Raw genomic sequence first — 230,686 nt, 5'->3', positions numbered from 1 at the left:
ACTGAATTTAATCATCTAAAAACAATCGATATACCTCAAAGCATTATTGATAACGCTCAAACATTCCAATAAAAAAAGAGCCTGCTTGTCTACTAGCACAAGCAGGTTCTTTTACTCTAAACTATTTTAACAACTAACGAACAATCAACACATCACAAAGCGCATGACGTACGACTTTCTCTGCCACAGAGCCTAACATCATTTTCTCCATACGATTTAATCCAGTTGCACCGCAAACAATTAAATCAACCTGAGGTAACTGTGTTAAAATGCCTTTTGGTGAACCTGTTTCTACAATGGATTCGACCTCTTTGACTCCTGTCTGTAATGCCTCTTTTTCTAGCTTTTCCATTTTAAGAATGTTTTCCTTCTTCAATTCCTCGGCATATTTTAAGTCATATGCTGAAACTGCTCCAAACGATTTTGTATCAATGACATTCACCAATTGCAAAATAGCATTGTGTTCCTTTGCTAATTGACTAGCTCTATCCAATGCTTTTAATGATTGTTCTGAGAAATCAATTGCTACTGCGATCTTAAGATAGTTTGCCATGTTTGTCCTCCCCATTCATCCTACCATTCCATGTTTTCTCAAATATTATATCACAATGGCGTTCGATATAGTTTATCATCCTGAGGTTGCGGATTTCCACGACCATCTGTATTATTACTAATAAAATAAAGAAATTTTTCATCCACAAAGACATCACGAATTCTACCAAATTCTGATAGTAATTCATTGTGTTTGTTCTTATTTATATCAAAAGCTAGGACTGCTGTGCCTCTTAAGGCAGCGACATATAATTGATCATTTACAATAGCAATGCCTGATGGTGCCCATGTGTTAGAAGAACCGGATGTAAAAAGAGGTGTTATCATCCCCTGCTCTTTCTCCATTCCTTCAATAAGAGGCCAGCCATAATTCTTCCCCTTCTCAATGATATTAATTTCATCATTTCCTGCATTGCCATGCTCACTGGCATACATCGTACCATCATTAGACCATGTTAAGCCTTGTGGATTTCGATGTCCATAGCTGTATATATAGGATTGAGGAAAAGGATTATCATTCGGTATGGTGCCATCCAAATTGATGCGCAAAATTTTCCCTTCTAAAGCTTCCACATCCTGTGCTAAAGAAGGTTGTGTTGCATCTCCTACCGTTGCATACAGCTTGCCGTCAGGACCTATTTTCAAACGTCCCCCATGATGGTATGTACCACTCTTTATTCGATCCATAATAAGATTCTGTTCGAGCCATTTATTATCGTTAAACGTTAACGTAACAATTCGATTAAATTGTTCCTCTTCCTCGACATACGTATAATACGCATAAGCAACTTGACTAGTAGGAAAATTAGGTGCTAACACAAATCCCAACATACCAGCTTCTGGAGCAGTTGATAGCTCCTTTTTCAGGATAATCTGCTGCCTATCAACGCCCCCTTCCGCAATCTTTACAATACTTCCTGGCCTTTCTGCTATATAAAAGACATCTCCACTTTTTTGAATCGACCAAGGTGTCTGCAATTGATCTGCTATTATTTCGATAGAGGAATTCATGGCATCTATAGCGTGATTTTCCTCACTTTCTAACCTATTATCGTTATTATCCTTCGTTGACGTACAAGCAACACATAGAATCATCGTTAGCAGTATTAAAGGTATGTAACGTCCCATGATTAATCATCCTCTCATTTATGAAAAATAGAAAGAGACGCCACCTAGACGCCTCTCTTACTTTTTATACTTTCAAACAGGATTATTTCACCAAATGTTCTTGTTTTCTCTAACACCTCTAGAAAGGCTTCTTTACGATGGATGAGTCGTTCTTGGTGCAATTTCTGATAGGAATGCTGAAAATCATCTATAGCTATTTTATCCATAAACTCACCTCATATAGTAGTACGTGCTAATATCATTATAATGTTGGAAAATTCTTACGACAATTCTATTTATATTTTTGATTATATGTTCCCAAAATAATAAGGATAAAAGACATATAATTTCTTGTAGCAGCTATTTAAATTTATCTAACTAATGAATGAAAAATGGTAGTACTTTTTCTTCCACAGCTTGTTCACCTGCTTGAATCCATCTACTTTTATCATGAATGTATCCATCTTTATCAAGCGGAGTTTGAAATTGACTAGCACCAGTTGCATCTAGTAAGGAGCCCTCATCATAATCTAGACCAATATTCTCAACATGCTTAATGACAAATGGCTTTTGAAAACGAATTTGAGCATCTTCATTATCAAGCTCTCCTGATGTGACGATAAAAGGGACACGTAAATAAATAGTTTCTCCTGCCTCTTTCCATAATACCGAGTCAAAGCTACCTTTATAGTACTCCCAATTCCCGCCAATCGTGAAACCCCGATCGGCAATTTTATCTCGTAAATAGCCAAACCCTATCTCTTTTCCAACAATTTTTGAATCAAATTGTAACAATTTATCTTCTCCTCCTTTCACTCGATAAAAGTTTAACCTAAAAGACGATATTACAAACTAGCTAAAAGATCATTTTGCTGAACAAAAAAATCCCGAAACCTGAGTAGATTATGGTTTCGGGATTTTCGTAAATTTTTTATAAAGGCACTGAAATATTTCGATGTAACACATATTTAGCAGCTTCTACATACTCTGTGACAGCTCTTTGACTGACTGCGGCTGTAGGAACAATACTCTCAAAGCCATGATAGCAGCCTGGGTATAAGTGGAATTCAACATCTACTCCAGCCTGACATAGCTTGGTTACATATTGTAAAGTCTCATCACGAAATGGATCAAGTTGACCAACACATGTATAAGTAAATGGTAAACCTGATAAATCATCCGCTCTAGCTGCGGCAGCATATGGTGGTACATTGTCGCTACCATTTTCTCCATTCAAATACATTTCCCATCCCTTTTGATTGAGTGAGTGGTTCCAGATCATATGTCCCGTAATTTCTAATGAAGATGGGGTATTATTGCGATCATCAATCATTGGATAGAGCGGCATTTGGAAACTAAGCTTCGGATAATTTCGATCGCGTGTAAGTAGTGCAAGTGCAGCTGTGAGCCCACCACCAGCACTTGCTCCAGCAATCCCTAAACGGTTAGGATCTATCCCTAATTCATCTGCATGATCTGCTACCCATTTTAACGCTGTATAGCAATCTTCAAGCGGAGCTGGATAAGGATGTTCAGGCGCAAGTCGATAGTCTACAGATACTACAACACAATTCGCTTCATTGACAAAACGCTGACAAAGCACATCATCACCCTCTGGTGCTCCTAAGACATAGCCTCCACCATGAATCCATAGCAGGCCTGGGTATATTTCCTTTTGCTCTTTTGACTTATAAATACGAAGGCGAAGAGAATGATTATCATCAGGCCCTTGAATGACTTTATTTTCTACTATGATGTGCTCTTCAATTGAAGCTGGCACAGCAACGGCTGCCATTCCGTCTCTTGTAGCTTGTACATTATCCAAATCTAATGGGGGAAAAATTGCTAACGTTTCTTTTAGTTCTGAATCAATACGATGTTCCATTAAAATCCTTCCTCTCTTATTTAAAATGTTTTTACGATGTTAAACCGCCATCAATTGGGACGACAGCACCATTCACATAAGAAGCTTCCTGCGAAATTAAGAAAGCGATTACATTTGCGATTTCAGTAGGGTCTGCTAATCTACGTAATGGTCCATTTTCTTCTGGACTCGATGCCAATCCCTTTGTCATGTTTGTCCTCACGCCACCGGGACAAATTGCATTCACTCGAATCCCTTTAGGTCAATATTCCATGGCCGCCGTTTTAGTTAATCCAATTACACCATGCTTACTTGCCGCATAACCACCTAGATAGGGTTGTCCCTGTATACCAGCTGCTGAGGATGTATTCACAATGACACCTGATTGCTGTTGCTCCATTTCTTTTAATACATACTTTAAGCCGAKAAACGTCCCTTTAAKWKTKAMSGAGRTTMTTSKRTCMRAMGTTKSSTMTWMKAAAYMTCCCAGTAGTGTAGGTGGGCTTAAAACACCTGCATTATTGATAAAAGCATCAATCCTGCCAAATGTTTCTTTTGCAGCGTCCACATATTTTTTGACATCATTGCTTTGTGAAACATCAGCTTGGACAAAAATTGCTTGTTGGTGATATTCCTTAACAGCATGTAGTGTGTCTTGTCCACTTTTTTCATCAAAATCCACTAAAACTAATGCTTTGCCCATAGTGGCAAGCAATTTTGCAGTCTCTCTTCCTATACCACTTCCAGCACCTGTAATAATRACKACTTGTTGCTCCATATTGATATATGCTCCCCTCTCACAAACTATGATATTGATTTTAATTTCATTAACTTAAAGCCTACATAATTGTTTTGAGCCACCTCATTACAATGTTTTGTGTAATAATCAAATCCTCCTAGATAGATTAAAAAACTTCGAGGTTTGCCCTCAATATTGGCTCCCGTATACCAGGAATCACCTTTGACGTAGAGTGTTGCATTAGCGACATCTCGACAATGTGTGCTCCAAGCTTCCTCTGCTTCTATTGTTTGTTCCACAAGATCAATGTCATGCTCACGCAAATAATGCATGCACTCGGCAATCCATTCGACATGCTGCTCAATAGCAATCGGCATGTTCACGARAACAGAAGGGCTTTCTGGTCCCGTAATCATAAATAAATTAGGAAAACCTGCTGTTGTGAGTCCAAGATAGGTTTGAACAGCTGCCCCATCCTTCCACTTCTCTTTTAATGACACGCCATTCCTTCCTCGGATATCAATCTTAAATAATGGCCCTGTCATGCCATCATAGCCTGTCGCAAAAATGATGATCTCTAAATCAAAATGGTTATCCGCCGTTTGAATACCTTCTCCTGTTATTTTTTGAATAGGTGATTCTTTGACATCAACCAGTAAAACATTCTCCCTATTATAGGTTTCAAAATAACCGCTATCTAAAACCTGTCTTTTCGTGCCATACATATACTTAGGACATAGTTTTTCTGCAACCACAGGATCTTTCACAATCTGTCGTATTTTGGAGCGAATAAATTCTGCCGCTTTTTCATTGGACTGTTCATTCGTTAACAAGTCATGATAAGTAGCTGAGAAGGCAAAGCCACCTTGTGCCCAAGCTTTCTCAAAAACCGCCTGCCTCTTATCATCAGGTTCTTCCATTGCAGATTGCTGATTTTGTGCAAAAGGTGTACCTGAAACCGAATTTCTCATGGAACGTTTTATCGCTTCAAAATTTTTCTTCGTTTCTTTGATAAAGTCCTCTTCATATGCARGGTTACGAGCGGGAATCGTATATTGTGGAGTGCGTTGAAACACCGTTAACTGCTCTGCTTCTTTTGCAATAACAGGTATTGCCTGAATCCCGCTTGAGCCTGTCCCAATAATTCCTACACGCTTCCCAGTAAAATCAACCTTTTCATGTGGCCAATGCCCCGTGTGATACCATTTTCCGTTAAATTGTTGCAACCCCTGGATGTTAGGAACATTTGCTGCAGATAGACAGCCTATTCCTGTAATAAAGTACCTTGTTAAAATGTACTGCCCATCGDTTAGATGAATMATSMATTTWTGTCGTTTTTCATCAAAATGAGCTGCAGTGACTCTTGTGTTAAATTGGATATCTGATCGCAATTGAAAACGATCGGCTACGTAATTTAAGTAGCGTAATATTTCCGCTTGCTCTGGAAATCTAGATGTCCAAGTCCATTCTTCATATAATTCTTTTGAAAATGTGTAGTTATAATAGATGCTTTCAATATCACATCTAGCACCAGGATAACGATTCCAATACCAAACACCACCTACACCATCTCCAGCCTCGTATACAATGGTTGAAAAGCCTTTACTTCTCAACTGATGTAGCATATATAGACCTGCAAACCCAGCACCTAGAACAACTGCATCCACCTCTTTAATTGTTTGACTACTCACCTGTTGCTCCTCCTTACGCCAAAATAGAGAAATATGGCTTTACTTAGCTTAAATACTACAACTTACAGAAAATATTGAAAATTCCTTATTTCAAGCGTAGTATATACTTAAAAAAGGGGATAGGTCATGTCCAATCTTTATACCATTCAAAAACGTTTCGACACAGTAAAAAGTTATGCCAACCATGAAGAGCTGTTGATACACATTTTGCAGGTATATTTAGATGCTTTTCCTATCAAGGATGCCTATTTATTGAGGTATTCTCCAATAGGCTTTGTAGCAGAAGGAATCATTTTTTTAAATGAATCGGGTGGTAGTCATATCGGTGAGATTCGTGAGGAGATTCGTAGCTTCCCTATTATTTATGCTGCTATTGAAGATAAGAAGGCTAAATTTTGCACAGGAATGGACTATTTAAAAAATATCAGTATGAAATATTCTATTCCCTCGCAAAATAATACATTTTTAATTGTCCCTATTTTCATTGGGTCATATGTTTTTGGCTATATTTGTAGTACTCAATTAGAAGAGGAAATCGATATAAATGATAAGCTGTTAGATGACATGACCACCTTTGGAAACATGATTGGACAGCTTATCATACAAGCTAGAAATAGCAAAAAAGAGGGCTTTCTGAGCAAGCGTGAATTAGAGGTAATGAGACAGGTAGCGCAGGGAGATAGTACAAAGGAAATAGCAGATGTTATGCAATTAAGTGAATTAACCATTACACAATATGTAAAATCTGAGATMAAAAAATTGCGTGCCAAAAATCGCTCTCATGCCATTAGCATTCTTTATCAAGAAGGAATCATTCTTTAAAAAATCAGGGGAGCACGCTACTCCCCTTTTTTAGTAACTCACAATTGTCTTCGCTTTAACAATTTTATTACGCCCAGTAGGCCTTCATTAAATCTATTGACCACGCTGGCTGTTTAACATCCTCTTTAGGTAAAAATTCTTTCATTACAGGCTTTATATCTAGTATAGGTGTGCCATCTATGGCGTCTAGCCCTTGAACGATTAATCCTCTTGATTTGACCTCTAACAAGGCAACGATTGTACTTCCTAATTTATTGGGTCTATTTTTACCTCTTTGTGCGAAAATGCCAACCTCTGGATAATCATGATTATTTCTCGGATGTCTTGTCTCATATTGAATTTGATCGTCTGAAACCTTATCAAAATAAAAAATAATTTCTAGATGAGAAAAATCTTCTATTCCTTTTAAGGACGCCTCTTGGATATGATCAGCAAGTTCAATAGTTGAAATAATCTCTCCCCAATGATCATCTTTTAACATTTGCCGATTGTTACGAGCGGTAGCGATTGATTGAATAGTATATTGCATGTCTTTTATCCCCCATCTTTTCGAATATCTACTATATGTCCTTTCATTTCAGTATAGACTAAATGGACAGAAAAAAAGATGATTAACAATGTTAATCACCCGACGTGCCATAATCCTTAATGGAAACCTTCACTTCACATGTAATAGGAACCTCACTAAACGTTTGATCCCATTCTTTTTTTCTTTTTTGCCATACTTTCGGGTAATCGATTCTTAGTTTATTGCCAAACCCAGAAACATCTGTTTGAAATTCATGTTGCGTTTTATCTAGTGCCTTCCTCACTAATCGCTCTATCTCTTTTTCAAATACTTTCTCTGCTTTTTTCAAAAATTGATTGTCAAATGCTTTATCGGAGAGAACCCAATGTTCAGCAATTCTTCCCTCTGATTGAATTTTTATCGTAAAGGAGATTTGATCCCCTTTTACATGTGGAATAATTTTACTTTTAGCTGAAATAATTTCATACACAATAGGTGCTCCTGACTCCTCATCAAAGCSTTTRACTAGGCCACCTTTCGCATCGCCAGACATCCATGCAATTCCTTCTAGGTCACTCTCATTTAAAAATCCTCGTAGCTTTTTGGTTTTTCCTTCAATGATAGCAGCGCCTGCAAATTTTACTTCTCCATTTTCCGTACTCACATTTTGCAATAAAAAGCTAGAGTCTGAATACAGCTTCCCCTCTAGTTTGGCTACGGTCATCGGAGGCAAAATTTTTGTCGTCCTTTCATGTCCCTCCATCATTTCTACTAATTGAAAGGCAGGAATTTTAGTTGGTTCATTTGTTTCAAGTGCCTGACTTGCCTGATCCTGAGCAATAAAGAGCAGTCCACTCGGCCGTATTTCTAATTCTCTTAGAAAAAAATCCAACGTTTGTTGAAGATTGATAGTACTAGCTAATTCCTCACCGATAATAATTACTTTGGAATGTTCAGCAAAGGAACGTTTATCAACCTTTAWCAGCATATTTCSTAAAGTTGGTAACACCGCATCACCTGTCTCAGAAACATTTTTATACGCTTTTTCTGGCAATGCTCCCTCTTTTGTTCCAGAAACCGTAGTCTCTGACGTAACAAATTGATTGGTAATTGTTAGCAACTGTCTGTTTGCATACCTAGCATCTTGTTGCTCTTCAGAGGAAACATCACCCGTTTCTAAATCCAATGATGTACCTACAATAAGGCCTAAATCCTCAATCTCTTTACTACTCCAACAGCCAGTAAGAAGTAAGGTTACCGTTGCAACTAGAAGTAAACGTACACAACACTGTATTCGCTTCATGCTTTCTTTCCTTTCAATTTCGAAATAAGGAGTAAGGTTATCGGTACTACACCAAATAAAATTAATGCAGCATGACCAATCTTATCGCCAAATGTAAATAGATCGTTAATATTTTTAGGTGTCATCGCAATAATGTAAATAATCGGAAGTAGCCCGTATAAGAAGGGATGCATATTTTKCTTAAACAGTTGGGCTAATCCTAAAGTAGCGGCATAATAAGTAATCGTAAAGGTAGCAAAGATTTGCATAATCCAAATTACAAGAAGAAATGACTCAAAGCGTTCAAAAATTAAACCAGGGATTTCAAAACTTCGCATTAATTCAATTGTTGGCCAAGTCCTTGTTAAAACACCCTCAATGGATAGAGCACCAATGACCATCACAACCGTGATGACATAAAAGAGCAAGGGTATGGCTATACCCGCCAGTACAACCTTTACGGCCTTTGATTTATCTGAGGGGTACATAAATGCCACAAGTAGTAGCATAATTTCAGGCCCTAAAAATGCTAGTGTCGCTGTTTTTATTCCCTTTAACATCGGAACAACGCCCAGACCGAGTACTGGTCTCAAATTATCGATTTCAAAAATCCCTAAACTTAAAAAGGCCACAAGTAAAAAAATAACAAAGGTAATAGGAAAAATGATTTCAAATAAGCGAGCGATTGTGTTGATACCACCGCTTATTAAGTAAAGTCCAACCCATAAAAAAGGCAAAATAATCGCCCAAGTGGGGGTTCCTTCTAATAAGAAGAGAGAAGTTACTTCAGCCATGATGCGAACTTCAAAGGCAGAAATGGTAAAAAAGTAGGCAATTACACACGCACTTATAAACCAGCCTAACCACTTCCCTATGATATCTTGATTATATTGATAAAATGTTTTGTCAGGGTATTGTTGGCTTAGCTTCACAATGATTACACCTGCAATCATTGCAACGACTCCACCTAAAAATACACTAATCCAAACATCTGGCGTTTTTACTTTTTCTACAGATGCACGAGGTAAAGTAAGAATCCCAGTGGCAAGAATATAGTTAATAATAATAACAACTGCTTGTGACGTCGTTATTTTATCTTTCATACTGCTGTTCATGGCTGTTTTGCTCCCTTTCTCTTATTCCCCTTTGCGGACCGAATCTTTTGGCTTTAACAATCTAGGACGATGCTTCATCATCTTTAACGGCATTCGCACCATAAAATCTTTCCAATCACCTGCTCGATACGGAATAGTTGGGCTCAAATATGATACACCGAAGCTCTTTAGCTTTACCAAATGACTGCAAAGGAATAAGAAAAATAGAATGATGCCATATAGTCCAAATAAAGCTGCGGAAAACATCGCCACAAAACGTAGCATTCTTAGCGTGATACCAGCATTATATTGAGGGATAGCAAAAGAGGAAATTGCTGTTAATGCAACCACAATGACCATGATTGGACTAACAATTCCTGCCTGTACGGCGGCTTCTCCAATAACAAGCCCTCCAACGATCCCCATTGTCGGACCAATCGGCTTCGGTAGACGAAGTCCCGCTTCTCGTAATATCTCAATAGCGACTTCCATAWTGAGGSCTTCAATCAATGCTGGAAACGGTACCCCCTGCMTTGTTGCCATCATGGACAGCGCTAGTTTAGTGGGAATTAAACCTTGATGAAACGATACAAAAGCAATGTACAGGGATGGGCCAAATAAAGAGATTCCTGCAGCAAAATAGCGAAGCAAGCGAATAAGTGAGCTCGATAACCAACGTTCATAGTAATCCTCTGGTGATTGCAGTAGCATATTAAACGTGACTGGCACAATTAATGCAAAGGGAGTTCCATCTAAAAGAATTGCGACTCGTCCCTCTAGTAAAGCAGCAATAACTCGATCAGGACGCTCGGTACTTTGCACTTGCGAAAATGGGCTGAGATAATTATCCTCAATCAATTGCTCAATATATCCCGATTCAGCAACATCATCCAAATGGATTGTTTCAATTCGTTCCTTCACCTCTTTGACAAGATTAGGCTGCACAATTTCATCTATATAGGCTAAAACCAACTCTTTTTTCGTACGTTCGCCTACTTCCATCTCGATAATCGATAAATTCCGATTCTCACCATGCTGTCTTAATAAAGAGGTATTCACACTTAATTTTTCCGTGAAGCCCACTCTTGGTCCACGTACCATTGCTTCAGAAACAGGCTCCTCAAGATTTCGAGTTTTGCCATGTGCCGTACCAATGATAAATACATTCTGTATGCCATCCACAATTAATACAGTGGAACCAGTTAATACTTTCCCAACAGCTTTCATGACTTTCGATTCCTCTAGCAGTTCACTCACTGGTAGGATTTCATTTCTAATCGATTGTTGTAATTCATGACCTCTTAAAACAGACGACTTTTCTGCATGTCCATTCATTAATGATATCAAAATATGTTTATCAATTAATTCTTTATCGCATAATCCTTTAAGAAAAACGATCGCTGCACGATTATCCGTATTTCCTATTTGAAATTCTCTAAAATGAATATCCCAATTATGGCCAAGTTCTTTCCTCATTTGTAAAAGATCTTTATTAAAATCTCCTGTAAATTGCTCTAACGTTTTTTGAATAGGTATGTGTACCATCTCAACTTGTTCACTATTTTCTTTCATCTCAATTTTGACATTGCTCTTATTAACAAATAAAAAAACATGGAACAATTTATAAATKAAATATGGAATAAAAAACGCTAAAAAGCCTTGTAAAAAAACTTGCCAATGTGGCATGTAGGAAATCACCTTTTCCCACATATTGATCACCCTCTTTAGTACACTTGTACAGAGTATCCCTACATGTTTTTATCTTTATCTAAGCAGCAGTATTTTAAACTTCCAATCCTCAACATTCTTTTATAATAAGACACTAACATTCGGTGACCATAAAAAAACCAGCCTCAAATGAGTACTGGTACTTATAAAAGCAATCTTTAGCTTATGGTATACTAGCTACTATGAAAAATTAGAAGGTGAAATTTATGCTAGAAGTCAGTGAAAGTAAATTAACACAATATAGTCTGCATTTTTTGAGTGAGACGCTTATTTTAGGAGAAGAAGTTTTTACACAACCTGAGGTCATGTTAGAAGCAGCCTTTACACAGCTCGCTTTTAGTAAAATTGATGTGGAACAGCAATATGAATTTTTCCATGAAAGCAATATTGCACTCAATGAAGTTTTTACGTATTCAAGAGCTATTTTCGAACAGGGAAGTAACTTCCTAGAACACTCACAAAATATTGCCAAACACTTACATAGTGTGTCACAGCATCCTAACATCAAAAGCGGAGAACTGTTTATTGGCCTTTTTGAAAATTGTTTTCTATTAAATGAGGMTAAAAAGATTATCGCTATTGTCAAAATTGATGAAAAAGAAATGTTTTTAGATGTGAAAAATGAACACAATCAAATGATCGTGAACGGCGTGGATGGCATTAACGTTAAGAAAATTAATAATATGGCTATTATTGTTGATATGGGACCAGATCAATCTCCTGCCGTGTATATTAAAACAAAACGTAAAGAAGATATTGTTTATTGGCAAGAACGATTTTTAAAAATTAAGGCAGCGGATGAACATTATTATAAAACCAATTTAGCATTAACAGAATGTAAAAAATTCATTTTAAAGGAAGAAAATTATACAAGCACAGAAAAACTTGGGCTCTTGAATAAAACACTGGATTACTTTAGAAATGAAGAGGAGTTTCAAGTAAATCATTATATTGAAACTGTTTTTGAGCAAGCGGACACTACTCAAAAAGATATCATCATTAATTCGGTCAAACCCTATGAGACTATCATTTCTGATAGTGCGCTAGAAAAAGCTGAAAAGAAATACAAACGTAAAATCAAACTGGATTCCAATATTGAAATCCAAGTAAATATTCAACATATCGACCAAATAGATGAATTAATTGAAGTTGGCTATGATGAGGCAACGAATCGCAAATTTTATAAAATCTATTTCCAGGATGAACAGTAGAAGAGCTTGGATTAAACGGATGCAAGTTATCTTATGAGATTAAGCATTAGAATGACAGCGTCTCTCCTAAAATCTTCAATAAGGAGAAAAAGAGCTTAAAACAGTATCAGCTGCAATAATGCCTTAGTTCGTGCCCATGAATTTTCTCTGGAAGCGCACTAATCCTTGAAAATCTTTGCTTCGATAATCAACCCTTTGCATGGTCTGTGCTGTAAATAATAGCTATTTTTCAAAGACTACAGATACTAAAACAGTGAGTCTTATCATGAATCCTCCACTCTTTAATTTCTTAAAATTTTTTTCAAAAAGTTAAAACTTTTTCAATTGGTAAAACGTCTAATAATTGGTAACAGAAGTTAACCTAAAGGAGAATTGATAAATATGAAAAAACCTGCTAAAAAAACATGGCTATTAGCTTCAGCATTAACACTTGGGATGGCTGTATTAACACCGCTTCAAGCTGGTGCAACAGCTGTTGATACAACAAATAATGTAACGATTCAAATAGAACAAAAAATAACAGGTACCATTAAATATTTTGATGGTAGCAGCATTACCCTTAAAGGAACAGATGGAAAAAACTACTACATCGGTTTACACAATTTCTCAGATAAACAAATTGAGCAGTTAAAGCTAGCAGAGGGGCAAGAAATTTTAGTTGAGGGTAGTATTGTGAAAGATTACTCAGATTTCTTTACCTTTGCCGTCTATAAAAAAAGCTTACCTAAAGAAGTAACAAAAGAAGAATTAGTCCAACTAGAGAAACTCTTTTCTGACATGAAAAAGGCTGAAAAAGAAGAGAATTATGAGGAAATGGAACGAATCTATGAGGCGATGGATAACATCACAAGACCTTACGAATTAGCAAATTGGCAACCTGAGCCTTTTGAAGAATTTATTAATGAAGCTGCATTCGCTGAAAAAAATATTGTTATCAAAGCACAAGATAAAGAACAGCTAAAAACACTTTATAGTAACTGGATTAAGTATGTAAAAGAAAATAAAACGGATGAGGCATCAGAAAACATTGATAAAATTTTCACTATTCTTGAACCTTATTACCAAGAATTATATCCACCTTTAACTTTTGAAGAGTATATGGCGGATATGAACGTCGATTTAACAAAAGAGGAACTTGCAAAACTTAAAACAATCTATGAAGAGGCACAAAAAGCTGAAAAAGATAAAGACGAAGAATTGTCCATGAAGAAATGGGATGAATTCTATGAAATACTTCGCCCACACTTTAAACCAGTTCCCTTCGAGGAATATATGGCAGATATCGAATTCAGCATTAGTAATGCAGATTACGCAAAATTAAAACAACACTATGAAGAAGCAGTTGCCCTTGAACAAAAGGGTGAAGATGAAAAAGCTGGCGAGCAATGGGAAGCCTTTTATAAAGTTTTAGACCCTTACTACGAAGCGAACAGAGAAATTCTTATCTCACCATCTAAATTAACATTTAACGGTCAAGATTTTACGCCAGAGCCAGAAACAAATTAAATAAAATTTCAAGGGCCCTCCTATTGGTTTTAGGAGTGGCCCTTTTTGAAGTGACAATTTTGTCATGTTATCCCGGAAATAGTCATGTTAATCGATGGTTTACCCTTATTTTTCTTGTTACAGTAAACCATGTTGTCACAAGCACATTACGTTCTAAGGAGAAAAACAACATGACATTATTCATGAAGAAATCGGTGATGATGACAGTAATGTTACTATTTTTTACGTTCACACCCGGATTTGGACACGCAGCATCAAATAATACAATTAGTAAAATTGATCAGTTTATTAAGGAGCAGCAAACCATTAGTAAAATCCCAGGAATTTCAGTAATTATTGTTGATAAAGGGAAAACCGTCTATCAACGGGGCTTTGGCTTTGCAGATACGAAAACAAAAACGCCTGTTACCTCTGATACTCTTTTTGAGTTGGGCTCCACGTCTAAGGCATTTACAGGACTCGCTATTTTACAATTAGAAAAACAAGGTTTGTTAAAACGATCAGATGATGTCCGAAAGTATATCCCTTGGTTATCATTAACCTATAAAGGCGAGGATAAGGCTGTGACAATACAGCAGCTATTGTCTCATACTAGCGGAATTCCCTCAAATTCCATTACTCAAATCCCAGAAAGCACAGCGGATAATGCCCTTGAATTAACAGTTAAAACACTGCTGGATCAATCACTAAATCGTCAACCAGGGAGTTCTTTTGAATATGCAACCATCAACTATGATGTCTTAGGCCTCGTCATTGAACAAGTTACAAAAAATTCTTACAACCTGTGTATGCAACAGCCAATTTTACGATCAGTAGGTATTCATCAAKCTTTTGTAGGAATTCACCAAGTACATTCCACACATATGGCTTCTGGCTATAAAATAGGTCTAATGAGAGAGCAGCGATACATACCACCTATCTATCGTGGCAATATCCCCGCTGGTTATATCATCAGTAACGCTAATGATATAGCCAGATGGTTAAAATTACAGGTAGGAAACAGTGATATCTATTCAATCAGTAACAATTTAATTCAAGAATCGCATACTCCAGATCTAACAGTGGAGCCTTTTGATACGAATACTTACTATGCAAACGGTTGGGCAGTTGTGAAAAAGGACACAAAGTCATATATCTACCATGCTGGTGAGAATCCAACCTTTTCCTCGTATTTCATTTTGCAACCTGACGAACAAATCGGCGTGGCTATTTTAGCCAATATGAATACAAGCTCTACAACAGCGATTGGACAAGGTGTCATGGATTTATGGGAGGGCAAAACGATTGACATGCAACATATCAGCAGCTATCAAAAGCTAGATAAAATTGTAACAATCATATGTGCTATTATCATCGCAATCAGCATTATTTTCTGTTATCTATTCGTTCAAATTATACGCAGCCTTTATAAAAAACAACGTAGTATGTCAAATCTAAATTACAAAAGAATATTGTTATTATCTGCCCATACTATACTTGTGGCGACAATGCTGACAGCACTATTTATCACGCCTAACATAGTACTTGGCGGCTTAAATTGGACATTTATTAAAGTTTGGGCACCAACTTCTATTACATTCCTGTTGTATAGCTCCATTTCGGCCAGTCTTCTATATTTATTATTAGGCTTTATGATGATTGGTACTAAAAGGAAGAATTAAAAATTTAATAGCTTAAAAGATATTTAGCTACAATTAATAGCTCTATTTTGACTGAACACTGCGTAATATGAGCTAATGGTAAAGATGCTGACCTATATCATTCATTGCCAACACATCCATCTTTGAAGGTAAGAATTGATTCCTTCAGCCCTTTGAAAACAAGTTGTAGGAACAGACCATATCATTTTAAAGAAATATTAATACTTGGGAGCGGAACAAGCTCTTTCCGCTCTAATGTTTTTTCGTCAACAATTCTTATAGTTGGCGTAATGATTAGCGTTCGAATATCAGAATCAGGTATAAAAACCTCAACATAACCATTTACTCGCCCARAACCGMTTTTAATGGTTATTGCTCCTACCTTTTCATATACATTTCCAAGATTATCTTCTATGTCTACCATTAAAAATTCTGTCTCCCAGTCAAGATTTCCCTCAAAATAAAGAGTGGTTATATATTTTCCCTCTGTTATTTGATTATATAATAGCTGGWATTGATCATTACCAAATGGTATATTTACTTTTCTTGAATACGCTCGGGTTGGTGTAAGTTCTAACTGAAAGTCCCAAGCTCCTTCTACAAGAGTCGTATTTTCCATACCTATAAGAACTTGAGGAAGCCATTGAACATTTACCTTTTCATCAATTACTTTGTCTGAAATTCTCGCTGTAAACATACCAATCCAAGTAGCATCATTCTTTTTAACGATTTKATGACTAAGTAMGWCTAGMTTGTTWCCGTTGACTTCTAAATCGCCCTTCCAAAATAGAGGGGGTTCATCTATCGATTGTTCGTGTTTMATTTCATAACTAACCGATAMRATCGTTCCATCGAAAAAAGCCTCAGCTAATTCAATGGAGGTTCCGTTACTTTCGTCTATTTGATTGATAATTGATGCATTATCACTAAATACTTGTAATTGGGGATTATCATTGCTATTTAATAGTTGCTGTACAATTGGTACTCGATTAGCCACTACAGGTAGCCAAATGCTGCTACTAGCAAAAATAAATGTGAGCATGGCGACAATACTAACCCACTTCCATTTTTTAAATACATACTTCTTGGTTGAAGATGACCGTAAAACACTTTTTTCAATATTAATCTTTTCCCAATCAGATAATTCAATTGGTTCAATCTCATCAATATCTATTTCGATGAAGTCCTTTTCTTTCATTTAGATACCTCCCAGCTCTTCTGTTAACTTTAACTTACCTCGATATAAACGATTTTCTACAGCTGATTTAGATAGACCAAATATCTCAGCGATTTCTCTGTTCGAATATCCTAAGTAGTATTTCAAAAGAAAAATTTCCTGATCGTTTTTATTTAAATTTAAAATACTGATAAATAGCTGYTYTTTTTGTACTCTTCGTTCTACGATGCTTTCTGGAAGATCCTTGCTATTTGAAATTGATGAAAGTAACTCGACTGTTTTAGGCTTATTTTGAAGGCTTCTATATGTATCAATCGCTTTATATTTTGCAATAACACCAATCCATTTTTTAAAATCAACCTCATCACCAGTAAATTGCGTACTCTTTTGCCAAATGGTTAGAAATACATCGTTGATACACTCTTCAATAGCTGTATGGTTAGGCTGTAACACTTTTAACACAATGGCTTTAACATACCCTCCATATCTGTTAATCACTTCTCTTAAAGCTTGTTCATCCTTTTTTTGTAGCTGATTAATTAATGAATACACGAAGTTAGAAAACCTCCTTTCCTTTCTTCTCTACAAGTAATAACGAGCAAATGAAAGAAAACTCTCACATTATTTAAATAAAAAAACAAATGATTCCTTTCCGCAACACATTGTAGCTAAAAATAGAAACGGAAAAACATCGACTTACTGTTTCAAACCCGCTCCATCATCATGCATCAAAAAATTATTTTTTATCTTATGGACTGGATTGACAACTAATCATCAGGCTGTAACAAGCGCCTTTGAGTTTCATCCTATCAAGTGTTTAGTGATACTCATCCTTCACCCAAGATTCTCTTTAAAATTACCTAAATACGATTCATTAGACGAATACCCTTTTCTCTTTCAACGGCATTCATACAATAAACTGAAGAAAGGAGAGATCTTGATGGGATACTTTGGAAACATGGGTAATTTCAATTGTTGTTATGGAGGCTATGGTAATGACTATAGCGGCGGTTATAGTATGGGTTGTTGTGGCATGGACTATGGCGGCAAAAACAATAGTTCAACATTCGTTTTAATCGTTGTGCTATTCATTCTTCTGATTATTGTCGGAGCAACATTCGTGCAAAAAGAATATTAATATTTATTGATAAACATGAAAAAGAGATGATCTTCATTAATAGCAGCTCACATTAATGTCGATACATCCACAGCAAAGAGGGTCACTTCCAGCCTAGTGACCCTTTTTAAACCTGCTTGTCTTTCACCTTATTTAATTTTAAATTCTCCATTTCCCACATTTGCGGTAATACACATCGCTAAAGAAATATAATAAGCCAATATTTTTACTCCCATTTACGCCCYATATCCGCTTTTACATSATAAAGTTTTTTAAAAATGAAACCACCTAAAGCCATGAATCGTATACTTACTTAAGAAAAAGCCTTTGTAAAAGGGGTCGAGTAATGTGAGAGAATGGTTGCAAGGAAGGAAAAACAAAAAGAGAAGAGATAAGAGACGTAAAGATCAATATTCATTAATTGACTTATTTCTTGATGTACTAATTTGGATACCAGAATTACTTTTCCTCCCATTTAGAATCATTTATTGGTTGTTGAGAGGAGTTGGAAGGTTTATTGGAGAAGGTTTTAATTAAAAAACTGCTCAAAAGGATATCATTTGATTTTTTGTACCAATACGATTGAGGCAAAGGAAAATTTTGTTGGGCATTCAAAAGGGATAAAGTCATTTAGTTGAGGCGCTGACCCTATCCCTCTCCTTTAAATTAGATTAATTGGAGATAAACGGTGCTTTTTGTACATACTTTTGATTTTCTATTTGGTTAATGATGAATGTAGCTATATCCCGATTTGTTATTTTTGTACCTGGCATATCTCTAAGATTTTCCTTTATGAACCCAACTTCATTTCCCTCTACTATAAATGGAAGCCGAATTAGTGTCCATTTGATAACTTGATTATGGCTAAGGAGGTGCCATTCTTTTTTCTTATCCATCATCATTTTTGAATAAATAATTTCAAATATCTTCGCACCCATTCTATTTATAATACTCTTTGTATCTCCAGCAATGGTTAGCGATCCACCCGTTACCCCAATATAACGATCCATATGTAAATCAGACATGACTCCCAATATATTTTCCGTTAATTTACTATAAATTTGTTTTTCTTTCATGGGTTGACCAAAAGTATTGATAACGATTTGACAATCTTTTAATAGCTTTTGAAGATCCTCGATATTTTGTACATTCCCTTCTATTACCTCAATCCTACTGTCTTTGAAAACTAACTTTTCTGGATTTCTAACAAGCATACGTACGTGATACCCTTTCTATAATGCTTTAGAAGCAATGTAACGCCCCGCTTTACCTGTTCCACCGATAATTGCTATCTTTTTATAAACGTCCATGATGCCCCCTAATTATCATAATAATATGTATACGGACAAATCATAGTTTAGATTCAATAATTCTATTATTCACCTCTCTTTATCAAATGAGATAAAGAAATAGTAATTTTGTTTATTCTAGCTAGAGCTTTTGTCTAAACAAAAGAAAAAGAACCACTCTCTTAAAAGAAAATGGCACTTCAACGCCTCATCGTACTTACTTGATAATTACACTTTTTAGGTGTATTCAGCTTAACTAGATCAGTGGTTTATATTATTTACTAAGTCTTTATTATATGCAATCCACTTCTCCATTTCTCTCTCGACAGCTCGGTTTTGCCATTCAAACCAAATACCTGTACATTCACTACAGTGACTATCGACACCCTTTTTTTCATGTGTATCTTTACATGTAAACACAGTCTTTTTACGACAACTATAACAGTAAATGACTATGTCTTTATAAAACTCCATCCCGATCAACTCCTCAAATTCACACCTATTTCTTTCCCTTTTTCCTCTAAATTATGCTTCAAAAAGAAATAAGTAAGGATGATGAGTGCCATCATGTTTGTTCTTTCCTCTCCTTACTAATAAAAGCGATTCAAACCCTTACTATTAAAGGATTTGAATCGCTTTTTCCGTTAGTCCAATTTTCTATTTGAACCTTAAGGAGAATATAAAATCTTGGTATTGCCATACTTATTCAAAAATGACCAATAAAAAAGCAATTCAAGKTAATGGTATGATATCCTATAGACTTTGATATCGTACACAATTCCTTGAACCGCCTTAAATTATTTAGACTCTACATTTTCATCAGGAGAGTAATTATATTGAGAAGGATCAACTGGCGTATAACCTGTTGGCGTATAGAATCTCAATAGGTCACCATTCACGACTCTATCAGATAACGCCAATTTATGATCTACTTCATTTTTAATCGTCTTTGCTTCCTCTAATTGACTTTCGTCTAATGGTAAGCCTGTTTTATTATCATAATATTTTTCATTAATTGAATAAATAGTAGGACTGACAAAATCGCCATTTCTAAATGGTACAATTTCATCATGCTCTTCTGATAATAAGTCTGAACCAAATTGAACAAATTGTTGTGAATCAATTCCTAGTAAATGCAATAACGTTGGCAGTAGGTCTGTTTGGCCACCATAGCTATGGTTGGTCCCACCTTGTATGCCTGGAACATGTATAAATAATGGTACACGTTGTAAATTAGCACTTTCATATGGTGTAATCTCTTTTCCAATGACTTGTTCCATCGCTTTATTATGATTATCGGAAATACCGTAATGGTCACCATAAAGAACAATCATTGAATGATCATATAATCCTGATTCCTTTAATTGCTGGAAGACCTGTTGAATTGCTTCGTCTGCATAACGAGCTGTTTGGAAATAATTATCAACGCTTGCATCTCCCGTATTGGCTTTATCAATTGTCACTAAATCTTGATTCATTTTATATGGATAGTGATTCCCTACCGTAATTAATTTTGTATAAAAAGGTTGTGGTAAGGAGCTTAAAAGATTTTGAGATTGTTCAAAGAATGGTTTATCTAACAAACCATATTCAGCCATGTCCTCTGAAGTACCTGTGTTATAGTAACTAGCATCGAAGAATTTGTCGAAGCCAAATGATTTATAAATTACATTTCTATTCCAGAAGCTTCCGTTATTACCATGGAATACAGCTGATGTATAACCATAATCTTTTAAAATACTAGGAGCTGCCTGATACGTATTTTGTGCTTTTGTAATATAAGCAGATCCTTGTGGTAATCCAAATAAAGAATTTTCAAGCATAAATTCTGCATCAGATGTTTTCCCTTGACCTGTTTGATGGAAGAAATTATCAAAATACAATGTATTCTTATCTTTTGCTAATGAATTTAAAAATGGTGTTACTTCTTCACCGTTTAATTTATAGTCGATTAAAAAGTTTTGGAATGATTCTAAATGTAAATAGATAACGTTCATTCCCTTTGCTGCACCAAAATATTGGGCATTCGGTTTGGCGTAGTTTGATTTTGTATAGTTAATTACTTCAGTAATATCACTACTATCTGCCAAAGCTCTCTGAGAAGAAGCTTTCATCGTTTCAACTGAGTCATAAATCGTATAGTTATACATTCCTAGATATTTTACAATATAGTTTCTATCAAAACCTCGTGTTAATAGTTGAGGACGATTAGTTTCAGCTAGTCCTAAATTAAGGATTGATACCGCTAATGCAAAGGCAATGATTGCCAWTCCTTTTTTATAGCCAAAACGTTTGKKMTMWKKTKKGWTTTKKTKWSRGAWWYGTRKAKAAAACATAACCATTACATCCACAAAGAACAAGATATCATAAGGCTTTAATAAAGAAAGAACACTGCCGCCTAAATCTCCAAAGTTCTGCGTTTGAGAAAGTGTAGGTAATGTAATGAAATCACTAAAAAATCGGTAATAGACAATATTGGCATATAAAACAATAGACATCAAAGTGTAGACAACAACGAGTGATGTGTATTTTCTTTTTCCTTTAAATAAAAATGAAAATCCTAGAAATAGCATTGCTGAGCCCAGCGGATTTATTAGTAAAAGGAATTGTTGAATGATTCCTTCTACACCTAAGTCAAATTGTGATAGTTGAGAGATGTATGTTTTAATCCATAACATTAATACTGCTACTATATAAATTCCTAAAAAGTTTTGTAATAGGTTATCTTTTTTATTTGCTAGATTTTTCATTTTTGCACCTACCTTTTACTGATTAAATTAAAATCTAGATATATATGAACTTAACTGATAAGTACTGTATGGCACTTTAAAAAATGTTACGTTACAATAGCTTTTTTCGCGACCAATGTATAGTACTCCCCATTTAAACTTCTGTCAAGTTGTTAGCTATTCTTCATATAAATATTTCTAATTAACCTAAATATTGTCCAAAAAATACCCAGTAAACATTAGTTTTTAACTAAAATTTACTGGATATTATAAGCCATAATAGAGATGCTTGGTTCTTTAAATATCTATATGAAATCTGCCTCGCAATTTTTCTCATTTGGGCATCAAAAAATCTTCCATTTCAAATGAATTGGAAGATTTTCTGGAATTCTATTTAAACGTTTCTTTATTTATTTGAGCACCTACTGAATCTTTCAATGATGAAGAAAGACCTCTTCTGATTAGATTTGCAGAAACAGGCGCTCTCCCCATTTCCCTTGCCCAAATTGATAATTGTCCTATATGGTGAATTTCATGTGCAATGGTATGACGAATGACTTCACCCCATGTATGCGTCTCCATACTACCATTTGCTAATGGAATATGAAGAATACGCTCTTCCATACTGTCATCCCATTGATTTACAAAGCTTTCGACGTCTAAATGAAATGCAGCTTCCAATTTACGAACCTTTTCCAAGCTATTATATTCATCAAAGCTCTCCTGAAAGTCTGTTTTCCCCTGTAATAGACGAATCCAACTCCATTCAACATCAATGATATGGAAGAGTGTGTGTAATATACTGCCCATTCCTCCAGTTCGGTTTTGCAAAAGTTCTTCTTCAGTCAACTCTTCACACCAACGAAACCAATCTTCCCGAACTAGCCAMTTATATTTACAAAATGTTTGCAAAAAAGCACCTCCGTAGTTGTGAAAAACATTATAACTCACTATTTCTTCATATAAAGTGAGGAATCCTTCTTTGCTCTTTTCACATATCCAAATAAGCACTAAAAGTAACATAAATATAGCAACATTTCTAAGGCTGAAGTCTGGTAATTACCATTTCTGGTTACCCTTATGGATTTTTCTATAAACGTAATCTGCATTATCTAGGTTTTTCCAACTACTAATAAAATTCAAAATCAGCATAAAAATTCCAAATAAAATAAATGCCACCATATATTTACCTACGAAAAATAAAACAAACGTTGCAACCAAAAGTAATATCATTAAAATTATTACGAGGATTTGTAATTTCCCCTTCTTCTTCTCATCCACCTGTTCAACCTCCAATCAAAGCGCCGGTACTTTTCTAAAATGTTTTCTTTGGTTTATTTTACCATAATATATATAAATGCTCCATAATTAACCTTATTGAATTCATTTATTTCTAAATAATCAATTATTTTATGTAAAATCCAAACATCAGAAATTTCCTACTAAATTTAACTTACATAGTCTTGGGGTGATCTGAAATATTTAAATATGAAGTAGAAATAAACAAGGGATCAAGGGATATTTTATTGGABAAGTTAARTAAWATCTTTAGGAGGTGTCGACATGAAACGAGACAAAAAAAATACAGAATTTGCTACAGACGAGCCAACAAAACAATCATTTGCTAGTGGAGCAGACCCAAAAAAACCTAATGGACGCAAAGAATATACTGAAGCCCCACGCCCACAACGTGAAGAAGATCTTATTATGGATGAGAAAAAAGGTAAGTCAACTTCATTATAATGTAAGACAAGTTAGTATWDTTGAHCACTCDAHTARAGATGGTCTTTTTTAATTTTCTCCACATCATGTAACCCTATATAAAGATTGAGACCACCCATCATGGAGTGGTGTTWCTACTATTATTAAATACATATTATTTTAATWAACTWATCTCATAGCCAKTATATTATATATTAAAACAAAAAAGTAAATTTATGTTTTTAACTTTTCAGACCACTCATCACGGAGTGGTCTTTTTCATCTATATATAGCCTCACCTATTTGCTTTAAAATTTGTAAGAATAGTGGACTAAGGTTTATTAAGACAAATCCTAGCCCAGCATTCTTATCACGCTTTTCAGAATTACCAAACATAATGAAGAAACAACCACCAACCATGATGACGCTTGCTATAGGGAAAGTACTCGCTACAAGCATTTGCCCCAAGTGTATCTATTGCAGTTGCTAATATCTCTAATGGTTTTTCTGTTTATTTGGCGTTGATTAATTTAATATTGCCATATTTTTTAACATTTATTATTTTCCTTTCAATATGTATCAGTGAAATACATGTATCATTGCAATATAATGGTTAATAAAGCATGATTACCCAATGAATAACAAAAATAAAAACAATAATACACAATATCTTAAGGGTTTATTTGAAATTGCCATTTTAATGATGCTTCAGAAAAAAACGATGTATGGCTATGAATTGACTAAAGAATTGAAAGAGAGCAAGTTTTTTTCTATTTCTGATGGCTCAATTTATCCCATACTAAAACGTTTGACGGCGAATGATTATGTTGATATATTTTCCGAAGAATACGAGGGGAGAATTAGGAAGTATTATAGAATTACGGATTTAGGAAAATCATTAATAGAAATTAGACTGAAAGAATTAGAATTGATAATTAACTTTTTTGAAAAAATTAAGGGGATGAATTAGAAATGGATAATTCGAAGATAAATGAATACGTAAAGCAACTGGAAATCGAATTAGATGTATTACCCAAAAAAGATAGAGATAATCATATCATAGAAGTAAAAGATCATTTATTGCAGTCCGTAACTGATGGCAAATCAGTTGACGAGGTATTAAAGAGTTTTCTTCCACCTAATGAATTAGCTAAGGAAATTATAGCTGAATTTCATCAATTGTATAGTATGTCGTCTACTGAAAATAGACATCTAATCAAACAAAAGAGTAGCAAAATATGGATGATATTAACTGTTGTGGTAGCGATAATTATTTTCGCTATATTTTTAGCGATTGCTGTATTTATGGGGAATTTATCAGATACACCTACTGACAAAAACGGAATCATTGAGTATGAAAAAATAGAAGACTAATAAATATAAAAACGAATTATTTAACAATTGGAATCGTTAAATAGCTCGTTTTTTTTATGCATCAATACCTTAATTACAATATATTCTTGAATTACCAATAATTAAATGGTATATTTTTCAATTAAAGAAAATACATACCAAAAGGAGAACAGCATGAGAAAATTATTTTTAACTTTTTTTGCGGCTTTAACATTGTTTTTTGTAACAAATTCAACAACACATGCAACTACGAATACCGTAAATTATGAAGGTTATCCGGGGTTGAAAATGGTAGTTGAAGAATTAGAAGCTGATGGAAGTAAAGAAGCTATTGAAAACCTTGAAAAAATTGAAGCATTATCAGAGAAAGAATTAATTGATCTTAATAACATTTTAATCAACCCTGATAAATTAGCTGAAGAATTAAGTAAACCTGAAAACTCGATTGTAGAATCTGTTGAGGTAGATTATTCTAACAAAAATAGTTTATCAAACTTTAACATACAGCCTTTCGCAGTAGGCTATTCAGGACAAGTTACAGTGGTAACAGCTTTAAGTGCGTTAGGAATTGATCTTATTAAATATGAATTAACAGGTAAATTCACTGTAAATGAGGCAAAAACTAAATTTATAAGTGCGGATAGCATGGACGGAATTGTTATTCGTAAATGGTTACCACAAGTGTCAACTGAAAAAATTGGTACACCCTCTAAAAAAGTTACGGCTGATGAATTCAGAGGAGAGATGACTTTCAGTTATGATTTGGGAGTCGGTTCATGGGGTGTTGCTCGTGTAGGAGTAGTACGTACAGGATTTACAGGAAATACTAAACGAGTAACTAATTCGTGGGCTTATGGCGAAATCTAAATAAAGACAAGAACCATTACTTTCAATTGCTTATTGAGAGTGGTGGTTTTTTACATTTACTGGAACCCCTTGGATTTTCTTTTTGAATACCACATAATATCCCCTTGTTTTGAATATCGGTAATCTTAAACACTTTGCACTTTATCCCTCTGCATGGGTATTATAGCTGCTTACGTCTTTAATTCAGTAGTCGTAATCCATCTGTTTAACCAGACTATCCATGAGAATTCCGTATCGTTTAATCTTTTCACGAAAAGAGCATTACAAATAACCCTGAGCCTTGTTACAAAATGATTTGCATATGTCCCTTTTGATGCTCACAGGGTAATCAAATTCCTAGCTTGAAAAAGTCGATATTGGAATACCATTAAAACAGAACACATTCATTCAATTTCTAAATGATTAGGACATTCAGATATTCAAACAACACTTGATCACTATTCGCACGTATTAAAAGAAATGGAAGAACGAGATGAAGAAATAGCGATTAATGTTTATTCATCTTAATTTCTTTGTTCACCATGTTTACATTTTGTTTACCTAATTTAAATTTTATATGTTATTCTATGCGATTCTTAAAGAAATCAATATAAACAAAAAACGCTCAAAACCCAGTGTTCATAAGGTTTCAAGCGCTTTTCAATTTGGTTAAAAATTAACCTTTGATTTGCTATTGACGTCCCAGGAGGGATTCGAACCCCCGACCGACGGCTTAGAAGGCTGTGGGTGTAGCTTTTTGGCCTTTTATACATTTGTATATAACTTATAAATATCACTTGTTTATCAATCTATCTATTATGTTTCAATTATTTTTTTCTTCCTGTTTATATAGTTTTATATCTATTTGGGCACCTCTTGGGCACCTAACGATATATACATGAAGCTTAAATAAACCTAAAAAGTCACTCATTATTCTTTCTAATGAGTGACTGACTTTTTTATGCTGCTCGATTACGTGCATCGCGGAAAGTGATAGTTGTTACAATAGTGATCACTGTTATCACTATGCTTAAAATAAAGAATATTTTCCAATCATCTAAATCATTTACTAATGATTTATAATCAATTATATATTCGGATATCCCTAATATTGCAGTCACAACTAATATTACAGCTACTATATAAAGTGTTGGATGTTTTTTTGCTATAGGACAATTACATGAGGTATTTACTTCACATCCACAACTTCTAATGTTGAGTTCTGAAAGTTTGGATATCCCGTTTAATAATAAGAAAACTATTAATATGACTGTAAACATTACGAATGATCCAAGTAAAACCAGCTTTCCAGTCCCAGCATTATTAATATTATTAAAAATACTAGATAAAGAAGTTAAACCACCAAAAGTAGTGATAAGTATTGTCGCAAAAATACCTAATATGGTTACAAACTCTTTTTGAACCTTTTTTGCTTTTTTAACCGCATCTTTTTGTTGCTCTGTAAGATTTGATATTTCTGTAGATAAATCATTGAATTCTTTTTGGCTCTTTTTTATATTGATTTGTAATTCTTCAATATTGGCAGAAAGGCTTTCCTTATAAGTTTCAATTTGTTCTACACCTGAATCCATTCTATTTACTTGTATCCCTATGAGTTCGATATGATCTTTAATTTTTTCTATAAAACTGTTGAAGTTGTCGAGTTCTTCAATTTGTCTTTCTTTTGCTATATCTTTTAGCAAAGCAATATTTCTTAAAAAAATCTCAACATTTTCTCCAGCCTCATTCATTCCATATGGTTTTAAATAAAAAAAGTGGGCGCTTAATGTTGAATATACTCTTACTTTACTCAAAAAAGTTGAATACCAAATATCAAAAATACTGTCTAATTGATGTTTTTCAAAAGCACTGTGATACTGTATTAAATTATTAAAGGTATCTTTAAATTCATTCTTTATAATAATGTTTTGAGAATCGTTTGTTTCACTAATCGGTTCCAATATATCACCACTTTAATTCATTTATAGCTTCTTGATAATCATCAAATGTATATTCAATATTAGATACACCACTTCGAATATCTTCTTCTTTGCGTTTCCATGGTGAATGATCGTGAGTGATATCAACTAAATCAAAAGAATTCATTTCTCCATATTTACTTATCACTTTGTCTACTAAAGCTGATTCAGGTAAATCAAAATTCGCTACTTCATGTTTTCCAAATCTCATACCATCGTTATTTACGATTAAAGTTGTGGGTTGCTCAACAATTTGACTGTAGCCATTTGTACGATATTCTGAATAAACACTTCTAACAACTGGACCTAGCTTCCACATTTCCGTAGCTTGTTTATATGGATATTCCCCATACTCACGAACCCAATCTAAAGTAATAAAATACAGTATTTTCTGTAGTTTTAGATGATCAAGGTACATTCCTTTTTCATTAAATTTTTGCACGATATATGCAGCAACTTCTGACGCATTAAATCTGCCATTTTTATTTAATGTCATTAAAGAATCCTCCCCTCTCTAATATGTATTAATTGTCTATACAAATTGTCTAGACAATCTCTATTTACTCACATTATAAATTATTTGTATATAAAAAAGTAAATAAATGTGGTTAAATAACAAGTTTGTACTATTTTATTCATGACTCTCATTCTGTTCTCACTGTTATTTTGCCTGTTCATTCCCTATAACACTTTCTCTCCTTACTTTATTATAGAACAAATGTTTGCTTTTTGCAAATATAACGTATAATCTAATGAAGTTTGTCATGAATTTTAGTCATTTTTAGCAATGATTAAACCCAATACTGACAACACCTACCAGAATTGATACAATTTTATTGTATTACCAACAAGCTATAAGGAAGGAGGAAATATAAATATGTATGCAGTAGAACAAATAAAAGAATATATAAAACCTGAAGGTTGGGTACTTTTAAATAATTTCAAAAAAGAGATTAACCTTATTGGTGAACAAGTAGATGATGTTGAAATCGTAGAAGGTGTCGCTATTCTTGTGCGTGGTATTGGTGGACTCAAACAATATCTTGGAGTTCTAACTTCAAAGAGATTTTTAACTACTGATAAACAAAAGAAATTCATTAGCTTTAATTTCAATGATATCCATAAATTTACTACCAATAAAAAGATTACTTCTACTGAAATTAGCTTTGCATATAATACTGAAGCTATTTCAATCAACATCCTTTCAGATGATTTGGGTAAACGATTCTTAAAAGATCTACAAGATAAACTTGGCATAATTTCGGATACTCCAAGTGAAAAGAATGATACAGAAGCTAGAGAAATTGTTCGCGTTATGAAAACAATCAAGATGAACATAGAAATACTTAATGGAAAAGAACAATTAAAACAAAATGGTTCAGGCTATAAGTTAGTACAAGCCAAACCTGGTACTGTGGAGATATCAGTTGATTATCATGATGCTGAAACGTTTAAACTTGTGAAATGGGAACGAGTAGAAAATGTCCAAAAGAGTGCCTCTAGTATTGTAGGCTGGACAGTAATCGGCAGTAAATTTGGCAATGCTGGAGCTATAGCTGGAGCCATGGGGGCTAATATCGGGAAAGATAAATCAGTAGCCACACTTTTCTTAAAGCGTGAAAACGGAGAAAAAGTACCTCTAGTCATTAAGTGTGATAAGAAGGATCTTGAAAAGCTTTCATTATTAATTCTTGCTGAAGAGGAAGAGACTAACCAAGCAGCTGTCACTCCCCCTCCCACAACATCAATCCCTACAGAAGAATTGATTAAACTAAAAGAACTCTTAGATGTAGGAATCTTAACTCAAGAAGAATTTGATGCAAAGAAAAAGCAATTATTGGGTATCTAAATCCCTAAGTGATTTGCTAAGTTTAAACCATTTTCATTTTCTCATATATTTGGTTTACATATACTAATTCGCTAGGTATATGTACTTTATTAAATTGTTGTTCAGTACTTAAAGTGAGGAACGCTATTAAAAATTCATCTAAAGAGTCGTATCTTAATAGATCGATACCTTGATTGTTTTTAATTTCTTCAAACATTGATGTAAAAGATGTTAAAGAACGTGGTTTGTCTTGTGTTTCATTCATATGCTCCTCCTATTGGGAGCAACATCCACTTTTAATTACCACCGTTTTCGGTTATAATGCATTTAGTTGTAGGGTGGATGTCACTCAAATTTATGTCATGTTTTAAGTTGCAGCTTAAAGCATGATTTTTTTATTTTCATTTTTAACAACTCTTAAATAACGCGGTCTAGGTTTCTTAACCTCTGAAATCTCGCCTGTTTGGTTGTTTTCGATATACTGTTTATTATCAAGGTCTTCGTGCATTGTATAAGTTGGTACTCCCTGTTCTTCTAAGAATTCCTCCATAATGCCTTTACCAGTTTCTAAACGTCGTATATTACTCATAATTTTTAAAGTTTTTACCATGTAAAATCTAATTGTATGATTTTGATACTCCCAAAGATATTCTTCGATTTCGTCACCAATAACTCTATTTTCTCCGAATTCTTCGATGTACCTACGAGTATAGTAGTAATCTTTCATGCCCCATTTGTCACCATTAAATTCTTTATCAATCGGGAAGATTTTTTCAAATTCCTTTGGTGTTAACAATGCCATTAGACCATTAATAAATGTAAGTAATGGAAGTCTACTTTCTAACAGTACTTTTTCATCATTTGTTTGTTCAGAAACTGAAATTGTTTTAACACCTGTCCAGATTAGTTTTGTTAGTGTATCTCGATCATATTCTCTTGCTGTTTCATACTTTTTATTTGCTCTTTCAATTTCATTAATGAACGCATTTAAATAAAGCATAAAATAATCAGGCTTGTCCTTCTTGATACCATCAATTACTTTCAACTGAGCCTTAAAACTCATTTAATAACCTCCTCTATTAAACTACTAATAACCCATGTTCAGCTAAAATTTTATTGGTAATGTAAATTTGACCCTTACCTGTAATCTTTGGCGTACGAGTTTTTTTCATCTCACCATTATTACCTGTTCGCAAACCATGTTTTACAACAATGATGCCTAAATCTAAACTGCGTTGAGTTGGCATGTTCCACATCTCACCCTTTTGTTTGCAAAGATAACCGTTTTCACGTAACCATCTAAACAATCTAACCTCACCTATATTGACACCTTTTTGTCTTAAAACTGTGGCTAAATCTTTAACTAGTACCGTATCCTCAGATACTTCAACTGCATCTGCGTATACAACTTTAGGTCTTTGTTGTTCTAACTTTTCCTTTTGTTCTGCAATCAATTTATCTTTTCGTTCAATTGCTCTTTGAGCTGCTTGCATTCCCCTCGCCATTATCATCGTGTCATCGTCTTCTTCAGTTGCGTGAACATACGCTCCATCACGACGTATAGAAGGCAGAACCTCTGATGTTACCCAGCGTTTGAATTTCTTCGCCTTTTCTTTGATTTCAGGGTTGTGTCCTTGTTTAGCAGCTCCTAAAATCAATTCGTACAAACCAGATTCGTTCACAAACTTTTTTTGTTGTTTCCCACCATTCGTAAGGACTGGATGGATCGTCCACCCCTCATCCTCAACATGATTCTTTATTGCTTTGTGTGGATCTGAAAAACTTAGTGCTTTAGCTGCTTCAGTTGCACCAAACCACTCTATTTCATCAACTATTAAAACTGGTAGTTCACCAAACATCTGGTGATTAAATGTTTTCAGTTCGTTCATATCCATCTCTCCTTTTTATGAAATTAATTTTTCTAAAACGTCCTTTGGTATCTTCTCTCGATACGCAGCAACTTTTAACTCCAAAGCATCTACATTTAGAATGTCAGCTAATGCTTCATTGAGTTTATTACTAGCTGGTGGGATTCTACCATTTTGTAGTTTACTCAAATACGTCTTGTCCGCAGAAAACCCAAGTTCTCTTAGCTCACCAGATATTTCGCTAAGCGATAACCGCGATTTGACTATAGCTAATTTTAGCAATTCAGAATAAATCATTCTGGTCTCTCCTTTCTAAAAAATTAATAGCAACAAAGCCATTAAACTAATAATAACAACTTAAACTTTTTATTGCAACTATAATTAATATAAAAATAACAACTTATATATTGTTGCTATTCTTACAACAACAATTCATAATTAAAGGTTAGGATGGTGATGTTATGAAATACGCCGAATTACTACAAAGTTATATAGAACAATCGAGATTAACTCTTGATGAAATATCAGAAAAGATATCTAATAAAGGTTTGAGTGCCAGTAAACAATATTTAAGTAAATTACAAAATGGGAAAACGCCTCCAGCAAGCGAAAAATTGAATTCAGTATTGGCTGAAATTCTAAATGGCGATGCTGATAAACTAGATTTTTTTGCATATGTAGAAAAAGCTCCAGATTTAGTTAAATTCATTTTAAGTAACTTTGATGAAGATTTAATTGATTCATTTATAGTACTTTCACACAGATTTCCTGATAGGACCATAAATCTATTAGGTGAAAATGATTTAGATATAAGCGAATCTGATGAATTTAAGAAAATTAATCATTTTGCACAAAAAACCATTTTTAATTATTTAGGTAATGGTCAATCAAACTCATTGAACAATGAAATCACTCAATTAATGGATAAACAACTTGGTCATTTACCTTTTTATCAAAAAAACAAAGAAATGATAACAAATCACTTAAAAGAGTATGGTTTTAACTCAACATTATCTCTTATTAAAGATCTTTCAATACTTAACACTTTAAATATTGAAAATGAAGAGAACTTCACGATTTCAGACCCTGAATTATATCACTGGTACCAAACACTCCCTCTATCTGGCGAAAAAAAATTACGTAAACTGCGTGCTATTTGGGAAATGATGCAGGATGATGATAATGAATAAACTTCCTTCTTGATCATTATTTTTTTATTAATCCTAACAATTCTTTGTTGTAATTAAACAATCTTTTGTTAACTGCTTCCATTAAGGAAGCAGTTTTTTTAGAAGAAAAAACACACATGCCAAATTGACATTTAGGATAAAATTAAAAATTATACTTAAAACCAAGCTATTTTTTTAGTAGACACATTACAATTATTGCTTCCTTCATATAATTCCAAAACATAAAAATGGAAAATTTTTGATTTATATTCCAATAGAGTATTTTATTTGCTGCGTTTTGTTGTTTAATATTGTGTTCAATTGTTTAAAAATATTTAAACATGTTTATTAATTGTTGAATGAAACTCGTTAACAACTGGAAAAAACAAAGATATTCATGTCAAGTTTTTTTCCGAATCTTTTTCTCTATTAAACATATACACAAATATTTATAGTTTTATTCAATACAGTTCTTTCTTTTTGTTTTAGCTGCCATTTTAATCTTCTCTAAAGAGAACACCAAAAAAGAACATACGTTCTTTAGTAATGATAAAAAAATAGCCAAATAGGCAAATTGATTCTTTTACAAACTCTATTACTAATATTCTTTCATCTCACACTTTTCCTCGTTATGAAGTAAATGACTTATTCCAAGATAGATTTTCATAAGCACTTTTTTTCTAATAACATAAATCATCTGCTGGCTGTAATTCATTTCTTGGGCTACCTTAACTATTGTCCACCCATTTATGTACCTAAAGTTTATAAATTTAACTTCTTTTTCTGGTAATATACTTAACAATTCACTAATACATATTGCTATTCTTTGATCTATAGTCAATTCCCCTACTCTTTCTTTACTAATGTAAGGGTACATTTTTAGATGTTCTTCTACTAATTTATCAACTTCACGAGCGTTCGTTTTCATATCCAATTTCCCCTTGCCCTATATGTTTGCCCTTTTTGATTTAGCCTCTGTTTAGCCCTTACTCCTGGATCTTGAGTTCTTAAGTTCATTTGTTAAATTAACAATAGCAATTTCTATGTTTTTCATACTCTTGTCCAACTTAACAAGTAAAAATGTAGAAACAACCACTGGAAAGCCCAATTCCATTATTGATTTAGATAACTCTACATACTCCATGCAAACCACCTCCACGAGAACATAGGTTCTCTTTTACTCAACTTTATTATACTGTATACTTAATGTTGTTTTCAAATTTTTACATTTAAGGGAGAGATAATGTGAGCCCAGAACAAATAACACAGATTTATTCGTTTTACTTCTTAACCACACCAATTTTAGTAAGGTTAATAGTATTTAATTTTATTTTTAAAGAGCATAAACATTTAATGGTTATTTTATTAGATTCATTCGTTATAATATCAACAACTATTTGGTTAATACTGATTAGAGATGTAATATTACCTCTACCTTCAATAACTTTAAATGGTTCTATTGTACTTTTTATAATTTTGATTATTGACATAGCTTTTAATTTTAATCGATTAAAAAAAGCAAAAGCACTTAATTAATTATTAAGTGCTTTTCTTTTATTTATTTTGGATAAGTGATATATTTAGCAACTGTTGGCGCTGAAGTGTAAGTACCACCACTAAATGAATTACCAAATTTATCTTTATAAGGTTTTTGAACAAACTTGACTACTGTTTGTACCCCCCCTATAACAGGTGTATAGGTTGTCGTCAGAGTATCACCTACTCGTGGTTTAGGGAATGTAATTTTTGTTGATGCAGCTTGTCTTGTACCAAAGTATATAGAAATAACAGAACCCAACATCGCAGCATACATTCCAATACCTGTGATAACTCCTAATAGGAACATGTCACCATCTTCAACTTTTTTCACATCCGCTGCTTTGTATGTGTATTTCTTTTCCTTTACAGCTTTTAAGAATACATTACGATAAATAAAGTCGTATGTTTGACCATTGTTAGACTTAATATGAACTTTATATTCGCCAAAGTACGGAACTTCAAATGTAAAAGATCCCTTTTTAACATCTTGGTTATATGTCTTAGAATAAACAATTTGACCATCGCCAGGACGTTGGATGTCGATACGACCATTATAACCAATACCACCACTACGACTCCATGATACTTTTAAACTCTTCTCACCTGTTTGTGAAACGCTTAAATTAAAATCAGTATTTCCATTATTAATTGACATAAAAATTTCCTCCTTGTGTTGTTTAATTGGTACATCTTAATAATAGGCTGTCCACAATGCCTAAAACTCTGTAAAAAATACATAATTATTCCAGTGAATATCTATCAAAACTCTATATATAAGCAAAAAAATAACCAGGTACTCATTTGAGCGCCTGGCTATCAGCTTATTGTTTCTGGGACTTTATCAAAATTAAAGCCTTTAAAGGATACAATTCGTAGTGACCCAGTATTTGTTTTCTCTAGATACTGAACTTTGCAGCACAGTCTAGGTTCCAACCATGTCATATCTCTTTCTTCCTTTGTAACGATTTGTTTAGCTATTTCTCTGAATGCAGTTTTTTCTTCAGGTTTGAACCCAAACTCTACATTTGCGAGTGGTTTATACTTACCATTGCTTAACTGTTTACCAACCAGCATAGTAAATGGATTTTCTTTATACCCTAGAATTACAACATCTGCTATTTTGAAATGCTTATATTTTAACCAATCCTGTGATCGATAATTAGTTTTGTACGTTGAATTAATTCGCTTACCTACGACACCCTCCATATTACGGTCTTTAGTTAACTGAAAGATATTGCTACCGTTTCCCACAATAGATGGAGTAACAAGTAAATTATTTGAGGGCTCTACTATTGAAGATAAAACCTCTTTACGTTCTGACAATGGTTTATTTAAAAGAGGCTTATCAGTCGTTAGAATATCAAATGCAACAAATGTCGCTGGATGAGTAATAGTTGCTTGCTCAATCTTACCTTTATTTGAAAGTCTACCTCTGTAATTGAAGTCATCAAACACAGAAACACCATTCCTTAACACAACACCCTCACAATCAATGATTGCTGTATGTGATTGAATTGAACGGCCAACCTCTTGAAGTTCAGGAAACTTAGCTGTCACATTGTTACCATGTCGAGTAAAAGCCTCGACTCTATCCCCTTCTTTATGCAAAAGGATGCGCCAACCATCCCATTTTATATCGTAAATCCAATTTGGATCATCATCTATTTCTTCATTATTTCCCATGTGTAAAAGCATAGGTTTTATTGGAGTAAATAACATTGTATATCCCTCCTTAATCTACATTATCTCATGTTAGTTAAGACAAGAATACATGTAAATCAAGGGATTGATGGCAATTACAATTTCATCTTCTCATTAATATGATTGATTAATAATTTTTCTACTTGAGTCTTTAGTGCTTGGTTGGCATACCGTAGCACGACATCATTACCAGCAGTTGCTATTTGTACATCGCTGAAGTATTCATCTACATTAGTCCATCCAATAACTCGTATCTTTTGTTGCGCCAGTTGCCTTTTGAGATCAAAATATTCTTGGCGCAAATCTTTTAAAAGGGCATCCATAAGGGGAAGAAATACAACTTTCATTTTAAATTGTTCCGTTTTTTTATAATCAATCTGTAGGGACTTCACTGCTAGTTCAATTAGTAAGTATTTGTGTAACAACTGACGTTGTTCAGGTTTAATCATAATAATCAGCTTCTAATTGAGCTGACTGTATGTTTTGAATTGGAATTCGTTTTGTTTTAAGTAGTGTATCAAGTATGAGTTCATTAGTATTAAAATTAATTGTTTTGATAGTTCCAGTCCATTGTATGATTTTGTTGTCCTGCCACATTTCTAATTTAATGTCCAGTTGCCGACTATACGCTTGATCAATTGTTTGTTGTATTTCTTCTAGTTCCCATTCAGTCAATTCTCTCGGCTGCTCTGTGAAGCCTTTTTTGTATTCCTTAAGTCCATCCAAATGTTCAGGCATCATCATGGATGCCCATTTAATGTTTCCACGGTCTTTTATCATCCAATCACTCCTATGCTAAATGCCCACCAACTAGGCGATCACGTCCAATAGCTGTACCAGCACTTGTATATGAAACAGCTCGTAATAATGCAGTTGCTCCAAACTTATTACGAATCGCATCCATGGTAGGGCCAATCAGCTGTCTCTGAGGTTTTCGCTCATCAAATAAATCTAATTGGATACTGTGCTCACGATCTAGATTTGATATGCGGACAGATAACTGACGTGCTGGCTCTCCAGCAAAATGTTCGTCGAGTAATTCGATACAGACTTTATACATTTCAAGTGTCTCATTTGTAGGTGCAGAAATTGTTTTAGAACGATGAAATCCTTTCGTCATAGCATTACGGCTGTACGATAGACCTAAGCTAATCGTGCGGCCAACAAAGCCTGCATCCCGTGCTCGTTTCATCACATCCTCGCACATTTCAAGGAGTACTACCGATATTTCATTTCGTGTGTAATAATCTCTCATCAACATTTGACCTTTACCAAAGCTTAATGATGGATTCTTGACTAAAGGTTCACCGAGTTTGGACAAATCTATTCCCCATGCATGGTGATACAATTGATTGCCCATTACACCAAACTGCTTTTCTAATTCATCTAAATCAGCATTTGCTAATCCACCGACCGTTTGAATGCCCATCTTATTAAGATTAGCCTCCATTTGCTTGCCAATTCCCCACATTTCTGACAAAGGTCTCACAGGCCATAATTTTGTTGGTACGTCCTCATAAGTCCATTTAGCGAAGCCTGTTTTCTTAGCATCTAAATCCAATGCTAATTTAGCCATTAGCATATTTGGTCCCATTCCCACTGCACTTGGTACATTAAATTGATCAAGTATAGCTCGCTGTATTTCCTTGGCGGTTTCTTCAGCTGTACCCCACAATTTTTCAGTGCCAGTCAGATCAACGAAACTTTCATCCACACTATAAACATGGATAGCCTCTGGAGGAACATAGTTAGAAATCAACTTTGTAATTGACATCGACATCTGAATAAAGAAAGCCATTTTAGGTTCAAACAGCTTAATATCTGGATGCTTAGGAATTTCATAACGACGATTCCCAGTCTTAATTTTGAATCGTTCTTTCATGACTGGAGACGCAGCCAGCACCACACTACCTGGTTGACTAAAATTGCCGACAACTGCTATTGGGTCCTTCAGTATATCCAACCCTTCTAACATGGCGATACAGCTAGCATAGAAGCTTTTCATGTCTATACAAACAATTGGTTTGTCAGGCATTCCTTCATAATTCATACAACATCACGCTCTTTTCGGACAACAGGAGTAACAGCGAGTATACTTCCAATTAAGAAAGTACGTTTTGCTTGTTTGGTAAAACAGAACGCATGAAACGTATCACCAACAACTTTGATAATATTGATACGTCTTTTTGTGACTGTACCATCTTTAGCCATATACATCATATTCACAATTTGATTACGCTGCATAGCTTTAACCAGTTGTTCTCTCATCAATTTTTCCTCCTAATACGTACGTGAAATGTTCCTCTATAATTTATACAAGAACACTTGTTTGTATACATAATAGAACAAATGTTTGTGTTTTGACAAGATAAAATTTTTGGAAATTAAAAAGGCCCATTACCAATTAAGGTAACAGGCCATTGAATTACAAGAGGGTTGATATTATCATTTTACTTCATACAATTTTGTTGTCTTACTTTCGTTATTATAAACCAGCTTAAGTCCTAACAAATCAGCAATCTCACGCACTTGTACATACGTCCTACCTTCTAGAATCCTCGCAGATATAGCTTTAGTATCATTAAGCATGACTTTCGCTTCTGCATAATCATATGCCTGTTCTGTTTGTGCTTTTGTATATCCTAAATGTGCAGCTAAAACCTCTGCGATAGCCGCACAAACAGCATTAAAGTTGCTATAATACAACTCAACATCTGCTTTGCTATCTACAAAGCACACTTCTATTAAGATAGCTGGTTTACTCGTATTTTTAAGGAAGTATAATTCTTTCCGTTGTTTTGCTCCGCGGTCTTTCAAACCAGATGCTTTAGCAATAGCAGCACTCATCCTAGCTGATAAATCTTTTACATCATAATATAGAACCTCTACACCTCTGGGTCCATCGATAGCACTTGCTGCGTTAAAGTGAATGCTCCAATCCAAATCACGTTGTTGTCCATTATGATAGGTAACGATCGTTTGTAAATTTTGATTTTGAGTTATTGAACTATTGTCATGGAACACTGTGCCAGCACCGTTGTATTCACTAGTTAGAATTCGATGAACCTCATTAGTTACTTTCCGGGCTTCATCAACTTCATCGATAAAATGTTTGGCACCCCTGATTTTTAGCCCATGTCCACTTGACCCTACAAATTTTTTAGTCATTATTATCACCCTTTCGTTCATAACTCATTGCTCTGTCACTATCATTAGTACCTGGAGTAGTTGGATCAACAACCACACCAATCAGCACTAAAAAAGCGAGCACAGTGTTAAATAACTCTGTAACTCGCTCGTTATAAATTGTAGTGTCGTAGCCAAATAGTGCGCCAATTTGTTGAATGATTAGTAGCAACAATGCAAATGCTCCCACTAAGAATGGTTTGTGTTTTAAACGAACTTTCCAGTTAATTTTCATGAAATTATCCTCMAAAAATWGAATTTTGTAATGCTATAAATAAAACTCCHACCACASCACTAATTGCAGCAGCTAAAAAATAACCTTTGATTTTATCACTRTTCTGTTCCATTTTTYCAACAGATTTTTCRATTTGTTTAACACTTGAARCWGTGTYGTACACGATTGGYTTAATTGTTGATACGTCTTTTTCTAGTTCCTGTARCCGTCTTTCATGATCAGCYACAGTAACWGCTTGTTGAAAGGTTGWTTCTTGACTCATGCCCTATWCCCTCTCCTTYGYCCCTTAAAATAAAAARCTATGAGAARCATCGAGATTCAGTAACTTGTACCGTTGCCCATCTCGATTTCTCTCATAGCATAATAAAAAGCCCTCCCTGATTGATAGTGCTTTTTATTAATATTTCTTACCATTTACCATCGCGTCTTTATGAATAGTCACAATTCCATCGAAATTAGTAATATTTCCTGTTACCATTCCATAAACATCAATTTCTCCGTTATTGTTTACATCGCCACTTACCATACCATTTACTTTAACATAAGCATTTTGTGAAATTGTTAGATTTCCCGAAATCAGTCCACTTACAAATAGTTCTGTACCTTCTATGACTTGTACATTACCACTGACTAATCCACTAATTTTTGTATCCGTATCAATGGTAAGATCACATTCTACTTTATCTTTCAGTATTTTCATAATGATCACCTCCCCATTCTATTACGGTTACAATAGGGTGAAAGTTTCATTAATAGAAAATAATGAAATAGCGCTCAGCCTATACTTGTGTTTCTGTTTCCGCAGCTGATACTGGCAGCACACTAATTATGATGTGTTTATTGATGATTGCTCCACCGATATTCACGAAATTAATCTTTTGATCATTGAGTGTGGCTGTAAATGCTGCTACATCAAACTCCGCATTCGTTAAGTTAATTGCTTGGCCGTTGTTTAGTTGTACTTGATAGTTCATAATATCAATCTCCTTTTTTTATGTTAATGCCACTGAGCCTTTTGTTGAACCGTCAACTTGCACATATAATCTTCCACTTGCGTAAGAAATGCCTATACCTGACGAATTAGCTCTTGCGACTCCTCGAACAGTTGCGTATGAAAAATCAACCGTCCCATTAAAATCAGTAATGCCACTACCCGTTCCGATTGTTATATCTGCAGAACTTAAATTGATTTCTTGAGCGTTTAATTCTAAGCCATAACCAGAGCTGTTGATACGGTTTGAATTATTGAATACTAGTGACTTAAAACCTCCACTTTTACCTAAATACAAATTGTTTCCTACTGTAGCATCAGTGCTAATATCAATTGTGGCACCTTCAATCCTTCCAGCATAAATCGTCCCTAAGTTACCACTGATATCAGAAAGAACACTGACAGCACCAACTAAATTGATTTTTGAAGCCTGAATAGTGACTGACGTTGATGTTTGGTTAATCAACGATGCTATTGTATTACCGTTGTAATCTGTTTGAGAAACCTTACTACTGATTTGACCAGCTTGTTGAACAATAGAACTCTCAGCTGTCCCTAACCTCGAATCGACATTAGACACCCTTGTTGATATCTGACCAACTTCAATAGATAAAGACGACACTTGTGTTTGAGTGCTATCAGCTTTACGTTCTACCCTTGTAACCTCTGCTGTTATGCTATCAGCTCGGATGTTGAGTTGAGCCACCTCGTTAGTAATACGGTTGTTCACGCTTAAATTAATGTTGTCAGCTTTAATATCAATAGCTGCAATACTGTGATTTATACGCTCTACTTCTAAACGGATATTTGAGTCCGTTTGTGTAAAGGATGAACGATATTCTTTAATTGACTCTTTCAAGATCTCTTGTGTTTCAGTCAATTCATCAGACAATGTTTGAGGTAATGCATTCCCAATAACTACGGCCACGGTCTTAAATTCATCTGTTTCTTCATCAATTACTTGTGAAACCTCTAGTATTCGAGTCTGCATTTCATAATCCCACGGCTCGTAAATTAGCCAGATACGTTCCCCAAGCTGTTTATCTAGTAACTCTATCGAATCTAATTCAATAGATATTTCTGGCTGATCTTTTAACGACTTTCGTGCTTTATCCATCAAATTCTCTGAATCTGAAAAACGTTCATCGCTCATGTCATCGGCATCACGAATACCCCATTTAGCAGCCTGTGGTGACGTGTATCGGACAACGAGATTATCTTTACCCTTGGCACTAATACGCGTCCTTAGATTGTCTGTATTAACTGATTTAGACAGTTCAACGATATTGTCACCATATTGGTAAACAAAGTCGTTATCTGGGCCAAGCATTTTGCTAAAATGAATGTTGCTGTTTGATGTGATCTCATACTCGCATTCAAATGCTTCACAGATTTGATTCACTAATTTAACGATATTGTCATTACCAAAAGCTTCGATAAAGCCATCTTCATTAAAATCACTTGTGAAGGTCCAGTTTGTATTCCGCAATGCAAAAGTAGCAAATTCATTTAAGGTTTTATGTCCTCCATTAGTGCCCTCTTGCCTGCGCCAGATATTATCGAAGAAAATATGCTGTGCAAAGACTGACTTCACATTTCCTCTCGATTTTCGTTGTAGTTGCTTAATACGAAATTGAAAACCGCCAGCATCGATGATACTTTCTTCTGCGATCAGTTGAAATGAATGTGGGTTATCACGTTCACTTGCATCCAAGGTCAGTTCAAATACACCATCGATATTTTTCCTTACGAATGGCTTTCCTCTGCATACCAAAGCCTCTGTTAGGGTACCTTCATAGTTAGTGATTGACAGCATCGCATCACCTTCTTTCATAATAAAAATACGCTACCCAAATGAGTAGCGCTTACTGAACAATATGGAACAATTATTTTATAAACACTCGCACAATGTTAGGAGCTACACGCTCAATTACTCGCATATCTGTACGATAATTAGAAGCCGTTAAAGTACCTTCTTCAGCACCAACTTTCGCATAGCTATTAACCTCACATGTGCCATCGTCACGCACTAACAGCTTACCTATTAGACCTACAGTGTCCCACTCCTTACGTTGCTCACGTGGAATGTATTCTTCATCATTGTTCCAATCAGGGTTAAGGATAGGAACGTAGTCTTGACGAGTTTTAATGACAGTTTCGTTATGAACTCCATCCTCTGTAGGAACAGTCATTAACTCCTCATATTCTACTTCTATCCAATGGTATTGAATGCGTCCCCACTCGTCAGCAACGTACTTATTGTTCCAATCGTCTTGGTGAGAGTCGCCAATAACAGACGGGTTAGCTGAAATAATACCTAAAAGGTAAGTGTCTTCTGCTGTAGCCTTGCGAATTTTATCTCCGTCTAGTGCTACAACAAAGCCTACTCTATCCTCGTTGTCTACATTACCATCTGACCATTCAAAGAATTCTGCGTAGTCAGCTCCTGTAGAGTTCCACGCCCCCATACCATAAGTACTACCGTTGAAACGTACACGGAGAGCATTACTTAGAGATGTAGGGCTTGTTCCGTTCCCTATTACAAAAGCATCATCGGTAGCAACTGCAATCGTTGGAGAACCGCTCATTACCTTATTGTATCTACCAATAGCTGTAGATGCGAACACATCTGCTGTTGTAGTATCACCACTAGAATGGGAATACTCTCCTTTAGCTTTGGTTCTATTACCTTCCGCATGAGAGTAGTTACCTGTCGCCTCTGTATAAGCCCCTTCTGCATGTGCAGAGTTTGCTGTAGCTTTAGTGTTACTCCCCTCTGTGTGAGAGTAATGCCCTTCGGCTCTAGTTTTGTAACCTTCTGCATGTGAAGCCTCGCCAATAGTGACAGATGTTTGCCCTTCGGCATGAGAGTATGCACCAGTAGCTTCAGTATAAGAGCCTTCCGCATGAGAATATGCTCCAGCAGCCTTAGAGCCTTGACCTTCAGCGTGTGAGTCATCACCAATAGCCTCTGTATAAGCTCCTTCAGCATGTGCACGATTACCTGTAGCTTTGGTGTTTAATCCTTCAGCGTGAGCAGCAAACCCTGTAGCTTTAGTAAACCTACCTTCAGCGTGAGATGCTGTACCAGATGTATAAGTTTCCATACCTTCAGCATGAGAGTTATCTCCAAAAGCTACGGTCGACATTCCTTCAGCATGAGAGTTACTACCACTCGATACAGTTTTTAACCCTTCTGCATTTTGGTTAGTCTTACTCCCACCTAGCTTAAATACATGCGTAATGGTTGTATCTAATGTTACTAAAGTACTTATCGTTATTACTTGTCCTGAAATAGCGATAATTGTTGCATCTTCTAAAATTACACTGTCATTTCTTTTCAGTTTAACAGCATCCGATACAGAAATACCTTCTGTATTCCATAAGGTGAGTTTGTTGTTAGCAGCGTCTACCGAATTTACAATAGATGCAAATAATGTTGATTTAGAAAAAGTGTTAGACCCAATAGCATTAGATGTTTCTTCTCGCATTACATTGTTTTGATACAGCTCTGCACCACCAGTTTCAACAGTAACCCATTGCCCTTGTTCATCTTCAACAGCTAACTCATTATTAAAATACCTTATCCCATGTGCTCCATTTTCAGAAAGTACGTCATGTCCCAAATGTTCAGTAACTTCCGTTTTATTATCAGTGACCGTTTGCTGTAAATTTGCTATTTCTTGATTAACTTCTGTGAGATCAGCATCCTGTCCTGGGGGACCTTGTTCACCTTGTGGTCCTTGAGGTCCGGTATCACCTTTTGGACCTTTAATGGTACCGACATTCGTCCAGTCAATTGTGGTATCCGACCAAACATATAGGTCGCCATTAATTAAATAAGCATCACCTGGTTCGCCAATGGATGGTAAAGCACTCTCATCTAGCAATGTCCCTAGAATTCGTACTCCAGTACCCTGCTCACCTTTCTCACCTTTTTGAACAAACATTGCCCAATCAGCATTTGAAAGCACAGGTAATGAAGGTGGTCTAACTCCTTTATTGTCACGTAACGCCATATAACCATTACCTTCTAAAGTGACAAAGTTGTTCTTTTTATACTGTGTTTCTATTGTCCATTCCTTTAGATTCACTAACCCTGTTACATTTGGTAAAACTACATAGATTGCGTCAGTAGCTGTCTGTGCTGCTTGTGTCGCTTGATTTGCGTTACCTGTTGCTGTATTTGCATCTTGTGTAGCTTGTACTACATCAATCTTTAACTGCGATAAATTTGAAGCCTCTTGATTGGCGTTATCTGCTGCATTTTGAGCTAACACTGCCTTTTCATTAGCATAATTAGCCTTTTCATCAGCAAGTAAAGCACTAGCATTCGCTAATTCTGTGGCTGTTGTAGCTAAAGCTGTAGCTTCTTCCGTTGCTGTTTTAGCTGTTCTAGCCTCTTGTGCAGCTGTTAATGCTTGTTGAATGGAATCATTTAGGCGCTCTAGTAATTCCCCAATGTTTTCACCAGTCAGCATATCAATTTGTTGCTGTAAATTATTAATATAATTCAGCATTTCTTGACGTAAAGCATCAGTCAAACCACTGGCTTCACCGATTAAGGCTTCTAACAGCCCGAAATTATAGTTTAAATCGTCACGGTATCCTTTATCAAAGGAAGCACCGATTTCACGCATACGCGCCATTGTAGCCCTCCTCACTTGTAATAAAATTTAAATTTAAAGGATAGTAGAAATTGAGTTGCACCAGTAATTTGAATTGTGTTCCAGCCAGGATTCAATACCAAGACTTTGCGGTTTGTATCTTTGAAAATACTGCTACCGTTTTTAGTAAATCTAGTAGGTGTTTCAAGCTTAATAACATCATTAGCGCCACTAGAACCGTTGTATTGCCATTGCATGCCGTTCGTGACATTCCTGATGCTTAGATTAGTGCTAGCACCGCGAAACTCAATTTCAAAGAGCATGTCTCGCAAGTTGGTTTTTAGTGGCACATCACCAGCGTTGTAAACCTGAAAAGACGTTTCGTTTTGGAATACATATTTTAATGTTGTTGGATCCGCAGCAACTAATCCTTGGCCTGTTTGCCATATCTCTTTATCAAAGGTTCGCGCATCTAGAGTGGTACCCGAGGACTCAGCATAAGGTAGTTGATATGTCTCGAACTCAACATCAACCTTCCCTAGCAACCCTCTTTGTTCTACTTCATTCATATTGGTACGAATCACTTTGTAGCGTTTGCCTTTAAGTATTTCGATATTGGTTGGTAGTTGAGGATTCTCGCCCCAAGTTTGCCCTGGTAATTCGAACTCATAAGTAATAGTCTTATAGGTCGGCCGTCCTTCGTAGATATAAAAAGGCTCCAAGTCGCTAAAAATTGAAAACAATTTATCGCGTCTTAGAGCAAAATCTATTTCATCAGAAGCTATGAACATAATAGATAAAATGATTACCCTTGTTCCATGATTAACTGCTTCTCGTACTACCCCTGGTCGCCCGTCCACATCAACACTAGATGCTTTCTGGTCAATCGGTCTAATCAACATATCTTGTGTGATGTATCCTTCTTTGACAAGGGAGAGTGTAGCCCCTGTACTGTATTCGATTAATGTGTCCATCGACTACACTCCTTTACCAATAGTTGTTCTTCGTGAAGAAACCCTGTTACTTTGGTTTCTATCAACATACTCACTGATTACATCTCCATCTAATTCCACAACAAAATCCAGTTTGCTAATTAATGCAGCAATCTGTTTTAATAATCCAATTTGATCTTGGCTTGATGTTAGCTCGTAGCTGTTTAATAAATGTGAATCCATTCCACCATTTAGAGCCGTAGACAGCCCGATAGAGGCTGCTGAAATATCAGTCTGCATTATATCCGTTAGGCTTCTAACAGTGTTTTCTAACATGCCTTTTGTGCTTGCTAGGCCTTGAATAATGCCTTGTCCGGAAAATACTCCTGATTTTTCAAGGACCCTTGATGGCGATTTGATTTGTAAAGCTTTACGAATCGTTTTATCGATGGTATTTGCTATCTCATTAGCTTGAGCTTGTAAAGCAGGCACTTGACTAGCTAGTCCATTACGTAAGCCTTCAATAGCATTGATACCAATCTCTTTCATGCTACTAATCATTGGGTTAAATTCATTTTTTGTACCTTCGCGAATTTGCTTGATTTGTTCAACCCATTCGGTTTGGTATTGCTCTAGCTTAGATTTTGTTTCTGTTTGGAGCTTTTCAATTTGATCAGCCATATCTTTTCGTTGACCTGTTAACTCAAATTGAGCACGTTCTCTAGCTATCTGTGTTTTTTCTTTCCAAAGATTTTCGTACTCATTCAATTCACCAAGACTTAGCTGATTTAATGCCGCAATTTCGGCTTGAGCACTTGGGCCAATTGCTTGTAGCTCTGCAATCAAGCCTTGGTCTACACCTTTAGCTGCAAGCATTTGAAGATCGTTTGCCCAATCACGCATTGCATCTACTTGACCGCGTAGGTTTTCTATTAGCTTAGAACCAAATACATCTGTTTTACGCTCAAATTCATCAAAGATACTGATCGCATTAGCAATCTCTTTAGTTCGAGCATCCTCGGCATCCTGATAAGCTTTTTTGAGCTCCTTGATACCATCAATTTCAGCCTGTTGTACATCTTTAATTTTGCCAATGTATTCTTCGTTTAATGCCATCAGTCGGTCGTGAATCGCTTGTTTTGTCTCAGCGATCTTATCCTCATAATAGATACGTTCCTCGCTACCAACTTTGTACGCTTTAACATACTTTTCGTATGCTGCGAGCTCTTGCGTCAATGACATCAAATTGTACTTCTTACGACGTTCAACGTAGTCTTTTTCCTTATTAAACTGCTCAGACGTTAACTCAGCCATCGATTTGTTGTACTCAATTTGAGCTTTGATCCGTTCCTCTGTGCCTTCTTTGAACAAACTAGTCGCATACTGCCAGTAAGCAGCTTGTTCTTTGGTAGACCACTTTTCCAACCCTACTTGATGTTCTGCATATTCTTTCAGCTTATCGTACTGCTCTTTTGCTGACTTAGCGCGAATAGCATCAATCTTTTTAGCTTTTTCTTTTTCGATCTTTTCGAGAGCCGATTTTTCATCATCATGCAATTTCAAGATTTGGCGCTGTTGAGCAGCCGTTAGCTTTTTCTTTTTGTCATTGGCTTTAGCATTGATCTCAGCTATCTTGTTGTCCGATTTCTTAGTAGCCTCTGCTCTTTTCTTCGCATACTCTGCTTCAACTGTTTTGATTTCCTTTTCAATTTCACTTGTCTTGGATGCAAGGATTTTCTTAGCAGTATCCATCATATTGGTTGTAGCTTTTACAGTTTGTTGGAAGTTAGGGATAGCTGCTCTAGACATTGCCTCAGCAGACTTCTTAATATAATCCAGACTGTTGTAAATACCAGTAGCAACACCTGCAGGAATCCACTTAGATACCTTAGCCATAACTCTTGATGGTGAGTGGATGCCTAATTTTTTCTTCAACCAATCAGGAATTAGATCAGCAATACCAGCAGCTGTTTTCTTCACATTTTCCCACATTGAGTTGATACCTTTAATCAACCCTTGGATAATGTTCTTACCAATTTCAAATAGGTTAATATTTCGGAAGAACGATTCAATGGAGTTCCAGACGCTTGATGCTGTTTGCTTAATAGTTTCCCAAGCACCTTTCCAGTCACCGTTAATTAACTGCATGACTGTCTGGATAATACCCATTACTAAATTAATGCCGATTTCAACAGCAGATTTAATAAGATTCCAAGCAATTTTTACTACTCCAGAAATAATCGGCCATGCTACTTGGAAGATAGCGATGATATTACTCATAGCCCAATTGATTATTACTCCAATCGATTTCCAAACTGTATCAACTATTTGTTTAATACTTTCTTGGTTATCCTGCCAGAACTTTGTGATTTTACCCCAAACAGAAACGATCGTTGATTGTATTTCTTTTAGAACCGAGGAAATAACACTTTTGATTGCTTTCCATATTTCGTCAACCTTAGCTCTAAATTCTTCGTTCGTTTTATAGGTTTTCACCAAGATAGCAATAAATGCTGTGATAGCTATAATGACAAGTCCTATTGGGGTGGTGATAAAACCCCATGCAACTCCTATCAATTTAGCGACACTTGTAATTTTCGCGCCAATCATAACCATGGTTCCGCCAAAATTAGTGAATAATCCTGTTATAAATGGTAGCGCCTTTCCGATACCACCTATAAGCGCTGGTCCTAAACCTTTGAAAAGCTCTCTGAATGCAATTACATTCGGAACGACAGCTAGCAATACTCCGCCTATGGAAATGAAACTAGCTAAGAGCACACCAATAACCCGGTTACTTTCCATACCACTGTTTATGAACTCTAGGATACTATTTACAATGTTCATCAGCCCTGCACCAACAGGAGCCATACCGATCCCTAAGTTCACTAGAAACTTAGTCAAGTTACCAATTAATTGCAGGACACTAGGCGCTGTCTGTTGCACATAGGATAAGAATGTTTGGAATCCTTGATTTTGAGATAGACTCGCTGACCATTCTTTAAAACGAGCCATCATATTAGCAAGGCCTGTCATCATGTCGCTTGATGAACCGCCAAATGCTGCAAAGAAGTAAATGAGCCCAGCTGTAGCATCACGGAAGATTGCTCGAATCTTCGGCATGTTGGTATTCACATAATCCACGAAAGATTGGAACTTCGAACTTCCTGAAAGGCCATTTGACCATTCAGCAAAACGTGCTGTCATTTCTTCGAAGCCTTTAGCTGTTGAAGCTGTTAACGGTGCAAATGCAGTCAGCATGGAGAATACGCCTTGAAGTAAATTCCCCATTGAACGAGTCACTGTTTTTAACATTGGTGCGCCTGTAGTGTTTAGATAATCCAAGAATTTTTGAATTGGTGGCGTACCAATGGCTGTGTTAAGTTGTGTCATCAAGCTAGATACAGCTTGAGCACTGGATATAAACAATGGTCTTAACTTTGTAAGTAATGTATTTGTAGCCTGCATTGCACTTGTAAAAGCATTTAACACTGGCTTTTCAGTTTCTTTTACAAGTCCCTGGTAAGTTGATTTCATGTTGTCAAAAGAGGCTTTAGCATTCTTTTGAGCTAAATTTAACTGTGCGTTTTCGTCAAATAACTTTTTAATCGTGGGTATTGCGACTGCTGCAAAGGCTCCTGCTGCTACACCAGCACTTGCGAACGCACCAGCTAAAGCAAAAGTGGAACCAGCTAATGTACCGATCATTGGACCAAGATTTGCGATAGCTACACCTACGTTAGCTAGTAGTGGTGCAATCATCGGTAGAACGGCAATTATTGAACCTTGTAACGTGTGTTGCATGAGCTCGCCAAAGGCACGAATATCTGTCGCAATGCGTTGTATTTTTCTTTGGAAATTTTCTATTCGCGCCTCAATTTTGACGACTACTTTATCTCGTACAAGCGCTGCTATACGAGCTCGAATTTCAGCCATTCGACGGTTAAATTCGGATATATCTGCACCAATTTCTACACGTACATCATTTGCCGAAGTGCGAATGGCCTCACGAACTTGCCTCATACGAGCCATAAACTGCGTTATGCGAGCCCCTATTTGAGCAGTGAAGTTTCCGTTCATAGCATTCTCCCTTCTATGGCTTCCAGTTTTTTAATGCTGCCATCGCTTTTGCATGTTTCTGTTTCTTAACTTCTGGATCTACTTGTTTTTGATTAATGGATTTTCTTACTTTATCCGCATCAAACAAGTCGCTCTTAGGATTGATACGCGACTTATTAGTCGCCACTCGATTGAACATGGCTGCGTCTGCTAATGTTTGATAATGGTCGATACGTGCATCTTGAGCCCCTTCCAAGAATGCTCTAAACTCACTCGGACGCCATGAAAGAATTAACTCTGGATCATAGACCTTTAGATATCTTGCTGCATCTCGATAGATTTGTCGGATTTCACTAACTCGATCTGTTTGTTCTCTAATAATTCGGCTCTCGCTGATTTCATCATTTCGATTCCAGCTGCTGCCTGTTCTTTTTCTTCCTCGGATGCTACTGATTCGAATAGCTCTAAGTTCTCCCAGAATGTCTTGACAGCTTTTTTGAAAAAACCCGATTCATCTATTTCGCGGAAGGCTTCTTTGAATAATGGTTCTACATCGCCATCTTCCTCGATTCGTTTTTCTAGAGCTGCTTCAATTTCTGCTTTACTAGGCTGTTTAGATAAATGAGCAAGTCCACACATCCAAAATGCGCGTAAAGCATCTAAATCAAATTGCAATAAGCCTTGATAGATTTGGTTAAAGCCACCTGGTCGGTTGCCATGTGCATCTAAATCATTAAATTCTTTATCTGCCTTATTTTTAAAAGCAAAAGTAAACTTCGCTGTAAGAGTGTTTTCACCAATTAATAATTGAGCCATTTATGATCATCCTTTTCTGTTTGTATTCAATAAAAAAGAGAGCTAATTAGCCCTCTCTCGTCCGTTTATACAGTTACTGTCACTGCTGTTGTTGCCGTAAATCCACCATCGACTGTTGTTGCTGTAATTGTAGCTGAACCTTCTGCAACACCTGTTACAACGCCTTGCGCATTCACAGTAGCAATTGCTTCATCGCTCGATGTATATGTCACTGATCTATTTGTCGCGTTCACTGGTACTACATTAGCGACGATACTACCTGTATCACCTACACCAACTGTCAGTGTTGTCGGATTCACTGATAAACCAGTAACTGCAACTGGAGTTGTTGTTTCTTCACCATTAAACTCACCAGTTTTTTCACCAGGAGCCTCGAAATCATAATCACCGAAGTTAAGTACATCATCTGGTAATGGGTTTAATTCACCATTCTTAGTTGTATTCAGAACCTGTAAAGTTGCTGAAATCTCCAAGAAATTATCTGTGGGCGCTGATTTTTCTAATGATTCTACGTATGTGTAAGCAAATAAAGAATTGTGCTTTCCATTCTTATTGAGATGCTTTTGAACTTCCCAAATTTTTAATTGTGTGCCCTTTTGAATTGATTCTAATACTGCTGTTTGTCCAGGATCATCAGGATTTCCATAAAAGGTAACATCTAGTGATTCTGATAATTGTCCCGGACCTAATATACGTCCGAATTTCGTTTGTTCATCCGTTAATTCACGCTCATAAGAATGTGTATGTTCGGTTTGATCTCCAATTAAAAAACCCTCTGTGCCTAATGCGTTATCAGTAGGTTGTACTAACAATAAGCTATCTTTACCGTTTAAACGTGCCATTTAACTTTTCCCTCCTAAAATAAAAGCAGCCCCCGAGGACTGTTAAATGTTTTGTATTATATATTGCATTGTTAAAATGCCATGCTTTACACCCGGCATATTATCATCTATCACTCTTGAATCACGCCTTTCGACTCTCAAGATTGACGCATTTGGAATAACATAATTACGAGTCATTAGAGCTCTTTGACAAGCAGATAACATCTCATAAGTTATACGCTTGCCACTATAATCATCATTATCCTTCCACCACGTATGAATGGTGAAAGTGATGCTTTCAATATTGCTTGTTTTAGTGTCATTCGGTGATGAATACGGCTCTGATATTGTCACATAAGGATATGGTGTGTTTTCGTCTACTGCATCATAAACACCTAAGTCCCATTCATCTTTTCTCGTAATGGCCGTTAGTGCTTCACAAGCAGTTAGCTTTTGAAAAATAGCCTTCTGTAATTCAAAATAAGGCAAGGCATAATAATTCGTCATAAGCCTAATCGCCTCATTTCTGTTTCAAAATAATCCCTTCCAGCGTCAACAGCAGGTCCCCAAAACGGTTGAGCTCTCATACCTTCAGTGGTTACATAACGCCCTAGCTTTGTACTGAAATAAGTCCATGGTGTTCTTCGGCCATTTCCCGAAACACTATAGACACCTGTACCAAATTCAACGTACCATTTGTTATCGTAAAGGCTTTTTATCCTTTACTTCTTACAGTCACCTGTAAGTTCGGCGTACATTTTCAACCATCAAAAAAAACAACCTATGACGGTTGTCGGACACTCTTGCTAGGATTATATTTATTCACCTAGTACGCTCTACGGTGCTTGATAGCCTTTCGTAATCTATCAAGTTACCTCGGTGTTATCTTTTCTTGAATTGTCTTTTTCCTAAAGGTCTTACAACATTCTCACCTGTATCACCTCTAGCAATTCGTGCATAAATAGTTTTGACTGGAATCTTGTACAACTCTTCAAGCTCTATAGGGGAGTATTTCTTCCCATCGATTATCACCCACTTATTAGTTGAACGGTTTTGAGCTTGTTCTTTATGAGTAATCCATGTACAGTTTTCTGGACAGTAGTTTTGGTTTAAATCTTTTCTTTCGATTGTTAAATGTTTTTCATAACCTGAAGCATGCGCCCACTCGGAAAAATTAGAGTAATCTTCTAACCACTCATCACAGACTTTAATACCTCGTGCGCCATAGTTTTCATAACGATCTGATTTAGGATTGTAGCATCGTTTTTTCATATTCTCCCAAATGTAATATAGTCGAGTATCAGCTTCACCATGTTTCTTTCTAGCTTTGCTTGTATTTGTTTTATGAAGACATCCACAACTTTTCGTGTGCCCACTGTAAACATCGTAAGCAGACTTAACAGTTTCGTTTCCGCAAGTACATCTCACTTTCCAATATGGTCTTCTATTACCAGAAGGGGAAGTGTAGATATGACTAAATTCTATAAAGGTAAGTTGATTTTTTTGAATCCCTGTATAGTCTTTGAAACCTTTAATGCCACCTTTTATAAACTGCCCTTTGTTATTTCTTTCCATATAATCATCTCCTTATGATGATTATAACCTATTTAAGCATAAATACGAGTTTTTAATTCTACACAAAAAGACTTCCTCCGATTTTGCCCGATTCTTAAACACTTATTGTTACCAATAAGGGCGGCATACGTTTACCGCGTAATGTACTCCTACCGTTACAACAGCATTATATTTGCCAAGCATCTTCATTTCGATTGAGTCTCGCAAGCTACCATCATCAACAGGAGCTAGAGCCTTGGCCTGCGTTTGTATAAGCCGTGCTGTCTCATAAACAATATCTGATATCTTATCCAATAAACCTTCTTCAAATCTACGTGCTGCCCTTAGTAACTCACGCCCTCCGAATGTAATTCTAGCCACTATTCAGTCACCAACTTTAATGCCACACGCATGATTTCGTGTTGACCACCCTGATCTTCAGGACGACCAGCGAATGCATATATCTCACCTTCATAGCGTAATCGCATGCTAGAAGTCAAATCAGTTCTGTAAGGATAATACATATATCTTTGTAACGGATTGCCTATCTGTTGTGCGTAATACTGCTCTTTACTTGTTGGCGTATCAACAAATGCCTCCATAGTATCTACTGGAGACCATTCTGTTTTAAATCCACCAGCACCATCGGATACCTTACGTTTCTGAACTACTTCAACCTCATGAGGAAATTCATCGTAATGCATGGAATCTCACCCTCTTATATGGCCTTAGATATGTCCAAATGGCTTTTGGGAACTCAGTGTCGTAACTATACGAGACAGTCCCCATTACACGCCCTTTTAGACCCGTTGATTGTGTATTAAACTGTATGGCTTTAGCAATGAACAATCTAACTCCTTGTGGCATTTCTGACGGTTCCCACCTACCATTACAATGGTCTTTTGCTACATCAAATAAAATAGGAGCCATTGCACGGTAAAATCCATCATGCTTAGCTCCTGTTATGTTATTCATTTGCTTTAGTTGATCTAATTCTTCTTGTGTTGGTTCCCACATAAGACCACCTACTTTTCTGTTTCGTCTGATTCCGTTTTCTTAGCTGGAGCACGTTTACTCTTAGATGCTTCCACCTCTTCAAATTCATCAGTACGTAAAAGACGGGCACCGTGTTCCTCAGTGACCGCCCATGTGATATCTGTTTTCAAATTTTTAACAAACACTTAAAATCCCTCCTTATTGTGGACGTTTAGCTGATAACACTGCTAGAGCTTCAGGACGTGTCACTTTGGCACCGTACAAGTGAAGTCCTTTCACAGCATCTGCAAAACGTTTCTCTGGGCGGTATCCTTCAACTTGAGCTGCTTGTTCAGCATACGTCCAGGCCATGTTATGACCTGCAATGATTTTAGAGTTTGCAACCACTCCAGTGTCTGCTGCAACAGTAGGAGCATTGTTAGATTTCATTAATAAGAAACCTGCTGCACGACCTACAACGCCATTTAATAAACGCTCATCAGCTGGTAAAGAACCTGAACCAACGAAACGATCATCCTTTAACAATAAACCTTCAAACCAAGGTGGTAGAACAGCAAAACGACCTTGAGTTGGCACATTTGATTCATCAAGCTTAGTTGAAAGGTCTACTAGGTATTCATAAGCATTATCCTTTGTCACTTCAATTGGTGTTGCATCAGTACCAATAGTATTCGTAGCATGTACATAATGTGATGCAATAAATTGATCAGCAACATTCGATAGTGCATAAGCAGCTTCAGCCATTGCAGCATCCATTAATTTAGGGTTTTGTTGAATTTTATCAAGATCATCAATCTGGAAATTGAAGAATTTTGATTCAGTAATTTGTAGTGAACGCGTATGATCTGTTAACTCTTCTGGATCTCCCATATTAGAGTTTTTTGTATAGTCACCGATTGTTACAGCACCAATGCCGTTGATTTTCACGGTGTCACCATAAGCTTTGATTTCCCCTTCATAATCACGATTGATTACACCTGTTTGTCCAAACACTAAAGATTTTTGTAAGTTGTGTAGTAGTCGAGCTGACCAGATTGTTGGAATAAAGTTTGTAATTGCCATATTGTAATTTCCTCCTTACCGATAATCGGTTATAGTAATTTGTTTTTCACGATTTCATCCCAATTCGCATTGATTTCATCAGGCGTCATTTTCAGTACTGCCTCTTTCGTCAATGTAGTAGGATGACCACCTTTTGGTGGCGGTGGCGTTCCACCATCTTTGAAGCGCTTGTCTACTTCTGCTTGTACAGCAGCATTAAATTCAGCTTCAAAGATGCCTAAATTAGCAGTTGTCTTTTCTGCATCCTCACCTACAAAGAACTCTACTAATTTTGCTGGTAAACTCTTTTCTGTTGCAGTAGACAACGCTTGATTAACTAACTTTTCGCGCGCGGCTTCTTTTTGAGACTGCTCAAATTGTGCTTTTAAGTCGCGTAACTGTTTTGCTTCCTCAGATTCTGGTGGGTAACGCTTGGAAATCTCATCCTCTAATTTCTTTGGAAGAGTTTTAGTTTCGTACGTTTTAATCGCATCAGTTACTCGAGTATCAGCAAATGATTGAAGCCATTTCTTACCCTCATCATTGTCGTTTAGAAATGATTGAACCGATTCAAGTGTCAATGTAGCCCCTTGACCGTTTCCTCCATCTCCTAGTGGTGGGTTATCCGTCGGGGGAGTTCCTTCGCCCCCGTCAGCAAGCATTTGAATATCTAAAGGTATTAAAGTTTTAAGATTGAATGGATTGTATTTCATGTTTTCCTCCTTGCCCAATTTAGTTGCCTCATCAAGCCCCTAAACCGTTCAAAAGTTTATTTTCTCTCGTTCTTTATAGCGTCTACAAGAGTAAAGACAAAAATAAAAAGCCGTATGACTACGACTAAAATTACTCCAAATTTCATCTGGACTTACATTATTTAGTTAACTATCATAAAAATGAGGTGATACTTTGTCAGTCATTTTTAAATACACAAAATATATTCTTATGTTTATATCTGCAATTCAGTTAGCAAGGTTTAGTCCAGAATATTTAGAGCCTATACTTCTTTATGAGTATCTAGTATTGATAGCGTTTTGTTTTTTTCTTGGCATTCTGGAAGATTTTTTAAAGCCAAGTAAAAAAACAAATATTTTAGTGCGTGTAGCTATTATCATTTGTTCTCTTGTGTTATTTTTTACATCAGTCTCTCTCAAATCAACTGCTACAATTATTTTTTCGATAATAATGTTTATTGCTATCAGTTTCTCAGTTTATTTAGAGATTAGGCAAAAGGATTAAATCACCTTTTGCTTTTACTCCTCTCCACTGAATTGTTTTCTCCACTCTTTATAACTCATGAACGGAATTGTAACACTAGGTGGTTTCACCAGTTTGTACGCTTTGTTAAAAGCCTGTCTGTAGGACAATCCTAAATCAGACATATAAGCATCAATACGAGCAGCCAATTTCTTTTGGTACGCATCATCCATGTAGTCTCGGCCTCTCCTGTATTCCGGTAACTTGCCATTGACCATGTAAATCGTGTGGCAACGACACTGGATATCCATTGAAGAAATGCCCCATAACCTCGGTGCTTTTGATTTCCACTTGCCGAAATGGTAGTAGCCCTCTTTATCAGCTTTCTGACCATCTAGCTTTCTATGAGACTTACGAACCCTTGTATCAAGTGATGACATCCACACCTTAGTAAGCCTTGCTGTTTTACTTGCTTGTTCCTCAATGGCTAAATCAACCTGAGATCTCACACGGCCACCTTCTGTACGTGCAACGAGAATAGCTTTCTTCCTTGTCCATCCCATAGCGTTTTCAATCCTGATAGCCATGTCAGTGTAACTCTCTCCTGCTTGTAGGCTCTGTGCTATCTCAATGTTTAACCGCCTGATAATGTCGTTTCTATGTGCCTCGAATATCTTTGGCAACGTCAAAAACTCAACAGGATTAGTTAACGCTGCTTGAATCACCTCAGCAGATGGTATTTTAAAGCCCATTTCCTCGCCTGTAGACTGTTGCAAGAGATAAGCCATCAATAAGTATCTCTCGATGTAAAGACGTTCCTCTGAAGCTTGTATGAGTTTAATAATCTCTTTGTAATCAGCATTAAGTTCTTTAGCAATCATTCGCATTTCTTGGTTGAATCTGTTGTACTTATTAACATCTGTCCAAGTAGCCTCACCGTTTCTGCCAAACTTCCGATGCATGTCTAACATTTGGGCAAGAATAGACTTTAAACGTCGTGCAAACACAACCTCAATGTCTTTTTCAGCCTTGGCTTCTAAATCATCTAAGATACGATTGATTTCCTGTTGATTCATGAGACATCAACTTCTTTTAGGTCAGCGTCATCCTCATTCAAAGGTTCAAGCCCATTACCAAACAGTTGTTCATCCTTCTGCATTTCTTCAAGTTCATACTCCACATCATCAACAACAGACAACTTAGAAAGGCGAGTACGCTCTGATACCAATCCTTTTAACGCTTGTGAAGCTTGTGCCTCGGACAGTAAATCAATAGGAATGTTGCGTTTGTATTCATACCAAACTTTCAAGTAGTCATCCTTTGAGCAAATACCTTTCTTGGCCCATGCACTACATAGCACTTTAAATTGGTACCGAAGAGCAGTCGTGAACTTTCGCTCCATCGTCTTACATTTGTTCTCAAGTGCCATTAATTTGTATTTCATAGCTACGCCACTTGCATTACCTGCAAACGATTCATCGCTGAAATTTACACTCTTAGCTAGGCGCATGATGTTCTCTTCTAAGCGATCCAGATGGTTCTCGATCATTTGGTCGTTAACATCTTTGGTTAGATATTTAATGTCGTCATTCTCACCCATCAGCTCAAAGATACCTGTTCGAGCAACCTTCTTTGCATCTTCGTCATCCATCCCCATACCTTTAAGTACTAGATAGGACAATCGGAACTGTTCGATTTCGTTTGAAGCATCAGATAAAGTTCTATCATAAGCGTCGATGAGGTTGTACACCTTATCTGCATCGCCCTGCAACTCCTCGTTATTTGGAACACCGAATAAAGGGCAATAGTCAAATAAGTGCTTCCGTTCATCTTTCAAAACAAAAGGTGAATCGGCATCAGTACGTGTGTAGAGTTTTTCAGTTGTAGCATCATAGAACACCAGCTGCTCAATCTCTACTTTCTCACCCTCAGCATCTAGTGCTGCGCTTTTAAAATATCGCATAGCATATTTAGGTTCACTAACGTCTGCTGTTTCCGATAGGATAATTGTTTCCCATGGATCAATGGTCGTAACCCGTTCATTTCCATCAGTATCAATGTAAAGTAGTCGTGCTGAATAGCCACAAATAGCTGTTTTCTTCCCTGACTCACTATCAAGATCATCAACAGAATTACGCAAATTAAAAAGCTCAATCGCCTCAGATAATTTATCAAGGCCTTGAGCTTGTTTGTCTACTACGTATGAAATTGGATTACCGAACATGTAGCCAACCTTGGTATCTACTATTTCAGCATCTAGTGGATTATTTAAAGTGTTATTCACCTTATCGTCAACACGAACAACATGGTCATTACCTTGAGCGTAATCAGTCGGTTTACGTGTTAAAATCGGGACTGCTGAAATTTCAGCTTTATACCGGTTGTAGTTTAGTAGTCGTTTGTTTCGTTCAGCCTTTGTCTCATCTACTAGCTTATTAAGTAATAAAGGAGTAACACCTTTCTCATTAATATAAGCAATGTATTCGTTCACTGCACCACCTCCTTATCGGTTCTTCCCTTTTAGAATTGCCTTCTGATAATGTGTATAGATTCCATAACGTATCACATCCAATACGTCATCCCATAACTTAATTGGTTCTCCAGTAGTACCATTCCATGCGTATTGGTGGATTTCACCCTTAAACCTTTTCACTTTATCTTCAACGATAAAAAGCCGCCCTATTTTAAACATCTTGGCGACTTCCTCAATTCCTGCTATTACTTTTTTAATTGCATTAATTGCCCTTAATCCTTCGCGTCTAAAGCGTTGAACATGCTCAGGTCGCGCTGAATCACAATAGAAATTGATATTGCCATAACGTTTTTTGATGTCCTTAGCGATGTCTACCCAGTAATCAATTTCTTGGTGCTGTTTGGCATGTTCTTCACATAAATAAACAATTCCATTCTCATCTTCTGCAAATACCCCGATTGCCCCAAAGTGCTCATAGCCCCAGTCAACAGCAGCAAAGTATTTAACAATGTTGATTTTTTCGAACTCTTTGCTAGAAATGTAGTTTCGGTCCTTATTAAAGTCTTTATATATAATTCCTTCTGCCGACACCCATAAACCGTGAATATCACGATCTGTAAACATTCCAGATGGTGTAGAAGCAATAATTGACTCCACGTATTCCGGATCCAGAAAGATGTTATCAAACAAAGTGAAATGAAATACCTTGATATTTAATCTTCCACTTTCAAGTAACTGACCATCTTTATCGATAATGTCTGTCTTAACTGGATGTGCTGGATTTTCTGGGTTAGTATCTAAGAGGATTTGAGCTCCTGGATATGAACATCGTGAGATTACCTCTTTAACAAACATGTCATGTAATGCGGTGCCTTCATTCAAAAATCCACCTGCTGCTGTAAAACCACGAGCCTTTTTCCATGCATCCGCATTAGTACCGTCAAAGCAATACACCTTATTACCAAACACACGGACTGCATTGGTTTTATCCAACTTTAATTCTTTGCCTAGAATAGCCTCCATATCATCAAGCACATTACGACGAATACTCGCTTGTGTGGACCCACCGATAATAAAAGATAGCCCTTGGTTTTCAAACTTAGCAATATGCATTAAAAAAAGCAGTATAAGAATAAATGTCTTACCTGCCCTCTTGGCACCACTAGCAGCCAATATTTTAGGTTTTTCATGAATAAAGCAGTCCATAACCTCTTTCTGTTTGGGTGTAAGCTCTGCCATTATTCCTCACCTGCCATTTTACGCAGCATCTTTGCAATTTCGCTTTCTTGAGTTGTTGTATCTCCAGATTGAATCTTTTCGATTTCTAGTTTTGTTTTATCGATACCTAACTGCATCTGCTCTAGCTTCAACCTACGCTCATCATCCTGATCAGCCATCTCAACAAACTGACGAATAGAAGAACGCAACTCCCCAATTGCTCTCGATTGAGCAGTGAGTAGTTGTGCCTGTCGTTCCCATGCGAATTGAAACTCATATTCTTCTTCTGTTACAGCCTTTTCGACGCCTCCGCCATCCTCTTTAGAACGTGGATAGTAATCGTATTTCGCTTTCTTGAGCTCTTTAATTATTTCATCTTTAGATTCGACGTGCATAATTCGTTGAGCCCTTATGATTGCAGCATACTGTATTTGTATTTGGTCCCAAATTAAATCGGCTGGAGAACGCTCATTCATTGCTTCCATTATTTCGAGCGTTTCTTCTGGTAAGAACTTTTGAAAGAATCCGTGAGTGAGAGCATTTGAGTTTTGTTTTGGAGCTGACGCGTTTTTATTACCTCGATTACCTTTTGCGTTAGCATTACCAATAGGAGCGCCTCTTTCTCTCTTAACACTTTTTATCGGAGTACTCCGTTCGTCTGTTTGGAGTACTCCATTTAATTTCTCGTTCCAATTGTCTTTAGATTTTGATTTCCATGAGCCAATTGTTTTTTCTGGAACACCTAACTTTTCAGCTATTGCTCGATTTGTAATATCACCGTTGTGTTCTTTGTAAATTTCAAATGCTTTATCTCGATTCGGGTCTCTCGCTCTAGCCATATCTCATAATCACCACCACCTATACCTGAAGCCTTGGAAGCCTCTTACTTGTTCTAAGCGTTCTTGCCTTAAATCATCCATAAAAATAAGACAACCATTCCATGTGCGATTAGTTACCTCACATGACGCAGTCGCCTTTGTTTCGATTTGTATTACTTTCATTGATGACTCAATATATCCGTTTTTTACGAAATACACTCTATCACCAATGTTTAGCTTTTTAGGTTGTCTGGATAGTTGCCAGAACTGTTCATATCCACCTTGTTCATAAACAGTAGTTTCTTTATTATCATTTACATATTCACTCTTAGGAATCGTTACTACGATGTCCAATGGCATCACCCCATTATGCTAATTGCTCTAAAAAATAAAAACCACCTACTAGGTGGTTTAGAGAATTATAAATGCTTATTACATTCCTTTGTTATTTCTTTTAATAAATTAATGAATTCATCTATACAACCAAGTATTTCCACAGGTTTACTATACTTACCTTTTGAAATTGTTATAGTCTGTCCTTGTTTTACAAAACCAGAAGTCATACTTAAAGGTGAGTGGTTATGTGTAAAACTATTTCTTACATCCTGTGCTGTTACATATCTATCATCTTTAATTGCATCTTTAAAACAATCAAACAAATCTTTGTTTTTACTTTCTAAAGCACTTAAAACATTCTTTCTAAATTGTAAATTTTCTTCTATTTCAAGTTGATATTTCACGTTGATAATATGAACTAAGTTATCTACCAAAGTGAATAATCTATATAATAAACTTTCTACTTCATAACTAAACCAGTAATGATAAGCTATTTTTTCTAGATCCTTCTTTTGATAAATATCATATCCATCAAGTTTTTTAAAATATACATATACATAACCATAGTTAATACTTATTGAGAGCATCTTTTGATTGAATTCGTTTTTCCAGTGATCAACTGACATTTTCCCGTTATTCATTTCTAAAAGATTGTATTTACTTTGCGATACCTCAAAAGACATTTCTTCTAAATTATTACCAATCTCTAAGTCGAGATCATTCCATTCTTCTTCACTTAGTAAAATTTGATAATTGTTTACATTAACCATATATATCCCTCCCACCCAATCATAACCTAGCAGATGAAATATATGTAATAACTTTTTGCTCTCAAAAGTAAGTGCCGTTGCCCTGGCAGTCAAAGGGGAGGAAACTGCTCGATACTCACTTTTCAGGGCAAAAGAAAAACACCCCGAAGGATGCGTTAAACGTTTTTTCTAAATTTTCTATACTCTTCTTCAAATATCCTTTTACTATTATCAAAAATTGCATAAATGTCACGAACATCACCAATAAGTATTTCAGCTGTATGTTTGTTTATTTTTTCAGTAACAATGTATCTTCCAATAGATTTTTTGTGGTATTCTACAATTTCAATAGCATCATAATCCATACTCTTATACATATATTCTCTGTCATTTATTAATTGTTGATGAAGTTCTTTTATAGTTTCTAAAACATTTTTGGTCATACTTTCTTCGCCAAGCTGTAATAAATTTTCGTATATATACATCTTATTAAGGTACTTACTATAAGTATCTATTAATACACTAAAAATCATTAGTTTTTCTGTGGCATTGCTAAAGAATATTTCTCTATCTCGATGTTTCAGAGTTCTATTAACTCCAATATAAGTAATTGCACCTCCAAATATTGCTCCAAAAAAAGCGATTATTGCAGCAACTATAGTATCCTTCCAGCCATAGAATTCCATCATTATCCAACCGGAAATTAGTAAAACCATTAAACTAGTCCAAATTAGAATAAACCATTCAAATATTCTTTTACTCACTTTTATCACCCATAAGTAATGATAAGCTAGATGTAGAAAACTATGTAACAACTTTTTGCTATCAAAACCACATCAAACTCTACCCTCTCAACTCGTAGCGTTTTGGCTGTTTGATGCAGTTTTCAAAGCAAAAGAAAAGCCCTGTGAAGGGCTCTTAATTACGTGCAATTGAAGCGTTGGCCCACATAACAGCAGTTTCAAGGTTAGTCATAGCAACTGACTTCTCACGGCTGTTAGGACATTCTTCATCGATAAGGTAAGCAAGCTCTTTCGCCTTCTCACGAATAGCCTCATACTTTGCTGGTTGTCCCTCTTTTGGTGCGTGGTACATAAAGTTGTTTTCAATTTGTGGTTTCATTTGTTTTCTCCTTTCGCATGCATAATTAAAAGCCTCCATCCGAAGATGAAAGCTTAGATATTGTGGTAAATTGTCGAGTGCTCTTTTCCGACTCGTGGTAGAGCGACACCACGTTATTTTGTAACGAATTATGTTCTAGTTTTATAGTGCATTTCCGTGCACTTTGAACCTGTAGTAAGTTTGTTTTAGTAAGTTTGACTGAATTAAATGGAAAGTGGACGAAGTTCACATATAAACCACTCCTTCAGTTTTTATTAGCCTTTTATATTAATTAAGATACCTAATCTCTTAAAAAATATGGGCCGGCCATGTATGTCTTGCTCCGAACAAATTTATGGAGCGCGGGTCGGTCGTCGGTCTGTCTTTCCCTAATATTTAGGTTTTTATAAATACCAAGAGAGGAAAAGCTTACCGCGCCGTCCTGCCTCCCAGTTTACAATGGATTTTTTATTTCACAAAACATGCTACATGTTTTACATTTGTTCCTTTTGTTACATCTGTTTCATTTGTTTCTTTCGTTCCACAATCGCGCCTGATTGTGGAAGATCGGTTTTTCAATTAAATGTCCTATAATTTTCTTCGTTTGTTTTTCAAATCATTTATTTTAATAACACCATAATAAACAATCCAAAATAAGAGAATTAAAAATACAGAATAATTCTTTTTACTTTCAGGCAATAAAATTAAAGTTACAATATATATAAGAACACTAGGAACAAGTAATACCCAATACAATTTTCGTCTATTCATTTAAAATCACTTCTCCTTCAAGACAATCTATTGACAGTATAGCTCTCGCGCAAACAACCCTAATAAAGGAATTTTAAATATATTATACCATTAACAAAAAAGCTCCTAAAGCGTCCTTTGGTGACCTTAATTGTTATTCAACAATCTGGCCCCGATTTTTGAATAAATGTTATTAATAAGAAGTAGCCTTTCAGCTACTTTAACATTTGTCCTATAATACTATTTTTAACCCTGAATATAGTTGTACCTGATAACCCCATATGTTTACCAATAGCCCGCATGCTATCACCATCTAGCAATCTATGAAGAACTTCAATCTCTCTGTCTCCTTGTACTAACGGAATACGTTTTTGAACCTCAGCAATCTTTTGCTCATATTCCTTAATTCGGTAATTTAGAGAGTATACACGACGTTGTACCTCTGTATATACCGGATCACTTGTAYCTMCACTAGCMTTYGGMAATGCTGCCTCAATACYGTACAATGCTGTTTTTGCCMCGAKGTAACTATTATTATCRGCYTTAAMTACTGGYTGTYTTGCTKCCTYAWWGGTTTYARTCMTCYWWCGKWAATTYTYAAYCCMCYGWMGWWWATNNNCTTTTGTAACTTTAATTTGCCCTTTTAACATTGGGTTGCCCTCCCGTGTTATAATATACTACTTGTACTAGCTCGTCTTAAAAGGGCATAAACCAATTCGAGCTGTAGCATGTGACGACGCTGCGGCTTTTTTATATGCATAAATTTTATTTTTCTGTGAAAACTATCCTTAAATTTATATAAGGAGGTGTTTTCATTATGTCGATAGTAGGATGGGGTAGACTCCTAAATACCATTAGATTATTAAAAAATTACGAAGAATCAGGATATCTTGAACATTTTTGTAATGCACACGGTTTAGATTATCGCTTTTATAAACGTTTCATCAAAGCTAATTTAGCAATTATTTCAGACCAATCAGAATTACTAGATGCAATAAAAGAGGATAAGGAATTTGCCAAACGTTTAAATGATATTTTAGGTCCTATAGAATCTGTATGATCTTTATTGGCATCTGCAAAATTAATAATTTGCAGATGCCCTTTTTTAATTAAATTACTCATATTGTTTAGTGACTACATCGCTAATTTCTGCGAATGTTCTACTATGATTCTCTCGAATATCGCTTCTACTAGTTTCATAGGTATATTCGAACGTTCGTTATACTTTTTGCTATAGTTATTCCACTCGATTTCTCCTTGTGTACTTTCCTGTTTTAGGTTCAAATGCAGGTTACTTTTAAATTTCGTTGGCTTTTTTAGTGGATAATCATAATTGTTATAAAATGTTTTGTTATCGTAGGGAATGTTGAAACCTAGCACCCTATCAAAGTAATCCCAAATTCTACTCGTTGCAGGGTTTTCAATAATGTAGTATTTTGGCTGGTAACGCTTGATAATTTGAATTAAATTAAACGCACACAGTTCTCCATTTATTCGATTAATAAAAGACTTCTCAGGCTTGAACTGATAATCTTCATAGTCCTTGTAATCCCTCACTGTAAAACGTGACAACGGTATTTGTGGAGAAAATAACGAATCGCCTTGTTCTTGTTTCCAACAGGCATTTCCATTCGCCATTGCACTTGCCACTGACCAACTTTCACATGGCGGACTAGCAATAATTGCATCAGGTTTCGGTAACAAATCCAATGTTGACCAAAGTTTATTGTCACCAAATAAATAACTATAATCTGCTAAGTCCAGGTTAATAAAATGGTTGTTTTTTTGTTCAATATCCAATCCTATAGGAAATATTTCAATTTCCTTAAATCTTTTTGCGCCTTTTTCATAGGATCCATTTCCACTATCAAACAATGCCCAAATTACAATTTTATTTGTCATTTTAATCACCTCATTATCTTCACACTAATTTTCAACTAACCACTTTCCTCTTTCCTAACAATCCACCAGCTCTTGGCCCAATCCTTCCTGCCATTTCAAGGTCCATAGGAATTAAAGCCACACTCACCTTACTCGCATTAAGCTTCTGAGCTATCTCATTAATTGGATATCCTTGATTCCACATAGCTATGAAGCTTCCGATCTGTTGTATGGTGAAATCAAACTTAACCGATTCATGAACCTCACCAGTGAATAAGATGTATCGACTCTCTACTTTTGGTGCCATTCAATCGTCACCTCTGCCCTTGGGTTATCCGAATACCACTTACGAGCAACTAACTCTGTCACTTGGCTATCATCACGCCATATAACCTTACTTAGACCATCTTTAATGCCTTTTGCCAGATTGTCGATGTCTGGTTTAGTTGTTGGTCGTAACTCACCATTTAACGCCTGCTGTAGCTTTTTCTTGCTATTGCTGATAGCTTTTGGTATCTTACGATAAACATCGATAGTTAGCTTTATATCTTCTGTTATTAGGGTTTCTGGCGCTACTTGTGAAGCTACTAATCTTACAAATGATTTGTAGTCTTTGGATTCCTTCGGATCAAATGTGCCATTTTGTGTTACTCGTGGTCGTTGTTGTGCCTGCACATCTCCTGGTATTTCAAATGTGAGTATGTTCATGTTTGCCCTCCTGTCAGCACTCTTAGAAGTCTGCTGATAAAACAATCTAATGCCGTTCTACCAGCAGCGTGTATGAATTAACCGTTCTCTACTATATTTGTTACTGTTCCTGAACCACCTACATAAAGATTTTCGGAATCCCACACTTCACCACATACTGCGCAGCATCTTAATTCTTTGTTGCACTCTACCATGGTTAAGCTTTCACATTTATTGCAGCCATAAATTTCTACTTCTATTTCACCCATTACTTCACCAACCTTCACTCATTTTCTGCTCGATTAATGCTTGCCTCAGTACTAAATCCATCTGGATAGCGCTTTTTTAATTTCTCGATATTGGCTTCTGCAATTTCATCTAATGACAAACCTGCCAATCTAGCGATATTTGCTAGATACCACATAACATCACCTAATTCTTTCTTAACCTCCACATGATCAATAACATGACCATGGAACATAGCTTTTTTAATTAAATCTGCAACCTCTCCAGCCTCACCTGCGATACCTAGACCATAATTAACTAGTTCATTATCATGTTTAGCTGCTGTTCTCGTTGCTAACAATTGATACTCATTTAAGTTCATTTAGCTGCCCCTTTTCCGAATCGTAATAGCACTTGATATGGTCTTGCTTCATATTCAAAGAATTTAATATCACTGGTTGGATACCAATGGTTCTGTCTTTCAGCTTTAATTTGCTTTTCAAGCTTATCTCGCGTCTTAGCTCCAATGATTTTCTTCGTAGGTCGTTTTGTTATCATCAGTAATCACTCCTTCTTAGAAAGGCAGATCATCCGAGTTAACATCAATCGGTGCCTTTGAATTTGCAAACGGATCTTCATTACCCTGCATATAACTCGGTTGATTGTTATTACCGCCATATTGCCCCTGTGAACTGCCTTGATACTGTCCACCTGTATTTGTACTAGATTCGTAGTTTGATGCGCCCTGTGAGCCTCCTGTGCCGTTTTTCGGCTCTAAGAATTGGATACTGTCTGCTACAACGTTCGTAAAATAGATTCTTTGCCCGTCTCTCTCATACGAACCAGTGCGTATAGATCCTGTTATCCCTGTTAAACTACCTTTCTTTAAGTAGTTAGCAGCATTTTCAGCAGTTTTTCTCCATGCTTCAATCTGGATAAAGTCAGCTTCATTCTCGTTATTCTGATTTTTGAAAGTTCGATTAACAGCTAACGTAAAACGTGCTCTTGCAATACCTGATTGAGTGTACGAAATCTCGGGATCTTTAGTTAGCCTTCCGATAAGCTGCGTTTGATTCAACTTTTAATCCCTCCTTATATTCTCTTTTGTACCTCTTTACCGTTGTTGTACTGATGCTATATTTCTTAGCAATATCAATATTTCTCGAACCATTTTTGAATTCCGTTTCTAATACCTCATAAGGAACCTTGGTTCTAACATCTTTATTGCTTCGTATTTGTATTCCATGTTGTTCAAGCAGCCTTTTGATTGTTTTGCCATCACACCCTATTTGCTTCGCAATTGTATTGCAACCAATGTTTCTGTCTTCTAAATAGGTCTGAATTATCAACTCTTCTTTATTTTTAATAGACCAATCTCTTTCGCCTGAACGATATGCATGAACAAGATTTTCTGAATGTGTACACCATTCCAAGTTTTCTACATTGTTGTTAATAGGATTAGAGTCTATATGGTTAACCAAATTCTTTCCTTCAATGATTGGTATGAAAGCAAATGCTACTAACCGATGTACTTTAAGAGATTTACTTTTTTGTCCAGGTTTCACTAACTCCACTTTTTGATAACCCGTAGTTGTTTTAGATTGTTTTAATACTCGACCCTTCATATAACAATGAAATTTGTCACCTCTATAAACTGGCCTATCCAGGGATCGAACTTGCCCTCTATTACTAACTTCATACAGCCCTTCATAACCAACAACAGGTTTCCAAATCTCATCATCTTCAAAATGAAATGCCAGTTGTTCAGTTAATGTCATGCTGTTACCTCCAGTAGTTCAGGGTTTTCGTATATGTTGCCGACGACTTCGATATAATCGTTTTCACCATCCAATAAACATTCCTCACAATGTTTAACAACAGCTTGTAAATAAGAAACATCAGGACAATATTCATTTATTACAAATCGTTGAACATCGTCACAATCTGCCCAATTCGGAATGTATAGCTCCAGTATGTCACCTTCATATATCTCCTTGCCGTACTTATCTTTTAAGCCTGTCCATCGCCCTCTAAACTTAAATTTAGCCCGTCTGTAAGTCTTAGACATCAATTCTTTTAAGGTGTAAATTTGCACAATATTTTTATCTCGATCGTATAACCTGAATTTCATTTCACTGAAAATCTCTTCTTCAGCAACAAATTGGCCATTTGGATTTCTAGCTTTAAAATGCTCTTCAATGTAATGTTCGCTAGGTGTTGTTAATTTTAAATTTTGAATATTATTATTCGAACGGTCTCCATCTATATGATGAACAAGCTCTTTTCTAGGTGTTAAATAACGTCCCAGGTAATTCTCCATAACCAACCTATGCAAAGGAACGTAACCTCTTTTATTTGCGTATGGGTGATATGGTGCTTTTGCTAGTACATATCCATTTTGCTTATAAAACCCTTTACATCCTGCGCGAATTTTCATTTTCTTCGCATCCCACGCCCGAAACTTAATCTCTCTACTCATGCAGCCATCGCCCCTTCCATTCGTGAAATAAGATAATCCGTAGCCTCATCAGCATCTTTAAGCCCTACCAAGGCTCTCAATTGCTCCAAACGTTTATAAGCCATGGTTTCGTTTTGTTTGCCTCCGAAGCGCTGAAACTGCCCTAAATACAAAATGATTTGGTCTATTAAAAATTGTTCATTTATCATCCCTTCACCCTCCATCAAGGGGCTGTTGCCCCTCACTGATTTAAAATTGCATTGAATTTACTCAAGCGACCTTTAGCGATTTCTCTTCGAAAACTAGTAGCCTCATTTTTAACTGGTTGCGACATTTCGATTAATCTATCAGGTATCCTCTTGCCTATTTGCTCTGGTAAATCTTTTGGATTGAGATTTGATGTTGCTAGAATAGGTTTTTTTCTACGACTACGGCCATCAAATATTTGGAACATAGTTTCTAGCACCCAATCACTTATTTTTTCTGCCCCTAAGTCGTCGATAATCAACAAGTCACAAATCATTAATGCTTTCATGATTTGTTGTTCACTCTCGTTATTGTTGCGATTGAAGGTAGCTTTGATTTTGCTTAGTAACTCTGGCATTGATATGAAAACTATTACCTTACCTCGAGCAGTTAAATAATTGTGTACTGCTGCAGCTAAATGAGTTTTACCATTCCCTACATCGCCCCACAACAAGAGAGATTCAGCACCAAATTCTTCGAAATGTTCTGCATAGTATTTAGCAGCCTTGAAAGCTTTTTCAGAACCCTGCCGCATTAAGAAATTATCAAAACTAGCATTCAAGTATTTATCACCAATATTGCTGATAGAGAATAAAGTACGTACCTCATTTTCCTCTTTAGCTCGTATCAAACGTTCAACCTCTGCCTTTTTAATGTCCTGCTCACATTGGCATACAGGTTGCACCCAGCGAGTTCTACCAAGGACCTCAACTGGAATCGCCTTGATTTCATTTCCGCAATGGCTACATACTTCGCTAGAGTGAGAGGCCGTCATATTCTTCGTTACTATGTCGTTCATAGCTTTGGCTATTGGTTGCATCTCGTTGAACCTCCTTCATTTTCAACCGCAATTGCTGGTAAGTAGTGATCATGTCTTTACGCCAGTTGATCAATGTACCTTCTGCATATTTAATTTTGTTACGAGCGTTGTTTAATACCGCGTTTTGTAATGCTGCTAAGATTAAATCCACGTCTTTGTAATCATCCAAGATGTAACCAAGGTGTTCAGCGATTGTTGGAAGAACAGGTGTAATGTTTTGATTTGTAAATTCAACTAATCTAGCAAAATCAGATTGAGAAGAAACCGACTGACCGACTTCACTGTCTGTTGTTTGTTTTTCTTTTTTATTTTCTTTTTGTTTTTGTTTTTCTGTTTGTTTTTCTTTTTGTCCACGTATCGTATTTAAATAATTACGTAACGTATACGTATCGTAAATTTCGTTTTTGACAGCTACAGTTATCGAAACATTTGCCTCTGCTCGTTCGTATTCAAACTCTTTCAAAGTGTTTATTTTTGCAATTACAGTTTCATAATTGACTGGAATTTCAGGATGTTTTAAATTCCAGAAATCTACCACTTCCCTTAAATCTGTTGTTCCAGATTTTAAATTATTAAATTTGTTGTAAGAGACTACTAGGTTTGAAATCTCTGAACCCCCACCGTTTACTTGAGGATTGATATGATCCAGTTCAATATCTTTTAATTGAAGTTTTAACCCTGTGTAGAAGCATCTTTGACCATCACGCAAAATGATGTAATCACGTTTAGTAATGTTGTCCAAATCTTTTGGTTTAGATTGTTTAGATGGTTCAGCATAGTTACTAGCACCGTTCAACACATTGGTATACAGCTGCTTCAAACTTTCATGGGATACTGAACCAACAACAAACTCTAATAAAGAAGTATCTTTAACATCCTCTAATTCACGTCTAACGCAGTCCATTATTGGTTTACCTGCTTTTATGAGGTTGTAACGGCCCCAGTTCCGTATCGCAATTTCCCTTGTTTCTTCGTTGTAGCGAATCAATTTATGGTGATCCAAGAAACGCTGCATTAACGCATTTATTACTTCTGGCGAATAACCCAATTCGAATGCCATATGCTTTTTTGTAATTTGATAAACACCGATTTGCTTCGTGTGTTCATTTGTTAATAAATAAAGGAAAAATAATTTGTCTTCTGGTGTAAATTCTTCAATTACTTTGCCGTCTGTCCATAATGATGTATAAACATATCTAAATTTAGCCATTTGCCCTCGCCCCTCCTAGTACGTTTTCACTGGCTCCCAATCATTTGCATATGCTGCCTCATTGAACTTATCTACTGGCATATCAATATTGACTGGCTCATATGTTTCAAGCCATTTTGCGACATCGTAACTGATGGAAGCTCTATTACCGAATTTTTCAAGCATGTAAGCTTTGTATGCCTCTGAATGTGCTATTACTTCATCTATTTCTGGTTGCCCTGGCTTTTGACGATCATTCCGAACGATGATGAAAGCGTCTTGAATATCATCCATTGTGATATCACCATCTGGATCACTGAAATCTGCTACTTCAATATCTGCAGCTAGATAACGTTCATCTTTTTCTTTGTGCTTTAAAACAATGACAGGAACAGTAGAAATAATTTCATCCTCTCCACCAAAGATGTTTTGTTGAAATACTTTCATGGTTCGCCCTCCATATTTTCAATATTCAAATTTTTAATCACAGACATATTCACAAAATCCACAAGAAATAGAATTTAACATCACTAGGATTACGTTTTCGTTTCTCAATGGCCTCGAAAATCACCTCTGTTGCATTCTCCTTAAATGGCATTGATGGTATTTCTGGAACCTCACTAGGTTTAACCTCATGACCATGTTGTGAGTATGGCGTGTCTGTTGCTAAGAATTGTTGACTAATGCTATTTCCTGTTAGCATTACAGCATCTTTCGAGTGGATTGAAACGTGTCTATACTTACCACTCTGTTCAAGTTCCGATTTCTTTTGTCTGATGAATTGTTGTAGTTGAATACCCATACATTTGTCCCTCCACACTTTTTAAATTAGACCCCTATAAACCTTTAACTTCTGAATCAGCTCATAGCATTGTTCTTCATCCATCATGCCGATATGAGCCTTTTCAGGTGGTAAATTCATTAATTCTTGCATTACTTGATACGCCTTGCCCCTACCCATTTTTCGATATTTTCCTTTCCATAAAGGATCAAACATCGAATGAGCTGTTTTTCGCATTGAACGTAATCGTTTATTTGCTAATGTACCAAGTGGTGTTTTCCCTTTTCCATGCGTTCCTACATAAGCATCACAAGGTCTACACACGTACATATTCACACCATAATCTTGACCATAAAATTCTTTACTGGACATAAACTCAGCCTCGTTACCACAGTAGCCACAAATCATTTCTAAACCTCCTATAACAACCTCTGTTCACGCTCACAAACTGCAAAACTACCACCCACTTTGATAATTCGATAGTTTGGGTAACGTTGCATGTACTGCAGCACCAAACGTCTGATTTCATCGTTATCCTTCGCCTGCTCAAATATCCAAGCAGGCAGAAGGACTTTGTGAGGTATATTACTGTTCAATAATCATTTCCTCTTGAACTGGTTCTTCTTCAACAACCGAATAGTCAGTTACATCAATAACTTCACTCATATCCTTTGAAACCTCTGTTTTAATAGTTTCATCAGCCTCAACAACCTTTTGAAGCTCAATTGACTTAGGAGCAAACTTTAATACTTCTTTTAGTACTGTCTTTTTGGCCATTGCGTCATAATTGGTCTTCCAAGGACTTGTCCAACCCTTCTGAACTGCTTGAGAGAACTTGTGAGCATGTTTTTCAATTCGTTCTCTTGTCCAGTAAACAAAGTCGTATCCTCCGTTTTTCAAGTGGTATACAGCATAGTAGCCGATTGGCTCGCCCTCTGGGTTTTGTGAAGGAACATGTACTAAATCTTTGTGTAATCCGTAAGAGTATGAAAATTCATCTTCTTGGTACACTTCATGGGCATAAATAGCTTTGTATTGACCACTTCTAACAGCTAGGTCAATTAAGCCTTTATAACCTAACTGGAACTGAACCTGTTTTCCGTAAGGGATTAAGTACGCTTGCCCTAGCCCTGTATTTGGTTCAACACCTAGTTGAGCTGATTGCATAAGTGCTGCTACAAAACTGATTTGGTCGCACTCTAGTAATTTTGGTGTTGTTCGAACTGCTGTTAATGCAATTCGAGCGATACGATCAGAATCCATGTGTTTCGGTAAAGCGCGTTGGATTTCAGGACCCATCTTTTTTAACAATGCATTTAATGATGATTCAGGCGTTACTTGCTTTGATACTTGATTCTGTGACTTTGCTTTTAATTCATTTGTAGTAGCCATTTATTAAGCCTCCAATTTTTTAATAGTTAGTCGTCGTGAAGATGATGGTTTAATGAATTTTTCATATACATCTGGAACTTCAACTTTTAGTCGCTTACTATCAACATGATTCGAAACAACTGTTTTATATGTCACCTTATGACGTTGAGAGTGCCCCTCTGAAGCGTTTTCTAACTTTAGCTTTAGCTGATTCTCGTACTCTTTCTTTTGCTGCTCTAACGCTTTAATTTCGCATGAAATGGAATCAATAGCGTCCAACAATACATCATCATCTTTCGTGAGCATGATGGCCGTTCCATCGTCTTGAGGGTACATTTTTTTGATCAATTCATTGGTAGCATCCGAGCCGTCAATTGGTGGAGCTAAATCTTTTAGGACATGGTTTTCCCAAAAGTCTTTCTCTCGATCTATGAGAATTTGAATAAATTCCTCGTCACGTTCAATTTCCTTCCAGATGAATTTATTGCCACCAACAAGTACAGCGATATATGCCTTTTCAAAGCCTGTAACAGCTAGATAATGATGGACTTGGCATAAATAACTTGCTGGAATTTCTTCACCCTCCCAAGCATCTTTCACGTACTCACTAGCTGTTTTACACTCAAGCACTGCTCTTTCTCCAACAACAACCCTATCAAGGTTAGCAAGCATAAAATCATGTTCTGGATGGACTAACATCTTATTTAATCGACGAACCTTTTTTCCTGTTCGTTTGGCAAACTCTTGAGCTACAAAATCTTCTAATGCATTCCCGAAATATACAGCTTCGTTATCGACTTCCTCATGATATTGACCAGTCTTTTCTAAAAACACTTGATAAGCACTTTTATATTGATTGAATCCCATAATTGCACCAACATCTGACCCACCGATACCAGCGCGACGAGCGTCTAACCACTCGTCGCGACTCATATCAGCAGTTGTAATTTTTGCTAAAACCATGCAAATTACTTCCTTTCGTGATATGATGGTAAAAATGATTTGTTAAGCCACTATTACGAGTAGTGGTTTATTTTTTTGTGTAAAATTTCGCATTGTAGTTATCCTCTAAATACGTATGGATGTTGTCTAAATGAACGATATCGCCATTCGAAAACTCCATATAATCATCGTTATAAACGATTAAGCTACCGTAGATATCTCGAAAATCTCTCTCAATATACCGAAATGTAGGTACGCTATTTACGGATTCAATCGTTCCCAACACCATTGGATTTTCAACTTCCATAAGTTGTCGCATGTGCTCACCTTCTTTCTGATGGCATCCCATCAAGCAACTTACAGTGGCAAAGCATAACCGTAGGGAGACGGTGCTGTAAGCTGCTTGACGAGAGCGAGATAAATCTCGCAAACGTCGTAACTTGTGGTATAATAGATTTGTATATAAGTTGTCATGGCTGTTTAATCTTTCGCTCAGATTAAGCAGCTTTTTTATTGCCATTTAACTTCTCCAACACCCTCTTATCACAGAAGAAATGTACATAAATTAACCTCTGCTTTAGTGTCATGTGTCGCCACGCTCTAGGCTTGATGCGCAAGTTTCTTCACCACCTGAACTAGTATTCCTCGTTGGTTTAAATCAGCAACCGTTGCCCATAACTCTTTTCGCTTATGAAGTTTTTCTAGTTGATCCAGTGAATTATGTAGGTCTCGTTCTAGTTGTTTTGCTATGTTGATACGACCTGCTTTTACGTGTAGTTTGATTACATCTGTTAGATCATCTATGCAAGCTAGTTCTCTTTCAATTTGTTCATCTATATTCATTTAATAAATCCTACCTTTTGAAGATATTTATAATGGTCCATCCATACACCTGTGTAGCTTATGCCAAGGTGCTCAGTGGTTACTGCGATAAAGTTTGCCAGTGCTGTTGCTGCCTCGACTGCTTCCTCAATCATGTCCATGATGTTTTTCCTTTCGAAGTGCTCAATGGCATCACTCGGTTTTGCTAGGCTTGTACTAGTTATGGCATCCAAGGCTTCTTGGAGTTCTTCTATTGTTTTCTCACGCACACTACAGCGATGGAGGTCTACGTTTGGGCCGTTCAAGTAAATAGGGCCTGTTCCTGTATACTCATGCTGCACTGCTAAAGCAAGCTTCGGATTATCAAACCGATTAACCAGTGTTCTACTAATATCCGATGGCACTTTAGCACGGCCATTTTCATATCGAGAAAGCCGTTCCCTTCCAACACCAATGTCTAAGCCAAGACTTAGCTGTGTCTCACCACCCCTTAATTCTTTTATTACTCCCCCAACTGTATTTTCAGTGACATTCACATTTACCACCCTTTCTATTTAATTAAGGTCACATTTCAGTCTAAAGTTAACTTGGTTGCAACCATCAAGTTTCAGTAATTTGTGTATAATAATGGTTAAGAGGTAGATTTGCCCCTACCTCTTAGATTTCTACTAGATTGGTAGTTTGATTTATCTTGAGGCCATTTGCCCTGGCCTCTCCTATGCTCTTAATAATCTAAGCCTTTCATTTTCACTCACATAGATACCAAGACGTGAGTTCATGTATGACACATTATTGTTTTTCCATGCCAATACTTTGTCTCTTGGATAACGAGCACTTAATGCTAAACACTTTGGAAAGCCATCCATGCGAATTATTTTTTCTACTGTTGGTAATTCGCAATTGAATATTTTAGCTACATCTTCTTTTTTTAAGTTTGGTGGTAGAGAATTTTCGAATTTCGCTTTTTCTATCTCTCGGCCATCTTCTACACCCTGCTTATATGCTTTTTGAAACAAATCAGCTAATTCAGCGTTTAATAACGCTTCTTTTAGTTCATCTATTGTTAGATTCATAGTTTCGCCTCCAATCTCAAGCGCTGGTATAGCGCCTATCTTATTCGTTAGAAACTTTTTTTAAATACTCATTTGCAGCATGTAGGAAACCTTTCGAAGTATCGATGCCGTTTTCTTCTAAAATAACTAACAATTTTTCAATTCTTTTTTCATTCAAATCCGAAGTTAGACTTGTAACAGATTCTATTATTTCAAGCGATTTTTTCATCTCTTTGTTGAAATCAAACAGCGGATCATAGAAGCTGAACAGAGTTACACCTCCTACATCTTCTAAATACTCATCGAAAAGATTCGAGTTTGATCTGGTCACTTTTTCGAAATAAACGCCCATCGGATAAGAATCTGTTTCTTCTTCTCTAACGAATGAATAGTTGTAACAATCAACATTTAATTTTTCTGCTATTTTCAATACGTCGTCACTGATTTCTTTGGCAATTAAACAAACCCTTTTGATATTTTTGTCAAAAGAATATTCAAATGTTTGATAAACGTCCTTCCTCTTTGATTTGCCGATTTTCAATTCTAAAGCGAACTGGCCGTTTATCGAAATATCAGATCTTCCGAACCCTAAGTATTCTTGTCTTTTAATGCTTTTTTCATCACCGTAATAATCAATGAAATCTTTAAAAATCATGTTTTCTAAATCCTTTTCGAAACGGAAATTTTCTTTTTCAATTTGAATTCTTTCATCACAGATTAATAAATTTTTATAATTGCGACCAAACAAGATTTCTTTTTGATTCTCTTGATGCAACTTATATTCTTCATCTTGAACAACGACTCCGTTATACGCATCAATGAAAATTTCATAAGCATCGAAACTGGATTGTACGAGCAAATATTTTGCATAAGCATGGCAATATGAAACGAACGTTGAAAAATTTTGTTTTTTACCAAAAACTCTGAAATATTCACTCTTATAATGTGGGTGCATCATATTTATTACAGCTAAATACTTAATGTTGATTACATTAGACATTTTTAATCCTCCTATGCTAGTTGTTTATTACCTTCAATGAGCTTTAACTTCATTCGCTCCATCGTTGGTAAAATGCCTTTTGCTTTTAAAGTTTCGTAAAGGAATAAACGCCCTTTTTGCGTCCACTTTGTATGAAGTCTTACACCAGTGGAACCATCTGGCTTTTTGTATTCTTTCGTTTCAGATTTTGTGTAGCCTTGACCTTTGAACTTGCTATACAGTAACCATTGTTTATTCAAGCTGTATTGAATGCCATGCTCGTTTAATAATTTATTTAGTGCGTATGCACTCATTCCGTAATCCTCTGCAATCTGCGAAGTTAGGAGTAAATCAGTACATTTCAGTACTTCGTCAACGTAAGTTACGATTGGTTGCATATCATCTACTTGTTGCTGATACATTTGCTTTTCGATTTCAAGTTGTTCGTTCTTTTCAACTTCTTTGACTAACGCCAATAAGGCTTCTTTGTAATTAGTTGGTAATTGTGGTTGCGTTTGAACGATTTTCAATTCACCTTTACGCAAACTTTCTAATAAGTCGTATACGAAGTCGTAAAATTCATCTGCTTTTGGTTGTTGGCTTTTTCGGATGACTTCGTAAATACCTTTTTCGTTGTAGATGAACGTTTCGTATTGCTTACCATCAGTTCCGACCAGTTTGGTCTGTACTGAAAATTGGTCAAGACGTTCCTCGTGTCGCTTATGAATTTTACGAATAGCTGTTTCTGGTTCTGAATATTCAAGCGCTTCACCTATTTGTTTGCGCGTCATAAACACATCGCCATTTTCGTTTTGCCATAAATCACATACAACAGAATTGAATGCTCGGCTTTGAACTAAGATTAAATTCATTGTTATTCCTCCTTGTATCACGCTGTTTTCTCTTGTGCATTTTTTGCACAAAATTCAATAAAAAAAATCGTCCAGTCAATACCTAATACTTTAGCAATAGCTTGTGCAACTTTTACACTTGGTTTTAATCCATTCTCTATTTTGGTGTAATAAGAGCGTTCAATTCCCACCATATTTGATACTTGTTCATGGGATAATTTGAGAGCTTTTCGCTGTTCCTTTAAAATTTCTGGAAACATGTCACCACCTCCTTTGTGCATTTCTTACACATAGTATATCGTGCATTTTTTGCACAGTCAATACATTTTGTGTAGTTTTTTCACAAATTATTTATTGTGCAAAAAATTCACCTATAATAGAGAGAATAGAAAGGAGCGTACTGTATGAAATATGGCGAGATATTAAAAAAATTACGAACTGAAAAAGGTTTGTCTCAAAAAGAACTAACTGACCGCCTTACAATCAATAGATCAACATATGCTCGTTATGAAACTTCTTCAACACAACCTGACTTTGAAACCTTAAGTAAATTAGCTGACTTTTATGATGTATCTGTAGATTATCTACTAGGTAGAACTGATAACAAGAATGCTTTACATAAACAAGCTGGTATCTCGGACGATGACTATAACAATTTAAGTGCATATCAAAAAGAAGTTATTGATTTCTTCTTAACTAGAGAAAATTTGTTTTTTAAAAACCAACCCGAAAATTTGCTTGATGCTTTAGAGCAATTCGAAGTTTATTACGAGGTATGGAAAAAGCAACAAGAAAATAAGAAGTGATTTTACATTCTTATGTAGACTTTCCAGACATTTAAAAATTCGCCTTTCCACTGGTGAATTTTTTTGTTAACATCAAAAGAACATATGTTTGTAAAAGAGGGATGTTATGACGTTTGTTTATACTCATTTAGAAGATTACGTTCGCGATTTATACACTAGTATTGGGGTAACTAAACCTTCTCACTTAGATCCGCGGATAATTGGCCCGAAGCTTGGCTTCACAGTAATTTACTTACCAACAGATTCAGTAAGTTACGACAATATAATAATTATAGATTCAAGATTATCTAAGCAAGAACAATGGCAAGAATTTTGTCATGAATTAGGCCATGTAATCTCACATTCTGGCAATCAAACAAAAACTCACCCTTTATTTAGAGAGTACCAAGAATGGAAAGCGAATAATTTTGCTTTGCAAGCTTGTGTTCCTACTTTTATGTTAAATAAAATTAGACTTCCTATAGATGAAGAATTGGCGACTATTAAAATTTGTCTACTTTTCAAAGTTGAATATGACTTCGCTGAAAAGAGACTCAATCATTACTTTAACAATCATTTTTTTAAGAATTGTAATCTAGTTGAAAGGAGTTATTAACATGGGATATGTACAGAAAATCAGTAAGAACAAATTTAAACTTATCGCTGATTTAGGTTATCGGGGTAATCGTCGGATTCGTAAAACAAAAAATGTAGAAGCGAAAAATGAAAAAGAAGCGCTACGATTACTGATCCTGTTCGAAGAAAAAATGAAGCAAAATAAGGATTTTTATTTTAGTGATATTGAATCTATTACATTAAATCACCTTTTTCCACGATGGAAAGATAATTATGCTAAACMACAKTATAGTGCACGATCATTTCATGATAACTGTACGTATTTAGAGAAACGCATTCTTACTATTTTTGGTGATATCAAATTAAAAGATATTAAAAAAGTGGATGTAGTGTTTTTTGTAGGTGATTTACAGAAGAAAAAACGAAGATTAGACGGCAAAGAAAGCGAGTTAGCCCCTTCCACTATTCATAATATTTACAAGGCGTTCGCTAGTATTATGAATGTAGCAGTTGAGTGGAATTTAATCGAGGAGAGTCCTTGTAAAAATATAAAGCTACCAAAACTCAAATATGAAGAAGGTAAGGCCTACAGCGAGGAACAAGTTAAATTATTGTTTGAGCGATTAAATAATAGAGAGACTGCTGAAAAACGGTTGTTAGTTGAACTAGCCGTGGTAAGTGCTGCTCGACAAGGTGAACTAGTTGCCATTGAAGAAAAACATTTAAACGTCGAAAACAATACCTTATTAATAGAACAAGCTTTAGTTAATTTAACTGGGGATGGAATTATCGTAAAAGAAACAAAAGGTAAAAGAAAACGAGTAGTTACTATTCCTTCAAATATTATGAATGATTTAGTAACGCTTGCTGCAGTGAAAAAATATCAACTAGAAGAGGCTGGCGATGAACGAGTATGGGAAGGACATACTTTTCTTTTTTCAAATGAGTTTGGTAAACCATATCGACCAGATTCAATAAGTCAGTGGTGGGATCGTTTTATGAAAAAGAATCCCGATTTATTTAGAATCCGTTTTCACGATTTAAGACACACTTCTGCTACCCTCTTAATCCATGCTGGTGAACATCTAAAAGTCATTCAATCTAGATTAGGTCATTCTAATATCACAACTACCATGAATACTGATGGTCATCTTTTACAAGAAACGGATCAGCGAGCCAGTTCCCACTTTGATAAACTTTTTGATGATAAAGATTGATTTGGGCACCTCTTGGGCACCAAACAAAGAATTATACATTCTTGCATAAAAATAAAAAGCCTTACAGCCGTTGTGGCTGTAAGGCTTTTATTGACGTCCCAGGAGGGATTCGAACCCCCGACCGACGGCTTAGAAGGCCGTTGCTCTATCCAGCTGAGCTACTGAGACATGATGTCGTTTCTTATGTATTCCATAGGAAGGACAATATTTATTATATGTACTTTATAGCATAATGTCAACATTAATTTTACTATGCAGGCAAGGTTTGCCTCATATTTTTTATCATATGTTGCTACAGCATCCATTATACCATTTCTTCACCCTCTTAACAGGACGGATAGCAAAATATTTGCTACACTATTGGCGATAAAAAAGTAGGAGGTTTGTGGATGTTTAAAGATTTAGTCGTTATGGTCACAGGTGGTGCACAAGGGATTGGTAAGGGTATTACGCTTGCATATGCACAACAAGGTGCAAAAGTGGTGATTGCTGATTTGAATGCAGGCTTAGGTCAACAGTTAGAACAGGATATGCTTGCTCAAGGCTACTCTGCATTATTTGTGCCAACGGATGTGACAAAGGAACAGGATATCATCAATTAAAGGCAGCGAGCTGTTGAGCAATATGGGACCATTCATATTTTAATTAATAATGCTGGGAAGTTCCAGCATCAATCTCCCTATGAGGTGACGTTTGATGAGTGGCAGGATTTGTTGCAGACGAATTTAACGGCTACCTTTTTCTGTGCCAGGGAGGCTGCAAAAGTGATGCGGCATAATGCAAAGGGTGGTTCCATTGTTTCGCTGGCCTCAACGCGAGCTGAAATGTCAGAGCCTCATACAGAAGCTTATGCGGCTACAAAGGGTGGTATCATAGCGTTAACACATGCTTTAGCGCGATCTTTAGGGCCAGATCAAATTACAGTGAATTGTATTTCACCTGGGTGGATTGAAACAGGTGATTACGAGGCACTACGGCCAATCGATCATGCGCAGCATTTGTCAGGAAGGGTTGGTCTGCCTGAAGATATTGCACAGGCTTGTCTCTATTTAACAAACCCGATCAATAACTTTGTGACAGGTATTAATCTTACAGTTGATGGTGGCATGACGAAGAAAATGATGTATGAAGCGTAATTTTGTTGTCTCTTCTTTTCTTTCTTGTTCTTCATACTCCGAGATTCCTTAGAGTATGCTACTGTAGGAGAAAGAACAAGAAGGAGTGAAGCCTTGTACCCCTATTCAAATGGTTTTTCATTAAGCCAGCTGTATCATGCTCCCTATACGCAGTATACGGCTCCGATTCGTCACTTTTTACAGTCAAATGATTACCGACGCTGTATTAGTAAAGGCGAAGCAGACTTTATGGCTATGAACCGCTTACTTTGGATGGAGCATGTGAATTGGACACGGATGACTATTATAAGCATTGTGTTTAATTTGCCTGATTTACCCTTTGTGCAGCAGCGTTTGCTACGCAATGCAACCGATTTAGGGAATTGTTTACGCCCCTTTTATGGTGACTCCGTGGCGGATCGTTATGCAGCTTTAATTAAAGAGCATCTGGTAATTGCGGCTCAATTAGTGACAGCTGCTGCGAAAGGTGACGCTACCACAGCGGAAGCTAAAGAGAGGGAATGGTATCGTAATGCAGATGATATTGCTTTCTTTTTGCATACAATCAATCCATACCTAACTAGAGAGGCCGTACAAAAAATGTTTTATACGCATTTAGCTTTAACGAAAAATGAAGCTGTCACGATGATACAAAAAGATTATCAGGCTGATKTAGAGRTATTTGATGAAAWTGAAGCAGAGGCACTTGCGATGTCAGATATGATAGCCAGCGYCATCGTTATGCAATTTTGTTACCTCTKTTAATGCAAAAAKMTTGATGGATTTATGATCATTTTATGCTCAACTGCTGGAGGAAAAACTCTCGCTGTTTTGTTTTTAGCATAATGAGCACGAGGCTGCATGCCCTGAAGTTTCCCCTTCATAAAAGAGGCTAATGTATTGCTTTCAATCGTTACGTTGGCTCTTTTTAATTCCCATGGGGAGTGGTGAATATCAATGCGAAAAAGTGTATCCTTCCATTTCGCCCATGAATGGTAGCGCTCTACAATCCATCGGTCAAAATTAGTATTGGTCTTGTCTCCTATTGTATAAATAACCCTCAATCTTTCGTCACATGCTTTGTAATGGCTTGTGTATGAATAGTGATTCCCTCTTTGTTTTACTAGGATGTTGKMATKGCGATTTGGCAAGCTACCTATTGCCGTAWTTTTTGATAAGAAATTATTCGTCACATCTAAATGAAAAAAATAGATGCCTTTCATGCCGTTATACTCCACATATGTTCGGACATTCAATTGTAAATAGGTATTCATCCCCGGAAGAGGTGGTAGAAAGCGTAGCCGATGTCGATAAACTTTAAAAACTACAGCACTAAGCCAGGCATTTTGTTCAAAGAGATCGAGCTTCAGTTCTTTAGGTACATGTTTTTCAAGTTCTTGAGGGGCTATCGGCCAATGTAAAAATAGAACATCTTGCCATGTTTGAGTCATCATCCACATAGTAAAACTCCTTTCTAATCACTAGTTTTTCCTAGAAAGGAGTTCTTCAAACAAACGGTCTATTGATTTTGCTCAGCAGACTCTATTTCGACATAACGATAATATAAGTTTCGTAATTCAGATTCTTTATATAAGCCTAAATGACTTTTAAATTGAGGATGAACCATTATTCCATGAGCACGTAAAACTTTGACAAACCAACCCTTTGAATACTTATGCACCGACCTTATTCTCCTTTATTTTTATTCATACATAGAATATGCGTTTGAATACGGTAGAGTGCCTTTATACAAATAAAAAACGAGAGAATAAATAACTCTCGTTTTTTACTTATGTGCCACAAAACGTACGATATGGTTGATTAGTGTGTTCAGGTAATGAAGCGTATTCTTGTTGTTCTTTCGCATGAGCATAAGGCTGAGCTAGGACTTTTAGTAGGTTGTTCATCACACTATAATCKCMTTGTTCTACAGCCGCTTMCAAAGCTTCTTCTACCCTGTGGTTACGCGGAATAACAGCTGGATTATGTTGGCGCATTAATTGTTGTGACATGTCTTTGTTTTGCTGCTGTCTTGCTAATCGAGCTTGCCATTTGTGATACCAGTCCTTAAAAGCTGGTGCGTTAAATAATGGGGMATCCTCCAAYTGCTCAAACGATAAGGCGMTAAATGTWKTCKTATAAYCTGCTTGATATTGCTGCATAAGMTSAAGAAGCWMTTCAACAARCWSGAKRTYTYYYYGNNNCTCATTAAAAATGCCTAGCTTTGCACGCATTCCTTTCAACCAATTTTCTACATATAATTTTGGATACTGTTGTAGCGTTTCTTGTGCCAGTTGAATGGCTTTTTCTTGATCATCATCAATTAAAGGTAGTAAGGACTCTGCTAAGCGCGTTAAATTCCAGCCACCGATATTGGGCTGATTTCCATAAGCATAGCGTCCTTGGTGATCAATCGAGCTAAACACAGTCGCAGGATCATAGATGTCCATGAATGCACAAGGACCATAATCAATGGTTTCACCGCTAATGGTCATATTATCGGTGTTCATGACGCCATGKATAAAGCCCACTAACTGCCACTTTGCTATAAGGGAGGCTTGTTTCTTTATGACTTCATTTAACAAATAAAGATAACGATTTTGATTGCCAATATTAGCTGAGTAATGTCGTTCTATTGCATAATCAGCTAAAAGCTGTAGCTCCTCATCTGTCCCCCATTGCGCAGCATATTGAAATGTCCCTACCCGCAAATGACTACTTGCAACTCTTGTGACAATAGCGCCTGGTAGTTCCGTTTCTCGAATAATCATTTCACCTGTAGTGACTACTGCTAGACTACGTGAAGTTGGAATCCCTAGTGCAAACATCGCTTCACTAATAATATACTCCCTTAGCATTGGACCTAATGCGGCTCGCCCATCTCCACCCCGAGAATAAGGTGTTCTACCTGATCCTTTTAGAGCAATATCATACCGTTCCTTTTGGGGTGTGATTTGCTCCCCATATAATAGAGCCCTACCATCACCTAGCATATTAAAATGACCAAATTGATGCCCTGCGTAAGCCTGTGCAATCGGTTCGCCACCTTCTGGGATTGTATTACCAGCTAAAACGGCTAATGCTTCCTCACTCTTTAAAGCCTGAATGTCTAACCCAAGTGAGGCTGCAACTGATTCATTTAATAAGATCAATTTTGGTGAACGAACAGGATTTAACGATATGTCGGAATAAAAAATACTTGGTAGTTGAAGGTAACTATTATCAAAATGCCAGCCAATTGTTTTTTTCATGTTTTCTCCTTTATTGCCTTTACGATTTATTTTTGCTATTTCAGCATGAATCATTCATAGGCAATTTTACCATTATCAGTAGCCCAAATAAAAATCCGCATACTTTACTAGTTATGCGGATTTTCTCTATTATTGTCGATCAAATGTATATGTAGCCATACATTGATTATCATCTGTCATGCAATCAACTTTAAAAGATGTCGCATTGATTTCCACAACAGCAAAGCTTTTCTCTTTACGACCACGTGGTTTTAATAAGCTGCCTGGATTTAAAAATAGGATATCATCCATCATTTCGGCACCAAGAATATGTGAATGACCAAAGCAAACGATCTGTGCACCTACTTCTTTAGCACGATAGGATAATGATAAGATGGAATTTTTCACATTGAATAAATGACCGTGTGTCACAAAAATCTTTACATCATGGACCATGAACATTTCTTCTTCAGGGAAAGCCTTCTCACGATCACAGTTTCCACGTACTTTTTTCAATCCTTCTAATGCCTCATGTGAATAGGGAAGTTCACTATCTCCACAATGAACCACAATATCTATTTCAGGATAAAAACCTTTAACCTTTTCGATGACATGGCTGTCACCATGTGTATCGCTCATAACAAGCATTTTCATGGATATCACCTCTTATTTGATAAGATTCGGTAATTGCTCCTTTAACTTGCGAATTGCATTGCCTCGGTGAGAAATAGAACCCTTTTCCTCTGGTGAAAGCTCAGCCATCATTCGATTTAAGCTTGGCACAAAAAAGATTGGATCATAGCCAAAGCCATTCGTTCCACGCTTTTCATGGGCAATGACGCCTTCACATGTACCAAATACCGTTGTTGTTGCGAAATCAGGWCCTGCMATTGCAATACAGCAGCAAAAACGTGCTGTACGTTTGTCATCTTCGACACCTTGTAAATTTTCTAACAGTTTAATCATGTTTGCTTCATCGTCATGGTCACCAGCATAGCGAGCGGAGTACACACCTGGCTCACCATTTAATGCATCTACTGCTAAACCACTGTCATCTGCAATAACAATGGTATTAAGCTCCTTCGCCAATGCTTCTGCTTTTAAGATGGCATTTTCTTCGAATGTTGTTCCTGTTTCTTCTATTTCCATATCTGGTGCCACTTCAAACATTGTTACGACTTCATAACCAAGTGGTCCAAATAATGCTTCAAAATCTTTTGCTTTTCCTTTATTTTTTGTGGCGATGACTACTTGTTTCATATTATTGATTCCCTCCAACTTTGTGTGCCAGTTCACCAAGCGTTATTTTTTGAAGATCAACTAATTGTTGTATGCCTTTTTCACCTAATGCTAACAATTCATTTAGTTCTTCACGAGAAAAAGTAGCTTCCTCACCAGTACCTTGTAATTCAACAAATCGTCCTGCGCCTGTCATCACAATGTTCATATCAACAGCTGCAGCCACATCTTCTACATAATTTAAATCAAGAATAGCGCCTTGTTCTTCAACGATCCCAACACTTGTAGCTGCTAAAAAGTCTATTACTGGGAATTTTTCAAATGGCTTTTCTTCAGCAAATTTAGCAATGGCCTGTGTCATGGCAACAAATGCTCCCGTAATGGATGCTGTACGAGTACCGCCATCCGCTTGAATGACATCACAGTCAATCCATACAGTACGTTCGCCTAGCGCCTCTAAATCGACTACAGCACGCAATGCACGCCCAATCAAGCGCTGAATCTCCATTGTACGACCATTGACTTTCCCACGAGAGGATTCACGTGGTGTACGTTGAGCGGTTGCACGAGGCAGCATGGAATACTCGGCAGTAATCCACCCTTTCCCTTGCCCACGTAGAAAACCAGGTACCTTGTCTTCAATCGTTGCGGTGCAAATTACTTTTGTATTGCCTACTTGAATTAATACGGAGCCTTCAGGGTGTAATAGATACTCACTATCTATTTTCACAGGTCGTAGCCCATCTGCATTTCTACCATCATATCTTGTCATATATTTCGTTCCTCCTAAAAACTTTCGCGCCCTCATCTTATCATAATTTGTGCCATCAAAAAAGTACTCGGTGGCTTATGTACAATGCTAAAAACGGCAAAAATCAGCCTAGCCTGTTGCTAAGCTGATTTTTTATTTTAATGTGATACGTTTTATGTCGAGAGTACCTTGCTCTAACCAATTCTCAGCAATCGAACGGAAAATTGGGACAGAACCAGTTGCAAAAAATCTATGAGCAGGCACCGCATTTGCATTTGCTAAAGTGCCATTATACGCTAACATTTCCTGTACATCCTTTGCTGTTTCCTCCGCAGAAGATAAAACATTCACATCTTCTCCGACAACAGCTTCAATTTGTTTTTGTAAAATAGGATAATGTGTACACCCTAAAATAACCGTATCAAATTGTCGATTTTTCAACGGCTTTAAGCCTTCTGCTATTAAATTATTTGCAAAGTCACCTTTATATTCGCCACTTTCTACAAGTGGTACGAATGTGGGACAAGCTAGTGGAATAATATGTGTTGACGTATTGAGTGACAATAAGGCTTCTTCATACGCCCCACTTTTAATTGTTCCTTCTGTTGCAAGCACAACGACTTCATGTCGCTTCGTTTTTTTTACAGCTGCACGTGCGCCAGCATTGATAACACCTAGTACTGGAAAAGGCATATTTCTTTGTAAACTTTCGAGTGCTACTGCAGTCGCTGTATTACAAGCTATAACGAGCATCTTAACATTCATTTTTTCGAGTGCTTTTGCCATTTGCCAAGTAAAATTCCGTACTTCCTGACGACTTCTTGGACCATACGGACACCTTGCTGTATCGCCAATATAATAAATCGTTTCGTTTGGCAATCGCTTCATGATTTCTTTTGCTACGGTTAAACCGCCTACTCCTGAGTCAATAACGCCTATCGGGGCATTCATACTTTCCGCCTCAATCCTGTTTCATGTGTACATGTAGTTTTTCTAAATAGCTTGATAATTGCGCGACTTCTTGTTCATTAAAACCAACAAGCATCTCTTGCAAATATTGCTGTCTTTTTTCAATTACTTCTTGAATGATACGTTCGCCCTTTTCGAGAAGATGAACGACAACGACACGGCGATCATTTTCATCACGCACACGCTTGACTAATTCATTTTTCTCCATTCGGTCCACTAAATCTGTTGTCGTGCTAAAAGCTAAATATAAACGGTTTGATAATTCGCCAATTGTAATATCACCAAGCTCTTCTAACCACTGTAATGCAACAAATTGTGGCGGCGTAATCGCATAATCGGAAACAATTTCTCTTCCCTTTTGCTTCACGATGGCCGCTATATAGCGTAATTCCTTTTCAACCGTTGCAACGGTTTCAGGTGAGTGCTTTGTTACTTCATCCGACATATAACTATTTCACTCCTAAAAATACGTTGAATAGTTCTATTTTGTCGTTTTTTTCACGAAATAGCAAGTGTCCATTAGTCTAATTTAAATTCTTCCAAGCGTAACAGCTCAATTAACGCCTGAGATCGATTCGTTACACCTAGCTTTTGAATTGTATTGGAAATGTGATTTCGCACTGTTTTTTCACTAATACCAAGCTGCTCTGCAATATCTCTCGTTGTTTTTTCAGCTAATAAAAGCGCAAATATTTCACGTTCTCGGTTTGTTAAAAGAGAACGATGATGAGAGCCATTCATTCAGTTACACCCTCCTCCCCCGCACGTATTGTAACTTATGTTAAGGGGCAGGAAGCGGTGACGGCTATTTGCATGATTATTCCATGTTTCCTTAAAAATTTCGAAAATTACATTGTTACATTCATAAATTTTACGTAAAAAGCAAAACCTACTATTTCAATAAATTTACATATACTTATATATTGAACTAGTGAGGCAGAATGGCCAACTGAATGAATTTCGTTTTTTCTTCCTCTGAAATCGGCACACTTTTACCTGTACGAGGATCCATTTGTACAATTGTTCCACGACCAGTGAAACAGATTTCGTCCTTTTGATTTTTTGCTAGATAGTGAATGTCCATCGACGAATTCCCAACTTGCGCGATTTTTGTATAGATTCGTAGTACGTCATCAAAGAAAACCTGCTTTACATAATCGCATTGTAAATCGGCTACAATAGGTATAGATTTCACATTCTCTTCTCCAACTGGGGGCATTAAAATTCCTAAATGTCTGAAGTAATCAATYCTTGCTTGCTCAAAATATGTAAAGCTAATCGTATTGTTCATATGACCATACATGTCTGTTTCTGAAAATCGCACTCGTACCTCGCTAAAAAATGAAAAACCCTWYTSSYWYTYTTRAWWWYTWTYKWYWWMRYWWGYMKWCATGATATACCATCCCCTGTCATGTAATTGCCCGTCTTTTATCAATCAACGGCAAACAAAATGAATACATATTCATTATAAAAGAAAATGCTATATTATCATAGAAAAAATGTAAATAAACAACTTGATAAATTTCATTTCTATAACTATAAAAAACTCCCTTACACTTCGTGTAAGGGAGTTCAGCTTGTCCGTATATTAGTCTACGTAGTGGTCAGAACCGAAGAAGTTACGGAACATTTGCACTGTAGTTGCACGGTTTAATGAAGCGATGGATGTTGTTAAAGGAATCCCTTTTGGACATGCAGCAACACAGTTTTGAGAGTTACCACAGTTTGCAAGGCCACCGTCACCCATAATCGCATTTAAACGTTCATCTTTAATCATAGCACCAGTTGGGTGAGTGTTGAAAAGACGTACTTGTGATAATGGAGCTGGTCCGATGAATGAAGCTTTTTCAGACACGTTTGGACATGCTTCCATACATACACCACAAGTCATMCWYTYMGATAGTTCATAAKCCCATTGACGTTTACCTTCTGGCATACGTGGACCTTCACCTAAATCATACGTACCATCGATTGGTACCCATGCTTTAACTTTTTTAAGCGCGTTGAACATACGTTCACGGTCAACTTGTAGGTCACGAATAACAGGGAATGTTTTCATTGGCTCCAATTTAATCGGCTCTGTCAATTGGTCTACTAGTGTAGAACATGATTGACGTGGACGGCCATTGATCACCATTGAACATGCACCACAAACTTCTTCTAAACAGTTCATATCCCATGATACTGGTGATGTGTTTACACCATCTTCAGTAACAGGATTTTTTTGAATTTCCATTAAAATTGAAATTACGTTCATACCATGACGGTAAGGCACTTGGAATTTTTGCCAGTAGCTATTGCCGCCTTGTGTATCTTGACGTAAGATTTCCACTTTGACCATTCTTCCAGTATTAGCTGCGATTTGCATAACTTTTAGTCTCCTTTCGCAGAGTAGTCGCGTTTACGTGGTGGGATTAATGAAACGTCGACTTCTTGGTACGTGATGATTGGATTACCAGTAGCTGGGTCAAACTTCGCCATTGTTGTTTTTAAGAAGTTCTCATCATCACGGTTAGGGAAATCAGGTTTATAGTGTGCACCACGAGATTCATTACGTAATAGTGCACCTTTTGTCATTACTTTTGCAAGCACTAACATATTTTTAAGCTGACGTGTAAAGTGTGCGCCTTGATTGCTCCATTTTTGCGTATCATTGATGTTGATGTTGTTCCAACGCTCAGTAAGCTCATCAAGTTTTTTCAATGTATCTTCAAGCTGATCATTGTAACGTACTACAGTCATTGTAGCAGTCATCATTTCACCAAGCTCTTTATGCAGTAAGTAAGCGTTTTCTGTGCCTTCCATTTTCATGATAGCATCCCATTTCGCTTGTTCCTCTTTTACACGAGCATCGTAAATCTCTTGTGGAAGATCTTCAGCATGCTTTTTAAGGTGTTTTACATAGTCTACTGCGTTTGGTCCTGCAACCATACCACCGTAGATAGCAGATAATAATGAGTTTGCACCAAGACGGTTTGCACCATGTTGAGAGTAATCACATTCACCTGCTGCAAATAGACCAGGAATTTCAGTCATTTGATTGTAGTCAACCCATAATCCACCCATTGAATAGTGAACTGCTGGGAAAATTTTCATTGGTAATTTACGTGGGTCATCCCCTACGAATTTTTCATAGATTTCGATGATACCACCAAGTTTAACGTCCAATTCATGTGGATCTTTATGTGAAAGATCTAGGTATACCATGTTTTCGCCATTGATACCAAGTTTTTGGTTTACACAAACGTCGAAAATTTCACGTGTTGCAATATCACGTGGTACTAAGTTACCATAAGCTGGGTATTTCTCTTCTAGGAAGTACCAAGGTTTACCGTCTTTATAAGTCCAAATACGACCACCTTCACCACGAGCTGATTCTGACATTAGACGGTTTTTGTCATCTCCAGGAATCGCTGTTGGGTGAATTTGAATGAATTCACCATTCGCATATGAAGCACCTTGTTGATAAACGATAGAAGCAGCAGAACCTGTGTTAATAACAGAGTTTGTTGTTTTACCGAAGATAATACCAGGGCCACCAGTCGCCATAATAACAGCGTCTGCACGGAATGATTTAATTTCTTCTGTACGCATATCTTGCGCTACGATACCACGACAAACGCCGTCTTCATCGATAATAACACCAAGGAATTCCCAGTGTTCATATTTATTTACTAAACCAGCTACTTCATGAGAACGAACTTGCTCATCTAGCGCATATAGTAATTGTTGACCTGTTGTTGCACCAGAGAAAGCTGTACGGTGCATTAAAGTACCACCAAAACGACGGAAATCTAAAAGTCCTTCTGGTGTACGGTTGAACATAACACCCATACGGTCCATTAAGTGGATAATGCCAGGTGCTGCATCACACATACCTTTAACTGGTGGTTGGTTCGCTAGGAAGTCCCCACCATAAACTGTATCATCAAAGTGGATCCATGGAGAATCCCCTTCACCTTTAGTATTTACCGCACCATTAATTCCGCCTTGCGCACAAACAGAGTGTGAGCGTTTTACAGGAACTAATGAGAATAAATCAACTTCAGTACCAACTTCAGCTGCTTTAATCGTTGCCATCAGACCGGCAAGACCACCGCCGACAACAATTATTTTGCTTTTCGCCATGATTATTTCTCACTCCTCTTAAAAAATTGCAATGATTGCATGTGCTCTATCGTAGCTTCTATTGAATTATACGAAAGCTAAAATAGCAGCCACACCAACTACACTTAGAATTACGAAAAGAATGTTTGTTACGTAAGTAGCGATCTTTTGAGACTGAGGAGATTGTGTAATACCCCAGCTTACTAGGAATGCCCATAAACCGTTAGATAAGTGGAAAGTTGCTGATAAAATACCAACAATGTAGAATCCAAGCATGAATGGATTAGCAACAATATTCGCCATCATGTCGTAATCAACGTGTGTGCCAAGTGCTTTTTGAATACGAGTTTGGAAAATATGCCATGCAATAAATATCACTAAGAATACACCAGTAAAACGTTGTAAAGAGAACATCCAGTTACGGTACGTGCTGAAACGTCCTGTGTTTGGTGTAGCAGTGAATGCAATGTAGACACCATAGAATGCGTGGAACATTAATGGAATATAGATGACAATCCATTCAACTAGGATAAGGAATGGAATCTTTTCCATTACTGCGGTAGCATCGTTGTAACTTTCTGCCCCGCCTGTTGCTGTAAAGTTAATGAACAGGTGCATCGTTAAAAACAGACCTACTGGAATGATCCCAAGTAGAGAATGTAAGCGACGCCATAAAAACTCTCGATCTTTCGACAAGACTGTTACCCCCCTTAGTACTTAAAATAGCACAACAAAAGAAGTCATCATTTTGTAAATGATACTTCATTGACTGTGTATTTCATCATGGTACAATATTATGACATGTTTATTGTACTCTCAAGAGCTACGAGCGTCAAGGCAACTCGGAGTTTTTCATAGAGCTTATTAAAGAACTAATCTAGTACATGATGCGTCGTTTTTTCTCGAAAAATCTATCATTACTTTATTACCGTTAAATTTTAAGAAAATTCTAAGAAAGAAGGATAACAATGTTAAACACTCCATCTCCTACAATCTCATCATTTGGCTATGAGATCATTCGTGATCATATTCTATCTTCTATACTTGGTAAACATGAAGATGACGTCCTTTATTGGGCAGGTAAAGAGCTTGCTCGCAAGTTCCCATGTAAAAGTCAAGATGAACTTATCGCATTTTTCGCAGATGCCTGCTGGGGTACATTAGAACTCATAAAGGAATCAAAAGATGGACGTATTTTCCAGTTGACAAATGACCCTGAAATTCTTCAAATAAAGCAGCGTAGCTTTAAACTTGAAGCAGGATTTATAGCAGAGCAAATTCAACTAGCTAAAGGCTACCTGACAGAATGCTATAATGAAAAACGGGAAAAGCAACAATACGTCATGTTTACAGTCAAATGGGACGTTAAAGAACGTATTATGAATACCATTCCCACAGAATAATTAAAAAGGATTGTCTCCCATTAAAGAATGGGATGACAATCCTTCTTTTTTCTTCCTTTTATTTCGGTCAATTACATAAAATGCTGTTTCTTCTATTATTATATGTAAAGTGCTTGCTCTAAATTAAACTCATCATGGAGAGCATTAGCTGCTTGGATCATATCATCCTGTGGTACAACAACGGACACTTTTATTTCAGAAGTACTAACCATTTTTACAGGGATATTTTCACGACGTAACCGATCAAACATACGAGCAGCAACGCMTGGATTGGAAGCCATGCCTGAACCAATAATAGAAACTTTTGCTAGTCCAATTTCGAAGTCAGCAAAACTAAATCCAAGTGATAATTTACTATCCTCTAAAACACGTAATGCTTCCGCAAATTCCTCTTTTAAAATGGAAAACGATACAGTTGGCTTCAACCCATCAATAATGGCTTGGACAATAATATCTACATTAATACGGTTCTCTGCAAGAACCGTAAATATATCTGCTAATGAAGCATTGGAAAAAGCATCATACCCTACTGTTAAACGAATAATATCTGATTCAAATGCAACACCACGAACGACTAAATTTTTTTCCATTTCCACTTCCTCCTTCAATAAAGTGCCTACTGATTCTATTAAACTTGAACGTATAATAACAGGCATTTGAAATTTCTTCGCTAACTCCACCGCACGAGGATGTATGATATGAGACCCTAAATTCGATAATTCCAACATTTCATCATATGAAATTTCTTGAAGCTTTTGGGCATTGGGAACATATCGTGGATCTGCTGTATAAACACCATCCACATTTGTATACATATCTACTCTCTCCGCTTCCAACGCTATGGCAAGTGCAACAGCAGCTGTTTCAGCTCCACCTTTTCCAAGCGTGGTGATATTGTGCACTTCGTCAATCCCTTGTTCTCCAGCAATAACCACAATTTGTCCCTGTGCAAAATGTTCTTCCATACGACTAATATCTATATAGTCGATACGAGCATGTCGATACATACCATCCGTATGTATACCAGCTTGCCATCCAGTTAGAGACACAGCCTCATAGCCTGCTTCCTGCAAAGCGATGGTAAATAAAGCACTAGATAATTGAGAGCCAGTTGACAAAACTGCATCTAATTCTCTTTTCGACACATCGTCAGTTAGTTGGTGTACCATCATTTTCATCTCTTTCGCAGTGTGTCCCATCGCTGCAACGACCACTACTACATCCAATCCTTTGTCCTTTTCAGCAATCGCTTTCCTAGCAGCCTCTTGGATTTGTTCAGTAGAAGCTAATGCAGCTCCTCCAAACTTCATCACGATTTTAGCCATTTCTTTCGTTCTCCCTTCCAGTTCATGTATTTCACCAAATTATGGGGGGTAAAACCGTTTCTAGAAAACTAAAAGGCAGCCTCCACATAACGTGAAAGCTGCCTATAACATGTACAATAATCGTAACTTGCGCATGTGTGATAGCTCTCCGAAACGTTTAGAATCGACAGTCTTACATTTCTTAAATGCAAAACCAGTACAACAATGGAACAACAATCCTGTACTTCGGCAAGCTCCCCTTTCACACAATATCTCTGGACTTGTCCATCCTCCATCGTGTTACTCTTGAATCTTGCACCTCTATCATCACTTTAAAGTGAATGTATTCAATTCATTAAGCCTTTGCGTAAACAAACTAGTCACGCAGTTGACTCTTCATAACATTGAAAACAATGTTATTTATAACCATAGCACATGCCTATTCCTTTGACAATGATTGTTGCTGAAAATAGCTAAAAATTTGGCTTGCTAAATTAGCGGGCATCCCAGCCTCCTGTAATGCTAGCTCGCTCGCCTCTCGAATTTTTTTGACTGAACCGAAATGTTTAAGCAGCTGTTGCTTTCGTTTTGGTCCTACCCCTTCAATATGATCTAATACAGATTGAATGGCATGCTTCTCATGCTGTTGACGCAAGAAGGTAATAGCAAAGCGATGGACTTCGTCTTGAATTCGTTGTAATAAATAAAAGCCATCACTTGTACGTTTTAAGCTAATCACTTCTGGTGGATCACCAAACAAGAGCTGAGATGTATTATGCTTATCATCCTTGGCTAAACCAGCAATCGGTATAACAAGACCAAGCTCATCTTCTAGTACTTCACGGGCTACTTCCATTTGTCCCTTACCACCATCAATTAAGACTAAATCTGGTAATGGTAGTCCTTCCTTTAAAACACGTATATAGCGACGACGTATAACCTCCTGCATTGCACCGTAATCATCATGCTTGGCTGCTGTACGCGTTTTATATTTTCGGTACTCCTTTTTCGCAGGCTTCCCATCAATGAAAACAACCATAGCAGACACTGCATCCGTTCCATGCATATGACTATTATCAAAAGCTTCAATTCGTAAAGGTGTACTAATACCCATTGCTTCACCAAGTGCCTCACAAGCACCAATCGTACGTTCTTCCTGACGCTCTATTAGCTGGAATTTAGCTGCCACAGCAATTTCAGCATTTTTGGTAGCTAATTCAACCAATTCCTTCTTTTGACCTCTTTTCGGTGTGAGCACTTTAATTTCTAATAATTCTGTTAAGATAGCTGCATCAATGGCTTGTGGAATAAAAATTTCTTTTGGCTTAATATGCTCTGGCTTTTCATAAAAGCGCCCAACAAATGTTAAAAATTCTTCCTCTGCATCTTGATAGATGGGGAAAATTGAGACATCGCGCTCAATCAGCTTTCCTTGGCGTACAAAGAAAACCTGAACACACATCCATCCTTTTTCAACAGCATAGCCAAATACATCTCGATTTGTTGTATCACTTGAAACTATTTTTTGTTTCTGCATAACCGTATCAATATGGGCAATTTGGTCTCGGAATTCCTTCGCTCGCTCAAATTCCAGGTTTTCTGCAGCTGCTAGCATTTTAACTTCAAGCTCTTTTTTGACTGCCTCCACACCACCATTTAGAAACTTCGTCATATCCTCAATCATTTCTTGATAAACCTGACCTTCAATTTCCTTCACACAAGGTGCTAAGCATTGACCCATGTGATAGTACAAGCAAACCTTGGAAGGTAATTGTACACATTTGCGCAGCGGATACAATCGATCCAATAGCTTTTTCGTTTCACTTGCTGCATAGGCATTCGGATAAGGACCAAAATATTTTGCCTTATCCTTTTTTACCTTCCGTGTCGTAATCAGACGAGGATGTTTTTCATTCGTAATTTTTAAATATGGATAGGTCTTATCATCCGTTAACATGACATTATATTTTGGATCATGTAATTTGATGAGATTCAGCTCTAAAATAAGTGCTTCAATATTTGATGACGTTACAATATACTCAAAATCTTCTATTTCACCTACAAGCCTTTGCGTTTTCCCTTCATGTGTTCCCGTAAAATAAGAACGTACACGGTTTTTTAGAACTTTTGCTTTACCGACATAAATGATAGTCCCCTGTCGATCCTTCATCAAATAGCAGCCAGGTTGATCTGGTAAAATATCCAGTTTTCGCTTTATTAAATCGTTCATTACCTACCTGCCCCCCCTAAGTAAAMATTCCCCTCATTAGAATAATGTTAGTTATTTTCTTTATTATATAACGAAAAAAAGCCGAACACATCAATTGATGGCTCGGCTTTGTGAACTTCATTCATTACGCATGTTTTGCGATAAATGCTTCTAAAGCTTCTTTTGGTTGGAAGCCTACTGTTTTGTCAACTAATTCTCCATCTTTAAATAATAGTAAAGATGGGATTGACATAATTTGATACTGAGCTGCAGTACCTTGGTTATTGTCAACGTCAACTTTTACAATTTTAGCCGCACTACCTGCTGCGTCCATTTCTTCAAGAACTGGCCCAATCATTTTACATGGTCCGCACCAAGCAGCCCAAAAGTCTACTAGTACTAACCCTTCTTTAATATCGTCCTGGAACGTAGCATCTGTTGCATGTACAATTGCCATTTGAAATCCTCCTTAAACTTACTATGCTTGTAGTATAGCATGGATAAATTCACTTGAGCGAACAATCTGCCTACAATGTATTTTTTATGCAAATCTGTGTCGAAAAATCAATACACAGTCATTAATTGACTTGATAACGCCCCTTCAATACATAGGTTAACGTAATAAAAAGGTAAATAGCTAACGTAATGCCTGTCACAATAATAGATGTGGTGAAAATAATTCCGATGAGAATCGCACTTAACGCCAATATAGCTATCCAAGTCGTATAAGGGAACCATTTTACTTCATAGGCACTTGTGTGCTCTGCTTGTTTTTTACGTGATTTTAAATGTGCAATCGCAATAATTAACCAAATAAATAACACAGTATAACCAAGTGATCCCATTAGAAAATCAAATGTTTTGCTTCCCGCATATAAAGATAAAATGACCCCTAAATACATCGCTAAAGTACACATTAAAATAGCATATACTGGTACTTTTCGTTTCGATAAATAAGCAAAGATTTTAGGCACACGTCCATCTACAGCCTGTGTATATAGTACGCGTGATGATCCATACAGTCCTGAATTCATTGATGAAATAATGGCAAGTAAAACAACAGCGTTCATAATATGGTCTGCCCCTGGAATACCAACCATTTTAAAAACCATGACAAACGGGCTTTCAGGAACCCCATTTACTTCATTCCAAGGAATCAAGCTTACGATAATAAAGAATGGCAGTAAGTAAAAAGTAACAATACGTACTAATGTACTGCGAACAGCTTTTGGCACTACTTTTTCCGGATTTTTCGTTTCAGCTAATGTAATCCCGATGATTTCTGTCCCACCATAGGAGTAGATAACTACAAGCATTGCAGCAATTAATCCCGTCGAGCCATTAGGGAAAAACCCACCATGCTCCGTTAAGTTAGCAAAACCAACAGCACTATGATTTCCAAACGTCACAAGCAATAAAATAAGTCCTGCAATGATAAAGACAATAATAACAGTAATTTTGATTAATGCTAGCCAATATTCTGTTTCTGCAAAGATTTTTACGGATAATAAATTAATCGCTGTTACTAACACAGAAACAGATAGTGCCAGTATCCAAATTGGATATTCTGGTAACCAATATTGAATAAAGATAGCAGCCACGACAGACTCTGCTGCAATATTTAAAACCCACATTTTCCAGTAGATCCAATCTAGGAAATACGCAGGGTATTTACCTAACACGGATTGCACTAAATCTCTAAAGGTTCTTGCTTCTTTATTACGCACGGCCATTTCTGCTAAGCCTTGCATAACAAATAATAAAATAATGCCGCCGATTAAATACGCAATCAGCACAGATGGTCCTGCCATATCAATGGCTGCACTACTTCCTTTAAATAATCCCGCGCCAATGGCACCACCTAACGCCATCATCGTGATATGACGCGAGGTCATTGTTCTTGTTAATTGTTGCTTGTTTTTTTCCACTTTCTTACCTCCTAAATATCAAAAAAGCATACCATCTATTCCTTCATCATCAAATGAAAGAAGAGACGATATGCTATCAGCAAACCGCGGTACCACTCTAATTGGCTCTTGAGAACCCAGCTTAAAAAACCTTGTAACGAAGGTTAATCGTCAAACAAATAGAATAATCTGATAATTCTATTTGTGTTACCACTCCTAGGCAAGTTCAAAGTCTTAWWGGTSKRCGTCGCTTCAACCCGCAGCTCTCTTCACCGAATAACGAGCTTTTACTACTCCTAATCTTTGCGTTTCAAATCATTAATGTATCCATCACTATAATGTCTATCGTTAATTATGTCAATATTTTATTTTGCAATAATTTTCAAATAGTACTTTTTAAAATGGAAAGCAATATAAAAAAACAGGAAGGGTTATCCCTTCCTGCATCTGTATTACGCATTCACTTTTAATGCTTTAAATTCTTCAATTAGAAGCGGAATAACTTCAAATAAATCTCCTACGATACCATAATCCGCTACTTTGAAAATATTTGCTTCAGGATCTTTATTGATAGCAACAATGACTTTTGAATTGGACATTCCAGCTAAATGCTGAATTGCGCCCGAAATACCTGCTGCAATATAAAGATCTGGTGTTACAACCTTACCTGTTTGTCCGATTTGCAGCGAGTAATCACAGTATTCAGCGTCACATGCACCACGTGATGCACCTACTGCACCGCCTAGTAAATCAGCTAGCTCTTTTAATGGCTCAAAGCCTTCTTCTGACTTCACGCCACGACCACCTGCAACAACTACTTTCGCTTCTGAAAGATCTACACCTTCTGAAGATTTACGAACAACTTCTTTAATAATTGTGCGCAGATTTGTAATCTCTACAGAGATGGCAGACACATCACCTGTTTTACCTTCTGCTTTTTCTAAAGGTGTAATGTTATTTGGACGAATAGAAGCTAAGACAACGCCTTCTTTAACTTTTACTTTTTCAAAGGCTTTACCAGAGTAAATTGGTCGGATGAATACCACATCGTCGCCTGCACCTTCAATAGCAGTGACATCAGATACTAGACCTGCTTGCAATTTGCTTGCAATTTTTGGCGATAAATCTTTCCCATTTGCTGTATGACCAAAGACAATACCTGCTGGTTGTTCTTGCTCGATAACAGCTAATAGTGCTTGACTATAGCCATCAGATGTATATTGTTTTAAATGCGGGTGTTCCACTGTTACTACTCGATCAGCACCATATTCAAATAATGGACCTGTTAAACCTGCTACAGCATCCCCTAAAAGTACCCCAACAACTTCACCACCATCAGCGATTTGTTTTGCAGCTGCAATTGCTTCGAAAGAAACATTACGTAAGCTTCCTTCACGAACTTCACTTAATACTAATACTTTTTTTGACATAGCATATTCYCTCCGTTACCCTTTAAGATTCGATTGACATCAAATAATTAAACAACTTTTGCTTCCGTGTGAAGTAGATTTACCAGTTCTTTTGCTTGTGCAGAAAGGTCGCCTTCTAAAATACGGCCTGCTGCTTTTTGAGCTGGTAAGAAGATGTCTACGGTTTCAATCTTCACTTCTACATCATCTTCATCGATATCTAAATCATCTAACTCAAGCTCTGCAAGCGGTTTCTTTTTCGCTTTCATAATACCTGGTAGAGATGGGTAACGAGGCTCATTTAAACCTTGCTGAGCAGTTACTAATAACGGTAAAGAAGTTTCAATTACCTCTGAATCACCTTCGATATCGCGAACAATTTTCGCAGATGTTCCGTCAATTTCAAGTTTTGTAATCGTAGTTACATAATTCATATCCAATAAATCAGCAACACGTGGACCAACTTGCCCTGAACCACCATCAATCGCAACATTTCCTGTTAAAATTAAATCTGCATCTTTATCTTTTAAGTATTCTGCTAGTAGATAAGCTGSTSYMTKWTGKWCMWSSTSMKCTAMATCATCTTCTGTATTAATAAGCACTGCTTCGTCTGCTCCCATAGCAAGTGCTGTACGTAATTGCTTCTCTGCATCCTCGCCACCAATTGTCACCACTGTTACCTTACCACCAGCAGCATCGCGAACTTGGATTGCCTCTTCAATGGCATATTCATCATAAGGGTTGATAATGAATTCTGCGCCGTCCTCTTGGATTTTACCACCCGACACAACGATTTTTTCTTCTGTATCAAATGTGCGTTTAATTAATGCAAAAATGTTCATATATCCATACCTCCTGGAACGTTTTATAATTCTAAGTAAACTTATAAATATTATATATTTTCAGTTTCGATAACGCCGATAACATACTGAACGTTGCTATCGACATTTGGAAAATTATTTGCCAGTAAACACAGGCTCACGCTTTTCAATGAATGCTTGAATTCCTTCTTTGGCATCTTCTGTGACAAATACTGTCCCAAAAGATTTAGCCTCTGCTTCAATGCCTTCATAGAATGATGCATGCTTTGCATATTGCAATGTTTGAATAGCTGCTTTTAAAGCAATTGGGCTTTTCTTAGCAATGCTCTTAGCAATCTTTAACGTTTCTTCTAGCAATGCTTCGTCTGAGAATGAACGGTTTGCTAAGCCCCACTGAACAGCTTCATTACCAGAGATTGGTTCACTTGTAAACATCATTTCAGCAGCCTTTGCTACTCCAACATAGCGTGGTAAGCGCTGTGTACCACCAAAACCAGGAATAAGCCCTAATTGTAATTCAGGTAAACCTAATTTTGCTGATTCAGTGACAAATCGCATATGACAGCTCATTGCTAACTCAAGCCCTCCGCCTAATGCCGCACCATGGATGGCTGCAATTACAGGCTTAGAAAACGATTCAACACGCTCAAAAACCTGCTGCCCGTTGCTAGCTAGCTTTGTAAATTCCTCACCAGATTCTACCCCAATAAATTCTTTAATATCTGCCCCTGCAGAGAAGAAACGGCCTTCACCATGAAGTACAAGGACTCTTACAGCATCATCGTGTTCTACAGCATCAAGCACAGCGTTAACTTCTGCAATAATACCGCGAGATAATGCATTTGCTGGTGGACGTGCAATTGTAATAATCGCTACTCCATCTTCTACTTTCCAACTTAGAAATTCCATTTCTCCACATCCTTTTAAGCTTTAATGCCGTTCAGGATTAATGCCTGAACCTTTGGAACCTGTTCCATCAAATCATATCGATAGTCATTCATAACCCACGACGTAATAGTTTCATCAATTGTTCCAAAAACCATTTGTCGAGCCAAGCGTACATCCATCGTCTGATTGAACTCACCTGTAAGCATACCCTCGATTAAAATTTGATCAAGTAGCTGTAAATACTCGCGCAATACGGAATTAATTTTTAATCGTAAGTCTTTGTTTGACTGGCGAAGCTCTAATTGTGTGACAGTTGCTAGGTATCGATCTGTCGCTAGAACATTAAAATGATTTTCAATCATTCTTGAAAGTTTGTCTTTAGACGTACTCCCCTTTTCTATTATATCTTGTAATGACTCTACAAAAACAGCCATTTTTTCATTAAAGACAGAAATTAATATATCTTCTTTATTTTTAAAATATAAATAGATTGTTCCATCGGCCACCCCTGCCTGTTTGGCGATTTTCGATACTTGCGCTTGGTGATACCCATTTTCCGCAATAACGATGACAGCTGCATCAATAATTTGTTTATATTTTGGCTTATCTCGTTTCACTTTTATATCACCACCTAAAAAACATGCGCACGTCGATATGACGTGTAAACCTAAAAAAATATGAAAATATGAATGGTCATTCATTCATATTTTCATATTATATTTTACAGCATTGCTTGTCAATACTTTCACACGTATTTATTTCGCTTCTTTATTCGCTAATTTTGTTTTTTCTTCTTCAACTAACGTACGACGCAAAATTTTTCCTACAGCTGTTTTTGGCAGCTCTTCTCTAAATTCATAATAACGCGGAACTTTAAAAGCTGCTAGATGCTGACGGCAATATTTATTTAATTCGTCCTCAGTAATCGAATATCCTTCTTTTAATACAATATAAGCTTTAACTGTTTCACCACGATACGGATCAGGTATGCCTGCTACTACGCACTCTTGGATCTCTTCACGTTCATATAACACTTCTTCTACTTCACGTGGATAAATATTAAAGCCGCCTGCTATTATTAAATCTTTTTTACGATCTACTACATAGAAGAAGCCTTGCTCATCCATATAACCAAGATCACCTGTTAAAAACCAACCGTCAGCAAATGTCGCAGCTGTATCCTCTGGACGGTTCCAGTAGCCCTTCATTACTTGTGGTCCTTTAACAGCAATTTCACCAACTTCACCAATAGGTAGCTCTTCTGTATCACCTGTACGTAAAATAACCGCTTCTGTATTTGGCCAAGGTAAACCAATCGAGCCAATCACCCGCTTCCCCCAAATTGGCGTAGCATGTGTTACAGGTGAGGTTTCTGTTAACCCATATCCTTCTACTAGCTTTCCACCAGTCACTGCCTCAAACTTCTCTTGCACTTCAATCGGCAATGAAGCAGAGCCACTTAGGCATGCCTTAATGGATGATAAATCATAATTCGCAATGTCTGGGTGATTTAAAAGGCCGATGTATAAGGTTGGTGCGCCGGGGAACAGTGTTGGTTTTTGTTTATCAATCGTCTTTAATGCCGTTTCAGCATCAAACTTCGGTAAAAGCACCATTCTATTTTGAGTAAATACAGATAAAAGCATAACAGTTGTCATGCCATAGACGTGGAAGAATGGTAGAATGCCCATAATGGTTTCTTCACCATGAACACATTTATACATCCAAGCATCACACATTGTCGTATTGGCAATTAAATTTTTATGGGTCAGCATAACGCCTTTTGGAAAACCTGTTGTCCCTCCCGTATATTGAAGGAGTGCTAGGTCTTCTTCAAAATCAAATGGCATATTGTCAATTATCTTAATTGGTGCTGAACGCATAATTTCTGAAAACAGATGATTTTGGCCGCTATGTTCAACCTTGACACTAAAGCCATACTGCTTTTTTTGAATAAATGGATAGACTAAATTTTTTGGGAATGGTAAATAATCTTTAATAGCTGTCACAATGACATTTTCAAGAGCTGTCTCTTTCATAATTTTCATGACTCTCGGATATAAAATATCCATTACGAGAATAACCTTTGCTCCTGAATMAGCCATTTGATATTGAAGCTCACGTTCAGTATAAAGTGGATTTGTTTGTACTACAACAGCACCTGCATACATGGCACCATAGTAAGCGATTACACTTTGTGGCGTGTTAGGCAGCATAATTGCTACTCGATCTCCCTTTTCCACACCTAGTGCTTGTAAATAGTTTGCGAACCTTAAAGCTGACTCATATAGCTCGGTGTACGTCAAATCCTTTCCCATAAAATGAATCGCTACTTTGGWTGGATTCTTTTTATAGGCACGTGTCAAAAACTCTTGCACTGGAATTTCCTCAAACGTTAAAGACGATGGTACTTCTTCAGGATAATTTGCTAGCCATGGTTTTGCTGTCATACGTMYTCTCCCCTTTGTCCCAAACTTTGTCAATTCTTATATTTAKTATAATGAAAAAGAAATACAGTTTCAAACAGAAAATAGAAWATAAATGCATTTTCGAKTAATTATTATGCAATTAACAACAKTAATATGATTGGTATTTATCRGTATTTATTTGAATACACCTTATGAATGCTCGTTCATTCTTGAGTCACTCCATAAAAAAATAATGAGCATATTCCTATATTATAAAAATAATTTTTCTACCCTTTAATAGAGTTATATGAAAGAAARTTAATAGGTTGTAGTAGAAATTTATGCTATGTACAATTAACAAAAAACGCATCCTCATAAAGAGAATGCGTTTTTTATTTAAATCGTTAACATATAGTAGACACCTACTGCCAAAAATGCAATACAGACAACGATTAGTACTTTTGCTAATTTTTCCATGTCATGACACTCCTATGCAATACTTGCCCCAATTACAAACGAAAGACCAACTGAAATGGTAAAGGAAATGAAACCAACTGAGCGATTATCATTGGCAATCTCTTGATCAACGTTAAAACGAGGTGTCATAAATTCAAATAAAAAATACGCTACAATCAATAATGTAAAGCCAAAAAGGCCCCAACCGATCATTTCACTTAATGTACTATGACGTGCAATGGAAAAGCGGAAGATATTACAAATCCCTAGTATTTTTCCACCTGTTGCAAGAGCCACAGCGACATTACCTTTTTTAATTTCTTCCCAATTTTTATATTTCGTAACGACTTCGAACAATGCCATCGAGACGACTAAACATAATACTACAACACTAAAATATCCTGCCGTTTCGATAATTGGATATCGCCAAAAGCCAGAATTCAGCATTTTTCTCCGTCCCCTTTATAGCTTATTTCAATTCAACAATTGTGACGCCTAAGCCCCCTTCACCGGCTTCACCAAAACGGAAGGATTTTACGCGCTTATGCTTTTTCAAATAGCTTTGAATACCTTGACGTAAAGCCCCTGTACCAACTCCATGAATAATGGACACACGACCATAATTAGAGAGTAATGCATCATCAATATATTTCTCTGTTCTTACGATTGCATCCTCATAGCGTTCACCACGTAAATCTAATTCTAGTTTCACATGACTATTTCGATTTTTCACACCAGCTGTTCGTAATACAGGCTCTTTTTCAGGTTTAATATATTCCAAATCACTATCTGAGATTTTCATTTTTAAAATCCCCATTTGGACAACCCATTCGGTATTCGACACCTTTTCTAACAAAGTACCTCGTTGACCATAGCTTAACACCTTTACCTCGTCTCCGACAACTAAGTTTTGTGCACGAGCTTTKACTTGTSCCGCCTTTTTTAGCACTTTATTGTCTTCWMKTGKTKTTKCTTCTTCCAAGMGTTTACGTGCTTCAATCAATTCATGCTCCTTKACAACTTGATCAGCATTYTTACGCATTTCTCGAAGCTCTGCAATAATCGCTTCTGCTTCACGTTTTGCTTCATCAACAATTTTACGCGCCTTTTCCTTTGCCTTCTTATCAAGCGCCTCTTTACGCTCCTCATAGGCTTGCAATTTATCTTGAAGCTCTTTACGTAATGTTTCTGATTCTAATAGCAATGCATGCGAACGCTCTGCATCATCTTCAGATTGGCGACGTGTTTCTTCCAATGAGGCAATCATCGATTCAACCTCATGTCGATCGGTTCCAGTAAAGCCTTTAGCACGATCAATAATGGATTCAGGTAAACCAAGACGACTGGAAATTTCAAATGCATTTGAGCGCCCAGGTACACCGATAAGTAGACGGTAGGTCGGGCTCAAAGTTTCAATATCAAATTCTACACTGGCATTGGCTACACCTGGTCGATTATAGCCATAAGCTTTTAGCTCAGGATAGTGAGTTGTAGCCATTACACGAGCACCGCGCCCATGTACTTCGTCTAAGATTGAGATGGCTAAGGCTGCCCCTTCCTGTGGGTCAGTACCTGCCCCTAACTCATCAAAAAGAACAAGTGATTCGTGATCAAATTTTTGTAGGATGTCAACAATATTAACCATATGGGACGAGAACGTAGAAAGTGACTGCTCAATTGATTGCTCATCACCAATATCGGCAAATAATTGCTCAAATACAGCAAGTTCTGAGCCATCTAATGCTGGCACAGGTAATCCAGCTTGTGCCATTAATGTACACAGACCAACCGTTTTTAATGTCACCGTTTTACCACCTGTATTAGGACCTGTAATGACAATAGCTGTAATGTCTTTACCAAATTCAATATCATTTGGAATAGCTGATTCTATTGGTAGTAGTGGATGACGTGCACGTATTAGTCGGATATAGCCATCCTGATTCATTTTAGGCATTGTACATTTATTGGCTTGGCCATATTTGCCCTTTGCTAAAATGACATCGATATCGCCTAATACCTTCACTAAGTTAAATAAATCTGATGCTACTTCTTGCACCATTGCACTTAATGCTAGTAAAATACGTTCAATTTCTGCCTGCTCTTTCATTTTCAAGCGATGAATTTCATTGTTTGCTTGGACAACAGAATCTGGCTCAATAAATAAGGTTTGACCAGAAGAAGATTGGTCATGGACAATCCCACCATAGTGGTGACGATATTCCTGCTTTACGGGAATAACAAAGCGATCATTACGAATTGTCACAAGTGTATCAGAAAGCATTTTCGCTGCATTACTTCCCCGAATTAAACTTTCCAGCTTAGAGCGGACTTTCCCTTCTTCAGCACGCAAAGATTGGCGAATAGAGCGCAATGTTTGACTAGCAGAATCTAAGACAGCTCCATTGTCGTCAATACAGTTATTAATTTCATGTTGCAATCCTGTTAGGACAGGCATTGCTTCCTTTTTCGAGATGAAATGGGGAATATCAATCACTTCATCGGCTTCTAAATCTTCAATAAAATTACGTAGAATTCGGCTTGCTCGAATCGTGCTCGAAATTTCCATTAGTTCTACTGCTGCTAACATGCCTCCTATTTGAGCACGTCTGGCAGAGGGACGGAACTCATAAATTCCTGCCATTGGAACATTGCCCTGCACAAGCAAAATGGAAAGTCCCTCATACATTTCCTCTAGTAAGTGTACTACGTTATCAAAATGTGTTTGTGGCACAAGCTGCTCAATGGCGGATCAAGCAATGGAGGAAGTACAATAGGAAGCCACTTGTTGCCTAACTTTATCGTATTCTAGTGTTTTCAATGCGCGTTCTGCAATCACTGAGAACACCTCCTCAGCCTATTTATTTCGTTGTATGAACGCTTCAAACTGTTCACGCGTCCATGTATTCACAATCATATCTTTCGGTAACCATGCTCTATTTGCATAGCGAACCCCAATATCCATAAAACGTAAATGTGCAATATCATGCGCATCTGTGTTGATGGCTACTGGCACACCTGCAGCGCATGCCATTTCTAAATGTTCTACACATAAATCGAGACGATACGGATTTGCATTTAACTCTAAAATTTTACCATATTCCTTTGCCCAGGCAATTAACTGTTTCATATCAGGATTATAACCATCGCGATCTTCAATAATTCGACCAGTCGGATGGGCAATCATATGAACATAGGGATTTTGCATAGCTGTTAGTAAACGTGCCATAATTTTATCTTGTGATTGTGTAAAACTAGAATGAATGGAAGCAATAACAAAATCGAGCTCTTTTAACACCTGATCTTCGAAATCAAGGGAGCCGTCTGGTAAAATATCCATCTCCGTCCCTTTAAACAAATGAAAATCTGGATGTGTTGCATTAAATGCCTCAATTTCTACACGTTGCTTTTCTAAACGCTCCGGTGTTAATCCATTTGCTACTTTTAGGAATTGCGAATGGTCTGTAATAACGCTATATTGATAGCCCCGTGCTAGTAACGCCTCGCCCATTTCTGCAACAGAGTATGCACCATCTGACCATGTTGTATGCATATGCAAATCAGCTTTAATATCCTCTAGTCGAACTAAGTTTTGAATTATGTTTGTTTTGTCAAATTCTGCTGTTCCTGTCCGTAAGCTCGGTGGAATCCAAGGTAGATCAAAATGAGCGAAAAATGCTGCCTCGTCTTGGAACGTCAAAACGGTACCATCTTCCTGTTCCACACCATATTCACTTATTTTTTCACCACGGGCTTTGGCAATTTGCCGCATACGAACATTATGATCTTTTGAACCTGTGAAATGATGCAACGCAGTCGCATATTCATTATCTTTCACTAAACGGAAATCAACGCTAACTGGTTCATCTAAGTCTAAAATCACCGAAATTTTTGTATCCCCTGCCGCCACGACTTCTTGAATGGCCAAGCTATTTAACAAGTTTTCGCGTACTTCCTCAACTGCTTCTGTCACAACAATAAAATCAATATCTTTGCTAGTTTCTAACGCTCGACGGAAACTCCCAGCAACTGAAAACCGGTCTACTTCCTTCATACTACCTAGAAGCGCCTCAATTTGTAAAACCACAGGCTCAAGCTGCCAAATTGGTAGTCGTTCTGAACGATTTGCTAAATTGGCTAGCTCCTTTAAAATCTTCTCCTCAGTTTTTACAGCAAATCCAGCTAATTCACGTACTTTTCCTGCCTCACAAGCTGCCTTCAAGCTTTCTGCAGAGTCAATACCAAGCTCTTGGTGTAGTTTCGCAATTTTTTTTCCTCCCAAGCCAGGTAATTTTAGCAATGGCAGTAACCCTTTAGGTACAATTTCTTCTAACTCCTTTAACAAACTCGATTCACCAGTTAACATTAAGTCCTCTATTACAGCAGCAGTACCCTTGCCAATACCTTTGAGTTTTGTTACATCATCCATTTCGCTTAATGAACGCTCGTCCCCCTCTAGTGCTGCCGCAGCCTTTCGAAAGGCTGATACCTTGAATGGATTTTCTCCCTGTAGTTCCATATATAAAGCAATTTTTTCGAGTGTGCGAATAATTGTTTTTTTATTCATTGGTAATTCCTCCTATCGTAAAAACACTTCCCTCAAGACAGAGAGAAGTGCACAGTTACTATTGCATATAAATATACCACCAGTTTTGGAACATCTTTGTAATAATTGGTGTATGCTCCAACATAAGACCACTTAACAATGACTTCGACATTAAATTTTGTATGGCATCTACTGGTAATAAGGCGCACACATATAGCAAAATAAACATAATTAAATAGTTTTCAATCATGCCAAGTAACGCCCCAAGCCAACGATTCACTGTATTTAGCACCGGCAAATACGCGATAAAGTCAAATATCGATGCCACGATTTGCAACGTTATTTTTACTGCAAAGAAAATAACAGCAAAGGCAATTACCCGATAAAAGGTGCGGTCTAAATCTAGACTATCAATGACAACGCCAAGGCTACCTGTGTCAGTGACACCTGGATACGGAACCCAAAATACAAATTTTTGTGCTAATGGCTTATAATAAATATACGCAACAATTAGGGCTACTACAAAGCTGACAATATGCATCATCTGTACAATAAAACCTCGTTTTGCACCGACGCCTATACCAGCTAACAGTACCACTAATATGATTAAATCTAACATTCTCTTCAACCCTTTAACTTTTTCAATTCTTCTTCTAATTGCTCCATTCGTTCTTTTAATAGTAAATAATCATGAACTGTATTTACTGCTGTCAGAACAGCAAGTTTTGTGCTATCAAGTGAGGGATTATGTACGTTCATCTCGCGCATACGGTCATCAACAATCGAAGCAACAWGTCRCATATGGCCAATGGATTCAGAGCCGACCATTTTATATGTATGACCATATATTTCAACAGAAATTTTATTCTTTTCTTGTTTTTCCATAGTCGCACCCTCCTATAAATTCGATGCACACACGATTTTAGAGGCTTGTGAGCACCATCACACAAAAAAGCTATTTATTATCATACCATGAAAGGTATAAAATTGTGAACAACGAGGACAGAAAGGAACGATTAAATGGCAAATATTGTTCTTTCCATTTCAACAAATATTCAAAAAGAGGTGATGGCTTACTATGCATCGCACTTTATAGAACGAAAGGCTCCGGGAGTCATTTTTGCGGCAAAACTACCAGATACAGCCATAACTATGTATAAATCAGGCAAATTAATGTTTCAGGGGGGCGGTGCTGAACGTGAGGCAGCACGTTGGGGAACTGTTGAAAAAACTGCTACTCCACTCTCCACTATCGGGGCAAAAGGGGATGTACTGCCTAACAATTTCGCAACCATGTCTGTCTTAGGCTCAGACGAAACAGGCACAGGTGATTATTTTGGTCCAATCACTGTAGCAGCAGTATATGTACCTACTTCCAAAATCGAACTCATGAATGAGCTTGGCGTAAAAGATTCAAAAATGCTAACAGATGACTATATGAGGAAAATTGCACCTGATTTGCGTGCAGCCTGTGTCCATAGTGTTCTCGTCTTACGCAACGAGAAATATAACAACTTACAAGCGAAAGGCTATTCCCAAGGTAAAATGAAAGCCATGATGCATAACAAGGCACTACAAAACACACTATCAAAAATGGCACCTGAAAAACCTGAATTTATCTTAATCGACCAGTTTGCTGAACGTGGTGTCTATTACAATTATTTAAAAAATGAACGTGAACTTGTACAAGAGAATGTCTACTTTTCTACTAAAGCAGAACAATTACATGTAGCTGTGGCTACAGCATCTATTTTAGCTCGTGCTGCCTTTTTAAAGGAAATGGACCGTTTGAGTGACATTACAGGGCTTACATTAATGAAGGGCGCCTCTAACAAGGTAGATGTGCAAGCAGCCCGAATCTGGCGTAATCAGGGCGAAGAATTTCTACGCTCCATCACAAAATGGCATTTCGCCAACACTGATAAAGCACGGAAGATGAAGTAAATCATACTATTGGTTGCTTAAAAAAGCTTTTTTGGGGTTCCTGATGAGCGTGAGACGCATTAGGAACCTTTTTGAGCGCTTTCCTCATTTTTTGGATCATTCATTCTTCACCTTTTGGATCATCATCTTCACCATTCTCAAACAAAAAAAGACTGCCTCGTAAGACAGTCTTTTTTCATATATTAGCGTACTTCTGTGCCTGCAATCGTAGCAATGGCTTTTAACACTTTGTTATGTGCGGCCACTACTTCTTCGTCTGTTAAAGTACGTTCTGGATCAAAGTATGTGAGTGAGAAGGCAACCGATTTTTTACCTGCTTCCATTTTCTCCCCTTCGTAAACATCGAATACGCGGATATCTTTTAATAGTTTCACACCCGCTGCATCAATAGCTTCCATTACTTCGCCCGCTGTTGTTGTACGGTCCATTATAAGAGCGATATCGCGAGACATAGCTGGKAAACGAGGTACTGGTGTATAGGCAAGTGGTGCTTCTTGTGCCGTTGCACTTAATAGCGCCACTAAATTCATTTCCATTACATACGTGTCTTTTACACCCCATGCTTTTTGCTCTGCTGGGTGAAGTCCACCAATGATGCCGACTTGCTTGCCATCCAATAAAATGCTAGCCGTACGACCTGGATGTAAGCCATCCACTTGTGATTTCACAAATGTCATGCGATTTGCTAAGCCAAGTTTGCCAATGACACCTTCGATGATACCTTTTAGCACAAAGAAATCTACAGCTTTTTTCTCACCTTGCCAAGCATGGTCTAGCCATTTGCCAGTTAGTACTGCTGCCACATGCTCTTCCTCATATGGTTGCCCCTCATCTGATTGACCAAGGAACACGGAGCCAATTTCATATAAAGCCACGCCTTCAGCTTGACGYBYAVAATTATAAGCMGCMGCTTCGRTTAAATGTGGAATANGGCTTTGACGTAATGTAGRACGCTCCTCASTCAWTGGCATAAGCAAGCGAGTTACCGGCTCTGCTTTCAAAGCAAAACGTTGTGACAATGCATCCGACGTTAACGAATAAGTTACCGCTTGATACAGGCCAGCCCCTTCCATGTAATGACGAACAACACGTCGATTTGCTTGGTAAGGTGATAAATTACCTACTTGTGTTGCACCCTCTGGTAATGTCATTGGAATTTCATCATAACCATAAAGACGAGCAATTTCCTCCACGATATCCTCTTCAATTTTAATATCTTGGCGACGTGTTGGTGCATCAATAATTAATAAACCATTTGCTGCCTCTACACCAAATTTTAAACGCTCTAAAATAGAAAGCATATCTTCTAATGCAATCTTCATACCTAAACGTTCATTAATAAAATCTGGGGAAACGACTACTCGCGCTGGTGTTTTATCTAACTCATCTACTAAACATGTACCTTCTAATACTTCGCCTCCTGCTAATTCAGCAAGTAGAGCAGCAGCACGTTCAGCAGCTGGTAAGACMCGATTTGGGTCTACCCCTTTTTCGAAACGAGCCGATGCATCTGAACGTAGGCCAAGATGACGAGACGTTTGACGCACTGTTAAACCATCAAAATVGGCTGATTCAATGACAACAGTCGTTGTTGAATCTGTTAMCTCTGAATTAGCACCACCCATTACACCAGCAATGGCTACTGKCTCTTTGCCATTTGTAATGACTAAATCTGAAGCTTTTAATGTACGTTCTTGGTCATCTAATGTTGTAATTTTTTCACCTTCTGTTGCTTTACGAACAACGATTTCACCCGTTGCTAGGCTATCATAGTCAAAAGCATGMARAGGTTGACCATATTCCATTAATACATAGTTCGTTACATCTACGACATTATTGTGTGGACGTACTCCCGCAGCCATTAGACGATTTTGTMGCCACATTGGTGATTCACCGATTYTTACGTTTTTCACAACTTTTRCTACATACATAGGATTTGCTTGTAAATCTTCTACATGAAGCTTCAGGTAATCCTGTGCTTTTTCACTAGCAGTTTGATAGGAAATTTCTGGATATTTAATTTCCTCTGAAAGAATVGCACCTACTTCATATGCTACACCTAGCATTGAAAGAGCATCTKAGMGGTTTGGTGTTAGTCCTAACTCCAACACTGTATCACGTAGGCCCAATATAGCCAGTGCATCTGTGCCTACTTCTGCATCTGCTGGTAGGACAAAGATACCTTCTGAATACGCCTTAGGAACAAGCTTTCCTTCGATTCCAAGCTCTTGTAAGGAACAAATCATTCCGTTCGATTCATGACCGCGAAGTTTTGCTTTTTTGMTTTTAATGCCACCTGGTAAATGTGCACCTGGACGAGCAACAATGACTTTCTGACCAGCATCAACATTCGGTGCACCACAAATTATTTGTTGGGGCTCTGCTTCGCCAACGTCAACTTGGCAAATATTTAACTTATCAGCCTCTGGATGTTTCTCCTTAGAAACTACATAACCAACTACAACTTTATCCATAGCATTAGCACGATCAATTACTGCATCTACTTCGATCCCAGAGCGTGTAATTTTTTCTGCTAATAGCTCAGGTGCTAAGTCCTGCGTATTGATATAATCTTTTAACCATTCTAATGATACTAACATGTTTTATCCCCCTTACGCTTCTGTTCGCTCGAATTGTGATAAGAAGCGAGTGTCACTTGTATAGAAATGACGAATATCGTCAACACCATATTTCAACATCGCAATACGTTCTGCACCAATACCAAATGCAAATCCAGAAACTTTCTTTGGATCATAGCCAGCCATTTCTAATACGTTTGGATGCACCATACCTGCTCCTAGAATCTCAATCCAGCCAGTGCCCTTACATACGTTACAGCCTGCTCCACCACATTTGAAACAAGAGATATCCATCTCTACTGATGGCTCAGTAAATGGGAAGAAGCTCGGACGTAKTCGAATTTCGCGGTCCGCACCAAACATTTTTTTCGCTAACGTATCTAATGTTCCTTTTAGGTCACTCATGCGAATATTTTCGCCAATGACTAAACCTTCAATTTGCATAAACTGATGTGAATGTGTTGCATCATCATTATCACGTCGGAATACTTTACCAGGACAAATTATGCGAATCGATTCACCTTTTTTGGCTTCCATCGTACGAGCCTGTACTGGTGAAGTATGGGTACGTAATAATATTTCCTCGGAAATATAGAACGAATCTTGCATATCACGAGCTGGATGACCTTTTGGTAAATTTAGTGCTTCAAAGTTATAGTAATCCTTCTCCACTTCTGGACCTTCAGCAATTTCATAGCCCATTCCAATAAATAAATCTTCAATTTCTTCAATGACACGTGTTAAAGGGTGACGGTTCCCCACTTTAATTTCACGACCTGGTAAAGTGACATCAATCGACTCACTCGCTAATTTTTCAGCAATGGCTGCCTCTTCCAACACGGTAATCTTTGTTTCTAATACTGCCGTTACATTTTCACGAACATTATTCACTAAAGCACCCATTTTCGGACGTTCTTCAGCTGATAATTTGCCCATCCCTTTTAGTAAATCAGTGATAGGTCCTTTTTTTCCTAAATACGCAACACGTACTTCATTCAATTCTTTTAAATTTGCAGCTGCTTCAATTTTAGCAAGTGCTTCTTGCTCTAATTGTTTTAATTGCTCTTCCATGTTAAAACCTCCTCAGAAAATAAATGCCTGCTTTTTAGGCATAAAAAAACTCGCCCCTAAAAAGGGACGAGGACATTTTCGCGGTACCACCCTAGTTATTGCAAAGCAAAGCCTTACAATCACTTCATTGACATAACGACTTGATAAAGCCGGCTTACCTTTACAGCAGTACACTGGTCCCGGTAGCTGCTCGCGGGCTGAATTCAAAACTGCATTGATACGGCGTTGGCTCTCAATCTCTGGCCTACGCTCCCTGTCGTCCATTCACAATCTTTACTACTTCCCGGTCAAAGCATTTATTATTTAAACATACATTTTAGAATAAATTATACAATAATGGACTGTAGCAAATCAAGAGACAACTGCCTCAATCCCACAATGAGCAATTAATTATTTGGCAAAGCCATATAAAACAATACCTGTTGCTACTGCGACGTTTAATGATTCGGCCTGTCCAAAAAGAGGAATGATCATATTTTGATCTGTCATCGCTAATAACTGAGGCTGAATGCCACTTCCTTCATTCCCCATAATAATCGCAAATGCACCCGTATGCTGAATATCACTATACGGCACCGCTTCCTCATCTAATGCAGTACCAAATACTGGTACACCTTGATCCTGTAATTTATCTATCCATTCTGCTAAATCTCCACGCACTACCGGAATATGGAAATGCGAACCTTGAGCAGCACGTAGTGTTTTAGGGTTATAAAGATCGGCACAGCCTTTTCCTAAAATTACAGCATCTAAACCTGCAGCATCTGCTGTACGAATCATTGTTCCAATGTTACCAGGATCTTGGACAGCATCAATTAATAACACTTTTCGCCAAGTAGTCATCACATTATCCTCTAAGACGGGCTGTTTACATACAGCAAAAACACCTTGGGAAGTTTCTGTCTCCGCAAATTCCTTCGCTACCGCAGTCGATACCTCTACAATAGCTATATCATCGATTGGCCATAACATTGGCAAATCGATACCTTCACGCACTATAATTTGTAATACTTGGTTTTTATTTTTTAATGCTTCTTCAACAAGATGAAAGCCCTCTACTAGGAATTCACCCGAACGTTCACGCTCTTTTCTTGTTGTCGCTAACTTTTTCCAATATTTCACTAATGCATTTTGCGTAGATTCAATTCTCTTCATCGCTACCTCTTACCGCCTTTTTCCTATATATTGACCACTATTATACCCTACGAAATAGCAAATTTCATAACTAAGTAAGAAAACTGTTATTTTCCTGTGGTGGCAAGTGGCGTACAACTTAAACATGCTATAATCATACATATCTAACGAAGACACAAAGTGAGGTATATAAATGAAAAAAACAATACATGTAGTAGGGGCTATAATTGAAAATGAGCAACAAGAAATTTTCTGTGCTTTAAGAAACCCCCAAATGGTATTAGCAAATTATTGGGAATTCCCTGGCGGTAAAATAGAGCAGGGTGAAACACCAAAACAGGCACTTTCTCGAGAAATTCTTGAGGAATTTAACTGTACGATTCAAGTAGGTAAACAAGTGGCTGTAACACTCCATGAATACGAACAATTTTTCGTTCATTTAGAAACATACAAAGCTTCAATTATTAAAGGCACACCCCAAATTCTAGAACATGCTGAAGCAAGATGGGTTCCCCGCAACCAATTGCTTGACCTTCCATTTGCTCCAGCAGATCTTCCTTCTATTCAAAAATTAATGGCGGAATTGTAAAGGCTAGTCACTTTATCTCATGAAAATGAGTGACTTTGTTTCGTCCGTGCTCTTTCGATCCATACAGTGCTTTATCTGCTTTTTTTATCAATGTCGTCTCTGTATCTTCTGAAGTTACTGTGGCAATTCCCATACTGATCATAAGACTGCCTGTTGGCCAACCATCCTGCTCCACGGTGTGTCTAATTTTTTCGCCGATTTCTTTTGCCGCAGGTATCTCGGTCTCAGGTAGGATGATAATAAACTCCTCCCCACCATAACGAGCGACGATATCTTCTAGACGTACTTGTATTTGTAATAGTTGTGCCAATTGTACGAGGACATCGTCTCCAACTTGATGACCATATGTATCATTGACCTTTTTGAAATGATCGATATCTAAAATGCATAACGAAAAAGTTTCTGCTGTCTCATGAAAATGATTAAAATGTTTTTCGAGTTGTTCCTGGAAAAATCTCCTGTTTTTCAAGCCGGTCAGTTTATCAGTCATTGATAATTCTACTAAAGCAGCATTCATTTCCAATAATTTCGCCTGCTGATGTTCTATTTCAACATGAATTTGCTCCAAATTAGCTAATGCACGATCCTTTTCTTGATAGGCAGCCTCAAGTAGTTTTTTGGCTGATCGTAATTCTTGTTCATAATCTATGCGCTTTTTCATCTTTACTAAAATACAATCAATGCGCTCTACCAAATCCTCTTTGTATAATTTGGCATTCATTAAAAACGGAACCGACATTCCGTCCTTCTGTTTAAGATGAATGAATAATTCCTCTACTTGCCCCTCTAGATTAATCATAGGATAAAAATAAGAGTGAAAAATCATCTTATTGGGCGTAGATAGAAGAATTTCTAGATGCATATGTAATAATTCCTCTTGCTCATAGCCGATCCAATCTAGCAGGGTTCGATTGATTTCTGAAATAAGCCCTTCATGTGTGATGGAAAGAAATCCACATGGTGCATTGTTGAGTCGTTTTTCCATTGTTGAAAATCCTTTCATTTTTCCCTACAAAAAATCTGCAATACATTGTATCGTTTCATTTGGGTGACTAATATGTGGATAATGACCTTTTGCTTCCATTAATTGTAACGTGCTATTTTTGAGATGCTGATGCAAATAATCTCCAACACTACTTGGCACAATACTATCTTCCGAGCATTGGATAATTAACGAAGGAACAGAGACCTTTGGTAATTCACTTCGATGATCAGATAAAAATGTGACCTCAGCAAATTCCTTTGCAATGATAGGGTCTGCTGCTATAAAGGTTTGCTTCAATTCCTGTGTTAATGCTGGCTGTTCAGGATTACTCATTGCAATAGGTGCCATATAGCTAGCCCAACCTGTAAAGTTCATTTCCATCATGTCTAGTAACTTTGCTATATCACTTCGCTCAAATCCCCCTCGATAACCATCATCATTTAAATAACAGGGAGAAGGACCAATCATAATCAATTTCTTAAAATAGTCAGGGTGCTGGATAGATGCGAGCAGTCCTATCATGGCACTAATGGAATGCCCTACAAAAATACTATTTTGTAATGATAGCGTTTCAATAATGTCCAATAAATCTTGTACATAGCCCTGTAACGATTGATATTTCTCTGATGAATAGGCATTTATATCTGAGTTACCTGAGCCTACATAATCGAATAATATAATCTTATATTTGTCCATAAATGCAGGCGTAATGAAACGCCACATATTTTGATCACAGCCAAATCCATGTGCAAAAATAAGCGGTTGGTCCCCTTGTCCGAGTATTGTTACATTATTACGAACAATAATATTTTCCATTCCAATCAATCCTTTTAGAAATATATGTAATAGTTTTATTGTGACCCCTTAAACAGTATTTATCAAGCTAAAACGTGAAAATCAAAAAGGAGCAGGAGTGCCGCTTCACCTGCTCCATTCTCCAGCTACAACCACTTCCTAATAGGTGGGATACTCTGCTGAAATTGAAATACATTATACGGATCATATTTTGTTTTCACTTCACGAAGCCTTCTAAAATTACGTCCGTAATAGGCTGTATGCCAGTCCTTAATATATCGATCTGGAAAATTCACATAATCACCAGACGTATAAGGTGATAAAGCTTGACGTAAATTTTCTACCCACTTAATATTTTGTTCTTCCTCTTTCGGTTTTTTCCAGGAAGTATTATATTCTTGAGCTATTATCGCATTGCGATAGTAATAGGCTGTATGCTGGGGAGCAATTTCACCTACTGCTCCTCTTAAAGACTGTTGCCATATTGTTGTATTTGAATTAGGTGCATGGGCTAAAAATTCTTTCATCCTCTGAATCGCCTTATATGGAAACGGTCTCTCCAAAAATGACCCTGATCTTTTTCGATAGGCAGGCTGATTACCGCTTGGTAAATCAAAAAATTCTATTGCCTTGCTATATGGCACTTCCTTTATCCAAATACTTGTTGGCAAGCCTGTTTTTCTAAGAGGGCGAAGCAATTTCTTTAATTCAGCTGCTGTTCCTATAAACTCACCTTGTGCGACTATCTCACCTACTTCCTTTGTTTTTAGCTCAATCTGTGAGGTTAGACGCTTATCTGTATAGGGAGCCCATTTTTGCCATGCATCAAAGGCCACTTCAAAGTCATCCCATCCCCATGTAATAGAGAACAGTGATACCTCATTAATCGCATGAAGCTTGAATGTCAAAGAAGTGACTATACCAAAATTGCCTCCTCCTCCACCACGACTTGCCCAAAACAAATCATGATGTTGTTGCTTATTCGCTCTGATTACCTGAGCACCCTCATGTTCACTAGCTACCACCGTTTCGATTTCAATAAGATTGTCACAAGTTAATCCAAATGGTCGTGATAGCATCCCAATCCCACCACCAAGGGTCAAACCGACCACCCCAACACTACTTTCTGTACCAGCAGGAATGGTAACACCATGCTCCCATAATGTACGGTATACGTTTCCCATATTAGCTCCAGCATCAATCCTAGCCGTCATTTCTGAGAGATTTACCGAAATATCATTCATATCACTTACATCAATGACAAGCCCTTTATTTACTAAAGAAAAATTTTCATAGCTATGACGACCGCTTCGAATTCTGAAAGGCTCATTGTTTTCTCTAGCCCATTTTAATGCATTAACCACATCTTTCGTTTTTTGACAAAACACAATGACACTCGGATATTTGGGATTATTTAAATTATTATTCGTTCTCGCTTGTTCATAATCCGAATCTTCAGGCGTGACGATTCTTCCTGTGAGCTTCGCCTTTTTCAACATCAAGCCCCTTTCTCACAATGATACTTATCCTATGCAACTTATTGAGAAAGAATTTGAAATTTCAGCTTTTTTCTAGAATCACACTAAAATACTCTTTTCCACACTTGAAACATATGATGCACTAATAACAACAACGTGTTGGAGGTGTTCTATGCTTATCCATGTGGTAAGTGCTGGCGAAACACTGTGGCAAATCGCTAATCGTTATGCCGTACCCGTTCAATCTATTAGCCAATTAAATGCATTAGCTACTCCTGATCAATTAGCCATCGGACAATCACTGGTTATCCCTTCTCCTTATACAATTTATACCGTTCAAAAAGGAGATACGTTATGGTCAATCGCACAGAAATTTAGCGTTTCCTTGCAATCTATCATATTAGAAAATCATCTAACGAATCCCGATCAATTAACACCAGGAACGAAATTAATTATTCCACCCATTGTTCATATCGTGCAGCCAGGAGAAACTTTATGGCAAATAGCACAGCGCTATGGTACGACCGTTCAAGCCATTACTATAGAAAATAAACTAAACAATCCCAATATGCTTTATGTTGGTTCACAATTGATGATTCCAAGAAAATTACCAACGATTGAAGTCAATGCTTATTCCTACCAACCTTCAGATGAAGCTGTAGACTCCATTAATGCTATTGGTCATCTACTAACTTATTTTAGTCCTTTTGCTTATAAGATGAAGGAAGATGGGACATTACAGCCCATTAATGATGAAAATATGATAGCGGCAGCAAAGGCTAAACATATTATCCCTATGTTAACGCTCACTAATTTTACTTCTACAGAAGAAGGCTCTAATTTAGCACATGTCGTCTTGTCCAGTCCAGAGTTAAGTAAAAAGGTCATGAATAATGTATTACAGGTGATGCAAGATAAAGGTTATCAAGTATTAAATATTGATTTTGAAAATGTTTTACCTGCTGATCGCGAAAATTTCAATGCCTTTATTCAATTGGCTGTGGATACCCTTCATCCAAAAGGTTATTTAGTTTCAACAGCGCTCGCACCTAAAACAAGTGCTTCACAAACTGGGACATTATATGAAGCGCATGATTACGAAGCACATGGGAGAATAGCAGATTTTGTTGTATTAATGACATATGAATGGGGCTATCGTTTTGGCCCTCCACAAGCTATTTCCCCGATTAATGAGATGCGAAGAGTCGTGGAGTATGCTTTAACTGAAATACCAGCTGATAAAATCTTATTGGGTTTTGAGTTGTATGCGCGTGATTGGCTCCTACCTCATGTCAAAGGCCAAGAAGCCGAAACGTTTAGCCCGCAGGAAGCGCTCAATAGGGCCATCAAGTACGGGGCAACAATCCAATATGATCCAACGGCYCAATCTCCTTTTTATCGATATGTTGATGAGCAAGGAAGGCAGCACGAGGTATGGTTTGAAGATGCGAGAAGTGCACAAGCCAAATTTGACATGACTAAACATTACAACTTACGTGGCATTAGTTATTGGGCATTAGGATTCCCTTTTCCTCAAAAKTNRKYKTYRKWARMSKMWAATKTKTMTRWTAWAMARTCTTAATACTCATTATTGTTCGCAATAAACAAAGAGCTATGCGAATTTTTCCTTGTGAAGTGCGATCTGTGCTGACGGGATAAAAAGTTCATTTCAAAGCCATATTAATTTATATCAACAGGAAAGGAGCAACTCACATGGGAAGAGACAATAAACAAGGTCAAAGCAATAATAAAGGCTCATTACCTCAAACGCCAAAAAACCAAAAGATTGCACCAAACAAGGTGAGTGAGGAATTTTCTCAAGAGTTTATGGAGCTAATTAACACAGTCACGCAAAATAAGAATAAGCAGAAAAAATAAGGGGGGCTTCAGTTGGATTTTCAACGTGCACAAGAAATTGTCGCCTCACCTTTAGAATTTGAAGTGAGCTATAATGGTGTTTCCATCTGGATTGATCAGCTCCACGATGATGAAAAAACAGCGACAGTTCACCTACGCCGTTCTTTAGAAGAGCGATCTGAAGTAGCTATATCCGAATTAAAAGAAGAATATCTCGTTCACTAAACAGCAAGAACCTGCTTACTCAATAGCAATAAGCAGGTTCTTTTTTTAAATACTATAATCTTCAATATATTGAAGTTGTGTTAATACTTCCTCCACACGATGATGTAAATCTTTATAGGTTTCCGTAATTTGCTGTGGGGATATTGGCTTACTGAATAGATAGCCCTGAATATAATCACAGCCACCATCTATTAGAAAAGATAATTGCTCCACTTCTTCAATGCCCTCTGCCACAACCTTTAGACGTAAATGTTTAGCCATCGAAATAATCATGGAAACAAGTGCTTCATCATTTGGATTATGTGGCACGTTTCTCACAAATGTTCGGTCAATTTTTAAACAATCAATTGGGAATTCCTTTAAATAAGATAGAGAGGAATAACCTGTTCCAAAATCATCTACAGCAATTTGGATGCCTAATGCCTTTAACTCATGTAATAGCTGTGTCATTTGATCAATATTCATCGTCATACTTTCTGTAATTTCTAATTGTAAAAATGACGGATCTAAATTGGTACGATGTAAAATATCTTGTACCATTTCTACTAAATCCTGTTGAAATAACTGGCCAAGTGATAAATTCACTGCCACTTTCATCGGAGGTAAGCCTTGTTTCTCCCATATTTTCGCTTGAGTGCATGCGGTTTCTAAAATCCATTTACCTAGTGGGATAATAAGGCCACATTCTTCAGCAATAGGAATAAAGATATCAGGTGGAACAAAGCCCCGAGTTGGATGACGCCAACGAACCAAAGCTTCGACCGATTCAATGGTGCCTGTTTTTAAGTTGACCTGTGGTTGATAGTCTAAATAAAATTCATTATTGGCTAACGCATTATGTAAGTCTTGCTCTAACAATATTCGATCTGCAATACCTTTAGACATGTATGGTTTATAAAAAAGAAATCTTTGAGGTATTTGTCTAGCTTCTCGCATCGCTAACTGTGCATGCATTAATAGCTCTTCACCAGTCCATTGCTCCTCATAGAGAGCAATCCCAATATTTAGACTGCCATTCAATGAAAATAATTGGACCTGTAAAGGATCTGTCATGGCACTTTTAAGATTTAAGCAAAATTGTAGTAGTTCCTCAATCGTCTTTACATGGTCAATATAAATAACAAATTGTCCTTCACGCAGTTTAGTTGCAAAATAATGTGGAGGTACAATCGATTGAATTCGCTCTGCAACAAGCTTCATCATTTTATTAGAGTTACTAATCCCAATGGACGAACGAATCGCCGCAAAGCGATCAATTTCTATGGCAATGATAGCCTTTTGCGCTTTATGTTCATGTAAATTTTCTTTTAACGTCTTTAGTAAAAAATGCTCATTTGGCAACAATGTAATGTCATCATGATAAGCTTGAAATCGAAGCTCCTGTTGAGATTGTTCAAGATCCTTTTTTATTTTCAACAGCTGCTGAAAGGGTTTTTCCACAGATGTATAGTAAATCGCCTTTAGGAAAAAATAGAATGCTAAAAACTGATAAATCAGTGCTGAGAAATCCCATATTGCATTTTGATCTTGACTAACAATAAAGAAGACATCACTCACAATAAGGGAAATAGCTGCGCTAATTAGCCACATGGAACGCTTCGGTAATTTTTTTACATATGTACTAACAATAGCAATGGTTAAAATTTGAAGAATAATAGCAATTAAGTGTACCATATTATCAATCGTATCTAACCAATTTTTAGGCAATACTTTGGGCGAATAATAAGCCAGAAAAACGCTTCCTAGAACGAAAAGCATCGAACAACCATATGTCAGTATCCGATGATGCATGGTTAATCGCTTTTTAGGGTTTAAAATAATAAGTATAAATCCAATGGCTAAGTATAAACGTATTAATATATGTAGGGGCTCGTTCATAAAGTTCCATTCTCTAGATTGGCTAAAAAACAAGCTAACTAATTCTAATAAGGCAATAATGAAAAACATGTTTCCTATGTATAAAGTTTGATTGGATAATAAGTGTGAAAATACTAAATAGGATTGGATCGCAATTGCCATTGTAAAAACAATGATTAATATTTGTATCACCAATTTTATATCTTGATACATGTTACCTTGGAAAACACCATATATTTGATTGCTAAAGCTCAGTAATGGTATGACTAGTAATAAGGGTAATACCATATACCAAATTTCTTTTTTCTCTATCTGATTAAACCATCTCTCCACTCCAAACCCTCCATACTACTATATAAACATTCACTAGGAAATTTTATCTATCTATATCGATTATTTAAATTTGAATTGTATATTTCTTTGACTTCTTACAAATCATAACACTTTTATCGGAATTTGTATGCACCTATGTGAAGTATGCTAATATTCATTTTATTTCAATATTAGCATACTTTTGATATTTTTAGTTCTTTATTCCACCTTGAAAAGTTGATGTTTCAATCTCTGGATGATTCTACCTCTTCTTTTTTTAATAGCAACAGCGGATAAGCCTAATGCATTAGCTATTTCTTGATCACTGTAACCTTCTACATAATAAAGTAGTAATATTTCTCTTTCTATTTGCTTAAGCTGAGACAACTTAATTTCAAGTAAGCTAGGATTTTTTTGATTGTCCCATCCCTCCATATTACTAAGAATAAAATTGAGTATTTCACCATCAACAACCGTTATTCGCTCTGAATAGTTTTTTTCCTTTGATAATTCATTTAGAATCTCACCTTTTATCGAAGAATAAAGATAAGCAGAAAATTGTCCCTTTGCTGGATCTGCTTTTAGCCATGCCCTCCATACCGCAATAGAAGCAATATGACGATAGTAATCAAAATCCTTGTAAATATGAAGCTGCGTAAAAATGGCTGTAATCATTGGTTGCACAGCCTCTAAAATTTCTTCAAAAGATTGTGTTAATGAAAGCTTGTGATTGTTGCGAATAGACATACCACTCTTCCTGTCAACTGTGCACAGTTCAATATTCCTAGGTAACACAATCTTAGACTGTCATGTTGCTTGAGAGCTAATKCCCATTTTCAACATTTCAGCGCGCAGAAAGAATAAAATGCCTGGCATATTTAGTCATAATTCCTCCAAAGTTATTGCAAAAATTATCTATTTTCTTTGGTATTTCATACATATTTAAACGATAGTTGGACAAATTACTACTAAGGAGGCGATATAGATGAATTTTCAAATAAGAGATGCAATTACAGCGAATGTACATGGTCAATCTGCCGCAGAATTCAAAGACATTGTGGAAGATGCTATTAATCGCGGAGAAGAGCATTTACTACCAGGGCTTGGGGTGTTTTTTGAAAAATGGTGGAAGCAATCCAGTCCATCAGAACAAGATGAATTTGTTCAAAAACTAGAAAAAGTATTTGCTAACTGATTTTTAATGAACTGTGCATTCCATTTCCAATAAATGCGTGATAAAGTTTTACTTATCAGAAAATTTTGGAGGGATTGGAATGACTGTTGCAGTAGAATTACTTGTCAATCAACTCAAACAGGTTTTATTAGAAGAACAAGTGTCAACAAACGAAACGGTACGACAGCTACATGGAAAGGATGAATCTCATCATATGATGAGATTACCTGATATCGTTGTCTTTCCCCGTTCCACAGCTGATGTCAGTGCCATCTTAAAAATTGCACATGCACAACGTGTACCAGTTGTACCATTCGGTGTTGGCTCCAGCTTAGAAGGAAACGCGATTCCTATTGCAAATGGTATTTCTATTGATTTCTCTGAAATGAATAAGATTTTAGAAGTTCGACCTGACGACCTTCTTGTAAAAGTTCAGCCTGGCGTCACTCGCTCTCAACTGAATAAGGAGTTAAAAAAACACGGTCTACAATTCACAGTGGATCCAGGTGCAGATGCAACACTAGGTGGCATGGCTGCGACGAATGCTAGTGGTACGACTGCTGTGCGTTACGGTGTTATGCGTGATCAGGTTCGTGATTTAGAGGTTGTCCTTGCAGATGGCTCTGTCATCCATACAGGTAATTTAGCCGCGAAATCCTCTTCTGGTTACCATTTAAATGGTCTATTTGTCGGCTCTGAAGGAACACTTGGCTGCTTTACGGAGTTAACGTTAAAAGTGTATGGTATACCTGAATTTGTGACAGCGGGGCGAGCTGTTTTTGACACAGTTGGAGATGCTGTTAGTGCTGTTACCGCCTTATTACAGGCTGGTATTTCAATTGGTCGAGTGGAATTGGTCGATGAATCCTCTATGAAGCAGGCCAATGTCTATAACGATACATCCTTTAGCGAAAAACCAACATTGTTTTTAGAATTCCACGGAAACGAAGCGGGTATGCATGCGGACATCGCATTTGCTACAGAAATTTTTGAGGACTACAGCTGTCTATCCGTCGAATTCGAGCAAGATAATGCTGCTCGTAATAAGCTTTGGGAAGCACGACATTCTTTAGCCTATGCATATATTCATGCTTATCCTGGTAAGAAGCTCATGTCAACGGATGTCTGTGTACCAATCTCTGTGCTTGCTGAAACCATTTTATATGCACGAGAACAGCTTGATCATGTTGGACTCGCAGGTGGGCTTGTGGGCCACGTGGGCGATGGAAATTTCCATGCACTTTTAATGTTAAATCCAAATGACGCCGAGGAGCAGGCAAAAGCGGATCGCTTCAATGAACAAATTGTGCAATATGCATTACTTCGAGGTGGCACATGTACGGGCGAGCATGGTGTTGGCATTGGCAAAATGAAATACCAAGCCACTGAGCATGGTACCTCTTTAGTCGTCATGAAAAGCATAAAAGCAGCGCTTGATCCACTTAACATTATGAATCCAGGAAAGATTTTCACACTATAATTAACATTAAAACCCGCTGATTGACTAGAGCATCAGCGGGTTTATCATTATAAATCATAACGGAAGCTCTTGACTAATATATCTCCCTTGTAAAATTCCTTCGACTCATCTCGCACAAAACCTAATGATAAGTAAAGATTTATGGCAGCCTGCATCATATCACCTGAGTGTAAATAAAGTGCCTGATCCTGTCTCTTTCTAGCAAAGGCAAAACTTTCATTTAATAATTTCTTAGCAACCCCTTGCCCTCTGCCTTTTGGATGCACACCTAATAAGCGCACAATCGTCGATTGAATATTTAGCTCTGGCAAGCCATACGCTTTCCCTGCATCCGTAAATAGTTGTAATCCACCTAATATGTCATCTCCGCGTTTTGCAATTAGAATTGTTTCTGCATTCGGATTACCAACCGAAGCACGGATATCACTTAAATATGATTGCCAGCGCTCTGGGTCTTCATAGTCCTTTTCATATTGCGCATAGCTCTCAACTAAAACTTCAAGMTAGCTTGCATAATCTTCCTCTTGTAAATGTTCAATCACAATGTTCGCTACTGTCACTCTAATTTCCCCTTTCTATGATGAAAAACCGCCTTTACTATAGGCTGTTACTCTTTTTTCAATACGGTGTGAAACCCATTCTACTATGATTGAAATTCCCCAATAAATAAGACCAACAGCAATAAATGACTCTAAAAACTTTAAGTTCATGGAAGCAATAATATTTGCCACACCGGTCAATTCTTTAATGGATAAGAAAAATGCTAATGATGTAGCATGTAAAAAACCAATAAAAACATTCGTCAAGTTGGGAATAGATTGCCCAAATGCTTGTGGTAAAATATAACGTCGCATCGCTTGAGGAAATGTTAATCCAATCGCATATGCTGCTTCTAATTGTCCTTTAGGTACAGCTAATATCCCTGAACGAATAATTTCTGAGGCATAAGCCCCTGCACTAAGTGTTAAGGCTAGTATGACAAAAAATAAAATAGGAATAGAATTTGATTGTATCTTTAAATGAAGCAAATTAGCTACACTATCAACTAGCATTGGCAAGCCAAAATAAACGAGCATGATATGCATAATGATAGGTGTTCCTCTGAAAAATGAAACATAAAAATTAAGTACAGATGAGACTATTTTTATCTGTTGAATGCGCACGAAAGCTACAATTATGCCAATAACCATTCCTAATAAAACAGGTGTAATAGTCATGAATAAGGTTAACGGTATTACTTTACTAATTTCTCGTAATGCTTCTCCTATAAAAGCGATATCAATGGTCATAGCATATTCCCCCTATTGTGAAGCAAGCTCCTTTGGCATATAGCGATTAAAATAGCGTTCATTAAATTTAAATACTTTTTCAAGGATTATAACGATGACATAGTAAACAATTGACAAAGCTACATAGATTTCAAACGCTCGTGTCGTAGAAGCAATCAAGGTTTCTCCCCTCCCCACCATATCCATTACACCGATGGAGAATGCTAACGATGTATCTTTTAATGAACTAATCATTGTATTTGCTATATTTGGAAAAGCAACACGTATTGCCTGTGGAAAAACAATTCGCATAAAAGCCTGTGATCCACTTAAGCCTACTGAATAGGCCGCCTCCATTTGACCCCGATCAACGGTTAAAATTGCTGCACGAAATATTTCGGCAAAGGCTGCCGCATTGCTGAATGTGTACGTAATAATAACAAAATACATTGCATCCATTCGTGTCACATCAATATGAATGAGTTTTAACAATGCGGGTATACCGTAAAATACTAAGAACAACTGCACTAAAATGGGTGTACCACGAATAAAGGATATATAGATTGTAATAATTTGCTTCAATATTGGTATGTGAAGTAGCTTTGGTATGGCTAGCACAATCCCAAGCATCATACCAAAAAGTATGGAGAATACTAGAATCTCGAAAGTTATGGGTAAATACTGAAGCAATGTTGGAAGTACTTCCGCAATTAGCACGACATCAAAGTTATTTTCCATACTGCCATCTTCCTTTCCTATTCATTAGAAGTCTACTGTATAATCATCACCCAACCACTTTTTACTAAGCTCACTCACTACCCCCTCATTCTTTAATTCAACGATTGCTTCATCTAAGCGCTCCTGTAACTTCACTTCATCTTTATTGAGTAAAAAGTAGACCTTTGAATTTAATAATGCATCACCTACAACCTTTTGCTGTGCCTCATTGCTTTCGTTATAGTATCGAACAGCAAACGGTGTGGTAATAATAGCATCAATTCGTCCCGTTGCAAGTTGATTATTAACATCGACAGAGCCAGAAGAATAAACGATATTTGCTCCTAAATTATGCTCTTTATTATACTTTTCAATAAAAACAGCAGAATTACTTGTTGGTGAAACACTCACATTTTTCCCTTTTAAATCCTCAATGGATTGAATTGCATTATTTTTCTCGTTGACTGTCACCTTTAATGGGAAAACATTATACGGCTCTTTATTAAATAAAAACTTCTCTTCACGCTCACTATTAACTTCCATTTGATGGGCAATAAAATCTATTTTTCTTGTTTCTAAACTTAGTAATAAATTGGAGAATTCCATTGTTTTAAATTCAAACTCATATTCTGGTAGCTTCTCATCAATTGCACGAACAAGCTCTACATCATAACCAGTTAAATTTCCCTTGTCATCTAAAAAACAGATGTTTGGAAACTGAGTTCCCGTACCAACTATAATTTTTTGAACATCCTTGCCACTCTGTGCTGTTTTTTGAGCACTTGCGTCACCAACTGTTTTTTCTGAGTTTGCACACGCAGTTAATAGCGCTGCTAGCACAAGTAGCAAATAAAATGATATTTTTTTCATAAGATTCCTCTCTCCTTCTGTTATGCATATGAGGGTAGATTCACAGCAAGTGCCTTCTGTAGATGCTCTAAACCAATTGCTGTTACGGCTCTATAGATACCTGTTTCACTTGAACCAATTTCTACAACGGGTACATGTCGAACACCATACTTTATATCAAGGATGTCTCTAAAATTATCATTAGACGTGACATCAACTGTTTTGTAGGCAATATGTCGTTCTTGTAGATATGCTTTTATTTCCTCGCAATAACTACAACCTTGCTTCGACCAAATAATTATATCTAAACTTTTTGTCATATCATGACCTCCCTTAGATTACCTTCACCTTTTGCTGTAACTGCAAATGGACAGGACTTAAAAGCTCAAACGAACGTTGACGTTCAAATTCCTTCAAGATGGGCGTATGCAAAATAAATTCATCAATTTGGAATCGTACATGGTAGTCATCTAAATTGGCTCTAATGTCTTCTGCTGTACCGTATAAAATATCAGCCTCATACTGCTCCACCGTGTATTCCTCTCCAGATTCCTGACCAAATTTCTCTGCTAGCTCTACTGATTGTAGCGTCAGGCTTCTGCCACTTGCTAAATGCACCTTTGTAATTTTTTGATCTCCTATTAGCTCTTTCGCTTCCTCTTTACTTGGAGCAGCAAGTGCAGCAATGGAAATCGCAAAAGTACCGTTTGGATGATGACTGCGATAGATTGTAGCCGCTTGCGCCAAAACATCATTATCACTATTAATAAATCGAGCAAAGACAAATGCAATGCCGAGTTTTCCTGCAAGAGCAGCACTTTCAGGGCTAGCGCCAAGTAAAAATAATGTCGGCTTTGCCTTTGGAATCGGCGTTGCTTGTATGCCATATAATTCGTGCTCTTTTGGTATGGATTGCTCAATTAATTGCTGTAAAAATATTAGTCTCTCTTCAAAATCTTCCCCTTGATTGAGTGTGCCATATTGTAGAGCCTTCGTGGAAAGTGGCAAGCCACCAGGGGCTTTACCGATTCCTAAGTCTACACGTCCTGGCTCCAATGATGCTAGAACATGGAAATTTTCCGCTACTTTATAGGGGCTATAATGCTGTAGCATAACCCCACCTGATCCAATTTGHATGGATTTGGTTTTGGCAAGTAAATAAGAAACCAATACTTCTGGAGAAGAACCTGCTAATGACTCTGTATGATGATGCTCCGATACCCAAAAACGTGTATAGCCTAACTGCTCAGCTCGTTGTGCTAAAGCCACCGTTTTTTGTAATGTTTGTTCATTGCTTGCTCCTTCAATAATAGGGCTTTGATCTAATATGCCTAATGTATAACTCATACAACCCCTCCTAATTTCTTTTATTCAAATAAATTTACTAGGTTTTTAGACAGACTGTTTAACATAGCGACTTTCCTTGAATGGTAAACCTAAATTCCCACGCAAAGTATCTGCCTCATAATCTTTACGATATAGCCCTCTTGCTTGTAAAATTGGCACTACTTTATCAACAAAATCTTCAAGAGCACCAGGTACTGTCACGCCAATAATAAAACCATCTGCTGCTTCCTTTTCAAACCATTCTTGTACAAGATCTGCTACTTKCTCAGCTGTCCCAAAAAAGGCTGTTTTTGGTGTCGCCTCGCGTAAAGCGACTTGACGTAATGTCAGACCCTCCTGCTTAGCATAACGTTTAATATAATCGGTTGTGCTTCTAAAGCTATTGGCTCCAATATCCCCTAGATCAGGAAACGGTGCATCCACATCGTATTGGGTAAAATCATGATGGTCGAAGTAACGTCCAAGATAAGCAAGAGCACGGTCTATGGAAACTAACTCAACAATTTCTTGATATTTCGCCTCTGCTTCCTCCACAGTATCGCCAATAATTGGTGATATACCTGGAAAAATCTTTACTTCTTCGGGATTTCGTCCAAATGTTGCCACCTCTTTTTTTACTCTCGAGTAAAATTTCTKWGCCTCTTCAATAGATGCCCCATGTGTGAAAATGGCATCTGCATCTTTTGCAGCTAATCGAATGCCCGCATCAGACGACCCAGCCTGGAAAATAACGGGCTGGCCTTGCTTTGTTCGACCAATATTGARTGGTMCTTGGACTGAAAAATATCGCCCTTTATGATGTAATGTGTGTAATTTTTCTGGATCAAAAAATTGATCTTTGTTGACATCTGCAATAAACGCATCATCATCCCACGAGTCCCATAAGCCTTTGACAACCTCTAAGTATTCTTCCGCAATTTGATAGCGTTCTGCATGGCTAGGATGTTGGTCGATTGTTTTGTTATAGTTCAAAGCAGTACTTTCTAATGGTGTCGTTACAACATTCCATCCAGCACGCCCAGCACTAATATGATCTAATGAAGCGAATTGGCGTGCTACTGTAAATGGTTCGCTATAGGAAGTTGAGACTGTTCCAACTAACCCAATGTTTTTCGTCGCTACTGCTAAAGCCGATAAGATTGTAATAGGTTCAAATCGATTTAAAAAATGAGGGATGGATTTTTCGTTAATAAATAAACCATCCGCAATAAATGCTACATCAAATTTTCCCTGCTCTGCTTTCTGAGCCTGCTGAATATAGAAAGGTAAGCTTACACTTTGATTGCTCGCCACCTTTGGATGACGCCAACCAGAAATATTTCCTCCTACCCCATGAATAATTGCTCCAAATCGAATTTTATCCTGTCTAGCCATGTCAATTCCTCCTCAATCTTTATTTTACTAAACATAGTGGTTAAGTATGTTTTGTTGGATTGAGAATGATATTACCGTTCCTTTAGACGATATGCAATAGGTACAGTAATAGAAAAAATTTTATGTGGTGATAAAATTTTTTATCAATACGTGTCTCCTATGCTTTCAAAATGCTTAGCTGTTTCACAAATTGTCTGCCAAAAGGCTGATGGCAACGTCTCTTTCTCTTTATAGGTTAAAAATATATGTTGATTCATATCCAGCAAATGCTTAACGTCTATCTCCACAAATTCACCGCTTTCCAGTTCCTTTTTAATGCATAGATGTGGTAAAAAGCTTAGATAGTCTTTTGTCCGAATAAACTCTTTGGCAACTTCTAAATGATCTGTTCGTACCTCAATATTGGCTGCTACTCCCTCTACCTCGAACATTTTATGCACATAATTCCAATCAAACGCGCCACATTCAAAAAACACCATTTTCTGTTGAGCTAATTCTTTTGCTTGAATAAGTTCATTTAGTTGTAATGGGTGATCACGGTGTTTGACAAGTTTCACTGTATTGTTCAATAAAAGCTCGTTCTCAATGTCATCCCCATGTACATATTGAATAAAGCCTAGATGAATTTNGTGGCTTTGTAGCTTTTCTAAAATGTTTGTTGTGGAACCTGTAAATAATTGAAAACGCAAATAAGGAAATTGCTCTTTCCATTTAGGCAATGCATAGGCTAAAAAATACTGGGCTGTTACACCGTTTGCACCAATACATACCTCATCGGTCTCCTGCGTTTCTTCTAATTGCTTCTTTCCTTGCTGAAATGTTTGCACAATTTGCGTGGCAAATGGTAAAAAATCTTTCCCTTTCTCTGATACGCTCACACTTCTTCCATCTCGGTAAAATAACTCAACACCTAGCTCTCGTTCTAATGACTTAATACGTGCAGTTACAGTCGGCTGTGAAAGAAATAATGCATTGGCTGCTTTATGGATACTTTTGTAATGGACAACATATAAAAATGCCTCGATATGGTCTATATTCACGAGGAGTTCACTCCTTCATTACTTATTTAACCTATTATATAARTAATTCMTTAAATTCTCTATAACTTATAACRAAACTATGTTTTATATTTTTGACAAAGAAAAAAAGTAACCCAGCGTCTCCCAGGTTACTTTACTATGTAGCGATGTAGCCATCCATCTTGACAACAAACATCGCACGTGGTGAACATCCCTCTGTCTGCCTACCACTTTTATGTTATTCACATGAACACCCTCTGTTGTCCATGTAAACTCTATCTATCGTACTTCTCAACTCGAGAAAGCATATGTCTCAATTTAAGCTAAAATCGATGCTAATACAGCTTTTTGAGCATGCAATCTATTTTCGGCTTGCTCAAAGATGTAAGAATTAGGTCCGTCAATAACTGAAGTCGCAACCTCTTCCTCACGATGTGCTGGTAAGCAATGTAAGAACATATAATTTGGTTTTGCATAGGCTACTAGCTCATCATTAATTTGATAGCCAGCAAAATCTTGTAAACGTTTTGCTGTTTCTTCCTCTTGACCCATAGATGTCCAAACATCAGCATAGACGACATCTGCATTTAATACTGCTTCAACAGGATCATTCGTGATCATAATCGTACTGCCATTTGCTGCCGCAATGGCCTGTGCTTTAGCGATGACTTCCCCATCACATTCATACCCTACAGGTGTCGCAACAGCTACATTCATGCCAACGTGTGCTGAAGCTACTACGAGTGAGTGTGCTACATTGTTGCCATCACCTACATAGGCAATTTTAAGTCCTTTTAACATGCCTTTATTTTCTGCAATCGTCTCTAAATCAGMTAATGCCTGGCAGGGATGATAAATATCCGTTAATCCATTGATGACAGGGATTGCTGCATGCTCTGCAAGCTCTTTGACCATTTTGTGAGAGTTTGCGCGAATCATAATGCCATCTAAATAGCCCGATAATACATGCGCTGTATCGTAAATTGATTCACCACGACCAATTTGCAAATCACGCGCATGCATAAACATGCTTTTCCCACCTAATTGATTCATACCAACTTCAAATGAAATACGTGTACGAGTTGAATGTTTCTCAAAAATCATGCCAAGCGTTTTACCTTCTAGTAATCTTGGACATTTCCCCTCTTTTGTAATCATCTTAAGCTGTGTTGCTAATTCAATAAGATCCTGGACCTCTTGACTTGTATAGTCTAGCAAAGTTAGTAAATCTTTTCCCTTTAAACTAGACACTAACTTTAACTGTACTTCTTCGAGTAATTTCATAGCCTTCGCTCCTTATATCGTTGCTGTTGAAATTAGTATAACATGCATAAATATAAAATCAACTGAATTTTTATAATTAATCTTAAKTATTATTCATTTGTTATTAAATGTGTCAAAAATTCGTCAAAGYGAATATTTATACATATTTTCTTTTTTACTAAACATTCATATTCTTAAATAATTGCATTATAGTTTATATATATTTATAATTAATATGCATTAACTATTGAGGCGGTGAAAAAATGGAAAAAGAGCTGATACAGCTGGTCAAAGAGCTGAACCAAGTAGAATATGAAACAAATGTGATGCTAACAGAAGAATTCTCCACCCTATTAGATGAAACATTAACTACAAAGCAGGCACTATTTTTAAGTCTTCTTCAAACACATGGCCCTTTGCAAACCTTCGAATTAGCAAAGTTGATGGGGACATCTGCTAGTGCTGTAAGTCAATTAGTAGGAAGATTAGAACAGGAGAGCTTTATAAAAAGAACCATAAATAAAAAGGACCGTAGAGAGATCATCATCGAGTTAGATACGCGGGGCTTTGATTATTTTCAAAAACAGGAAGAAATTGAACTAGCCATTATCAATAAATACTATTCACAGCTCTCTAAAGAGGATTTACTGCAATTAAAAGAAATATACACGAAACTCCATGCTATCGTCTCTAGCGATCAAAAAAATTAGAGATTGAAAAGGAGGAATATTTGTGGATTTAAATGATTTAAAAAAGGATATTTTTAAAATTGCTTATCCTTACGTAAAGACTCGTCCGAATGTAATCCTATCCATTGGTGTTATTTGTCGTAATCTAGATGCTGCTTTTATATTCAACGGCTCAAATGTCACATATGATAAAAAACCCTATGTCTATGAAATTGGGTCAATCTCTAAAGTTTTAACAACATCCATGTTTGGGGAAATGATTCAAGAAGGAATCGTGAAGATAGAAGATTCTATCGCCAAATACTTTTCTGAAATTCCCGATAATCACCCTGTAACTTTGAGGCATTTTGCAAATCACACATCTGGTCTACCGGGAATTGGTGTACTGAAGAACATCTATAATCTTTTTGATAGCCAAACACCTCGTGACCCCTTTTGTCCCTACTCATTGAATGAGGCAATACAGTATTTTAAAACCCATACCCAGGAGCCTAAAGTTAAGTTTAGATATTCTAATGTAGGAATGGGCCTTTTAGGATATTTATTAGCAAATGAACTTCACACTGACTTTGAAACAGCCATTACTCGTAGAATCGTAGAACCTTTAAATTTAACGAATACCTTTATTTCTATCCCCCCCTCTAAAGAAAATACCGTATTGAAGGGATATTCTGTTCGGGGACATAACAAGCCCCCACTTGAAATGAATGAATTTATGGCAGCTGGCGCTCTACGATCCACTGTTGATGATTTATTAAAATTTTTAAAAATACACATTGGCAATCAAAATTCAGGCTATCTATTAACACATCAAGCTACTCATACTATTTCAAAAGATGTAAGCATCGGATTAGGATGGGTACTTGAAGACGATATTATTTGGCATAACGGATCAACGAAAGGCTTCTCTAGTTATCTAGGATTTAATAAAAAACAGCAAACAGGTGTCGTGATTCTATCCAATTATCGATCCTCTATACTAGCAACAAACCCTCTTGAAATGGGGAAAAATATTCTACAGCTCTTGCAAAATTCTTTATAGCGAAAATGGGGTGTTTCTTGAATGGTATAAACGGGAATACCCTATTCTTCACAAGAACTACTTGTAGCTCCTATACATAGCTTGAAACCTGTCAACCTTTACTCATTCTTAATAGTTCTATGCTTGTTAAACGCTTCTAGAAGCTAGCAATGATTCTTGTCATAAGCTAACTTAACATGGGCTGTTGCTCAGCACAGCAACAATCAATTTACTTGCAGCTATTTTCCATTAACCTACAAATTAATACTTCTCTATATTTTGATTTCTATAAGAGTCTTACTCACTAATAAGAATGGGACTTGTGTTTATAATTACTATTCATATTAGCAAGTCTAATTGTCTTGGAATGATAAAAAAGCCTCCTAACATTTTGTTAGAAGGCAAAATCATGCTATATCTATTTAGCAGTATCAGTCAAAAGTAATTTTATTGACTGCATCACGGTCTAATTTTTTAATGACTTCTACCATTAATTTAACGGCATTATCATAATCATCACGATGTAGGATACCTGCATGTGAATGAATATAGCGTGTTGCAATACCGATTGATAGTGCTGGTACACCATTTGCTGTTACGTGGATGGAGCCAGCATCTGTACCACCGCCAGCCATCGCTTCAAATTGATATGGAATATTGTGCTCATCTGCTACATCTAATACGAATTCACGTAAGCCACGATGTGAAACCATAGATGCATCATACACAACGATTTGAGGGCCTGCACCCATCTTACTCGTTGATTCTTTTGCTGTAACTCCAGGAGTATCTCCTGCTACACCTACGTCCACTGCAAATCCAATATCTGGTTGGATTTTATGTGTAGCAGTTTTTGCACCGCGAAGTCCAACTTCTTCTTGTACATTCCCTACAGAATAAAGAATATTAGGGTGCTTWTCATYTWSWAAMRCWTTCATAACATCAATCGCGATTGCACAGCCGATACGGTTATCCCAAGCTTTAGCTAATAGATACTTATCATTTTTCATTACATTAAATTCAAAGTACGGTGTTACCATATCGCCAGGACGTACACCCCACTCAAGTACTTCATCTTTAGAAGCTGCACCAATATCAATAAACATATCTTTAATGTCTACTACCTTATTACGTACATCCGCAGGTAAAATATGAGGTGGCTTTGAACCAATAACCCCAATCACTTCATCGCCCTTACGTGTAGTAATCGTTACACGCTGTGCAAGCATAACTTGGCTCCACCAGCCACCCACTGTTTGGAATTTGATAAAGCCTTTGTCATCAATTTGTGTAACCATGAAGCCTACTTCATCTAAATGTCCTGCTACAACAATTTTAGGACCGTTTTCATCGCCAACTTTTTTAGCAATGACACTACCTAAGTTATCTGTTTCTACAGTATCTGCATATGGTGCAATGTATTTTTTCATGACCTCACGCGGTGCACGTTCATTACCTGCGATACCATTCGCATCTGTTAAATCTTTAAACATTTGTAATGTTGGATCTAGTTGTGTCATCCTTTTGCCTCCTACTTCTTGTATCTATTTTATTATACTTCGTTTACCGAAATATTCCTAGCTTAATCGTCTGAAAATTGGTGTATTTCTTAATTTAATAACCTGAACGCTGCCGATGATAATTTTCTTGATTTTTTTCAAGATAAGCACCAACTACATCCTCAAATGTAAAACCGAGATTATACGCTAGTAATCCATAGTATTGCCAAATAGCTAAATAACGCTCCTCTGTAGGTTGATGAATAAATGCTAAAATAACACTTTGTGTTTCTAAAAAAGTAGCTGTTAAATCTTTGTTTTCTTCTACGAAAGGCCACATGTCAATCGATGTATAGCCCTTTAATAAGCCAAGAGATAAGATAAAATGAATCGAATCTACATATTCTTCTAAAATGACTTCACGTGCTGATGGTCCCTTTGTGCTCCAAAATTTAAAGCAACGTGTTTCATTAGCAAGCTCAGCTAGTTCCACTAGTAAGGCTAAGCCCTTTTCCTGAAACACATCTTGCTGAATATTTTGTGTTTGCTCGATAAAATCATCAAGCTCTTTTTGCATGGTAAACAATTGTTGTAAATTCATTTTTTTCTCCTAAATTTCTAAAAAATTTTTTATAAAAAGTGAAACTATTTGACCCTTCTAATCGTATAGGAAAGAATAACCTTTCTTCAAGGGGGAAATTTAAACATGTTGCCGTTACTAATTCGACTTGCTGTAATAGCGCTTATTATCTATGTATTTTACAAAGCGATTCGTTATATAACTGATCCTAAACGCAAACTTGATGAAGCCTATGAAAAAGGCCAGTATTATTTCTATGATGACGTTAAAAATGTCCGAAAAAATTTCTTTATTTCCTATAAGGGTGCTCTTTTTGAAGGTGAAAAATACCTAGGCACAACAGAGGATGCATTTGAGGTTGTAACCATTTTCGTCGGTGCGCGCGATGCTGCAACATTACAAGGCTTCAGCAAAAGCGACTTTGAATATTTGCAGCAAGAAATATTATTGAACTATCCAAGCGCCAAAATCAATTGGAAGCAGCCCATTGAACAGCTTATGCGAAACACATCCTCATCATGAGGATGTGTTTTAATTATTCTCATTTATGTCCAGAGTTGCACAATGATAAAAATTTGTATGGCTGCAAGTAGGGGAAAACCAAATGCAAAACGATTATGACGTGTTTTGTGGCGGAATAAATACATACCCAATACACCCCCAGCTGCCCCTCCTGCTATGGCTAGTGTAAATAATGTACGCTCTGCTATACGCCATTCATGATTCTTTGCGCGTGATTTATCCATCCCCATTAAAATGAGCAATACAATTGATACAATGCTCATATAAGCTAATAATGCTTGTCCCATTTCTTACTCCTTTAAAACCGTGATACTATTAATCTAACACAAAAAAGACTGATGGAAAAACCCATCAGTCTTTTTATTGCACTTATGATATTTCACACCTGTAGCTAAGCTTTCGGTGCAGAAATAATAGTGAATGTTGTCAGCTATTATTTAGCTACTGCTTTTTTAGCAGCGTCTGCTAATTGAGTGAATGCTGCAGCATCAGTTACTGCAAGGTCAGCTAACATTTTACGGTTAACTTCAATACCAGCAACTTTTAAACCGTGCATTAAACGGCTATAAGAAAGACCGTTCATACGAGCAGCTGCGTTGATACGAGTGATCCATAATTTACGGAAATCACGTTTTTTCTGACGACGGTCACGGTATGCATATTGACCTGATTTCATTACTGCTTGGTTAGCAACTTTGTATAATGTATGTTTTGAACCATAGTAACCTTTAGCTAATTTCAATACTTTTTTACGACGTTTGCGCGTCACTGTTCCGCCTTTTACGCGTGGCATATGAATTACCTCCTGCTTTTCATTAAAAAATGAATGTTAGTATTTTTTTGTAGTCAATTATTTCATGTAAACAAGTAAAGATTTGATGCGTTTGAAGTCACCAGATGATACGATGTTCGCTTTACGTAGGTGACGTTTTTGTTTCGTAGATTTGTTTGCGAATAAGTGGCTTCCATAAGCACGGTCGTATTTTAATTTACCTGAACCCGTTTTTTTGAAACGTTTCGCAGCTCCACGGTGAGTTTTCATTTTTGGCATGTCGAATTCCTCCTAAACTGTTCGTCTAATATTATTTCTCGTTCTTTGGTTGAAGAACTAAGAACATGCTTCGGCCTTCCATCTTCGGTTTTTGTTCTACCGTTGATACTTCAGCACAAGCTTCAGCAAAACGATCTAACACACGTTGACCAATCTCTTTGTGTGTGATCGCACGACCTTTGAAACGTAGGCTACATTTTACTTTATCGCCTTTTTCAAGGAATTTAATCGCATTACGTAACTTCGTTTGGAAATCATGCTCATCGATTGTTGGGCTCAAACGAACCTCTTTCATTACGATGACCTTTTGATTTTTACGAATTTCACGGTCTTTCTTTTGCTGTTCAAACTTAAATTTACCATAGTCCATGATACGAGCGACTGGCGGCTTGGCTTGAGGGGCCACAAGGACAAGATCCAAGTTTACACGAGCGGCGATTTCTAGCGCTTCATTACGTGTCTTTACACCAAGCTGGTCACCATTGTGATCGATTAATCGAAGTTCACGTGCGCGAATGCCTTCGTTTACATACATGTCTTTGCTAATAGTAATCCACCTCCAAGTAGTTGTCGCGAATACATGGTTTGGGCAAAGCCTTGCCCGGTTGAACGGTACATCCTCTCGTCATGTCCATAAAAAAAGGACGGACATTTTTGAAGATGTCCGCCCGCTATATGTGCATGCGCAAGTCTACGCAAAACAATTCAACGTGTCATACCTGTTCACAGCCTTTAAAGCGTTGTATCAGGTGAGAAGCGGGCAGCCTCTACTTCAACCACAAACTTTGTATTCATTAACCTTAATTATATTAGCATGTATATGATAAGCTGTCAAATATTTATTTTCTTATCTGTGCTAACATAACCAAAATGAAGCTATTCTATACAAATGCAAGATTTATTTTAACTAGAAACCCTCACTTTGGCAAGCGAGGGTTTCTAGTTAAAGCTTATTTTGTAATTTCTGTTTTTATAGCTGCTAGGAAATCCTCAAAGCTAATTGTTTCGGAATCTTTCGAGCCATAACGTCGAACATTTACGCCATTTGCCTCAACCTCTTTATCCCCGATAACAAGCATATAAGGAATCTTTTTCATTTGTGCCTCACGGATTTTATAGCCTAATTTCTCTTCACGATCATCCATTTCCACACGTAAACCAGCCGCTGTAAGTTGCTCTTCAATTTGCTTTGCATAGTCGAAGTGAGCTTCATTCGATACTGGAATAACTTCAACTTGTACCGGTGCTAACCAAGTTGGGAATGCTCCTTTGTATTCTTCAATTAAGAAGGCAACAAAACGTTCCATTGTTGATACAACACCACGGTGGATAACAACTGGACGATGAGGCTTACCATCTTCCCCAACATAAGTTAGGTCGAAGCGTTCTGGTAATAAGAAGTCTAATTGAACTGTAGATAAAGTCTCTTCTTTACCAATCGCTGTTTTTACTTGAACGTCAAGTTTAGGACCATAGAATGCAGCCTCACCTTCCGCTTCAAAGTAGTCTAAGCCAAGTTCATCCATTGCTTCTTTTAGCATACTTTGTGCTTTTTCCCACATTGCATCATCATCGAAGTATTTCTCAGTATCTGCTGGGTCGCGATAAGATAAACGGAATGAGTAATCATTAAGATCGAAATCTTTATAAACCTCTAAAATTAACTGTACTACTTTTTGGAATTCCGCTTTAATTTGATCTGGGCGAACAAAAATATGGGCATCATTTAATGTCATCCCACGAACACGTTGTAAGCCTGAAACAGCCCCTGACATTTCGTAACGGTGCATAGTGCCAAGCTCTGCAATACGCAATGGTAGGTTACGATATGAATGCATGCTGTTTTTGTACACCATCATATGGTGAGGACAGTTCATTGGACGCATAATTAATGTTTCATTATCCATTTCCATTGGTGGGAAAATTGAATCTTGATAATGATCCCAGTGACCAGAAGTTTGATAAAGCTCTTTAGAACCTAATACTGGTGTATAAACGTGCTTATAGCCAAGTGATAATTCTTTATCGACAATATAACGTTCAATAACACGACGAATTGTTGCACCATTTGGTAACCAAAGTGGTAAACCTTGGCCAACTTTTTGGGAAGTTGTAAACAGTTCTAATTCTTTTCCGATTTTACGGTGATCACGTTCTTTTGCTTCTTCTAGCATTTGAAGGTGGTGTTTTAATTCCTCTTTTTTGAAGAACGCTGTACCATAAATACGTTGTAACATTTTGTTATCAGAGTTCCCTCTCCAGTAAGCACCCGCTAATGATAAAAGCTTGAATTCACGAAGTTTACCCGTAGATGGTACGTGGATACCACGGCAAAGATCAAAAAACTCGCCTTGATAATAAATAGATACTTGCTCATCAGCAGGAATGGCTTCAAGTAATTCTAATTTATACTCATCGCCAATTTCTTCATAAAGGGCTTGTGCTTCTGCACGGCTTACATTTTTGCGTTCTACCTCAAGGTTTTCAGCAATAATTTTCTTCATTTCTTTTTCAATGGCTGGTAGATCTTCAGCAGTGATTGGTGTTGGTGAGTCAATATCATAGTAGAAACCACCTTCAATTACTGGACCAATACCAAGCTTTACATCTGGGAATAGACGTTTAATAGCTTGCGCTGTTAAATGGGCAGTTGAGTGACGTAAAATTTCAAGTGCTGCCTCATCATCTTGTGTAATGATTGCAATTGTTGCATCCTCTTCAATTGGTGTTTTTAAATCCACTAACACACCATTAATTTTACCTGCATACGCTTTTTTCCGTAAGCCAGGGCTAATAGATAATGCTACGTCATCAGTTGATGTGCCTTTTGCAAATTCCTTTACAGCGCCATCTGGGAAAGTTAATTTAATCATTTCTGACATATTCTTTGCACTCCTTTGTTTTTGATAAATACATAATGCTTGATGATTGGCTGGAGCAATGTTTGTGTGACTCTACGGCTTGGTTTGAGCGGAGTCATTGCTTTTTTAAGCATTTCTCTGTTCAATCGGAGCGGCATCTTCATGTTTCTGAGCGGTTTCTTACTCTCTATGAGCGAATTTACCACTTTCGCGAGCGACTTATCTCCCTATATGAGCGGATCCACCACTATTTCAATGAAATCTGAGAAAAATAAAAAAAGCTCCGTCCCTCACAAAAGGGACGAAGCGTATGCTCGTGGTTCCACCCTTCTTCCTTCCGACTTACATAAAGTCAGACGAAGCTCAAGGCTAGCTAACGGGCTAGGGACCGGCGAAAGATTATCCCTTTCGCTGCTCAGTAGGTAGTAAATAATGTGCCCATACTAGGAAGTTTTCAGCCGATGACTTCCCTCTCTAAAAGCTGATACACAAAATTCATGTCCTCATCAATGCATATTGATATTAAGTATATGAGTCAGTATACGCTCGATTGTCGAAAAATGCAACTATCAATGTTACATCCGACGATTTTTGCCTCGCATTTCGATCGGCACTGTTAGGGCTTTAATTCGCTCCATAATTCGTCCCGCTTTAACAACCTCAATATCACCTTTTTGTGACTGAGCTAAGTGATGCTCTAATTCTTCATAGTTAAAATTAGACGTAATAAAAGTTGGCAATTGCTCTGCCATCCGATAATGGAAAATAGTCCCCAATATTTCATCACGTGTCCAGGCAGTCATTGTCTCCGCACCTAAATCATCTAGCATTAAGACAGGAGCCTTTTTAATATAATCAATTTTCTCATTCAATGTATTATCGCCAATGGCATTTTTCATTTCTCGTAAAAATTCTGGAACGAAAACTACCACAGAGCGGATTTTAATAGAGGCTAATTCATTGGCCAATGCCCCAAGTACAAAGGATTTCCCTACACCGAATTTACCATATAGGTAAAAACCTTTTGCAGGTAATTGACCAGTTTCTTTTGTTATTTTAACAAATTGAGCTGCTTTTTGTGCAATCGCCACACGTGATTCATCATCAATACTTAAATCATGAATTGTTGCTTGTAGCACATCTTTTGGCATATGCATACTTGCAATCATATTCGCAACATCTCGGCGTTCTTCTTCCCTAATCTTTTGCTCACAGCGCACATAGTCCATTTCAATAGAATTCCGAACAACCCTTAATGTCGGGATGAATCCTTTTAAATAGTTTGTACAATGTTCGGTATTATCACACCCACAGCACTCAGTAGATTGACTAATAAACTCATGCAGTTTAGGTAAATTTCGCTCAACATTGTCATAGTTTAATTCATCTGCATGCTGCGCTAAAAATCCCTGCACATGCGGGTGCTCTAAAATTTCACGTCGCATGGCTTCATAGCGTTCTTGGAACGAGGGTACATTAATTGCTCGCTTTAGTGGTCCATTTATAGGTTCGATTACTGCTCACCTTCTTTACTATTCGCTTTTTCCTAGCATCTCTAATATTTTTTGTCGCTCTTTTTCAAAATCTATAGTACTAGAAGTAGATTCCTCTTGATTGTCATTTCGTTTATAGAACCATTCAGGCACTTTTTCTTCACGTTGATATCTTGAACGTCCTTTAGTCTGTTGACTCGTTTTATTGGACGTTTGCGGCTTGTTTTTCCAAGCTGTATATTTATCATGCTCTTGGCGTGCAAGTTCCATTGCTTCCTTAGCGGTCTGGACATTTTTTCGTACCCAATGATCAGCAATCGTTTCCACATATTTTTTAGGGAGCTTCATATCTGTTGTTAGCATAACGTATTCTAACAATGCATTAACCACTCCAATTGGCATGCCATGTTGAACGATTAAATTTTCTGCAAGTTGGACTGAGGTTTGTAATGGTTCTTTACCATTATTTATATCTCTTAAAACTTGGACAGGTGCCGTTGTTTCTAAATAGTGTTGAAGTTCCTGATCCTTCGTTTTTTGTCCCGCTTCTGCTACTGGTAGAGGATCGGTGACACGGGCAAGTTTTGGCGGCTCCTTGGATACGGTTAATTTATAAAAATCAGCAGCAGCCTTTCGTAAACGTTCCTGAGAAATTCCTAAATCATCATCTAAAGCAAGTATGACTACTTTTTGCATATCAAGGGCTGTTAAATGATATAAAAATGCCAACTTGGCTATAGCTTCACGCACTTCAAATGTCAACAAATTGGAAGGTACCAATTGCTCAGACAAACCTGCTTGCAATAAATCAAAATCGAATTGCTCCAAATAAAAAGGATATACTTTTTGTTGTTTATCCTTATGACTCGTATCCACTTGTAAATCTGATGGGATATTGGCATGAACAGGCTTATAGACATCAATAAAAGCACGAGATACATCCTTAAACGCCGAGTCCTTTACAGGTGACATAAAGCGCTGACGTAAGTTGCGATAAGCCTGCTCTCCAATTTTACTAAACAAAAACATCGACAGCAGCGGGTCTTTCATAAAGCTATCTGCATCTAATGGGCGCTGTAGCTCATATAAAAAACTACGCTCACCAGCATTTTCTTTTTTCCATGTACGCAACAAACCAATAGCTTCTAAAGCAATACGAGCCTCAAACACTTTACCAATTGGTAGCCCTAGCACATTCATTAAATAATAATGTGTCATTTGCTGCTTTGGCATTTGCTCTGCTTCTGCCCATAATGTTAAATAGAGGCTAACTGGCTCTGATCCCGTTAATGGTTGATAAAATAATGTAACTAATTGACGCTCTTGTGTAGAAAATGCATGAGGTAGACGAATGTCGAAAGGATCGCCAGGCTGCAATTCCTTATATAAATGAATCAACGTCATTCATCCTCTCTGTTTGCTATGATTTCTTCTCCGTTTGACGTTGAATAATGTCCTTTATTTCTTCAATAAAGACATTGATATCTTTAAACTGACGGTAGACCGACGCAAAACGCACATAGGCAACCTCATCAATTTTGGCTAAGCGGTCCATGACCATTTCGCCAACATCTTCTGAGCGTACTTCCGAATTTCCAATACGACGAAGATCTTTTTCAATGGACAGAACAAGTTCCTCCAGCACATCAAGTGCCACTGGGCGTTTTTCACAAGCACGAATAAGCCCACGAAGTACCTTCTCACGGCTAAACTCTTCTCGTGAACCTTCCTTTTTCACAACGACTAATGGTGTCTCTTCAATTTTTTCAAACGTTGTAAAACGGAAGCCACATGACTCACATTCACGACGTCTACGAATTTCTTTATTATCATCTACTGGCCTCGAATCCACAACACGCGTTCCGTTAAATTGGCAAGATGGACATCTCATATAATTACTCTCCTGGTTTACAACAATTTAATATATCTATTATAACAAATTTCCTACATGTAAGAAAAGTGCATTCACGTTTGTGGGCTCATGATAAATCTAAAGCACCTGAAGTACAAGAATAGTTTCTGTAAAAAAAGAGCACATTGAAACCTTTTCGATTTCAATGTGCTATCTATAGAAATTATTACGCGTTTACCGTTTCCAAAGCATTTGCCACTTTTTTCACAAGGTCAACAACGCGTGCAGAGTAGCCCCACTCGTTATCATACCAAGCAAGTACTTTTACTTTGCGGTTGCCTAACACCATTGTAGAAAGTCCATCAACTGTTGAAGAATAAGTTGTTGTATTGTAATCAGAAGATACTAATGGCTCAACAGAGAAATTAAGGATACCCTTCATTGGACCTTCTGTTGCCGCTTTTACAAATGCTGCATTAACTGCATCAACTGTTACATCTGTATTTAAATCTACTACAAGGTCAACTAAAGATACGTTTGGTGTTGGAACACGAAGTGCCATACCATGAATTTTACCCTCTAATTCAGGTAACACTAATTTTAAGGCTTTCGCTGCACCTGTAGATGTTGGGATAATGGATTGGGCGCATCCACGTGCACGACGTAAATCTTTATGCGGATTGTCTAAGTTCTTTTGGTCATTTGTATAAGCATGAACTGTTGTCATTAAACCATTCTCAATACCAAATGTGTCATTCAATACTTTTGCTACTGGCGCTAAGCAGTTTGTTGTACAAGAAGCATTTGAAATAACATCATGTTTCGCAATATCCAATTTGTCATCATTTACACCTAAAACAATTGTGACATCCTCGTTTTTACCTGGTGCTGTTAAGATTACTTTTTTCGCTCCTGCTGCTAAGTGCATTGCTGCTTTATCACGTTCATTAAATTTTCCTGTAGCTTCAATAACGATATCTACACCCATTGTAGACCAAGGTAATTTTAAAGGATCACGTTCACTAATAATTTGAACTCGTTTACCATTTACAACTAAAGCATCGCCTGCTGGTTCTACCGTACCTTCAAATGTTCCGTGATTTGTGTCATACTTAATCAAATGTGCTAACGTTTCTGCAGGATAGCTAGCGTTAATTGCAACGATGTTTAAATCTTGTTGTACGATAGCCTGGCGGAAAACCATACGTCCGATACGCCCGAAACCATTAATAGCAATTGATACTGTCATTTATAATATCCTCCTGTGAGTACATACTCAGATTAATTAATTATATACTTTATGGTGATTAGTATAACACAATTTTAAAAAAGATGAACATTATATATTGAGAATATAAAAGTTCTTATTTTCTGAAAAATTATTCTTTATTATGGCGTTTCCCCATAAAAAAATGCGTAGCAAGGTCGGCTTGCTACGCATTATAAAAGAACTCATGAAATAACATCCCAATAATGCAGGATTTTTTTTAATTGTTCTTCTGTACTTTCTATATTTTCATTATTATAAATGACCGCATGTGCACCCTTTTCTTTGACAGACATCGGCAGTTGAGAGTGCATACGTGCCAATGCATCTTCTTTAGATAAATTATTTCGTTCCATTAAACGTCGAAGCTGAACTTCTTCACTGACCGATACCACAATGATACGTTCCACAAAATGTTGAAGCTTACTCTCAAATAACAAAGGAATGTCCATCACAACATGTTCATGTCCTGCTTCTAAATAAGCATCACGCTGACGTAACATTTCTTTTCTGATTGCTGGATGCATGATATCATTTAACGTTTTGCGTTTGGCAGGCTCATGAAATATGATATCTCCCAGCATAGTTCGATTTAAATTGCCGTCCTCAAGCAAGATAGCTTGTCCGAAGCTTTCAGCAATCAATGCTAATGTCTCAGTTCCAGGTTCTACGACATCTCGTGCTACAACATCTGCATCAACAATCGGTAAACCCAGTTCGCTCATCATTTTAGCTACTGTACTTTTTCCACTTGCAATACTTCCTGTTAGTCCGATAATCATTGCTAAATCCCCTTTAATGTTGACAATTTGGGCAATAGACAGAGGTACGCCCTCCAATTGTCATTTGACTTGTTGCCGTTTCACATGCTGGACATACCTTTTTCCCATACATTTTTAATCGATTCTGCATACTCCCTGCTTCCCCATTAATATTCCGATAATCAGAAATAGTTGAACCACCCGCTTCAATGCTTTGACGTAGGACAGCAACAATCTCCTCAAATAATGCTCGCTTCCGCTTTTCACTAATGCGGCTCATTTTGCGTGCAGGGTGAATTTTCTGAGCAAACAATGCCTCTGTTGCATAAATATTGCCACAGCCCGAAATGACTTGCCCATCCATAATTACTTCTTTTACGGCTTTATTTTCATATTTCGGTAGCTTAGATTTTGTTATAAAAAAATCACATGCATGCTCATCAAATGGCTCTGGTGCCATTTTTGTCAATGGCGCATGATCTTCAATTTTTGTCAGAAAACGAAGTTCACCGAATCGACGAATATCTGAATATATCAAGTATCCCCCATCTGCCATTTCAAATGTCGCATGGATATGCTTTTGAAATTTCGCCTCATTGATTTCTTCGGGTGAATTCACAACAAACCAAGCACCTGTCATCCCTAAGTGACTAACAAGAACATATGGAACATCATCCTTCAGCAAATGAAAGAAAATATATTTTGCTCTTCGTTCAATTTTGGTAATGGTCATCTGGGACAAAGTACTTTCAAATGCATCAGGCGTTGCTTGTTTGACAATACATTGTTTACCCTCACTAAAAGAGAAATGTACTCGTTCAGAAAGCTGAACCTGTTGAATGGTACGTCCTTCAACTGTTGGCTTCAATGCCTGGACGACACCCTCTACCTCTGGTAATTCAGGCATTTGAATCCCTCCTTATTTTGCCTCGTACCAAGTTGAGCCATGGTTAAAATCTACTTTAAGCGGTACAGCAAGCTCAATAGCGTTTTCCATGACTTCAGGTACAATTTTTTCGAGTAAGGCAATCTCTTCCTTTGGTGCCTCAAAGATTAGCTCATCATGCACTTGAAGTAGCAGTTTTGCCTGCATCTTTTCTTTTTTCAATCGAGCATCCATATCAATCATTGCCTTTTTAATGATATCAGCTGCACTACCTTGAATTGGCGTATTCATCGCCGTACGCTCAGCAAAGCTTCTTAAATTAAAGTTTGAGCTTGTTATATCCGGTAAATAACGGCGTCTATTTAATATCGTTGTCACATAACCATTAAATTTTGCATTTTGTACAATGTCATCCATGTACTGTTTTACACCAGGGAAACTTGCGAAATACTTTTCAATAAAATTAGCCGCTTCCTTACGCGTAATATCTAAGTTTTGTGATAGACCATAATCACTAATACCGTAGACTATTCCAAAGTTAACAGCTTTCGCTGCGCGACGCATATTACTATCAACCTCATCTTCTGACACATGAAATACATCCATAGCTGTACGTGTATGAACGTCCATTCCTTCACGGAAAGCCTCAACAAGGTTTTTATCTTCTGACATATGTGCAAGAACACGTAATTCAATTTGCGAATAGTCAGCAGAAAATAATATCCAATCCTCTTTTGAAGGTACAAAGGCTTGACGAATTTTGCGGCCCTCCTCCAAACGAATTGGGATGTTTTGTAAATTAGGATCTGTTGAGCTTAAACGCCCTGTTGCAGTTAAAGCTTGCTGGAAGCGCGTATGCACTTTACTATCTGATACATGAATCTCCTTTAGTAAGCCTTCAATATATGTGGATTGTAATTTTCCAAGTTGGCGATACAACAGAATATGTTCGATGATAGCATGCTCTGACTGTAATTTTTCTAGGACATCTGCAGCAGTTGAATAGCCTGTCTTAGTCTTTTTAATCACAGGTAGCCCTAGCTTATCGAATAGAATCACACCTAATTGTTTTGGTGAATTAATATTAAAGGTTTCTCCAGCTTCTGCATAAATTTCTTGCTCAATTACTACAAGTTTATCATTAAGCTCTTGCCCCATTTTCTCTAACGTAGCGCGGTTAACCGTAATCCCTTCGCTTTCCATTTCACCTAAAATTCCTGCCAATGGTAGCTCTAGGTTTTTATAAAGATCGAATTGTTCATTTTCCTTTAATAAGGCTTCCAGTTTCGGCTGTAATGACCATACTGCAAAAGCTTTACGGCTAACATGCTGTGCAAGTTGGTCCAAATCAGGTATTGCACGCTTGGCACCTTTTCCATATACCGCTTCATCTGCTTGGACATCATAGTAGCCTAATTCCCTTGCAAGTGTTGCGATATCATCGCCACTTAATGCTGGATTATTAATATAAGAGGCAAGTAGCAAATCAAAGTCAACGCCAGCTAATTGAATCCCAGCTCGCTTTAATGATGCTTGAGCTGCCTTAGAATCGGACATATATTTTATTTTTGTGGCATCTTCAAGCCAACGACAGAGAATATCTGATTTTGCTGCTTTATCAAATGGAATATATTGCGTCTTTACGCCATCTGATAAGGCAATTCCCAGCTGCTGACAAGTATGATAGTGCTCGTTTTCGAGCTCTACATGCACAGCCATCACGTCTTTTAAATCCTCAGGTCGAACTTCCTGGACAAGGTCATAATCGAGAGGCGCCTGTTCTTCTTCTTGCACTGTAAAGTCACTTTTATCAAGCAGCGATTTAAAGCCAAGCTCACGCCACACATTGATTAATTCATCTTCTTTTGGCCCATTATATGCAAGATCAGCCAGCGAAATGGTGATTGGAGCATCCGTATAAATCGTTGCCAGCTTCTTACTCATGATGGCTTGCTCTTCATTAGCTACAAGCTTTTCCTTCATTTTAGAAGCTTTCAATGTATCCATTGCTTCATAAAGTGCTTCAACGGAGCCATGCTCTTTTAATAATTTTACAGCCGTTTTTTCCCCGACGCCTGGTACACCAGGAATATTATCGGAGGAATCCCCCATCAAGCCTTTCATATCAATAATTTGGAGCGGCGTTAACCCATACTTTTCCGCAATAAAGGCTGGTGTATTTTTCTCTATTTCCGTAATACCTTTTTTCGTTATATAAACGGTTACTTGCTCTGTCGCCAGCTGAGTTAAATCACGGTCTCCAGAAACGATGATAACATCCATATCCTGCGACGAAGCCTCTTTAGCAAGCGTTCCGATAATATCATCCGCTTCATATAACTCCTGCTCATATTGCTTAATACCATACGCATCAATGAGCTTTCGTAAATAAGGAAATTGCTCTGATAATTCTGGTGGTGTCTTTTGCCGTCCTCCTTTATATTCTGTAAAGGTTTCATGGCGGAATGTTGTTTTCCCAGCATCAAAAGCAACCAATATTTTGGTTGGCTGTTCTTCCTCTAATATTCTTTGTAGCATTGTTGTAAAGCCGTATACAGCATTAGTATGAATGCCACTATCATTCGTTAGCAATGGCAACGCAAAAAACGCGCGATACGCTAAACTATTACCGTCCAATAATAGTAATTTTTCCTTGGTCATGATTTTATCCTCCTGCGTTGTCTTCTTCTTCTACTTTATCATAACAATACATTTCAAGTAAAAAAAGCAGGCGTCCACCCTCAAGGTTATCCATTATTTTTAATGGTTTATCCACCACTTTTAAGACTTTATCCGCTACTTTAGCATTCCTATTCATTCAAAAAAGCCAACCGCGCGCAGCGGTTGACTTGTTTAAAATATTTTAACTCCTTAACGCATATTACCTATAATAGATGAACGACTATCCTGCATTTTTTTTACAAAATTAGTCATTACATCAAAAGCCTCATTTCGTTTACTATTCATGCTTTGTAAACGGAGCATATCCATTTGACCTTGCTGTGCATTCAAATCAGCTAGCTGTTGATTTCGTTGTTGAACATCCTCTAGTTGATCCTTAAGCTGATTTTCTAACAGCTGTGCTCGCTGTGATTGGACTGCTTGTAATGCTGATTCTAGATCCATGCCTTGAATATCAATTGGTTGAATTAGGCTATTAGCAGAGGATTGCCCTGCCCCACTAAATAATAATCCGACTGCTAAAGCACTTCCAAACACGACCTTTTTCATCTTTATTACCTCCTATTAAAATGAATCTTTGCTTATCATACATACTAAAGGTTAAAACTAGGTTAAAAAATTCAATATGGTATGTATGCATCTGCCTATCAAGTTTAGTCATTGACTATTCTCAATAACTTGACTGTACTACAGATTAAATAAGGGCAATACTGACAAATGTTAATAATTTACGTATTTACAAGGCATAAGACGTATTACATCCATTACTAAAAAGCAAAAACTTTCATTCAAGGACAAGTCTCCTGTAAATGAAAGTTCTTAATAGTTGTTATTGATTTGAAGTACGATAAAAAACTTCTTCATAGATGACAGTTAATATAAATGCATTCATAAAAGCAAACACAAGAAATAACGGCATGCCGCCTAATTGTGGATATGTTAGCTCTTGATTAAATACCATTACTGTACTAATTTGTGCCAAAAAGAAGATTAAGCCAATTCCAACTTGCCAAATAGGACGCTTGACCTTTCTTTTTTCATACCAAAATAATTTCTTAAAAAGGTTTCTTACATCATCTGCAATAATGATACTGATTAAAAAGATACAAACAAAAAATACTGGTATATGATAAACACTTTTCGTCACCCACGAAAAATCGGATAGACGGTAGAAAAGTGTTAATATCGAAGCTATACTACAAGCAATCCCTAAATTTTGGAGCCATTTGCTAATTTGTAATTTCAAAGCCCTTACCCCCAACTATTCTTTTTTAAACATTATCATTCTATCAAATTATAGCTGATTCGGGAATACAAACTTATAAATTTCTATTATTTTCATACTATAATAATTCGATTTCACGGATAGTTATAATTTGTGCAACAAAAAAGTCGTCTCCTTCAAGACAGAGACGACTTTAAACTGCGTTTATTTAATATAACCAGACAAGATGTTGGCATATGGTGAAGTAGCTGGCAAGATAATAACCGTATCTTCCCCAATCGTTTTCTTATAGGATTCTAATGTGCGGTATAAAGAATAAAATTCAGGATCTTGAGAGAAAGATTTATTGTAAATCTTTGCAGCCTCTGCTTCTCCTTCAGCTTGAATTAAAGCAGCTTCTTTACTTGCTTTAGCAAGCATTTCTTGTACGTGTTGATCCGTTTGTGCCTCAATACGACGTTTCTGTGCATCTCCCTCTGAAAGATACTTTTGTGCAATTGATTCACGATCTGAAATCATATTCGTAAAAACGGATTGTTCATTTTCAGTTGGTAAATCAATGCGACGTATACGTACATCTACTACTTCAATACCATAGTTATCATTGGAAAGAAGTTCATTAACACGTTCAGTTACTTGATCATTTATGCTGCCTCGAGAAGAATCCTCATCATTTATAATCTCCGTATAGTTAATTCGGCCAAGTTCAGAGCGAATAACAGAATAAATGAACTCTTCCATACGTGATTCAACTTTTTCTATCGTACCAGCATTCGAAATCAATAGCTTAGGATCCGTAATACGCCATACAGCATAATTATCAATAATAATTCGTTTTTTATCCTTTGTATTAATTTCTTCTTCCGAAATCTCATATGTCATTTGGTTTTTTGGTAACTTTGTGACACTTTGAATAAAAGGAATTTTCATATTTAAACCTGGTTCACGCTCAAATTTAACAACCTCTCCAAACTGCCGAACAACAGCATACTCTGATTCTTTAACTATATAAATATTCGTTAATAAAGTAATCACTAGAGCGAATATGACCGTTAAGGTTACAGCTAGAGAGATATATTTTTTAGGATTCTTCGGTCCTTTCTTCGACATTTTAACTACATTGTCTCCTGAATCACCTTCTGAAGGAGCAGCTTTTTTACTTTTGCCAGATAAGAAATTGAGGAATTTTTCTAGATCCTTATTTTTTTGGTCCATTAGTTACCGCTCCCCTCTTTTTTCTCTGTTTGTGTCTGTTGCGACTGTTGAGGCTGTAGTTGCTGAAGTGGTAAATACTTCATCGTACTACCATCATCATTCATAATGTAAATTTGTGCTTTCGGTAGGACATTTTCAAGCGTCTCTATAATTAACCGCTCTCGTGTAATTTGCTGATTGCCCTTGTATTGCTCATACATTTTATTAAAGACCGCTACATCCCCTTGTGCTTGCTCGATACGGGCTGTTTTAGTTCCTTTTGCTTTCGACATAATAGCATCACGTTCGCCTTCAGCTTCACTAATGCGTTGGTTTTCATATTTTTCAGCTTCATTTATTTTTGTATTTTTCATTTCACGTGCATCTGTTACAGCAGTGAATGCTGCACGCACATCTTTATTTGGCAATTCTACATCTTGCAATTTCACACCTAACACGCTTATTCCAATATCGTATTTTTCAATAAGAGAAACTAATAATTGGCGAGTATTTGCTTCGATGTCAGCTTTACCTTCTGTTAACGCTGCATCGATAGAAGAGCTTCCGATTATAGAACGAATGGCACTCGATGTCGCGCTATGTAATATTCTTTCTGGATCCTGCGAATTAAATAAAAACTTGTTAGGCTCTGTAATTTTCCATTGAACAACAAGGTCTGTTAAGACAATATTTTCATCCCCCGTAATCATTTTTGTTTCGGCATCGTATGCCTCTAACTCACCTGCTTTATTTTGTTTATAACCAAATTGCAGACTAAACGTTTCTTTTGACAAAATTTCTACGGATTGGACGGGCCAAGGTAATTTAAAATGAAGACCTGGATTTGTTACTGTATCATCGGCACGACCAAATGTAATAACCACAGCTTGCTCTGATTCATCTACCGTGTACCATGAAGTAAAAACTGTAATAAGTGCAATAATTCCAAATATTCCAAGTCCAACAATCATTAGTGTCCTTTTCACACTCATGTCTGTTCCTCCTTTTGCTTAGTACTATTGTTTACGGTGAACCCTTATAAAAAGTTTCAAAATATTTTCATATAATGATTGTAAAGGACAGAATCCTCTGTATCTCACTCTTAACAAAAGCTTATCAATGCAAAAAAATCCTGTTACCTTTTAGGGCAACAGGATATTGATAACCAGATGTTCAAATACTGGGAAAATGGTAGTGGATAATACAATACTAATTAATGCAGCAACGATCATCGCTAGACTAGCAAATGTGCCTTCTAGCTCTCCAAATTCAAATGCTTTTGATGTACCCGTTCCATGAGCACCCATACCAAGCATTAATCCTCTAGATGAAGGTCTATGAAAACGACATACTTTGATAACGATTGGTGCTAACAAGCTTCCTAAAATACCAGTCGTCATAACGAAAACAGCTGTAAGCGTAGGAGAACCACCAATCATATTAGAAATATCCATCGCAATAGGTGTTGTTACAGAACGTGGCACTAAACTATGCACCAACTCATCATTTAAGCCCACCAATAGAGCCATCATAAAGGATGACACAATAGCAACCGCTGAACCAACAGCAATGCTGATGAAAATTTCAAATGCGTGTTTTTTTAATAGGTTGACATTTTTATATATAGGAACGGCAAACGCAACGGTTGCTGGTCCTAGTAAATTTGTTAAGACACTCGCTCCAGAATTGTAGGAATTATAAGATACACCTGTCAGTAGTAAAATACCTATAATGACTAAAGGTGTAATCAGCATAGGTGTCAGCCATTCTTTTTTATATTTTTTATAAAACATTTTACAAATATAAAAAATAGCAACGGTCCCAAGTAAGCTGACAATGGCGATTAATAAAGTCATATCGCATCACCCTTCTTTCGCCGCTCTAGCCATTGTGCTGTATACCCCGTTACAAACATTACCACAATGGCACTCACGACAATGACCAGCACAACCTTCATTCCCTGCACACCAAATAAGGCATGATAATCAATAACACCAATGGCAGATGGAATAAAGAATAATAAGAGTTCACTTAATAGTACGGCTGCTCCTAATTCAATCCATTCAAGCTTGATTATATGAAACTGTAACAGTAAAAATAATAGGACAAGTCCTATTATACTCCCTGGAATCGGCAAGTGAAGTAGGCGTGCAATAGTATTTCCGATTAATAATAGGATATAAAGATAGCCGATTTGCACGATACTTTTGACGATTTTCATGGTCATCCTTCTCTCATTTTTTTCTCTGCCTCAACAGTCAGGAAAACACGATTCGAATGATAAGAAGATTGATTCACTGACTGTCAAAGCGTTCGTCTAACAGACAATCGCGGGTAAGATGGTTGTTAAACTTTATGCTACTATACTTTACACCTATTTACGTTCCCTGTAAAACAGAAAAAGAACCTAGTGTCTAAAAAACACTAAATTCTTTCTGTGGGGAATATAAAGCAGTTAAAAATCTTCTATTAGATTTTTATGGTCATCGTCTTAACAATCATATTGGGGGTTTCTAGAAATAAGTATAGTGCCCAAATATGAATGTAACATGTTGTTCATGTAAAGGATTTGTTAATTTTTCGGAATCATGACAATCATTTTAGTTCCTATGCCGACTTCACTCTCTACTTGAATTCGGCCATGATGCGCCTCGACTAAATGCTTAACAATCGCTAAGCCTAAGCCTGTTCCACCAGAATTACGACTTCTCGCTCGATCCACCCGATAAAATCTTTCAAAAACGCGCGCTATTTCATGTTTTTCAATACCAATTCCTTGATCCTCTATTTCGATAATGCCATGTGTTTCATTTTCCTTTAATCGAATAGAAACAGTCGTGTTTTCAGGTGAATATGTAATCGCATTGGTAATTAAATTCGTCACAATCTGAATGATACGATTGGCATCCCCCATAACCTGGACATCTCGTTCGATATCCACCTGGAAGCTCATATTTTTTTCATCCAATCGCGGAGCTGTCAATTCTGCTCCACGAATTAGAACATCCTGTAAGCCCATCGGCATAATATTGACAGTAAAACCATGCTGCTCGATCTTTGAGAGCTCTAGTAAATCTTGAATCAGCATTTGAAGTCGATTACTTTCTTTATATATAATCTCCAAAAAGGAAATCAGCATTTTTTCGTCTTTATAGGCCCCATCCAATAAAGTTTCTGAAAAGCCTTTAATAGATGTAATAGGTGTGCGTAATTCATGTGATACATTCGCAACAAAGTCTTTCCGAATTTGTTCTAATCGAACTAGTTCCGTTATATCATGCATAACGATAACAACGCCTAGCCATCGTCCGTGGTCCCCGATGACCGGTGCCCCATAAACTTCTTTGTTATAAAGTTCTTGCTGTACTTCCATTTTAATTTGTTGTCGATAAGGCATTTCTGTCAGAAAAACATGATCGATAAATTGTTCTAATGATTTAGGTAAGCCTATTGTACGAAAAACCTTTCCTTGTACATCATCAAGCTGCATTCCAAAGCGCTCCAGAAATACTCGATTTACAATGGAAATATTCCCCTCACGACCAATCATCATAAGGGAGCTCCCCATATTTTCAATTAAGGTTTTCAGTCTTTCTTCCTCTACTTCACGTATCGTTGTAATATCTTGCAAATTCCGTGCCAATATGTTTATGGAATGACTCAGTGGTATCATCCGTTCATGCTCATTTTCTTGAGCACGTGCACGATAGTTACCCTTTGCAAGCTCAAGGGCAGTGTCTGTCACATTATCAATCGGTGCAGTAAAGTTACGTATCATATAACGACTTATAATTGCTATTAATATCAACGTGATGGTAAAGAGAATAGCCAGTACTCCGTAAAGGCGAGCACGCACATAGTTCAATAAGGATTCGTCTCGTTCCATAGCCTGAGCTGCGTACAAAGCTTCCTGATCTTCCTTCGTTAAATCCATTTTGCGTTCATCGATTACTTGGTCCATTGATGTCCGTATCTCAGTGGTTGCTTGCTCGTTATATTGCTCGATATAAACAGGAAAAAGCTGACCTATAACAATCATTAGGACAGCTAGTATCGTTCCAAGTAAAAGCATGAATGTCAAGAATAAGCGGTTGCTCATCGATTTCATGTCGTTTTCGGCTCCTCAAATTTATAACCAAGACCTCTAATTGTTTTTATAAACATCGGCTTACGGCTATTTTCTTCAATTTTATCGCGAAGGTGGCTAATGTGTACATCCACAATTCGAGTATCGCCAGCAAAATCATATTTCCATACAGCACTTAATAGCTGATCACGTGTTAATACACGATTTTTATTTTCAAGTAAATAGATGAGTAGCTCAAACTCTTTTGGTGTAAATTCCAGTGCCTCATCCTGTAAAAATACTTCAAATCGCTCTGGGTACACTCGCAATTGTCCAAACTCATACATTTTTTCCTGCGCCTCATCCTTATCATCTGCGACAACATTTTGCGTGAAACGTCTTAATACAGCCTTGACACGCGCTAAAACTTCACGAGGACTAAAAGGCTTTGTCATGTAATCATCTGCTCCCAACTCAAGACCAAGAACTTTATCAAATTCGTCATCTTTAGCAGTTAGCATAATAATTGGCGTATTCATACGTTGCTGTCGTATTTGTTTACAGACCTCCATGCCATCTAGTTTTGGAAGCATCAAATCTAAAAGAATTAAATTTGGCTGTAAGTCGATTGCTTTTTCAAGCCCTTCCTGACCATCAGCAGCCGTTTCCACTACATAGCCTGCCTGTTCTAAATTATATTTCAATAATGTTGCAATCGAAAATTCGTCTTCAATTACTAAAATCGTTTTTGTCATGTCTAATGCCTCCGTTAGTGATTTGAAACCCCCATTTCAAATCTCAAGACGTCTATAGCGCAAGTGGTGGAGTCACAAGCAATAAACCTTCAATTACAAGCTGCTTCTGCTCATTATATGAGTGGACAGATACAGTGATGGTATTGTCATATTTATTGATTGCTGTAACCTCTAATAGCGTATCGAACAATTCATAATGATAGAGAGGTCCTAAATATTTCAAATGTTGCTCAATAATTCGTGCACCTGGTCCTGGAATATACTTTGACACAGCTGATGTAATAATACCATTTAACATAATTGTCGGCACAATTGGCTTTTGAAAAGGTGTCATAGCCGCATAATCATGTTGAATATAAAGCGGGTTACTATCGTTTGTAAGGCCTAAATAAAGCAATAGATCCCTATCTTCAATTTTTTCAGTGATATGGATTTTCTCGCCAACTGTAATTTCATCGATTGTGAGACCAAGTTTACTATTTTTTTGAAGCAAAGATACGCCAACCCCTTTTCTATCATACTACATTCATAGTATCAATTTTATGCTAAAAGTACAATGAAAAGCAGAAGAACCTTACCTTTCTCAACCCTGGAAACATAAAAAAACGAGCAGGAACATTCCCTACTCGTTTTAAGACTTAGACTGATATTCTACACTAAAATTTTCATCACATTACGAACTGCTTCTGCCGATTGATCTAAAGCTGCTTTTTCTTTGTCCGTTAATTCTAACTCAAAGATTTTTTCAATACCGTTTTCGCCAAGTAATGTAGGAACACCTAAGTATAAATCATGATAGCCGTACTCGCCTTCTAAATAAGCAATAGATGGTAAAATACGTTTTTGGTCTTTTACAATAGCTTCAGCCATCTCTATTAGTGCCGCAGCAGGCGCATAATAGGCTGAGCCGTTACCAAGTAAGTTGACAATTTCTGCTCCACCATTACGCGTTCGGTCAACAATTTCTTCTAAACGTTCAGCAGAAATAAGTGATTCTAACGGAATACCACCAGCAAATGAATAACGTGTTAACGGTACCATTGTGTCACCGTGACCACCTAATACAAAACCCGTAATATCTTTCACTGAAATCTTAAGTTCTTCTGCCACAAATGCACAGAAACGAGCCGTATCAAGAACACCTGATTGACCAATTACACGGTTTTTAGGGAAGCCAGTTTCTTTGTATACTGTGTATGTCATGGCATCAACTGGGTTTGTCAGTACAAGGATTGTAGCATTTGGTGAATGCGTAGCAATCTCTTTTGAAACAGTTTTCATAACACTCTGATTGATTTGAACAAGGTCATCACGGCTCATACCTGGTTTACGTGCAACACCAGCGGTAATGATCACTACGTCAGAATTCGCCGTATCTGCATAATTGGAAGTACCTTGCACATAAGAGTCAAACCCTTGTATTGGTGCTGCCTCCCACATATCTAGCGCCTTACCCTTTGTAGGGTTTTCTGCTTGTGGAATATCCACTAATACGACGTCACCAAGTTCTTTCTGAGCTGCTAAAAATGCTGCAGTAGCGCCTGTAAAACCGCCACCGATAACTGAGATTTTTTTTCGTTTCAGAGACATTTGAATACGCTCCTTTAAAATTAGGTTATATATTTTAAAAGAGGGAGGAGACTTACATCTCACTCCCTCAATTAAACAAGTTTATCGTAAATATTCAATTAAAATTTACTGTCACCCTAATTATATCGGCAGAAAAAAGCATCCGCTTTAGCGATAAATTCTATTGTAGAATAGAAAATTATAGGTTTTTGATTAACTCATTAGCGAATTCTGAACATTTCACTTCTGTAGCGCCGTCCATTAAACGTGCGAAGTCATAAGTAACAACTTTAGAAGAAATTGTTTTCTCAACAGATTGAGTGATCATGTCAGCAGCTTCTTGCCATCCTAAGTGTTCAAGCATTAATACACCTGAAAGTAATACTGAAGATGGGTTTACTTTATCTAAACCAGCATATTTTGGAGCTGTACCGTGAGTAGCTTCGAAGATCGCATGGCCAGTAACATAGTTAATGTTAGCTCCTGGAGCGATACCGATACCACCAACTTGTGCAGCTAAAGCATCAGAAATATAGTCACCATTTAAGTTCATTGTAGCTACTACATCGAACTCAGTTGGACGAGTTAAGATTTGTTGTAAGAAGATATCAGCGATAGAATCTTTCACTAAGATTTTGCCAGCTGCTAAAGCATCAGATTGAGCTTTGTTTGCTGCTTCTTCACCTTGTTCAGCTTTGATAGCATCGTATTGGTTCCAAGTGAAAGTTTGATCAGCAAATTCTTTTTCTGCTAATTCATAACCCCATTTTTTGAATCCACCTTCAGTGAATTTCATGATGTTACCTTTATGAACTAAAGTAACAGATGGGCGTTTATGTTTAATTGCGTATTCGATAGCAGAACGTACTAAACGCTCAGTACCTTCTTTAGATACAGGTTTAACACCGATACCAGAAGTTTCTGGGAAGCGGATTTGATTTACACCAAATTCAGATTGTAGGAAGTTGATGATTTTTTGAGCTTGTTCTGAACCAGATTCGAATTCAATACCAGCGTAGATGTCTTCAGTGTTCTCACGGAAGATAACCATATCAACGTCTTCTGGGCGTTTAACTGGAGAAGGCACTCCATCAAAGTGACGTACTGGGCGTAAGCATACATATAAGTCAAGTTGTTGACGTAATGCTACGTTAAGAGAGCGGATACCACCACCGATTGGTGTAGTAAGAGGACCTTTGATTGCAATTAAGTATTCATTAATTTTGTCTAAAGTTTCTTGTGGTAACCATTCACCAGTTTGGTTAAATGCTTTTTCACCAGCTAAAACTTCTAACCATTCAATTTTCTTTTCACCGTTATAAGCTTTTTCTACTGCTGCGTCAATTACGCGTGATGCTGCTGCCCAGATATCTGGACCAATTCCATCACCTTCGATGAAAGGAATTACTGGATTGTTTGGTACATTAAGTACGCCATTTTCAACTACAATTTTGTTTGACATTCTGTTGCCTCCTAAATTCATAATCATAGGACTGTGTTAGTGATAACACAGTCCCAAACATTCTAGCATATTTTCCAAATTAGCGCTCGCTGATTGGAACATATTTTTGCATGCCTGGTCCAACATACTCAGCACGTGGACGGATTAGGCGGTTATTAGCATATTGCTCAAGGATATGTGCCACCCAACCTGAAGTACGTGATACTGCGAAAATTGGTGTGAACAGGTCATGATCAATACCTAAAGAATCATACACTGACGCAGAGAAGAAATCTACGTTTGCAGGTAATTTCTTTTGTTCTACGATCATGTCATGGATTTTAACTGACATTTCGTAAAGCTCTGGTTTACCAGTTAGCTCAGTTAATTTTTTAGACATTACGCGTAAATGCGGAGCACGAGGGTCGCCTTTACGATATACACGGTGACCGAAGCCCATGATTTTTTCTTTGTTGTCTAATTTATTTTGAATATAAGATTCAACATTTTCAAGTGAGCCAATTTCAGTTAACATTTTCATAACTTGCTCATTTGCTCCACCGTGAAGTGGTCCTTTTAATGCACCGATCGCTGCAGTTACACCTGAATAAACGTCAGATAATGTAGCTACACATACACGTGCAGTGAATGTAGATGCATTTAACTCATGGTCAGCATGTAATACTAATGCTTTGTCGAATGCTTCAATTTCAATATCTGCTGGCTCTTCGCCTTTAAGCATGTATAAGAAGTTTGCCGCATATCCTAGTTCAGGTTTTGGTGAAACTGGTTCTAAACCTTTACGAACACGTGCAAAAGCAGTTACTACTGTAGCAATTTTAGCTTGAAGACGAATTGCTTTACGGTAGTTTGCTTCTGGATCCATAACATCCGCTTCTTCATCGAATACACCAAGTAAAGATACTGCAGTACGCAATGCAGCCATTGGATGTACAGTTGAAAGTGGGTATGTTTTAAATTGGTCGACAATCGCTTGCGGAATTGACATGTTGTCTGCCAATTGTTGTTTTAATTCAGCTAGCTCGTCCTCTTTTGGTAAACGAGTATGCCATAACAGGTAAATTACCTCTTCGAATGACGCATTTTCTGCTAAATCATCAATGTTGTAACCAACATATGTAAGTGTGTCATCGATAATTGAACTGATTTTAGATTCCGCTGCTACGATACCTTCTAAACCTTTAGTTGCTGACATAAATTATCGCTCCCTCATACTTATTTTTTTGTTGCAAATGCGTTTTTTATGTTGCATTTACGAATTTTGCTCATATGAACCATTAAGTAAATCGCTTACATTGCTATTATAATCATTTTTGACAGCTTTGTGAATGAAAATCCTCCAAATAAAGAAAAAGACGTCCGAACGACTATATAATTGTCCTAAAGAGATTTTTTTGTATATTTTGACATTAATTTATCAATTGGTTTGGGTTGAATTTGTAAAAATGAGGAATTTAAAGTATTTTTCATACGAAAGAACTACGAGCGTTTTGCTATTTATTTTTTATTTAGTCATACTTTGGTTTGTCTTACCTTTGTCACTCGCAATTTTTTTATCATTTTATACGTATCCTATCATATCTTTTTTACACAANTATTGTAGGATTGCGTATTGGATTGCAGCAATTATTGTGGAAGTATTAATATTAACCTGTATTTTTCTACTAGTTGTCATATCTATTAACAGTATTATCGTCATTTTCCCAGAAATTCGAGAGACTTTACAAAATTTCCCGCTTTTCAGTGAATATGAATCCATGTTTGTACAAGTTTTAAAAGAAAAATCACTGTCCATTTTCGATTCCATCATCGTATATACAGCAGATCTTTTCCAATTATTAATGAAGCATGTCATTGAGGTTTTCATCTTTTTAGTCGCTTATTACTTTGCGCTTCTAGAAACACGTAAATCACGCTATTGGTTCTTTCAATATGTGCCTAAAAAATATCGTCAAGAGTGGCAATCTCATTTTGCAAAAATCATGCAACTTTTTCATTATTTCTTATTTGTAGAGTTTCAATTATTTACGATTACCCTACTCATTCTTTGTGCTGGCTTTATGATCCTTCAATTTGAACAAGCCATTATTAAAGCATTTATTGTAGCATTTGCAGTTGTACTACCGTTTTTCGGAATTGGCGTTTTTCTTGTGWCTATGAGCATTTATTTTTATTTCAATGGCAATACCTTTTTATGTGTGGCCATTTTACTACTCTATTTATTTGTACAATTAACAAGGCAGCTAGCCGATTCGATGCTTTGGTCCAATACGCTTCAGCTACGCACATTCCATACATTCTTTATCAGCGCTGCCTCTATTTTATTATTTGGCTTTTATGGTATATTACTGAGCCCTATCTTTTTATTTCTAGCTGTAAAACTGAAAGAAAACTCTATCTTTGAACGATGATGAATTGACCTTTTTTCATTTTTTTACGCATCCAGTAATAGACAATGGGTTGGAACATTTTTCGAGAAAATGGCATGAGTAGGAATAAACCTAGGACATCTGTTAAAAATCCAGGTAACGCTAAAAGCAAACCACCACCAAAAGTTAAGAAAGTATCCACTAATGCAGCTCCTGGCGCTTCTCCGCGTGCCAATGTATTTTTCACATTTTGAACAGAGTTCATACCTTTATTTTTCATCACATAAATCCCAATCGCACTCGTAGCAAGAATGATCAATAATGTACTTAAAAYACCAWTWTTTTGTCCAWTGACKATTWATWWYGTCAATTCGGYTAATGTGTAGACAATGAAATCAAGAAAAATTTTTCGCATATTTTTCTCCTTTCTACTTGAAAAGCTATACCTTTTATACGTTATTATAGCCCGTTTAGTTTCATAAAAAAATGAATAGACCTATTCTATGAGAAAGCAACTTCTGTTAAAGGAAGGAATTAATAGTTTCCATAAAGTGTGTGTACAACCTTTATGGAAAAGCTCTAGTACAACAAACCGCACTAGAGCTTTTTGTTAATTATTAAAGAACGCTTGCATGTCCTTTGTAAATCACACCTGTTTCAGCGTCCATTGTAATTTCTTGACCATGACGGATTAATGTAGTTGCTTCCTTTACACCAACGATTACTGGAATACCTAGGCTTAACCCTACAACTGCTGCATGGCTAGTAAGTCCACCTTCTTCAGTAATTAGGCCAATACAATTTTCTAAAGCAGGCATCATATCACGATCTGAACCGACTGTAACAAGAATGCATCCATCTGTATCGTAGGCAAGTGCCTCAGCAGCATTTTTAGCAACCACTGTTTTACCAACAACTGATGCTTTTCCGATCCCTTGTCCGCGTGCAAGTAAATCTCCAATAATGTGAACTTTCATTAAGTTTGTTGTACCCGCTTCACCTACAGGTACACCTGCTGTAATGACAACTGCGTCTCCATGTGTAACAAAACCATGCTTCAAGCTTTCATCCACAGCTAGTTCTAAAATTTCATCTGTTGTTGTCACACGTTGACACACAATTGGGTATACGCCCCATACTAGTGTTAATGTATGAGCTGTATTTGTAGAGCCTGTTACGGCAACAATTGGCACTCCTGGTCGATATTTCGCAATCATTCTCGCTGTATTACCACTTTCAGTTGGAGCCAATACGGCTTTCACCCCTAAATTGATAGAAGTATAAGCTACAGCTTGTGAAATTGCCTCTGTCATATTTGCTTCTTTCTCACGACTACGTGTAGAAACAATTGATCGATAATCTAATGAATTTTCAGTACGTTGTGCAATTTTATTCATCGTTTGTACCGATTCAACTGGATAAAGACCTGCGGCAGTTTCACCAGATAACATGATAGCATCTGTTCCATCAATAATTGCGTTGGCTACATCACTTGCTTCTGCACGTGTTGGTCGTGGGTTACGCTGCATGGAATCTAACATTTGAGTTGCCGTAATTACCGGTTTACCAACTTGATTACATTTTAGAATTAATTTCTTTTGTACAAGTGGTACTTCTTCTGCAGGAATTTCAACACCAAGATCTCCACGAGCAACCATTAAACCGTCAGATACTAGGATGATTTCATCGATGTTATCGACACCCTCTTGGTTTTCAATTTTTGGGATGATTTGAATATGACTACCACCATTTTGTTCAAGTAATTCACGAATTTCAAGAACATCTTTTGCACGACGAACAAATGAAGCAGCAATAAAATCAACACCTTGTTCGATACCAAATAAAATATCTTGTGCGTCTTTTTCTGTGATACCTGGTAGTTGTACAGAAACACCTGGTACGTTAACACCCTTTTTATTTTTTAGTACGCCAGCATTTTCAACAATTGTATGAATTAATCCTTTTTCCATATCCGTTGCTAATACACGTAGTTGAATTAGTCCATCATCAAGTAAAATAATTGAATTTTGCTCAACGTCTTCAATTAAGCGCTCATATGTGACAGAAAAGCTCGTCTCAGTACCTTCTACTTCTGTCATTGAAATATCAATTACTTGACCTGCTGACAAATGAAGCTCGCCATTTTTCATGTTATGTGTACGAATTTCTGGTCCCTTTGTATCAAGTAAAATTCCCACTGGTTTATTTAATTTTTGTGCCACTTCACGAATTAAATGAATACGCCCTGCATGTTCCTCATGTGATCCGTGTGAAAAATTCAAGCGGGCTACATTCATACCTGCTTCGATTAATTTTTCTAAAATTTCTGGTGACTCACTTGCAGGTCCAATTGTACATACGATTTTTGTTTTTCTCATTTTTGCCCACTCCGTTTTATAACAAATTATATTGATAGTTCTTTCATTAGTGTATATAGGCTTACATCAGCCTCATGATTCTTTTCAAAAGCCTCTGGCATATCATAATCAATGACTTGATGATTGCGAATACCTACTGCTCGACCAGCCTTGCCTTCCATAAGTAATTCAACTGCATGTGCGCCAAACTGACTCGCTAATACGCGATCTCTTGCTGTAGGTGATCCACCACGTTGGATATGACCTAATACTGAAACACGTGTTTCTTTTCCTGTTTTTTCTTTTAACAGTTTTGCCAGCTCACTTCCTGACATAACACCCTCTGCCACAATAATAATACTATGCTTTTTACCACGTGCAGCACCACGATCTAAGCGTGCGACAATATCATCTAAATTATAATCTTCTTCTGGAATTAAAACTGTTTCAGCACCAGCAGCAAGACCTGCCCATAAAGCGATATCTCCTGCATCACGTCCCATTACCTCTACAATGAAAGAATTTTCATGAGATGTAGCAGTATCTCGGATTTTATCAATGGATTCTACTACTGTATTTAGGGCTGTATCAAAGCCAATCGTATATTCAGTTCCAGGAATATCATTGTCAATTGTTCCAGGTACCCCTACAACTGGGAAGCCTTTTTTCACCAAATCCATGGCACCTCGATAAGATCCATCACCACCAATGACAACAAGTCCTTCAATACCAGCAGCTCGTAAATTCTCAATACCTCGTTGCTGAACAGCATCTTCTTTAAATTCTGGGCATCTTGCCGAATTCAAATGCGTGCCACCGCGTTGGATAATACCACCAACTGCACCTAAATCAAGTTCTTCCATAAATCCTTTTACTAAGCCTTCATAACCATGCTTAATTCCGACAACATCAATTCCATGAAATGCTGCCTTACGAACGACCGCTCGAATAGCAGCGTTCATTCCAGGCGCATCTCCACCACTAGTTAATACAGCAATTTTTTTCATTGTCGAACCTCCTGCAGTTACTATTATTATTCACATTAACATGAAAAAACAAACTATGTAAGGGTTCTGGGGATACAAAAACATAACTTTTACATAAAAAATGAAAAGAATGCGCTTTCACACACTCTTTCCACCTAAAAACATCCTAAATCTAACATTTTTTCAAGAAGTCTGGCGTTTATTATGCGCTATTATCTTCTTTAATTTTTATAGCTTTTTAATATGTTAAGAAACAAATTTTGTCTCTTAACGAGCAAATATATAGCTTTTAAATTTTATATCTTATTAAAGTAAACAACATTCGTCTTTTTACAAACWGATTTACACTTCTGTTTACTGTCCAATTTTTTTAAATTTTTCATAGCGATCTTCAACTAATTGTTCTCCATTTAAAGAATTTAATGCATTAAGTGTGTCACTAATGCATTCTTTAATAGAAAGGGCCTGTTTTGCTACATTGCGATGTGCTCCACCAATAATTTCAGGAATAATGCCATCAATTACACCAAGTTCTTTCAAATCAGGTGCTGTGATACGCATGGCTTCTGCTGCCTGCTTAGCCAGACTACCATCACGCCATAAAATAGATGCCGCTCCCTCTGGCGAAATAACAGAGTAAGTCGAGTTCTCAAGCATAAAGACACGGTTTGCTACACCTAATGCTAATGCACCACCACTTCCTCCTTCACCAATAACGATACTAATTACAGGCACAGTTAAGCCAGCCATTTCTACAAGGTTTCTAGCGATTGCTTCACTTTGACCACGTTCCTCAGCAGCTTTCCCTGGGTAAGCACCTTTTGTATCAATAAAACAAATAATTGGTCGTTTGAATTTTTCAGCTTGCTTCATCAAGCGTAGTGCTTTTCGATACCCCTCTGGATGAGGCATACCAAAATTACGACGGATATTTTCCTTAGTAGACTTACCACGTTGATGTCCAATTATTGTTACTGGTTGCCCTTCGAAAATGGCAATCCCACCAAGAATGGCTGCATCATCACCAAATGTACGATCACCATGTAATTCAATAAAATCTTCACACATTGCTTCAATATATTGAAGCGTTGTAGGTCTTTCTGGATGCCTTGCTACTTGCACACGATCCCACGGCTTCATATTGGCATAAATCGATTGCTCTAATTGTGATAAACGTGTTTCAAGCTTCTCGATTTCACCAGACATATCAACTTCTGCTTCAGCAGCAATTGTTTTTAATTCATCAATTTTCTCACGTAATTGTACGACTGGTTCTTCAAATGCTAAATTTTTAGACATGTTGTACGCCGCCTTTCGTATGCATTTTTACAAGTAAAGAAACTTGTTTACGTAAATCTTTGCGATGGAAAATGGCATCAAGCTGACCATGCTCTAATAAAAATTCTGCTGTTTGGAAATCACTTGGTAGTTTTTCTCGTACAGTTTCTTCAATTACACGTCGCCCTGCAAAGCCAATCAAAGCCTGTGGCTCTGCAATATTTATATCACCAACAGAAGCAAAGCTTGCTGAAACTCCGCCTGTTGTTGGATGCGTTAAGATGGAGATGAACAATAAGCCTTGATCACTGTGGCGTTTTAATGCGACACTAGTTTTCGCCATTTGCATTAATGATAATACGCCTTCTTGCATACGAGCACCACCACTAGCGGTAAAGATAATAAATGGTACACCTAGTTCAGTTGCCTTCTCTACTGCTCGCGTAATTTTTTCACCGACTACAGAGCCCATTGACCCCATACGGAAGTGCGAATCCATAATCGCTACGACAATTTCTTCCCCATCTATTGTACCAACGCCTGTTAGGACAGCCTCATTCAAGCCTGTTTTCTCTTGGTCTGCTGCAATTTTTTCAACATACGCTGGGAAATTAAGAGGATTACTTGTTTGTAAATGATCATCCATGGATTCGAATGAGCCTTCATCTAAGAAATAGTCCACACGTTCTTGAGCAGTCATTTTGAAATGATGACTACATTTTGTACATACTTTATGATTTTTTTCTAATTCTTTTGTTAATTGAATGTGACGACATTCAGGACATTTTGTCATTAACCCTTCTGGAAATGCCTTTTCTTGCCCGTCCTCTTTCTTTTTTCGATTACCACTAAATAAGCTACGTATTGCCATGTTCGACTCCCCCTTTGTTGTTGTCTAAATGCTCTGTACAGTACTCATCCACTGCTCATAAGCTTTTAATGCTTCTTTTTCGTAACCCAGCTGCATCGATTTCAACATCGTTTGAATGATTAATTTTTCATCTTCTGTTGAGTTTCGATTTAAACGGTCGCCATCATAAGCTGCTAATTGAAACCAGATTTTTAATGAAAGACGATTACCTGTCGTAATTAATAGTTCTCTTAAAATATCTCGNCAATTAATTGTACCTTCTATTTCTAGTTTCACAAAAAAACTATCCCACACAGGTAGTGTGCGAAGAATCTCTGTACAACTTATTACGCGGATTGCTTCCATTTCATGAATTTGTCGCGTTAATTCGACATCTTTTTTTGATTTTTCATCTTCTAATATAAACATCGACAGTATTTCTACGAGCTGATGCTTATGTGTGGACGCAAGAAAAGTACCACCACCATGTCTCGTTTCAATAAGCCCTAGCAACTCTAAGCTTCGCAAAGCCTCTCTCACAGAGGATCGCCCGACACCTAGACGCTCTGATAGAACTCGTTCGGAAGGTAGCTTCTCACCTGCTTGAATTTTTTCCATTTTAATGAGTTGACGTAGTTGTTGGACGATTTCTAAAAACACTTTTTTTTGTTCGGTTTTTTTATCCATACGACTAACTCCCCTTATCAAAAAAGTGGTCTGACCACTTTTTAACGTTGACTATAGCTTACAAAATAACTGTGCAAAAGTAAAGAAAAAACTGCATAAAATTTAATGCAGTTTCTAATTTCTTGTTTCATTTTATATCTTTTTCGTCGTTTGCGCATGTTTTACTTTGCTTTGAGGCTTGCCAAAACGTCTTTCTAAAACACCTTCAATCCATAATATTTCCTCCTCTACCAGCAGGTCTTGGACCAACTGAAAGGTTTGTGGAAAAAATGTAGTGGAAACTGTTCCAAACTCATCCTGTAGCTGAACAAAAGCCATTTGCTCACCTTTTTTCGTACGGATTTTCTTCACTTCTTCAATCAGACCAATCATTTTTATGGAGGTACCATCACGCTTCTGCTTCAACTCTCGACAGGTGCTATTGATATCCGCCCAGAAGAGTCTTTCCTGTGCAACTGGATGGGTAGAAATATAAAAGCCCAAGCTCTCTTTTTCATGCATCAATTTTTCCTTCTGGGACATTGCTTCTGCCTGCATATATTTTGGTTTACCAAAACTAAATGCCATTGCTGATGCTAAATCAATATCTTCAGTTGGCCTTAAAAGTTCTGCGTGTTTCAAAGCTGCCTCGACTGTCATGATGAGGACGGCTCTATCTTTTTCTAGATAATCAAGCGCCCCAGCATATATCAATGATTCCAACACTTTTGGCTTAAAATGCTGCGCACTTAAGGCAACAGCTAGATCAAATAGGTTATTTAATACCTCTGGATTTGTTTGACGGAGTCCATGTATTTTTTCTATAAATGTATGAGGCACACCTTTAATTCCTGATAAGCTGTAGCGAATGCCTTCCTTTTCCACCGTAAAATATTTCGTACTACTTTTTAATGAAGGTGGATAAAATGGGATGCCCTTATCTTTTGCCTCATGGACAAATTGTTGAATCTTTTCTACATTTCCCGTGGCATTTGATAATAACGCTGCATAAAAGTTTTGAGGGAAATGCGCCTTTAAATAAGCCATTTGATAGGAAATAACACTATAGGCCACAGCATGACTTTTAGGGAAACCATAATCCGCAAAGCGTACAATCAGTTCGTATACTTCTTCAGCTAAACGCTGATCAAAGCCTTGGCGTAGCGCCCCCTGAACAAATGCTGTGCGTTGCTCCTCTAAAACTTGTCGATTTTTTTTACTCACTGCTCGGCGAAGCAAATCTGCCTGTCCCATTGTAAAGCCTGCCAGTACTGATGCAATTTTAATAATTTGWWSKWGWWWRRYSRKCASNCSWMAKRTSWSTWKWAAAATAGGCTCTAGCACTGGATGTGGCATCGTTACCATTTCTCTGCCAGCCTTCCGTTTTGCATAGACAGGAATAAAATCCATTGGACCTGGGCGATAAAGTGCATTTACAGCCACAATATCTAAAAAGGTTGTAGGACAGATATCACGCAAGGCTTGCTTCATACCGTCTGATTCTAATTGAAAAATCCCCAGCGTATCCCCTCTTTGTAATAGTTGAAACGTCTTGTCATCATGCATTGGGATTCGCTCGAATTCTATCCAAGGACCACCAGCTTTATAAATTGACCAACGTATTTGCTCTAAAATAGTGAGATTGCGCAAGCCTAAAAAATCCATTTTGACGAGACCACATGCTTCAATATCTCCCATTGGCCATTGCGTACTATAAATACCATCATGCCCTTCTTCAATCGGTACAGTATTCACTAAAGGCGATGGAGCGACGACAATACCAGCTGCATGTATAGACGAGTTTCTTGGTAGGCCCTCCAATTTTAACGCCACCTCGTACCAACGCAAATGCTTATCATTCTCCGCTAACCAGCCTTGAAAGTCCTGTGACTCTGCTACAGCTCTTTGTAATGTAATTCCCGGCTTATTTGGAATCATCTTCGAAATTTTTTCTAGCATTTCCGCATCAAAGCCAAATACCCGTGCAACATCCCTGGCAACTGCTTTTGCAGACAATGTACCAAATGTAATAATTTGTGCGACATTTGCTTTGCCATACTTTTGGGCAACATACTGAATGACTTGATGCCTTTTACTATCAACAAAATCGATATCAATATCAGGTAAGGTAATTCTTTCAGGATTTAAAAAACGTTCGAATAATAAACCATAGGCAAGTGGATCTACTTGGGTAATCGAAAGACTATATGCCACAAGCGAACCTGCTGAGGAACCACGTCCAGGTCCTGTCAAAATTCGATTTTCTTTTGCATATCGCATAAAATCTGCCACAACCAAAAAATAGTCAGCAAAGACCATAGAGCAAATAATTTGTAGTTAATACTGTAATCGTTAATGGTAAGCACCGGGTATTGCCAGTTGCTTGAATCGCTCTTCTAATCCAGTAAATGCTTCTTTAACAAGCAAGCTTTCAGCTGTTTCACCTTCAGGTACAGGAAATTTAGGCATTTGCACAGGCATTTTTGGTAAATCAGCTTTACAGCAAGCAAGCATTTTCGTACTGGCATCAAGCCAATCTGGACGATCCGCAAACCAATTTTGCCATTCGAATGCTGTTGGGGCAAAATAGCCCTGTACATCAGCTGTTTGCATAGTATTACCAAGCTTTTCTCCTGTATCAATTGCTCTTGCTACTTCATAAGCAAAATGATCTTCCGGACGCAAGAAATAACAGCTTTGAGATGCTACAAGTGCAATAGCATGTTCTTCACACCAAGAAACGAAATCATCTTCTTGTTCAGCTTTTATCCCTCCAGGTCTAGCAATCCCCATATAGAGGTGATGGTTAAACAGTTGGACCAAAGCAGAAATCATTGCCTGCCAGTCATCTACATCTGTTAAATCGTCTGAAGAAAGTAGCGCTATACAACCTGCTGAATATCCCTCAAGCCATTTCCAAGGCAGCACATCATCTTGTCTAATTGAAATCGCACTACTAATCTTTAATAAATGTTGATAGCCCTCCTGTGTCTGCGCATACAGGACGAGGGGAAGCGTTTTATCATGCCACTGAACGTTAACCGAAAGCCCTATAACCGCATGGATATTTACTTGCTGCAATGCTTTACAAAAAGGCAAAAGCCCGTACAATTTCGTATTGACGATTGCACAGGCTTGTGTCTTTTGTTCTTGTAAAAAAGGAATCAATTGCTCAAGCCGAATTGTGCTTTTCAATAAATCCGCGCTCGTATGCATCTTTGTATATACATGTGTCAAATGAATCCCTTCCTTTTCTCTGTTAATGATACGCTTTACAAATCTCTTTTAATCTTGCAATAACGAGGTCTGCTTCTTCCCATGAATAGGCAGTAGCACCAGATGCAAGCGGATGTCCGCCACCGTTAAATTCTTTCGCTAATGTATTGATAACGGGACCCTTCGAACGTAATCGTACACGGATCTGATCCCCTTCTTCAATGAAAACAACCCATGAGCATATATCTTTAACACTGCCAAGGCAGCCTACTAATAAAGAAGCCTCAGATGGCACAGTATCATGCTCTGCCAGTAATTCTTTTGTTAGCTTCACATAGGCAGCTCCATGCTCATCCATTGTAAAGTTTTGATAAATATATCCCTGTAAATTAAGTAATTTTTGCTCCATTTCGTACATGCCATCAAATAGTTGGTTTCGATCAAAATCATATGTAATCAGATCCGCAGCAACTTTAAATGTTTTAGCTGTTGTACTTGGGAATTGGAATCTGCCTGTATCGCCCACTATTCCTGCAAATAATAAGCGTGCAGCAGCATCTGAAAGTTTCCAGTTTGCTACTTCCTTGCCTTCTTCATATAATTCATAGATCATTTCGCTACAAGAGCTTGCTGTCGTGTCCACCCATAAAAGATCACCATAAGCATCATCATTTGGATGATGATCAATTTTTATCACCATTTTACCTTTTGTGTAGCGTTGGTCGTCAACACGCTCTGTATTAGCCGTGTCAGTGACAATAACTAAAGCATTTTCATACACTTCATCCGCTATTTCATCAGGCTGTGCCATAAAAGATAAAGAAGCATCATGTTCCCCTACAGCAAAAACCTTTTTCTCAGGATAATTGGCTAAAATAATCTCTTTTAAGCCTTGCTGTGAACCATAAGCATCAGGATCAGGACGTACATGACGATGGATAATAATGGTTTCATTGGCCTCAATTGTGTCGATGATTTGTCTTTTCACAATAATTTCCCCCAAAATGATAGTAAGAACCGTTAGCATTTTTACATAATTATCGTTACAATAATGTCTAGTTATGCTAGGAGGTTTACTATGCTCAATTTAATATTTGTGTTTGCGATTATCATATCTTTTGTTTTTTATTTTTATTTTAAAACAAAACAATTCCGTTCTCCATTACCTATTGCTAAAAACTGGTATAAAAGCAAAGCGAACATCGGCTTAGGTTCCTTAATATTGTCATTTGCTTTAAATCAAGCTTATTTATTCCCGAGCTTATTTACATTTATTATTGTAGCAATTCTTGCCGCGCGCGGAATCTTAGTTATTGTAGAAAATATAAAAAAAGCACGTCATTATGGACAATTTGTTGAGGAAGAATTCCGCATTAATCAATAATATATGTAACAAAGGGATGACCAAGCAATTGCGCTAGGCCATCCCTTTTCAATACTTAACGTTCTAATAGTTGGAACATCATCATTGCCTTACCAACAAGCATTTGTTGATTATACACTTCAAAATCCATCTTCACAAACTTACGACTCATATCTAAAATCCGAGGCTTAACAGTTAGCGTACTTTCCATTTGGACTGGTTTAATAAAGTAAATAGTCATATTCTCTGCCACTGCATCTCCACGTTTACGTCGTTTTAATGCGAATGAACCGACCTCAGCTAGTAAAGTTGTAAAAGCACCGTATGAAATTGCTCCATATTGATTAGTCATTTGTGGTGTGACTTTAAATTCAACGATGAGTTCTTCATCACCTAATACCTTCATTTCATTTTTCACTAAATCATCAATCGTTTCACCATGCTGTGGCTGTCTTTGTGCTAATTGCAACGCCTTCAGTACATCTTGACGGCTAATAACACCCTGTAAAATATTGTCGTCATCTACAATTGGTAAGAGATCAATCCCCTCCCAAATCATTCGATGTCCTGCCGAAGCGACACTCATTTTCATGGAGCCAGCAATTGGGTTTTTCGTCATTACTTTTTCAATAAGCTCGTTTTCTTCACGACCAATGACGTCTTTTACGGTAATCATACCGACCAATTTATTTTGGTGGGTAACTACAGGAAATGCACCATGGGTTGTACGTTCATTCAGCTTCTGGAAATGATGAATTGTTTCATCATTTTTTAATGCTGCAGTGTCAGTCATCGGTACATAAATGTCTTCGATAAAAAGAATATCTTTTTTAATCAATTGGTCATAGATTGCCCGGTTAATCATTGTTGCTACTGTAAACGTATCGTAGCTTGTTGAAATAATTGGTAAATCTAATGAATCTGCAAGTAACTTATTATCTTCCGTAGTATCAAAACCGCCGGTGATTAAAACAGCTGCCCCCGCTCGAAGGGCATTCTCATGTGCTTTAATACGGTTACCAACAATTAATAAGCTACCTGCATCAGTGTAACGCATCATGTCCTCTAATTGCATAGCTCCAATAACAAATTTTGTTAGTGTTTTATGTAGACCTGATTTACCACCTAAAACTTGGCCATCTACAATATTAACAATTTCTGCAAAAGTTAAGCGCTCAATATTTTCTTTCTTTTTTTTCTCAATACGAATTGTTCCAACACGTTCAATAGAACTTACTAAGCGACGATTTTCAGCTTCCTTAATTGCACGGTAAGCTGTTCCTTCACTCACTTGCATTTCCTTTGCTATTTGCCGTACTGAAATTTTATCGCCCACGGGTAGTGATTCGATGCTTTGTAAAATTTTCTCATGTTTTGTAGACAAAATATCACCTATTTCCTAAGCTTCAATTCTGCTCTTAGTGTACCATATTTTTTATTAAAATATTTAATATAAAGTGATGAAATTGTTTAACTTTCCCCATCATTTCAACTACCAGCGTGGTGTCAATTCATATAGTACAGCATTACCAACGATTAGAAACAGTTTACTTTTTCGCCAGCTTTCAAAATTTGAACTTCTGTATTTTGTACTAAATCTGCAAAAATCTGTGGATCTTGCTCGATTGGTGGGAATGTATTGTAATGAATCGGTACGACAATTTTCGGCTTTAAAAACGAAACTGCACACGCTGCATCCTCTGGCCCCATTGTAAAATTATCAACAATTGGTAAGAATGCAATATCAATTGGATGTCGTTCACCAATTAGTTTCATATCACCAAAAAGAGCTGTATCGCCCGCATGATAAATTGTTAATCCTTCAATAAATAATAAAATTCCAGCAGGCATGCCCATATAAATTATTTCGTTATTTTCTGTTACATAAGAAGAGCCATGAAAGGCTTGTGTAAACTTTACTTTACCGAAGTCAAATTCCTTTGCACCACCTATATGCATTGGGTGTGTTTTTACACCTTGCCAAGAAATCCAATTAGCCAGTTCATTTGGCGCAATGACTAGCGCATCTTTTTTCTTCGCTAATTCTACTGTATCTCCAACATGATCATTATGGCCATGTGTAAGTAAAATAATATCTGGCGCTTCGTCAGCCACTTTTAAGTCTGTTTGCCCATTGCCATTAATAAAAGGGTCAATTAATATCGTTTTTCCATTTGTTTGAATTTTGACAACTGAATGTCCATGATAACTTATTTTCATCTTAACATCCTCCTCGATTAACAAAGTACAGTCCAACATTTTAATTCGCTACCCATGCGCTTTTTCCCTTTTTTTGATATGCTTGTACAGAGAATAATGGTAGTATTCTCTAACAGCTTTATACCCTGTTAGAGCATAATTATTCAGTACTCTATAAGAAACCTCGCTACTTTTTTCGGCAGTCGAAGCTTTCTTACGTAAAAAATTTTCAATGCACTAAAAGGAGGACATATTAATGTCAAAGGTTGAAGAAATCCAACGTTACTTGCAGCAAAATCATATCGATGCAGCATTCGTAACAACACCTGACAATGTTTTTTACGTTTCAGGCTTTAAAAGTAATCCACATGAAAGATTACTAGGAGTCATGATTTTTAAAGATGCGGAGCCTTTTCTAATTTGTCCACAAATGGAGATTCCAGATGCAAAGGCTGCTGGTTGGTCTTATGAGGTAATTGGTCATCAAGATACAGAAAATTCGATGGAAGTTCTTGCTCAAGCGATTGTAGCACGCCAAATCACCCCAGCTACATTTGATAGTGAAAAAGCACAACTCATGGTGGAGAGGTTGGAAGCGTTACAGCAATCTTGCCCTCAAGCTAGCTTTGTGCGTTTTGACGAAAAAATTAATGCGATGCGCGGAATCAAAGATGAAAGTGAAGTAGAAAAATTACGTAAAGCTGCTGAATTGGCCGATTATGCAATTGAAATCGRTTGCAAGGAAATTGCTGAAGGTAAAACAGAAATGGAAATCCTAACAGCAATCGAAAGTGCCATTCAAGATAAAGGCTGTAAAATGTCTTTTGAAACAATGGTATTGAGTGGACCAAAAACTGCCTCTCCTCACGGGAAGCCAGGTGCACGTAAAATTGAAAAAGGTGATATGGTACTATTTGACCTTGGCGTTATTTACGATGGCTATTGCTAAGATATTACACGTACTGTAGCTTTTGGGGAGCCTAGTGAAGCACAAAAAGAAATTTATCAAACTGTTTTAGCTGCCAATACAAATGCTGTCGCAGCAGTAAAACCAGGTGTTCGTGCGATGGACTTAGACAAAATTGCGCGTGATACAATTACAGAGGCTGGTTATGGTGAATATTTCACGCACCGCCTTGGACATGGTCTTGGTATTTCTGTGCATGAATTCCCATCTGTTACAGGTGCCAATGAGATGACGATGGAAGAAGGTATGGTCTTTACGATTGAGCCTGGCATTTATAAATCAGATGTAACAGGCGTACGTATTGAGGATGATGTTGTCGTTACAAAAGATGGCGTTGAAGTATTAACAAAATTCCCGAAAGATTTAATCATTCTATAATGCAAAAAAGGAAGCAACTAGTGTGCTTCCTTTTTCTCTGTCTAGCAAAGTTTATTGAATTAACTCATCCACATTGACAAATGGTAGTCCTTGCGAATCTGCCACTGCTTTATAAACAAGTTGTCCATCTAATGTATTCACWCCTTTTTTCAGTGCTGCATTATCAAGGCAAGCTTGTTTGTAGCCTTTGTTGGCAATTTGAAGTGCATATGGAATTTTATTATTTGTTAAAGCAATTGTAGAAGTACGTGGTACCGCACCAGGCATATTTGCAACTGCATAGTGTACAACGCCATGCTTCACATATGTTGGATCATCATGTGTTGTCACACGATCAGATGTTGCAAAAATACCACCTTGGTCAATTGCAATATCAACTACAACAGAGCCGGCTTGCATTGATTGAATCATTTCTTCCGATACAAGTTTCGGTGCTTTTGCGCCTGGAATTAATACAGCACCAATAACTAAATCTGAATCTTTCACTGATTCTGCAATATTATATGGATTAGACATTAATGTTTGAACATCGCGTCCAAACATATCTTCTAATTGACGTAAACGTTCTGGGCTTAAATCGATAACTGTCACATCAGCACCCATGCCAACAGCAATTTTTGCAGCATTTGTACCCGCAATACCACCGCCAATTACTGTCACTTTTCCACGTTGTACACCCGATACACCACCTAGTAAAATACCTTTACCAGCATGGTTTCTCTCTAAGAACTGTGCACCAATTTGTGTAGCCATTTTACCAGCGACTTCACTCATTGGTGTTAACAAAGGTAATGAACCATTTGCTAATTGTACTGTTTCGTAGGCAATTCCTACAACTTTTTTATTTAAAAGTGCCTGAGTTAATTCAACCTCTGGCGCTAAGTGTAAATAAGTGAATAAAATTTGACCCTCGTAGAAGTAATCATACTCAGAAGCTACAGGTTCTTTTACCTTCATAATCATTTCTTGGGACCAAGCTTCTTTAGCTGTTTGAACAATATGAGCACCTGCTGCAATGTAATCAGCATCCGTAAAGCTTGACCCTAGCCCCGCTCCTGTTTCAATGTACACTTCATGCCCTGCATGTGTTAAAGTGACAACTCCTGCTGGTGTCATTGCTACACGGTTTTCATTGTTTTTAATTTCCTTTGGAATACCAATCTTCATTGTTTCCTATCCCCTTCCATAACGTAAGAAATAAGCATCATTTATGTAACTAAACTTGATGCACCCCTTGCACTTCCATATTACCAAACAATTGCAAAAAAAGCTTTAACTAATGCAAATACAGATAAAATTTATAAGATTTCCAAAATAACAAATATTCAAACGTTGTATATCATTATAAATTACTATATTTAAAAACTAAAAAGGAGTATAGGTAGCAGTTAATGGAACTGATTCATGTGTAGTTGAAACCAATCAAAAGACGTTTACACACTGCAAATAGTTGGAATTAGATATTTGTAGGGAAGTGTCAGTTGTGTATGAAATGCCTTCAGATAAGCATAATTTTTCTTGCGGAAAGTATTTCCTTTAGAAAATCATTTGGTATAATCAACATATACAAATCAGGGAGGTTTTTCAAATGGCTAATCATTATAAAAGCATTGTTGTTGCAGTAGACGGTTCAAAAGAAGCTGAATACGCGTTTCGTAAATCAATTGATGTTGCAAAACGAAACGAAGGTGCAGTGTTAAATCTAGTAAATGTAATCGATACTCGTTCATTTGCTGCTATCGAAGCATATGACCGTTCCATTGCAGAGCGTGCTCAAGCATTTTCTGAAGAACTATTAAATGGTTACAAAAAGCAAGCTGAAGATGAAGGTTTAACGAATGTTAATCTTATCATCGAGTATGGCTCTCCAAAAAATATCATAACAAAAGAGCTTTCTAACATCGTAGACGCAGATTTAATCATTTGTGGTGCAACTGGTCTAAATGCAGTAGAACGCTTCCTAATCGGTTCTGTATCTGAGGCTATTGTACGTTCAGCTAAATGTGACGTACTAGTTATCCGTACGCCTGAAAACTAATTTGTAATACATAAAAAGGTATCCTTGTATAGGATACCTTTTTACTKTYACTCACGAGCAATTACTTGCCCTCTTTCCACATCTTCACTTTTTCAAAGAATAGCGCAAGTGCCTGCTTATTCTGCATATTTGGTACTTTAGCTAATAGGACTTCTTTAGGTGCTTTCAATTCCTTCGATTGTTTTTGTAAAATCACAATGCTCTTCTCTAATGATTTATTTGCAAACATCGAGTCAGGTAATTGAATAATCGCTTGAATCCACGCATGTTTTTGAATGTATTTGTGTAATTGCTTAGACTGCTCTGACTCAAACAGATGAGATGGTGCAAGGAAAAATAAATAGCCGCCATCCTTTGTATAATTCATTGATTGCTCGATGAATAAATGATGGGCATAACTCATCCCCTCCGCTGGACATAATTCATAATCGAGCGCCACTTCTTCATTTGGATAATAACCTACAGGTAGATCACAAACAACGGCATCCACTGGATTGACCAATAAATCTTCTAAGGCATCTTGACGGTATAAAGAAATAGGTTGTTCTGTTAAGTCAGCAGTTGCCGCAGCAAGACGAATAAGTAGCTCATCCACCTCTACACCTGTTGCTTCCACTTTTCCATCTAATAAATTCATAACCGTCAGTAATAAATTGCCCGTGCCTACTGCTGGGTCCATGATCGAGATCTTTTCATTTTCAAGACGCTCTGCAAAAATCTGCTCCACAAAGTAGCCCACTAATAGCCCTAACGTGTCAGGAGTCATTTGATGATTCGGCTGTGAGCCTTTGCGCATCCCTTTTAAAATAGCAATTTGAATAGCTTTACGAATATCCTCTTTTGTTGCATCTTTTTGAGAAAAATCAACTTCGCCATCAAGCCATGCCTCTAACCCATCTAATAATCCTTCTAGTAACGTTATATTGTGTTCTTTTTCGATTTTTTCGGCATGCTCATTTAGCAAACCAAATAACTTTTCGATATTTTCCATATCTAACTTCCTTTCACGCAGAAAAGAGCCGTGACAAACACTTGTCACAGCCCCTTTGTCTAGTATTATCTTAGCCTAAAAGCAGCTTATTATGCTAGTGCTTTGACAGCTGCAATGGCCGCTTCATAGTTTGGATGATCTGTAGCTTCAGGTACATATTCAACATATGTTACTTTATTGTTTGCATCCACAACGAATACTGCACGTGTCAGAAGACGTAATTCTTGAATGTATACGCCATATGCCTCACCAAATGAAAGGTCGCGGTGATCTGATACAGTTTGGACTGCATCTATACCTGCTGCACCACACCAACGCTTTTGAGCGAATGGAAGATCCACAGATACTGTATAAATGACTACATTATCACCTAAGTTAGCTGCTTCCTCATTGAATCGACGTGTTTGCGCATCACATACACCAGTATCTAATGATGGTACAACACTAAATAAACGAATTTTTCCTTCTGAATCATTTAATGTTACAGGTGATAGGTCATTCGCTAATACCGTAAAATCTGGAGCTTGATCGCCCACCTTTACTTCATTTCCTACTAGTGTCACTGGACCATTTTTAAATGTTACTTGTGCCATCTAAACGCCTCCTAATCATCATATGTACATAATATTACTAAATGAAGGGAATTAATTGCAACTATGATAGCTTACATACTTAGAAATAGATAAGACTGTCTCCTAATTTGAGACAGTCTTATGTTTATTGTTCATTTTTTTCCTCTAGCTTGGCTAAGTCTATTTTTTCTTCTTGCACAGTAATTTCTATATGTTCTTCTTGTTTTGGTAAAGTAGTCGGTGTTGAAGCCTTTTCAATAAAGATTTTTTCGTGTACCACTGTTGTATCGGCAAAATAATCATGTAAGCCTTGATTTTCTGGCTAAATCACTACCAAAATATACAGTGGCATAAAAATATTATTGAAGATACGACCAATCCAATCACGTAATAACACATCTGACCTAGTTAGCTGATCGTGCTTTAATGAAATTACACGTAATCCGAACACCATTTTCCCTAGTGTTTGCCCAAAGAACTTGGTCATCAGCACAAAATAGCTATAGTAGAAAATTGCTGAAATAATAGAAATTGGCGCATACCAAACCGAATCAGATAAAGACCAATCCATTAAATAGAAGATAGGATTGACGAGTATTCCACCTACAGCAGAAATGATGAATCCGTCTAATAAAAATGCCCAAAATCGTACCCAAAAACCAGCAGTTTTTAATGCATAGTTTTTTTCATGTGCTGATTCTCCTGAAGTGTTTATATAGAAGCCATTTTCCAATGAGGGTGAACCTTGCATAACAATTTCATTGTTTGTCATTGTGCTCCCCCCTTAGTATTCCCCATATAGATACATCATTTTCGGAGCGCTATAGTCCGTCATGATTTTCATTAGCATTTTTTCTTCGGCAGAGGGACCGAACATGGAGCCAATTTTCATACCTACGTATGATTGCCAGCCACCCATATCGTATGAATACTCAAATAAAGCCGCATCTTCAAGTCCATAATCTTTTCTTATAGCTACATCTGACGCTTCGACATACCCAGTGTCGGCAATAAACCCTGCTTCAAGTGCTTTTGTACCGACAAGAATACGACCATCTGCAACCTTCTWCACTTCTGCTTCAGACATATTACGTCCCTGCTCTACAATATCTACAAATTCTTCGTACGTTTCATTAATCATATCTTGCATCATTGCACGTTCCTCTGCTGTCACTTCACGCATTGGACTTAGCATATCTTTATGCTCTCCCGATTTAAACGTTTCAAATTTGACTCCTACTTTTTCAGCCAGCTCTTGATAGTTAATTGATTGCATGATGACACCAATAGAGCCTGTTATTGTATCACGATGGGCAAATATTTTATCTGCTGGTGCAGAAATATAATAACCACCTGAAGCTGCCATAGAATCCATTGATACATAAATTGGAATTTGTCGTTCTTCTTTTATTTTTAGTAGCTTTTTATAGATATCTGCAGATTCCTTTACACCACCACCTGGTGAATTAACGCTTAAAACAACACCCTGTATGGACTCATCATATAAAATATTATCCAATTGTTCTAAGAAAAATTGATGATCATAGGCAACTGGTTGCCACAATGTACTTGAGCCGATATCTTGAATCGTTCCATCTACCTTTAAATAAGCAATTCGCTTATCAAAATTCTCCCCTTCAATGACATTTTCATATACATCTAAGCTATTACCTGCCATTAAGCTATCAAAATTACCTAGGAAATCTGCTTTAAATAGCGCAAAAATGGTATTAATTCCTAACGAAAATAGTAAAAGAACACCAGCCACTACTAAAGCAACCCACCTTTTTACATTCATGTCTTTCCGCCTCCTCAACACGTAATACGTATGACTTGCCAATTTGTTTCATTTTTTTGCAATAATTAAACACAAAAAGCTTTAAGCTATGTATTTCCTCATATTACCTTACCTAAAAAAAATAAAAAAATCAAAGTCCATACCTTTGATGAACTTTGATTTTCGACATTATTTCCTAGGAAATATTATAATTGGAGGTGTTTGATTTCTTGTTGCCGTAATTCGACACGTCTAATTTTCCCAGAAGATGTTTTTGGTAGTTCCTCTACAAATTCAATAGCACGTGGATATTTATAAGGAGCGGTCAATGATTTAACATGACTTTGGAGTGTTTGAATAAGCGCTCCATCACCTTTTTCACCATTGCGCAGAACAATAAATGCTTTGACAATATTTCCTCTTACTTTATCAGGGCTCGCTATAACAGCAGCCTCTTTTACAGTTGGATGTTTCATTAAAGCATCCTCTACTTCAAAAGGGCCAATTGTATAGCCTGAGGATATAATAACATCGTCTCCTCGTCCGTCAAACCAAAAGTAGCCATCTTCATCTTTATAGGCACGATCTCCTGTAATATACCAATCCCCACGAAATTGTAAATTTGTACGTTCAGGATCATTTAAATATTTTTTAAAGAGTGCTGGCGTTTCGCGATGAACAGCAATATCACCAACTTCTCCGATTGTAACAGGTTTGCCCAAATCATTAATAATTTCAACAGTGTTGCCAGGAGTAGGTTTTCCCATAGAGCCAACTCTCGCTTCCATCCCTACCATTGTGCCTACCAATAATGTATTTTCCGTTTGTCCATAGCCATCTCGCACTTGTAATTTGAATGTTTCCAAGAATACTCTAATAACCTCACTATTTAATGGCTCACCAGCTGATACAGCTTGGCGAATTGCACTTAAATCATATTCATGTAAATTTTCAAGCGCTGCCATAAAACGATATTCAGTTGGTGTACAGCATAGTACATTGATTTTGAATCTCTCAAGCAATGCTAAATAAGAAGCTGCTTCAAATTTACCTTTGTAGACAAATGCAGTAGCACCACTGCCTAAAGTAGCTAGAAATGGACTCCAAATCCATTTTTGCCACCCTGGTGCTGCAGTCGCCCAAACAATATCATTTTCTTGTACACCCAACCAATGTGGTGCTGTTGTTCGTAAATGAGCATAGCCCCAACTATGCGTATGCACTGCTGCTTTTGGATTTCCTGTTGTTCCGCTTGTATAGGCTAAAAATGCATTGTCTGTGCTTTTTGTTGGGATAGGATTTATGTAGGTTGTAGGTTGATTATTCATTTTTTCAAGTATGTTCTGCCAAGGTTCATGTGCATTCCCTATGACAAATTGCAGTATGTCTTGTAAATTTCCCACTTTATCGAACTGTTCAATATAGGGTTCAAATGCAATAACTGCTTTAGCATTTGCATGATGAATTCGATACTCAATATCCTTTGTTCTTAACATCTCAGAACTTGGAATAATTGTTAAACCCGCTTTCAATGCAGCAATATACACAATATATGCTTCAACCGAACGTGGTACCATTACTAAAATGACATCACCTTTCTTTAAACCTTGCTTGGTGAATACATGTGCTGCTTGATTCGCTTTTTCCAATAAATGTGCATATGTAATACATTGGATGTCTTGGTTTTCTTCATAAATGATTAAAGCATTTTTGGCTGCATCCTGAGCATATTTTTCAATTTCCTCTACTATGTTATACCATTCTGGTGCAACTAAATCTTGTCTTTTCATGGCAATTGCCCCCTTTTGTTATGACACATTATAAAACTCTTTTTTCAGCATTTTCAATGGTTTGTGCTTAATTTCGGTAAAGTCATGACAACTATCATACCCTCCTATATGGCATCGGTCACATTTTATCTATAGGAAAACTTGCTATTGAATACAAATGAAAAGTATGGTACATTTTGGTCAACTAAAAGCAAGATTGCAGGGGGACTCGTAAGAGTTGAGAAGGTAAAACCTGACCCTTTGAACCTGTTAGTTAATACTGACGTAGGGAGCAATAAACATCGTTTTCAGATGAAAGGCTCTTTTCGTGCATTTTTACACAAAAAGAGCCTTTTTTGCATGCTTACGTCCATCCCTAAAGGAGGACTACAATGATTTTTCAAACAATTCGTCAACAGCAACCACTTATCCATTGTATAACCAATTATGTAGTGGCAAATTTTCAAGCAAATGGTTTATTAGCGATAGGTGCTTCACCAGTAATGGCCGATGACTACCAAGAGGTAGAGGAGATGGTGGCCATTGCTCAAGCATTATTAATTAATATTGGAACACTTAATGATCGCACAAAAAGTGCCATGTTATTAGCAGGTGAAAAAGCCAATAAACTTGGTATTCCTGTTATTTTAGATCCTGTCGGAGTTGGAGCCACAACTTATCGTAAGGAAACCGTAAGATACTTACTGGAAAACATACACTTTGCCGTGATTCGCTGTAATCTCGGCGAGCTAGCAGCAATAGTTGGTGTAAATTGGCAACAAAAAGGTGTCGATAGTGGTCATGGCACTATAGCTATGGAATTAGAAGCCACATCATTGGCTCAACGCTATCAATGCATTGTTATTGTCACAGGAGAACGCGATTTTATAACTGATGGCAAGCATAGCCAATGGATCGCTGGTGGTCATCCACAAATGACGGAAGTAACCGGTACAGGTTGTTTACTTAGTGTAATTTGTGGCGTAGCCTATAGTGTAAGCCATAATCCTTACCAACAATTAACAGAAACACTTACTTACTATAAAAAAGCAGGTGTACTGGCATCCGCATTTACTGCAGACATTGGTGATTTTCAAATAGCCTTACTCAATGCTATACATCGCTTATCAAAGGATGGTGCAGCTTCATGCATATTGTAACAACAATCGCTGGCTCAGATAGTGGTGGTGGCGCGGGTATACAGGCTGATTTAAAAACATTTCAGGAATTAGAAGTGTTCGGTACTTCTGTTATTACTGCTCTAACTGCTCAAAATACTTTGGGTGTAACAGGTGTTTGCCCTATTGACGTTTCCTTTATAAAAAAACAATTAGAGGCCTTAGTAGAAGATTTTCCAATCGCTGCGATTAAAACAGGAATGCTTTATTCCTCAGAAATTATCAAAGCAATAGCACACAAGATCAGGGAGCTAAACATTCCACTGATTGTTGATCCGGTGATGATTGCAAAAGGTGGGGAAAGCCTATTACAGCAAGAAGCTATCGATGCCTTACGCTCAACTTTATTACCACTTGCTACGGTTGTTACGCCCAATATACCCGAGGCAGAGACACTTACTGGGAGATCTATTCATCATTTTGAAGATATGAAAGAAGTAGCTCAAAGCTTGTTACAGCTAGGTGTACAATGTGTCATCATTAAAGGTGGTCATTTAGCAGATCCACTTTATGCCATTGATTATGTATTTTGCAAAAATGGACGTTCTTTTTCTTTGCAGTCTCCACGAATCCAAACAAAAAATACGCATGGTACTGGATGTACATTTTCCGCAGCACTTACTGCTTTTCTTGGACAAGGATTTGCTCTGGAAAATGCCATTATAGAAGCTAAAAAATTTATCCAATTAGCTATTATGTTTAATTTATCGATTGGAAATGGTCATGGACCCACTAATCATTTTGATAAGTGACGGTATAAGGAAGGCTGTGAGGTGATTATTCATGAAACGTGAGGATTTGGAGCTTTATTTTATTATGGGTACGAGCAATGTTCCTCCTCAAGAACAACCTATCTATATCCTAGAAAAAGCCTTGCAAGCAGGCATTACAATGTTTCAATTTCGTGAAAAAGGTCCTCACGCGTTAACAGGACTTGCCTATGAACAATTTGCACGCCAATGTCAAAAACTATGTCATCACTATCATGTGCCCTTTATCATTAATGACGATGTTGATCTAGCGATACGACTAGGAGCTGATGGTGTTCATATCGGACAAGATGATTTACCKGTAAGTGTAGCACGTAAAAGAATCGGGAACATGATTCTTGGTGTATCTGTCCATTGCGAGGAAGAATTGCAAATAGCTATTAACCATCAAGCTGATTATGTTGGTATCGGTCCAATCTTTCCAACATCCTCTAAAAGTGATGCACAACCACCATGTGGTACATCTTTTTTACAGGAGGCACATTCATTACATCCTGAATTACCAATTGTAGCAATTGGTGGAATAAATTTCACAAATGTACATTCTGTATTTCAAACGGGGGTTGATGGTGTTGCTGTTATTTCAGCTATTTGTCAAAGCAAAGATGTTGATCATACAGTAGCTACATTTAGATCCTTATCTCGTATAAATAAATGATCAATAAACAAACTAAAACCAGTGCCTTTTACGGTCACTGGTTTAAGTTTATAAATGCTTAATCAGCATTTATTGGTTGTTGTTTGGCATACCTTTTAATTGAGATTCTGCCATTTGTACAAGACGTTTAGTGATTTCACCACCAACGGAACCGTTGGCACGAGCTGAAGCTTCAGCTCCTAATTGAACACCAAATTCTTGTGCAATTTCGTATTTCATTTGATCTAGTGCTTGTTGTACACCAGGTACTGCAAGCTGGTTTGAACTACGGTTGTTGTTTGAAGCCATGTTTCTCACCTCCTTGTGAATATAGAATGTGCGATATTAGATTTTTAATACAAAAAATTTAGAGGTAAATTGTACCTCTATTGGAATAACAATATCCATACAAAAAAGCCGTCTCAAAATGGGCTTTGAGACGGCTTTTGAATCCTTATAGTAGATCTGCAAATTTATCTTGTTGTTCTTCTTTCTTAGGGAAAATATAGACCTCGCGATTCTTCACTGCTCGCTCGATCAATTCATCAAAGTCAGAGAAGCTTTCATAATGCTCAACCTTTTCAAGCTTCGGTTTTGTTTTTGGACTTGCTGGTGTAAAAATCGTGCAGCAATCTTCAAATGGCTGAATAGATGTTTCGTATGTGCCGATTTTTTCTGCAATATCAATAATCTCTAATTTATCAGTTGAAATCAGCGGACGAAGGATAGGTGTATTTGTTACTGCGTTTATTGCTGTTAAACTTTCAAGCGTTTGACTCGCCACTTGTCCAAGACTTTCGCCCGTTACAATAGCAAGTGCACCAATTTCCTCACGCACCTGATCAGCAACCTTCAACATCATTCGGCGTGTTGTCGTCATCGATACATTGGAAGGTACTTTTTCTTTAATAAGAACTTGTATTTCAGTAAAAGGAATGACATGCAAACGAATACTAGCACCAAATTTTGTTAATTCATTGGCAAGCACTTTAACTTTTTCCAATGAATTTTGGCTTGTATAAGGTGGACTAAAGAAGTGAATTGCCTCTAATCGCACACCACGCTTCATCATTAAATAACCTGCGACAGGGCTATCAATACCGCCAGATAGCATTAATAAAGACTTGCCATTTGATCCTACAGGCATTCCACCTGCACCAGGAATGACTTGTGCCATCATATAAGTTGCATCATGGCGAACTTCTACACGTAGCTCAATATCAGGCTGCTTCACTTTAACAGATAAATTTTGAAATTGTGGTAAAACATAGCCACCGATCTCACGTTGGATGGCATGAGATTCTAAAGGAAATGTTTTATCAGTACGTTTTACCTCTACTTTAAATGTATGTGGCTCATCTTTAAATGTCTCCATAATAGTGATAGCGAGCTTTTTCATACTGTCCATATCTTTTTCGCATGCAGCGACAGGGCTAAATGATTGAATACCAAAAATTTTAGGTAAACCTGTAATTAGCATTTGCATTTGTGCTTCGTCTTCTATGGCAATAAACATACGGTCACGTTCTGTGCGAATATGCAGTTGTCCTAAATCTGCAAAGGCATGACGAATATTTTCACGTAAACGGCGGATAAAATCCATTTTGTTGCGACCTTTTGTAGAAAGCTCACCATATCTAATTAAAATTTCTTTCCAAATCATTTACTTATTTTCTCCTTTGAGTTCCAACATTACTTCTGCTAGTACTTGTTTAAAGTTTTCTATATCTTCTATTGTGTTATGTGCGCCAAAGCTAAGGCGAATCACGCCATTTTTATAATGCTCATCAAGGTGAAGCGCCTCGACGACATGACTTGTTTTCGTTTGCTTGGAAGAACATGCACTTGATGTCGACACAATGACACCACGTTTTTGCATAGCATTAATAATGACTTCCCCTTTTAAATCACGAACACTAAATGACACAATATGCGCAGCTCCCTGTGGCGTTGATAAAACATGGACTGCTTCGCCATAACTTTCTAGCTGAGTTCGGATTTCATCGTGCCATTGACGGTATTTATTTGTGCGTTCGTTCATTGTTTCAACAGCAAGTCGAGCCGCTTTCGCTAAAGCAACAGCTTGCGGAACTGCTACAGTACCACTACGCATACCAAATTCCTGACCTCCACCAAGAGCAAAGGGCTGCCATCTTATGGGTTTACGGAATGCTAACACTCCTGAGCCTTTAAAGCCATGAATTTTATGACCAGAGATAGAAATACAGTCAGGTCCTTCTTCTTTAAAGGATATTGCTAATTTCCCAAAGCTTTGCACAGCATCAACATGAAAGGCAGCACGACTCATTTCATGAACCATTTTTGCTGCTTCCTTAATAGGCTGAATTGCGCCCATTTCATTATTCACATGCATGATGCTAACTAAAATTGTTTCTTTTCGTATTTTAGTACGAAGCTCATCTAGAGAAATCACACCTCTTCGATCGACACGAAGATATTCAACATCATAGCCCTCTTTTTCAAGTTGTTTCATTGTTTCTAGCACTGATGGATGTTCAATTTCAGTCGTTAAAATATGCTTTCCTATATGCGTATTACTACGTGCTATTCCAAAAATAGCTGCATTATTTGATTCTGTACCACCTGAAGTAAATAGCACATTTTTTGCCTCTGTCTGCAAAATATCTGCTACTTGCTCACGCGCACGTATTAATAAATCATTTGCTTCAACACCCATAGCATGGATGGAAGCAGGGTTGGCATAATACTGCTCATTTACAACCATAAAAGCCTGCATAACCTCTTTTAAAGGCTTAGTTGTTGCACTATTATCCAAATAAATTGTATTAACCATAACTTTTCACACACTTTCAAAACGTTGATTTAACGGTATTTATCATAACGCAATCTTTGGCGATTGACCACTAACTTTAACAATTATTTAAATTTTAATTGATATCCTACATTTTTTTCACCATCGTGACAAACTCTGTTGGTGTACTAAATTCAATTGCTTTAACAAAACCAAATTTTTCATAAAGATGGATTGCTCTCTTATTAAATAGTGCAACTGTTAAACGTAATGGCAGCTGATATTCTTCTTGAACTGTTTGAACAATAAACGAAAAAAATGCCGTTCCTAATCCTTGACCCGTTAGATTTGGCTTCAACCCAATTCCAATATCTATACAGTGTTCTTCATACGCCCCAAAACCTTGCCCTTTTGGCACTTGGGCTGCTTTACCTGTACAATAATAGCCAATTAATTCACTATGATTATTAAAGATCGCAAAGTAAGGATTATCAAGCATTTCTTGTACATTTTTACCCGATAATTCATTATTGTAAAAATCGTAAGGTGCTACATATCGCCATTGTAAAATTTCACTTGCGAAATGTTCATTCATTTCTTTGATTGACAATTTCATACTGAATCACATCCTAATCTAAGCATAAATAGAAAGCTGTCTAAAAAGTAATCGCTATACTTTTTAGACAGCTCAAAATGTTATTTGAATTATTTTGCTATGAATTCTTCGGCAACCATTTCTTGAATACGCTTTAAGGCACCTGGCTCCATTTCTTCCACTGCTGTACCTGCTTCTTCTAAAGCCTTTGCATAACGGAATTGATGGAAAGCCTCTTCTGCTTCTCTTAAACGTCCGTTCAATTTTGGGTTCGATGCGCGATGGCGATTGCCGTACTGAATAATACGCTCAATGAGCATCACATTTTCTATTAACTCATGTGCCTTTACTTTAACATCCTCTACACAGAGTGTTGCTGCATTTAGATTATTATGAACAGTACCCATATTAAGTGGTACTTCTTGCAAGCTTTGCATGACAACATAGATGTGCTCTGCTGCCTCATCAAGTCGTGCATCCATCTCCTCAGGAATTCCTGGAATATTTGCCTTGTTCAATAAACGATCAGTATCCTGTAATATTTTCTTTAAGTTTTCGACTTGAGCGCGTGCCTTATTTTCATCTATTCGAAGTTTCTTCATTGTATTAGACAGATGACCTTGTTCTTCGTGAATTCGTTCAAGCTCTTCACTAATTTCGATTAACTCTTCCTGTAAGCTAGAATAAGCTGATTTTTCTTCCCTAACTCGCATAGCTAATAGATCATAGCGACGTTGCAGTGCTTCCAATTGTTTTAAAGCGGCTTTTGGAATTTCGGCATCTTTTTCATTTAAATGATAACTTTGCTGTACATACGTTGCCTCGTCATTCACTAATTTTGTTGAAGAAATGACATTAGTAATAGAACTTAATAAACGATCACAATTTTGATCTACATAATTTTTAGCAATAACCTCTTTTTCAAGTAAATCATAAAAATGGTCGATTTCTTCATTTATTTCTGTCACACGCGGTTTAACAACTTTTAAATTCAGCTCTGCAAGTTCGAGTTTTAATGCCTCGAATTCTTTTTCATATTTATTAAGTGCATCTGTCAATTCTAAATGCTGTAAATAGTAAGATTGGTCTTCCATTTCACGCTGACCATTACGCAATTCCTGAACCGCACCTGGTAGCTTTACTTGAATTTCCGTTAAGATGGTTGGAACATCATTAATATATTCGAATGTCTGCTGCGATTCTTGATTTAAGCTAATGACAATTTCTCGCGCTTGCAAATAATTACCTTCATTTGTTAGGACATCGAACTCTTCAAATTTTTGAACAAATGTCTCTAGCTTCTTCTCTAATGCAGGTAATGCTACACCGAATGAATGTTGATGAGCCAGCAATGTCTTTCTTGCAGAGCGATAGTATTCTTTTAATTGTTCGATTTCAATTCGATTTTTTTCTTCGCTGCCAATTAATTCATTCAGTTCTTCTAAAATTTTATTTTTATCTTGGTCGCATTTCTCAATGTAATCTTCAATTTCACGTTCTMTTAAAGTTGCCCTTTTAAAACGAAGTCGATTAATTTGATCCTCAGCATCAAATAGAAGAGAATCGATTTTAGTCATATGTACGTCGATGACTTCATCCCAAGTATTGCGCCATCGTTCAAACATTTCTTCCGTTTCACCGTTCATGTTTAAAGATTTTACTTTTGAAATTTCTTCATTTATAGGATTATGTTGTATTTGTAGTTTTTCATTTTCTAGTTTTGCAATAATTGCAACATGTTTTCTTCGCATCATAAATCCTACTATGGCTAAAATTAATAGTAGGATAATCGGAATGATGATATACTCCATCGTAAGCCTCCTATTCTACAATAAACGAATTGGCTAGTTGTATTTATTATATACTATGTTTTCGCCTTTTGTTCTAAAATTTAAGTGTTTTTCAGAAAACTGTATTTTCGCTATTGTGAAATATTTAAATAGCGTATCTATAGAGCTAAAGGAGTGGTAAATTATGAAACGTGATGGGCATATACATAGTCCTTTTTGTCCACATGGCACTACGGACTCATTCAAGCAATATATTGAAAAAGCAATTTCTCAACATTTCACAGATATAACATTTACAGAACACGCCCCATTGCCCAAAAGTTTTGTCGATCCAACCCCGCAACAAGATAGTGGCATGAATCCTGATGATCTCATGTCTTACATTGAAGAATTGCAACATCTACAACAACAGTATGCACAAGATATTCGTATCCGCATCGGACTAGAAGTTGACTACATCCAAGGCTACGAACAAGAAACTCGTCAATTCCTTGATACCTATGGACATCTTTTAGATGACGCTATTTTATCAGTCCATTTTTTAAAATGGCAAGATACCTTTGTATGTATCGACTTTTCTTCTGAATGCTTTATTGATTTTTCAAAAAAAGTTGGCTCTGTTGAACTGCTATATGATTTATATTATGATACTGTCCTACAATCGATTAGAGCAGATCTTGGACCATACAAACCGAAACGGATTGGGCATCCATCACTTATTCATAAATTCCAACTAGCGCACAACGAAAAAATCAATGACACCCCACGTATCAAAGAAGTATTAGACAGCATGAAATTCGCGGGCTATGAATTAGATTTAAATAGTGCTGGTTTAAGTAAACAATATTGTCAGGAGCCTTATCCACCATTTGCCCTTATCAATTATAGTCAAACTATTAAACTACCATATGTATTTGGTTCAGATGCACATTGCGCAGAAGATTTACATCAACACTATAATGTTATATTACCAATATAAATAACTTTTAAACGAGGTGCTTAGTATGTTTACACAAATTAATTACGAAGGATCAATTGCTGACCAGTATCTGACATTATCAAAACAATTAGATGCACTATTAACTGGCGAAACCAATCAAATCGCCAATTTAAGTAATGCCTCTGCTCTGTTAAATCAATTTTTAACGAACATTAACTGGGTTGGTTTTTATCTCTTCCAGGATAATGAGCTTGTGTTATGACCATTCCAGGGTCTTCCTGCCTGTTTTAGAATTCCTATTGGGCGTGGTGTTTGTGGTACAGCTGTGGCAACAAGAAAAACAGTTGTTGTAAAAGATGTACATGATTTTCCAGGGCATATTGCCTGTGATGCTGCATCGCAGTCTGAAATTGTTATACCGCTAATGAAGCAAGGTGAAATTATTGGTGTGTTAGATATCGATAGTCCTATCGTGAATCGCTTTTCAGAGGAAGATCGTAATGGCCTAGAGGAATTTGTTAAAACACTCCTTAACCATTTATAATACAATATTAAAAATTGCCCTGAAATGTTTTATATTGTCATTTCAGGGCGATTTATTTAAACAACCATTTACGTTTTGCTTTATAATCCTATGAATTCGTTTGGAACGATCCATTGTGAGTACAAAAGCGATTTTTCCCGCTGTTTTTCGCCTCATACAAGGCTGTATCTGCATGTAAAAACACAGATTGGAMTGCTGGTCGATCTCGCTCATCCCATGTTATAAGACCCGCAGAAATGGTTACTTGTGGATCTGTGGTACTTGGAATGACTTCCACAATGGTTGATGCTAATTCTAAAGCTTCTTTTTCATCGATGTTAGGGACATAGACAGACATTTCTTCTCCACCCCATCTTGCACAAATCCCACGACTTCCAATAGTCTCTTTTAATTGAACCGCAATCTGAACAAGAATCTTATCTCCAACTTGGTGACCATACGTATCATTAATGCGTTTAAAATTATCAATATCAATTAACAAAAACATACCAGATTGATCATATTCAAGTGATTTTTCTACAAACTGATCGAGGTAACTACGAGCATACAGTTTCGTTAAATGATCCAAATCGACCATTTCCTGAAGCTGTGTTCGTAAAATTGAGTTTGCAATGGCTAATGATGAATGGTGAATTAAAGATTGCATTAATTTGAAACTATCGAATGAAAAGAAATATGGCTCTTTATGTAAAACAATACTAAAACCATTAATCTTTTCCTCCATAAGTATAGGAATCGCCATAATAGAGCGATACTCAATTTGATTAGGAGTTAGACGGCTGAAATCGGCAACAAATAGTGGATCATTCGTTTGAGCAAAGTGCTGTACAACATGTTTTATATAACTTTGACCGTTTTCTGAATGGAACAGGGAGGTACTTGCACCTGTTATTTCAAATGTTTCGTGTTTTTTAAATGCGAAACATACTTCCATTGGCTGAAAGGATTTCAGTAACTGCTTTTGTAGGAAAAGTAACATTTCATGAATGTCAATTCGCATATTTAAACGATGCGAAGTTTCATTGATGAGTTGTAAGTCACTCACGAGGCGATGCGATTGATGATATAACTTTGCATTTTCAAGAGCATTTCCTGAAGCTTGTGCCAGCATCCGTACAAAATCTTTTTCGGTTGTTGAAAAAAGATAAGTGGTSGGTGCACTTACTTGCAAGATGCCATAAATAGCTTGCCTGCCCTTAATCGGTGCATTTAACAACCGACAATTTAAATCGCTCGCTAGCTCTGTCGTCAACTCTCCTGATACAAAGGCTTCAATTGTAGCAGGTCTTTCTGATAAATAATCAAAAAGCTTAATATCGATGGTCGTGTGTCGATCTTGATCATTCGATAAAATAAGCTCCACATTAAACTCAGGAAAATTATCCCGTATATTTTTTAATACATTTTCTAAAATTAAATCAATATCCATTGTTGAATGAAATAAGTCAGTCATGTTATATAGTTTTCTATATTGGTCTTCATTTATTTTGACATCTAAATTGTCTCTAATCATTTGAAGAACCTTTGAAAGTGTTTCTATACACTCTTCACCATACTCCGAGGTCATAAAGTCTGTCCAAGACTCTGTTGCCTCCACAAGTAATATACCAATGGGATTTTTGCCCTCTGCTTGGAAAAGCACCATATCTGTCATCATTGAATAGGCCTGTCTTGCTTTCAATATATAAGGAATTTTCACTACTTTTTGTTGATAAAAACTAGCTTCAATCATCAGCCATGACACAGCATTTAGCTTTGTTTCAATTGTTAATGAAGCCATCTCTTCGATTGGGATTAAGGAATTACCTTCAAAACTAAGAAAAGCAGCATTATCAATTTTCAAGCGCTTCTTTAGAAACTGTTTCAATGAACAAAAATACCCATTAAAACTAGTTTGTTCTTCATAAGAACTCACCCAAAAGCTCAAAACATCAGATTTTATATATTTTAGCGTTTGTAAATGGTCTGTCATGAAATCACCTTTTCTATATAACGTCCAAATCAATTACTATTAACTTATAATATATTATACATAATTTGTGTCATTTTGACTATGTAATTATCCCTTACTTTTACAATTTACATAACACAGCGTATCATTAACTATTCCCATATTATTTTAAATAGGTAGTGAGGAATTTCCTACTATGTTCTTTTATATTTTTTTACTAGCTAATAATTGACGTCCTTGTCCGAAGCAGTTACAATGGAGGTTGTGTAAAATAAACGCAGCAGTGGTATAAGCTTATGATTGTATTTTATTCCTCTATTTTCTGATGTACAACCACTTAGATGATCAGCAATGAAAATTAGATGGTGTATTGTGTAACCTAACGGCTGCATAGGCGAAAGTACATGAAAATAAAATGCGTGTAAGAATGGGTACTACTGGTTTTTGTTTTACAACAAAAAAACCAAATTTAAAGGAGGAGACAACAATATGTCTCGTTATACAGGTCCATCTTGGAAATTATCACGTCGTCTTGGTATCTCACTAAGCGGTACAGGTAAAGAAATCGAAAAACGTCCTTACGCACCAGGACAACACGGTCCAAACCAACGTAAAAAATTATCAGAATACGGTTTACAACTTCAAGAAAAACAAAAACTTCGTCATATGTATGGTATGAACGAACGTCAATTCCGTACTCTATTTAACCGCGCTGGTAAAATGAAAGGTGTTCACGGTGAAAACTTCATGATCCTTCTTGAAACTCGCCTTGACAACTTAGTTTACCGTTTAGGTTTAGCTCGTACTCGTCGTGGAGCTCGTCAATTAGTTAACCACGGTCACATCTTAGTAGATGGCAAACGCGTTGATATCCCATCATACAGCGTAAAACCAGGTCAAACGATTTCTCTTCGTGAAAAATCTCAAAACCTTGCTGTAGTAGTAGAAGCAATCGAAGTAAACAACTTCGTACCTGACTACTTAACATTCGATGCTGACAAAAAAGAAGGTACATTCACTCGCCTTCCAGAGCGTTCTGAATTATCAGCTGAAATCAACGAAGCATTCATCGTAGAGTACTACTCTCGTTAATCAATTGATGCTAATAAAAGCCCTGAAATCCCTTGTATACCAAGGCTTCAGGGCTTTTTTTCTATGAACAATCAATTAGAACCTACGTTTTTTCCGCTTTTAATCATTAGCGCAAAAACTAATCCAGTACCGAGTATTGTAGCAAGTAGGAGGAAGGCTACAGTAAAGCTACCAAATTGTATGAAATAAGCAGATATGAACGGTGCAACACTTGTTCCAGCAAATAAAATTACTGTGTACATAGAAACTGCAATTCCTCCCATATTCCAACCTAACTGACTAACAAGCGTTACTAATGAAGGAACAGCAAGTGCAATCCCACCAACAAATAAAATACTACTGATTGTTAAACCGGCTATAGTTGAAATAAAGCTCATCGCGGTCAGTGCAATAATCGAAAGAGTTAAGGCCATTTTCAGTACAAACAGCACATTAAAACGCTTTGCTATTTTCCCCGCAAATGGTGACATAACCATCCCCACTATCCCAAAGATACGAATGTAAATAAGGTTCTGACTTTTCATACCAAAGAAATCACTCGTTAAATAAGCCCCTAAAATAATGTACATACTGACAAATGACATTATTAATACAAACGCAATGATATAACTAAAGATCAAATTTCTATTGGTGAAAATAATACCAATTCTCTTCAGAGGAGCCCATATATTTTTAGTTTCAATCTGAATTATTCCCTTCGGTAAGATCCACACGACTAACAAAGCAGTCATAACATACACTACAGCAAGTACATAAAAGATGACGTGCCAATGACTATGGTCGCTTACATATCCACTAAACACCTGACCAACTATACCCGCTACAAGAAATCCCGTACTGATAAAACCTACTGCCCCAACTTTTCGATCATTTGGAAAAACCTCAAGAGTATAGGCAAGTGCTACTGGTGAAAATGTTGCTGCCGCAAGCCCCTGTAATCCTCTCAATAGAAGGATAAAAGAAAAGTCATTAACTAAACCTAGAAGTAACGTTATTACGCTTAATAAAAAAAGCCCAAATACAATGATATTTTTACGACCATATTTTTCTGATATCGCACCATAGAAAAAACACCCTAGTGCAAATCCAAGTGAAAAAACACTAGATGTTTGGCATCTTCTCGATTTGTATCACTTGAAGAAGACATTTGAATCAGTTCAATATACGGCTCTACCCCTAATACAGGTAAATTATCTTCATGTGTTAATCCAAAGCAAGAATTTTTATTTTCACTGATTTCTTCAAAATGATGCACTACTTTTTTAGCGCAGACGCATTGCCCAGATTATTATAACCAACAATAATTTTCTCTCTTATATTGTGGCAATTTTATGTACTTTAAAATAACAATTACATAGTTTCAAAATAACATAATCACTACCTTTATAATAAAAACAAAATATCAGTTATTTACTATTCATTAGATCATCAAAATAGAACTGTTTTCCAAAAAATATATTTTACTTTCATAGTAAAATATTTTTAAAACCTTTTTAAATTCAATATTCTACAACAAAACAACATTCCAATGCTCCTATCATCACCTTAACTTTTTTGTAAAATAATAACATGAAGAAATTTAACAATTTTAATAAAAATACGAGTTGAACTTTTACAAAAAATAGAATACGATGAATTGCGAAAGGTGGTTCACCATCATTCAAGCAATAATAATTTTTTAAAAGGGGTTGGAAATATGTCAGACGTTCTAAAGCAATTTGTTATGCCGAAAACAAACTTATTTGGACCTGGAGCAATTCAAGAAGTTGGTAAACGCTTAAATGATTTAGAAGTGAAAAAGACATTAATCGTAACAGATGAGGGTCTACACAAATTAGGTCTCTCAGAACAAATTGCAAACATCATTACAGCTGCTGGAATTGATGTAGCAATTTTCCCTAAAGCAGAACCAAATCCAACAGATCAAAACATAGAAGATGGCATTTCCGTGTATCATGCGGAAAACTGTGATTCTATTGTTTCTCTTGGAGGAGGCAGCGCACACGATGCAGCAAAAGGTATCGGACTTATTGCTTCGAATGGTGGACGCATTCATGATTATGAAGGCGTTGATAAATCACAAAATCCACTTGTGCCATTAATTGCAATTAATACAACTGCTGGTACTGCCAGTGAAATGACTCGTTTCACTATTATCACGGATACAGCACGCAAAGTAAAAATGGCCATTGTTGATAAGCATGTGACACCGTTACTTTCTATAAACGATCCTGAATTAATGATTGGTTTACCTCCTGCTCTTACGGCAGCTACTGGGGTTGATGCGCTAACACATGCTATTGAATCATTCGTTTCTACGAATGCTACACCAATCACGGACGCATGTGCTGAAAAGGTCCTTCAGCTAATTCCTGAATATCTACCACGTGCCTATGCAAATGGAGCTGATATAGAAGCGCGTGAACAAATGGTATATGCACAATTTTTAGCGGGAATGGCCTTTAATAATGCATCACTTGGCTATGTTCATGCAATTGCTCATCAATTGGGTGGTTTCTATAACCTACCACATGGCGTGTGCAACGCTATTTTATTGCCACATGTTTGTCGATTTAATGTCACAGCACGTACAGAGCGCTTTGCTCGTATCGCTGAATTATTAGGAGAAAATGTAGAGGGTTTAAGTAAGCGAGATGCGGCTGAAAAGGCTATTACAGCTATTGAGAAGTTATCACAAGATTTAAATATTCCTAGCGGCTTCCGTGAATTAGGTGCAAAAGATGAGGATATTGAGATCTTAGCAAAAAATGCATTATTAGATGTGTGTGCTGAGACGAACCCTCGTAAAGCAACACTAGAGGATATCAAACAAATCATCACAAATGCAATGGGTCCTATTGTGAAAAAAGAAGAGTCACTCGAGGCAGTTGCCCTTTCTTAATCGACGGTTTCCTATAAGCCTATACAAAGGATGGAGAAAACAAATGTTTTCTCCACTTTTTTATGGACTCGATACACACACATTGTCTATCAAGGGAACTCTCGCTATACTTTTCTTAAAAAGAATAGGAGAAAATAATATGCGTTTAATTTCAATTTGTCCTAGCAATACAGAATTAGTCGCCTATTTAGGGCTGTCAGACCAGCTCGTTGGAGTTGATGATTATTCTGATTGGCCATCATCGGTTAAAGATCTACCACAGCTTGGGCCTGATTTATCAATTAACATGGAGGCATTAGAGGCATTACAGCCTGATCTTGTTCTGGCTTCCTTGAGTGTACCTGGTATGGAAAAAAACATTGAGGCACTAAAAGAAAGAAATATTCCTCATATTATTTTTAATGCAAACTCATTAGAAGAAATTGCGCAAGATCTTCTGACACTCGGGAAAGCTTGTCAAGTGGAGGAACAAGCAAAGACAATTGCTGAAGAGTACATGCATTCCATCGAAAAAATGTATTCCATTGCACAAACAATTCCGAAGAAACCTACCCTGTATTGGGAATGGTGGCCGAACCCTATTTTCACTCCTGGGAAAATAAATTGGCTAACAGAAATTAGCGCTCTTGCTGGTGGCATAAATCTATTTCAAGATGTTGAGCTTGCTAGTGTTCAAACAGATTGGACAGATGTTGTTAAACGCCAGCCTGACTATATCATGATGGCTTGGGTTGGTGTCGCATTTGAGCGTATCCAACCTGCTAATTTATTAAAACGTCCATATGCCAAAGAGTTACATGCCATTCAATCGGAACAGCTCCATGTAATGGAAGAATGGCTGTATTGTCGCCCTTCTCCACGACTTATTGAAGGTGCTATAAAGCTTGGAAAAATACTGCATCCTAAAGAATATGAACAAATAAAACCTCCAAGTTTCTTATGATTAAAAAACCACATCCAGTGTTTTTGGGGATGTGGTTTTGCAAATAGAAATTAGATAAATTTCACCATATGATATTTTTTCTTACCTCGACGGACAATGCTAAATGCATCCTCTAAACGATCCTTCGCATCGACTACATATTCTAAATCTGTTACCTTTTCACCGTTTACACTAATAGCACCATTTGATACATCTTCACGTGCTTGACGTTTGGAAGAGGAAATGCCAGCCTCCACAAGTAGATCCACAATGTTTTTATCATCTTTAGTCATTTCAATAGAAGGAACATCTTTAAAAGCGTCCTTCATTTCTTCGGCTGAAAGTGCTTTTAGATCTCCTGAGAATAAAGCAGCTGTAATACGGATGGCTTGCTCTAATGCCTCTTGACCATGTATTAAACGAGTCATTTCTTCAGCTAGCGCCTTTTGTGCCTTACGTAAATGTGGCTCCTCCTCTACAGAAACGGCTAAAGCTTCAATTTCTTCACGAGATAGGAACGTAAAGATTTTTAAGTATTTTATGACATCTGCATCAGCTGCATTGATCCAGAATTGGTAGAACTCATATGGAGAGGTTTTCTTACCATCTAGCCAAACAGCACCACCTGCTGTTTTACCAAACTTTGTGCCATCTGCCTTTGTTACTAATGGAATCGTAATACCAAAGGCTTTCGTTTCTTCCTCGTGTGTTTTACGAATAACCTCTAACCCTGTTGTAATATTACCCCATTGGTCAGAGCCACCTACTTGAATACGGCAATTGTAGTGATTGTATAAATGATTGTAATCAATACCTTGAATTAACGTATAGGCAAACTCTGTAAACGAGATTCCTGTGTCAAGACGAGAAGCAATCGTATCTTTTGCTAACATATAGTTTACGTTAATTAGTTTCCCGTAATCACGTAAAAATTCGATTGTGTTTATATTACCAATCCAGTCACGATTGTTCACAAGCTGAGCACCATTGCCATCTTCCGCAAATTCGAAAATACGTTCTAATTGACTACGGATTCCTTGAACGTTTTTATCGATTTGCTCTACTGTTTGTAATTGGCGCTCTTCTGAACGGCCAGATGGGTCACCGATCATCCCTGTCGCACCACCAACAAGTAAAATTGGACGGTGGCCCGCTTTTTGGAATCGACGAAGCGTTAACAATGGAACAATATGTCCAATATGCATGGAGTCAGCTGTTGGATCTACCCCACAGTATAAAGATACAGATTGTTCATCTAATAATTTTGCCATGCCTTCCGCATCTGTTTGTTGGTATAGCAAACCACGCCATTCTAAATCTTGTAATAATTCGTTTGTCATGTTCATTCCTCCTAAAATGGTTAAATTCATTACGTGCATGGACATGTTTAAATAAAAAAAGTCCCTACACGCAAACAATTGCATGCAGGGACGTTAAGTTGCAAACTAACGCGGTACCACCCAGCTTGAAGATGTCATCCACCTTCCACTTCATTCAGCCGCCTTTATCGCAGGCGCGCACGTCTAAGCTCCAAGCACGTAATTCGTCTCTACAATATGACCAGTTTTCACCAACCACTGGCTCTCTAAACAGGGAATATAGACACTACTGCAAGCTCTTCATCACCAGAAAACTATAAACATAATTTTATACGATTCTTTTTAAAAGTCAATAACTATGTTCGTGCTAAAACAATATGTGCTATAATAGACAAGATTTTAGGAGGTCGATACATTGAAAGATTGGATTGAAAAAATCAATGCAAAGATCGATGAATTACTTGAACAAAAATGGATGAAGAAATTACGTATTTCAGGTAGTGTTACCTGGAACTTATTTTTACTATTTTTAGTCTTTGCATTGGTTGGCACTGTATTTGTCGGTTCAGTTGGAGCTGGTTATTTTGCTTCTCTTGTAAAAGAAGAACCGTTACGCTCAAAACAAGAGTTAAGGGATCAAATTTTTAGCTATGAAGAAACCAGTGAGATTTATTTTGCCAACGATATTTATATTGGGAAATTAAGGACAGATTTAGATCGACGTGAAACTTCGCTTAGCAATGTTGCACCAGAGGTCGTGAATGCTGTTCTGGCAACAGAAGATGAATATTTCCGAGAGCATAACGGAATTGTTCCTAAAGCAGTTATTCGTGGGTTATTACAAGATGTCACAAACTCTGCAACGCAGACAGGTGGTTCTACACTTACCCAGCAGCTTATTAAAAACCAAGTACTAACTAATGAAGTATCATACGAGCGTAAAGCTAAGGAAATTTTACTAGCGATGCGTTTAGAACATTTTATGACGAAGGAAGAAATATTAGAGGCTTATTTAAATATCATTCCCTATGGTCGTAACTCTTCAGGACGAAATATTGCAGGTGTTGAAACAGCTGCGGAAGGAATTTTTGGCGTAAAAGCAAAAGAATTGTCTCTTCCTCAAGCTGCGTACATAGCTGGTATTCCACAGGCACCATTTGCTTATACACCATTTACAAATACAGGTGAACTGAAAAGTGAAGAAGCTTTGAAACCAGGTATTGATCGTATGAAAACAGTACTTTATCGTATGAAAGAAGCTGGTTATATTGATGATGCACAGTATAATGAAGCGTTAAACTATGATATTGCTGCCGATTTCCGTGGACCAGAAATGCGCGCGGAGGATCGTTATCCTTGGTTGACTTATGAGCTTGAAGCTCGTGCAAAAGATATTATTGCTGAAAAATTAGCAAAAGATGATGGGATTGACCCAGAGCGCTTAAAGTCAGAAAAAAAATTAAAGGATAAATATACGATTTTAGCAGATCGTGATGTTCGTTCAAAAGGCTATCGTATTTATTCAACCATTAATAAAGATATGTATGATGCGATGCAAAAAGCAGCAAAAGACTTCCAGTATTATGGTCATACGTATACTGGTAAAGGGAAAGATCCTGTTACTGGTGAAGAAATTGATATTGAGATGCCGGTACAAGTAGGTAGTATTTTAATAGAGAATACGACAGGTCGTATTTTAAGCTTTGTCGGTGGTCGAGACTTTAAAACCACTCAAGTAAACCATGCAACACAAGCTTATCGTTCTAACGGTTCTACAATGAAACCATTACTTGTTTATGGACCTGCCATTGAGTATGGCGTAATCGGTGCGGGTAGTCCATTAGTTGACGTGAAATTCTCAATCGGTTCTTGGAGTCCAAGTAACTATATTACGAGTGATGAGCGAGGTCTTATTCCAGCACGTGAAGCTTTAGCAGATTCTCAAAATATTTCAGCACTACGTTTATATAATGATATTATTAGTAGACGCCCTGCAGATTTGTTAGTAAAAATGGGATTCTCAAAATTACATCCAGATGATTTTACTAACCTAGCAACTGGGATCGGTGCTTTAAGCGAAGGAACTACTGTTGAAGAAAATACAAATGCATTTGCTACCTTTGCAAATGGTGGCCAATTCATTGACGCTTATATGATTGATCGAATTGAAGACCAAGAAGGAAATATTGTTTACCAACATGAAGTAGAACCTGTTCAAGTATTTAGCCCAGAAACATCTTATATCGTGACAGATATGCTACGTGATGTTCTCACTAAAGGAACAGGGACAATGGCACGAAATACATTAAAATTCTCTTCTGATTTCGCTGCAAAAACAGGGACTTCTCAAGAATATAAAGATGTTTGGTTAGTTGGTTATAACCCTAATGTATCTCTTGGTGTTTGGATGGGTTACGATCAACCTCGTACACTTTATGCATTTAACAACACCTATTTACAGCCAAGCGTTCGGGTGAATAAGCTATGGGGTACTTTAATGAATGCTGTTTACGATGCGGACCCTCAGCTAATTGACCCTCCAACAAGTTTTAAGGCGCCTAAAAATGTTGTGACAGCATCATTCTGTGGCATTTCCGGCATGGCCCCTTCTGCAGCTTGTGCTAGCGCAGGTCTTGTACGCTCAGATTTATTTAATGCGAAAGTATTTTTACCATCACAACCTGATGATAGCTTAGCCTCTTCAAGTGTTGTGACGATTAAAGGAAAAACTTATAATGCGTTGCCAAATACACCAGCAGAGTTTGTAAAAGCAGGTGGCGCAGGCATTAATCAAGACTTTATTAAACGAATGTTAGGTAGACTTGGCGGGAACCCTGCTAGTCTGTTACCAAAGAATTCTACATTGTCGAATTCATCTGTATCAGCAGTTGATTTCCCAGCGGATGGTAGCCCTCCAGCAGCTGTCTCAGCTTCAGTAAATGGCTCTACATTATCATGGTCAGAGTCATCGAATGATGTTGTTGGTTATCGTATCTACAACGTTACGAATGGCGGTAATACACTTGTAACGTCCGTACTAGAGTCAACACAAAGCATTACGGTTGCTAGTGGACAAGCTTATGTAGTGGTCGCTGTAGATATTACAGGTTTAACATCACCACATTCCAATGTTGTGTCTACTGGCGGTAGTGAAAATGAACCTGACCCAGAGGAAAACGACCAAGAACCAATACCACCTACAACGCCACCTACTAATGGCAATGGTAATGGTTCGGGTAGTAACGGCAATGGCTCCAATAACGGGAACGGGTCTGGTAATAACGGCAATGGCTCCAATAACGGGGATGGTTCTGGTAACAATGGCAATGGCTCCAATAACGGGGATGGCTCCGGAAGCAATGGCGATGGATCTGATAACCCCGGAGATGGCACAAACGGAGGAGACAATGGTAATACCACTACTCCAACTGAAACATCAAGACGCTAATCCATTATGCCTTAGCAAAAGCATTTGTATTAGATAATCAATTAAACAGACTTACTGCATATTCCTTATGAATTGTAGTAAGTCTGTTTTTTTGTCATTATTAAGAGGACTACTATTTTGAAGGGGTGAAAATATATGAACATATTGATTTTAGGAGGCACACGTTTTTTTGGAAAAAAGCTAGTTGATCTTTGTATTCAAAATGGACATAAGGTAACGATTTTAACACGTGGTCAAAGTGGCAACCCCTTTGGTACACATGTTAAGCAATTAGTAGTAAATCGTAATGATCGTGATGCTTTAGAACAGGCACTAGCCAATACAACATGGGACATTGTCTATGATAATATTTGCTATTCGCCCAACGAGGCACAAGCGATTTGCGAGATATTAAAGGGAAAAACGAAAAAGCTCGTCTTTACTTCTACTCTTTCAACATATGAGGTAGATGGTAAGATAAAAAAGGAAGAAGACTTTGATCCATACCAGTATCAAATTCGTATGGGACATCAAGAGGAATTTTCTTATGGAGAAGGAAAACGACAAGCGGAGGCAGTCTTATTCAAAGAAGCTTCATTCCCAGTCGTAGCTGTACGTTTCCCAATTGTGATGGGTGAAGATGATTATACTCGACGTTTACATTTCCACGTTGAACATATTTTACAGAATCAGCCGATTACTTTACCGAACATTGATGCAAAGATGAGTTATATTACAGATGGGGAAGCTGCTGAATTTTTATACTTTGCGGGCGTTACTCCTATTGAGGGACCATACAATGCTACCGCATCAGGGGCCATATCTCTCAAAGATCTAATTGCGCTAATTGAAGAAGCAAGTGGTCAGCGCGCAAAAATTTCCTTCATTGGTGGTGATGAGGAATCACAGTCTCCTTATGGGGTGCCTGCTGATTGGTATATGTCTAATGCTAAGGCTGAGAAGGCAGGATTTACGTTTAGTCAGCTTGAAGATTGGTTACCAAAATTAGTGGCAACATTAGTAAAACAGCTACAATAGCATTTATAGCGCAAAGAATCTGCTCATATCTAGCAGATTCTTTGTTCATCCTAATGTCTAGTCATTTTTGCCGCTAATGCCTCACTTTCTGCTGAACGAAAGTGTATTTTCACGGTAATATGTTCTTTAAAATAGCTACTGCTTTGTCAATCTCTTCCTTTGTGACCGTTAATGGAGGCAAAAGACGAATAACTGTTGGCCCTGCCCCTACTAATAAAAGACCACTTTCTTCCGCTGCCGCGATATAAGGCGCAACTTCCGTGTCCCCACAGCCAATCCCTAACAAGAGACCCTGGCCTTGAACAGTATAGCTAGAAGATAAATGAGCCCTTAGTTGTGCCACAAAATAGGCAGATATTTCTCGTACCTGCTGTAAAAAATCCGGCTCAAACACATGATTTAAAACAGCTTGTGCCACATTCATCGCAAGAGGGTTTCCACCGAATGTTGTACCATGTGTTCCTGGACTAAATGTAGCATGAAGCTCAGCAGTTCCGAGCATTGCACCAACAGGGAAACCACCACCTAAGCCTTTTGCCAAAGTTACGATATGTGGCTTTAATACCGTTTGTTCAAATGCATAGCGTGTTCCTGTTCTTCCAATGCCCGTTTGCACTTCATCAACAATTAGTAGTACACCTTGCTCCTCACAGACTTTTGCAATAGCTGCGGCAAATTCTGCTGATACACTATTGACGCCACCCTCTCCCTGAATCATTTCTAGCATTATAGCTGCAACTGAATCATCAACGGTTGCTTCAAGTGTAGCAGCATCATTAAATGGCAAAATCGAAAATTTTTCTACGAGTGGTCCAAAGCCATTATGTACTTTGCCTTGACCTGTTGCAGACATTGCTCCAAAAGTACGACCGTGGAATGATTTTTCAAATGTAATAATATGATGTTTGCCTGTATGCTTACGAGCTAATTTAATGGCCGCTTCATTAGCCTCAGCCCCGCTATTACAAAAAAAGGCATGTGAAAAGTGTGTATTAGCAATTAATTTTTCTGCCACCTTTTCCTGACCTGGTATTTCAAAAAGATTTGAAATATGCCATAGCTTTTGGCTTTGCTCTTGAAGTGCCTGTACAACGGCTGGATGGGCATGACCAAGACTCACCACAGCAATGCCACTAGTAAAATCCAAGTATTGCTTCCCTGTTGAATCCTCAACAATTGTCCCCTGACCTTTAACAATTTGTGCACGACGCTTGCCGTAATTCTCAAATAAAACACTCATGTTATCATCTCCACTATCATTTAAAATAGTTTCTTTCAACAACTATACTTCTCAAGCTATCCTATTTAGAACACTAGGAAGAAAGAAGTTCACTTGTGGCTACAATTGTTGTACCAATTAAAGTTGCGCCTACAATTTGTACAGAAGGAATCCCTGCCCGTAAACAGTCAATCGCTCCTTGCACTTTCGGAATCATTCCACCGTAAATATGGCCCTGCTCTGTCCATTGATCTATAAGACTAGGTGTAGCTATTGCTTGATATTCATCTTCAATACGGATACCACTCACATCTGTCACGAGTAGTAAGCTATCTGCTCCGACGGCTAAAGCAATTTCACTTGCTACCGTATCGCCATTAATATTAAGAGCCTGACCTGCTTCGGTCGTACCTACGCAGGCAATAACAGGTACAATCCCTACACCCATTAAAGCTTCCAATAAGGATGTATTGATATTTTTAATAGCTCCTACATACCCGTAAGTCTCTTGATCTAAAAAGTCTACGACTATCAACTGATTATCAAAGCCATTTAATCCGATGGCTGCTATACCAGCTGTTGTTAACTCATGAACTAATGCAGTGTTTACTTGCCCTATTAGGGTCGATTGGACAACTTTAATTGCAGCCTCGTTCGTGACACGTATTCCATTTAATGTATGTGATTGTAGGCCTTGAGCAGCTAGTTCTCGATTTATGGCTGGCCCACCCCCGTGGGTAATAATAAGCTCTACCCCACTCTCTTGTAATCTTTTAAAATTATCAAAGAAAGCCTCATTTAAACCTTCCAGTGTACTGCCCCCAAGCTTAATGACCACACGTTTATGAGCGGTATGATGCATTGATTTGGACATAGTCATATGTTAAGTCACATCCCCAAGCATGCCCCTTACCATCACCCACACCAAGGGACACATAGATTTTTACTTCATGCATTTTTAATATTTGAATTAACTCGTCCTCAGAAAAGGGAATTGGTTCACCGTTTTCTACCATAGTAGCACCACCGATTTGGATAGTAATTTTATCTGGATCAACTGTTGCGCCACTATACCCTACTGCTGCAATAATACGCCCCCAGTTGGCATCACAGCCGAAAACTGCAGTCTTTACAAGTGGTGAACCAACGACTGTTTTTGCAATTTTACGTGCCTCCTCGTCTGAAATTGCACCAACAACTTCCACTTCGATAAGCTTCGTTGCTCCTTCACCATCTTTGGCAATCATTTTTGCTAAATCTTCCGCTACTGTTTGCAAAGTGTTAAAGAAATTTTGCCAATCTGGATGCTCTGGAGTTAAAGAATTATTCCCTGCCAAGCCATTAGCCAATATTACCACTGTGTCATTAGTGGATGTATCCCCGTCAACTGTAATAGCGTTAAATGTTAAATTAGTAATAGTCGATAAAGCTGCTTGTAACACATCAGATTCAATGTTGGCATCTGTTGTAATAAAGCCTAGCATTGTTGCCATATTAGGTTCGATCATACCTGAACCTTTTGCTACACCAGCAATGATAACTTCCTTGCCATCCACAGTTGTACTATAGCTTGTGTTTTTCATGACGGTATCTGTTGTCAAAATAGCCTGCGCAAAGTCAATCGCACTTTCTAAATTGTCCTTTGGCTCTAACTGAAGAATACCATTTGCTACTGGCTCTAATTTCATCATTTCTCCAATAACACCTGTCGAGCAAACTCCCACCAAATTTGGTGCAATCCCTAATTTTTCAGCAGCTAGCGCTTGCATTGTTTGGGCATCTTTTACACCTTGTTTACCTGTACAAGCATTCGCATTGCCTGAATTCACGATCATCGCTTGCATTTTCTTAGTTGCATAAACAACTTCCTTCGTGACTTTTAATGGTGCTGCTTGCACAGCATTTGTAGTAAAAACACCCGCAACACTTGCTGGGACTTCACTTACTAAAAGGGCTAAATCCTTTTTCTTATGTTTTAAACCACAGTGTAATCCGGCTGCCTTAAAGCCTTTTGGTGAAACAATATTTTTACTTGATAATTTTTTCATTACATTCGTTGAAGTGGTAACTGTCATCCGAAATTCCTCCTTAGATTAATAAATAAGAGAAGCATACAGTTGCCTGCATGCTGTTAAATAAAGAACGGTACGACATCTAGCCCTGTCGTTTGTGGTAAGTCAAATTGCACATTCATATTTTGGATAGCTTGCCCTGCTGCTCCTTTGACAAGGTTATCAATTACACTAACAATTGTGGCGCGATTTGTACGGGAATCTACTTTCACTAGAATGTCACAATAATTTGATCCCTTGACACGATTTGTCCCTAAACTAGATGCATCCGTAACGATTCGAACAAATGGATGATTCTCATAGGTTGCCTGTAAGCAAGTGATCAATTGCGACTCTGTAATTCCCTGCATTACTGGTGCATAGGATGTCGCCAAAATTCCCCTGGTCATTGGAACCAGATGCGTATTAAAAGTAACCTTTGTATCTGCTTGAGCAAACATGGAAAGTGCCTGTTCAATTTCGGGAATATGTTGATGTGTATTTACTTTATAGATTGAAAAATTCTCATTTGTCTCACTAAAATGGGTAGTTTGTGAGGGCTTATTGCCTGCTCCTGAAATACCACTCTTTGCATCAATAACTAGAAAACTAGGATCAATTAAACGTTCTTTTACAAGTGGTAGTAAGGATAATAAAACTGCTGTTGGGTAGCAACCCGGATTAGCAACAAGTGTTGCTTGACGTATAAGCTCTTCATTCCATTCTGTTAAACCATATACACTTTGTTGAACACTATGGAACGGTGCAGCTTTTTTGCCATACCAGGTTTCATAGCTTGCTAGATCTTTTAACCGAAAATCACCAGATAAATCGATTAGCTTTGGTCCTTTCCCAACCAAAGGCGGTAATAGCTCACTTGTCACCCCAGATGGTGTACTCGTAAAAATAACATTGAATTTTTCTAAAGTGTCATACGCAATCTTTTGTAACGGTGTATCAGCTATCCTAACAAGATGGCCAAATTTCGAAGAAAATTGGACACCCTCTTCTGAAGAAGTAAATAAATCAATTCGTTCTACAGCTGGATGATTATGTAAAAATCGAATAAGTTCTAGACCACCATATCCAGTTGCTCCAATAATACCTACTTTCACTGCACTCACCTCTGAAATAAGTTAAAAATAGTATACGTCTGCATATTTATTAAGTCAACTGAATTTTTATTTAATTCATTGTTTTTTGAAATAGATAATATTTCACCTACTCTCACCTCTATACTATTGTAAATCCAGAAAAAAGAAGGCAAGAATCCTTTCGCCCATCGAATGAATCCCTGCCTTCTTTTTATGCACATGTTGTATAAATATCAATTGATGTTTTAGATAATTAATCTTCCATGGTTGATAAATCACCAGTCGGTAAATTTAATTCCCAAGCTTTCAAAACGCGACGCATAATTTTACCACTACGTGTTTTTGGCAATTTATCTTTAAATTCTATTTCACGTGGTGCTGCATGTGCAGATAAACCTTTTTTAACAAAATCACGTATATCTTCAATTAATGCATCAGAAGGTTCTACCCCTTCTCGTAAGGATACAAAGGCTTTAATGATTTCACCTCGCACCGGATCTGGTTTCCCGATAACACCCGCTTCAATTACATCTGGATGCTCAAGTAGCTTACTTTCTACTTCAAAAGGTCCTACACGTTCACCAGCCGTCATAATGACATCATCCACACGCCCCTGGAACCAGAAGTAACCTTCATCATCCATATAGGCTGAATCTCCAGACACGTACCATTCTCCTTTTAGGAAATAAGATTCATAGCGCTCTGGATTGCCCCAAATTTGGCGCATCATGGCAGGCCAACCACGACGAATAGCTAGATTCCCCATTGTAAATGGTGGAACCTCATTGCCTGCATCATCTACAATCGTCGCATGAATACCAGGAAGAGGTTTCCCCATTGAACCTGGCTTAATATCCATCGATGGATAATTACAAATCATATGCGCTCCCGTCTCTGTCATCCACCATGTATCATGTATACGATGACCTAGTTCCTCTACTCCCCAGCGAATAACTTCTGGATTCAAAGGCTCACCAACAGACAGCACATGGCGTAAAGATGTGAGATCATAGCTTTCAAGCAAGCCACTACCTGCACCCATCAGCATTCGGAACGCTGTTGGTGCACTATACCACACTGTCACACTATAATCTTCAATAGCCTGATACCATGCTTGTGGTGAAAATCTTCCTCCGACGATTAGCATTGTTACACCGTTTAACCACGGACCAAAGATGCCATAGGCTGTTCCTGTAACCCATCCAGGATCAGCTGTACACCAATAAATATCATCTTCACGTAAATCAAGTACCCATTGTGTCGATTGATATTGCTGAATCATAGCATTATGGACATGCAATACACCCTTTGGAGCACCTGTTGATCCAGAGGTATAGTGAAGAATCATCCCATCTTCTCTGTCTACCCACTCTATATCAAAATGAGCTGAAGCTTCTTTTAAATGTTTAGTAAAGTCTAGTATTTGAGCTGTTTCCTCAACGCCCTCCCCTACTAAAAAGATATGCTCCAATTTAGGTAATTTAGCTAAAGGTACACGTTCAAGTAAAGCAGGTGTCGTGACTAATACTTTCGCCTCACTATCAGCAAGTCGATCATACACAGCACCTTCCATAAAAGCTTCAAACAATGGTCCAACAATAACCCCCATTTTCAACGCTCCTAATAATGAAAAATAAAGCTCAGGTGAACGAGGCATAAAAATAAATAAACGATCACCTTTCTGCAGATTAGTAGTCGCTTTAAAAACATTTGCTGCTTTGTTTGTTAACCTTTTCATTTCATTAAATGAATATGCCTCTTTCCGTTTACCATCATTAAAATACAATGCCACCTTATTTTTGCGATGTGTTTCTGTATGGCGATCAATAGCCTCATATGCCATATTCACTAAACCTGTTTCGCTCCAACTAAATGCCTTTTCCGTATCTGCCCAATTATGAGATTCTGCCACTTCTTCATAATTCGTTAAATGGTGTTGACCAGGTAAAGCCATTAACTTCTCCTTCATTTTCATCCCCATGAAAATACCCCTTTCTTTGCTTTTGTTTTTGACTAAATTTCAACAATCCCCCCTGTTGAAATTCAGAGAATTTTCCAAAAGCAAAATTGATATGTAGCAATTGTTATACAACAGTTATCCATAGTATTAATGTTCGAATCCCTAATAGTACTACTTTTATCTGTTAAATAACAGAAGCAATATAATCTTATTTTACACGAATTCAGATAGATTGTCTCAATATTTTTATTTTTCCAAAAATACAGGTATATTTTGCAAAAATAAGCGTTTTTACGCAAGAAATCAGCTATAATGGAATTATTAAACTCAGGTGGTGTAATTATGGAACATAAAAAAACTTTTTTTTCTGTCACAAAGGAAACAAAGCATGGTACTGTGTATGTGGAAGGACCTGTGCCTCCAGAAAAATTAGCTACATATTCATTCCATGAAGGCTTGGTTGCCTTCAGACCTCCAAAACAGCAACAGCAGGCCATTATAGAAATTGCTGGACTACCCGAAGGCCGTATTATTATTATTCGAAACGAAGATATTATTGTAGGCTATGTTACCTATCTTTACCCTGATCCACTTGAACGATGGGCAGAAGATCGTATCGATGACATGATTGAATTAGGTGCCATTGAAGTCATTCCAGACTACCGTGGTACTGGTGCTGGGAAGGCACTACTAGCCGTTTCATTTATGGGGGATGAAATGGAAGATTATCTTGTGATTACTACCGAGTACTATTGGCATTGGGATTTAAAAGGAACTGGTTTAAATGTTTGGGATTACCGCAAAAYGATGGAGAAAATGATGAGCTCTGCTGGTTTCGAATATTTTGCAACAGATGATMCTGAAATTACATCACATCCAGCCAATTGCCTGATGGCGCGCGAAGGAAAACGGGTGCCTCCTGAGACAATGGAAAGATTTGATAGACTTCGTTTTAGAAATCGTTTCATGTATTAAAACTAATACAAAGGGGATGCATATATGATTGTAGAAGAAATTATGAATGATAAGCCTTATACATTAGCTCCTACCAATACAGTGCAGGAGGCACTAAAGTTAATGCGTGAAAAGAAAGTTCGTCATTTACCAGTTGTAGATGATGAACACCACGTTTTAGGTGTAATTACTGAACGAGATATTAAAGAGGTCTTGCCCTCATCTTTGCAGGATGAACCAAACTCTCCTATTTTTAATGCAAAAGTAGAGGATATTATGGTGAAAGACCCCCTTATAGGTCATCCACTAGATTTTGTTGAAGAGGTGGCACTTACGTTTTACGAATCAAAAATAGGCTGTTTACCTATTGTCTCTGGTGGAAAATTGGTAGGCATTGTTACGACAACAGATTTACTCTATACATATATAGAGCTGACTDDTGCYDMANAGCSBGGGTCAAAAATCGAGATTCGGGTATCCGATACCCCAGGAGTTTTATTTGAAATTACAAWAATATTTCATCAACATCATGCCAATGTCCAAAGCGTCTTAGTTTATCCTGACTCTGAAAATACACAAAACAAAATTTTAAGCGTCCGAGTAAAAACACTAAATCCTTTAGCAATGATTGAAGATCTACGCAAAGAGGGCTTTGATGTCCTATGGCCAAATTTACCGGGTGTTTCGCTATAATGAAAAAGGCCGTATTCGTATACTCGCCAGAACAACTCGGATATAAATTTTCAGATACACATCCTTTCAATCATAAACGCTTGACGCTAACTATGGATCTACTAAAAAATATTAATGCACTCGATGATGTAGATATTGTACCAGCACGTGTTGCAACGGAAGAAGAGCTATTGCTTGCACATGATTCAAAATATATAGATATTGTAAAAAAAGCAGGACATGGTGAGTTATCAGAAGCACAATGTGAAAGCTATGGGATTGGAACTGAAGATACCCCTATTTTTGAAAATATGCATGAAGCAAGTGCACAGCTAGTTGGTGGAACTTTAACCGCTGTTGATTATGTAATGGAAGGAAAAGCCGAACACGCCCTTAACCTTGGTGGAGGACTCCATCATGGTTTCCGTGGTCGTGCATCAGGTTTTTGTATTTACAATGATAGCACAGTGGCTATTCGTTACTTGCAGGAAAAGTACAACGCTCGTGTACTTTATGTAGATACAGATGCTCATCATGGGGATGGTGTCCAATGGAGCTTTTATGAGGATCCTAATGTTTGTACACTGTCCATACATGAAACTGGTCGTTATCTATTCCCTGGAACCGGAAATATTACTGAGCGTGGCAATGGGCAAGGCTATGGAACCTCCTTTAATTTTCCAATGGATGCGTTTACTGAGGATGAAAGTTTCCTAGAGATCTATGAACAGTCAATGCGAGAGATTTTTGAATTTTTCAAGCCAGATGTTGTATTAACACAAAATGGTGCAGATGCACATTATTTTGATCCATTAACACATTTACATGGAACAATGAATATTTATCGCGAAATTCCTAAGCTAGCTCATCAATTAGCACATGAGTATTGTGATGGTCGATGGATTGCAGTGGGGGGCGGTGGCTACGATATTTGGCGAGTGGTGCCTCGTGCCTGGTCCATGTTATGGTTGGAAATGACTGACCAAGCGTTACCAATGGGGCCACTCCCTCAAGCATGGCTGGATCGCTGGCAACCAGAAGCACCTGTTCCTTTTATTCCAACATGGGAGGATCCGATTCCTTTATACGAGCCAATTCCTCGTAAAGCGGAAATAGAGGAAAAGAATGCTCAAATGTTAGCCAAATCGCTACATATTATTCGGAATGAAAGACGGGATTAATTTCTTGGCCTCACGATATTCGTGGGGCTTTTTAAATTAGATGAATGCTTTTGGTGGTATATCCATCAATTCTTTTGTTCTATCCCTCACTTTTGAAACGCTATCCTCTATTTTTGACGTTCCATCCAGCAAATAAAAACACGCAAATCCTTCATAAGCGATTTACGTGTTAGTATCATTATTTACTTTTGACAGATTGTCGATGCTCAATACGGTGTGGTAAAATAACCGCTTCGTCCTCGACATTTTCCTTGCTCATTAATTTTGTCAGCAGGCGCATTGCAACAGCTCCAATATCGTAAAGCGGTAGCGCGACACTTGTTAACTGTGGGCGAACCATTCGTGCTAACTTTGAGTTCTCAAAGCTGATAACTTCAATATCTTCTGGAACATTTTTGCCCGCATCTTGTGCGCCATGAATTAAACCGATGGCCAATTCATCACTTCCTGCAAAATAAGCTGTTGGTGGCTGTTCAAGAGCAGATAAAATCTCCCAAGCCTCTAAGCCCATATCATAGCTGGACTCTTMTGCWGCADTTAATGMTTCATCTATTGGTAAACCAGCATCCTGCAATGCTTTCTTATAGGCTGCTAGCTTGAATTTTCCGTTAATTGTATACGAAAGTGGGCCAGTTACAAAACCAATCCGTGTATGGCCATTTTGAATAAGTAATGAAATAGCTTCATAAGCCGCCTGGAAATAATCGATATTCACAGTTGCAATTGTTTGGGATTCATCCACAGAGCCTGCAAGCACAATTGGTACTGGCGAATGATCCATCGTTTGCTGCATCTTTTCTGTAACCTCATCACTCATCATGACAATACCATCAACCTGTTTTCCAAGCATTGTATCCAGTAGCTGTAACTCTTTATCTTCATGTTGATCTGAGTTGGCTAAAATAATATTGTAACGATACATTGTGGCAATATCCTCTACACCACGAGCCAGCTCCGCATAAACATTGTTTGCAATATCTGGGATAATCACGCCAACTGTTGTTGTTTTCTTACTTGCTAAACCTCGCGCTACTGCGTTTGGACGGTATTCTAATCGTTCAATTACTTCTAGTACTTTTTTTCGTGTTGCTGGTTTTACGTTTTGATTACCATTGACTACACGAGAGACCGTTGCCATGGAAACATTTGCTTCTCTTGCAACATCATAAATTGTAACAGTCATCGTACGTGCCTCCCTTTTTTCCTATTATAGCCTTATCATACGATAATTTTCATATTATTTTCAAGAAGAACTACGTAAAAACCAAGTACTAATAGTCCTATTCTAGACATTATTTTGTCACGATATAATAAACACCGCCTGCCGAAGTAAGCAAGCGGTGTTCGCTGTTAACAATTAAGCATGAATTTCATGATTTTTCATGAATTTTTGTAGCGTTTCATAGAATGCGTCAAATGTTGGGATGTCCATTTGTTGTTGTGAGTCAGACAATGCCACAGATGGATCTGGATGCACCTCTGCCATGACGCCATCAGCACCAATTGCAATTGCTGCTTTTGCACATGGTAATAATAAATCACGACGCCCTGTTGAATGTGTAACATCTACGAATACTGGCAAATGCGTTTCTTGTTTTAAAACTGGTACGGCTGAAATATCTAATGTATTACGAGTTGCTTTTTCATAAGTACGAATACCACGTTCACAAAGGATAATGTTTTCATTTCCTTTAGACATAATGTATTCTGCAGCATGAATGAATTCATCAATTGTTGCAGCTAAACCTCGTTTTAATAAGACAGGTTTATTTGTTGCACCTGCTGCTTTTAATAATTCAAAGTTTTGCATATTACGTGCACCAATTTGGATGACATCAATATAATCCAATGCTTCCTCTAAATGACCTGGTGTCACGATTTCTGTAATAACACCTAAACCATATTCCTCGGACACACGTTTTAAGATTTTCAGACCTTCTAATCCAAGACCTTGGAAGTCATAAGGAGAAGTACGTGGCTTATAAGCACCACCACGAATTAACTTTTCGCCTTTTGCTTTAATAGAAGCAGCAACTGCTGCTACTTGCTCATAAGACTCAACCBCACAAGGACCGAATACGAAAGATGGTTTTCCTTGCCMAATTAATTCACCATTGATATTAATAATTGTATCTTCTGACTTCTTCTTACGAGATACAAGCAACTCTTTCTTTTTATCAGCTTCAAGTTGTTTTAAAGCTGTTTTAAAGATTTGCTTAAATATATAATCAACCGTCATTTGGTTTAATGGACCTTGATTGTGTTCTTTAATAAGATCAAGCATGTGTCTTTCACGCAGCGGATCATAGCGATTCACACCTTGTTTTTCTTTAATTTTACCGATTTCATCAACTACAGCTGCACGTTCATTAATTAGACGAAGAATTTCTAAGTTTAAACCGTCTATTTGACTACGTAAGCTTTCTAAATCTTTTTGGCTCATGCTTTCTTGCTCCTCTCCTCATGVCAGACACTTTCAGAACTCTGAAATGTATGTTACATTTTTAGATAATAGCATTATTATAATCAATGTTGTTCAGAATGTCACGCATTTTTAATTTAGCGCTTCAACTCGCTAAATTATTTTCAAGTATGACGCGAAAGGAAGCGATTACATTGAGTTCTAAACTATTCGCACTTGATATTGGCACTCGCTCAGTGGTCGGGATTATTCTCCAAGAAGAAAATGATCATTTTCATGTGGAAGATATTTTAGTAAAAGAGCATAAAGAACGTGCCATGGTAGATGGACAAATACATAATGTCATGTATGTGGCAGAATTAATTAATKAAATAAAACGYGAACTTGAAGAAAAACATGGGCCTCTCACAAAGGTAAGTGTCGCAGCAGCAGGTCGATCTTTGAAAACTGAACAAGCTAGTGTGACCATCAATATTCGTAATCGACCAATTTTTACTGAAGAAGATATTAGTCGCTTGGAACTTCAGGCTGTTCAACAAGCACAGCAGCAACTCTTGCAACAAAAAGAGGATGCAAAAATTAGCCACTATTATTGTGTAGGTTACTCAGTCCTGTATTATCGCTTGGATGGCGAGGAGATCGGAAGCCTGTTGGATCAACAAGGGGATGAAGCCCAAATCGAAGTGATAGCAACGTTTCTACCTCGGGTAGTTGTGGAATCATTGATTGCCGCTCTTAAACGAGCTGATTTAGAGATGGAAGCATTGACGTTAGAACCGATTGCTGCCATTAATGTGCTGATTCCTCCAACGATGCGTCGCCTAAATGTGGCACTTGTTGATATAGGGGCAGGTACATCAGATATTGCCATTACGGATAAAAGTACAGTTGTAGCTTACGGCATGGTCCCTACAGCTGGCGATGAAATAACAGAAKCTTTAAGCGACCACTATTTGCTAGWCTTCCCTGTAGCTGAAGAGKCTAAACGTCAGCTACAAACCTCTGAAGAGATATTGATTCAAGATATTCTAGGCTTTGATCAGTTCTATCCAAAGGAAGAGGTTTTTTTAGCAATTGAGCCTGCAGTGAAACAGTTGGCGAAGTCTATCGGAGAAGAAATTCTACGACTCAATAATCGAGTAGCACCCAAAGCCGTTATGCTGGTTGGTGGCGGTAGTTTAACACCCAACCTTACTACAGAACTAGGTCAAGTTCTAGATTTACCAGCTAATCGTATTGCTGTTCGAGGCATTGATGCTATTCAAAACTTAACAAAAGAAGATCATATAAAAGCCTCACCTGAATTAGTCACACCTATTGGTATTGCCATTGCTGCTAAAAAAATGCCGATTCAATATATGAGTTTAACAGTCAATAACCAAGTGGTACGCCTTTTTGAACTAAAAGAAATGACTGTTGCAGATGCCTTTCTAGCTGCAAATATTCGTGCAAAGCAATTATATGGAAAACCAGGACATGGACTATCTATCAGTGTCAACGGACAGGACATATTTATACCAGGTGGACATGGTCAGCCTGCTGAAATATTGGTAAACGGGCAACAGGCATCAACAAAAAGCCTGATTAAAACTGGAGATGCCATTCAGTTAATAGAAGGCCAAGATGGGCAACAGGCGACGGCTACAGTAAGAGATCTTATAGATGATGCAGCAATAAAGACTGTGACAATCCAAAACACCAAATATGTGATTGAGCCCAAAATTTCTGTCAATAACTCTTCTGCATCACTCGATACCGTTTTAAATGATCGTGATATCGTCGTTTTTGATATTGCCGAAACAATTGAGGATGTATTCAAAATCACTAATAATTGGCATTTGTTAAAGCAATTTGAGTCCTATACGATTCAAGTAGATGGACAACCTTTATATTTACCAGAGTTCTCTTCTCAGCTAATGATTAATGGAAAAGTAGCCAAATTGAGCTATGCTGTACAAAATGGAGATGTGATAAGCTTCCAACAACCATCTCTACCAACAGTACAGCATATCGCAGACCAAATGAATCTTTTGCTAGAGGATAAAATCATTATTCATTTCCAACAGGAAGTTTTGGAACTAAAGAAGACTGCAAATGAAGCGATTGTTAATAAAATGGTTGTGTCACCACAATCCACTGTACCCAATGGAGCGACTTTAGTATTTAAAGAAAAGGATCGTAGTCGTTGGATTTATCAAGATGTTTTCCGATTCTCTAATTGGCAGCTGCCAAGTGCCTTTAAGGGGAATTTTACGATTTTAAGAAATGGTCAGCCAGCGAGCTTTGATACAGAGATATTTGGTGGTGATCAATTAGAAATAATATTAGAAGCAACACCTATCATTTAAAAAAAGGGATACGTTACAACTTTATCTTGTAACGTATCCCTTTATATTATGCATTATGCACGAACTTCTTCATTGGTTTCTTCTTTTTGATCTGCTTTTTCTGTCGTTTCTTCGGCTTTTGGTTCCTCACTTGGAATATAATCCTCTAATGGTTCTTCCCCTTCAAAGGAAACCGTACCATCATCAAAAACAGTTGGTGCTTTTGCTGTTTTTAGTGTTTTTACTTTCTCTACTAATTGTGTAGATTGCTCTTGAATTTGTTTAGAAAGTTGAACTGTTTTATCTTTTGCAGTTGTCGAGAAGTCTGCACTCTTATCTTTTAGCTGAACAGCTTGTACAGCCACATCACTGCGTAAATCTTTTCCTGATTTTGGAGCTAACAGTAGACCTGCAGCAGCCCCTACGATTCCACCAACTAATGCGCCAATCACAAAATCTTTCATGTTTACACGCTCCTCTTCATAAATCGAGTCTTGCGGATGATAAAGCTGAGGCAAAGAACTTTCAAGCTGCTGTTCCTTTACTTCGTTAAAATTTGGCTTTTGAGTTGTCATGCAACAATTCCTCCCCATCTAATTATCAAATTTGTCTAGACTGGTTGTCCATCTATTTTCACAGATGCATCTTCAACTTATATGTCTAAGAYTTTATTTTTATTCAGCCAGCATAGAATACTCACTGAATAATTATCATTTTTTACGACCCCATTTTCTTTTTGGTGTTTCTTCTACTTGCACAGTTTCAAATGCATAGGCATCAGGTGATACCGTTTCCTGCTCGATGATTTTTCGCTTTTTCCATTTATCAGCAATACCCATCGCAACATTACTCCATTGTACAACTTGTGCAATTTTTTCTTCATTTTGTTCTACGCTTTTAGAGACAGAAGTAGTAATCTGCTGAACAGAATTATTTAAACCATTAACGGAGTCACCAATACCTTTAACAGCTTGAACAACTGAATTTAATTGTTCAGATTTATGTTGAATATCCTCTGCTAAGCTATTTGTTTTTGATAATAAAGAAGTTGTTTCGCGTGTAATGCCTTCCATTTGGCCTTCAATCCCAGATAATGTCCCTGCTAAGCTGTTTAAGATGGATTTAAGCGAGAATAATGTCATGCCCACGCTCACACATAAAATTAAAAAACCGATTGCAGCAATAATGGCTGCAATATACAAAATCACTTCCATAAGTTGACCTCCTGCTAGTAAATTGTCTTTACTATTACTTTCCCTATCTTCGACAAAAAAAACGGAATTCCTGCTTAAATTTGAGAAAAAACAGCTTAACCCCTACGGACTAAGCTGTTTCATTGTTTTTAAGCACGTCTTCAAAAGCATCTTGGAACTTGTGAACATCACCAGCGCCCATAAATAAAAATACTGCGCCATTATGTTTTGTTAATATATCAATTCCTTCAGTGGTAATCACTGAACTGCCTTCAATAAGTGACGCTAAATCATGAATAGAAAGCGCGCCTTGCGTTTCTCTCGCAGAGCCAAATATATCACATAAATAGGCTGTATCTGCAAGGCTCAAACTATCCGCAAAATCTTGTAAAAAAGCTTGTGTACGTGTAAATGTATGTGGTTGGAAAATCGCAACTAGCTCACGTTCAGGAAATTTTTGTCGTGCTGATTGAATTGTCGCGCGAATTTCCGTTGGATGGTGTGCATAGTCATCTATTAAAACATTATCCCCTATATCCGTCTCAGTAAAACGTCTTTTTACACCTTTATACGTGTGTAAACGCTCCTGAATAATATCTGGAGAAATGCCTTCATATTCACATAGCGTAATAACCGCCAATGTATTTAAAACAGCATGATCCCCAAATAATGGGATAAAGAAAGTGCTATAAAATTCATTACGTACAAAAACATCAAATTTTGTACCCTCAGTTGTTTTTTCAACATTACGAGCTTCAAAGTCATTTTCAGCACCAAATCCATAATACACAACTGGTACTTTTGCTTGAATACGTTGAAGCTGTTCATCATCACCACACGCTATAATTGCTTTTTTCACTTGTAATGCTAATGATTGAAATGCAGAATATACGTCCTCTATATTAGCGAAGTAATCTGGATGATCAAAATCGATGTTCGTCATCACAGCATAATCAGGATTATATGCTAAAAAGTGACGGCGGTATTCACACGCCTCCATTACAAAGAAATCAGCATTTTCATGACCTGCCCCAGTACCATCACCAATTAAATAAGATGTCGGTTTATAGCCACCTACCACATGTGCCATTAAACCAGTCGTAGATGTTTTACCATGTGCACCTGTGATGGCAATAGATGTATAGTTGCCAATATATTCACCTAAAAATTTATGGTAACGAATGACTTCTACACCTATTTCTCGAGCACGTACTAATTCAGGGTGATCATCGGAAAATGCATTACCTGCGATCACTGTCATACCTTCTTTAATATTATCTGCATTAAATGTAAAAATTGGAATATTACGTTCACGTAACGGTTGCTCCGTGAAGAAATATTTATCGACATCTGAGCCCTGTACTTGTTCACCAGCATCAAATAAGATTTGTGCAAGCGAACTCATGCCAGAACCTTTAATGCCTGTGAAATGAAAAACTGTCATTAATTAAACCCCCCGGGAATTTCAATATCCCATCTATCATCTATTAGGTGTATCGTATTATTTCACGAATGGTTAGGTATTAATACCTTCACAAGTGTTAAAAAATACGTACTATTCAACACATCTTGTCTMTTATAGCACTTTTTATGCATAAGGATAGATGTGTAACTTTTCTAAAAAAACTAAATTCGACGTAAATTAGATAATCTAGACGAAAACAATGCAATTCTTATTCAAACATAGTAATTAAATCTTCTTCTGTAATGTAACTTTCACGTGGCTTACTTCCTCTTGCTTCCGAAACAAAACCATGTGATTCTAACATGTCAATTAAACGAGCAGCACGATTATAGCCAATATGATACTTTCGTTGAATCAATGAGGTAGAAGCGCCACCTTGCTCATAGACAAATCGACAAACATCTTCAAATAAATCGTCCTGTTCTGCGGACACCTCTGTTTTCTTTAATAATTCCTCTTGATCGAAAATATAATCAGGCTCACCCTGTTCACGAACATGCTCAATAATCGATTCAATTTCATCATCTGTAACAAAAGTTCCCTGTAAACGCACGGGCGCTGACATACCATTACCTAAATATAGCATATCCCCTCGACCAAGTAACCTTTCAGCTCCTTGCCCATCTAAAATGGTACGAGAATCAATTTGAGAGGAAACTGCAAAGGCAATACGTGTAGGGATATTTGATTTGATTAACCCTGTAATAACATCCACTGAAGGTCTTTGCGTTGCAACAATTAAATGAATACCACATGCACGTGCCTTTTGAGCAATACGGCAAATBGCCTCCTCTACATCTGCTGGAGACATCATCATTAAATCTGCTAACTCATCAATGACAATTAAAATGTAAGGCAACTTCAGGCTATGTTCATTATTTTTATCAGCTATGGCATTAAAACGTGTAATATCACGTGCACCTGCATGAGCGAATAGTTGATAGCGACGCTCCATTTCCTCAACTGCCCATTTTAGTGCCGCCGTTGCCGCCTTTACATYTGTAWTKWYAKGWCWAACWRAATRCGGMATAYGRTWWAATSGSGMSWSYTSTASSMTTKKAGRGTCKATMAGSAYRRGTTTTAGCTCGTGTGGTGCAGCTTTATATAATAAACTAACCAAAATAGAATTAATACAAACGGATTTACCCGAACCCGTTGCACCAGCGATTAAGCCATGTGGCATTTTACGCAGATCTAACGTAACAGGTTTTCCAGTCAAATCAAGTCCTAATGCTGCCTCTAATGGTGAATCTGACTCAACGAAGGAGGCACTATTTGTTACCTCAGATAAGCGAACAGCTCGTGATACTCTATTTGGGATCTCAATACCGATCGAACTTTTCCCAGGAATTGGTGCTTGAATACGAATATCTTTTGCTGCTAGGGCAAGTTTTAAATCATCTGCTAAGTTTCGAATTTTACTCACCTTTGTACCATGGCTCACCGTTATTTCAAATTGAGTAACAGCAGGACCTTGCATAATCGATTCAATTTGCGCAGAAACTTGGAAATAAGATAGTGCTTCGACTAATGTCTCGCCCTGTTGCTCCATCCAATCCGTATCCTGTGTTTTTTCCTCTGGTGGCTCTAGATATTCATCCGTTGGCTTTTGATAGACGTGTACAGGCTTTGCTGGTATCTCAGCTTCTACTTCTACTTCTACTTCTTGTGGTGCTACTTGATTCTCAACAGATTCTACCGGAGCATAATCTACAATTTCTGAAACTACTTCAGGTTCGATAGCTAGTTCTGGTTCTGACACTTGGTCCCGTTCTGAAGATAGTTCAAGTTCTGGTTCTAATTCAAGCTCTGGCTCAATAGTTGCAGAAATTTCATCAGCAGCTGCTTTTTCAATTTCTATTCTTTCATTTATTGAGATACTTGACATTGATGTAACAGGAGCCATTGTAATTACAGCAATAGGCTCTTCAGCACTACTTGTTGTAGGGACACTTTCTACTTCATCTTTTACCTCAAGTTGCACTGGACCATCTACTTGCAATTGAACAGTCTCTGACATATGGAAATCGTTGTCATCTTCTGGTGGTGAAACGGACATTTCGCTTGTTGTCATGCTGTCTAAGGACGATGATTTTTCTGGCATCACATCCACTAGTTTGTTTTTCTCTGTTTCTGGCATGCTCTCTACACGTATAGGCTGCTGAGCCATCTTCAATTGCTGTTGGATTCTCCATTTTTCTTTATCTGTTTTTAACATTAGTACATTAAATGGAATTCGACTTTTTTCTTCCCTCGATGCAGTATCAGGAGATTGGTCATCCATTGACGGTTGAACGACAGTAACTTCTCCAATATGGATCGTAGAATTTTCTATTTGTACTTGTTCCACAATCATTTCTTTGACATGGATTTCCGATTGATCTGCTGAAAGTTGTTGAACTGTTTGATCTTGAACAACAGCTTCCTTCTCTTGCCCTTCAAAATCCATAGCAAAAGAAGTAGTTTGAGGCACAGCTACATTTGATGACAAATTTTCCTTATCATCGTTCTCKTCAACCAACAGTTCTTCCTCAAAAATAATTGGTTCACTTACTGTCGAAAGTTCTTTCGATTGAATAATCTCATGGTGTTCCGTTAAAACCGTTTGGTTTGTGCTAGCCGGCTCTTTTTCTTCTAGTATATTTTCATTGACCTCATTTGTTGTCGCTTCTTTTAAAGGCTTTGCAACAGTAACCCTTTCAACTGCCTGTACATCGGTTTCTTGCTTCTCATATTCCTCTTTTCTTTTATCTAATAAATCTTTGATGGGACTTGGTTTTGCAAAACCATAGACAGGTGAAGGCACATCTGTTGGAACAAATCGTTTGCGATTCTCAGGCATAATATTTTCAACTTTTTGTTCTTTTCGCTGACTCTTTTCTTTTGGTGCAGGTGCAGTCATAGGACTTATAGTAGCTGTTTCATTTTGTGCATCTCGAAAGACTAAGCTTGCTCTTGAACGAAATTCTTGTTCTGAAGGCTGACTTTTCATCATTGTTTTTCTACCTGTACGTTTAGAGCGATTTGCTAGTAAATCTCGAATTCCTGAAACCTCAACATCATAAACACTAGAATCGACAATATGATGATTTAAATGTTTTGGTAACGATAAATCCCCAATTTGTCCATAATCATCATCTTCCATTTGATCAAACATTTCTTTTGAGGGCGTATAGGATGCTTCACCTTCATCATCGTCAATCAAAGGGAAACGGAAAGTCTTTTGCTTAGCGATTGGTGGTTCTTTTTGTGTATGTAATTGCTCCGACTGAACTTCTCCATAATCCTCATAATATTCTTCATACTCATAGTCTTCATCTTCTTTATTAATAAATTTACTAATTTGTTTTTTAAACCAGTTCACTTCGTTTCACTCATTTCTCTTACACTTCATTTATAGCATTGTCTAGTTTTAWAKWKWYSMRTAGSTCMRKRKCTRYATSWAARAGMMWASCATAAAAACGGTCTTGAAACTTGCATTTAGAGGCTCATTCTAAACAAAAAAATCGTTATGCTACTAGCATATTAGTAACATAACGATTTAGGGCATTTCACCTTGACACAAGGAATAATATCATGATAAAACATTTAAATTTTAATAATTTCTTTTTTAAATAGGGGAATTTTTATTTAGTTGGTGATTCAAAAGCACTACCAACTATAGCATCCTCTGGTAATACTAAAATCCCTTTTTCAGATGGTGCATTAGGAATCGCTAATTCACGCGCTGAACAAAGCATGCCGTAAGACTCAACACCACGTAAATTTCCTTCTTTAATAAGCATTCCCGAAGGCATTACGGCACCAATTTTCGCAACAACTACCTTCTGACCTGCTTCTACATTAGGAGCTCCACATACAATTTGTAGTATCTCATCTCCTACATTGACTGAACAGATACTCAATTTGTCAGCATTTGGATGCTTGTCCTTTGTTTCTACATAACCAACCACAAATTTTGGTGAAAAATCAACATCAAGATTAATATTAGCTCCATTTTTTTCGATTGCCACTGCTAGCTGTGCTACTAATTCTGGTGTCACTTCTACTAAGCCTTTAGCATCTGTTTGGATGTAACTGCTCGCATTAAATAAATTGAAGGCTTTAATTTCTCCCGTTTGAGCTTCCCTTAAAATAGCAATATCACCAGCACGTTCTACTTCTGTTTTCACAATAGCCTCCGTTGCTAGTTGAACTAGTAAGACATCTCCTACATGCTCTTTGTTGTAAAATACGTTCATTGTTATTCTTGCTCCTTTTTCACTCTGTTTTTTGCTAAGATAAAGATTGGTTCTAGTTCTCCATCTTCATAAATAAAAGATAATGACGTAATCGGTACAGTACCGACTGCAAAGAAATGCATCGTCATCTGTGCTAATACATCATACCCTGTTTCATTACGAATATCACCTATAATTAATACATCTTGATGAGGCACGGATAATGTCATATCGCCCTCCACTTGTGCCTGCATTTCTTTTAAAAAGCTCTCATTTAAAATACGGCTAGCATCATAGCCATCATTCACATTGACAAAATAAAAAATATTACCTGCTACCTCATCTTTTTTATAGGCGGTTGGTAGTTGTTTCACCGAAAAGCGTGCCATTTCTCGAATTTGTTCTACCGTTAATTGTAAGGCTTCTAGCATGGATTCATCAATAAAGCGATAGGTTTTACCTAAATCGAGTGCATAAAAAACGCGCGTTTCAGCTGTATGCTCAGTTGTAATAAAGGCATGCCCTTCTTTCGATGCCTGTGGATAAGAAGTGGCACGAATCACGGGATAAATCTGTGTAGTCGTTTGGAAACCCTGTTCTTTTTCTTGTACCATTGCATTAAAGGTTTGCTCAATTGTATATATAACTTCTTCAATCGCTGACTCTTGCTTGTCATTATATTTTGCTAAGATCCCAGGTAAGGAGAGCTCCATCCCTTTTTCAATTGTCTTATGATTCAAGCGTAATTTATCGTACTTTTTATCAAAATGAAATTCATATTTCTCTTCAGTTAATTGCTTTTTTAATAGCTCGACTAGTTGTTCAGACTTCATTCGCTTCATCTTTTTCACATCCTAACTTCAAAATGAAACGGCTCACATGTTTGTGAACCGTTCTGTTCATTCCTTCTATTTACTTCATCTTAACCGAATGAACGATTTTCGTCATCTCACGCAAATTATTTTCAATTTGTTTTGCTTTTGAAATGGTTGTCATCTTCACACCACCACTACTAACAATGAGCTCCATTTCATTTTCTTCGTCCGTTTTTAGAACCGCTGTGAAGCCATAACGACCATCCTTATCAAAAGTCGATTCCTCGATAATTTTGTCCGCTTCATTTTCTTTTAAAAGATTATAATAAAGTTTACTGTCTTGTGCTTCACGATCATTGATAAAAAGAATGTAGCTTTCTTTGCCTTTTGAAATCACAATATTATAAGCATCTGAACTGTCTTCAATTTTAAAGTTTGAAGGTAAGTATAATTTGATATCCCCAATTTCTACTGTATGTTCTTCTGGCTCTTCAGCAAAAACCTTCTCCGTTAATTGGAGCCCATTAGCAATTTGATCATCAATAGATTGATTGCAGCCAGAAAGGACAAGAAGTATAAGCATTAGGCCAATTGCTCTTAGCCATGAAAATAACATGTCTCTCTTCCTTTCACTACTAACTTTTTTCTATTTTAAAAAAATTAATCATAAGATGCAACCTAACTATCCTCTCACCACTAATTCTTTTTAACTATTTTTGTGAAAATGTGAACAAATATTGACCAACTAAAAGCGAGACAATATGCTCAAACATCATCTGTCTACTAACTAAACCTTGCGTAAAAATACCTACAGCACCTGCGCCTTGACGAATATCTCGACGCTTTGTATATTGCTCCATAATCGGTCCAAGTTCTCCACCAGTTCTTATTTCCTGGGCAATTTCTTTTGGCAGAATAATTTGTGCGCCAGCAGCTGTAAACATTGTTCCATCTGACACAGTTAATGCACCCCAGTTACAAACATACATGTCATCATCGATTTCAGTTACGCCACCTTCTAAGCCAAATGATAATTCTGCATCCGTTAAAATCAAGGCGTTTTTAGCACGATTCATTGCCCCTAATCTAGTTTCTTCATTACTTATCGGTTGATCTGATACTTCAGAAGCAGCTTTGACATGAGTAAAG

Annotated in this window: 232 protein-coding genes, 1 tRNA gene, 12 pseudogenes, 2 riboswitches and 2 other annotated features (2 of these 249 cut by a window edge); of the genes and pseudogenes, 50 read left to right on the top strand and 195 right to left on the bottom strand. The window is 37.3% G+C overall.

What is annotated here, in order from left to right; genetic code table 11:
• On the top strand, nucleotides 1-72 hold the final stretch of the coding sequence (locus tag ACHZEU_RS20815) for a DUF6612 family protein (protein WP_404803715.1). Its footprint begins 786 nt before the window's first position; the window shows 72 of its 858 coding nt (coding positions 787-858); the start codon falls outside the window, past its left edge; its stop codon occupies nucleotides 70-72.
• Between the two features lie 61 nt (nucleotides 73-133).
• On the opposite strand, the gene ACHZEU_RS20810 is transcribed toward ACHZEU_RS20815, so the two are convergent.
• From ACHZEU_RS20810 to ACHZEU_RS20780, 7 genes and pseudogenes are all read right to left on the bottom strand, one after another.
• Nucleotides 134-553 (bottom strand): universal stress protein, encoded by a 420-nt coding sequence (locus tag ACHZEU_RS20810; RefSeq protein WP_054550012.1) that lies wholly within the window; start codon nucleotides 551-553, stop codon nucleotides 134-136.
• 50 nt (nucleotides 554-603) lie between these two features.
• A complete protein-coding gene (locus tag ACHZEU_RS20805) occupies nucleotides 604-1,680 on the bottom strand; it encodes a sorbosone dehydrogenase family protein (protein WP_279495633.1) in 1,077 nt (358 codons plus the stop codon).
• 44 nt (nucleotides 1,681-1,724) lie between these two features.
• Nucleotides 1,725-1,886, bottom strand: a complete 162-nt coding sequence (locus ACHZEU_RS20800; protein ID WP_167444838.1) for a hypothetical protein — start codon at nucleotides 1,884-1,886, stop codon at nucleotides 1,725-1,727.
• 151 nt (nucleotides 1,887-2,037) lie between these two features.
• Entirely contained in the window at nucleotides 2,038-2,454 is a 417-nt protein-coding gene (locus tag ACHZEU_RS20795; protein ID WP_054550010.1) for a YugN family protein, read from the bottom strand.
• A 136-nt stretch (nucleotides 2,455-2,590) separates the two neighbouring features.
• Complete coding sequence (locus ACHZEU_RS20790; protein WP_404803714.1) at nucleotides 2,591-3,544, bottom strand: alpha/beta hydrolase; 954 nt, start codon at nucleotides 3,542-3,544, stop codon at nucleotides 2,591-2,593.
• Nucleotides 3,545-3,575: 31 nt separating this feature from the next.
• A pseudogene (locus ACHZEU_RS20785) lies at nucleotides 3,576-4,301 on the bottom strand (SDR family NAD(P)-dependent oxidoreductase).
• A 26-nt stretch (nucleotides 4,302-4,327) separates the two neighbouring features.
• A complete protein-coding gene (locus ACHZEU_RS20780; RefSeq protein ID WP_404803713.1) occupies nucleotides 4,328-5,953 on the bottom strand; it encodes a flavin-containing monooxygenase in 1,626 nt (541 codons plus the stop codon).
• A 126-nt stretch (nucleotides 5,954-6,079) separates the two neighbouring features.
• On the opposite strand from ACHZEU_RS20780, the gene ACHZEU_RS20775 reads away from it, so the two are divergent.
• Nucleotides 6,080-6,775: a response regulator transcription factor gene (locus ACHZEU_RS20775; RefSeq protein WP_404803712.1), complete on the top strand. Its 696-nt coding sequence runs from the start codon at nucleotides 6,080-6,082 to the stop codon at nucleotides 6,773-6,775.
• A gap of 67 nt (nucleotides 6,776-6,842) precedes the next feature.
• On the opposite strand, the gene ACHZEU_RS20770 is transcribed toward ACHZEU_RS20775, so the two are convergent.
• From ACHZEU_RS20770 to ACHZEU_RS20755, 4 genes are all read right to left on the bottom strand, one after another.
• A complete protein-coding gene (locus ACHZEU_RS20770) occupies nucleotides 6,843-7,304 on the bottom strand; it encodes an SAM-dependent methyltransferase (protein ID WP_404803711.1) in 462 nt (153 codons plus the stop codon).
• A gap of 91 nt (nucleotides 7,305-7,395) precedes the next feature.
• Nucleotides 7,396-8,586 carry a Ger(x)C family spore germination protein gene (locus ACHZEU_RS20765; protein ID WP_404803710.1) on the bottom strand — a complete coding sequence of 397 codons (1,191 nt, stop codon included), beginning with the start codon at nucleotides 8,584-8,586 and terminating at the stop codon, nucleotides 7,396-7,398.
• The gene (locus ACHZEU_RS20760) at nucleotides 8,583-9,680 is read right to left on the bottom strand and encodes a spore germination protein (RefSeq protein WP_404803709.1); all 1,098 of its coding nucleotides are present in this window, start codon (nucleotides 9,678-9,680) and stop codon (nucleotides 8,583-8,585) included. The genes ACHZEU_RS20765 and ACHZEU_RS20760 overlap by 4 nt, the downstream gene beginning before the upstream one ends.
• A 21-nt stretch (nucleotides 9,681-9,701) precedes the next feature.
• The gene (locus ACHZEU_RS20755) at nucleotides 9,702-11,369 is read right to left on the bottom strand and encodes a spore germination protein (RefSeq protein WP_404803708.1); all 1,668 of its coding nucleotides are present in this window, start codon (nucleotides 11,367-11,369) and stop codon (nucleotides 9,702-9,704) included.
• A gap of 224 nt (nucleotides 11,370-11,593) precedes the next feature.
• On the opposite strand from ACHZEU_RS20755, the gene ACHZEU_RS20750 reads away from it, so the two are divergent.
• From ACHZEU_RS20750 to ACHZEU_RS20740, 3 genes are all read left to right on the top strand, one after another.
• Entirely contained in the window at nucleotides 11,594-12,598 is a 1,005-nt protein-coding gene (locus tag ACHZEU_RS20750) for a hypothetical protein (RefSeq protein WP_404803707.1), read from the top strand.
• A gap of 381 nt (nucleotides 12,599-12,979) precedes the next feature.
• The gene (locus tag ACHZEU_RS20745; protein WP_048395081.1) at nucleotides 12,980-14,104 is read left to right on the top strand and encodes a hypothetical protein; all 1,125 of its coding nucleotides are present in this window, start codon (nucleotides 12,980-12,982) and stop codon (nucleotides 14,102-14,104) included.
• Nucleotides 14,105-14,274: 170 nt separating this feature from the next.
• Entirely contained in the window at nucleotides 14,275-15,765 is a 1,491-nt protein-coding gene (locus ACHZEU_RS20740; protein ID WP_404803706.1) for a serine hydrolase domain-containing protein, read from the top strand.
• A gap of 181 nt (nucleotides 15,766-15,946) precedes the next feature.
• On the opposite strand, the gene ACHZEU_RS20735 is transcribed toward ACHZEU_RS20740, so the two are convergent.
• Together ACHZEU_RS20735 and ACHZEU_RS20730 are read right to left on the bottom strand one after the other, a co-directional pair.
• The gene (locus tag ACHZEU_RS20735) at nucleotides 15,947-16,942 is read right to left on the bottom strand and encodes a DUF4179 domain-containing protein (protein WP_404803705.1); all 996 of its coding nucleotides are present in this window, start codon (nucleotides 16,940-16,942) and stop codon (nucleotides 15,947-15,949) included.
• A complete protein-coding gene (locus ACHZEU_RS20730; protein ID WP_404803704.1) occupies nucleotides 16,943-17,473 on the bottom strand; it encodes a sigma-70 family RNA polymerase sigma factor in 531 nt (176 codons plus the stop codon).
• A 388-nt stretch (nucleotides 17,474-17,861) separates the two neighbouring features.
• Here ACHZEU_RS20730 and ACHZEU_RS20725 point away from each other — a divergent pair, with 388 nt between their 5' ends.
• Nucleotides 17,862-18,059 carry a YjcZ family sporulation protein gene (locus ACHZEU_RS20725; protein WP_048395072.1) on the top strand — a complete coding sequence of 66 codons (198 nt, stop codon included), beginning with the start codon at nucleotides 17,862-17,864 and terminating at the stop codon, nucleotides 18,057-18,059.
• Nucleotides 18,060-18,386: 327 nt separating this feature from the next.
• Nucleotides 18,387-18,575 (top strand): hypothetical protein, encoded by a 189-nt coding sequence (locus tag ACHZEU_RS20720; protein ID WP_048395071.1) that lies wholly within the window; start codon nucleotides 18,387-18,389, stop codon nucleotides 18,573-18,575.
• Between the two features lie 134 nt (nucleotides 18,576-18,709).
• Here ACHZEU_RS20720 and ACHZEU_RS20715 read toward each other — a convergent pair whose 3' ends face one another.
• From ACHZEU_RS20715 to ACHZEU_RS20700, 4 genes and pseudogenes are all read right to left on the bottom strand, one after another.
• On the bottom strand, nucleotides 18,710-19,252 hold the full coding sequence (locus ACHZEU_RS20715; protein ID WP_404803703.1) for an NAD(P)H-binding protein: 543 nt from the start codon (nucleotides 19,250-19,252) through the stop codon (nucleotides 18,710-18,712).
• An 872-nt stretch (nucleotides 19,253-20,124) separates the two neighbouring features.
• A pseudogene (locus ACHZEU_RS20710) lies at nucleotides 20,125-22,077 on the bottom strand (LTA synthase family protein).
• A gap of 369 nt (nucleotides 22,078-22,446) precedes the next feature.
• Nucleotides 22,447-22,968, bottom strand: a complete 522-nt coding sequence (locus tag ACHZEU_RS20705) for a DinB family protein (RefSeq protein WP_404803702.1) — start codon at nucleotides 22,966-22,968, stop codon at nucleotides 22,447-22,449.
• A 147-nt stretch (nucleotides 22,969-23,115) separates the two neighbouring features.
• The gene (locus ACHZEU_RS20700; RefSeq protein WP_279495644.1) at nucleotides 23,116-23,337 is read right to left on the bottom strand and encodes a hypothetical protein; all 222 of its coding nucleotides are present in this window, start codon (nucleotides 23,335-23,337) and stop codon (nucleotides 23,116-23,118) included.
• Between the two features lie 282 nt (nucleotides 23,338-23,619).
• Between ACHZEU_RS20700 and ACHZEU_RS20695 the strand changes: the two genes are divergently transcribed.
• From ACHZEU_RS20695 to ACHZEU_RS20680, 4 genes are all read left to right on the top strand, one after another.
• Nucleotides 23,620-23,799 carry a hypothetical protein gene (locus ACHZEU_RS20695; protein WP_048393711.1) on the top strand — a complete coding sequence of 60 codons (180 nt, stop codon included), beginning with the start codon at nucleotides 23,620-23,622 and terminating at the stop codon, nucleotides 23,797-23,799.
• A gap of 592 nt (nucleotides 23,800-24,391) precedes the next feature.
• Entirely contained in the window at nucleotides 24,392-24,727 is a 336-nt protein-coding gene (locus ACHZEU_RS20690) for a PadR family transcriptional regulator (protein ID WP_279495645.1), read from the top strand.
• 2 nt (nucleotides 24,728-24,729) lie between these two features.
• Nucleotides 24,730-25,131 carry a DUF1700 domain-containing protein gene (locus ACHZEU_RS20685; RefSeq protein WP_279495646.1) on the top strand — a complete coding sequence of 134 codons (402 nt, stop codon included), beginning with the start codon at nucleotides 24,730-24,732 and terminating at the stop codon, nucleotides 25,129-25,131.
• A 153-nt stretch (nucleotides 25,132-25,284) separates the two neighbouring features.
• The gene (locus ACHZEU_RS20680; RefSeq protein ID WP_279495647.1) at nucleotides 25,285-25,977 is read left to right on the top strand and encodes a hypothetical protein; all 693 of its coding nucleotides are present in this window, start codon (nucleotides 25,285-25,287) and stop codon (nucleotides 25,975-25,977) included.
• A 938-nt stretch (nucleotides 25,978-26,915) separates the two neighbouring features.
• On the opposite strand, the gene ACHZEU_RS20675 is transcribed toward ACHZEU_RS20680, so the two are convergent.
• Entirely contained in the window at nucleotides 26,916-27,917 is a 1,002-nt protein-coding gene (locus ACHZEU_RS20675) for a hypothetical protein (RefSeq protein ID WP_279495648.1), read from the bottom strand.
• 4 nt (nucleotides 27,918-27,921) lie between these two features.
• A complete protein-coding gene (locus tag ACHZEU_RS20670; protein WP_279495649.1) occupies nucleotides 27,922-28,431 on the bottom strand; it encodes a Panacea domain-containing protein in 510 nt (169 codons plus the stop codon).
• 381 nt (nucleotides 28,432-28,812) lie between these two features.
• On the opposite strand from ACHZEU_RS20670, the gene ACHZEU_RS20665 reads away from it, so the two are divergent.
• The gene (locus ACHZEU_RS20665) at nucleotides 28,813-29,784 is read left to right on the top strand and encodes an SHOCT domain-containing protein (RefSeq protein ID WP_279495650.1); all 972 of its coding nucleotides are present in this window, start codon (nucleotides 28,813-28,815) and stop codon (nucleotides 29,782-29,784) included.
• Nucleotides 29,785-29,806: 22 nt separating this feature from the next.
• Here ACHZEU_RS20665 and ACHZEU_RS20660 read toward each other — a convergent pair whose 3' ends face one another.
• The 4 genes from ACHZEU_RS20660 to ACHZEU_RS20645 all read right to left on the bottom strand — a co-directional run bounded on the left by ACHZEU_RS20660 (nucleotide 29,807) and on the right by ACHZEU_RS20645 (nucleotide 31,928).
• A complete protein-coding gene (locus tag ACHZEU_RS20660) occupies nucleotides 29,807-30,028 on the bottom strand; it encodes a hypothetical protein (protein WP_279495651.1) in 222 nt (73 codons plus the stop codon).
• A 114-nt stretch (nucleotides 30,029-30,142) separates the two neighbouring features.
• Complete coding sequence (locus ACHZEU_RS20655) at nucleotides 30,143-30,826, bottom strand: hypothetical protein (RefSeq protein ID WP_279495652.1); 684 nt, start codon at nucleotides 30,824-30,826, stop codon at nucleotides 30,143-30,145.
• Between the two features lie 16 nt (nucleotides 30,827-30,842).
• The gene (locus ACHZEU_RS20650) at nucleotides 30,843-31,652 is read right to left on the bottom strand and encodes a phage antirepressor KilAC domain-containing protein (RefSeq protein ID WP_279495653.1); all 810 of its coding nucleotides are present in this window, start codon (nucleotides 31,650-31,652) and stop codon (nucleotides 30,843-30,845) included.
• A gap of 15 nt (nucleotides 31,653-31,667) precedes the next feature.
• Entirely contained in the window at nucleotides 31,668-31,928 is a 261-nt protein-coding gene (locus ACHZEU_RS20645; protein ID WP_279495654.1) for an XRE family transcriptional regulator, read from the bottom strand.
• Nucleotides 31,929-32,092: 164 nt separating this feature from the next.
• On the opposite strand from ACHZEU_RS20645, the gene ACHZEU_RS20640 reads away from it, so the two are divergent.
• Nucleotides 32,093-32,821: a helix-turn-helix transcriptional regulator gene (locus ACHZEU_RS20640; protein ID WP_279495655.1), complete on the top strand. Its 729-nt coding sequence runs from the start codon at nucleotides 32,093-32,095 to the stop codon at nucleotides 32,819-32,821.
• A 577-nt stretch (nucleotides 32,822-33,398) separates the two neighbouring features.
• Here the strand turns inward: ACHZEU_RS20640 and ACHZEU_RS20635 are convergent.
• Together ACHZEU_RS20635 and ACHZEU_RS20630 are read right to left on the bottom strand one after the other, a co-directional pair.
• Complete coding sequence (locus ACHZEU_RS20635; RefSeq protein WP_279495656.1) at nucleotides 33,399-33,728, bottom strand: sigma factor-like helix-turn-helix DNA-binding protein; 330 nt, start codon at nucleotides 33,726-33,728, stop codon at nucleotides 33,399-33,401.
• 51 nt (nucleotides 33,729-33,779) lie between these two features.
• Entirely contained in the window at nucleotides 33,780-33,944 is a 165-nt protein-coding gene (locus ACHZEU_RS20630; RefSeq protein ID WP_103118549.1) for a YvrJ family protein, read from the bottom strand.
• 101 nt (nucleotides 33,945-34,045) lie between these two features.
• Here ACHZEU_RS20630 and ACHZEU_RS20625 point away from each other — a divergent pair, with 101 nt between their 5' ends.
• Entirely contained in the window at nucleotides 34,046-34,336 is a 291-nt protein-coding gene (locus ACHZEU_RS20625; protein WP_103118550.1) for a hypothetical protein, read from the top strand.
• 22 nt (nucleotides 34,337-34,358) lie between these two features.
• On the opposite strand, the gene ACHZEU_RS20620 is transcribed toward ACHZEU_RS20625, so the two are convergent.
• The 25 genes from ACHZEU_RS20620 to ACHZEU_RS20500 all read right to left on the bottom strand — a co-directional run bounded on the left by ACHZEU_RS20620 (nucleotide 34,359) and on the right by ACHZEU_RS20500 (nucleotide 55,991).
• Nucleotides 34,359-34,994 (bottom strand): hypothetical protein, encoded by a 636-nt coding sequence (locus ACHZEU_RS20620; RefSeq protein WP_279495657.1) that lies wholly within the window; start codon nucleotides 34,992-34,994, stop codon nucleotides 34,359-34,361.
• Between the two features lie 161 nt (nucleotides 34,995-35,155).
• On the bottom strand, nucleotides 35,156-36,058 hold the full coding sequence (locus tag ACHZEU_RS20615; protein ID WP_279495658.1) for a DNA ligase: 903 nt from the start codon (nucleotides 36,056-36,058) through the stop codon (nucleotides 35,156-35,158).
• Between the two features lie 77 nt (nucleotides 36,059-36,135).
• The gene (locus ACHZEU_RS20610; RefSeq protein ID WP_279495659.1) at nucleotides 36,136-36,489 is read right to left on the bottom strand and encodes an aconitate hydratase; all 354 of its coding nucleotides are present in this window, start codon (nucleotides 36,487-36,489) and stop codon (nucleotides 36,136-36,138) included.
• A complete protein-coding gene (locus ACHZEU_RS20605) occupies nucleotides 36,482-36,820 on the bottom strand; it encodes a YolD-like family protein (protein ID WP_279495660.1) in 339 nt (112 codons plus the stop codon). The genes ACHZEU_RS20610 and ACHZEU_RS20605 overlap by 8 nt, the downstream gene beginning before the upstream one ends.
• Nucleotides 36,821-36,830: 10 nt before the next feature.
• Complete coding sequence (locus ACHZEU_RS20600) at nucleotides 36,831-38,090, bottom strand: DNA polymerase thumb domain-containing protein (protein ID WP_279495661.1); 1,260 nt, start codon at nucleotides 38,088-38,090, stop codon at nucleotides 36,831-36,833.
• Entirely contained in the window at nucleotides 38,087-38,308 is a 222-nt protein-coding gene (locus tag ACHZEU_RS20595; protein ID WP_279495662.1) for a transcriptional regulator, read from the bottom strand. Before ACHZEU_RS20595 ends, ACHZEU_RS20600 begins: the two co-directional genes overlap by 4 nt.
• 177 nt (nucleotides 38,309-38,485) lie before the next feature.
• Nucleotides 38,486-39,208 carry an N-acetylmuramoyl-L-alanine amidase gene (locus ACHZEU_RS20590; protein WP_279495663.1) on the bottom strand — a complete coding sequence of 241 codons (723 nt, stop codon included), beginning with the start codon at nucleotides 39,206-39,208 and terminating at the stop codon, nucleotides 38,486-38,488.
• A complete protein-coding gene (locus ACHZEU_RS20585; RefSeq protein ID WP_279495664.1) occupies nucleotides 39,201-39,461 on the bottom strand; it encodes a phage holin in 261 nt (86 codons plus the stop codon). Before ACHZEU_RS20585 ends, ACHZEU_RS20590 begins: the two co-directional genes overlap by 8 nt.
• Nucleotides 39,462-39,858: 397 nt before the next feature.
• Complete coding sequence (locus ACHZEU_RS20580; RefSeq protein ID WP_279495665.1) at nucleotides 39,859-40,161, bottom strand: polymer-forming cytoskeletal protein; 303 nt, start codon at nucleotides 40,159-40,161, stop codon at nucleotides 39,859-39,861.
• Nucleotides 40,162-40,240: 79 nt separating this feature from the next.
• On the bottom strand, nucleotides 40,241-40,435 hold the full coding sequence (locus ACHZEU_RS20575) for a hypothetical protein (RefSeq protein ID WP_279495666.1): 195 nt from the start codon (nucleotides 40,433-40,435) through the stop codon (nucleotides 40,241-40,243).
• Nucleotides 40,436-40,453: 18 nt separating this feature from the next.
• A complete protein-coding gene (locus ACHZEU_RS20570) occupies nucleotides 40,454-42,226 on the bottom strand; it encodes a phage tail protein (RefSeq protein WP_279495667.1) in 1,773 nt (590 codons plus the stop codon).
• Between the two features lie 112 nt (nucleotides 42,227-42,338).
• Nucleotides 42,339-45,101: a peptidase G2 autoproteolytic cleavage domain-containing protein gene (locus ACHZEU_RS20565; protein WP_279495668.1), complete on the bottom strand. Its 2,763-nt coding sequence runs from the start codon at nucleotides 45,099-45,101 to the stop codon at nucleotides 42,339-42,341.
• A gap of 11 nt (nucleotides 45,102-45,112) precedes the next feature.
• Entirely contained in the window at nucleotides 45,113-46,033 is a 921-nt protein-coding gene (locus ACHZEU_RS20560) for a phage tail domain-containing protein (RefSeq protein ID WP_279495669.1), read from the bottom strand.
• 3 nt (nucleotides 46,034-46,036) lie between these two features.
• A complete protein-coding gene (locus ACHZEU_RS20555) occupies nucleotides 46,037-50,071 on the bottom strand; it encodes a hypothetical protein (protein ID WP_279495670.1) in 4,035 nt (1,344 codons plus the stop codon).
• 13 nt (nucleotides 50,072-50,084) lie between these two features.
• Nucleotides 50,085-50,306: a hypothetical protein gene (locus ACHZEU_RS20550; protein WP_279495671.1), complete on the bottom strand. Its 222-nt coding sequence runs from the start codon at nucleotides 50,304-50,306 to the stop codon at nucleotides 50,085-50,087.
• A gap of 56 nt (nucleotides 50,307-50,362) precedes the next feature.
• Nucleotides 50,363-50,866: a tail assembly chaperone gene (locus ACHZEU_RS20545; protein ID WP_279495672.1), complete on the bottom strand. Its 504-nt coding sequence runs from the start codon at nucleotides 50,864-50,866 to the stop codon at nucleotides 50,363-50,365.
• A gap of 65 nt (nucleotides 50,867-50,931) precedes the next feature.
• Entirely contained in the window at nucleotides 50,932-51,708 is a 777-nt protein-coding gene (locus ACHZEU_RS20540; protein WP_279495673.1) for a phage major tail protein, TP901-1 family, read from the bottom strand.
• 42 nt (nucleotides 51,709-51,750) lie between these two features.
• Nucleotides 51,751-52,194: a DUF3168 domain-containing protein gene (locus ACHZEU_RS20535; RefSeq protein ID WP_279495674.1), complete on the bottom strand. Its 444-nt coding sequence runs from the start codon at nucleotides 52,192-52,194 to the stop codon at nucleotides 51,751-51,753.
• A gap of 375 nt (nucleotides 52,195-52,569) precedes the next feature.
• Entirely contained in the window at nucleotides 52,570-53,262 is a 693-nt protein-coding gene (locus ACHZEU_RS20530) for a hypothetical protein (protein WP_279495675.1), read from the bottom strand.
• Between the two features lie 108 nt (nucleotides 53,263-53,370).
• Nucleotides 53,371-53,622: an HK97 gp10 family phage protein gene (locus tag ACHZEU_RS20525; RefSeq protein ID WP_279495676.1), complete on the bottom strand. Its 252-nt coding sequence runs from the start codon at nucleotides 53,620-53,622 to the stop codon at nucleotides 53,371-53,373.
• Nucleotides 53,622-53,945, bottom strand: coding sequence for a phage head closure protein (locus tag ACHZEU_RS20520; RefSeq protein WP_279495677.1), 324 nt, complete (start codon nucleotides 53,943-53,945; stop codon nucleotides 53,622-53,624). Before ACHZEU_RS20520 ends, ACHZEU_RS20525 begins: the two co-directional genes overlap by 1 nt.
• Nucleotides 53,932-54,258: a hypothetical protein gene (locus ACHZEU_RS20515; RefSeq protein ID WP_279495678.1), complete on the bottom strand. Its 327-nt coding sequence runs from the start codon at nucleotides 54,256-54,258 to the stop codon at nucleotides 53,932-53,934. The genes ACHZEU_RS20520 and ACHZEU_RS20515 overlap by 14 nt, the downstream gene beginning before the upstream one ends.
• An 8-nt stretch (nucleotides 54,259-54,266) precedes the next feature.
• Nucleotides 54,267-54,422, bottom strand: a complete 156-nt coding sequence (locus ACHZEU_RS20510; protein ID WP_279495679.1) for a hypothetical protein — start codon at nucleotides 54,420-54,422, stop codon at nucleotides 54,267-54,269.
• Nucleotides 54,423-54,435: 13 nt separating this feature from the next.
• The gene (locus tag ACHZEU_RS20505) at nucleotides 54,436-55,299 is read right to left on the bottom strand and encodes a P22 phage major capsid protein family protein (RefSeq protein WP_054550321.1); all 864 of its coding nucleotides are present in this window, start codon (nucleotides 55,297-55,299) and stop codon (nucleotides 54,436-54,438) included.
• A gap of 29 nt (nucleotides 55,300-55,328) precedes the next feature.
• Nucleotides 55,329-55,991, bottom strand: a complete 663-nt coding sequence (locus ACHZEU_RS20500) for a DUF4355 domain-containing protein (RefSeq protein WP_279495680.1) — start codon at nucleotides 55,989-55,991, stop codon at nucleotides 55,329-55,331.
• Between the two features lie 193 nt (nucleotides 55,992-56,184).
• On the opposite strand from ACHZEU_RS20500, the gene ACHZEU_RS20495 reads away from it, so the two are divergent.
• A complete protein-coding gene (locus ACHZEU_RS20495) occupies nucleotides 56,185-56,514 on the top strand; it encodes a hypothetical protein (protein WP_345803555.1) in 330 nt (109 codons plus the stop codon).
• A 14-nt stretch (nucleotides 56,515-56,528) separates the two neighbouring features.
• On the opposite strand, the gene ACHZEU_RS20490 is transcribed toward ACHZEU_RS20495, so the two are convergent.
• The 8 genes from ACHZEU_RS20490 to ACHZEU_RS20455 all read right to left on the bottom strand — a co-directional run bounded on the left by ACHZEU_RS20490 (nucleotide 56,529) and on the right by ACHZEU_RS20455 (nucleotide 63,188).
• Nucleotides 56,529-57,548, bottom strand: a complete 1,020-nt coding sequence (locus ACHZEU_RS20490) for a phage minor head protein (RefSeq protein ID WP_279495681.1) — start codon at nucleotides 57,546-57,548, stop codon at nucleotides 56,529-56,531.
• Nucleotides 57,545-58,963 (bottom strand): phage portal protein, encoded by a 1,419-nt coding sequence (locus ACHZEU_RS20485; protein ID WP_279495682.1) that lies wholly within the window; start codon nucleotides 58,961-58,963, stop codon nucleotides 57,545-57,547. Before ACHZEU_RS20485 ends, ACHZEU_RS20490 begins: the two co-directional genes overlap by 4 nt.
• 12 nt (nucleotides 58,964-58,975) lie before the next feature.
• Nucleotides 58,976-60,184 (bottom strand): PBSX family phage terminase large subunit, encoded by a 1,209-nt coding sequence (locus ACHZEU_RS20480; protein ID WP_279495683.1) that lies wholly within the window; start codon nucleotides 60,182-60,184, stop codon nucleotides 58,976-58,978.
• On the bottom strand, nucleotides 60,184-61,002 hold the full coding sequence (terS, locus tag ACHZEU_RS20475; RefSeq protein WP_279495684.1) for a phage terminase small subunit: 819 nt from the start codon (nucleotides 61,000-61,002) through the stop codon (nucleotides 60,184-60,186). Before terS ends, ACHZEU_RS20480 begins: the two co-directional genes overlap by 1 nt.
• Nucleotides 61,003-61,011: 9 nt before the next feature.
• Entirely contained in the window at nucleotides 61,012-61,335 is a 324-nt protein-coding gene (locus ACHZEU_RS20470; RefSeq protein WP_279495685.1) for a hypothetical protein, read from the bottom strand.
• Nucleotides 61,336-61,400: 65 nt separating this feature from the next.
• Complete coding sequence (locus ACHZEU_RS20465; RefSeq protein ID WP_279495686.1) at nucleotides 61,401-62,087, bottom strand: Cthe_2314 family HEPN domain-containing protein; 687 nt, start codon at nucleotides 62,085-62,087, stop codon at nucleotides 61,401-61,403.
• 155 nt (nucleotides 62,088-62,242) lie between these two features.
• Nucleotides 62,243-62,830 carry a hypothetical protein gene (locus ACHZEU_RS20460; RefSeq protein WP_279495687.1) on the bottom strand — a complete coding sequence of 196 codons (588 nt, stop codon included), beginning with the start codon at nucleotides 62,828-62,830 and terminating at the stop codon, nucleotides 62,243-62,245.
• Between the two features lie 154 nt (nucleotides 62,831-62,984).
• Nucleotides 62,985-63,188 carry a hypothetical protein gene (locus tag ACHZEU_RS20455; protein WP_066037345.1) on the bottom strand — a complete coding sequence of 68 codons (204 nt, stop codon included), beginning with the start codon at nucleotides 63,186-63,188 and terminating at the stop codon, nucleotides 62,985-62,987.
• A gap of 1,546 nt (nucleotides 63,189-64,734) precedes the next feature.
• Between ACHZEU_RS20455 and ACHZEU_RS20450 the strand changes: the two genes are divergently transcribed.
• Entirely contained in the window at nucleotides 64,735-64,977 is a 243-nt protein-coding gene (locus ACHZEU_RS20450; protein ID WP_279495689.1) for a hypothetical protein, read from the top strand.
• A gap of 74 nt (nucleotides 64,978-65,051) precedes the next feature.
• On the opposite strand, the gene ACHZEU_RS20445 is transcribed toward ACHZEU_RS20450, so the two are convergent.
• The 24 genes from ACHZEU_RS20445 to ACHZEU_RS20330 all read right to left on the bottom strand — a co-directional run bounded on the left by ACHZEU_RS20445 (nucleotide 65,052) and on the right by ACHZEU_RS20330 (nucleotide 78,481).
• Nucleotides 65,052-65,819: a hypothetical protein gene (locus tag ACHZEU_RS20445; RefSeq protein ID WP_279495690.1), complete on the bottom strand. Its 768-nt coding sequence runs from the start codon at nucleotides 65,817-65,819 to the stop codon at nucleotides 65,052-65,054.
• Nucleotides 65,820-65,850: 31 nt separating this feature from the next.
• On the bottom strand, nucleotides 65,851-66,105 hold the full coding sequence (locus ACHZEU_RS20440) for a hypothetical protein (RefSeq protein WP_279495691.1): 255 nt from the start codon (nucleotides 66,103-66,105) through the stop codon (nucleotides 65,851-65,853).
• Nucleotides 66,090-66,506: a RusA family crossover junction endodeoxyribonuclease gene (locus ACHZEU_RS20435; RefSeq protein ID WP_279495692.1), complete on the bottom strand. Its 417-nt coding sequence runs from the start codon at nucleotides 66,504-66,506 to the stop codon at nucleotides 66,090-66,092. The genes ACHZEU_RS20440 and ACHZEU_RS20435 overlap by 16 nt, the downstream gene beginning before the upstream one ends.
• 77 nt (nucleotides 66,507-66,583) lie before the next feature.
• Nucleotides 66,584-66,754, bottom strand: a complete 171-nt coding sequence (locus ACHZEU_RS20430; protein ID WP_279495693.1) for a hypothetical protein — start codon at nucleotides 66,752-66,754, stop codon at nucleotides 66,584-66,586.
• Between the two features lie 14 nt (nucleotides 66,755-66,768).
• On the bottom strand, nucleotides 66,769-67,092 hold the full coding sequence (locus tag ACHZEU_RS20425; RefSeq protein ID WP_279495694.1) for a nucleoside triphosphate pyrophosphohydrolase family protein: 324 nt from the start codon (nucleotides 67,090-67,092) through the stop codon (nucleotides 66,769-66,771).
• Nucleotides 67,089-67,268: a hypothetical protein gene (locus ACHZEU_RS20420; protein WP_279495695.1), complete on the bottom strand. Its 180-nt coding sequence runs from the start codon at nucleotides 67,266-67,268 to the stop codon at nucleotides 67,089-67,091. Before ACHZEU_RS20420 ends, ACHZEU_RS20425 begins: the two co-directional genes overlap by 4 nt.
• Before the next feature lie 16 nt (nucleotides 67,269-67,284).
• On the bottom strand, nucleotides 67,285-67,788 hold the full coding sequence (locus ACHZEU_RS20415) for a single-stranded DNA-binding protein (protein ID WP_279495696.1): 504 nt from the start codon (nucleotides 67,786-67,788) through the stop codon (nucleotides 67,285-67,287).
• Entirely contained in the window at nucleotides 67,754-68,488 is a 735-nt protein-coding gene (locus ACHZEU_RS20410) for an NUMOD4 motif-containing HNH endonuclease (RefSeq protein ID WP_279495697.1), read from the bottom strand. Before ACHZEU_RS20410 ends, ACHZEU_RS20415 begins: the two co-directional genes overlap by 35 nt.
• A complete protein-coding gene (locus ACHZEU_RS20405) occupies nucleotides 68,485-69,189 on the bottom strand; it encodes a YopX family protein (RefSeq protein WP_279495698.1) in 705 nt (234 codons plus the stop codon). Before ACHZEU_RS20405 ends, ACHZEU_RS20410 begins: the two co-directional genes overlap by 4 nt.
• Entirely contained in the window at nucleotides 69,186-69,377 is a 192-nt protein-coding gene (locus ACHZEU_RS20400) for a hypothetical protein (RefSeq protein WP_279495699.1), read from the bottom strand. The genes ACHZEU_RS20405 and ACHZEU_RS20400 overlap by 4 nt, the downstream gene beginning before the upstream one ends.
• 32 nt (nucleotides 69,378-69,409) lie before the next feature.
• Nucleotides 69,410-70,234 carry an AFG1/ZapE family ATPase gene (zapE, locus tag ACHZEU_RS20395; protein ID WP_258860841.1) on the bottom strand — a complete coding sequence of 275 codons (825 nt, stop codon included), beginning with the start codon at nucleotides 70,232-70,234 and terminating at the stop codon, nucleotides 69,410-69,412.
• On the bottom strand, nucleotides 70,170-71,444 hold the full coding sequence (locus tag ACHZEU_RS20390; protein ID WP_279495700.1) for a DnaD domain protein: 1,275 nt from the start codon (nucleotides 71,442-71,444) through the stop codon (nucleotides 70,170-70,172). The genes zapE and ACHZEU_RS20390 overlap by 65 nt, the downstream gene beginning before the upstream one ends.
• A 15-nt stretch (nucleotides 71,445-71,459) precedes the next feature.
• The gene (locus tag ACHZEU_RS20385) at nucleotides 71,460-71,870 is read right to left on the bottom strand and encodes a hypothetical protein (RefSeq protein WP_279495702.1); all 411 of its coding nucleotides are present in this window, start codon (nucleotides 71,868-71,870) and stop codon (nucleotides 71,460-71,462) included.
• Nucleotides 71,871-71,919: 49 nt separating this feature from the next.
• Nucleotides 71,920-72,225, bottom strand: a complete 306-nt coding sequence (locus tag ACHZEU_RS20380) for a hypothetical protein (protein ID WP_279495703.1) — start codon at nucleotides 72,223-72,225, stop codon at nucleotides 71,920-71,922.
• 21 nt (nucleotides 72,226-72,246) lie between these two features.
• Nucleotides 72,247-72,612 (bottom strand): zinc-finger-containing protein, encoded by a 366-nt coding sequence (locus tag ACHZEU_RS20375; protein ID WP_279495704.1) that lies wholly within the window; start codon nucleotides 72,610-72,612, stop codon nucleotides 72,247-72,249.
• A 177-nt stretch (nucleotides 72,613-72,789) separates the two neighbouring features.
• Entirely contained in the window at nucleotides 72,790-73,596 is an 807-nt protein-coding gene (locus ACHZEU_RS20370; RefSeq protein WP_279495705.1) for a recombinase RecT, read from the bottom strand.
• A 3-nt stretch (nucleotides 73,597-73,599) separates the two neighbouring features.
• Nucleotides 73,600-74,538, bottom strand: coding sequence for a YqaJ viral recombinase family protein (locus ACHZEU_RS20365; protein WP_279495706.1), 939 nt, complete (start codon nucleotides 74,536-74,538; stop codon nucleotides 73,600-73,602).
• A gap of 67 nt (nucleotides 74,539-74,605) precedes the next feature.
• Nucleotides 74,606-74,836, bottom strand: coding sequence for a YqaI family protein (locus ACHZEU_RS20360; protein WP_279495707.1), 231 nt, complete (start codon nucleotides 74,834-74,836; stop codon nucleotides 74,606-74,608).
• A gap of 281 nt (nucleotides 74,837-75,117) precedes the next feature.
• Nucleotides 75,118-75,360, bottom strand: a complete 243-nt coding sequence (locus ACHZEU_RS20355; RefSeq protein WP_279495708.1) for a hypothetical protein — start codon at nucleotides 75,358-75,360, stop codon at nucleotides 75,118-75,120.
• Nucleotides 75,357-75,875, bottom strand: a complete 519-nt coding sequence (locus tag ACHZEU_RS20350; protein WP_279495709.1) for a helix-turn-helix transcriptional regulator — start codon at nucleotides 75,873-75,875, stop codon at nucleotides 75,357-75,359. Before ACHZEU_RS20350 ends, ACHZEU_RS20355 begins: the two co-directional genes overlap by 4 nt.
• A 180-nt stretch (nucleotides 75,876-76,055) precedes the next feature.
• A complete protein-coding gene (locus tag ACHZEU_RS20345; RefSeq protein WP_237898392.1) occupies nucleotides 76,056-76,412 on the bottom strand; it encodes a hypothetical protein in 357 nt (118 codons plus the stop codon).
• A gap of 40 nt (nucleotides 76,413-76,452) precedes the next feature.
• Nucleotides 76,453-77,391 (bottom strand): hypothetical protein, encoded by a 939-nt coding sequence (locus ACHZEU_RS20340; protein ID WP_279495710.1) that lies wholly within the window; start codon nucleotides 77,389-77,391, stop codon nucleotides 76,453-76,455.
• Between the two features lie 11 nt (nucleotides 77,392-77,402).
• Nucleotides 77,403-78,242 (bottom strand): phage antirepressor KilAC domain-containing protein, encoded by an 840-nt coding sequence (locus ACHZEU_RS20335; RefSeq protein ID WP_279495711.1) that lies wholly within the window; start codon nucleotides 78,240-78,242, stop codon nucleotides 77,403-77,405.
• Between the two features lie 17 nt (nucleotides 78,243-78,259).
• Nucleotides 78,260-78,481 (bottom strand): helix-turn-helix domain-containing protein, encoded by a 222-nt coding sequence (locus ACHZEU_RS20330; protein WP_237898398.1) that lies wholly within the window; start codon nucleotides 78,479-78,481, stop codon nucleotides 78,260-78,262.
• A gap of 144 nt (nucleotides 78,482-78,625) precedes the next feature.
• Between ACHZEU_RS20330 and ACHZEU_RS20325 the strand changes: the two genes are divergently transcribed.
• From ACHZEU_RS20325 to ACHZEU_RS20315, 3 genes are all read left to right on the top strand, one after another.
• Nucleotides 78,626-79,027, top strand: coding sequence for a helix-turn-helix domain-containing protein (locus ACHZEU_RS20325; protein WP_237898400.1), 402 nt, complete (start codon nucleotides 78,626-78,628; stop codon nucleotides 79,025-79,027).
• A 106-nt stretch (nucleotides 79,028-79,133) separates the two neighbouring features.
• Nucleotides 79,134-79,622: an ImmA/IrrE family metallo-endopeptidase gene (locus ACHZEU_RS20320; RefSeq protein ID WP_279495712.1), complete on the top strand. Its 489-nt coding sequence runs from the start codon at nucleotides 79,134-79,136 to the stop codon at nucleotides 79,620-79,622.
• A gap of 1 nt (nucleotide 79,623) precedes the next feature.
• Complete coding sequence (locus ACHZEU_RS20315; protein ID WP_404803701.1) at nucleotides 79,624-80,799, top strand: tyrosine-type recombinase/integrase; 1,176 nt, start codon at nucleotides 79,624-79,626, stop codon at nucleotides 80,797-80,799.
• A 94-nt stretch (nucleotides 80,800-80,893) separates the two neighbouring features.
• Here ACHZEU_RS20315 and ACHZEU_RS20310 read toward each other — a convergent pair.
• Nucleotides 80,894-80,967, bottom strand: a tRNA-Arg gene (locus ACHZEU_RS20310).
• A gap of 221 nt (nucleotides 80,968-81,188) precedes the next feature.
• Between ACHZEU_RS20310 and ACHZEU_RS20305 the strand changes: the two are divergent.
• Nucleotides 81,189-81,935: pseudogene (locus ACHZEU_RS20305) on the top strand (SDR family NAD(P)-dependent oxidoreductase).
• A gap of 93 nt (nucleotides 81,936-82,028) precedes the next feature.
• Nucleotides 82,029-82,679 (top strand): hypothetical protein, encoded by a 651-nt coding sequence (locus tag ACHZEU_RS20300; protein WP_404803700.1) that lies wholly within the window; start codon nucleotides 82,029-82,031, stop codon nucleotides 82,677-82,679.
• Here the strand turns inward: ACHZEU_RS20300 and ACHZEU_RS20295 are convergent.
• From ACHZEU_RS20295 to ACHZEU_RS20235, 13 genes and pseudogenes are all read right to left on the bottom strand, one after another.
• Complete coding sequence (locus ACHZEU_RS20295) at nucleotides 82,676-83,374, bottom strand: YqjF family protein (protein ID WP_404803699.1); 699 nt, start codon at nucleotides 83,372-83,374, stop codon at nucleotides 82,676-82,678. The genes ACHZEU_RS20300 and ACHZEU_RS20295 overlap by 4 nt on opposite strands.
• 59 nt (nucleotides 83,375-83,433) lie before the next feature.
• A complete protein-coding gene (locus ACHZEU_RS20290) occupies nucleotides 83,434-83,595 on the bottom strand; it encodes a DUF2639 domain-containing protein (protein ID WP_016991537.1) in 162 nt (53 codons plus the stop codon).
• A gap of 109 nt (nucleotides 83,596-83,704) precedes the next feature.
• On the bottom strand, nucleotides 83,705-85,165 hold the full coding sequence (locus tag ACHZEU_RS20285; protein WP_404803698.1) for a YdiU family protein: 1,461 nt from the start codon (nucleotides 85,163-85,165) through the stop codon (nucleotides 83,705-83,707).
• Nucleotides 85,166-85,294: 129 nt separating this feature from the next.
• Nucleotides 85,295-85,798, bottom strand: a complete 504-nt coding sequence (locus tag ACHZEU_RS20280) for a metallophosphoesterase (protein WP_009373890.1) — start codon at nucleotides 85,796-85,798, stop codon at nucleotides 85,295-85,297.
• A gap of 12 nt (nucleotides 85,799-85,810) precedes the next feature.
• The gene (locus tag ACHZEU_RS20275) at nucleotides 85,811-86,404 is read right to left on the bottom strand and encodes an XTP/dITP diphosphatase (protein ID WP_404803697.1); all 594 of its coding nucleotides are present in this window, start codon (nucleotides 86,402-86,404) and stop codon (nucleotides 85,811-85,813) included.
• A 1-nt stretch (nucleotide 86,405) separates the two neighbouring features.
• A complete protein-coding gene (gene rph / locus ACHZEU_RS20270; protein ID WP_048393682.1) occupies nucleotides 86,406-87,155 on the bottom strand; it encodes a ribonuclease PH in 750 nt (249 codons plus the stop codon).
• 132 nt (nucleotides 87,156-87,287) lie between these two features.
• Nucleotides 87,288-88,085, bottom strand: coding sequence for a glutamate racemase (gene racE, locus ACHZEU_RS20265; protein ID WP_004226440.1), 798 nt, complete (start codon nucleotides 88,083-88,085; stop codon nucleotides 87,288-87,290).
• A 10-nt stretch (nucleotides 88,086-88,095) separates the two neighbouring features.
• A complete protein-coding gene (locus ACHZEU_RS20260) occupies nucleotides 88,096-88,548 on the bottom strand; it encodes a MarR family winged helix-turn-helix transcriptional regulator (RefSeq protein ID WP_016991542.1) in 453 nt (150 codons plus the stop codon).
• Nucleotides 88,549-88,622: 74 nt separating this feature from the next.
• Nucleotides 88,623-88,844 carry a LuxR C-terminal-related transcriptional regulator gene (locus ACHZEU_RS20255; RefSeq protein WP_004226437.1) on the bottom strand — a complete coding sequence of 74 codons (222 nt, stop codon included), beginning with the start codon at nucleotides 88,842-88,844 and terminating at the stop codon, nucleotides 88,623-88,625.
• A gap of 187 nt (nucleotides 88,845-89,031) precedes the next feature.
• Nucleotides 89,032-89,496, bottom strand: a pseudogene (locus ACHZEU_RS20250) (acyl-CoA thioesterase).
• Nucleotides 89,497-89,691: 195 nt separating this feature from the next.
• Nucleotides 89,692-90,471, bottom strand: a complete 780-nt coding sequence (gene sdhB, locus ACHZEU_RS20245; protein ID WP_404803696.1) for a succinate dehydrogenase iron-sulfur subunit — start codon at nucleotides 90,469-90,471, stop codon at nucleotides 89,692-89,694.
• 5 nt (nucleotides 90,472-90,476) lie between these two features.
• Entirely contained in the window at nucleotides 90,477-92,231 is a 1,755-nt protein-coding gene (gene sdhA, locus ACHZEU_RS20240; protein WP_004226429.1) for a succinate dehydrogenase flavoprotein subunit, read from the bottom strand.
• 66 nt (nucleotides 92,232-92,297) lie between these two features.
• Nucleotides 92,298-92,906, bottom strand: coding sequence for a succinate dehydrogenase cytochrome b558 subunit (locus tag ACHZEU_RS20235; RefSeq protein WP_004226428.1), 609 nt, complete (start codon nucleotides 92,904-92,906; stop codon nucleotides 92,298-92,300).
• Between the two features lie 272 nt (nucleotides 92,907-93,178).
• On the opposite strand from ACHZEU_RS20235, the gene ACHZEU_RS20230 reads away from it, so the two are divergent.
• Nucleotides 93,179-93,613 (top strand): YslB family protein, encoded by a 435-nt coding sequence (locus ACHZEU_RS20230; RefSeq protein ID WP_066037527.1) that lies wholly within the window; start codon nucleotides 93,179-93,181, stop codon nucleotides 93,611-93,613.
• A 98-nt stretch (nucleotides 93,614-93,711) separates the two neighbouring features.
• On the opposite strand, the gene ACHZEU_RS20225 is transcribed toward ACHZEU_RS20230, so the two are convergent.
• From ACHZEU_RS20225 to zapA, 14 genes and pseudogenes are all read right to left on the bottom strand, one after another.
• A complete protein-coding gene (locus ACHZEU_RS20225; protein WP_404803695.1) occupies nucleotides 93,712-94,938 on the bottom strand; it encodes an aspartate kinase in 1,227 nt (408 codons plus the stop codon).
• 133 nt (nucleotides 94,939-95,071) lie between these two features.
• Nucleotides 95,072-95,249: riboswitch (Lysine riboswitch) on the bottom strand.
• Nucleotides 95,250-95,356: 107 nt separating this feature from the next.
• A complete protein-coding gene (uvrC, locus tag ACHZEU_RS20220; RefSeq protein WP_048393674.1) occupies nucleotides 95,357-97,147 on the bottom strand; it encodes an excinuclease ABC subunit UvrC in 1,791 nt (596 codons plus the stop codon).
• Nucleotides 97,148-97,271: 124 nt separating this feature from the next.
• On the bottom strand, nucleotides 97,272-97,583 hold the full coding sequence (trxA, locus tag ACHZEU_RS20215) for a thioredoxin (RefSeq protein WP_004226420.1): 312 nt from the start codon (nucleotides 97,581-97,583) through the stop codon (nucleotides 97,272-97,274).
• 121 nt (nucleotides 97,584-97,704) lie between these two features.
• Nucleotides 97,705-99,021 carry an amino acid permease gene (locus ACHZEU_RS20210; protein ID WP_284705897.1) on the bottom strand — a complete coding sequence of 439 codons (1,317 nt, stop codon included), beginning with the start codon at nucleotides 99,019-99,021 and terminating at the stop codon, nucleotides 97,705-97,707.
• A gap of 91 nt (nucleotides 99,022-99,112) precedes the next feature.
• Nucleotides 99,113-99,346: a binding site (T-box leader), on the bottom strand.
• A gap of 139 nt (nucleotides 99,347-99,485) precedes the next feature.
• Nucleotides 99,486-100,463: an electron transfer flavoprotein subunit alpha/FixB family protein gene (locus ACHZEU_RS20205; protein WP_054549982.1), complete on the bottom strand. Its 978-nt coding sequence runs from the start codon at nucleotides 100,461-100,463 to the stop codon at nucleotides 99,486-99,488.
• A 47-nt stretch (nucleotides 100,464-100,510) separates the two neighbouring features.
• Nucleotides 100,511-101,284, bottom strand: a pseudogene (locus ACHZEU_RS20200) (electron transfer flavoprotein subunit beta/FixA family protein).
• A 114-nt stretch (nucleotides 101,285-101,398) separates the two neighbouring features.
• A complete protein-coding gene (locus ACHZEU_RS20195; protein ID WP_004226413.1) occupies nucleotides 101,399-102,172 on the bottom strand; it encodes an enoyl-CoA hydratase in 774 nt (257 codons plus the stop codon).
• 14 nt (nucleotides 102,173-102,186) lie between these two features.
• Nucleotides 102,187-102,852, bottom strand: a complete 666-nt coding sequence (locus tag ACHZEU_RS20190; protein WP_371824156.1) for a TetR/AcrR family transcriptional regulator — start codon at nucleotides 102,850-102,852, stop codon at nucleotides 102,187-102,189.
• Nucleotides 102,853-102,906: 54 nt separating this feature from the next.
• Nucleotides 102,907-104,601, bottom strand: a complete 1,695-nt coding sequence (locus ACHZEU_RS20185; RefSeq protein ID WP_404803694.1) for an AMP-binding protein — start codon at nucleotides 104,599-104,601, stop codon at nucleotides 102,907-102,909.
• A gap of 447 nt (nucleotides 104,602-105,048) precedes the next feature.
• The gene (locus ACHZEU_RS20180; protein ID WP_008179180.1) at nucleotides 105,049-105,462 is read right to left on the bottom strand and encodes a DUF350 domain-containing protein; all 414 of its coding nucleotides are present in this window, start codon (nucleotides 105,460-105,462) and stop codon (nucleotides 105,049-105,051) included.
• A gap of 22 nt (nucleotides 105,463-105,484) precedes the next feature.
• A pseudogene (locus ACHZEU_RS20175) lies at nucleotides 105,485-107,851 on the bottom strand (endonuclease MutS2).
• Between the two features lie 18 nt (nucleotides 107,852-107,869).
• Entirely contained in the window at nucleotides 107,870-109,579 is a 1,710-nt protein-coding gene (polX, locus tag ACHZEU_RS20170) for a DNA polymerase/3'-5' exonuclease PolX (protein WP_305193044.1), read from the bottom strand.
• A gap of 58 nt (nucleotides 109,580-109,637) precedes the next feature.
• Complete coding sequence (locus ACHZEU_RS20165) at nucleotides 109,638-110,177, bottom strand: CvpA family protein (RefSeq protein ID WP_004226395.1); 540 nt, start codon at nucleotides 110,175-110,177, stop codon at nucleotides 109,638-109,640.
• A 5-nt stretch (nucleotides 110,178-110,182) separates the two neighbouring features.
• Complete coding sequence (zapA, locus tag ACHZEU_RS20160) at nucleotides 110,183-110,443, bottom strand: cell division protein ZapA (protein WP_404803693.1); 261 nt, start codon at nucleotides 110,441-110,443, stop codon at nucleotides 110,183-110,185.
• Nucleotides 110,444-110,578: 135 nt separating this feature from the next.
• On the opposite strand from zapA, the gene rnhC reads away from it, so the two are divergent.
• Complete coding sequence (rnhC, locus tag ACHZEU_RS20155; protein ID WP_103118620.1) at nucleotides 110,579-111,502, top strand: ribonuclease HIII; 924 nt, start codon at nucleotides 110,579-110,581, stop codon at nucleotides 111,500-111,502.
• Between the two features lie 182 nt (nucleotides 111,503-111,684).
• Here the strand turns inward: rnhC and pheT are convergent, their stop codons facing one another.
• From pheT to ACHZEU_RS20140, 3 genes are all read right to left on the bottom strand, one after another.
• Entirely contained in the window at nucleotides 111,685-114,102 is a 2,418-nt protein-coding gene (gene pheT, locus ACHZEU_RS20150) for a phenylalanine--tRNA ligase subunit beta (protein WP_404803692.1), read from the bottom strand.
• 12 nt (nucleotides 114,103-114,114) lie between these two features.
• Nucleotides 114,115-115,152, bottom strand: coding sequence for a phenylalanine--tRNA ligase subunit alpha (gene pheS / locus ACHZEU_RS20145; RefSeq protein ID WP_404803691.1), 1,038 nt, complete (start codon nucleotides 115,150-115,152; stop codon nucleotides 114,115-114,117).
• A 390-nt stretch (nucleotides 115,153-115,542) separates the two neighbouring features.
• Nucleotides 115,543-116,307: an RNA methyltransferase gene (locus tag ACHZEU_RS20140; RefSeq protein WP_319839464.1), complete on the bottom strand. Its 765-nt coding sequence runs from the start codon at nucleotides 116,305-116,307 to the stop codon at nucleotides 115,543-115,545.
• A gap of 172 nt (nucleotides 116,308-116,479) precedes the next feature.
• Here ACHZEU_RS20140 and ACHZEU_RS20135 point away from each other — a divergent pair, with 172 nt between their 5' ends.
• Entirely contained in the window at nucleotides 116,480-116,875 is a 396-nt protein-coding gene (locus tag ACHZEU_RS20135; RefSeq protein ID WP_048393654.1) for a (deoxy)nucleoside triphosphate pyrophosphohydrolase, read from the top strand.
• 7 nt (nucleotides 116,876-116,882) lie between these two features.
• Here the strand turns inward: ACHZEU_RS20135 and ACHZEU_RS20130 are convergent, their stop codons facing one another.
• The 3 genes from ACHZEU_RS20130 to ACHZEU_RS20120 all read right to left on the bottom strand — a co-directional run bounded on the left by ACHZEU_RS20130 (nucleotide 116,883) and on the right by ACHZEU_RS20120 (nucleotide 120,151).
• On the bottom strand, nucleotides 116,883-117,860 hold the full coding sequence (locus ACHZEU_RS20130; RefSeq protein WP_279495725.1) for a sensor domain-containing diguanylate cyclase: 978 nt from the start codon (nucleotides 117,858-117,860) through the stop codon (nucleotides 116,883-116,885).
• A gap of 24 nt (nucleotides 117,861-117,884) precedes the next feature.
• A complete protein-coding gene (locus ACHZEU_RS20125; RefSeq protein ID WP_279495726.1) occupies nucleotides 117,885-118,676 on the bottom strand; it encodes an alpha/beta hydrolase in 792 nt (263 codons plus the stop codon).
• Between the two features lie 125 nt (nucleotides 118,677-118,801).
• Nucleotides 118,802-120,151, bottom strand: coding sequence for an FAD-binding oxidoreductase (locus ACHZEU_RS20120; protein ID WP_054549973.1), 1,350 nt, complete (start codon nucleotides 120,149-120,151; stop codon nucleotides 118,802-118,804).
• 154 nt (nucleotides 120,152-120,305) lie between these two features.
• Here ACHZEU_RS20120 and ACHZEU_RS20115 point away from each other — a divergent pair.
• The 3 genes and pseudogenes from ACHZEU_RS20115 (at nucleotide 120,306) to ACHZEU_RS20105 (ending at nucleotide 122,215) form a co-directional block, all read left to right on the top strand.
• Nucleotides 120,306-121,715, top strand: a pseudogene (locus ACHZEU_RS20115) (LysM peptidoglycan-binding domain-containing protein).
• Nucleotides 121,716-121,846: 131 nt separating this feature from the next.
• The gene (locus ACHZEU_RS20110; RefSeq protein ID WP_004226371.1) at nucleotides 121,847-122,011 is read left to right on the top strand and encodes a YfhD family protein; all 165 of its coding nucleotides are present in this window, start codon (nucleotides 121,847-121,849) and stop codon (nucleotides 122,009-122,011) included.
• A 12-nt stretch (nucleotides 122,012-122,023) separates the two neighbouring features.
• On the top strand, nucleotides 122,024-122,215 hold the full coding sequence (locus tag ACHZEU_RS20105) for an H-type small acid-soluble spore protein (protein WP_004226369.1): 192 nt from the start codon (nucleotides 122,024-122,026) through the stop codon (nucleotides 122,213-122,215).
• A gap of 45 nt (nucleotides 122,216-122,260) precedes the next feature.
• Here the strand turns inward: ACHZEU_RS20105 and ACHZEU_RS20100 are convergent, their stop codons facing one another.
• Nucleotides 122,261-124,405 (bottom strand): EAL domain-containing protein, encoded by a 2,145-nt coding sequence (locus ACHZEU_RS20100; RefSeq protein ID WP_333879484.1) that lies wholly within the window; start codon nucleotides 124,403-124,405, stop codon nucleotides 122,261-122,263.
• Nucleotides 124,406-124,603: 198 nt separating this feature from the next.
• On the bottom strand, nucleotides 124,604-125,131 hold the full coding sequence (locus ACHZEU_RS20095) for an RNA polymerase sigma factor (RefSeq protein ID WP_259948431.1): 528 nt from the start codon (nucleotides 125,129-125,131) through the stop codon (nucleotides 124,604-124,606).
• Between the two features lie 238 nt (nucleotides 125,132-125,369).
• Between ACHZEU_RS20095 and sspI the strand changes: the two genes are divergently transcribed.
• Nucleotides 125,370-125,579 carry a small acid-soluble spore protein SspI gene (gene sspI, locus ACHZEU_RS20090; RefSeq protein WP_004226361.1) on the top strand — a complete coding sequence of 70 codons (210 nt, stop codon included), beginning with the start codon at nucleotides 125,370-125,372 and terminating at the stop codon, nucleotides 125,577-125,579.
• Between the two features lie 79 nt (nucleotides 125,580-125,658).
• Nucleotides 125,659-127,038: an FAD-binding oxidoreductase gene (locus ACHZEU_RS20085; protein ID WP_259948432.1), complete on the top strand. Its 1,380-nt coding sequence runs from the start codon at nucleotides 125,659-125,661 to the stop codon at nucleotides 127,036-127,038.
• Nucleotides 127,039-127,085: 47 nt separating this feature from the next.
• Here the strand turns inward: ACHZEU_RS20085 and ACHZEU_RS20080 are convergent, their stop codons facing one another.
• From ACHZEU_RS20080 to argF, 9 genes are all read right to left on the bottom strand, one after another.
• Nucleotides 127,086-127,598, bottom strand: coding sequence for a GNAT family N-acetyltransferase (locus ACHZEU_RS20080; protein ID WP_404803690.1), 513 nt, complete (start codon nucleotides 127,596-127,598; stop codon nucleotides 127,086-127,088).
• Nucleotides 127,599-127,613: 15 nt separating this feature from the next.
• Nucleotides 127,614-128,327, bottom strand: coding sequence for an amino acid ABC transporter permease (locus ACHZEU_RS20075; protein WP_333879482.1), 714 nt, complete (start codon nucleotides 128,325-128,327; stop codon nucleotides 127,614-127,616).
• Between the two features lie 12 nt (nucleotides 128,328-128,339).
• Nucleotides 128,340-129,044, bottom strand: a complete 705-nt coding sequence (locus ACHZEU_RS20070; protein ID WP_054549967.1) for an amino acid ABC transporter permease — start codon at nucleotides 129,042-129,044, stop codon at nucleotides 128,340-128,342.
• A 24-nt stretch (nucleotides 129,045-129,068) separates the two neighbouring features.
• Nucleotides 129,069-129,893: a transporter substrate-binding domain-containing protein gene (locus ACHZEU_RS20065; RefSeq protein ID WP_048393633.1), complete on the bottom strand. Its 825-nt coding sequence runs from the start codon at nucleotides 129,891-129,893 to the stop codon at nucleotides 129,069-129,071.
• A 20-nt stretch (nucleotides 129,894-129,913) separates the two neighbouring features.
• Nucleotides 129,914-130,192: a glutaredoxin family protein gene (locus ACHZEU_RS20060; protein ID WP_048393631.1), complete on the bottom strand. Its 279-nt coding sequence runs from the start codon at nucleotides 130,190-130,192 to the stop codon at nucleotides 129,914-129,916.
• 13 nt (nucleotides 130,193-130,205) lie between these two features.
• The gene (locus ACHZEU_RS20055; protein ID WP_404803689.1) at nucleotides 130,206-131,219 is read right to left on the bottom strand and encodes an LLM class flavin-dependent oxidoreductase; all 1,014 of its coding nucleotides are present in this window, start codon (nucleotides 131,217-131,219) and stop codon (nucleotides 130,206-130,208) included.
• Between the two features lie 45 nt (nucleotides 131,220-131,264).
• On the bottom strand, nucleotides 131,265-132,593 hold the full coding sequence (locus ACHZEU_RS20050; RefSeq protein WP_404803688.1) for an LLM class flavin-dependent oxidoreductase: 1,329 nt from the start codon (nucleotides 132,591-132,593) through the stop codon (nucleotides 131,265-131,267).
• 143 nt (nucleotides 132,594-132,736) lie between these two features.
• On the bottom strand, nucleotides 132,737-133,633 hold the full coding sequence (locus ACHZEU_RS20045) for a LysR family transcriptional regulator (RefSeq protein ID WP_404803687.1): 897 nt from the start codon (nucleotides 133,631-133,633) through the stop codon (nucleotides 132,737-132,739).
• Between the two features lie 297 nt (nucleotides 133,634-133,930).
• Nucleotides 133,931-134,896: an ornithine carbamoyltransferase gene (gene argF, locus ACHZEU_RS20040; protein ID WP_404803686.1), complete on the bottom strand. Its 966-nt coding sequence runs from the start codon at nucleotides 134,894-134,896 to the stop codon at nucleotides 133,931-133,933.
• Nucleotides 134,897-135,138: 242 nt separating this feature from the next.
• Between argF and ACHZEU_RS20035 the strand changes: the two genes are divergently transcribed.
• Nucleotides 135,139-135,585 carry a MarR family winged helix-turn-helix transcriptional regulator gene (locus ACHZEU_RS20035; RefSeq protein WP_048393621.1) on the top strand — a complete coding sequence of 149 codons (447 nt, stop codon included), beginning with the start codon at nucleotides 135,139-135,141 and terminating at the stop codon, nucleotides 135,583-135,585.
• Nucleotides 135,586-135,607: 22 nt separating this feature from the next.
• Entirely contained in the window at nucleotides 135,608-136,606 is a 999-nt protein-coding gene (locus tag ACHZEU_RS20030; RefSeq protein WP_279495729.1) for a serine hydrolase, read from the top strand.
• A 410-nt stretch (nucleotides 136,607-137,016) separates the two neighbouring features.
• Here the strand turns inward: ACHZEU_RS20030 and ACHZEU_RS20025 are convergent.
• Nucleotides 137,017-138,105, bottom strand: a pseudogene (locus ACHZEU_RS20025) (M42 family metallopeptidase).
• 94 nt (nucleotides 138,106-138,199) lie between these two features.
• Nucleotides 138,200-138,685, bottom strand: a complete 486-nt coding sequence (locus ACHZEU_RS20020; RefSeq protein WP_048393617.1) for a dUTP diphosphatase — start codon at nucleotides 138,683-138,685, stop codon at nucleotides 138,200-138,202.
• A gap of 105 nt (nucleotides 138,686-138,790) precedes the next feature.
• Here ACHZEU_RS20020 and ACHZEU_RS20015 point away from each other — a divergent pair, with 105 nt between their 5' ends.
• Nucleotides 138,791-139,186 (top strand): hypothetical protein, encoded by a 396-nt coding sequence (locus tag ACHZEU_RS20015; protein WP_016994855.1) that lies wholly within the window; start codon nucleotides 138,791-138,793, stop codon nucleotides 139,184-139,186.
• Between the two features lie 23 nt (nucleotides 139,187-139,209).
• Here the strand turns inward: ACHZEU_RS20015 and ACHZEU_RS20010 are convergent, their stop codons facing one another.
• The 25 genes from ACHZEU_RS20010 to citZ form a co-directional block, all read right to left on the bottom strand.
• A complete protein-coding gene (locus ACHZEU_RS20010; protein ID WP_048393614.1) occupies nucleotides 139,210-139,473 on the bottom strand; it encodes a DUF1294 domain-containing protein in 264 nt (87 codons plus the stop codon).
• A 146-nt stretch (nucleotides 139,474-139,619) separates the two neighbouring features.
• Complete coding sequence (rplT, locus tag ACHZEU_RS20005; protein ID WP_004226314.1) at nucleotides 139,620-139,979, bottom strand: 50S ribosomal protein L20; 360 nt, start codon at nucleotides 139,977-139,979, stop codon at nucleotides 139,620-139,622.
• 57 nt (nucleotides 139,980-140,036) lie between these two features.
• Nucleotides 140,037-140,237, bottom strand: coding sequence for a 50S ribosomal protein L35 (gene rpmI, locus ACHZEU_RS20000; RefSeq protein ID WP_004226312.1), 201 nt, complete (start codon nucleotides 140,235-140,237; stop codon nucleotides 140,037-140,039).
• Between the two features lie 31 nt (nucleotides 140,238-140,268).
• A complete protein-coding gene (gene infC, locus ACHZEU_RS19995; RefSeq protein WP_016994853.1) occupies nucleotides 140,269-140,772 on the bottom strand; it encodes a translation initiation factor IF-3 in 504 nt (167 codons plus the stop codon).
• A 95-nt stretch (nucleotides 140,773-140,867) separates the two neighbouring features.
• Nucleotides 140,868-141,016, bottom strand: a sequence feature (ribosomal protein L20 leader region).
• A gap of 171 nt (nucleotides 141,017-141,187) precedes the next feature.
• Entirely contained in the window at nucleotides 141,188-143,119 is a 1,932-nt protein-coding gene (gene thrS / locus ACHZEU_RS19990; protein ID WP_048393612.1) for a threonine--tRNA ligase, read from the bottom strand.
• A gap of 554 nt (nucleotides 143,120-143,673) precedes the next feature.
• Complete coding sequence (dnaI, locus tag ACHZEU_RS19985; RefSeq protein ID WP_279496378.1) at nucleotides 143,674-144,579, bottom strand: primosomal protein DnaI; 906 nt, start codon at nucleotides 144,577-144,579, stop codon at nucleotides 143,674-143,676.
• Nucleotides 144,580-144,630: 51 nt separating this feature from the next.
• A complete protein-coding gene (locus ACHZEU_RS19980; RefSeq protein ID WP_048393607.1) occupies nucleotides 144,631-145,995 on the bottom strand; it encodes a replication initiation and membrane attachment family protein in 1,365 nt (454 codons plus the stop codon).
• A 16-nt stretch (nucleotides 145,996-146,011) separates the two neighbouring features.
• On the bottom strand, nucleotides 146,012-146,482 hold the full coding sequence (gene nrdR / locus ACHZEU_RS19975; protein WP_004226277.1) for a transcriptional regulator NrdR: 471 nt from the start codon (nucleotides 146,480-146,482) through the stop codon (nucleotides 146,012-146,014).
• Between the two features lie 187 nt (nucleotides 146,483-146,669).
• Nucleotides 146,670-147,692: a glyceraldehyde-3-phosphate dehydrogenase gene (locus ACHZEU_RS19970; RefSeq protein ID WP_004226274.1), complete on the bottom strand. Its 1,023-nt coding sequence runs from the start codon at nucleotides 147,690-147,692 to the stop codon at nucleotides 146,670-146,672.
• Between the two features lie 203 nt (nucleotides 147,693-147,895).
• Nucleotides 147,896-148,492, bottom strand: a complete 597-nt coding sequence (gene coaE, locus ACHZEU_RS19965) for a dephospho-CoA kinase (protein ID WP_103118646.1) — start codon at nucleotides 148,490-148,492, stop codon at nucleotides 147,896-147,898.
• A 13-nt stretch (nucleotides 148,493-148,505) separates the two neighbouring features.
• Nucleotides 148,506-149,378: a bifunctional DNA-formamidopyrimidine glycosylase/DNA-(apurinic or apyrimidinic site) lyase gene (mutM, locus tag ACHZEU_RS19960; protein WP_279495730.1), complete on the bottom strand. Its 873-nt coding sequence runs from the start codon at nucleotides 149,376-149,378 to the stop codon at nucleotides 148,506-148,508.
• Nucleotides 149,379-149,390: 12 nt separating this feature from the next.
• Nucleotides 149,391-152,018 carry a DNA polymerase I gene (gene polA, locus ACHZEU_RS19955; protein ID WP_279495731.1) on the bottom strand — a complete coding sequence of 876 codons (2,628 nt, stop codon included), beginning with the start codon at nucleotides 152,016-152,018 and terminating at the stop codon, nucleotides 149,391-149,393.
• A gap of 4 nt (nucleotides 152,019-152,022) precedes the next feature.
• Nucleotides 152,023-152,175 carry a hypothetical protein gene (locus tag ACHZEU_RS19950; protein WP_279495732.1) on the bottom strand — a complete coding sequence of 51 codons (153 nt, stop codon included), beginning with the start codon at nucleotides 152,173-152,175 and terminating at the stop codon, nucleotides 152,023-152,025.
• A gap of 53 nt (nucleotides 152,176-152,228) precedes the next feature.
• On the bottom strand, nucleotides 152,229-152,588 hold the full coding sequence (locus ACHZEU_RS19945; RefSeq protein WP_048393597.1) for a hypothetical protein: 360 nt from the start codon (nucleotides 152,586-152,588) through the stop codon (nucleotides 152,229-152,231).
• 280 nt (nucleotides 152,589-152,868) lie between these two features.
• Nucleotides 152,869-153,285 (bottom strand): hypothetical protein, encoded by a 417-nt coding sequence (locus ACHZEU_RS19940; protein WP_048393595.1) that lies wholly within the window; start codon nucleotides 153,283-153,285, stop codon nucleotides 152,869-152,871.
• Nucleotides 153,286-153,468: 183 nt separating this feature from the next.
• Complete coding sequence (gene hflC, locus ACHZEU_RS19935; RefSeq protein WP_279495733.1) at nucleotides 153,469-154,479, bottom strand: protease modulator HflC; 1,011 nt, start codon at nucleotides 154,477-154,479, stop codon at nucleotides 153,469-153,471.
• A complete protein-coding gene (gene hflK / locus ACHZEU_RS19930; RefSeq protein ID WP_048393591.1) occupies nucleotides 154,479-155,450 on the bottom strand; it encodes an FtsH protease activity modulator HflK in 972 nt (323 codons plus the stop codon). Before hflK ends, hflC begins: the two co-directional genes overlap by 1 nt.
• 150 nt (nucleotides 155,451-155,600) lie before the next feature.
• Nucleotides 155,601-156,314, bottom strand: a complete 714-nt coding sequence (locus ACHZEU_RS19925) for an LrgB family protein (RefSeq protein WP_048393589.1) — start codon at nucleotides 156,312-156,314, stop codon at nucleotides 155,601-155,603.
• Nucleotides 156,311-156,679: a CidA/LrgA family holin-like protein gene (locus ACHZEU_RS19920; RefSeq protein WP_103118651.1), complete on the bottom strand. Its 369-nt coding sequence runs from the start codon at nucleotides 156,677-156,679 to the stop codon at nucleotides 156,311-156,313. Before ACHZEU_RS19920 ends, ACHZEU_RS19925 begins: the two co-directional genes overlap by 4 nt.
• A gap of 351 nt (nucleotides 156,680-157,030) precedes the next feature.
• Nucleotides 157,031-158,566, bottom strand: a complete 1,536-nt coding sequence (pnpS, locus tag ACHZEU_RS19915) for a two-component system histidine kinase PnpS (RefSeq protein ID WP_048393584.1) — start codon at nucleotides 158,564-158,566, stop codon at nucleotides 157,031-157,033.
• Complete coding sequence (locus tag ACHZEU_RS19910; RefSeq protein WP_016993215.1) at nucleotides 158,563-159,279, bottom strand: response regulator transcription factor; 717 nt, start codon at nucleotides 159,277-159,279, stop codon at nucleotides 158,563-158,565. Before ACHZEU_RS19910 ends, pnpS begins: the two co-directional genes overlap by 4 nt.
• 52 nt (nucleotides 159,280-159,331) lie before the next feature.
• Entirely contained in the window at nucleotides 159,332-159,772 is a 441-nt protein-coding gene (locus ACHZEU_RS19905; protein ID WP_004226245.1) for a MaoC/PaaZ C-terminal domain-containing protein, read from the bottom strand.
• Between the two features lie 158 nt (nucleotides 159,773-159,930).
• Nucleotides 159,931-160,869: a malate dehydrogenase gene (gene mdh / locus ACHZEU_RS19900; RefSeq protein WP_048393582.1), complete on the bottom strand. Its 939-nt coding sequence runs from the start codon at nucleotides 160,867-160,869 to the stop codon at nucleotides 159,931-159,933.
• Between the two features lie 178 nt (nucleotides 160,870-161,047).
• Entirely contained in the window at nucleotides 161,048-162,310 is a 1,263-nt protein-coding gene (icd, locus tag ACHZEU_RS19895) for an NADP-dependent isocitrate dehydrogenase (RefSeq protein WP_048393581.1), read from the bottom strand.
• 79 nt (nucleotides 162,311-162,389) lie between these two features.
• A complete protein-coding gene (gene citZ, locus ACHZEU_RS19890; protein WP_048393579.1) occupies nucleotides 162,390-163,505 on the bottom strand; it encodes a citrate synthase in 1,116 nt (371 codons plus the stop codon).
• Nucleotides 163,506-163,638: 133 nt separating this feature from the next.
• On the opposite strand from citZ, the gene ACHZEU_RS19885 reads away from it, so the two are divergent.
• Nucleotides 163,639-164,721, top strand: a complete 1,083-nt coding sequence (locus tag ACHZEU_RS19885; protein ID WP_404803685.1) for an AI-2E family transporter — start codon at nucleotides 163,639-163,641, stop codon at nucleotides 164,719-164,721.
• Here ACHZEU_RS19885 and ACHZEU_RS19880 read toward each other — a convergent pair.
• The 8 genes and pseudogenes from ACHZEU_RS19880 to ACHZEU_RS19845 form a co-directional block, all read right to left on the bottom strand.
• A complete protein-coding gene (locus ACHZEU_RS19880) occupies nucleotides 164,705-165,094 on the bottom strand; it encodes an FxsA family protein (RefSeq protein ID WP_404803684.1) in 390 nt (129 codons plus the stop codon). The genes ACHZEU_RS19885 and ACHZEU_RS19880 overlap by 17 nt on opposite strands.
• 202 nt (nucleotides 165,095-165,296) lie before the next feature.
• On the bottom strand, nucleotides 165,297-167,057 hold the full coding sequence (gene pyk / locus ACHZEU_RS19875) for a pyruvate kinase (RefSeq protein ID WP_048393575.1): 1,761 nt from the start codon (nucleotides 167,055-167,057) through the stop codon (nucleotides 165,297-165,299).
• Between the two features lie 26 nt (nucleotides 167,058-167,083).
• Nucleotides 167,084-168,043, bottom strand: coding sequence for a 6-phosphofructokinase (gene pfkA, locus ACHZEU_RS19870; RefSeq protein WP_048393573.1), 960 nt, complete (start codon nucleotides 168,041-168,043; stop codon nucleotides 167,084-167,086).
• A 333-nt stretch (nucleotides 168,044-168,376) separates the two neighbouring features.
• Nucleotides 168,377-169,321 carry an acetyl-CoA carboxylase carboxyltransferase subunit alpha gene (locus ACHZEU_RS19865; RefSeq protein ID WP_404803683.1) on the bottom strand — a complete coding sequence of 315 codons (945 nt, stop codon included), beginning with the start codon at nucleotides 169,319-169,321 and terminating at the stop codon, nucleotides 168,377-168,379.
• Nucleotides 169,314-170,171, bottom strand: a complete 858-nt coding sequence (gene accD / locus ACHZEU_RS19860) for an acetyl-CoA carboxylase, carboxyltransferase subunit beta (RefSeq protein ID WP_048393568.1) — start codon at nucleotides 170,169-170,171, stop codon at nucleotides 169,314-169,316. The genes ACHZEU_RS19865 and accD overlap by 8 nt, the downstream gene beginning before the upstream one ends.
• Before the next feature lie 24 nt (nucleotides 170,172-170,195).
• Entirely contained in the window at nucleotides 170,196-170,837 is a 642-nt protein-coding gene (locus ACHZEU_RS19855; RefSeq protein WP_404803682.1) for a FadR/GntR family transcriptional regulator, read from the bottom strand.
• 132 nt (nucleotides 170,838-170,969) lie between these two features.
• A pseudogene (locus ACHZEU_RS19850) lies at nucleotides 170,970-174,053 on the bottom strand (DNA polymerase III subunit alpha).
• A 22-nt stretch (nucleotides 174,054-174,075) separates the two neighbouring features.
• Nucleotides 174,076-175,020: a bifunctional oligoribonuclease/PAP phosphatase NrnA gene (locus ACHZEU_RS19845; protein WP_082148153.1), complete on the bottom strand. Its 945-nt coding sequence runs from the start codon at nucleotides 175,018-175,020 to the stop codon at nucleotides 174,076-174,078.
• A 90-nt stretch (nucleotides 175,021-175,110) separates the two neighbouring features.
• On the opposite strand from ACHZEU_RS19845, the gene ACHZEU_RS19840 reads away from it, so the two are divergent.
• Nucleotides 175,111-175,416, top strand: a complete 306-nt coding sequence (locus tag ACHZEU_RS19840) for a YtpI family protein (RefSeq protein ID WP_404803681.1) — start codon at nucleotides 175,111-175,113, stop codon at nucleotides 175,414-175,416.
• 55 nt (nucleotides 175,417-175,471) lie between these two features.
• Here the strand turns inward: ACHZEU_RS19840 and ACHZEU_RS19835 are convergent, their stop codons facing one another.
• The gene (locus ACHZEU_RS19835; RefSeq protein WP_404803680.1) at nucleotides 175,472-176,779 is read right to left on the bottom strand and encodes a DRTGG domain-containing protein; all 1,308 of its coding nucleotides are present in this window, start codon (nucleotides 176,777-176,779) and stop codon (nucleotides 175,472-175,474) included.
• A 152-nt stretch (nucleotides 176,780-176,931) separates the two neighbouring features.
• On the bottom strand, nucleotides 176,932-177,615 hold the full coding sequence (locus ACHZEU_RS19830) for a metal-dependent hydrolase (protein WP_404803679.1): 684 nt from the start codon (nucleotides 177,613-177,615) through the stop codon (nucleotides 176,932-176,934).
• Nucleotides 177,616-177,850: 235 nt separating this feature from the next.
• Between ACHZEU_RS19830 and ACHZEU_RS19825 the strand changes: the two are divergent.
• A pseudogene (locus tag ACHZEU_RS19825) lies at nucleotides 177,851-178,939 on the top strand (M24 family metallopeptidase).
• 51 nt (nucleotides 178,940-178,990) lie between these two features.
• On the opposite strand, the gene ald reads toward ACHZEU_RS19825, so the two are convergent.
• Nucleotides 178,991-180,106, bottom strand: a complete 1,116-nt coding sequence (gene ald / locus ACHZEU_RS19820) for an alanine dehydrogenase (RefSeq protein WP_404803678.1) — start codon at nucleotides 180,104-180,106, stop codon at nucleotides 178,991-178,993.
• A 421-nt stretch (nucleotides 180,107-180,527) separates the two neighbouring features.
• On the opposite strand from ald, the gene ACHZEU_RS19815 reads away from it, so the two are divergent.
• Nucleotides 180,528-180,977 carry a universal stress protein gene (locus ACHZEU_RS19815; RefSeq protein ID WP_004226191.1) on the top strand — a complete coding sequence of 150 codons (450 nt, stop codon included), beginning with the start codon at nucleotides 180,528-180,530 and terminating at the stop codon, nucleotides 180,975-180,977.
• Nucleotides 180,978-181,038: 61 nt separating this feature from the next.
• On the opposite strand, the gene ACHZEU_RS19810 is transcribed toward ACHZEU_RS19815, so the two are convergent.
• The 6 genes from ACHZEU_RS19810 to mbcS form a co-directional block, all read right to left on the bottom strand.
• Nucleotides 181,039-181,968, bottom strand: coding sequence for a class I SAM-dependent methyltransferase (locus tag ACHZEU_RS19810; protein WP_259419417.1), 930 nt, complete (start codon nucleotides 181,966-181,968; stop codon nucleotides 181,039-181,041).
• Nucleotides 181,969-182,057: 89 nt separating this feature from the next.
• Nucleotides 182,058-182,561 (bottom strand): thiol peroxidase, encoded by a 504-nt coding sequence (tpx, locus tag ACHZEU_RS19805; RefSeq protein ID WP_004226187.1) that lies wholly within the window; start codon nucleotides 182,559-182,561, stop codon nucleotides 182,058-182,060.
• A gap of 124 nt (nucleotides 182,562-182,685) precedes the next feature.
• Entirely contained in the window at nucleotides 182,686-182,820 is a 135-nt protein-coding gene (locus tag ACHZEU_RS19800) for a hypothetical protein (protein ID WP_404803677.1), read from the bottom strand.
• Nucleotides 182,821-182,862: 42 nt separating this feature from the next.
• Nucleotides 182,863-183,312, bottom strand: coding sequence for an RDD family protein (locus ACHZEU_RS19795; RefSeq protein ID WP_404803676.1), 450 nt, complete (start codon nucleotides 183,310-183,312; stop codon nucleotides 182,863-182,865).
• Between the two features lie 12 nt (nucleotides 183,313-183,324).
• On the bottom strand, nucleotides 183,325-184,338 hold the full coding sequence (sppA, locus tag ACHZEU_RS19790; protein ID WP_404803675.1) for a signal peptide peptidase SppA: 1,014 nt from the start codon (nucleotides 184,336-184,338) through the stop codon (nucleotides 183,325-183,327).
• A gap of 185 nt (nucleotides 184,339-184,523) precedes the next feature.
• Complete coding sequence (mbcS, locus tag ACHZEU_RS19785) at nucleotides 184,524-186,107, bottom strand: acyl-CoA synthetase MbcS (RefSeq protein ID WP_048393547.1); 1,584 nt, start codon at nucleotides 186,105-186,107, stop codon at nucleotides 184,524-184,526.
• Between the two features lie 190 nt (nucleotides 186,108-186,297).
• A riboswitch (TPP riboswitch) is annotated at nucleotides 186,298-186,395 on the top strand.
• Nucleotides 186,396-186,478: 83 nt separating this feature from the next.
• Between mbcS and thiM the strand changes: the two genes are divergently transcribed.
• From thiM to thiE, 3 genes are read left to right on the top strand one after another with little or no spacing between them, the layout of a single operon-like run.
• The gene (gene thiM, locus ACHZEU_RS19780; RefSeq protein ID WP_404803674.1) at nucleotides 186,479-187,246 is read left to right on the top strand and encodes a hydroxyethylthiazole kinase; all 768 of its coding nucleotides are present in this window, start codon (nucleotides 186,479-186,481) and stop codon (nucleotides 187,244-187,246) included.
• Nucleotides 187,234-188,016, top strand: coding sequence for a bifunctional hydroxymethylpyrimidine kinase/phosphomethylpyrimidine kinase (gene thiD, locus ACHZEU_RS19775; RefSeq protein ID WP_404803673.1), 783 nt, complete (start codon nucleotides 187,234-187,236; stop codon nucleotides 188,014-188,016). Before thiM ends, thiD begins: the two co-directional genes overlap by 13 nt.
• A gap of 31 nt (nucleotides 188,017-188,047) precedes the next feature.
• Entirely contained in the window at nucleotides 188,048-188,692 is a 645-nt protein-coding gene (gene thiE / locus ACHZEU_RS19770) for a thiamine phosphate synthase (RefSeq protein ID WP_103118659.1), read from the top strand.
• A 69-nt stretch (nucleotides 188,693-188,761) separates the two neighbouring features.
• Here thiE and ACHZEU_RS19765 read toward each other — a convergent pair whose 3' ends face one another.
• The 5 genes from ACHZEU_RS19765 to ezrA form a co-directional block, all read right to left on the bottom strand.
• Nucleotides 188,762-188,980 carry an alpha/beta-type small acid-soluble spore protein gene (locus tag ACHZEU_RS19765; RefSeq protein WP_004226165.1) on the bottom strand — a complete coding sequence of 73 codons (219 nt, stop codon included), beginning with the start codon at nucleotides 188,978-188,980 and terminating at the stop codon, nucleotides 188,762-188,764.
• A 145-nt stretch (nucleotides 188,981-189,125) separates the two neighbouring features.
• Nucleotides 189,126-190,334, bottom strand: coding sequence for a tRNA uracil 4-sulfurtransferase ThiI (gene thiI / locus ACHZEU_RS19760; protein WP_048393538.1), 1,209 nt, complete (start codon nucleotides 190,332-190,334; stop codon nucleotides 189,126-189,128).
• Entirely contained in the window at nucleotides 190,335-191,486 is a 1,152-nt protein-coding gene (locus ACHZEU_RS19755; protein ID WP_333879477.1) for a cysteine desulfurase family protein, read from the bottom strand.
• A 106-nt stretch (nucleotides 191,487-191,592) separates the two neighbouring features.
• The gene (locus ACHZEU_RS19750) at nucleotides 191,593-192,060 is read right to left on the bottom strand and encodes a GNAT family N-acetyltransferase (protein ID WP_333879476.1); all 468 of its coding nucleotides are present in this window, start codon (nucleotides 192,058-192,060) and stop codon (nucleotides 191,593-191,595) included.
• Nucleotides 192,061-192,149: 89 nt separating this feature from the next.
• Nucleotides 192,150-193,850 (bottom strand): septation ring formation regulator EzrA, encoded by a 1,701-nt coding sequence (gene ezrA, locus ACHZEU_RS19745; protein ID WP_404803672.1) that lies wholly within the window; start codon nucleotides 193,848-193,850, stop codon nucleotides 192,150-192,152.
• A gap of 163 nt (nucleotides 193,851-194,013) precedes the next feature.
• Between ezrA and hisJ the strand changes: the two genes are divergently transcribed.
• Entirely contained in the window at nucleotides 194,014-194,808 is a 795-nt protein-coding gene (gene hisJ / locus ACHZEU_RS19740; protein ID WP_048393531.1) for a histidinol-phosphatase HisJ, read from the top strand.
• Between the two features lie 25 nt (nucleotides 194,809-194,833).
• Nucleotides 194,834-195,313 (top strand): annotated as a pseudogene (locus ACHZEU_RS19735) (GAF domain-containing protein).
• An 88-nt stretch (nucleotides 195,314-195,401) separates the two neighbouring features.
• Here the strand turns inward: ACHZEU_RS19735 and ACHZEU_RS19730 are convergent.
• Entirely contained in the window at nucleotides 195,402-197,180 is a 1,779-nt protein-coding gene (locus tag ACHZEU_RS19730; protein WP_404803671.1) for a sensor domain-containing diguanylate cyclase, read from the bottom strand.
• A 573-nt stretch (nucleotides 197,181-197,753) separates the two neighbouring features.
• On the opposite strand from ACHZEU_RS19730, the gene rpsD reads away from it, so the two are divergent.
• Nucleotides 197,754-198,356 (top strand): 30S ribosomal protein S4, encoded by a 603-nt coding sequence (gene rpsD, locus ACHZEU_RS19725; protein ID WP_004226141.1) that lies wholly within the window; start codon nucleotides 197,754-197,756, stop codon nucleotides 198,354-198,356.
• A 71-nt stretch (nucleotides 198,357-198,427) separates the two neighbouring features.
• On the opposite strand, the gene ACHZEU_RS19720 is transcribed toward rpsD, so the two are convergent.
• Nucleotides 198,428-199,411 carry an MFS transporter gene (locus ACHZEU_RS19720; RefSeq protein WP_259955493.1) on the bottom strand — a complete coding sequence of 328 codons (984 nt, stop codon included), beginning with the start codon at nucleotides 199,409-199,411 and terminating at the stop codon, nucleotides 198,428-198,430.
• A gap of 20 nt (nucleotides 199,412-199,431) precedes the next feature.
• Entirely contained in the window at nucleotides 199,432-199,611 is a 180-nt protein-coding gene (locus tag ACHZEU_RS19715) for a hypothetical protein (protein ID WP_259955491.1), read from the bottom strand.
• A 441-nt stretch (nucleotides 199,612-200,052) separates the two neighbouring features.
• Between ACHZEU_RS19715 and ACHZEU_RS19710 the strand changes: the two genes are divergently transcribed.
• Together ACHZEU_RS19710 and ACHZEU_RS19705 are read left to right on the top strand one after the other, a co-directional pair.
• A complete protein-coding gene (locus ACHZEU_RS19710) occupies nucleotides 200,053-201,258 on the top strand; it encodes an iron-containing alcohol dehydrogenase (RefSeq protein ID WP_004226138.1) in 1,206 nt (401 codons plus the stop codon).
• A 139-nt stretch (nucleotides 201,259-201,397) separates the two neighbouring features.
• Nucleotides 201,398-202,201: a cobalamin-binding protein gene (locus ACHZEU_RS19705; RefSeq protein WP_279495764.1), complete on the top strand. Its 804-nt coding sequence runs from the start codon at nucleotides 201,398-201,400 to the stop codon at nucleotides 202,199-202,201.
• 50 nt (nucleotides 202,202-202,251) lie between these two features.
• Here ACHZEU_RS19705 and tyrS read toward each other — a convergent pair whose 3' ends face one another.
• On the bottom strand, nucleotides 202,252-203,520 hold the full coding sequence (tyrS, locus tag ACHZEU_RS19700; protein ID WP_048393520.1) for a tyrosine--tRNA ligase: 1,269 nt from the start codon (nucleotides 203,518-203,520) through the stop codon (nucleotides 202,252-202,254).
• Between the two features lie 394 nt (nucleotides 203,521-203,914).
• Between tyrS and ACHZEU_RS19695 the strand changes: the two genes are divergently transcribed.
• Entirely contained in the window at nucleotides 203,915-206,947 is a 3,033-nt protein-coding gene (locus tag ACHZEU_RS19695) for a transglycosylase domain-containing protein (protein ID WP_279495765.1), read from the top strand.
• Nucleotides 206,948-207,082: 135 nt separating this feature from the next.
• Entirely contained in the window at nucleotides 207,083-207,964 is an 882-nt protein-coding gene (locus tag ACHZEU_RS19690; protein WP_279495766.1) for an NAD-dependent epimerase/dehydratase family protein, read from the top strand.
• 109 nt (nucleotides 207,965-208,073) lie between these two features.
• Here ACHZEU_RS19690 and ACHZEU_RS19685 read toward each other — a convergent pair whose 3' ends face one another.
• From ACHZEU_RS19685 to acsA, 5 genes are all read right to left on the bottom strand, one after another.
• Nucleotides 208,074-209,204: an acetylornithine transaminase gene (locus tag ACHZEU_RS19685; RefSeq protein ID WP_048393719.1), complete on the bottom strand. Its 1,131-nt coding sequence runs from the start codon at nucleotides 209,202-209,204 to the stop codon at nucleotides 208,074-208,076.
• Between the two features lie 73 nt (nucleotides 209,205-209,277).
• Nucleotides 209,278-210,063: an acetylglutamate kinase gene (gene argB, locus ACHZEU_RS19680; protein WP_048393515.1), complete on the bottom strand. Its 786-nt coding sequence runs from the start codon at nucleotides 210,061-210,063 to the stop codon at nucleotides 209,278-209,280.
• On the bottom strand, nucleotides 210,026-211,258 hold the full coding sequence (gene argJ / locus ACHZEU_RS19675; RefSeq protein ID WP_048393513.1) for a bifunctional glutamate N-acetyltransferase/amino-acid acetyltransferase ArgJ: 1,233 nt from the start codon (nucleotides 211,256-211,258) through the stop codon (nucleotides 210,026-210,028). Before argJ ends, argB begins: the two co-directional genes overlap by 38 nt.
• A gap of 56 nt (nucleotides 211,259-211,314) precedes the next feature.
• Nucleotides 211,315-212,349, bottom strand: a complete 1,035-nt coding sequence (argC, locus tag ACHZEU_RS19670; RefSeq protein WP_259948506.1) for an N-acetyl-gamma-glutamyl-phosphate reductase — start codon at nucleotides 212,347-212,349, stop codon at nucleotides 211,315-211,317.
• A gap of 232 nt (nucleotides 212,350-212,581) precedes the next feature.
• Nucleotides 212,582-214,309: an acetate--CoA ligase gene (gene acsA / locus ACHZEU_RS19665; RefSeq protein WP_375543413.1), complete on the bottom strand. Its 1,728-nt coding sequence runs from the start codon at nucleotides 214,307-214,309 to the stop codon at nucleotides 212,582-212,584.
• Between the two features lie 321 nt (nucleotides 214,310-214,630).
• Between acsA and ACHZEU_RS19660 the strand changes: the two genes are divergently transcribed.
• The 3 genes from ACHZEU_RS19660 to ACHZEU_RS19650 all read left to right on the top strand — a co-directional run bounded on the left by ACHZEU_RS19660 (nucleotide 214,631) and on the right by ACHZEU_RS19650 (nucleotide 217,095).
• Complete coding sequence (locus ACHZEU_RS19660; RefSeq protein ID WP_404803670.1) at nucleotides 214,631-215,263, top strand: GNAT family N-acetyltransferase; 633 nt, start codon at nucleotides 214,631-214,633, stop codon at nucleotides 215,261-215,263.
• A 24-nt stretch (nucleotides 215,264-215,287) separates the two neighbouring features.
• Complete coding sequence (locus ACHZEU_RS19655) at nucleotides 215,288-215,935, top strand: acetoin utilization AcuB family protein (protein ID WP_404803669.1); 648 nt, start codon at nucleotides 215,288-215,290, stop codon at nucleotides 215,933-215,935.
• Nucleotides 215,935-217,095, top strand: coding sequence for an acetoin utilization protein AcuC (locus ACHZEU_RS19650; protein WP_048393507.1), 1,161 nt, complete (start codon nucleotides 215,935-215,937; stop codon nucleotides 217,093-217,095). The genes ACHZEU_RS19655 and ACHZEU_RS19650 overlap by 1 nt, the downstream gene beginning before the upstream one ends.
• Before the next feature lie 178 nt (nucleotides 217,096-217,273).
• On the opposite strand, the gene ccpA is transcribed toward ACHZEU_RS19650, so the two are convergent.
• Both ccpA and ACHZEU_RS19640 read right to left on the bottom strand, forming a co-directional pair.
• The gene (ccpA, locus tag ACHZEU_RS19645) at nucleotides 217,274-218,278 is read right to left on the bottom strand and encodes a catabolite control protein A (RefSeq protein WP_404803668.1); all 1,005 of its coding nucleotides are present in this window, start codon (nucleotides 218,276-218,278) and stop codon (nucleotides 217,274-217,276) included.
• Nucleotides 218,279-218,452: 174 nt separating this feature from the next.
• The gene (locus tag ACHZEU_RS19640) at nucleotides 218,453-219,538 is read right to left on the bottom strand and encodes a bifunctional 3-deoxy-7-phosphoheptulonate synthase/chorismate mutase (RefSeq protein WP_404803667.1); all 1,086 of its coding nucleotides are present in this window, start codon (nucleotides 219,536-219,538) and stop codon (nucleotides 218,453-218,455) included.
• A 173-nt stretch (nucleotides 219,539-219,711) separates the two neighbouring features.
• On the opposite strand from ACHZEU_RS19640, the gene ACHZEU_RS19635 reads away from it, so the two are divergent.
• Entirely contained in the window at nucleotides 219,712-221,865 is a 2,154-nt protein-coding gene (locus tag ACHZEU_RS19635; protein ID WP_404804604.1) for a cell division FtsA domain-containing protein, read from the top strand.
• A 53-nt stretch (nucleotides 221,866-221,918) separates the two neighbouring features.
• On the opposite strand, the gene ACHZEU_RS19630 is transcribed toward ACHZEU_RS19635, so the two are convergent.
• The 8 genes and pseudogenes from ACHZEU_RS19630 to ACHZEU_RS19595 form a co-directional block, all read right to left on the bottom strand.
• The gene (locus tag ACHZEU_RS19630) at nucleotides 221,919-222,419 is read right to left on the bottom strand and encodes a YtxH domain-containing protein (protein ID WP_004226105.1); all 501 of its coding nucleotides are present in this window, start codon (nucleotides 222,417-222,419) and stop codon (nucleotides 221,919-221,921) included.
• Nucleotides 222,420-222,554: 135 nt separating this feature from the next.
• Entirely contained in the window at nucleotides 222,555-223,058 is a 504-nt protein-coding gene (locus ACHZEU_RS19625) for a DUF948 domain-containing protein (RefSeq protein WP_048393503.1), read from the bottom strand.
• Between the two features lie 109 nt (nucleotides 223,059-223,167).
• Entirely contained in the window at nucleotides 223,168-224,481 is a 1,314-nt protein-coding gene (murC, locus tag ACHZEU_RS19620; protein WP_404803666.1) for a UDP-N-acetylmuramate--L-alanine ligase, read from the bottom strand.
• Nucleotides 224,482-224,710: 229 nt separating this feature from the next.
• A pseudogene (locus tag ACHZEU_RS19615) lies at nucleotides 224,711-227,866 on the bottom strand (DNA translocase FtsK).
• 262 nt (nucleotides 227,867-228,128) lie between these two features.
• Nucleotides 228,129-228,743: a YtpR family tRNA-binding protein gene (ytpR, locus tag ACHZEU_RS19610; protein ID WP_048393499.1), complete on the bottom strand. Its 615-nt coding sequence runs from the start codon at nucleotides 228,741-228,743 to the stop codon at nucleotides 228,129-228,131.
• A 2-nt stretch (nucleotides 228,744-228,745) separates the two neighbouring features.
• Nucleotides 228,746-229,564, bottom strand: coding sequence for a DUF1444 domain-containing protein (locus ACHZEU_RS19605; RefSeq protein ID WP_081011002.1), 819 nt, complete (start codon nucleotides 229,562-229,564; stop codon nucleotides 228,746-228,748).
• 70 nt (nucleotides 229,565-229,634) lie between these two features.
• Nucleotides 229,635-230,153, bottom strand: a complete 519-nt coding sequence (locus ACHZEU_RS19600) for a hypothetical protein (protein WP_281216049.1) — start codon at nucleotides 230,151-230,153, stop codon at nucleotides 229,635-229,637.
• Between the two features lie 94 nt (nucleotides 230,154-230,247).
• Nucleotides 230,248-230,686: the 3' portion of a DUF84 family protein gene (locus ACHZEU_RS19595; RefSeq protein ID WP_054549934.1), read on the bottom strand. Its footprint extends 83 nt past the window's final position; only the last 439 of its 522 coding nucleotides appear in the window; its start codon lies off the right edge, out of view — the gene reads right to left on this strand; its stop codon occupies nucleotides 230,248-230,250.

Source organism: Lysinibacillus sp. S1 (genome assembly GCF_044986265.1).
Lineage (GTDB): Bacteria > Bacillota > Bacilli > Bacillales_A > Planococcaceae > Lysinibacillus > Lysinibacillus capsici.
Note: the sequence above shows the minus strand (reverse complement) of the source record. Positions and strands in the feature narration are given on the sequence as shown.

What these genes read in the sequence shown, in the direction of transcription:
- ACHZEU_RS20810 (WP_054550012.1), bottom strand. Translation starts at nt 553, where the DNA reads ATGGCAAACTATCTTAAGATCGCAGTAGCAATTGATTTCTCAGAACAA.
- ACHZEU_RS20805 (WP_279495633.1), bottom strand. Translation starts at nt 1,680, where the DNA reads ATGGGACGTTACATACCTTTAATACTGCTAACGATGATTCTATGTGTT.
- ACHZEU_RS20800 (WP_167444838.1), bottom strand. Translation starts at nt 1,886, where the DNA reads ATGGATAAAATAGCTATAGATGATTTTCAGCATTCCTATCAGAAATTG.
- ACHZEU_RS20790 (WP_404803714.1), bottom strand. Translation starts at nt 3,544, where the DNA reads ATGGAACATCGTATTGATTCAGAACTAAAAGAAACGTTAGCAATTTTT.
- ACHZEU_RS20770 (WP_404803711.1), bottom strand. Translation starts at nt 7,304, where the DNA reads ATGCAATATACTATTCAATCAATCGCTACCGCTCGTAACAATCGGCAA.
- ACHZEU_RS20745 (WP_048395081.1), top strand. Translation starts at nt 12,980, where the DNA reads ATGAAAAAACCTGCTAAAAAAACATGGCTATTAGCTTCAGCATTAACA.
- ACHZEU_RS20725 (WP_048395072.1), top strand. Translation starts at nt 17,862, where the DNA reads ATGGGATACTTTGGAAACATGGGTAATTTCAATTGTTGTTATGGAGGC.
- ACHZEU_RS20715 (WP_404803703.1), bottom strand. Translation starts at nt 19,252, where the DNA reads ATGCTTGTTAGAAATCCAGAAAAGTTAGTTTTCAAAGACAGTAGGATT.
- ACHZEU_RS20695 (WP_048393711.1), top strand. Translation starts at nt 23,620, where the DNA reads ATGAAACGAGACAAAAAAAATACAGAATTTGCTACAGACGAGCCAACA.
- ACHZEU_RS20690 (WP_279495645.1), top strand. Translation starts at nt 24,392, where the DNA reads ATGAATAACAAAAATAAAAACAATAATACACAATATCTTAAGGGTTTA.
- ACHZEU_RS20685 (WP_279495646.1), top strand. Translation starts at nt 24,730, where the DNA reads ATGGATAATTCGAAGATAAATGAATACGTAAAGCAACTGGAAATCGAA.
- ACHZEU_RS20680 (WP_279495647.1), top strand. Translation starts at nt 25,285, where the DNA reads ATGAGAAAATTATTTTTAACTTTTTTTGCGGCTTTAACATTGTTTTTT.
- ACHZEU_RS20670 (WP_279495649.1), bottom strand. Translation starts at nt 28,431, where the DNA reads ATGACATTAAATAAAAATGGCAGATTTAATGCGTCAGAAGTTGCTGCA.
- ACHZEU_RS20665 (WP_279495650.1), top strand. Translation starts at nt 28,813, where the DNA reads ATGTATGCAGTAGAACAAATAAAAGAATATATAAAACCTGAAGGTTGG.
- ACHZEU_RS20660 (WP_279495651.1), bottom strand. Translation starts at nt 30,028, where the DNA reads ATGAATGAAACACAAGACAAACCACGTTCTTTAACATCTTTTACATCA.
- ACHZEU_RS20655 (WP_279495652.1), bottom strand. Translation starts at nt 30,826, where the DNA reads ATGAGTTTTAAGGCTCAGTTGAAAGTAATTGATGGTATCAAGAAGGAC.
- ACHZEU_RS20650 (WP_279495653.1), bottom strand. Translation starts at nt 31,652, where the DNA reads ATGAACGAACTGAAAACATTTAATCACCAGATGTTTGGTGAACTACCA.
- ACHZEU_RS20645 (WP_279495654.1), bottom strand. Translation starts at nt 31,928, where the DNA reads ATGATTTATTCTGAATTGCTAAAATTAGCTATAGTCAAATCGCGGTTA.
- ACHZEU_RS20640 (WP_279495655.1), top strand. Translation starts at nt 32,093, where the DNA reads ATGAAATACGCCGAATTACTACAAAGTTATATAGAACAATCGAGATTA.
- ACHZEU_RS20635 (WP_279495656.1), bottom strand. Translation starts at nt 33,728, where the DNA reads ATGAAAACGAACGCTCGTGAAGTTGATAAATTAGTAGAAGAACATCTA.
- ACHZEU_RS20630 (WP_103118549.1), bottom strand. Translation starts at nt 33,944, where the DNA reads ATGGAGTATGTAGAGTTATCTAAATCAATAATGGAATTGGGCTTTCCA.
- ACHZEU_RS20620 (WP_279495657.1), bottom strand. Translation starts at nt 34,994, where the DNA reads ATGTCAATTAATAATGGAAATACTGATTTTAATTTAAGCGTTTCACAA.
- ACHZEU_RS20615 (WP_279495658.1), bottom strand. Translation starts at nt 36,058, where the DNA reads ATGTTATTTACTCCAATAAAACCTATGCTTTTACACATGGGAAATAAT.
- ACHZEU_RS20610 (WP_279495659.1), bottom strand. Translation starts at nt 36,489, where the DNA reads ATGATTAAACCTGAACAACGTCAGTTGTTACACAAATACTTACTAATT.
- ACHZEU_RS20605 (WP_279495660.1), bottom strand. Translation starts at nt 36,820, where the DNA reads ATGATAAAAGACCGTGGAAACATTAAATGGGCATCCATGATGATGCCT.
- ACHZEU_RS20600 (WP_279495661.1), bottom strand. Translation starts at nt 38,090, where the DNA reads ATGAATTATGAAGGAATGCCTGACAAACCAATTGTTTGTATAGACATG.
- ACHZEU_RS20595 (WP_279495662.1), bottom strand. Translation starts at nt 38,308, where the DNA reads ATGAGAGAACAACTGGTTAAAGCTATGCAGCGTAATCAAATTGTGAAT.
- ACHZEU_RS20590 (WP_279495663.1), bottom strand. Translation starts at nt 39,208, where the DNA reads ATGACTAAAAAATTTGTAGGGTCAAGTGGACATGGGCTAAAAATCAGG.
- ACHZEU_RS20585 (WP_279495664.1), bottom strand. Translation starts at nt 39,461, where the DNA reads ATGAAAATTAACTGGAAAGTTCGTTTAAAACACAAACCATTCTTAGTG.
- ACHZEU_RS20580 (WP_279495665.1), bottom strand. Translation starts at nt 40,161, where the DNA reads ATGAAAATACTGAAAGATAAAGTAGAATGTGATCTTACCATTGATACG.
- ACHZEU_RS20575 (WP_279495666.1), bottom strand. Translation starts at nt 40,435, where the DNA reads ATGAACTATCAAGTACAACTAAACAACGGCCAAGCAATTAACTTAACG.
- ACHZEU_RS20565 (WP_279495668.1), bottom strand. Translation starts at nt 45,101, where the DNA reads ATGGCGCGTATGCGTGAAATCGGTGCTTCCTTTGATAAAGGATACCGT.
- ACHZEU_RS20560 (WP_279495669.1), bottom strand. Translation starts at nt 46,033, where the DNA reads ATGGACACATTAATCGAATACAGTACAGGGGCTACACTCTCCCTTGTC.
- ACHZEU_RS20555 (WP_279495670.1), bottom strand. Translation starts at nt 50,071, where the DNA reads ATGAACGGAAACTTCACTGCTCAAATAGGGGCTCGCATAACGCAGTTT.
- ACHZEU_RS20545 (WP_279495672.1), bottom strand. Translation starts at nt 50,866, where the DNA reads ATGGCTCAATTATTAATTGGTGAAAACACTCTTACAGCGAAGTTTACT.
- ACHZEU_RS20540 (WP_279495673.1), bottom strand. Translation starts at nt 51,708, where the DNA reads ATGGCACGTTTAAACGGTAAAGATAGCTTATTGTTAGTACAACCTACT.
- ACHZEU_RS20535 (WP_279495674.1), bottom strand. Translation starts at nt 52,194, where the DNA reads ATGACGAATTATTATGCCTTGCCTTATTTTGAATTACAGAAGGCTATT.
- ACHZEU_RS20530 (WP_279495675.1), bottom strand. Translation starts at nt 53,262, where the DNA reads ATGGAAAGAAATAACAAAGGGCAGTTTATAAAAGGTGGCATTAAAGGT.
- ACHZEU_RS20520 (WP_279495677.1), bottom strand. Translation starts at nt 53,945, where the DNA reads ATGCATTACGATGAATTTCCTCATGAGGTTGAAGTAGTTCAGAAACGT.
- ACHZEU_RS20515 (WP_279495678.1), bottom strand. Translation starts at nt 54,258, where the DNA reads ATGTGGGAACCAACACAAGAAGAATTAGATCAACTAAAGCAAATGAAT.
- ACHZEU_RS20505 (WP_054550321.1), bottom strand. Translation starts at nt 55,299, where the DNA reads ATGGCAATTACAAACTTTATTCCAACAATCTGGTCAGCTCGACTACTA.
- ACHZEU_RS20500 (WP_279495680.1), bottom strand. Translation starts at nt 55,991, where the DNA reads ATGAAATACAATCCATTCAATCTTAAAACTTTAATACCTTTAGATATT.
- ACHZEU_RS20490 (WP_279495681.1), bottom strand. Translation starts at nt 57,548, where the DNA reads ATGAATCAACAGGAAATCAATCGTATCTTAGATGATTTAGAAGCCAAG.
- ACHZEU_RS20480 (WP_279495683.1), bottom strand. Translation starts at nt 60,184, where the DNA reads ATGGCAGAGCTTACACCCAAACAGAAAGAGGTTATGGACTGCTTTATT.
- terS (WP_279495684.1), bottom strand. Translation starts at nt 61,002, where the DNA reads ATGGCTAGAGCGAGAGACCCGAATCGAGATAAAGCATTTGAAATTTAC.
- ACHZEU_RS20465 (WP_279495686.1), bottom strand. Translation starts at nt 62,087, where the DNA reads ATGGTTAATGTAAACAATTATCAAATTTTACTAAGTGAAGAAGAATGG.
- ACHZEU_RS20455 (WP_066037345.1), bottom strand. Translation starts at nt 63,188, where the DNA reads ATGAAACCACAAATTGAAAACAACTTTATGTACCACGCACCAAAAGAG.
- ACHZEU_RS20450 (WP_279495689.1), top strand. Translation starts at nt 64,735, where the DNA reads ATGTCGATAGTAGGATGGGGTAGACTCCTAAATACCATTAGATTATTA.
- ACHZEU_RS20445 (WP_279495690.1), bottom strand. Translation starts at nt 65,819, where the DNA reads ATGACAAATAAAATTGTAATTTGGGCATTGTTTGATAGTGGAAATGGA.
- ACHZEU_RS20440 (WP_279495691.1), bottom strand. Translation starts at nt 66,105, where the DNA reads ATGGCACCAAAAGTAGAGAGTCGATACATCTTATTCACTGGTGAGGTT.
- ACHZEU_RS20435 (WP_279495692.1), bottom strand. Translation starts at nt 66,506, where the DNA reads ATGAACATACTCACATTTGAAATACCAGGAGATGTGCAGGCACAACAA.
- ACHZEU_RS20430 (WP_279495693.1), bottom strand. Translation starts at nt 66,754, where the DNA reads ATGGGTGAAATAGAAGTAGAAATTTATGGCTGCAATAAATGTGAAAGC.
- ACHZEU_RS20425 (WP_279495694.1), bottom strand. Translation starts at nt 67,092, where the DNA reads ATGAACTTAAATGAGTATCAATTGTTAGCAACGAGAACAGCAGCTAAA.
- ACHZEU_RS20420 (WP_279495695.1), bottom strand. Translation starts at nt 67,268, where the DNA reads ATGATAACAAAACGACCTACGAAGAAAATCATTGGAGCTAAGACGCGA.
- ACHZEU_RS20410 (WP_279495697.1), bottom strand. Translation starts at nt 68,488, where the DNA reads ATGACATTAACTGAACAACTGGCATTTCATTTTGAAGATGATGAGATT.
- ACHZEU_RS20405 (WP_279495698.1), bottom strand. Translation starts at nt 69,189, where the DNA reads ATGAGTAGAGAGATTAAGTTTCGGGCGTGGGATGCGAAGAAAATGAAA.
- ACHZEU_RS20400 (WP_279495699.1), bottom strand. Translation starts at nt 69,377, where the DNA reads ATGATAAATGAACAATTTTTAATAGACCAAATCATTTTGTATTTAGGG.
- zapE (WP_258860841.1), bottom strand. Translation starts at nt 70,234, where the DNA reads ATGCAACCAATAGCCAAAGCTATGAACGACATAGTAACGAAGAATATG.
- ACHZEU_RS20390 (WP_279495700.1), bottom strand. Translation starts at nt 71,444, where the DNA reads ATGGCTAAATTTAGATATGTTTATACATCATTATGGACAGACGGCAAA.
- ACHZEU_RS20385 (WP_279495702.1), bottom strand. Translation starts at nt 71,870, where the DNA reads ATGAAAGTATTTCAACAAAACATCTTTGGTGGAGAGGATGAAATTATT.
- ACHZEU_RS20380 (WP_279495703.1), bottom strand. Translation starts at nt 72,225, where the DNA reads ATGGGTATTCAACTACAACAATTCATCAGACAAAAGAAATCGGAACTT.
- ACHZEU_RS20375 (WP_279495704.1), bottom strand. Translation starts at nt 72,612, where the DNA reads ATGATTTGTGGCTACTGTGGTAACGAGGCTGAGTTTATGTCCAGTAAA.
- ACHZEU_RS20370 (WP_279495705.1), bottom strand. Translation starts at nt 73,596, where the DNA reads ATGGCTACTACAAATGAATTAAAAGCAAAGTCACAGAATCAAGTATCA.
- ACHZEU_RS20365 (WP_279495706.1), bottom strand. Translation starts at nt 74,538, where the DNA reads ATGGTTTTAGCAAAAATTACAACTGCTGATATGAGTCGCGACGAGTGG.
- ACHZEU_RS20360 (WP_279495707.1), bottom strand. Translation starts at nt 74,836, where the DNA reads ATGCGACAACTTATGGAAGTTGAAAATCCAATGGTGTTGGGAACGATT.
- ACHZEU_RS20355 (WP_279495708.1), bottom strand. Translation starts at nt 75,360, where the DNA reads ATGAATATAGATGAACAAATTGAAAGAGAACTAGCTTGCATAGATGAT.
- ACHZEU_RS20345 (WP_237898392.1), bottom strand. Translation starts at nt 76,412, where the DNA reads ATGAATCTAACAATAGATGAACTAAAAGAAGCGTTATTAAACGCTGAA.
- ACHZEU_RS20340 (WP_279495710.1), bottom strand. Translation starts at nt 77,391, where the DNA reads ATGTCTAATGTAATCAACATTAAGTATTTAGCTGTAATAAATATGATG.
- ACHZEU_RS20335 (WP_279495711.1), bottom strand. Translation starts at nt 78,242, where the DNA reads ATGAATTTAATCTTAGTTCAAAGCCGAGCATTCAATTCTGTTGTATGT.
- ACHZEU_RS20330 (WP_237898398.1), bottom strand. Translation starts at nt 78,481, where the DNA reads ATGTTTCCAGAAATTTTAAAGGAACAGCGAAAAGCTCTCAAATTATCC.
- ACHZEU_RS20325 (WP_237898400.1), top strand. Translation starts at nt 78,626, where the DNA reads ATGAAATATGGCGAGATATTAAAAAAATTACGAACTGAAAAAGGTTTG.
- ACHZEU_RS20320 (WP_279495712.1), top strand. Translation starts at nt 79,134, where the DNA reads ATGACGTTTGTTTATACTCATTTAGAAGATTACGTTCGCGATTTATAC.
- ACHZEU_RS20280 (WP_009373890.1), bottom strand. Translation starts at nt 85,798, where the DNA reads ATGAAAATGCTTGTTATGAGCGATACACATGGTGACAGCCATGTCATC.
- rph (WP_048393682.1), bottom strand. Translation starts at nt 87,155, where the DNA reads ATGACAAGATATGATGGTAGAAATGCAGATGGGCTACGACCTGTGAAA.
- racE (WP_004226440.1), bottom strand. Translation starts at nt 88,085, where the DNA reads ATGAATGCCCCGATAGGCGTTATTGACTCAGGAGTAGGCGGTTTAACC.
- ACHZEU_RS20260 (WP_016991542.1), bottom strand. Translation starts at nt 88,548, where the DNA reads ATGTCGGATGAAGTAACAAAGCACTCACCTGAAACCGTTGCAACGGTT.
- ACHZEU_RS20255 (WP_004226437.1), bottom strand. Translation starts at nt 88,844, where the DNA reads ATGAATGGCTCTCATCATCGTTCTCTTTTAACAAACCGAGAACGTGAA.
- sdhA (WP_004226429.1), bottom strand. Translation starts at nt 92,231, where the DNA reads ATGGCGAAAAGCAAAATAATTGTTGTCGGCGGTGGTCTTGCCGGTCTG.
- ACHZEU_RS20230 (WP_066037527.1), top strand. Translation starts at nt 93,179, where the DNA reads ATGTTAAACACTCCATCTCCTACAATCTCATCATTTGGCTATGAGATC.
- uvrC (WP_048393674.1), bottom strand. Translation starts at nt 97,147, where the DNA reads ATGAACGATTTAATAAAGCGAAAACTGGATATTTTACCAGATCAACCT.
- trxA (WP_004226420.1), bottom strand. Translation starts at nt 97,583, where the DNA reads ATGGCAATTGTACATGCAACAGATGCTACGTTCCAGGACGATATTAAA.
- ACHZEU_RS20210 (WP_284705897.1), bottom strand. Translation starts at nt 99,021, where the DNA reads ATGACCTCGCGTCATATCACGATGATGGCGTTAGGTGGTGCCATTGGC.
- ACHZEU_RS20205 (WP_054549982.1), bottom strand. Translation starts at nt 100,463, where the DNA reads ATGTCAAAAAAAGTATTAGTATTAAGTGAAGTTCGTGAAGGAAGCTTA.
- ACHZEU_RS20195 (WP_004226413.1), bottom strand. Translation starts at nt 102,172, where the DNA reads ATGGAATTTCTAAGTTGGAAAGTAGAAGATGGAGTAGCGATTATTACA.
- ACHZEU_RS20190 (WP_371824156.1), bottom strand. Translation starts at nt 102,852, where the DNA reads ATGAATGACCATTCATATTTTCATATTTTTTTAGGTTTACACGTCATA.
- ACHZEU_RS20180 (WP_008179180.1), bottom strand. Translation starts at nt 105,462, where the DNA reads ATGCTGAATTCTGGCTTTTGGCGATATCCAATTATCGAAACGGCAGGA.
- polX (WP_305193044.1), bottom strand. Translation starts at nt 109,579, where the DNA reads ATGAATAAAAAAACAATTATTCGCACACTCGAAAAAATTGCTTTATAT.
- ACHZEU_RS20165 (WP_004226395.1), bottom strand. Translation starts at nt 110,177, where the DNA reads ATGTTAGATTTAATCATATTAGTGGTACTGTTAGCTGGTATAGGCGTC.
- rnhC (WP_103118620.1), top strand. Translation starts at nt 110,579, where the DNA reads ATGGCAAATATTGTTCTTTCCATTTCAACAAATATTCAAAAAGAGGTG.
- ACHZEU_RS20140 (WP_319839464.1), bottom strand. Translation starts at nt 116,307, where the DNA reads ATGAAGAGAATTGAATCTACGCAAAATGCATTAGTGAAATATTGGAAA.
- ACHZEU_RS20135 (WP_048393654.1), top strand. Translation starts at nt 116,480, where the DNA reads ATGAAAAAAACAATACATGTAGTAGGGGCTATAATTGAAAATGAGCAA.
- ACHZEU_RS20130 (WP_279495725.1), bottom strand. Translation starts at nt 117,860, where the DNA reads ATGGAAAAACGACTCAACAATGCACCATGTGGATTTCTTTCCATCACA.
- ACHZEU_RS20125 (WP_279495726.1), bottom strand. Translation starts at nt 118,676, where the DNA reads ATGGAAAATATTATTGTTCGTAATAATGTAACAATACTCGGACAAGGG.
- ACHZEU_RS20110 (WP_004226371.1), top strand. Translation starts at nt 121,847, where the DNA reads ATGGGAAGAGACAATAAACAAGGTCAAAGCAATAATAAAGGCTCATTA.
- ACHZEU_RS20095 (WP_259948431.1), bottom strand. Translation starts at nt 125,131, where the DNA reads ATGTCTATTCGCAACAATCACAAGCTTTCATTAACACAATCTTTTGAA.
- sspI (WP_004226361.1), top strand. Translation starts at nt 125,370, where the DNA reads ATGAATTTTCAAATAAGAGATGCAATTACAGCGAATGTACATGGTCAA.
- ACHZEU_RS20085 (WP_259948432.1), top strand. Translation starts at nt 125,659, where the DNA reads ATGACTGTTGCAGTAGAATTACTTGTCAATCAACTCAAACAGGTTTTA.
- ACHZEU_RS20075 (WP_333879482.1), bottom strand. Translation starts at nt 128,327, where the DNA reads ATGACCATTGATATCGCTTTTATAGGAGAAGCATTACGAGAAATTAGT.
- ACHZEU_RS20070 (WP_054549967.1), bottom strand. Translation starts at nt 129,044, where the DNA reads ATGGAAAATAACTTTGATGTCGTGCTAATTGCGGAAGTACTTCCAACA.
- ACHZEU_RS20065 (WP_048393633.1), bottom strand. Translation starts at nt 129,893, where the DNA reads ATGAAAAAAATATCATTTTATTTGCTACTTGTGCTAGCAGCGCTATTA.
- ACHZEU_RS20060 (WP_048393631.1), bottom strand. Translation starts at nt 130,192, where the DNA reads ATGACAAAAAGTTTAGATATAATTATTTGGTCGAAGCAAGGTTGTAGT.
- ACHZEU_RS20035 (WP_048393621.1), top strand. Translation starts at nt 135,139, where the DNA reads ATGGAAAAAGAGCTGATACAGCTGGTCAAAGAGCTGAACCAAGTAGAA.
- ACHZEU_RS20020 (WP_048393617.1), bottom strand. Translation starts at nt 138,685, where the DNA reads ATGAATTTACAACAATTGTTTACCATGCAAAAAGAGCTTGATGATTTT.
- ACHZEU_RS20015 (WP_016994855.1), top strand. Translation starts at nt 138,791, where the DNA reads ATGTTGCCGTTACTAATTCGACTTGCTGTAATAGCGCTTATTATCTAT.
- ACHZEU_RS20010 (WP_048393614.1), bottom strand. Translation starts at nt 139,473, where the DNA reads ATGGGACAAGCATTATTAGCTTATATGAGCATTGTATCAATTGTATTG.
- rplT (WP_004226314.1), bottom strand. Translation starts at nt 139,979, where the DNA reads ATGCCACGCGTAAAAGGCGGAACAGTGACGCGCAAACGTCGTAAAAAA.
- rpmI (WP_004226312.1), bottom strand. Translation starts at nt 140,237, where the DNA reads ATGCCAAAAATGAAAACTCACCGTGGAGCTGCGAAACGTTTCAAAAAA.
- infC (WP_016994853.1), bottom strand. Translation starts at nt 140,772, where the DNA reads ATGTATGTAAACGAAGGCATTCGCGCACGTGAACTTCGATTAATCGAT.
- thrS (WP_048393612.1), bottom strand. Translation starts at nt 143,119, where the DNA reads ATGTCAGAAATGATTAAATTAACTTTCCCAGATGGCGCTGTAAAGGAA.
- ACHZEU_RS19980 (WP_048393607.1), bottom strand. Translation starts at nt 145,995, where the DNA reads ATGACGTTGATTCATTTATATAAGGAATTGCAGCCTGGCGATCCTTTC.
- nrdR (WP_004226277.1), bottom strand. Translation starts at nt 146,482, where the DNA reads ATGAGATGTCCATCTTGCCAATTTAACGGAACGCGTGTTGTGGATTCG.
- ACHZEU_RS19970 (WP_004226274.1), bottom strand. Translation starts at nt 147,692, where the DNA reads ATGACAGTATCAATTGCTATTAATGGTTTCGGGCGTATCGGACGTATG.
- coaE (WP_103118646.1), bottom strand. Translation starts at nt 148,492, where the DNA reads ATGATTATCGGACTAACAGGAAGTATTGCAAGTGGAAAAAGTACAGTA.
- mutM (WP_279495730.1), bottom strand. Translation starts at nt 149,378, where the DNA reads ATGCCTGAATTACCAGAGGTAGAGGGTGTCGTCCAGGCATTGAAGCCA.
- polA (WP_279495731.1), bottom strand. Translation starts at nt 152,018, where the DNA reads ATGACCAAGGAAAAATTACTATTATTGGACGGTAATAGTTTAGCGTAT.
- ACHZEU_RS19950 (WP_279495732.1), bottom strand. Translation starts at nt 152,175, where the DNA reads ATGAATAGGAATGCTAAAGTAGCGGATAAAGTCTTAAAAGTGGTGGAT.
- ACHZEU_RS19945 (WP_048393597.1), bottom strand. Translation starts at nt 152,588, where the DNA reads ATGAAAAAGGTCGTGTTTGGAAGTGCTTTAGCAGTCGGATTATTATTT.
- hflC (WP_279495733.1), bottom strand. Translation starts at nt 154,479, where the DNA reads ATGGACCAAAAAAATAAGGATCTAGAAAAATTCCTCAATTTCTTATCT.
- hflK (WP_048393591.1), bottom strand. Translation starts at nt 155,450, where the DNA reads ATGAGTGTGAAAAGGACACTAATGATTGTTGGACTTGGAATATTTGGA.
- ACHZEU_RS19925 (WP_048393589.1), bottom strand. Translation starts at nt 156,314, where the DNA reads ATGACTTTATTAATCGCCATTGTCAGCTTACTTGGGACCGTTGCTATT.
- ACHZEU_RS19920 (WP_103118651.1), bottom strand. Translation starts at nt 156,679, where the DNA reads ATGAAAATCGTCAAAAGTATCGTGCAAATCGGCTATCTTTATATCCTA.
- pnpS (WP_048393584.1), bottom strand. Translation starts at nt 158,566, where the DNA reads ATGAAATCGATGAGCAACCGCTTATTCTTGACATTCATGCTTTTACTT.
- ACHZEU_RS19910 (WP_016993215.1), bottom strand. Translation starts at nt 159,279, where the DNA reads ATGACAAAAACGATTTTAGTAATTGAAGACGAATTTTCGATTGCAACA.
- mdh (WP_048393582.1), bottom strand. Translation starts at nt 160,869, where the DNA reads ATGTCTCTGAAACGAAAAAAAATCTCAGTTATCGGTGGCGGTTTTACA.
- icd (WP_048393581.1), bottom strand. Translation starts at nt 162,310, where the DNA reads ATGTCAAACAAAATTGTAGTTGAAAATGGCGTACTTAATGTACCAAAC.
- citZ (WP_048393579.1), bottom strand. Translation starts at nt 163,505, where the DNA reads ATGTCAGCAACTAAAGGTTTAGAAGGTATCGTAGCAGCGGAATCTAAA.
- pyk (WP_048393575.1), bottom strand. Translation starts at nt 167,057, where the DNA reads ATGAGAAAAACAAAAATCGTATGTACAATTGGACCTGCAAGTGAGTCA.
- pfkA (WP_048393573.1), bottom strand. Translation starts at nt 168,043, where the DNA reads ATGAAAAAAATTGCTGTATTAACTAGTGGTGGAGATGCGCCTGGAATG.
- ACHZEU_RS19865 (WP_404803683.1), bottom strand. Translation starts at nt 169,321, where the DNA reads ATGTCTAAAAATTTAGCATTTGAAGAACCAGTCGTACAATTACGTGAG.
- accD (WP_048393568.1), bottom strand. Translation starts at nt 170,171, where the DNA reads ATGGCAATACGTAGCTTATTTAGTGGTAATCGAAAAAAGAAAGAGGAC.
- ACHZEU_RS19840 (WP_404803681.1), top strand. Translation starts at nt 175,111, where the DNA reads ATGCTCAATTTAATATTTGTGTTTGCGATTATCATATCTTTTGTTTTT.
- ACHZEU_RS19830 (WP_404803679.1), bottom strand. Translation starts at nt 177,615, where the DNA reads ATGAAAATAAGTTATCATGGACATTCAGTTGTCAAAATTCAAACAAAT.
- ACHZEU_RS19815 (WP_004226191.1), top strand. Translation starts at nt 180,528, where the DNA reads ATGGCTAATCATTATAAAAGCATTGTTGTTGCAGTAGACGGTTCAAAA.
- ACHZEU_RS19810 (WP_259419417.1), bottom strand. Translation starts at nt 181,968, where the DNA reads ATGGAAAATATCGAAAAGTTATTTGGTTTGCTAAATGAGCATGCCGAA.
- tpx (WP_004226187.1), bottom strand. Translation starts at nt 182,561, where the DNA reads ATGGCACAAGTAACATTTAAAAATGGTCCAGTGACACTAGTAGGAAAT.
- ACHZEU_RS19795 (WP_404803676.1), bottom strand. Translation starts at nt 183,312, where the DNA reads ATGACAAACAATGAAATTGTTATGCAAGGTTCACCCTCATTGGAAAAT.
- mbcS (WP_048393547.1), bottom strand. Translation starts at nt 186,107, where the DNA reads ATGAAAAGACAAGATTTAGTTGCACCAGAATGGTATAACATAGTAGAG.
- thiM (WP_404803674.1), top strand. Translation starts at nt 186,479, where the DNA reads ATGATTTTTCAAACAATTCGTCAACAGCAACCACTTATCCATTGTATA.
- thiD (WP_404803673.1), top strand. Translation starts at nt 187,234, where the DNA reads ATGCATATTGTAACAACAATCGCTGGCTCAGATAGTGGTGGTGGCGCG.
- ACHZEU_RS19765 (WP_004226165.1), bottom strand. Translation starts at nt 188,980, where the DNA reads ATGGCTTCAAACAACAACCGTAGTTCAAACCAGCTTGCAGTACCTGGT.
- thiI (WP_048393538.1), bottom strand. Translation starts at nt 190,334, where the DNA reads ATGATTTGGAAAGAAATTTTAATTAGATATGGTGAGCTTTCTACAAAA.
- ACHZEU_RS19755 (WP_333879477.1), bottom strand. Translation starts at nt 191,486, where the DNA reads ATGGTTAATACAATTTATTTGGATAATAGTGCAACAACTAAGCCTTTA.
- ACHZEU_RS19750 (WP_333879476.1), bottom strand. Translation starts at nt 192,060, where the DNA reads ATGAAATTGTCAATCAAAGAAATGAATGAACATTTCGCAAGTGAAATT.
- hisJ (WP_048393531.1), top strand. Translation starts at nt 194,014, where the DNA reads ATGAAACGTGATGGGCATATACATAGTCCTTTTTGTCCACATGGCACT.
- rpsD (WP_004226141.1), top strand. Translation starts at nt 197,754, where the DNA reads ATGTCTCGTTATACAGGTCCATCTTGGAAATTATCACGTCGTCTTGGT.
- ACHZEU_RS19710 (WP_004226138.1), top strand. Translation starts at nt 200,053, where the DNA reads ATGTCAGACGTTCTAAAGCAATTTGTTATGCCGAAAACAAACTTATTT.
- ACHZEU_RS19705 (WP_279495764.1), top strand. Translation starts at nt 201,398, where the DNA reads ATGCGTTTAATTTCAATTTGTCCTAGCAATACAGAATTAGTCGCCTAT.
- tyrS (WP_048393520.1), bottom strand. Translation starts at nt 203,520, where the DNA reads ATGACAAACGAATTATTACAAGATTTAGAATGGCGTGGTTTGCTATAC.
- ACHZEU_RS19690 (WP_279495766.1), top strand. Translation starts at nt 207,083, where the DNA reads ATGAACATATTGATTTTAGGAGGCACACGTTTTTTTGGAAAAAAGCTA.
- ACHZEU_RS19685 (WP_048393719.1), bottom strand. Translation starts at nt 209,204, where the DNA reads ATGAGTGTTTTATTTGAGAATTACGGCAAGCGTCGTGCACAAATTGTT.
- argB (WP_048393515.1), bottom strand. Translation starts at nt 210,063, where the DNA reads ATGACTATGTCCAAATCAATGCATCATACCGCTCATAAACGTGTGGTC.
- argJ (WP_048393513.1), bottom strand. Translation starts at nt 211,258, where the DNA reads ATGACAGTTACCACTTCAACGAATGTAATGAAAAAATTATCAAGTAAA.
- acsA (WP_375543413.1), bottom strand. Translation starts at nt 214,309, where the DNA reads ATGGGGATGAAAATGAAGGAGAAGTTAATGGCTTTACCTGGTCAACAC.
- ACHZEU_RS19650 (WP_048393507.1), top strand. Translation starts at nt 215,935, where the DNA reads ATGAAAAAGGCCGTATTCGTATACTCGCCAGAACAACTCGGATATAAA.
- ACHZEU_RS19630 (WP_004226105.1), bottom strand. Translation starts at nt 222,419, where the DNA reads ATGACAACTCAAAAGCCAAATTTTAACGAAGTAAAGGAACAGCAGCTT.
- ACHZEU_RS19625 (WP_048393503.1), bottom strand. Translation starts at nt 223,058, where the DNA reads ATGGAAGTGATTTTGTATATTGCAGCCATTATTGCTGCAATCGGTTTT.
- murC (WP_404803666.1), bottom strand. Translation starts at nt 224,481, where the DNA reads ATGACAGTTTTTCATTTCACAGGCATTAAAGGTTCTGGCATGAGTTCG.
- ytpR (WP_048393499.1), bottom strand. Translation starts at nt 228,743, where the DNA reads ATGAACGTATTTTACAACAAAGAGCATGTAGGAGATGTCTTACTAGTT.
- ACHZEU_RS19605 (WP_081011002.1), bottom strand. Translation starts at nt 229,564, where the DNA reads ATGAAGCGAATGAAGTCTGAACAACTAGTCGAGCTATTAAAAAAGCAA.
- ACHZEU_RS19600 (WP_281216049.1), bottom strand. Translation starts at nt 230,153, where the DNA reads ATGTTATTTTCATGGCTAAGAGCAATTGGCCTAATGCTTATACTTCTT.